This window comes from Brucella sp. NBRC 113783 (assembly GCF_040372265.1).
GTDB classification, from domain to species: domain Bacteria; phylum Pseudomonadota; class Alphaproteobacteria; order Rhizobiales; family Rhizobiaceae; genus Brucella; species Brucella teleogrylli.
Genome location: NZ_BAABRX010000002.1, coordinates 167,799 through 398,484, shown reverse-complemented (window position 1 = coordinate 398,484; position 230,686 = coordinate 167,799). Strand labels below are relative to the sequence as shown.

The following is a 230,686-nucleotide window of genomic DNA, read 5'->3' as shown; positions in this document are numbered from 1 at the left end:
TTTGCGCGAGATTGCCTCATCGATAGCCCGGCTCAAAAACGTATCGCTGTCGTTTTCCCGCAGCACCTTGCGCAGATCGGCATCGTCATTCTGGCCGAGGCACATATAAAGCATGCCTGTGCAGGTGAGGCGGACGCGGTTGCAGCTTTCGCAGAAATTATGCGTCAGAGGTGTGATGAAGCCGAGGCGACCGCCAGTTTCCTCGATCGTGACATAGCGGGCAGGGCCGCCCGTCCGGTACGGAATATCGGTCAGCGTGAACTGACGTGACAGATCATTACGCACCTGCGACAGCGGCAGATACTGATCGGTGCGGTCGAATTCGATTTCGCCCATCGGCATGGTTTCGATGAGCGTCAGGTCCATATCGCGACCATGAGCCCAGCGGATCAGCTCGGGGATTTCGAGCTCGTTGAAATCTTTGAGCGCCACGGCATTGATCTTCACACGAATACCGGCCTTCTGGGCGGCATCGATGCCTTCTAGCACACGTGCGAGATCACCCCAGCGGGTTATTTCGTGAAACTTGTCAGGGTTCAGCGTATCGAGCGAGACATTGATGCGCTTCATGCCGCAATCGGCCAGTTCATGGGCAAAGCGCGCAAGCTGCGAGCCGTTGGTGGTCAGCGTCAGTTCATCCAGCGCTCCGGATGCCAGATGGCGCGAAAGCCCGCGGATCAGATGCATGATGTTCTTGCGCACCAGCGGTTCGCCGCCGGTGAGCCGCAGCTTGCGCACGCCCTTGTCGATGAACACGGTGCAAAGCCGTTCCAGCTCTTCAAGCGTCAGCAGATCCTTCTTGGGAAGAAAGGTCATATGTTCCGCCATGCAATAGGTGCAGCGGAAGTCGCAACGATCCGTCACCGAAACACGCAGATAGCTGACCATCCGCCCGAAAGGATCGATCATCGGTCCGGTTGGAGAAACAAGGGGCTGTGCCTGCAAGGTTTTCATCTGTGAAGCCATTGTTTCCATGAGGTGCGACGCAGTATCGACCCGTTCTTATGAGATAAGGCTTCCGCCACGCATTGTCCAGTTTTGCGCGGCTGAAGCAGTTTCAATACCCTTGCGGTAATTTGACATGCGGCCTATCACAAGCAAGCTTCGACGATGACGGAGCAAGCTCAATATGGAGAAAAGTGATGAGCGACGTTTGGCCGACCGAACTGCGCGTTTCCAGCGACCGCAAATTGCTGACGGTGGCTTTCGACAACGGAGAGCGATTTGAACTAACAGCCGAGCTGTTGCGCGTGCTTTCTCCGTCGGCAGAAGTGCAGGGCCATTCTCCCGAACAACGCATTACGGTTGGCGGCAAGCGCAACGTCGAAATCATCAAGGTCGAGCCGGTCGGCAATTATGCGGTGCGCATAACCTTTGACGACATGCACGACACCGGCCTGTTTTCCTGGACCTATCTGCATAAGCTCGGCACCGATAAGGAGACGCTGTGGCAGACTTATCTCGACGAGCTGGCCGAAAAAGGGCTCAAGCGCGACCGCTAATCGAGCTTAATCCTTTTCCAGCATATCCGCGATACGCCGCATCATGTTGCCCATCGCATTGCATTGCGCTGCGGTCGATTGCGCCATGACGCGGTCGATCAGATCGGTATAGACTAAAAGCGCTTCACCGAGCAGCTTTTCGCCGTCCGGCGTGAGAGTAAGGCGAATGATGCGTTTGTCTACCGGATCGCCGGTGCGCATTAGCAATCCCCGATTCTCCAGTTTCGGCAGCAACATCGTGATGTTCGAGCGTCCGACCAAAATCCGGCGCGCGAGATCGTGCTGCGATTCGCCGGGGTGGCGATAAATATTCATCAGCACATCGAGGTCGGCGATCTTGAGATCGAAGGGTGCCAGTCCCTGCGCCAGCGCGCGTTCAACCGCTTTGCCGGCTCTCGCAACCGCAATCCAGTTTTTAAAGCGCGGATTATCCCACGGCAGCTTTTGATTCTTGTCTTGCATTTTGTTCATTCTTGTACAATTATTTGTTCAGGATTGAACATGATTGAGGCCCCGTTATGGCGACGTTATCCCTACAGGTTACGCGATTCGGTCTGGGTGTGCTTGGGCGCATCGCACCGGAACGTGCCGGCCGCGCGGCATTCAGGATTTTCTGTCGCACACCGAGCCGTAAGCCCCAAACAAAAGCCTATGCGGAAAGGCTGCGTCAGACGAGCCGCGAGTTGTTCAAGGCAAAGCGGCTTGACCTGATTATCGATCGGGGCGTTGTCGCAACCTATCTTTTCGAGCCAGCAGGGATGGCTCGACAGAATGCCCGTACCTCGCTGGTAGTGCATGGCTGGGGTTCACGCAGCGCGGATATGATGGCCATTATCAGCGCGCTGGTCGCACGCGGCGAACGGGTTGTCGCTCTCGATCTGCCGGGGCATGGCGCTTCAGCGGGACGCGAACTGGATTTCATCCGGGCCATCGCGGCGGTGGATGCCGCGTGGCGTCAGTATGGGCCGTTCTACGCCATGGTCGGGCATTCCTTCGGCGGTGCGGTTGTCGTCAATGCAGCTGCGGGGCCGCTTGGTTGTTATCGTGAGCGGCGTCCCGCCAAGCTGGTCACGATTGCGTCACCGCATTCGATGGAGGGTGTTTTCGACGGATTCGGAAAGGTGCTTCGCCTGAACGCCGATGTGCGTCAGGCGATGAAGGACACGGTCCAGCAAATCGCCGCGCGCCCGATCCATGATTTCGATACCGATGCGCATCTGCGCCGATTGTTGATCCCGACGCTGGTTATTCACGCACGCGACGACAAGGAAGTGCCAGCGCGCTGTGCGGAAATGGCAGCGAAAGCGGGGCCGCATGTCCGTCTGCACTGGGCTGACGGTCTTGGCCACCGGCGGATCATCGCCAGCACGGATGTGGCCGACAAAATCGCGGATTACGTGAGCGGTCCAGTGCCCCTGCGCGCCGTGGCATAAGCGGCCCGTAACCAATCAGGCCGCGGTGAGCCTGTCCCACGCCGCCATCGCGCCATGCGCCGTGGCGACAAGACTTTCCACGCTGCCACCATCGCGCGCCAGGATGGACATACCGTTCTGTACCGTCGCGTAAAAGGTGGCGATAGCGTCCGTGTCGATGGTCGCGGGCAAGGAGCCTTCCTCGACACTGCGTTGAAGGCGGGCGCGCAGCACGTTGATATTCCCGTTGCGACGCGCCTTTAGTTCATTGCAGACATTCTGGCTGGACTGGGTGCGGTACAGCGCATCCAGCGCGATCAGGCATCCGCGCGGCTTGTCGGTGACCGAGAAAGTCTCGGCACTCACCAGCAAAAAGCGCTCGAATGCCTGCTTTACGTCCGATGTTTCTTCCAGTTGCGTCCAGATATCTGTGCCGACTTCGCTCGAATAGAGCGACAAGGCATGCATATAAAGCCCCTCCTTGCTGCCGAAGGCGGCATAGAGGCTCGGCGCATTGATGCCCATGGCGGCTGTCAGGTCTGACAGTGATGCGCCGTCAAAGCCCTTTTCCCAGAAAACATACATTGCTGCGCGCAATGCTTTTTCTCGGTCAAAGTTGCGAGGTCTTCCGCGTTCCGACACGGCTATCTCCTTTTTGTATTGATCGTTAAATAATCCACTTGACGTCATTCGACAAGCCTGACACCTTTTATGTATCAATCGTTACAGAAAGGATATTTCATGTCGGGAAAACCTTTGAATGGGAAGGTGGCCTTCGTAACCGGCGGCAGCCGCGGCATTGGTGCCGCGATTGCGCGACGGCTGGCCAAGGACGGTGCCATCGTCGCCATCACCTATGTGAGTTCCAGGGAAAAAGCCGAAGCGGTCGTGTCCGAGATTGCCGCCGAAGGCGGCCGGGCAGTCGCGTTCAAGGCGGATAATCGTCATGCGGATGAAATTGCCGCCGCGATTGCAGCGGCGGTCAAAGAGCTGGGACGGCTGGATATTCTGGTCAACAGCGCTGGCATCTGGCGCGCTGCTCCGCTGGGTGAGACGACGATTGCGGATTTCGATGAGGTGATGGCGGTCAATTTCCGAGCTGTTTTCGCCGCTGTTATAGCGGCTGCGCCGCATCTGGGCGAGGGCGGGCGTATCGTCACCATTGGCTCCAATCTGGCGGACCTTGTCGCATGGCCGGGGATCAGCCTCTATGCCGCCAGCAAGTCGGCGCTCATTGGTCTGACGAAGGGGCTTGCCCGCGATCTTGGCCCCAAGGGCGTTACGGTGAATGTCGTGCAGCCGGGGTCTACCAATACGGATATGAATCCTGCTGACGGCGATCACTCCGGTCCGCAGCTGGAGCGCATTGCGACCGGCAGCTATGGCTCGCCGGATGATATTGCAAGCTTGGTGGCATGGCTTGCCGGTCCAGAGTCGCGCTTCGTTACGGGTGCTACGCTAACTGCCGATGGCGGTGCGAATGCCTGATACAAAAAGGGCGGCTCTGGAAGCCGCCCTTATTCGTTTCGGAGATCAATCGGGCCAGATCAACCCAGGTTGAGTTCCTTGAAGAAATCATTGCCCTTGTCGTCGATGACGATGAAAGCTGGGAAATCTTCCACTTCGATGCGCCAGATGGCTTCCATGCCGAGTTCTGGATACTCGACCACTTCCACTTTCTTGATGCAGTCCTGCGCCAGACGGGCGGCGGGACCACCAATGGAGCCGAGATAGAAACCGCCATGGCTTCCGCAGGCTTCGCGCACCTGACGCGAACGGTTACCCTTGGCGAGCATCACCATGGAGCCGCCAAACGACTGGAACTGGTCGACATAGGAATCCATGCGCCCAGCCGTCGTCGGGCCGAACGAACCCGATGCATAACCAGCGGGAGTCTTGGCCGGACCGGCATAATAAATCGGGTGGTTCTTGAAATAATCCGGCATGGATTCGCCGTTTTCCAGCCGTTCGCGAATTTTCGCATGTGCCAGATCGCGGGCGACGATAATCGGGCCAGTCAGCGAAAGCTGTGTCTTGACGGGATGCTTGGACAGCTCCTTCAAGATTTCGGCCATCGGCTGGTTGAGGTCGATCTTCACCACATGCGAGGAGAGCTTTTCTTCGTCGATATCCGGCATGTATTGCGCGGGATTGGTCTCCAGCTGTTCCAGAAAGATGCCTTCCTTGGTGATCTTGCCTTTGGCCTGACGGTCTGCCGAGCAGGACACGCCGATACCGATCGGCAGCGATGCGCCATGGCGCGGCAGACGGATGACGCGCACGTCATGGCAGAAATATTTGCCGCCGAACTGCGCGCCGACGCCCAGTGACTGGGTCAGCTTGTGGATTTCGGCTTCCATTTCCAGATCGCGGAACGCATGGCCAGTTTCCGAACCCGCCGTCGGGAGGCTGTCGAGATAACGCGTCGAGGCGAGCTTGACCGTCTTGAGGTTCATCTCGGCTGACGTGCCGCCGATGACGATAGCGAGATGGTAAGGCGGGCAGGCCGCCGTGCCGAGGCTCAGGATCTTGTCCTTGAGGAAGTCGATCATCCGGTCATGGGTCAACAGCGAAGGCGTGCCCTGATAAAGGAACGTCTTGTTGGCTGAGCCGCCACCCTTTGCCACGAAGAGGAACTTGTAGGCGTCTTCGCCTTCTTCATAAATGTCGATCTGCGCAGGCAGGTTGTTCTTGGTGTTCTTCTCTTCGAACATCGACAGCGGCGCCAGCTGCGAATAACGCAGGTTCTTCTTGTTATAGGCGTCGAGCACGCCGCTGCCGAGCGCATCGGCATCGCCGCCTTCTGTCCAGACGCGACGGCCCTTCTTGCCCATGATGATCGCGGTGCCGGTATCCTGACACATCGGCAGGACGCCGCCTGCGGCGATATTCGCGTTTTTCAGAAGATCATAGGCGACGAAGCGATCATTGTCGGTCGCTTCCGGGTCTTCCATGATTTTGGCAAGCTGCTGCAAATGGCCGGGACGCAGCAGATGGTTGATGTCGGCAAATGCCGCCTCGGACAGAAGACGCAGACCTTCCGGGTCGACGGTCAGAATTTCCTGACCCTTGAACGTATCGACCGAAACATGGTCGGAGGTTAGTTTGCGGTAAGGGGTGGTGTCTTCGCCAAGAGGAAAGAGATCGGCGGCGCTTGCTTCTGCCATCGTGGTACCTCGCTTGCTTGCCTGCCGCACCGGCCAGAAATCGCGAGATCGCCAGCCTGCACGTATGTTGCTCAAAACCCGGATTACCGGGCAGCGTCCGGGGTTAATTCTGAGGGGCTTTTAGCGCGATGAGAGGCGGAATCCACTGCGGCACATTGCGCAATGAGGGGAATGGCGAGCGGCATCCCTTGCGGGACAGCTGTTGCGCGGATGCGCCTCCCTCAAAGTTTTGTGATTATTTTCGAGCAAGAAATTGAAAGAAGTGGCATTAGCGTTAAAACTTTCTATACGAGATTCATAAAATCTACGCGAAATGATTGAGACGGATTCGCCTTTCGGCGGACATGCTAACTTTGGCGGTTGAAATGCAGTTTTCTCGGCGCGCGCAGATGGATGCAAAGAAAAATCGCACCAGCGGGTCTTATATCCGCAATGCGATGGTACTGGCTCTTGCCGCATCGGCCTTGTTCCCGGTCACGCAGGCACAGGCAGCAAATTCACTTTTCGAGCTGTTTCAACAGCGCCGCCAACAGGCCGAGCAGCCCGTAGCACCGCTTCCACCCGCAGCGGCCGCGCCGCGCATAAAAGCAGCACCAGCTGCCGCCGCACCGGCAGCGCGCACGCGTATCGCTCCGCCCGCGCAGCGTGTGACGGTCAAGGGGCCGGAGATTTATGATTACAAGCCGGAAACGCTGATCAAGATCGATTTCAGCGCGCTCGATCTGCAGGTGACTGCGGCAACCTCTGCGCCAACTGTTGATCCACTGACATCCGGCATGTCGCCGATCCGTGTGGAAAAGGCGCCTGATACGACCGAAACGGCTGGCAACCGCGCTTTCGACGCCGCCATGGACTATCTGAAGTCGGTTGATGTGAAGGCTGAAAAGCCAATCGCTGAAGCGATTGTTTCCTATTATTCGACCAACCGTTCTTTCATGTGGTCTGCCGACGGCAAGGTGCTTGACCGCGCCAAGGCCGTAGCCGCTTTCTTCGCACGCGCTGGCGAAGACGGTCTCAATCCGGATGAATATGCAGTCACGATCCCTTCGGACAATTTCGATCCGTCGCAGAATGCGGAACGTCAGCAGAAGCTGGCAGAGTTTGAAGTTCGCATGTCGGCCCGGGCATTGCGCTATGCGATGGATGCAGGCGAGGGACGCGTGATCGCCGACCGCCTGAGCGGTTTCCACGACCTGCCGCGTGATCGCGTCGATCCCAAAACTGTGCTGGAAAGACTGGCCGGTGAAGCGGATGCATCCGCCTATTTGCACGGGTTCCAGCCGGATAATGCGCAATATGCGGCTTTGAAGCAGGCTTTGTCCCAGACAGATGCACCGACGGGCGAACCCATTCGCGTGTCGCTCGACGGCGTCATTCGTCCGGGCGACACGAGCGACCAGTTGAGCAAGGTGGTTGCCCTGATTACCAAACACGCGCCTGCTGATTATCTGGAAAAGCACCGCGATGTGTTGCAGGCCCATGCCGATACGAGCCTTTACGATCCGGAACTTGTTTCCGCGATCAAGGACTATCAGAAGCTTTCAGGCGGCGCGCCCGATGGGGTTATCGGACGAAACACGATTTCGGCGTTGCAGGGTGAGCAATCATCCGTCAAGCGCGACCGTATTCTCTATTCGATGGAACGTCTGCGCTGGCTGCCGCATGATTTCGGCACGCGCTATGTAATGGTCAACCAGCCCGCATACCGCGCTGAATATTTCGAAGGCGGCCAGGAAAAGCTGGGTATGAATGTGGTGATTGGCTCGCCGACCCATCAGACCTATTTCTTCTACAACAAGGTGCAAACCGTCGTCTTCAATCCGTCCTGGGGTGTGCCGCGTTCAATTATTCTGAACGAAATGCTGCCGAAGGTCATGCGCGACACGAGCTATCTCGACCGCAACGGCTATGAAGTCTATGTCGGCGGCAAGAAGGTTTCGGCGAGCGCCGTTAATTGGAGCGCGGTTGCTTCGGGAAAGGCGCATGTCGGTATTCGTCAGAAGCCGAGCCTCGACAATGCCTTGGGCGAACTGAAAATCCTGTTCCCGAACGAACATGATATCTACATGCATGATACGCCGGCAAAGTCCTATTTCGGCCGCGACATGCGTGCGCTGAGCCATGGCTGCATTCGTCTGGAACGCCCACGTGATATGGCTGCGGCAGTGCTCGGCAAGCCAGTCGGTGATTTGGAGAAATATTTCGGCAAGAACGAGCGCGGCATCAAGGTGCCGGAGCCGGTGCCGGTCTATATTTCCTATTTCACGGCATGGCCGGATGCGAATGGCCAGATTCGTTATTACAGTGACGTTTATGATCGCGACTCGGGCATGCAGAAGGCATCCGACAAGACGGTGGCTTCGCGTCTGGCAGCAATTTAATCGGCGTTACGCCGCTGGTATCTGTCAGAAGTAGGGATGTTTAATCCTTGGATATGGCGGCTATCGTTCGATAGTCGCCATTTTCGTTGGGTCTACCCGGACGGTTTTCGGTAGGGAAAATCATTTGGGAAATAAGTGTTGTCATGCTTGACTTTGCCCTGAGCGGGAACGTATATCCGCGTCACCTTGATTGAGCACATATGTGCCTCTAAGGGCGCGTAGCTCAGCGGTAGAGCACTCCCTTCACACGGGAGGGGTCACAGGTTCAATCCCTGTCGCGCCCACCATTTATTGCCACAAATCAAGCCCTAATGCGTCCGCAGCGTCCATCATGTGGTACGGGGCGCTTATTTTCTGCGTTCAGCCATGCCGAAATACGACAAGTGCCGTATACCATTTAAATGAAATCTAGCGTTTCGTGACACCGGATTGTGTGTCAACGCCCGCACGATCTCATCGTATTTTCGGCGTCAGCTGGCGGGGCCAGCAAAGGAGGAACGATGAAGACCATAGCTTTGTTAGCCGTTGGTGCATTCATGACCGCAGGCACTGCATTTGCAGCTGCACCGATCAACGGAAACATAGATACCCAGACAGTGAAGTCCGATAAATCGACCGCGACCATTGTTGCGAGCGGCAATAAAAAACCTACGTTGAGCTTTGGTTCGGCGAATCGCGGAGGGAAAACATCATCTTTCGGCGGTTGAGGGATTTGCCCCGTTACGCGGGGCAAACTCTCATTACGTCTTCCTGGACGCGCCCACCATTTTCCAACCGCCCAAATGCATTGCGAAAATCGTTCAGTTGCCGTTCGGCATCGTCGCGCCTGCAACGCCGGTATTCGTCACGATATTCCTGTCGTCGTCATATTTGGCGATAAGCATGAGGGCGGTGAGGGCGACAATAATCGGCACGATAAGACACAGCACCCTGACCGCCATCAGAGCGGTATGCCGTGTTCTTATTAGCGCCCTTGTTCTCATGGCCGATACTATCGCACGGATACGCTTAATCCGCCATATTGAGCGACATTAACAATAAGCAATCTCTTACAAACGCAGGCGCTTCAGAATGCGTTCTAGCGTGCGCAACGCTGCCGGTTGAGGCGGACCTTGATCTTGTCGCCTTTGTCCGACGCGGTGGGCTTGGAAGAGACGATATGCGCGCGCACGGTGCAGGTGCCGGCGAGAACCTCGAAATTATTCGCCCGGATATACATAACCGTATTGATCGGGTTCTTCGGCAGTTCGCGAGAGACCGCGTCGATGACGGCCTTGACTTCGGCGGCGCGCTGCTTGGGAGAGGTCGAGGCCTCAACGGAATTGATTGCGGCGAAGCTGCTGGCCGACAATGCCGCGATGCAGATGAGAACAGCTTTCTTCATTGGCGTAGCCTCCGATTGAGCCCAATGGATAAAAGTGCGGGCCTTTGTGAGAAAGGTCCGCTGAATCGGTTATGGCCCCGAACCTATCACAGATCGGGGCCATAGCTGCCATTTGGTCAGCTTTTATTGAGCCGGGGCAGGCGTTGCGGGTGTCGCCGGGGTAGTCGTCTCACCGCTGGCCGGAGCCTCGCTTTCCTTGGCTGCGTTTGGATCGGCCACGCCATTGGTGAAGACCTTGGAGCGGTCGAAAGCAGGCGCTGCGGTCAACTGGTCCTTCGTTGCGCTGAGAACCAGCCAGGTGTTTCCGTCGCTACGGGTCGCGAGCTGCAAGACATCCGGGCTTACGGCCACGTCCTTCTCACCGACGCCAAGGAAGCCGCCGACGCCGATCACGGCTGCTACAACCGAACCATCAGCACTGACTATCAGGTCATTCAGCTTACCGATGGATTTTGCATCATTGGCATCGCTTTCATAAACGCTGCGGCCAATGAAGCTTGAGACGAGAACTTCGCCTTCCTTAGGCTCGACAAAGCCGATCTTGTTGTTGTCGGGCGAGGGTGCTGTGCCGAACATGTTCTTGGTGGAAACAGGCAGATCCTGTTGTGCTGGCGCATCTGTGCCGGGCGTTGTCGCGGTGGGAGCCGCCGTCTGCGCAAGGGCTGGAGCACCAATCAAGAGTGCACACGCTGCCGTCAGAAGTGTCGTTCTAAACATAACTGCTCTCCTTTCTGCATTGAGTGTTCATAGTCCTAACGGTTTGATTTCAGGATCGTTCCGACATTTTTTCCTGTTTCATGAGGAAACCTGCGCCGGTCGTCGCCCGCATGCGATTTAGACCGGCGGAAAAATAGCAGGCACGCTGCTGCGAAACTCCGAGCAAGCCCGGAATTCTCAACCGTGCAGCGGTGTCGTGCTGGCTATCTGTTATTGTACGACCGGAGAGGCCGGGGTGGGCTCGGATGGCGCAGGCGCCACAACAGGCGCAGAAGGGGCAGGCCCGCAACGGTTGGCCCGCGTGTGGCGCACGCCTTTCGACAGGAATACGATTTCCACTGCGTCACCAATCGGCGTGATGGTCACGTTTTCACTGGCCTGCTGTTGGTCGTTTTCGCAAACCAGATTGAGCGTGAACGTTCCTTTGTAATTGTCGAGCTTCATGACGGTACACTGCATGTCGCGGCTGTCGAAGCGCTCCTGCGAAATTGTGAAGCGCTTGTCATTATTGCTGCACCAGGTGCCGAGGATAGGTGTCGGATCGACTGGCGGCTTCGGCGGATTGACGCTGGCTGAAGGCGACGTGCAGGATGCCAGCGCAGGAAGCGCCAATGCACAAGCAGCAACATTCAGTTTATGCGACATTTAAAACCCCTGCGCAGCAGAACATCGAACAGTCTCAGCTCTTGGATACCGGGAAAGTCGGGCGGGCTCAAGACGGGCGCATGCAGAACAGTGTTGCGTCCGTGCGTGAAGCGTAGCCTAAGAAAAAACCCCGCCGTGGCGGGGTTTCATTCATGAAAGCCATTGCTGTCGATTATACCAGTCATCAATTTCGGATTTGGCGCGGTCTTTCGCGACTCCGTACCGCTCCTGAATCTTACCCTCAAGCTGTTCGCGGCGACCGCTGATCTGGTCGAGATCATCGTCTGTCAGCTTGCCCCATTGTTCCTGGATCTTACCTTTGACCTGTTTCCAGTTGCCTTCAACACGATTCCAGTCCATCGGGATTTCCTCCGTTTTACATTGGGAACAGGTGACTAACGCACGAGCGGCAGGATTGTTCATCGTTTTGATGCCAAGGCGCGTGATGACCTGATGTGCGGGGAGGGGAATCAGACAGGAGAAACCCCGACGTTTGTGTTTGGTGCATAATGACGCCGGGGTGCGCTTCAACGCTAATGCAACGAAGCGCCTGGCGACATGATTGCATAAAGACGGCAGAAAAATGAACCCGTAGAGGTTGCACCGAAGAGTGGAGCGGGAGACGCGCAACAAGGGCAGCGTGGCGTCTCCCGTGTCAATTGCGTGCTAATTGGGGGCAACACGCAAATTAACAGACTGGTATGTCTTCCAGCCGGCGGATGCTTGGACCGCCACGAAACAATTTACCGTGGTCTGATTTCATCTCAATCGAAGTTTTGTAACGTTTGGTTGCTGGAAATTTCACGGTTTTTCCGCTGCGATAACCAATTATTATCGGTGTAAAAAATTCTTGAAGAATAAATTGAACGGCTTTTAAGATCATCACAGATGTTTGAAAAGTTCAATCTGTTCATTTTGAGTTCATGCGCTAGGTTTCATGATGCTTCCCATCAAGAGGAGTACACAGAATGAAGCTCTTTAGTGGACTTATTGCAGGTATTGTTGGTGTTGGCTTGTTGGTGGGAGTTGGCGCGGCTTCCGCCGCACCAGTGGCAAATCTCGCTAAGCCCGGCGTAACCTCCAATGTGGAACAGGTTCGCGATCATCGCGGCTACCATTCGCGTAAGCACTGGAAGAAGCGGCATTACCACAGAAGAGACCATTGGCGGTCTGATCGTCGCCATTACCGCGATCATCGCTGGCGGTCGCACCGTCACTACAAGCGCGATTACTATCGCGGGCATTACCGGCATCACAGCAGCCGGTGGAATGGTCCGGCCAGTTCCAATCGATAGAATCAGGGGCGCAGCAGCGCCCCTTTTTAGTTGGTCTGTTGTCGGATGGTAATTGACTGCAATCGCGTTTCACAGAAACATACCGCAAGATTGAGATTTGGATATTGCCCTGCTCGGGCAGGTTTGCCCTGAAAGAAAACGGTATTTCATGTCGAAGTTTTTGAAGCGATTTCTCACGTTTCTCGTCGGTTTGGTTGTTCTACTGTTAGTCGGCGCGGCATCATGGCTCGGTTTCAACCCGCCGGAGCTTTTGCGGGTGGGCACGGGTTATGCGGCCAAGATCGTGTGTTCCAATGTCTTTATCGCCAAACGAGACGCCGATGCGGTACTCGCAGACGATGTTCAGGCACCGGGAAACCCGCTGCTGAAATTCCTCAATGTGGCCGTTGATGATGACACTGACACCGTAACTGTCCGGATTTTCGGCTTTTTTGCCCCCAGCAAGGCTGTGTTTCTCCCCGGTCAGGGTTGCGCCAACGTTCAATCGACAGATAGCCGCAGCGTCGGCAGCGATGAAGCTGCACAAGCGTCATCGCAACCGCTGAACGTGGCGATCTCAGATAAGGTGCAAAGCGTTATCGAGGATAAGGAACTGGCAGGCGCCGGCATGCGGGCCATCGCGGTCATTCACAACGGTCAACTCATCGCCGAAACCTATGGCGAGGGCTTCAATGCCGACACGCCGCTGCTTGGTTGGTCGATGACAAAATCGGTCATGGCGACGCTCATTGGGATGCGCATTGGGGAAAACCGCATGGATCTGGCCAAAAGCGATCTTCTACCGGAATGGCAGAACGATGAGCGCGCCAGAATCACCATCGCCAATCTGATGGCGATGGAAAGCGGGCTGCGCTTCAACGAGAATTATGGCGCAGTGGCAGATGTCACCCGCATGCTGTTTCTGGAAAAGGACATGGCGGGATTTGCCGCTTCGCTGCCACTGGAAGCAGCACCTGGAACGAAATTCAACTATTCGAGCGGGACCGCGAATATTCTGTCGAGGCTGTTCATGAATAGTTTCGACAGCCGGAATGCGGCTTTGGTCTATCCGCGCATCGCCTTGTTCGAACCACTCGGCATGAGCAGCGCCCTATTGGAAACCGACGCGTCGGGCGTCTTTGCCGGGTCGTCCTATATGTACGCGACCGCGCGCGATTGGGCCCGTCTCGGAGCGTTTCTGGCAGAGGGCGGGAAGCTCGATGGAAGGGAGGTACTGCCAGCTGATTTCGTGGCGTTCATGCGCAAACCGTCAGCGGCCTCGGATGGCCGTTACGGTTCTGCGCAGGTCTGGTTGCAGTCCGGCGGTGCCAAAGCGGGCGAGGATGGCATTCCCGATGATGCTTTCTGGATGTCCGGCCATGACGGTCAAACCGTCATGATCGTACCGTCCTTGCATCTTTCTGTGGTGCGTCTGGGACTTACGCCATCCCGCTCCGGCTATAGCGTTCAGAACCTTGATGCGCAGATCATCGAAGCTCTTCGTTAGAACCTGGTTCAGCCACCACCAGCTTGCGGAAATCCTTGCCGCTTGGGTTCTGGAAAGCGCTCAAGCCGAATTCCGGCAGCACCGCGTAAAGGTGGTCGAAAATATCGGACTGTATCTGCTCGAATGAGGCCCAGACGGTGGTGTTGGTGAAGCAGTAGATTTCGAGTGGCAAGCCTGCCGGGGTTGGGTCCATCTGGCGCACCAGCAGCGTCATGCCTTTATGGATGCCGGGATGGTTGCGCAGATAGTTTTCCACATAGGCGCGGAAAGTGCCGATATTGGTGAAACGGCGCGTATTGACCGGGTTTTTGGCGCGGTCACCCAGCTTGTTGTTCCATTCGGCGATTTCCTTCGCCTTTTTTGGCAGATAGTCGGCCAGCCAGTCCACTGACGCCATTTTCGCGCGTTCGTCGTCGGTCAGGAAGCGGATTGAATTCTGGTCGATAAAGAGCGCGCGCTTGATGCGGCGGCCGCCCGATTCCTGCATGCCGCGATAGTTCTTCATCGGTTCGGTGATGAGCTTGCGGATCGGAATGGTGGTGATTGTTCTGTCGAAATTCTGCACCTTGACCGTATAAAGCGCGATTTCGGTCACATCGCCATTGGCGTCGAGATTTTTCATCTCGATCCAGTCGCCCACACGAACCATGTTGGAAGAGGCGATCTGCATACTGGCGACCAGTGAGAGCAATGTGTCCTGAAAAACGAGTATCAGTACCGCAGCCATGGCACCCACACCGGACAGCAGAATAACCGGCGACTTGTCGAGCAGGGTTGCAATGATGAGGACGGCAGCGATGATATAGACGACCAGCTTGCCGACCTGAATATAGCCCTTCATGGGCCGATAACGGGCCTCTGGGCGGCGATGATAAAGCGTGTCGACCACACCCAATGCTGAATTGACCGCGAGGGCGAGCGTCAGAATGATGAAGGCGATCGCGACATTGCGAATGACGGTGATTGCCGTATCCGGCAACCCCGGTATCGCCAGAATGCCGGAAGAAATGATCAGGGCTGGAACGATATTGGCCAGACGGCTGATGACGCTGTGGCGTTTCAGTTCTTCATCCTGACCGAATGAAGTCTTCTGAACGAGCCGGTCGAGCAGCTTGAGCAGGATCGCCTTGATCAGAAAATTTGCGATGAATGCGGAGAGAAACAATCCGCCGAGTGCCGTGAGCGTCTCCGCCCACGGATATTTAACAAAGAATTCCGACAATAGATTTTCCCGAAACGAGTTTTCGTGCGTTTTGATGGACGCCGTTCAAAGACTGATACAGTTTTGATGATTGTATCATCGAGATCTATTGCGAAATAATGCGGTGTGGCTCGTAAATCAACCGCAGAGAGTGTATTTAGCGGATGCCGATCCGGTTGAATTGTTCACAGATCGGTCATCCGGATGTGAATAGCTACAGTCTTTGACCTTCAAAGGGATGCGGTGATGCCGCCATCGACATAAAGCACATGGCCATTGACGAAAGAGGACGCGCCAGACGCAAGGAAAATGCAGGCGCCAACGAGTTCGTCAACCTTTCCCCAGCGGCCCGCAGGCGTGCGCTTTTCAAGCCAGCTTGAGAAAGCCGGGTCTGAAACGAGCGCGGCGTTGAGCGGCGTGTCGAAATATCCCGGAGCAATGGCGTTGCATTGCAAGCCATATCTCGCCCAGTCGGTGGCCATACCCTTGGTCAGATTGCCAACGGCACCTTTGGTCGCGGTATAAGGCGCGATGCCGGGCCTTGCGAGCGCGGTCTGAACGCTGGCAATGTTGATGATCTTGCCCGTTCCGCGCTTTATCATATGTCTGGCGACCGCCTGTCCGACATTGAACACGGTAGACACGTTGGCTTTCAGCAAGCGCTCAAAGGCATCGGCTGGAAAGTCTTCAAGCGGGGTGCGATGTTGCATGCCCGCATTGTTGACGAGAATGTCGATGGCGCCGACATCTGCTTCGAACCCGTCTATTGCCGCGCGGACGGTGTCGTGATCCGTCGCGTCGAAGGCCAGCATGTGCTTTACGCTGAGGCTGTCGGCAGCGACTTTCAACTTTGCCTCATCGCGACCGTTGAGGACGACGTCGGCACCGGCGGCGGCGAGACCTTTTGCCAGCGCATAGCCGATCCCCTGAGACGAGCCGGTCACAAGCGCGCGTTTGCCTGTCAGATCGAAGAGTTGGACGCTCATATCTTCTCCTGAAATTCTTTAGAGCGGTTCCGGTTAGTACGGAATCGAGGGGCCGTTCTATCTATTTGTTTTTACACATTATCCCACGCAAATCCGCTACGCACTTTTGCTGGAAATGCTCTAGCTGAATGCGATCTGGGTTTTCATCGACTTCGTTTTATCCGACGCAATGTCGAAGGCGCGCAGCGCATCGGAAAGGGGCAGCGTCTGCGTGATGAGGGGGTTGACGTCGATCAGCCCATCCTGCATGAGTTTGACCGCGATGGCGAATTCCTCGTGGAAGCGGAAGGAGCCGCGCAGATCGAGTTCTTTGGCTGTGATCGTCATGATCGGCAGGTTCATTTCGCCGCCCATGCCAAGCTGCACGATAACGCCGCGCGGCCTGATGGCATGTATGCCCGCCACAAGGGCGGATGCTGCACCGGAGCATTCGTACAAAATGTCGAATGAACCCTTGTTCTGAGCGTATTCCGCCAGACCATCCGGGTTCTCCGATAGGTTGACGGTGCGGTCCGCGCCGACCTTGCGGGCAAAATCAAGCGCTGGCCCGGAAATATCCGCTGCGACGATTTCAGCAGCGCCTGCGCGGCGGGCAGAGAGGATCGAAAGCGTGCCGATCGGGCCGCAACCTGTCACCAGCACGCGCTTGCCCAATATCTCGCCTGCACGGCGGGTGGCGTGCAGGGTGACCGAGAGCGGTTCTGCCATTGCTGCTTCACCGGCGCTGAGGCCGTCGGCTTTCACGCATTGGCTGGCTTTTGCGACAAGCCGTTCGCGGAACGCGCCTTGAATATGCGGGAAGGGCATAGCCGATCCGTAAAAGCGCATGTTGAAGCAATGATTGGGCAGCCCCTTGTGGCAATATTCGCAGTGGCCGCAGGGGCGGGACGGCGATATGGCGACCAGATCGCCAATGGCGAGCCCGGAAACCCCTTCGCCAAGTGCTGCAATATGGCCGGAAACCTCGTGTCCGAGGATCATCGGTTCCTTGACGCGCACGGTGCCGAAACCGCCGTGATTGTAATAATGCAGGTCCGAGCCGCATATGCCGCCAGCCGCGAGACGGATTTCAACCTCTCCCGGACCGGCCATCTCGAGCTCGCGCTCATCAATACGCAAGTCCTTTGCAGCGTGGATGACAATCGCTTTCATCGCGTCCTCACAGAACCGGATTGGGGATCAGTCGGCCCTGGAAATGAGCCGACAAATTATCGAAGATCATTTGTTTTCGAAACGGAATGTACGGCTTGTTTTCGCTCATCACAAATAGAAAGAGCGCCCCGAAGGGCGCTCTTTTATCTCAATAAAAATGCTCGCGGTTTCCCCCGTCGCTCGATCAGCTGCAGCCGCTCGTCGCGCCGCAGGTGTCGCACTTCAGGCAGGTGCCGTTACGCACCATGGTGAAGTTCTGGCACTCCGTGCAGCTGTCGCCGGTGTAACCCTGCATCATCGACTTGATGCGGCGGTCCGCTTCGAGCTTCTTTGCCGAGTTGGCGCTTTCAGCACGGGCCGAAGCAGCGTCGGCAGCAGCCTTGTCTGAGAACAGTTCCGTTGCAGCTGAGGTTTCCTGCTGCTGTACCGGAGCGGTCTGCTCTTCAAACTCACGCTTGAAAGCCGTTGCACCTTCCGTCACCAGACCGATGGTCGCCGGGCGACCAGCCGGGGTAGCACTCGACTTCAAAGTCGTGACATTCGAAGCCTGCGGCGCCGATGCAGTCGAACCCTTGGCTTCGCTGCCGCCCGGTGCCGTATTGGTCACCAGTGTCGGCTTGTAGCCGCGCGTCCAGCCGGTCGAGACCAGATTGGTCTTGCCTTCCTTGATGCCCTTGCCAAGCGCTGTGTTCGAGAAATCGCTCGTGTCAACATGGGCGAGATCGTTGCGGCCCAGATAGGACACGGCCAGTTCGCGGAACACATAGTCGATGATCGACGTTGCGGTCTTGATCGCGTCATTGCCGATGACGATGCCAGCCGGTTCGAACTTGGTGAAGGTGAATGCCTCCACATATTCTTCCAGCGGCACGCCATATTGCAGGCCGAGCGACACGGCGATGGCGAAGTTGTTCATCATCGCACGGAAAGCAGCGCCTTCCTTGTGCATATCGATGAAGATTTCGCCGAGGCGCCCGTCACCGAACTCGCCGGTGCGCAGATAGACCTTGTGTCCGCCGACGACGGCCTTCTGGGTATAGCCCTGACGACGGTTCGGAAGCTTTTCGCGCTCATGCACGATCTTCTCGATCACCTTCTCGACGATGCGCTCCGTCACCTGAACGGCACGAGCGGCTGCCGGTGCTTCGATCAGCGCTTCGACTGCATCATCTTCGTCTTCATCATCCGAGATCAGCGCTGCGTTGAGCGGCTGCGAGAGCTTGGAACCGTCGCGATAAAGCGCATTGGCCTTCAGAGCCAGCTTCCAGGACAGCATGTAAGCGTTCTTGCAGTCCTCGACGGTCGCGTCATTCGGCATGTTGATCGTTTTGGAGATCGCGCCCGAAATGAACGGCTGCGCGGCAGCCATCATGCGGATGTGGCTATCGACCGACAGATAGCGCTTGCCGATCTTGCCGCATGGATTGGCGCAATCGAAAACCGCGTAATGCTCTTCCTTGAGGAACGGTGCGCCTTCGAGGGTCATCGCGCCGCAAACGTGAATGTTGGCGGCTTCGATGTCCTTCTTGGAGAAACCGAGCGCTGGCAGCATTTCGAACGAGAAGTCGTTCAGCTGTTCGTCGGTGAGTTTCAGCACGTCCTTGCAGAAGTCTTCGCCAAGCGTCCACTTGTTGAAAGCGAACTTGATGTCGAAGGCGCTCTTGAGCGCTGCATTCAGGGCTTCGATCTTCTCATCGGTGAAGCCTTTGCCGCGCAGCGACGAAGGATTGACGCCCGGTGCCTGATTGATGTTGCCGTGACCGACAGCATAGGCTTCGATTTCGGCGATCTGGCTTTCCGAATAACCGAGCGTGCGGAGTGCTTCCGGCACGGCGCGGTTGATGATCTTGAAGTAGCCGCCACCGGCCAGCTTCTTGAACTTCACCAGTGCAAAGTCAGGCTCGATGCCGGTCGTGTCGCAGTCCATGACGAGGCCGATCGTGCCTGTTGGCGCGATAACGGTGGACTGGGCGTTGCGGTAGCCATGCTTTTCGCCAAGTTCCAGCGCCTTGTCCCAGGCCGCGCGGGCATGGGTGATCAGATCCTGATCCGGGCAGTCTTCGGCAATTAGCGCCACCGGGTTGACGGCGAGGCCTTCATAACCTTCCGTCTTGCCATGAGCGGCCAGACGATGGTTGCGCATGACACGCAGCATATGTTCGGCGTTTGGTTCGTAGCTTGGGAAGGTGCCCAGTTCCTTCGCCATTTCAGCGGAGGTTGCATAGGCAATACCGGTCATGATCGCGGTCAGCGCACCGCAGATGGCGCGGCCTTCATCGGAGTCATAAGGAATACCGGAGGTCATCAGCAGGCCGCCAATATTGGCATAGCCGAGGCCGAGCGTGCGGTATTCGTAGGAGAGGCGGGCAATTTCCTTGGACGGGAACTGCGCCATCATCACCGAGATTTCGAGAACGATGGTCCACAGGCGGGCCGTGTGCTCGTAAGCTGCAATGTCGAACGAACCGTCCTTGTTGCGATAGGTGAGCAGGTTGATCGACGCCAGATTACAGGCCGTATCGTCAAGGAACATATATTCCGAGCACGGATTGGAGGCGCGGATCGGACCTGCGACCGGGCAGGTGTGCCAATCGTTCATGGTGGTGTTGTAGTGCAGACCCGGATCAGCGGACGCCCATGCGGCATAACCGATCTTTTCCCAAAGATCGCGCGCCTTGAGCGTCTTCATGACCTTGCCGTCCTTGCGTGCGGTCAGGTTCCAGTCGCTGTCGTTTTCGACGGCGCGCAGGAATTCATCCTTCAGCGAGACGGAGTTGTTCGAGTTCTGGCCTGAAACGGTGAGATAGGCTTCCGAGTCCCAGTCCGTGTCGTAGGTCTTGAACTGAATGTCCGTATAGCCCTGACGCGCGAACTGGATCACGCGCTTGACGTAGTTTTCCGGCACCTGGTTCTTCTTCGCGGCCTTGATTTCGCGCTTCAGGGCAGGGTTCTTCGACGGATCGAAGCAATCGTCATTATCTGCTTCGCAGTTGACGCAGGCTTTCATGATTGCAGCCAGATGCTGCTTGACGATCTTGGAACCGGTGACGAGCGAAGCAACCTTCTGCTCTTCCTTCACCTTCCAGTCGATATATTCCTCGATATCCGGATGGTCGATGTCGACAACGACCATCTTTGCAGCGCGGCGCGTGGTGCCGCCCGACTTGATGGCGCCCGCAGCGCGGTCACCGATCTTGAGGAAGCTCATCAGGCCCGACGACTTGCCGCCGCCGGAAAGCTTTTCGCCTTCGCCACGCAGATGGCTGAAGTTGGAGCCTGTGCCGGAGCCATATTTGAACAGGCGCGCTTCACGCACCCACAGATCCATGATGCCGCCTTCATTGACCAGATCGTCAGCGACGGACTGGATGAAGCAGGCATGCGGCTGCGGGTGTTCATAGGATGACTTGGATTTGGTCAGCTTGCCGGTCTGCCAGTCGACATAGAAATGGCCCTGGCCGGGGCCGTCAATGCCATAAGCCCAATGCAGGCCGGTGTTGAACCATTGCGGGCTGTTCGGCGCGACGCGTTGTGTGGCGAGCATATAGGCAAGCTCATCGCGGAAGGCGAGAGCGTCTTCTTCCGAACCGAAATAGCCGCCCTTCCAGCCCCAATAGGTCCAGGTGCCAGCGAGACGGTCGAAAACCTGACAGGCATCCATTTCGGAGCCATAACGCTCGTTCTGCGGCAGCGACGCCAGCGCATCCTCATCGGCGACCGAGCGCCACAGCCACGACGGAACGTCGTTTTCTTCGACTTTCTTCAATTGGGCAGGCACGCCAGCCTTGCGGAAATATTTCTGCGCAAGGATATCGGCCGCAACCTGACTGAACTGAGCCGGTACATTTATGTTTTCCAGGCGGAATACGATGGATCCATCGGGATTCTTGATCTCGCTGGTCGCAGTCCGAAACGCGATGTCCGCATAGGCCGACTGATTCTCTTTCGTGAAACGGCGTTCGATCTTCATCTTTTCCATCCAAACGTTCTATATATAGTAGCCCCAAGGGTGAGTTTCCACCATGGCCTGCCACGTGCTGTCTGTACCGCGTCTCTGTTTCGAAAGCCCAACTGCGGGGAAGGGCTTCTTGGTGAGGACACCGGCAGATATCCGGGGCCCCAAAATCCTGCTTCTGCCGTATCCGGCGCGCAACAAAACACCCCAAGGCAGTCGAAACCATCCTCGTCAGGGCATTGCAAACCAACAAATCAGCAGATCGAAAAATACTCTATCTTGTAAGAAGCATGAGCGCAAATACTAAATCTAGTGTTAACGCTCTTTCGTCATGTGGCTGCATCTGCTTCTCCAAAGGCGGTCCGACCCGGAATTCGGGCACGACGAAGTCCGGAGCGACAACTACGCTGAATAAGCGCAACGCCCGTTCCAGAACTTGACTAACCTGAAAGAAAGACCGGCTATTCAGACGCCCGGCCACGCCACTTACGCAACGATAAGTTCATAAAAAACGACTCGGCTGCGAGCGTCAAGCATTGGTTTGTTGTAAGGCGTCTAACGCTAGATATTGTGCGTCAGTCGCTGGGGGCGAATGTGGATAACGGGGAGAAGAGAAGCTTTTGTGAACGAAGCCGGCTAAAACGCTTTTACCTCTTTTTAACCAAATATGGAGGGCAATTATTTTGCAAAAACAGCAGGATCAAGCCGCTTGCTAATGCAAGCTTTGAGCAAAATGCCTCTTCCGGCCCCGCCATTCACGCTGCAATTGCCGAAAAATGCCGCCGTTGGACGCTCGCGATTTTCACCGTCAGCGTGATGCCCACGGGGATCATACGGCCCTATGGCTGGAATAGCCGCAGGAAACGCCGCATCAAAGCCGAATGACGATGGATAAAAAGCGTTGAGGGGGAAACGACGCTGCTATTCGGCGGCGACGACCATACCCGAATCACCGAAACGGAGAAGAATCTGCTTCAACTCTGTCTCTTCGACGCGCCGGGCGGCTTCGTGCGGGCAAACCCATTCGCAGATGCGCTGATCCCGTTCCGGCCAGCTTTTTTCCTGGCCGGTGAAACGGACGGCGTAAACGGCCACCGAAAACTGGTTGATCCGCTCGGGCGGCATATCCATCTTGCAGTAATTATAGCTGCCAATGGGTTCCGGGGAGACATCGCCGCGTATGCCTGCTTCTTCGAAGGCTTCGCGCAAGGCTGTTTCCGCAAGCGTGCGACCGACTTGCGGCCAACCTTTGGGGATGATCCAGCGGCCCGTGCCACGGCTTGTGATAACGAGAACCTGAAGGGCATCCATTTCGCGGCGGTAGACAAGGGCTGCAACCTGCTGCAAACGGCCAGAAGGCGTAAGAATACGCTTTTCCGTTGCGATAAGTTGTTTGGCTGCCGTCTTCACTGCTGGTTTCCCTCTTTTCCTTAAAATGGAACGATTCGCCAAAATAACAACTGATCAAATACGCAACAGTTCTTACAAAGGGGAAAAAAGCCCTTTATTTTAAAGCTACTATTAAAATACAGGAGAGGCGTATCGTTTTCGAACGCCGAACCTGAGCGCGATCAGCGTCATTTCATGTGCTTTCTATAGCACGTGAATACGGCAAAAATATCATTTTTTTGTTTTCGCTTTTTTTCGTTTTCGCACATCCTTGAAAACTTTCGTGGTTTTTTGAGAAATCCCTCCATTCTGAATGGTCTTGGGGCGATAACAGTGACGGACAATAAAAAATGCCAGCCGGTAAGGCTGGCATTTAGAATTTACTATCGGGCGTTAGAGCGCGTTTCAATCTGATTGGATCAGATCGGCACTCTAACAGTTTGTCATAACGCGCCTTATGTCCGAAATCCGTTTCACACTTTTCGGGGCGCGCGCTAAGCGAAAACTATCCGCGCTTGTCGCCTGCAATCGGTTCCAGATAGGTGTAGCCCATATCCCACGGGAAATAGATCCAAGTGTCCTGCGATACCTCGGTCACGAATGTATCGACCAGCGGACGGCCTTTCGGCTTGGCATAAACCGTTGCAAAATGCGCCTTCGGCATCATCTCGCGCACGATTGCGGCCGTCTTGCCGGTATCGGTGAGGTCGTCGACGACGATCACGCCTTCACCGCCATTTTCCAGAAGCTGGTCGCCGATACCCTTCAGAATTTGCATTTCGCCCTGCGACGTGTAGTCGTGATAGGAGGCAATGCAGACGGTTTCAATCAGGCGGATGCCGAGTTCACGGCAGATAATGGCCGCAGGCACCAGACCGCCGCGCGTAATGGCGACGATCGCACGCCAATCGTGCCCCATGCCGGAAATGCGCCAGGCAAGCGCGCGGGCATCGCGGTGGAACTGATCCCAGGATACGGGAAAGGCTTTATCGGGCAAGGACATCGAAACGCTCCATCGAACAGTCCGTGGGCTGTGGCCACAGACTGGCTAAACCAAAAATGCGCGATGACCACCGTCAAGCGCGCTGAACTGTGTAGACCTTCGCTTTCGCCATCTGCGCCCACCATAATAGGGGCTGCAATACTATGAAAAGGTTTCTTCAACCCGGCACAGTCAGCGCCGGGTAGTGCTGATAACCGCAAAAACACCGATCTTGCAAGTCTGTTATGGCTTGAAGGCGTTCATTGCCACCAATTGGGGATAATTGCCCGCTCTGAATGAGCGGACATGTCACCGAGAAAACAGTGTCAGGACGGGGAGGTCATTCAGCATGGATCGCGTCACTCCACCGAAAACAAGCTCGCGCAGGCGCGAATGGCTATAGGCGCCCATGACGAGCAGATCGGCACGTTCCGCAACGATGTGCTCCCGCAGCGCATCCTGCGCATAGCGCCCATGCGAGGCGAGCGGCGTCACGTTGACCTCAATGCCATGGCGGGCGATGGATTCGGCCAATTCGGTTCCGGCGAGCGCTTCGTCCTCGCCCTCGGCTTCCGGCGGATCGACCCAGACGATTTCCGTCCGTCCAGCCTGTTTCATCAAGGGCAGCGCATCGAAAGCGGCGCGCGCGGCCTCTCTTTTGCCGTTGAAGGCAACGACGATCCGGTCAAGGGACAATTGCGGCAAGACGGGTGCGTAGGGCACGAGCAGCACAGGGCAGCTCGCATTGAAGACAATCGTGTCGGCGGTTTCGTCATTGGTAGCCGGATCATCGGGGTCCGGCTGGCCCGCGACCAGCAATTCCGCGCCGAGACAGGAGGTCAACACGCCATCAGCGGCGGTGCCGGTTTCCGAGCGGGTGATACGAAATTCGAAATGCGCATCCTGACGGCGCATTTCTTCTTCAAAGACGTGTTTCAGCCGCTCGGAGAGTTCCTTGTGCTGCTTGTCGTGCAGCTCGAACATGCCTGGATCGATAAAGCCGTTGGGATCGGCATAGACGATGGGAGAGGGGATGGAATAGAGGCCGATGACATGAAGGTCGGGCACTTTTCGCATCAAAAGCGCGACGGCGGACAGAACCCGCTTCAGTTCAGCCTCGCTCCGGGAATAGGCAACCACCGTTTTGTAGGTCATGACCGATCTCCTTCCAGCTGTGTTTCCATTTTAGCATAGAAAGCAACGCGTTGCGTAGGCAAAAGGTTGCAAGGCATAAAGAGTTGTCAGCTTGCGCCAGAAGCCACCAGCCCGGCAATCATGGCTTCAATTTCGACAACTGCCGCATCAATCTTTTGCGGATCGCTGCCGCGCACCACGAGTTCGGTGCTGAAGCGCCCGCCTTCGAATTTCGGATAGGAACCGATGATCGTATCAGGGTTCTGCTTCTGGATTTCGGCCAGTGGCGCGCCGATGACGCCTTCGCCGAACGGGCAATGCACCGCGCGCGACAACAGCTTGCGCCCGGTCCGCAGCGTAGGGAGAACATTGTCGAGCATGGCCTGAAACACGGACGGCACGCCCGCCATCACATAAACATTGCCGATATGAAAGCCCGGTGCAGCAGAAACCGGATTGTCGATATGTTCCGAACCCTCTGGCATGCGGGCCATGCGCTTGCGGGAATCGGTGAATTCCAGACCCCGCCGCGCATAATTGTCGCCGAGAAGCTTCATGGCTTTTTCATCATAGATGCAGGGCACGCCAAAGGCTTTCGATACAGCGTCGGCGGTGATGTCGTCATGGGTGGGGCCGATGCCGCCAGACGTAAAGACATAATCATAGTTCGAACGCAGGGCATTGAGGGCGGCAACGATGGCGTCTTCCTCGTCCGGCACGATCCGCACTTCCTTGAGGTCAATGCCCGCAGCCGTCAGCAGATCGGCGAGATGCCCGATATTCTTATCCTTGGTGCGCCCGGAAAGAAGTTCGTCGCCAATGGCGAGCATTGCAGCCCTGACGGCCTGCTGCGAAGTGTCGGTCATACCCAGACTCCATTTCAATCTGGCGACAGTTAAGCCTCAGCCGCACCCAGCCGCAACCGGTTTTCGCAAAAGGCAAAATGTTCCTCCCTTGGTCCACCTTTCCAAAATGAAAATGCTCTCTAGTTGAGTGAATGCGGAAAAGGGGTTCCGTAAAATCGAAAACGGAGACGTCAGATGGTAAAGGTTCTGGTGCTGTACTATTCGTCCTATGGACATATGGAGCAGATGGCCAAGGCTGCGGCAGAAGGTGCGCGCGAAGGCGGCGCAGAGGTCACGATCAAGCGGGTGCCCGAACTGGTGCCGCTCGAAGTCGCCAAGGCCTCGCATTACAAGGTCGATCAGGACGCACCCATCGCATCGCCGAACGATCTGGTCGAATATGACGCCATTATATTGGGCACGGCGACCCGCTATGGCATGATGGCCTCGCAGATGAAGAATTTTCTCGATCAGACCGGTGGTCTGTGGGCAAAGGGCGCGCTGCTCAACAAGGTTGGCTCGGTGATGGTTTCAACGGCGACGCAACATGGCGGCGCGGAACTCGCGCTGATTTCGGCGCAGTGGCAGTTGCAGCATCATGGCATGATCATCGTGCCGCTTTCCTATGCCTATCAGGGGCAGATGGGCAATGATGTCGTGCGCGGCGGGGCGCCCTATGGCATGACGACGACGGCAGATGGCGACGGCTCGCGCCAACCATCCGAACAGGAACTGGAAGGCGCGCGTTTTCAGGGCAAGCGTGTTGCAGAAATCACCGCCAAGCTGCACGGCTGAGATATCTGATTAAAACAAAAGCCGCCGAGAAAACACGGCGGCTTTTGCGTATGAAAAATTGTGGTGCGGTCGGCGGGACTTGAACCCGCAAGCCTAAAAGGCGACGGATTTTAAGTCCGTTGCGTATACCAATTTCGCCACGACCGCAGCGACTGGATTTCTATGTCATGATTTGCGCGATGATTTCAAGACAGAAAGCTTGTCAGCAATAACAGCGAATTTCCGAATATCTGCATGTTCTAAAATAGAAAAGAGACGCCATCGCTTTAATTATTGCAGTTGCATCCAAGCTTATAGCTTCATCCTTGTTTGCATGGGCAAACCCGTATAGCGATAAGCCCTATCGAGTAGGAATGAAGAAAGTTTAAGTATGACCGCCTTCGTCAAATCCGTGGCTCAGGCCGAAAAGGCAATGCGTGCGCTTTTCCCCGAGACACAATTGCAGCTCAACGATTATCTCTCCCGCAAATATGGTGCGGAGATTTGGTTGAAGCGCGAAGATCTGACGCCGGTGCGCTCCTACAAGATTCGTGGCGCTTTCAATTTCATTTCCAAGGCAGTGAAAACGACTGATGAGAACGCGGTGTTCGTCTGCGCTTCGGCAGGCAATCACGCGCAGGGTTTCGCTTTCGTTTGCCGCCATTTCGGTCGCAAGGGTGTTGTTTTCATGCCGGTGACCACGCCGCAGCAGAAAATCGACAAGACCCGCGCTTTCGGTGCTGAATTCATTGAAATCAAGCTGGTCGGCGATATTTTCGACGTTTGTTATGCCGCTTCGCAGGAATTTGCGGCCAGCAACAACGGTGTCATGGTGCCGCCATTCGACCATCCGGGTATCGTGGAAGGACAGGCAACCGTCGCTTTGGAAATCGAAAGGCAGCTACCGGAGGGCAAAAAGCCCGATCTGGTTCTGCTGCCGGTGGGCGGCGGCGGGCTTTCCGGTGGCGTGACGCAGTATATTTCCGATCTCGGCTGGAAAACCGCGTTTCGCTTTGTCGAACCGAAGGGCGCCGCAAGCCTGAAAGGCAGCCTTGAGGCCGGCAAGCGCATCAAGCTTGCCCATGTCGATAATTTTGTTGACGGGGCGGCGGTTGCCGAGATCGGCAAAGAAAACTTCAAGCTTCTCAAAGGCTTCGACGCAAAGTCTGTCATAACGGTTCCGGAAAACCGTCTCTGCGCGACCATCATTGAAATGCTCAATATTGAGGGCGTGGTGCTGGAGCCAGCGGGCGCTTTGGGCATAGACGCGCTGAAGGATTTCAAGAAAAGCGAAATCAAGGGCAAGCGCATCGTGATTGTCGTTTCGGGCGGGAATTTTGATTTCGAACGCCTGCCGGATGTGCGCGAAAGGGCGCTTCGCTTTGAAGGTTTGAAGAAATACTTCATTTTCCGCTTCCCGCAGCGTCCGGGCGCATTGCGCTCGTTCCTCGATCTGCTGGGGCCGGAAGATGATATTGCCCGCTTCGAATATCTGAAGAAATCGGCGCGCAATTTCGGCTCGGTGCTGATCGGCATCGAAACGAAGGATGCCGCGAATTTCAAGCTCCTGGAAAAGAAATTCGGTGAAGCCGGTTGGGCTTATCAGGACATTACGGATAATCAGGTTCTAGCTGATTTCATCATTTGAACCGGAGCTAAGCGTCTGAATCAAAAAGGCGACAGGCCATGGCGAAAATGGTGATTTCGAGAACCGGAGCGCAGCGTACTTGAACGTACGTGAGCACCGGAAGCGCAGAAATTGCCATTTGCAGACCGGCATGATGGCTTTTGGATCAGACGCGAAAACGAAATCATTTGCTTTTTTGCTCAAACCACCCCATATGGGCGGCAGGCGCATGGGCCGACGTTAGTTGTCGGCTTTCCCGGCATTGGACTTGTTGCGTCACACCTTTGTCTTCCGGAATGGTCTGGAAACGGAGGGGACCTGAGATTTGCTCGGGCACGGCTGCGCAAGTCGCCAGGGGTTTTCCCGGCGTCCCGTCGTTATCATAAAAACAGATTTGGCTCGGGCAAGTTGCGCTTTCCCGGCATTGAAAGCGGATCGCAGATGTGCGGTGCCGCCGAAAGAGATTGAATTGACAAATGAAAATACGAGCGGCTTTGCCGCTCTTGGCGTCACCGGCGTTTTGCTTAAAGGTGTCGAAGCTGCTGGCATGACCGAACCGAAGCCGATCCAGACGCAGGCCATCCCGCCGCAGCTGGAAGGCAAGGACATTCTCGGCATTGCGCAGACCGGCTCGGGCAAGACCGCGGCTTTCAGCCTGCCGATCCTGCAAAAGATCATCGGTCTGGGCGATAAGCGCCGCCCGAAGACGGCGCGTGCGCTTGTCCTCGCACCGACCCGCGAGCTGGCCGTCCAGATTGAACAGACGATCCGCAATGTTTCCAAGAGTGCGCATATCTCGACTGCGCTCGTGCTCGGTGGCGTATCGAAGCTGACGCAGATCAAGCGTATCGCGCCCGGCATTGACGTGCTGATCGCAACGCCGGGCCGTCTGACGGATCTGATGCGCGAAGGTCTGGTTGACCTTTCGCAGACCCGCTGGCTGGTGCTCGATGAAGCCGATCGCATGCTCGATATGGGCTTCATCAACGATGTGAAGCGTATTGCCAAGGCAACTCATGCCGACCGCCAGACCGCGCTTTTTTCGGCAACCATGCCGAAGGAAATCGCGGCGCTTGCGGGTAGCCTGCTTCGTGATCCGGTTCGTGTGGAAGTTGCGCCGCAGGGCACGACGGCTGCCGAAATCACCCAGGTTGTGCATCCTGTGCCGACCAAGGAAAAGCGCCGTCTTCTGTCGGCTCTGCTGGCCGACAAGAACATGCGCTCGGTCATCGTCTTCACCCGCACCAAGCATGGTGCGGATGCGGTTGTGCGCCACCTTGAGCGCGACAAGTTCGACGTTGCGGCCATTCACGGCAACAAGTCGCAGAATGCCCGCCAGCGCGCGCTGAACGGTTTCCGCGATGGCACATTACGCATTCTGGTTGCGACCGACATCGCCGCGCGCGGTATTGATGTTCCCGGCATCAGCCATGTCGTCAACTACGACCTTCCTGACGAGCCGGAAACTTACGTGCATCGTATCGGTCGCACCGGGCGCAATGGCGCAAGCGGCGCTTCGATCACCCTGTACGATCAGGCGACCGAGGATTCGAAGCTGCGTGCAGTAGAACGTGTGACCCGCACCAAGCTTCCGATCAAGGAGGCTCCGGTCAAGCTTGCTCCGGCGCCAACGGCAGCGCCGCGCATTTCGATTGTGGGCGAAGACAAACCGCAGAAGACGCAGCACCGCAAGGGCCCGTCGCCGCAGCAGCATCGTCGCCCAGCGCAGAAGCCGGGCGAACATCGTGGGGGCAACCACGCTTCCGCAGGTGGTCATGCCAATGCGACTGGCGAAGCTGCACCGAAGGCAAAGCGCCCATTCCGCCGCAAGCGCCGCACAGGCAATGGCGGCGGTGGTCAGCGCGCTGCGTAACCGTCTTTCGGAACATCTTTTACAAAAGCCGCCCATTTCGGGCGGCTTTTTCTTTTGGGATGGCCTTTTGTGGATTGAGTTTGCCAGTTGGTGTGGAAAATTATTCCATCCTTCCTTGAAGGGCAGGGCAGTTCCTCATACTTTCCGGGCAAACAATTCGGCCCAAGATGAAGGATGGAAGCTATGCTCCAATCGGTTCTAGACGCAATCGGTAACACGCCATTGATTCGTCTCAAGAAGGCTTCCGAAATCACCGGTTGCGAGATTTACGGCAAGGCTGAATTCCTCAATCCGGGACAGTCGGTCAAGGACCGCGCGGCGCTTTACATTATCCGTGACGCCGAAAAGCGCGGCCTGCTTCGCCCCGGCGGTGTCATTGTTGAGGGCACGGCAGGCAATACCGGCATTGGCCTGACGCTCGTTGCCAAGGCGCTCGGCTATCGCACGGTCATCGTCATTCCGGAAACGCAGAGCCAGGAAAAGAAGGATGCGCTGCGTCTGCTCGGAGCGGAACTCATCGAAGTTCCGGCAGCGCCTTATCGCAATCCCAACAATTATGTACGACTGTCGGGGCGGCTGGCCGAACAGCTCGCCAAAACCGAACCGAATGGCGCGATCTGGGCCAACCAGTTCGATAATCCAATCAATCGTCAGGCGCATATCGAGACCACTGCGCCGGAGATCTGGCGCGATACCAATGGCAAGGTCGACGGTTTCGTGGCGGCGGTCGGATCGGGCGGTACGCTTGTCGGGACGGCCTTTGGTTTGAAGGAACACAATCGCGACATCAAGATCGCGCTCGCCGATCCTTATGGCGCGGCACTTTACTCCTATTACACGACCGGCGAATTGAAAGCCGAGGGCGATTCGATCACCGAAGGCATCGGGCAGGGGCGTATCACGGCCAATCTGGAAGGGTTCACACCTGATTTCTCCTATCGCGTTGCGGATGCCGACGCGCTCGACGTTGTGTTCGATCTCGTGGAGAATGAGGGGCTTTGCCTTGGCGGTTCTTCTGGCATCAACATCGCCGGTGCGATCCGGCTTGCAAAAGATCTCGGTCCGGGCCACACAATTGTGACGGTGCTTTGCGACTATGGTAATCGTTACCAGTCGAAAATGTTCAATCCATCCTTCCTGCGCGGCAAGAACCTGCCGGTGCCGGGCTGGCTGGAAACGAAAACCGAGATAGACATACCGTTCGAGGAATAAAACAATGGCCTATGAGACCGATGCGCTTTTCCGTGAAGATTCCTATCTTTCAACGGCGGAGGGCAAGGTTCTCGCCATTACCGACACCGGCGGCATTATTCTCGACCAGACGAATTTCTATGCGACCTCCGGCGGACAGCCGGGGGATATCGGCTTTTTCGAGCGCGCCGATGGATCGCGGATCGAGATTACCGCGACCGTTACCGGCGAAAACAAGAATGAAATCGTCCACGTGCCCGGCGAAGGTCAGGCCGTGCCGACAGTCGGTGAAACACTCGTCCTGCATATCGACTGGCCGCGCCGCTATAAGCTGATGCGCATGCACACTGCCTGCCATCTGTTGTCAGTCGCCTGTCCGTTTCCGATCACCGGTGCTGCGGTGGGCGAGGATGAAAGCCGTGTCGATTTCGATCTGCCCGATCCGACCTACACGAAGGAATTCGTGACCGAAAAGATCATGGAACTGGTCAAGGCCAACGATCCGGTTTCGATCAACTGGATCAGCGATGAAGAATTTCTCGCCAATCCTGATATTGTGAAATCGAAGAATGTCCGCCCGCCTGTCGGGCTCGGACGCATCCGGCTTGTCGCCATTGGTGAAAATGGCGCGGTGGATTCCCAGCCATGCGGCGGCACCCATGTGTCCGAAACGCAGGAAGTGGGCGAAATCCATATCGGCAAGATCGAGAAAAAGGGCAAGGAAAACCGCCGTTTTCGTATCCGCTTCGGTGCTTTGCCGGACGCGTGAGCATACAGGAGTTTTGACTATGGCTGAGAAAAGCGCATTTGTCGTTTCACGTGACTGGTTGAAGGAGCGGCTGGAAAAGCCGGGCATCGCCATTGTGGATGCATCCTGGTATCTGCCTGCGGCGGGACGCAATGGCCTTGAAGAGTATCATGGGGCGCATATTCCGGGCGCAGTGTTCTTCGATCAGGACGTGATCGCCGACAAGGATTCTGGCCTGCCGCACACTTTGCCATCGCCCGAACTCTTCGCGCAGCATGTCGGCGCCATGGGCATCATGGCAGATGAAACCGTGGTGGTCTATGATGGGCCCGGCATGTTTGCAGCACCGCGTGTCTGGTGGATGTTCCGCATCATGGGCGTTAAAAACGTCTTCGTTCTCGATGGCGGTTTCGATGGCTGGAAGGCAGCAGGATATCCCGTGACCGACGAACCGACGAAGATTGCGGCGACGCTGTTCACGCCTGCTTTCGATCCGGCTGGCGTCGTCGATTTTGCCGAAATGCGGGAACTCGTCGATGAACGCCGTACTCAGATTGCCGATGCGCGCGCTGCCGGACGTTTTACCGGTCGCGACGCCGAACCGCGCGCGGGCATGCGCTCCGGTCATATGCCGGGCGCACGTAATGTTCCAGTCGGTACGCTGTCGGAGAACGGCGAGCTGAAGGATCTGGATAGTCTGCGCGCAATTTTCGACAAGGCTGGCGTCGATCTCACCAAGCCTGTCGTCACAAGCTGCGGCTCTGGTGTCACGGCGGCGGTCATCATGCTGGCGCTGGCCTCGCTCGGCCATAAGGATAACCGGCTTTATGACGGTTCCTGGAGCGAATGGGGTAGCAGGCAGGATACCCCGGTAGTGACGGGCGAAGCCGACTGATCATGGTCGAAAAGCTGAAAGCCCGCATTACGCATCTGGAAATGCAGTCGCGACCGGCGATTTCCGTGCCGGTTCCCTCTGGTTTGCGGCTCGCCATCATGCGGGCGAGCGGCATGCCGGTGCATTTCTATCGCTATCTTTACGAGCAGGTGGGGCGGCAGCATCACTGGATGATGCGCCGCGTGCAGAGCGATGCGGAAGTGGCCGACATTATCCACGCCGATACGAGTGAAATTCACGTGCTTTATGCCGATGGCAATCCAGCCGGTTTTGTGGAACTCGATCTGACAGCCATGCCGGAAACGGCAGAAATCCTCTATTTTGGCCTGATGCCCGATTTTCAGGGGCGGGGGCTTGGCAAGTTCTTTCTCAGTGAAGCAATCTCGGCGGCCTGGGCGCACGGGCCGCAGAAAATTGCGATCCATACCAATACGCTCGACAGCCCGCGCGCTTTGCAGCTCTATCAGAAGATGGGTTTTGTTCCGGTCGGCTGGTCGGAGGAAGAAGTTATCCCTTGGGTTGAATAGCTCACCGAATATCAGCTGCGCGCTATTTCGCGACCACTGTTGATAGAGACAACTGAAGCGCTCGCCAGTCGAGCGCTTTCTTCATCCAGCACCACGCAATTGCGTCCGCGTTGCTTGGCCATATACAGGCAGCGGTCGGCGCGGCTCATCACTTGCGAATTGGTTTCGGTTTTTGGAGCGGAAGCCACGCCGATGCTGATCGTCAGCGGATAGACCTGATATTCGGTCGAGTGAAAGGGCGTACCTTCCACTTCCGTGCGGATGCGCTGCGCTACGCGCACGCCGGTTTCGCTGCTGGCGCCCGGCAGGAAGACGCAGAATTCCTCGCCGCCGATGCGCCCGACCAGATCGCCTTTACGCGTCACGTTTTGCAGGGCAAAAGCAATCAGCTTTAAAGCACGGTCGCCGGCGCTGTGGCCGAACGTATCGTTGATGGCTTTGAAGTGGTCGGCATCGATCACCATCAGTACACCTGTTTCAATACGCGACCGGCTGACTTTCATGGCGTCGAAAAGCGCTTCGCGATTGAGCAATCCCGTCATGTGATCGACGCGCGCGCGCGCCTGCAATTCAACATGCGCTCTCTCAAGCTGGGTATAGGCGTCTTTCAGCCTGTTATGCTGCCGGAAAATATAAGCGAGTGACGGAAAAGCCGTGGCAAAGGGAATTCCAGAGCTGAGCGCCAGCGCCACAATCCCAGGTCTTTCACCAGACAGGGCGGCAGCAGTCCAGGTCAGCGTGACAGAAAACAGCACGACAGAAAGGGTTATCACTCCTGCTTTCCATAAAGCTGCCTTCATTTCCTTACTCCCCGTCCCCGGATCAGGATTATCTGTTTGCCACTCGAAACCTTACGTTAAGGGAGCAATTGATTGAACGGCTTATAAGAGCAACTGCTCGTAAGGAAAAGATACCAAAAAGCCCGGATGCAACTTTTCCAAGAAGCGTACCCCGAAAGACACAATTTAAGGTTTTAGTTGTCCTCGTGCGGGCAAGCAAAAAGACAACAAGAGCGGGGGAGGTATCGGGATTTTCGAAGGATATATTCGCTTTGAAATGGCTAACATAAGCAAGGGACGGAAACAACCGCCCGGAGCAGTTTCAGCGAAAGTTGAATCACCGTAATCCCTATAATCTTTGGCTTTTGCGCACATCTTATCCGAAACAGCTTCGTGCTTTTCGAACCATGCTCAAGCGACGAAGACGAGCCTTCCGAGGCGTACAGATGGCAAGGACGCTTCGAAAGAACTCGTCTTATCCGGGCAGTGCATAACGTTTGGAGATTTCCGGTTGTGAACCGGTAAGGCGGTGGTCGTCAGAAGACAGCGAGGTATTTCAGCAGCGAGATGATGCCGATGATGATCACGATAACTTGAGCGATCTGTTTCACCTTCGCATCCAGTGGCAGCATGTTGATGAGATAAAGCACGAGGAAGATAACAAGAATTGTTATCAGAAGGCCGATGAGGATGGACATAGCTGTTCTGACCCTTACTGGAACGGCGCATTGTTCTTACCGTCTGACCGCCGCTCCTCCAGAACGTCAGACTGAACGTTAAGCGAAAAGGCTGGTGCAAGAGCCCAAGTCCTTTCGCAGCATTCTCGTTTCCCGTTGGAAAACGATATGCCGGATAACGTTTCGACGTGGAGAAAGTTCCGCTGGAACTGCGAGCGGGAAGGGCGAAGGGTGGCTGGATTTGAACTCCCGCCACCCGCAGAAGAATATTATCCCTGCTTCATGGTGCCGCTTTCGCGACGGCGTGTGTGCCAGCTGAAAGCTTCCTCCAGAAGGTGTGGCGTGTGGCCGCCACGCGCGCAGGCGCGCTCGAAATAATCATTGAGCTGGTCGCGATAATCCGGATGCGCGCAATTGTGGATGATCACACGGGCGCGCTCACGCGGGGCGAGGCCGCGCAAATCGGCAAGGCCCTGTTCGGTCACCAGAATATCGACGTCATGTTCCGTATGGTCCACATGGGTGACCATCGGAACGATGGATGAAATGGCGCCATTCTTGGCTTCGGACTTGCTGACGAAGATCGAGATATAAGCATTGCGCGCAAAATCGCCCGAGCCGCCAATACCGTTCATCATATGTGTGCCATCGACATGGGTGGAATTCACATTGCCATAAATATCGAACTCAAGCGCGGTGTTGATGCCGATAATGCCGAGGCGGCGAATGACTTCCGGGTGGTTGCTGATTTCCTGCGGGCGCAGGATCAGCTTGTCGCGATAGCGGTCGATATTGTTGAAGACGCGCTCGCCGACGGCGGGGCTGAGCGTGATCGATGCACCGGAGGCGTAGTCCAGCTTTCCAGCATCGAAAAGCTCGAAGGTGCTGTCCTGCAGCACTTCGCTATACATACGCAGATTGTGGAAAGGGCTATCGGCAAAACCGTTGAGCACAGCGTTTGCAATGGTGCCAATGCCGGCCTGAAGCGGGTTCAGTGTCAGATCGAGACGGCCATGCTCCACTTCCTGCTTAAGAAAATTGATCAGGTGGGTGGCAATGGCAACGGTTTCGCTGTCGGCAGGTTCGACCGTCGAGGCGCTGTCGTTTTCCTGCGTAATGACGATACCGGCAATTTTCTCGACCGGAATCGGAATATAGGGCAGGCCGACGCGGCTGTCGCAGGCCGTGACCGGGATGGGGTCGCGGGTAGGGCGCTTCGTCGGAATATAGATGTCGTGCAGGCCTTCAAGCGCCATAGGCTGATTGAGATTGACCTCGACGATCACCTTCTCAGCCAGGATGGCAAAGCTTGCCGAATTGCCGACCGACGTGGTCGGAATGATGCCACCGCTTTCGGTGATCGCCAGCGCCTCGACAACAGCATAATCGATCGGACCGATCTGGTTGGAACGCAACTGCTCGACCGTCTCAGACAGATGCTGGTCGATGAACATGACCTCACCGCGATTGATCGCGGAACGCAGGGTACGGTCGACCTGAAACGGCATACGACGCGCAAGCACATGGGCTTCGGTCAGGATCTTGTCGACGTCATGTCCAAGCGAAGCACCGGTAATCAGCGTGATCTGAAAAGGATCGGTTGCCGCACGCGCTGCCATGGCAACCGGAACTGCCTTGGCGTCACCGGCGCGGGTAAAGCCGCTCATGCCGACGATCATGCCATCCTTAATGAGGCTGGCCGCCTGCTCCGGCGTGATGATCTTTTCTCGCAGCGAAGCGTTTCGAATACGTGCTTCCAACATCTATAACTCTACCTTCTATCCCATCCAGCCAGCGGGCCGGGAATGCCCGTTCAATATGCGCCATGACCGCAAATGCCGGTCAGGAACGCGAGCGCTGGAACCCGCGTCGGGTCATACAACATGTACACGAATACATGCTGCTTTGGTCTTAGATCGTTCGAGGCTCCATACACTTTTCAGTCATTCTCATGCTGCAAGCAGTAAGGGAATGATTTTAATCAACCGCCGAATTTGTCAATCACAGATGAGATGAAACGCCCGGCCAGTCGCGTTTTAAGCGCCGGGCTGAACCGGTTTTTCGTGATCATAATCTTAATATAATTAGATATTACTTATATTGATTTGATAATAATACAAATAAATTTGCAATATAGATTGCGATCCATCATATTAAATTGATAATGGGGTGGCGGATATGAATTTATTATTACGTAATTTATATTATAGAATTATATATATTCTTTCTTTCATTGCGTCCCTGGTGACGATTTGCGGAACTGCTTATGCGCAGGGGCCGACACAAGCCCCAAAGCCTGTGCAAGTTGGCGTTTATGTCAGCGAACCTTTCGTCAACAATGAGGGCAATAGTTACTCCGGCATGGCGATCGACATCTGGCAGAACATCGCTGAACGCCTGAATATTGCATCGCATTATGTGGAATTTCAAAACTACGGCGCGTTGATGAGGGCCGTTTCCGAGGGCAAAGTCGATGCAGCCGTTACCAATCTGACCATCACCGAAAGCCGGGCTGAGATCGCCGATTTTACCTATCCATGGTTCGATGCTGGTCTGCGTATCATGGTGCACACCCAGGCCGGAACCGGCTGGGATGACCTTGTCGGACACCTCGGCCGCGCTGGCCATCTGACCACCTATGTCTGGATTTTGGGCATTCTCCTTGCGGCGACGGTGCTTCTGACGCTGTTCGACAGGCGTTTTGATGAAAGCTTTCCGAAACGGTGGCGGGAAGGGCTGGCGGAGAGCTTCCATCATGTGGTTTCGATTGCCACTTCCGGCAAAACCTCACGCAAAAATCTGTTCGGCTGGATTGGGCGTATCTGGCAAACCTTCTGGATGGTCTTCGGCATCGCCATTATCGCCTATGTCACATCATCGATCACTAGCGTGATGACCGTGGCGCATATCGACAACAGGATATCGAACCTGAGCGACCTGCAGAGAAAATCCGTTGGTGTGCGAACTGGCAGCGTTGCAGAACAGTTTCTGAAATCCCGGTCCATCGCCACGGTTACGTTCGATCATTTGCCGGAAGCCGTTACCGCGCTCGTCAATGACGAGATAGCGGCAATCGTCGCAGACGGTCCCGTGCTGGAATAATATATGCATCAGCATACCGATCAGCCGCTCGATCTTGTCGGCGGTGCATTCAGCCCGGACAAATACGGATTTGCATTTCCGCGTCACAGCGAACTCGTCCAACCAGCCAGCGTAGCCATCATCAGCCTGCATGAAAGCGAGGAGATCGCAAAGCTGAGGGCCAAATATCTCGGCGCGGCGAAGTGAGTGAGGGTACGAGCACTGATGGTTTCTCGCGTTTCGAAGGGAACGATATGCCGTTGGTGTCAGGCCCATATCGCAGGTCAGATCGGTATGGCCATCGTAGGTCAGTCGCACTTCAAGCTAGAACCCACCCCCTGTTATATATGTCGATCACATAACATAGATTATGGAACAATCATGTTCATGAAACGGCGATGTGAAAGCACGTCCAGCTCCACGACTATTCGATGAACCAGACAATTACGCCAACCGTCATCAAGCGATCTAGCGTGGTTCAGTTCAACCACGCTGGATCGAAATGTCAGCGACGTCGCGCGACGTAAAGATGTCCGGGAACCGGCGATCCTTGTTCGCTACGCACGGTGATGTTTTCACAGCGGATGCAGTCCATGCCGTGCGCATCCAGCATTGCTGTCACGTATGATTTTGCATGCGCGAAACGCTGATAATCGCCGACCATAAACGCCCGGCCCGCAAAGCGCGTATCGTCCTGCGTTTCACTGGAGAAGCCAAAATAGCCGTCCGGCTCCAGTTGCGTCGCCACGCCTGCAAAGAACCGATCCAGTTCGCCCATATAAGGCAGCACGTCGGTTGCCACGATCAGGTCCCAGTTGTCCTCGGCTGTGGTTTCCAGAAAGCGTACCGCTTCGCCCACGAACAGCGCGTCGTAATCACCTTTTTCAAAAGCGACTTCGATCATGTTTTCAGAAATGTCCACACCGGTCTTGTGCGTCGCCATGTCGTCGAGCGCATCGGCGGAAAGGCCCGTGCCGCAACCAAGATCAAGCATACGATCACGATGAAACTCGTCGTCGATCTCCAGCAATATTTCGCGCAATTGCAGCGGCACGTCGTAACCAAGCTGGTCCACGAGAATTGTGTCGAACATTTCCGCGTGCTGGTCGAATAATGTTGCCACATAAGCATCTGGCGCTTTCAGTGGAACAGCGCCGCGTCCCATGCTGGCCAGCCGCACGGTAGCGCCGCCATGGTCGTCGGGATCGATGGCCAGAACTTCTTCATAGGCCTTAGCAGCGCCGTCGAAATCGCCAGCCTTTTCAAGCGCAAGCGCACGATCATAGGCTTCCGCCAGAGCGTCCTCATCGAAGGATTTGTCGTCGGTCTGCGCCATTGTCGTATGCCTTTTCAAAGTCTGATGGTCGTGCAGCTTATTTATGATCGGCCAGTTTTCGCGCAATCACCGCGCAAGCCATAAGCTGTATCTGATGAAACAGCATCAATGGTAGCACAATACTGCCCACATTGGCGCTCGCGAAAATGGCACTAGCCATCGGCGCACCACTGGCAAGGCTTTTCTTGGAGCCGCAAAACAGGATGGTTATGCAATCAGCGCGATTGAAGCCCAGTCGCTTGCTGCCGTACCAGGTAATCAACAGGACGGCAATCAGCAGCACGATGTTGACGCCGACCATCATCACCAGATCGTCCCAGGAGACCGATTTCCAAAGGCCTTCCACGATGGCTTCGCTGAAAGCCAGATAGACGACCATCAGGATCGAACCGCGATCCACGAAGCTGAGCGGCTTGCTGTTGCGCCGCATGAAATTGCCGATCCAGGGCTGCAGGACTTGACCCAGAACGAAGGGCAGCAGCAATTGCAGCAGAATAGATTCAAACGCATCAAGAGAGATGCCGCCTCCTCCGCTTTGCACCGCAAAAAGCAAGCCCACCAGCAGTGGCGTCAGAAACATGCCGAAAATATTCGAAGCAGAAGCCGAGACAATCGCCGCGGACACATTGCCACCCGCCATCGATGTGAATGCGATGGATGACTGGACCGTCGAAGGCAGAACGCAGATGTAGAGAATGCCGGTATAGAAGGCCGATTGTGCGAGGCCCGGAATAACCCATCCCGCTGTGAGGCCCAGAATCGGAAACAGCACGAAAGTGGACAGGAAGACCACGAGATGCAGCTTCCAGTGGGTGATGCCTGAAATAACGGCTTCGCGCGACAACCGCGCTCCGTGCAGGAAGAAAAGAAGACCGACGGCCACTTTTGTCGCCATGCCGAACCATTCGGCAAACTCGCCCTGTACCGGGAGCACCGATGCCAGCAGAATTGTGGCGATCAACATTGTGGTGAATTTATCCGGCAGGAAGCGCATTCTTTCGTCCAATCTTGTTCGGCGCGCCTTTTAGGAAATTGGGCGCCGTTTCGTATCCATGAAACAGGGATATTCAGGGACATAAGCCCATTTTGCGGGGCCTGTTTATTAAACGCATCGGGCCTGTTTTCAACCATTGGTGGATCGAAAACAGACCCGTCTGCTTCACTTTTCCGGGATTTACTTGCGATGAGCGCGTGACGCCGATCTATTCGTATCCATTGGGATTTTTTGCCTGCCAGTTCCACATGTCCTGACACATCTCGCGCAAGTTCTTTTCAGCCGACCAGTCGAGGAAATCATTGGCAAAAGTCGGATCGGCGTAGCATTCGGCAACGTCGCCCGGACGACGCGGTGCGATTTCGTAATGAATCTGGCGGTTGGAGACGTGCTCGAACGCCTTGACGACATCGAGGACGCTGTAGCCCTGCCCTGTGCCGAGATTGACGGCGAAGCATTTCGGCTCGTCCAGCTTTTTCAGAGCCTTGAGGTGTCCAGCGGCCAGATCGACCACGTGGATGTAATCGCGGACGCCCGTGCCATCCGGTGTCGCATAGTCATTGCCCCAGATGTTGAGCTTTTCCCGGCGTCCAGTTGCAACCTGGGCGATGATCGGCATCAGATTGTTCGGAATGCCTTTCGGGTCTTCGCCAATCAGGCCGCTTTCATGCGCGCCGACGGGATTGAAGTAACGCAGAATGGCGATCCTCCAGCTGTTGTCGCTGTTATAGAGATCGCGCAGCATTTCTTCGATGATCAGCTTGGTACGACCATAGGGATTGGTCGCGGAAAGCTGCTGGTCCTCGGTGATCGGCAGCTTCTGCGGATCGCCATAGACGGTGGCGGAGGATGAGAAGACCAGCGTTTTGACGCCGGTGGCCTCCATCGCCTGCAACAGCCGCAGCGTGCCCAGCACATTGCAGTCATAATAATGCAGCGGCTTTTCACTTGATTCTCCGACAGCCTTCAGGCCCGCAAAATGGATCACCGCCGTGCATTTGTGACGGGTGATGATCTGCTCCAGAAGCGCGCGGTCGCGAATGTCGCCCGGCTCGCGAATGGGCGCGCGACCGGTGATTTTTTCGATCCGGTGAAGGGCTTCCGGGTTACTGTTGTCGAAATTGTCGACCACGACCACTTCATGGCCTGCCTCGATCAGCTGAACGCAGGTATGAGAGCCGATATAGCCGGCACCGCCAGTCACAAGAATTGTCATTGATCAAGTATCCACTTGTTGAACATGCCGCCCCGATGTGCGATCCCGAGCTGACTATGCAAAATCGGCAACGGACTTCAACCCGTTCCAGATGATTCTTTGGGAGCAACTGGCAACGGTATTAACGAAGTTCGATGGAGCGCAGATGACCCCTTCCCGCAATATCGACCGCCTGCTCGAAATTATGGCCGCCCTTCGAAATCCGGAAACCGGCTGCCCCTGGGATGTGGAGCAGAACTTCCGCTCGATCATGCCATATACGCTGGAAGAAGCCTACGAGGTTCTCGACGCCATCGAGCGCGACGATATGGACGATCTGCGCGAGGAACTGGGCGATCTTCTGCTGCAAGTGGTTTTCCATGCGCGGATGGCTGAAGAGCAAGGCAGCTTCGATTTCGGCAATGTGGTGGAGGCGATCACCCATAAGATGATCCGCCGCCACCCGCATGTCTTTGGCGATGCGGAAGCCCGAAGCGCCGGTATGGCCAAGGGTTCGTGGAACCGGATCAAGGCGGAAGAGAAGGCGGAGCGTGCGGAACGCCGCGCCAATCTCGGGCTTGATACGAGCGAGAGCAACGGTTTTCTTGACGATATACCGAACGCCTTCCCTGCCCTCGTCCGCGCTTTGAAATTGCAGCAGAAAGCAGCAAAAGTTGGCTTTGACTGGTCTGAGGCGGCACCGATTCTCGACAAGATTTCGGAAGAAACCGCCGAGCTCAAGGAAGCGATGGCCGCACAGGACAAAGCCAATATCGCGGAAGAATATGGCGACCTGCTCTTCGCCATGGTCAATCTGGGCCGTCACCTTGAGATTGACGCAGAAACGGCGCTGATTTCTGCCAATGAGAAGTTCAAGCGGCGCTTCCATTTCATCGAAAAGACGCTGGATGAGGCAGGAAACAGCCTCGATTCAGCAAGCCTTGAGGAAATGGAAGATATCTGGACCGAAGCCAAGAAAAAGGGGCTTTAACAAACCCCTCTTACTTGTCTTTCCATTTTGGCCGGAACATCTGATAGACGCTCTCCGTCGTGGCGTAATCCATATAACCAAGCCGGGTTACCGGTTTTACCTTGGCGATATCGACAAGGCCGTCGGTCAGAATGCTTTCATCGATATGGACGCCGACGACTTCCCCGATGACCATATAGTTATTGGTCGGCTGGCCTTCCTTGTCCTGCAATCGCCGGATGTCCACGGCGACACATTCCAGTGACGCGTAGGCTTCCTTGACACGCGGAGCGGCGATGATTTTCGACGATGCGCGGGTCAATCCGGCATAGTCGAACTCGCTGACACCACGCGGTGCGTCGACGGATGACGCATTCATATGCGTCTTGAGATGGTCGCTCACCAGATTGGCCGTGAACTCGCCCGTTTCCTCGATAAACGTCACGCTGTCCTTGATGCCACTGGACGAAAACATCACCATCGGCGGCGTGTCGCAGATCGCGTTAAAGAACGAGTATGGAGCGAGATTGACCGCGCCGTCTTTCGAACATGTGCCGATCCAGCCTATTGGACGCGGCGCGACAATTGCCTTGAAGGGATTATGGGGCAGCGGATGCCCCTCTTTCGGCTCATAAAACATCGATATTTCCTTGTGTTAGGAAATGATTTTAAGGTGATAACTTATCCCGCCCACGGGCCGGAATAGTCGGAAACGATCTTGTCCATATCAGCGCGGGGGCGCTCTGGCATCTTGTTTTCGGCTGTACCAATATGAACGAAACCAGCCACGCGTTCATTTGGCGCGAGACCGAGAAACGCGCGGGACGGCGCGTCATTTGAATACCAGTTGGTGATCCAGTTGGTGGCATAGCCGAGCGCATTGGCGGCAATGCAGAGGTTCATCGCAACGGCGCCAGCCGACAGGAACTGCTCCCATTCCGGAATGCGCTCATGTCCCACTGGGGACGATATAATGCCGATCACCAGCGGCGCGCGCGAGAATCGGGTCAATTCCTGCTCCTTGCGGCCTTCCGGCAGTGGGCCTTCGCGCTCTTCGGCGCGCTTGACCAGCAACTCCCCTACCCGCTTGCGAGCATCGCCGCGGTACAAAATGAAGCGCCAGGGCGTGAGGCGGCCATGATCGGGAACGCGGGCCGCGACCTTGAGCAGTTCGGCCAGTTCTTTACCTTCCGGTGCCGGAGCGCCGATTGCGGAAATCGGCGTGGAACTACGCTGAGCTAGAAAATCGAACACCGGATGCGCCACGGGAAACCTCACGACTGGAACTTGCTAAAACCTGAACTGCCACTCCGGTTTAGAGAGGGCCGCCTCTTCTCGCCCGTCACAGGGGCGGTGTAAAGTCAAAACTCTGGCAAACCGCAGCACAGCCATGGTTAAAAAAATGCCGGTGGCAGAAACGATTTGGCCTTGAATTCGACACCGGCATGGGATCAAAAAAGCTATGTCGGTTTTCAAACTTCTGCCTTGCGTTCAAATATCCCGATACTTTCGCGGCAAATGGGTTGCTGTCGCACTGCTATCCGCGATTCCGGGTGTACCCGCATGGGCGCAGGGTCTCGATCCTGCTGCCGAGGCAAGCAGTGGATTGAACCTGCCTGAACCGCCGCTTGATCTGCCAACGCTCAGCCCCTATGCGTCACCGACGAGCCCGGAAAACAATCCCTTGATGAAAACCAGTGAACTGGATCTCAAGGCACGCCTCGTGGATGATGGCAGCGACATACCAACGGGTTTGTTCTGGCGCGTTTTCTCTCCCAATGTCGGGCCAGACGGACAATTGCCGCTGATCGCCAGTGCACAGGGCGGAAGCGCTGTCTTCAATCTGCCGGAGGGAAGTTACCTCGTTCATGTGGCCTATGGGCGCGCTGGCGCAACCAAGCGCATTACGCTTGGTGGCAACGCCCGACAGGAACTCATGATGCTCGATGCGGGCGGGATGAAGCTGAGTGCGGTTCTGCCCGACAAAAGCAAGATTAACAATGATCTGCTGCGGTTCTCGATCTATGCGGACGAAGACAATAGTGATCGTTCCTTGATCGTTCCCGATGTGAAGCCCAATGCGATCATCAGGCTCAATAGCGGCACCTACCACGTCGTTTCCAATTATGGTTCGGCCAATGCGATCATCCGTGCCGATATTCGTGTCGAAGCAGGCAAACTCACCGAAGCCACGGTCGAGCATCGTGCTGCGGAAATGACCCTCAAGCTCGTGCGCGAACGGGGCGGTGAAGCGCTGGCCGACACGTCGTGGTCCGTTCTCAACGCCTCGGGCGATGTGGTGCGCGAAAGTGTGGGTGCCTATTCCTCGCTGGTGCTGATCGAGGGCGATTATGTCGCCGTCGCAAAGAACAAAGACCGCATCTATCAGCGGGATTTCAAGGTTACGTCTGGAAAAAACGAAGAAGTCGAAGTCATTGCCAACAAGGAATCTGAGGCATCTGACGACAGCCTCGACTGAGATTCTAAATTCCGCTGAGATAAAAAAGACCGCGCTAAGGCGCGGTCTTTTTGTTTGGAGCGAGGCGTTTGTTATTTGCCGCCATTCTTGAGACGGATCAAATCCGGCGGGGTGGCCTCTTCGGTCAGACGGGCAATAGCCTCATCAAGCGTCATCGATTCCTGATCGCGAGAGCCGAGGCGGCGCATATTGACCGTCTGTTCTTCCGCTTCGCGCTTACCGCAAACGAGAATGACTGGAACCTTCTGGAGCGAATGTTCGCGAACCTTGTAGTTGATCTTCTCGTTGCGCAGATCGGTGACGACCTGCAAACCGGCAGCCTTCAGCTTGGCGGCTGTTTCGACCGCATAATCATCGGCGTCCGAAGTGATCGTCGTCACCACAACCTGAACCGGCGCGAACCAGAGCGGCATGTGACCGGAGAAGTTCTCGATCAGAATGCCCAGGAAACGCTCCATCGAACCGCAGATGGCGCGATGGATCATGACCGGCTGGCGCTTGTCGGATTCCTTGTCGATGTAGAACGCTCCAAAACGTTCCGGCAGGTTGAAATCGACCTGCGTGGTGCCGCACTGCCATTCACGGCCAATGGCGTCTTTCAGCGTATACTCGAACTTCGGTCCGTAGAACGCACCCTCGCCCGGCAGAATGCCGGTCTTGATGTCGTCTGACTGCTGTTCGATTTCTTCCAGAACCTTCATCATCACGCTCTCAGCGCGATCCCACAGCTCGTCGGAACCGACGCGCTTTTCAGGGCGGGTCGAGAGCTTGATGGTGATCCCTTCGAAGCCGAAATCCTTATAAACCGACAAAATGAGATCGTTGATGCGCAGGCATTCCGCTGCCATCTGCTCTTCGGTGCAGAAGATGTGCGCGTCGTCCTGCGTGAAGCCGCGTACGCGCATCAGGCCGTGCAGAGCGCCGGACGGCTCGTAACGATGGACGTTGCCGAACTCGGCAAGCTTGATCGGCAGATCGCGATAGGATTTCAGGCCGTGCTTGAAAATCTGCACGTGACCTGGGCAGTTCATCGGCTTCAATGCAAAGACGCGGTCGTCGTCGGTATCGTCACCGGCAACCGTCACCTTGAACATGTTGTCGCGATACCAGCCCCAGTGACCGGAGGTTTCCCAGAGCGACTTGTCGAGGACCTGCGGCGCGTTGACTTCCTGATAGCCGTGGCTGTCGAGGCGACGGCGCATATAGCTCACCAGATTCTGGAACATTTTCCAGCCCTTGGCATGCCAGAACACGACGCCCGGACCTTCTTCCTGAAAATGGAACAGGTCCATTTCGCGGCCAAGACGACGGTGATCGCGCTTCTCAGCCTCTTCAAGCATATGCAGATAGGCCTGAAGGTCGTTGTCGTTGGCGAAGGCGGTGCCATAGATGCGGGTCAGCATCGGATTGTTGGAATCACCGCGCCAGTAAGCACCGGCAACCTTCATCAGCTTGAAGGAATTGCCGATCTGGCCGGTGGAAGCCATATGCGGACCACGGCAAAGATCGAACCAGTCACCCTGGTAATAGATCTTGAGGTCCTGACCTTCCGGAATCGCATCGACGAGTTCGACCTTATAGGCTTCGCCCTTGTCGGCAAAAACCTGCCTGGCCTTGTCACGCGACCAGATTTCCTTGGTGAACGGCTTGTTGCGCTGAATGATCTCGCGCATCTTCTTTTCGATCACCGGAAGGTCGTCCGGGGTAAACGGTTCATTACGCGCAAAGTCGTAATAGAAGCCGTTTTCGATGACGGGGCCGATGGTAACCTGGGTGCCCGGAAAAAGCTCCTGAACGGCTTCAGCCAGGACGTGCGCCGTGTCGTGGCGGATCAGTTCGAGCGCGCGCGGATCTTCGCGGGTCAGAATCTCGATCTTGCCGGAAGCGCCAAGCGGATCAGAAAGATCGCGCACGGTGCCGTCGACGGCATAGGCCACCGCCTTTTTTGCGAGAGATTTGGAGATTGATTCCGCGAGTGCAGTGCCGGTGGTCGACGCATCATAGTCCCGTACGGAACCATCGGGGAATTGCATGGAAACGGTATTCGACATTCTATTCGTCCTTATCCAGTCCCGCCAACGATTGCGGGTGGTTCATGATCATGCGTGCTTGTATCGTGAGGCTTCTAATATTTTTTGTCCGGCCAGTAAAGCACGGCATCCCGACAAGGCTATTTGTCGGGATTTATAAGCCAATTTGTAAATGGGATTTCAGCCCTTGATAGGCAAGCAGTCGATATTCTGCTTTTTCAACTTGGCGCAGGCCTTTTCGGCGGAAGCGGAATCCTTGAAGCCGCCAAACCAGACGCGATAGACCTTGCGGCGCTTGCCGTCCGGCGAAATCTCGCCCTTCAGCCCATGAGCGACCTGATCCACCGCGGGACGGAACTTTTCCTGAAGTTCGTTGGCTCCGGCACGCGTGGGTGTTGCTGCAAGCTGAATGCGCCACGCCGCGCCTGCCGATGCGACGAGATAGCCGCCGTCGCCCTGTTCAATCTGGGAATCGTCGATCAAGTCCGCAACCGAATCTCTTTTCGGAGCTGCTTTTTGCGCTGGCGCTAAAGCGACCGGCTTTGCCATAGCCACAGCCGTGCCCTCGCCGCTGGCATTGCCATAGCGGGTCAGAAGCTTGGCCATCTGGCCGTCCCGCTCGCCTGCCGACCCGGCGCCCAGAACAACGCCGACAAGATGCTTGCCATCAATGATCGCGGACGAAACAAGATTGTAGCCGGATACATTCGTATAGCCGGTCTTGATTCCATCGACGCCGCCATAACGGTACATCAGGTTGTTGTGGCCGTTATAAACCCGGCCGCGATAGGTGAAGGAGCGCTGGGAAAACAGCGCATATTGGTCCGGGAAATCACGGCGCAGCGCCATGCCAAGCACCGCCATGTCGCGTGCTGTGGTGAGCTGCGTCATATTGGCGGTCAGTCCTGACGGATTGACGAAGAAAGTGCTCTTCATGCCGATCTGGCGTGCGCGCTGTGTCATCAGACGCCCGAAGGCCGCTTCGGACCCGCCGATATATTCGCCCATCACAGTGGCAGCATCATTGGCCGAGATGATGATCATTGCATTGACGGTGTCGCGCACTGAAATGGTTTGCTCCGGCTTGAGCCATAGCTTCATGCGGACTTTCGCAGCGGCATTTTTGGAGACGGGCATCTCGTCATCCCAATGGAGACGACCCGTCTTCAGCGCTTCGAATGTGATGTAGAGCGTCATCATCTTGGCGAGCGAGGCCGGTGCGCGCTGGAGATTCGCGTCGTCCTGACCAAGTATCCGATTGCTATCAGCGTCGAACACGACCCACGACGGCTTTGCCAATGCTGTAGAGGCACACAGAACGGTGGCTCCAAACGCTACGGAAGCAACGAAACGTGCGAAACGGGACGGCGATGTTAGCATGATGGCTCGCGGATATGGAATTGCTAGCTGGATGTGCAGGCAAATTGCGGCCTGAAAAAGACCATAACGATGCCTCAATTCTTATTCCCTAAGAAACATTGATATCGTTAATGAATTCTAAGCATCGCGTAAAAACATGGGTATTTAGTCGTGAGGAGCCGAACAGCGCCAGTAGCGCCAGGGCAAATACCATTTGAGGTCGCCCGCCAGTTCGCGCGGCACCGGATCGAAACCATGGGTGCCGAACGGGCCACAGCGCATGACGCGAAAAAGCCCCATCCAGCCGCCGCTCCACAGGCCGTGGCGGGCGATTGCCTCATAGGCATATTCGGAACAGGTCGGCATATGGCGGCAGGAGTTGCCGATCAGCGACGACAGCGTCAGCTGATAGAGTCGAACGAATGCCGTGCCAAACACCCTCCCCGGCGTTTTGCGCCAGCCATCGGTGAAGTTGCGGCTGTATCGCTTTGCTTGAGGCGGCGTATCAGTCGTGTGGTCTTTACCACAGGAACACATGGCGTCAGGCGGCCTTGGCTTTGTCTTCGATCTGGCGAATGCAATCGACAATAGCATCGAAGGTCAGAAGCGTCGATGCATGGCGGGCCCTGTATTCGCGCACCGGCTCGAAATATTTGAGGTCTTCGAATCGCCCTTCCGGAGCCGGGGCGTTTTCCTTGAGCATGGCATACATTGCACCGCGGACGGCTTTCAGTTCGTCGGCGGTCGCGCCAATGATATTGCGCGCCATGACCGACGAGGACGCCTGCCCCAGTGCACACGCCTTCACCTCATGCGCAAAATCGGTGACGACACCATTGGCCATCTTGAGATAGACGGTGACCGTCGAACCGCACAGTTTGGAATGCATCGTTGCGACGGCATCCGGCTCGGCCAAACGACCGATACGCTCCATATTGCCCGCAAATTCCAGAATGCGCTTGTTGTAAATGTCGTCGATCATATGCGTGAGCCTTCCGCCCGGTATGCTGGCTATGCAGCCTCATGTTCTTACATGGTGCCAGCAGTCAGGAACTTCAAATCCGTAGATAGCGCCAGATTCAGCTGATTTCGAATCCTGCCCCTGCCGCTTTTCATTGCGCCGAAATGATACGAATTTCACAATGGTGACACCAGCCTGAGAAAAAACAAAAAAATGTTTTTCGACGGCAGTTTGAAGTTGCAATTTACTCCCTATATATTAGGCAAGTAATGCCTGCACTTTGGATGGTGTCAGGACGTTGGACTTAAAACTATTGTTGAACGTTCTGATAGTGTGTTTTAGAGCATGATAACGTATAAAAAAGCCTTTGTGCTTTCAGGTATCATGTTTTAGCACAACGCCGTGGTGGCGGCATGAAAACCTGTCCGGTGGGCCTAAACCGCCGGATCAATACATCGCCCGCTCGCAAAGCGTATCGTTGTATTGTCCGTTTAACTCGTCTCCTCCCCGAAGGAGACTACTGGAGAATACTGATGGACGCGCGCATCCTCAAAGAAGATGACGAATCCGGCCTGCCTTCGAAGAAGCAGGCAAATGTAACCCCGTTGCACGGCACGCCAACGCAGGCCGACGCGGAAGCGGCAGTCCGCACGCTTTTGCTGTGGGCTGGCGATAATCCGGACCGCGAAGGCCTTCTGGAAACGCCAAAGCGTGTTGCCAAAGCCTATAAGGAGCTTTTTTCCGGTTATGCGGAAAGCCCCGAAGAAGTGCTTGGCACCGTGTTCGAAGAAGTCGCCGGTTATAACGATATGGTGCTGGTGAAGGACATTTCCTTCTTCTCGCATTGCGAACACCATATGGTTCCGATCATCGGCAAGGCGCATGTCGCCTATCTGCCCGACCACAAGGTTGTCGGCCTGTCGAAGATCGCCCGCGTGGTCGATATTTTCGCGCATCGCCTGCAGACGCAGGAAAGCATCACCGCCCAGATCGCCGACAGCATTCAGACCATTCTGAAGCCACGCGGCGTTGCCGTGATGATCGAGGCCGAGCATATGTGCATGGCCATGCGCGGTATCCGCAAGCAGGGTTCGACCACCATCACCACCACCTTCACCGGTGAGATGAAGACCAAGGTGGATGAACAGGTGCGCTTCATGACCCTCTCGCGCAGCAAATAATGCACTGTCCCGAAAGGTTTCGGCTTTTCGGGCATGCATGACCGACGTTTTTCAAATATTTCGAGGCACGTGGTATAAAGCCCGTGCCTCTTATCCGTTTCAGGCGAGACAATGACGACCTTCCCTGCCCAGCCTTCCGATAAAAAGACGATAGAAGAAGGTGCGGTATTCATGCCGCGCTTCGACGCTTCCGGCCTCATCACGGCTGTCGTCACCGATGAACGGGACGGCGTGCTTTTGATGGTGGCTCATATGAATGCGGAGGCGCTGAGCCTGACGCTGGAAACGGGCATCGCGCATTACTGGTCACGCTCGCGCAACACACTTTGGAAGAAGGGTGAAACGTCCGGCAATCTGCAAAGCGTCATCGAATTGCGCACCGATTGCGATCAGGACGCCTTGTGGCTGAAGGTTCGCGTCGCTGGCGACGGTCCCACTTGCCACACCGGACGCCGGTCCTGCTTCTACCGGCAGGTGGTTACCGAGAACGGTGAAACGACGCTGGAAATGGAAGCAAACGGCGCTTGCGATCACGATCATTGATCGTTTTCAATTCGATGTGATGACGCGAATAGGTCTCGCGTCATCAATTTGCAGCATTTATTCTTTGGATACCAAGTTTCGCTAGTCTGAACGAAACGATGAGGTGTCCGTGGTGATGCTTAACTGGGGGGTAAGGCGCAGGACTGTCAGTGTAGACGTCGAAGCACCTGCTCAGGAAGTCATTGAGAAGCCTGAAATCAAGCGTGAGCCGCGCAAGATTGCGCTGGCGCTTGGCGGCGGTGCTGCACGCGGCTGGTCGCATATCGGTGTGCTGCGCGCGCTGGACGAGGCCAATATCAAAATCGAAATGATTGCCGGCACATCCATCGGCGCGCTTGTCGGGGGCTGTTATCTGGCGGGCAAGCTGGACGAGCTGGAAGAATTCGCCCGCAGCCTGACCCGACGCCGCATGTTCAATCTCCTCGACATTACCTTTCGCGGCAGCGGTCTTTTCGGCGGCATGAAGCTCGATGGACGCCTTCGTGAACATCTCGATGGCCTGCGGATAGAAGAGCTTACACGGCCCTTTGTGGCGGTCTGCACGGAGTTGCGTACCGGCCATGAGATATGGCTGTCGTCGGGGCCGCTTGTGGATGCCATGCGGGCTTCCTATGCCCTGCCCGGCGTGTTTGAACCCGTGCGCTGGGACGAGCGCGTGCTTGTCGACGGTGCGCTTGTCAATCCTGTGCCGGTTTCCGTTTGCCGCGCCTATGAGCAGCGGCTCGTTCTGGCGGTCAACCTTCATTACGATCAGTATGGCCGCGCAGCGGTCATCAAACACGCGCAGATGCGTCAGGAAAGTCTGCCCGGCGCTGTCCATGGCGAAAAGGAAGCGCGTCTGGGAATCACCGGCGTGATGATGGACGCCTTCAACATCATCCAGGACCGCATTTCCCGTGCACGTATGGCGGGCGATCCACCAGACCTTTCGCTGATGCCTGTGGTTGGCCAGATTGGCCTTGCAGATTTTCACCGCGCTTCCGAGGCAATCGATGCCGGATATGTCGAAACGATCAAACGTCTGGAGGATATCCGGCGTCTTCAGGGCATAGCGGGCTGATTTTTCAGTTTTTCACGAATCTTCTGGAGCGAGGATTCGCGATTCTTCGGACTTGCTGATCGTGTCAGCTGTTTTTGCGCTCCCAAGACGGGCTCTGTGAAGATTTTCTGAAAAAATATCATCCGAGGGAAGCCTTTGAAAAAGCCCGCAAAATAAGGGTTCCCAGTATTGGTGATGGTGAACGCGACGCGGTTTTTCACATTCTTTTCGAAAAAGATTGGCTGATGATGCAGATGGGGCTTGTGCACCCCAAGGTGATTTGCTAAATGCCCACTCGCCGGAGCAATTCGGCTTCTACCACGGGCGGTCGTGGCGGAATTGGTAGACGCGCAGCGTTGAGGTCGCTGTGGGGCAACCCGTGGAAGTTCGAGTCTTCTCGACCGCACCATTCTCTTTATAGAGAATTGAAATCGTTAGATTTTAAGCAAACGCCCTTTCGGGCGTTTTTGTTTTCCGGCTTAAGAAAGTGCTTCTCCAGCGCAAAGAAAACCCCGCCGGAGCGGGGTTGATCACTTCATTTGCGATCCAGTTCAGATCGGATCATTTCGCTATGTTCGCCCAGATTGGGTGAGCGATGGTCGGTTTTCAGTTCGGCATCCGAGAAGCGGATCGGCGTACGCAACCCCGGTACGCCCTGCGGATCGATCTTCATCCCACGTGCGATGAATTGCGGATCGGCAAAGACATCGGCAACCGAGTTGATTGGCCCGGCCGGAACGCCGATCTTTTCCAGACGCGCCAGAAGGTCGTCGCGCTTCCATCGCCGCGTGCGCTCTTCCAGCCGTTCTGTCAGTGCCGTCCGGTTCGCGACACGGGCAGCATTGGTGGCAAAACGTTCGTCGCTCGCAAGCTCAGCAAGCTCCAACAGGCCGACCAGCCGGCCAAACTGGCCGTCATTGCCGCAAGCGATGATGAAATAGCCGTCGGAAACCGGCAGCGTCTGATATGGCGCGATATTGGGATGTGCGTTGCCCATGCGCTTCGGGGATACGCCGGAAGCCAGATAGTTCATGGCCTGATTGGCGAGAACTGCTGACATGCAGTCGAACAGCGCCATATCGATGTGCTGCCCCTTGCCCGTGCGCTGGCGCATGATCAGCGCCGACTGGATGGCAATCACGCTATAAAGGCCGGTGAAAATGTCTGCAAAAGCCACGCCGATCTTCTGCGGTTCACGGTCCGGCTCGCCAGTCAGATCCATGATCCCGCCCATGCCCTGGATCATGAAGTCATAACCTGCCCTTTCGGCATAAGGGCCATCATGGCCGAAACCGGTGATGGAGCAGTAGATAAGGCGCGGATTGACGGCCTTGAGGCTCTCATAATCAAGTCCATATTTATCGAGGCCGCCGAGTTTGAAATTCTCAATGACAATATCTGCATCGGCCGCGAGGCGGCGCACCAGCTCCTGCCCTTCTTCCGAGCGGAAATCCGCTGTAATCGAGCGTTTGCCGCGATTGCAGGCATGGAAATAGGCAGCCGACTTCTCGCCTTCGACTTCAATGAAGGGAGGCCCCCATTTGCGCGTATCGTCGCCTTCCGGGCTTTCGACCTTGATAACGTCCGCTCCCAGATCGGAAAGCGTCTGACCGACCCACGGGCCTGCCAGAATACGGGCCAGTTCAACCACCTTCAAACCGTCAAGCGGTGTGTTCTGCATTTCGGATACCTCGAGAAAGTAGAAAAGCCCGCCCGCGAGAAGCGAGCGGGCCTTGGGAGGATAGTGCGGGCGGTTACGATCAGAAGAAAGCCTGAATGCCGGTCTGCGCGCGTCCAAGGATCAACGCGTGAACGTCATGCGTGCCTTCATAGGTATTCACGGTTTCGAGGTTCTGCGCGTGGCGCATGACGTGGTATTCGATCTGGATACCGTTGCCGCCATGCATGTCGCGGGCCTGACGGGCGATATCGAGCGCCTTGCCGCAATTGTTGCGCTTGACGATGGAGATCATTTCCGGGGCCATCTTGCCTTCGTCGAACAGACGACCGACGCGCAGCGATGCCTGAAGGCCGAGCGTGATTTCGGTCTGCATGTCGGCGAGCTTCTTCTGGTAAAGCTGCGTGCCAGCCAGCGGCTTGTCGAACTGCTTGCGGTCGAGGCCGTATTGACGCGCGCGGAACCAGCAATCTTCGGCGGCGCCCAGAACGCCCCACGAAATGCCGTAGCGCGCACGGTTGAGGCAGCCGAACGGACCCTTGAGGCCCGATACGTTTGGCAGCAGCGCGTCTTCCGAGACTTCCACGCCGTCCATGACGATTTCGCCGGTGATCGAAGCGCGGAGCGACAGCTTGCCACCGATCTTCGGGGCGGAAAGCCCCTTCATGCCCTTTTCAAGCACGAAGCCGCGAATGGCATTGTCATGGGCTGCGGACTTGGCCCACACCACGAACACGTCAGCGATTGGCGAATTCGAAATCCACATCTTTGAGCCGGTCAGGCGATAGCCGCCGTCGATCTTTTCGGCGCGGGTCTTCATGCCTGCAGGGTCGGAACCGGCATCCGGTTCGGTCAGACCGAAGCAGCCGATCAACTCGCCGGAGACGAGACCCGGCAGATATTTCTTGCGCTGTTCGTCAGAGCCATAGGCGTAGATCGGATACATGACGAGCGAGGACTGTACGCTCATCATCGAACGATAACCGGAATCAACGCGCTCGACTTCGCGCGCTACGAGGCCATAGGCAACATAACCGGCATTGGCCGCGCCATATTCTTCCGGCAGCGTCACGCCGAGAAGGCCAGACTGGCCCATGAGGCGGAACAGTTCCGGGTCGGTGGTTTCGTCGAGATAGGCCTTTTCCACACGCGGCAGCAGAACGTCGCTCGCGAATGCCTTCGCGGAGTCGCGGATCATGCGCTCGTCTTCGGTCAGCTGTTCGTCGAGCAGAAAGGGATCTTCCCAGTTAAAGGCCGTACGCGACATTAGAAATTCTCCTCATTTCAGAATTGACCGGACTATGAACCGCAGGGCGTCAGGCTGCAAACGATGTTTACTCATCGATCTATTCCATTTAGTAATAGATCATGACGACACTCTCGCGACGGCTCCTTCCCTCCACCAGTGCGCTTGCGGCGTTTGACGCTGTTGCGCGGCTTGCAAGCTTTTCTGCGGCTGCAGAAGAACTCGCGCTGACACAAGGCGCGGTCAGCCGTCAGATCGCGACGCTCGAAGAACAGCTTGGCACAGCACTTTTCGACCGCACCAGCCGCCACGTCGTGCTGTCGGATGCGGGACGCGCTTATTTTAATGCCGTTGCGCCTGCCCTTTCGGTTATTCGGGCCGCTTCGCTTCAGGTCATGTCGCAGATGCGTGGCAAAACATTGAACCTCGCTTTTCTGCCCACATTCGGCACGCGCTGGCTCATTCCGCGTATTCCGCGCTTTGTGGCACAATTTCCGGATATTATTCTGAATTTCGCGACCCGTATCGGCCAGTTCGACTTTGACCGTGAAGGTCTGGACGCGGCCATTCACATCGGCCAGCCGGATTGGCCGAATGGCGATTGCGTGTTTTTGATGGATGAAACGGTTGCGCCGGTTTGCAGCCCGGCTTTTTTGAAGGAGAACCCGGTGTCAGCGCCCACCGATCTTCTTCGGCTGCCCTTGTTCAACATGGCTTCGCGACCGGGAGCGTGGGATCACTGGTTCCGCAGCCTTGATATCACCGTGCCAGCGCCGGGTGGCATGCGGTTTGAACAGTTTTCCAATGTTTCGCAGGCTTGCATCGCGGGGCTGGGCGTTGCCCTCATGCCGCTTTTTCTGATCCGCTCGGAAATCGACAGCGGGCAGCTTGTGGTGGCCTACCCGCACACGGTCAAAAGCCCCAGCAGCTATTATTTCGTCACACCGAAGGCGCGCGCAAACACGCCTGCAGTCAATGCGTTTCGCGATTGGCTTCTGGGTGAAGTCAATCGCGAATTCGATCCTCACGCTATCGAGTTGCTGACAATCTCGTAGGAGCGCAGGCGCTTCTTGTGATCGTGGATCATGCCGGTGATCATCAACTCATCAGCGCCGGTGCTTTCGGCAAAGGCCTGAATGCCCTTTGCCACCGTTTCAGGCCCGCCGACCACGCGGCACGACAGCATCTGGCGGACAAGCGCCTGGGCTGCCGGATCAAGCTGCTCCATGTAGCCGGCTACAGGTGCGGGTAATTTTCCGGGACGACCGCTGCGCAGGTTTACGAATGCCTGCAATTGCGAGGTGAAGAGATAATGCGCCTCTTCGTCGGTATCTGCTGCGATCACGTTGAGGCCGAGCATGACGTAAGGCTTCTGCATATATTCCGATGGCTCGAAACGCTCGCGATAAAGCGCGATGGCGCGTTCCATCTCCGCTGGTGCAAAATGCGATGCAAAAGCGTATGGCAGGCCCAGCATGGCCGCAAGCTGCGCGCCGAACAGGCTTGAACCTAGAATCCAGACCGGAACCTCAAGCCCCTCGCCTGGAACGGCGCGGACGCGCTGGGCGGGTTCCGCCGGTTTGAAATAATTGAGCAGTTCAACCACGTCCTGCGGGAATGCGCTGGCATCGCCGTCGAGATTGCGCCGCAAGGCGTGCGCCGTGATCTGGTCGGTTCCGGGCGCGCGGCCAAGGCCGAGATCGATACGGCCAGGAAAAAGCGACGCCAGCGTGCCGAACTGCTCGGCAATCACCAGCGGCGAATGGTTCGGCAGCATGATGCCACCCGCGCCGACGCGAATCGTCGAAGTGCCATTCGCGACATAGCCGATCACGACCGATGTGGCGGCACTGGCAATGCCGGGCATATTGTGATGTTCGGCCAGCCAATAGCGATGAAAGCCAAGTTTCTCCGCGCGCTGTGCAAGCTCAAGCGTGTTGCGCAGAGACTGTCCGGCATCGCTGTTATCGGGAACGGGCGAAAGATCGAGTACGGATAAAGGTATCATGCTGGCTCATATGGGCTTGAATACTGCAGTTACAACTGCCGCAAAGAAATAGGGCACCCTAGAAATAGGGCGCCCTATACTTAATTCAAAGCAACTAAGAGTGATCGAACAATCCTAATGTGGTTGTGCCGGGGCTGAATCATGCCCCTCTTCCGGCGAAGCCACATACTCGCCTTCCACATCCTTCTTCGCGATGAAGGTGTAGAACATTGGCACCACGAACAGCGTAAACATCGTACCAATCACGATACCGGTGAAAATCACCAGACCCATCGAATAACGGGCGGCGGCACCGGCGCCGGTTGCAATGATCAGCGGAACGACGCCAAGCGCCATGGCTGCGGTGGTCATCAGGATCGGACGCAGACGGGTTTCAGCGGCGGCGACGATTGCATCGCGACGCGAAAGCCCGTGCAGGCGGCGCTGCTGATTGGCGAATTCCACCATCAGAATGCCGTGTTTGGTTATCAGCCCGACAAGGGTGATGAGACCAACCTGCGTGTAGATGTTCAGCGTGCCGAGACCGATATTGAGCGGCACGATAGCGCCGAAGATCGAAAGCGGCACCGACATCATGATGATGAACGGATCGCGGAAGCTTTCGAACTGCGCAGCCAGAACCAGATAGATCACGATAACGGCGAGGCCGAAGGCGATCAGGATGGTGTTGCCCTGCTCCACTTCCAGACGCGACTGACCGGAATAATCCAGGAAGAAGCCTTCCGGCATCTTCGCCTTGGTCAGATCCACAAGCGTTTGCAGGCCCTGGCCGGTGGTGACGCCCGGCAGAGGCAGCGCCGAAATCGTCGCCGAATTGAGCTGGTTGAACTGCTCGATTGCGGCAGGCGATGCGTTCTGCGTGATCGTGATGACTGATGATAGCGGGATCATCGAACCCGAAACGCTGCGGACATAGAATTCACCAAGCTTTTCGGGATTCGAACGATAGACATCAGGCACCTGCGTGATGATGTCATAGCTGTTCGAATCGCGGTCGAACTTGGCAATCGACGCACCACCAGTCAGTAGGCCGAGCGTTGCACCGATATCACTGACCTGCACGCCAAGCGTTGCCGCGCGGTCACGGTTGATGGTGATCGTCGTTTCCGGCGCGTTGAAGGACAGCGAGTTCTGCACGATGATGAACTGTCCCGAAGCTTGCGCTTCGTTCTTGATCTCTTCGGCCAGTTCGAAAACCGTGTCCGCCGGGCCCGTAGACTGCAAGGCAATCGAGATCGGCAAACCGCCACCTGTGCCCGGAAGCGATGGTGGAGCGAAGACGAAAGCCTGCACGCCGGCAACTTTGGTCAGACGGTTGGTGAGGTCTTCCTGAATCTGCTTCTGCGAACGAGTACGGTCGTTCCAGTCGCTTAGCACCCAGAGTGCGATTCCAGAGGTGGTGCCGCCATCCATGCCGACGATCTGGAAACGGGTCTTCTGCTCAGGCAAATCCTTCGTCAGCGCATCGATCTGTTCGGCGTAAAGGTTCGTATAGGCCGAAGTCGCATATTGCGGCGCCTGGAACATTGAGAACAGTGCGCCCGAATCTTCTTCAGGAGCCAGTTCGCTCGATGTGTTCATGAACAGAAAGCCTGTCAGGCCCATTAGCGCCACAACGATCATTAGCGTAATGCCGCGATAGTTCAGCGAGTTGGAGACCCGGCGATGATACCATTTCTCGACACGCGAGAAGGTGCGGTCGATGAACTTCTGAAACCGCGTTTCGCTGCCATGCTTGAGCATGCGCGAGCACATCATCGGAGAGATGGTCAAGGCCGCCACACCGGAGATGATAACGGCACCCGCCAGCGTGAAGGCGAATTCGCGGAACAGCGCGCCGGTCAGACCGCCGGTGAAACCGAGCGGAGCAAACACGGCCGCCAGCGTGATCGTCATGGCGATGATCGAGCCGGTGATTTCCTTCATACCTTTGAAGGCGGCATCCATAGGACGCAGGCCCTCTTCGATGTGGCGGTGAATATTCTCCAGAACGACGATGGCATCATCGACCACGAGGCCGATAGCCAGAACCATGGCCAGCAGCGAGAGAAGATTGATCGAGAAACCAAGCGCGAACAGGAAGAAGCACACACCGATCAGCGAGATCGGAATGGTCACAATCGGAATCAGAACCGAACGGAACGAACCAAGGAAGACGATGATGACCAGAATAACAATGGCCACAGCTTCGCCGATGGTCGTGAACACTTCCTTGATCGACGAACTGATCTGTTCGGTCGCGTCATAGACCAGAACCAGAGACATGCCTTCCGGGAGCGAGTTCTGGATTGATGGCAGTTCCTTGTTGACGGCAGCCGCCATGTCGATCGGGTTTGCCGCTGGTGTCGGATAAACGCCAAGGAACGTACCAGCCGAGCCGTTGAACGACACGATGGTGTCCGTGCTTTGGGCCGCCAGTTCCACCTTCGCCACATCGCGCAGGCGCACGACTTCATCACCCGAAGTCTTGATCGGCATTGCGCCGAAGGCTTCCGGTGTTTGCAGCGTGGATTTGAGCGTGATCGCCGACGCGACATATTCGTTTTTGGTCGTGCCGGGGGCCGACAGGAAGTTCGACGCATTGATTGCGGCCAGCACTTCCGGTGCTGTGATCTGACGCGCCGCCAGCTGGATCGGATCAAGCCAGACGCGCATCGAATAGACCTGACCACCGAGGATTTCAGCCTTGGCGACGCCCTGAATGGTGGACATGCGCGGCTGGATGACGCGTTCCAGATATTCGGTGATCTGCTCGCTGGTCATGTTCGGGTTCTGCGCAGCCAGATACATGGTTGCGAAGCTCTGGCCCGTCCCCTTGACGATGATCGGATCATCGGATTCATCCGGCAGATCGCCGCGAACCTGATTGACCTTGGCGATAACTTCCGTCAGCGCGGCATCCGGATTGGCGCCAAGCTTCATCTGCACCGTCACCGTGCTCGACGATGGGCGGCTGGACGAGGTCACATAGTCAATGTTTTCTGTCGTCGCGACCGATTCAGCGATAGGCGCGGTTATGAAACCCTGAATGAGTTCAGCGCTGGCACCGGCATAGTTGGTGGTGATGGTGATGACCGTTTCGTCAACCTTCGGATATTCGCGCACCGAAAGCTGCGCGATACCCTGAAGGCCGAGGAGAATGATCATGAGGGCGACCACCGTTGCAAGAACGGGTCGCCGAATGAAAATATCTGAAAAACTCATCGGTTCGCCTATTTCTTGTCAGCCGGATTGGCCGGGTTAACCGCGTTGTCGATGTTCACCGGAACGCCGGGCGAAAGCCTGTTCTGGCCAGCGGTGATGACGATGTCGCCTGCCTTGAGGCCGCTGGTAATTTCCACCACGCCATTGTAGCGACGGCCAAGCTTGACGAAGACCTGCTGCGCGACCAGCTTTTCGCCTTCTGCGGGCTTTGCATCGGCAGCAGGTGTCTTGGCCTCTTCGGCTGGCTTTGCTGCTTCCGCATTGGCCTTACCCTCTTCGGCCTTCTTTTCCGGGCGAACGGCATAGACATAATCGCCATAAAGGCTCGACACGATCGAAGTCTGCGCAATGGCGAACACATTGCTTTCTTCAGGCAGTTCAACGCGCACCTGCACGAACTGACCAGGCGTCAGCTTGTGATCCGGGTTCTTGACTTCGGCGCGCACAGAAACAAGGCGTGTGGTCGGGTCGATCTTCGGATCGATACCGACAATCGTGCCGGTGAAGTCGAGGTTTTCAGCCGTGGAGCCGACCTTGACGGTCTGGCCGAGCTTGATGGAGGCCAGCGACTGTTCCGGCACAGTGAAATCGATGCGCATCATGTTGGTGTCCTGCAAGGTGGCAATCACCGTGCCGGGCGTCAGATACTGACCGATATCGACCTTGGCGATACCGATAACGCCGGAAAACGGTGCCTTCACCGTCTTCTGCGCCAGCGTTGCGCGCATCTTTTCGACCGCTGCTTCAGCGGCATTGGCGACCGATGCCGTCGTATCGACGTTAGAAACGGCACCGACGCCGCGTGTCCGCAGCGTATCGGCGCGCTTCAGATTCTGCTGGGCAAGAACGGCCTGCGCCTCGGCGGCGACAAGATCAGCCTTCTGGATGCTGTCTTCCAGCTGCAGCAGCACATCGCCCTGCTTCACGTCCTGATTGGAGGTGAAGTTAATCTTCTGCACGATACCGTCGAGCTGAACCGTCAGGTCAACGCCGTTCAGCGCATGAGCCGTACCGATGGCTTCAACACCCGGCTGCCATGTACCCGGCTCAACCGTGATGGTCGAAACCGTCTGGGCTGGCTGCTGCATAGTGGCGAAAAAGTCCTTGATGGCCTTCGATCTGAACAGATTGAAGCCGACAAGCCCCCCGACGACGATCACCAGGAACACGATTGCCAGAATTAGGCGCTTTATCATTGCGGTTGTACTCCGGGGTGGCGCCCTGAACGCTGTTAAAAAGCGTCGAGGGGGGACGTTGAGCGCATCCCTTGGCCATCACACAAAGGTCGCGCGTATTTTACTTGAATTAGCGGAGCGAATAACTGTACCGTCTGGACGGTATTGTCAACTCATGAACTGTCAGGAGACCCGGCGAAGTTGTTAGCTAAAAAGAAGGTCTCTTCGCGTGATCGTATTTTACGCGCGGCAGTTGAGCTAGCCCGGGAAGTGGGGCCGGCTCATATTTCACTTGACGCCGTTGCCGCCCGAGCCGGGCTGTCGAAAGGCGGATTGCTTTATTCTTTTCCGACCAAGGCAAAGCTGCTTGAGGGCGTTGTCGAAGAATATATGAAAGAACATGAGCGCGCGATGGAGGTTCAGGAAACGCTCCAGTCCGGCGATAAAAACCGCGTTGCGCGGGCTTTTCTGGATGTTTACCGCGTTCAGGCCGACGATGAACCACCCGCTTGTGGCGTTCTTGCGGCACTTGCCGAAGATCCGGGTTTCATGGTGCCCGTTCGCCAGTACCATCGGACATTTCTCGACCGCATGATCAAGGATACGACCGATCCCGATACGGCGCTGATCGTCTATCTGGCCGTGGCCGGGCTTGAGTGTTCCAAATTGATGGAATGCGAGATTGTCACTGATGAAGAGCAGCGTGCCGTTCTCTGCCGTTTGGAAAACATGCTGACAGAAAACTGACAGTATTTAAGAAAAAAGGGCGCCGAGCGCCCTTTTATTTAACAGTCTGCGAATCACAGAGCCGGAATGTCTCCCCGCTCCCACCCCGCGGTGGTTTCAGCGGCAAAATCGTTGAATCGCCCTTCGGCAATCGCTGCGCGGATGCCCTTCATCAGATACTGGTAATAGGCCAGATTGTTCCAGGTCAGCAGCATGGCGCCGAGTGCTTCACCGGACTTCACCAGATGGTGCAGATAGGCGCGACTGTAGTCGCGCGACGCCGGGCAATCGGATTCCGGATCGAGCGGACGGTGATCGTCAGCATGGCGCGCATTGCGCAGATTGACCTTGCCAAAACGCGTGAAGGCCAGACCGTGACGCCCTGCGCGGGTTGGCATGACGCAGTCGAACATGTCGATGCCGCGCGCGACAGATTTTAAAATATCGTCCGGCGTGCCGACGCCCATCAGATAGCGCGGCTTTTCAGCGGGCAGGATCGGACAGACGACTTCCAGCATGTCCAGCATGACGTTCTGCGGCTCGCCGACAGCAAGGCCACCCACCGAATAGCCCTTGAGGTCCATGGCTTTCAGCGCTTCGGCTGAACGCTCGCGCAGACGGGCATTGTCGCCGCCCTGCACAATGCCGAACATGGCCTTGCCCGGCTGGTCGCCAAAGGCCACCTTGCAACGCTCGGCCCAGCGAAGCGACAGTTCCATCGCGCGCTCGGTGTTCTTTTCCGGCGATGGCAACGCCACGCATTCATCGAGCTGCATCTGGATATCACTATCCAGCAGGCCCTGAATTTCGATGGAACGCTCCGGCGTCATTTCATAGGCTTTGCCGTCGATATGCGAGCGGAAGGTCACGCCCTTCTCATCAAGCTTGCGCAATTGTGCCAGCGACATGACCTGAAAACCACCGGAATCGGTCAGGATCGGGCCTTTCCAGCCGCCGAATTCGTGCAATCCGCCAAGGCGGGCAACACGCTCTGCGCCGGGGCGCAGCATGAGATGATAGGTATTGCCGAGGATGATATCCGCGCCAAGGTCCTTCACCTGGTCCATATACATGGCCTTGACTGTTCCGGCTGTGCCGACCGGCATGAAGGCAGGCGTGCGCACCACGCCGCGCGGCATGGAAATTTCACCCTGACGGGCCGCGCCGTCGCGGGCGAGGACTGTGAATTCAAAATTTTCGCTGGTCATGGCCGTTGTCTATTATGTCAAGCGCGTTCAAGCAAGCTGCCGTCGCCGTAGGAATAAAAGCGATAGCCGGTTTCAATGGCGCGTTCATAGGCAGCGCGCATGGTGTCGAGGCCGCTGAAGGCGGAAACCAGCATGAACAGCGTCGAACGCGGTAAGTGGAAATTGGTCATCAGCATGTCGACTGCGCGGAATTTATAGCCGGGCGTGATGAAGATGTCGGTCGGGCCGGACCAAGGACGAATGAGACCATCCTCGCCCGCAGCACTTTCAATGAGCCGGAGCGACGTCGTGCCGACACAAACCACGCGGCCACCGCGCTCATGCACGGCGTTCAGCGCATCCGCAGTCTTCTGCGAGACATAGCCGATCTCGGAATGCATTTTGTGGTCGGTGGTGTCGTCGGCCTTGACGGGCAGGAAAGTCCCCGCCCCGACATGCAGCGTCACGAAATGCTCTTCAATGCCCTTGGCCTTGATCTTTTCCAGAAGGTCGGGCGTGAAATGAAGCCCGGCGGTGGGGGCTGCGACAGCGCCTTCCTCACGGGCATAAACGGTTTGATAATCGCTGCGGTCGCGGTCGTCTTCCGCGCGCTTCGAAGCGATATAAGGTGGAAGCGGGATATGTCCGACAGCAGCGATTGCTTCATCCAGCATCGCGCTGGACAGATCGAACACGAGAAGCGCCTCGCCCGCCTCGCCTTTCTCGGCAACGGTTGCGTCGAGGGTGCCAAGAAAGCAGCTTGAACCGGAATGACCGAAGCGGATGCGGTCGCCTTCCTTGACGCGCTTGGCCGGGCGCAGAAACGCCGCCCAGCGATCTGGTCCCATCCGCATATGCAAGGTTGCGCTGACTTGGCTGATATTGCCGTCGCGTTCGCGCATACCTTCAAGTTGTGCCGGTATCACCTTGGTATCATTAAAAACAAGCGCATCGCCCGGCTGCAGAAGATCGGGCAGATCATAGACGTGACGATCCTCGAAAGGCTGGCCCGGAACAACACGCAAAAGCCTCGCATGATCGCGCGGCTCCGCTGGGCGCAGGGCAATACGCTCTTCCGGCAGATCGAAATCGAAAAGATCAACACGCATGATAGGCCTCGTACATAGCTGCGGCCCCGGTATGAACCGGAGCCGCAATTTTCATTGGAAATAGTCGATCAGGCGTCGGCTGCGATGCGGGCAGACACGATCTTGTCCGGGTCGGTGACCGGCTCGCCGCGCTTGATCTTGTCGACATTGTCCATGCCTTCAATGACCTGACCCCATACGGTGTACTGGCGGTCCAGCCAGGGAGCATCGGTAAAGCAGATGAAGAACTGCGAGTTGGCAGAATTCGGGTTCTGGCTACGTGCCATCGAAGCCGTGCCGCGCTTGTGCTGGGTGTTGGAGAACTCAGCCTTCAGGTCCGGCTTGTCCGAACCGCCCATGCCAGCGCGCGAGCCGTTGAAATGTTCGCCGCCCGACTTGCCGAACTTCACATCGCCGGTCTGCGCCATGAAGCCGTCAATGACACGGTGGAACACGACGCCATCATAAGCGCCTTCACGCGCCAGTTCCTTGATGCGCTCGACATGGCCCGGAGCCAGGTCGGGATAGAGTTCGAGCACGACATTGCCCTTGGTGGTTTCCAGAACGAGCGTGTTTTCGGGGTCTTTGTAAGCCATTGGGCCTCTCCTGTTTCAATGCGTTCGATAAGACGCGTTGTATTGGATATTTATTTCTGAATGGTCGCCTTGACGATCTTGTCCGGGTTTTCGACGGACCCATTATCGGATTCGCTGCCCTTCTTTATCTTGTCCACGGCTTCCATGCCGCTGACAACTTTGCCGACAACCGTATATTGGCCATTCAGGAAAGCACCGTCGTCGAACATGATGAAGAACTGCGAATTGGCGGAATTCGGGCTCTGGCTGCGGGCCATGCCCACCGTGCCGCGCACGAAAGGTTCTTTCGAGAATTCAGCCTTGATATCAGGCAGTTTGGAGCCGCCGGTGCCCACGCGCGACGCGTCAAAGCCCTTGTTCATATTGCCGAATTCGACATCGCCGGTCTGGGCCATGAAGCCCGGAATGACACGATGGAAGGCAACGCCGTCATAGGCGCCTTCGCTTGCCAGCTTCTCGATCTGGGCCACATGCTTCGGCGCGAGGTCGGGACGCAGCTGGATTGCGACATCACCGTCCTTGAGCTTCAGAACGAGCGTGTCCGCCGCATTGGCGATGGAGGCCATCACGCCTTGAGACAGTGTAAAAATCGCGGCAGCGGCAAGCGCCGAACGGATAAATTTCATGATCGAAAAACTCCCAAACCTCAGGATTTGAATTTTGCTTCAAGGGCAGCGGCCACAACAGCCGGTACGAAAGGCCTGATATCGCCGCCCATGGACGCAATCTGGCGAACCAATGTGGCGGTAATGGTGCGCACGGCAGGATCGGCCGGCAGGAAAACGGTCTGCAATTCCGGCGCCATAGTGCCGTTCATGCCCGCCATCTGCATTTCGTAATCGAGATCGGTGCCGTCGCGCAGGCCGCGCACCATCAGCTGCGCCTTATGCTTGCGCGCCGAGTCGATCACCAATCCATCAAAGGAGATAACGGAAACGCGCGCTCCATCACCGCCAAGAACAGCTTTCGCGCTCTGGCCGATCAGTTCCACGCGTTCCTCAAAACTGAACAGCGGCTTCTTACCGGGATGCACGCCAATGGCGACAATAACCTCATCGGCAAGGCGCAAAGCACCTTTCAGGACATCCATATGGCCGTTTGTCACCGGGTCGAAGGAGCCCGCATAGATCGCGATTGTCATTTCTTCCAGCTAGCCTTTTCTGACAGGATTTTCAACAAGAACCAGAACGATAAGAAAATAGAAACCAAGAAACCAATTGAACGCGATGTGAACGATGATTTCACGGCAAGTTCACAACCGATTTACCAGAATAGGCGCAAGTTTGGTGCAACCTTTTCGTTTCTGAAGCGTATGTATGTCGAAAGGATATGACGATGATGATCTTTCTTCTGGCATTATCCATGATGGTCGCAATGGCCGCATCGGCAATCATATTGCTCCTCGAGGAGAACGAAGCCAAACGCCAACGCGTGCGTCAGGTGGCCTTCGACCTCAACAGCATGCGCAACATGCGCTCACGGTAATTCGTATCTTCCTGGCTTGAACACTCGCCTTTCGGCTTGAGATTGAGCATCCAGAAGAAGAACACATCACCGGCGGTATTCCCGAAACAAATCAACTATCTGTCGTAATGACGCAACCTGATTAGAAGATCGCCAATTCCTCCAGTCTTGGCATCTGAAAAAGGCCGATGGTTTTGCCATCGGCCTTTTTCATTGCGCTTACTCCAACCGGGGCATCAAGCCCGGCTAGTTTGCTTATTCTTCGCTGGCTGCGGGTGCTTCGCCTCCGGGCGCGGATTCGCCACCCTCAACGTCACCATTGCCGTTTTCCTCGTCGCTATCCGTTTCGGAAATACGCTCGACGGAAACAACCTTTTCACCATCAGCCGTGTTGAAGATCGTAACACCCTTGGTCGAACGGCCCGCGAGACGGATACCATCGACAGGCACGCGGATCAGCTGGCCACCATCGGAGACGAGCAGGATCTGGTCACTTGCTTCGACCGGGAATAGCGAAACGAGCTTGCCGATTTCGTCGGTCTTCGACGTGTCGGTGGCACGGATGCCCTTGCCGCCACGGCCCGAAACACGGAACTCGTAAGACGATGAACGTTTGCCGTAGCCATATTCGCTGACCGTCAGCACGGTTTGTTCGCGCGCCTTCAGTTCCTGATACCGCTCTTCGGAAAGTTCGGCGTCGGTACCGACTTCCTCACCAACAACGACGATATCGTCGGCATCGTCCGCGCCTTGCGCCCGGCGTTCGGCAATCGAACGCTTGAGATAGGCGGAACGCTGCGAGGCATCGGCTTCGACATGGTGCAGGATCGCCATGGAGATGACCTTGTCGCCATCCGCCAGATTAATGCCGCGCACGCCGATCGAGTTGCGGCCTGCGAAGACGCGCACATCGGTAACCGGGAAGCGGATACACTGGCCGCCGGCGCAGGTTAGAAGCACGTCGTCGAATTCCGTACAGGTATCGACGGAGAGGATTTCATCCCCGTCATCCTCGAGCTTCATCGCGATCTTGCCGTTGCGGTTGACCTGAACGAAGTCCGACAGCTTGTTACGGCGAACCGTACCGCGCGTGGTCGAGAACATGACGTCCAGATTTGCCCAGGAATCTTCATCCTCCGGCAACGGCATGATGGTCGTGATGCGCTCGCCCTGCTGCAACGGCAGCATGTTGATGAGAGCCTTGCCGCGCGATTGCGGTGTGCCGACCGGCAGGCGCCAGACCTTTTCCTTGTAGACAATGCCACGCGAGGAGAAGAACAGAACCGGCGTATGCGTATTGGCGACAAACAGGCGGGTGACGAAATCTTCATCCTTCGTCGCCATGCCGGAACGGCCTTTGCCACCGCGGCGCTGTGCGCGATAGGTCGTCAGCGGAACGCGCTTGATATAGCCCGCATGGCTGACGGTGACGACCATGTCTTCGCGAGCGATCAGGTCTTCATCGTCCATTTCCGCGCCGCCGAAACCGATTTCGGTGCGGCGTGGCGTGCCGAACTCGTCACGAACGGCAATCATCTCGTCCTTGACGATGGTCATGACGCGCAAACGCGACGACAGGATATCCAGATAATCGCGGATTTCCTCGCCGATCTTGTTCAGTTCGTCCGCCACTTCGTCACGTCCGAGCGCCGTCAGGCGCTGCAGACGCAATTCGAGAATGGCGCGGGCCTGTTCTTCGGAGAGGTTATAGGTGTTGTCTTCATTGATGCGGTGACGTGGATCGTCGATCAGGCGGATTAACGGTGCAACGTCAGCGGCGGGCCAGCGGCGCTCCATCAACTGTTCACGCGCGGTCGTTGGATCGGGCGCGCGACGGATCAGTGCGATCACTTCATCGATATTGGCAACCGCAATCGCCAGACCCACCAACACATGCGCACGGTCGCGCGCCTTGTTCAGCAGGAACTTGGTGCGGCGGGTGACGACTTCCTCGCGGAAGGCCACGAAGGCGCGCAGCATGTCGAGCAGCGTCAGCTGTTCCGGCTTGCCGCCATTCAGCGCCACCATGTTGCAGCCGAACGAGGTCTGCAGCGGCGTGTAGCGATAGAGCTGATTCAGCACGACATCGGCAACGGCGTCACGTTTCAATTCGACCACGACGCGATAGCCTTCACGGTCGGATTCGTCGCGCAGATCGGAAATGCCTTCGATGCGCTTGTCGCGCACCAGTTCGGCCATTTTCTCGATCATCGAGGCCTTATTCACCTGATACGGAATCTCGGTTATGATAATGGCTTCGCGGTCGCCGCGCATTGGCTCGATTGCCGCGCGTCCACGCATGATCACCGAACCGCGCCCGGTCGTATAGGCGGAATTGATGCCCGCACGTCCAAGAATGATGCCTCCGGTCGGGAAATCGGGACCCGGAATGATCTCCATGATTTCTTCCAGCGGGATGGCTGGATTTTCAATCAACGCGATGCAGCCATCGATGACTTCGGCAAGGTTGTGCGGCGGAATATTGGTCGCCATACCGACCGCAATACCGCCCGAACCATTGACGAGCAGGTTCGGGAAACGCGCTGGCATAACCACCGGTTCCCGTTCGCGACCGTCGTAATTGTCCTGGAAATTGACCGTGTCCTTGTCGATGTCCGACAGAAGGGCTTCGGTGAGTTTTTCCAGACGGCATTCGGTATAACGCATTGCCGCCGGGGGATCACCGTCGATGGAGCCGAAATTGCCCTGCCCGTCGACAAGCGGATCGCGCATGGAGAAATCCTGCGCCATACGCACGAGGGCATCGTAGATCGAGGCATCGCCATGCGGGTGATACTTACCCATGACCTCACCGACCACACCCGCCGATTTACGGTAGGGGCGGTTATAGGCGAGATTCATCTCGTTCATGGCGTGAAGGATACGACGATGCACTGGCTTCAGGCCGTCGCGCACGTCTGGCAGAGCACGGCTCACGATAACGCTCATGGCGTAGTCGAGATATGAGCGCTGCATTTCCTCGATAATGGAAATCGGCTCAATACCGCTCGGGCCGCCATTCATATCGTCGGAACCGGGTGGAGGGGTTTGATCTGACACTATTCAGATATCTTTCTCAACAGAATCGATAAAGTCTCTTTATAAAGGAAAGTAGCGCAAAACGCCAATTTCGAGACCATTTCCGGCGGCTAAATCGTTTTTGTAAATCAATGACTTATAAGATATTCACATAAACATGGCGCAAGCTTGTTGCTCGATCCGGCACTTTGCATCGACCAATGCGGCTTGATCGTCTAGAATTCAATCGTGACAGACCAATGAGAGGGCGACAGTAGCATGGGGTTCTACGATACCGTATTCAGCGCCTTCGTCACCCTTCTTGTCACGATCGATCCACCGGGCCTGGCGCCGCTGTTTCTAGCGTTGACGCCGGGCATGGATCGTCACCATCGCGGTCAGGTCGCGCTTCGCGCTTCCATCATCGGATTCATCGTCATGGCGCTCTTTGCCGTGGCAGGCGTGCAGATCCTCGGCATGTTCGGTATTTCCATCGGGGCTTTCCGCGTCGCCGGTGGTCTGCTGCTGTTCTGGATCGCGTTTGAAATGATTTTCGAGAAGCGAACCGAGCGCAAAGAAAAGAGTGCCGAAGTCGCGATCACCAAGGATCATATCCGCAATATTGCCGCCTTCCCGCTCGCAATACCGCTTATCGCCGGTCCCGGCGCGATCTCGGCCATCGTGCTGACGTCGAACTCATTCCATGGCTTCGGGCCGCGTATCGCCCTTCTGGGGGTGATCTTCGTTTGCCTGCTCATTACCTATGTCGTGCTTCTGCTCGCAGAACGCGTCGACCGGTTCCTTGGCGAAACCGGTCGATCCATTCTCACCCGCTTGCTGGGTGTCATTCTGGCGGCACTCGCCGTTCAGTTCGTCGCCGATGGTATCAAGACGCTCATAACCGGTTAAGAGCATTTCCAGCAAAAGTGCGAAGCGGTTTTGCGTCAGATAATGCGTATGAATGAATGTATAGAGCGGTTTCTAATAACCGCTCTATACCGATTTCTGTGCCTTCTTGCCGATCATGGCATGACGCAGCTTGGACGAGAACCAGTCGATAACCGCAACAGCAATCAGGATCATGATGATCAGGAACGAAACGTCCTGAAGGTTCAAAACCTTGATCTGTTCGGCCAGATGCGCGCCGATGCCGCCTGCCCCGACAATACCGATGATCGTTGCCGAGCGCGTGTTGGACTCGAAGAAGTACAGAACCTGACTACCGATCAGCGGCAGAACCTGCGGCAGTATGCCGAAGCGATAGCCGTGCAGGCGGTTGCCTCCCGACGACAGCACGCCTTCAACCGGCTTCTTGTCCGCGCCTTCAATGGCTTCCGAAAACAGCTTGCCGAAAGCGCCAAAGTCGGAACAGGCGATAGCCAGAATACCGGCGAAAGGTCCAAGCCCCACCACTGACACCCAGATCAGCGCCCAGATCAGTGTATCGACGCCACGGATGGTATCGAGAAAGCGACGTATGCCGAAATGCAGGAAGATGTTCGGGATGATGTTCTTCGCCGCCAGAAACCCGAACGGAAAGGCCAGTATGGCGGCCAAAAGCGTGCCCAGATAGGCAATGGCCAGCGTTTCCAGCATTGACCACAGATATAGGCTGAAACGGCCATTGGATGCCGGTGGCAGCATCATCAAGGCGAAATCGCCGAGACGACCGAAGCCGTTCAGGATACGCAGCAGCGAAAAATCCAGCCAGTAGAAGGCAAACCACAACGAGGCGATGATGAGCACGCCTGCAATCGTCAGATTGCGCCATGTGCGCGCATTGCCGAACAGTTCCGCATATTCCGCGTGCAATTCCTTTTCGTGGGCATGGGCTTCGCGGGAGAGGCTTTGCGCAATGTCTGTCATGAGAAGCTCCCCTTTAACCGATGCGGCCCAGAAGCGCGTGACGCACACGCTGGGTGATGAGATCGATCACGACTATCGTGATGATAATCAGCAACAGGATGGCGCTGACATCGCTGTAATAAAATTGCCGGATGGAAGTGAGCAGTTCCTGACCGATACCGCCTGCACCGACAAAGCCCATGACGGAAGCGCCGCGCACATTGATTTCAAAGCGCAGCAACCCGTAGGAGGCGAAATTGGCGGCGACCTGTGGCAGTACGGCAAAGCGGATGACCTGAAGGCCGGAGCCGCCGGAAGCACGGATACCTTCCACCGGCCGCATGTCGATGTTTTCGACTACTTCCGAAAAGAGTTTGCCGAGCGCGCCGGTCGTGTGAAGCATCAGAGCCAGCACACCGGCCATTGGTCCCAGACCGAAAGCGATAACAAATAGCAAGGCGAACACGATTTCAGGCACGGTCCGCAGCAGTTCTAGTCCACGACGAACGATGAAACGCACCGTCGAGTTCGGGGCCATATTGGAGGACGCTGCGAAGGAAGCCGCAAAAGCGATAACCGCCCCGATCAGCGTGGCGAGATAGGCGATCAGCAACGTCTCGAAGAGCATCTTGAGCCAGCCACCGATATTCCAGTACCAGGCGGCCATGTCGCCCCAGAAATTGGCGATGGTCAGGTCTGGCAGAATGCGCCCGAGATAACTTGTAAAGCGAAAGAGATTTTCAACCAGTGTGCCCGGCCGAACGTCGGCAACAACAGAGGCAGCTATGGCGATAACAACAAGGCCGACGAGGAAACCGATGCCATAAAGGCGTCGTTTCCCGACTTCCCTGCGATACTCGGCGAGCAGACCCTTGGAGCCGCTGCCGTCGAGAGTGGATATCGTCATGCGAGATTCCCTAACAAAAATGCCCGAAGCTTTTGCGGCTTCGGGCATTTCGATTGTTCTTCGGATCAGGACTTGCGTGCCTTGTCGTTGAACTTCAGCATCTCGATGATCGGCTCATAATCCTTGGTTTCGGTCGCCACGAATTCCTGGTCCTTGCCATCGGAAAGAGCGTCAAAACCGGCCTTGTCCTTCTTTGGCATGTCGAGGAAAGCCTGCTTGATGTCAGCCTTCAGCTGGTCAGGCAACGTGCTGAGCACGGCAAACGGACCTTCCGGCAGGAAGTCCGACTTGAAGATGATGCGGAAATCGTCCTTCGTCAGCGCCTTGCCGTCTGCGTCCTTGAGAACGCCGCGGCTGATCATGCGGGTCAGGTTGGAGTCGTTTTCCGAATTCCAGGAATTGGCGGCAGCGTCAGCGGTGCCCTGAGCGAGAGCCAGAACGGCGTTTTCGTGGCTGCCGGCAAAAAAGTTCTTACCGAAGAAGGTATCGACGCTATAGCCTTCGCGGTTGAGGAAGTAGCGCGGCGCATTGTTGCCCGAGGTGGAGTTTGGATCGACAAGCGCGATACTCTTGCCCTTCAGGTCGTCCATTTTCTGGTATGGGCTGTTGGCGCGAACATAAACGACCGAATAATAGCCGTTGACGCCGGTGTCGTGACGCTGGTTGACGAGCGGCGTGGTTTCAACACCGGTCATGACGGCGCGTGCATAGGAAGCCGGGCCATAGAAAGCGATCTGGATATTGCCAGCGCGCTGGCCTTCGATAACGGCGGCGTAGTCGTTTGCAACGCGCAGCGTGACCTTGGTGCCGAGTTCCTTGCCGAGATAGGCCGTCAGAGCGGCATAACGGTCACTGGTGGTCGAAGCGTTTTCGGACGGGATAACGCCCAGAACCAGTTCCGGATATTCCTTGCTCCAGTCAGCAGCCTGAGCATGGAAGGTCATGGTAGCGGTGAGCGCAACAGCCGCCAGAAAAGTTCTACGGTTAAGCATAAGTCTCTCCTGTTAATCCTGAGTTTGGAGCGAGTTTTTTCCGCAGCTTTATTCGCTCAGGCGGAAATCTGGCGCAGTGCGGCTTCAGCCGACTGCGGAACCGGTACAGGCATTGCGTCAACCGTGTCGTCACTATCGACAACGTCGGCTGCTTCCATGCCGTAAAGATCGCGCGATGCCATATCAGTCAGCATCGACGGCGTGCCGCGGAACACGACCTTGCCAGCGGACATGCCGACGAGGCGGTCGCAATAGCTGCGCGCGATATCAAGTGAATGCAGATTGCAGAGAACGGTGATGCCGTATTCGCGATTGATACGACGCAACGCATCCATGACGCTGCGCGTATTGCGCGGATCGAGCGAAGCAATCGGTTCATCGGCAAGAATGATGCGCGGCTGCTGAACGAGTGCACGCGCAATCGCCACGCGCTGCTGCTGGCCGCCGGAAAGCTCATCGGCGCGGTGCGCGGCCAGATGGGCGATATCGAACTGCTGCAAGGCAGACAATGCGATCAGGCGTTCTTCATCGCTCCAGATGCGCAGAAGCGACTTTGGCGTCGAGACATAATTAAGACGCCCCATAAGCACATTGGTCAGAACATCGAGACGGTCGACCAGATTGAAATGCTGAAAAATCATCGCGCATTGTGCGCGCCAGTCGCGAAGCCCGGAGCCTTTCAGGCCGGTAACATCGCGCCCCTCCCAATGAATGGTCCCTTCCGACGGTTCGACGAGGCGGTTGATCATACGCAACAGCGTCGATTTACCCGCGCCCGAACGTCCGATAATTCCCACAAACGTGCCGGGCTCGATCTCGAGGTCAACCCCCGAAACCGCCACCTTGTCATTATAGCGGCGCGTTACGTTTTTCAGTTGAAGCATGAATTCATCTCCATTCATGCTCACTCTGAATTGCTTCCATGACATTGCAATGAAAGCATCGTGACGTTTGTGTAAATTTAAACGCTACTATAGGTTTATTAGTTAAGACTTTGTTTTAGCGTACATTTCTGTCAGATGACGAATAAATGCCTCTGTGGATTCACCAACATCGCCGGAATTGTCTATTATGACAACATCGCCAGCCCCGTCATTGAAGTTCACTTCGCGCGAAAGCCGCAAGGCGATCTCGTCTTTGCTTTCGCGGCCACGGCTTGCCAGCCGCTCGGCGAGGATTTCCGCGCGTGCCGAAATGACCACCACCGAACGCGACGGATAAAGCCTGCGCATGTCGTCCAGAACGCGGCGCGAGACATTGGCAATCACCACAGTTCCGCCATCGATCAGCGTATCAAGCGACTTCGGAAGACCGTAGTTCAAACCATGGGCGCGCCAATGAAGCGCAAAGGCGCCCTCGCCCGCGGCTTTCGCAAAAGCCGCTTCATCCAGACTGTCGTGGTCTTCGGTTCCCGGCATTTGCGGGCGCGTGACGATGCGGCGTACAAAATGAAAGCGCGCATCGCCTGCGAGGGCCATGCGCGCGCCATCCATGATCGTGTCCTTGCCGGCCCCGCTGGGGCCGACGACAGCAACGAAACAGCCTTTCGGCCGGATATTTTCCATACGCATCAGAGCACCCGCTCGCCTTCCCGCCAGACGGTGCGCACCACCGGTATCGCACTTCTGGTGCGTGCTCGTACCAGATCGGCGCGCTTGCCGACAGCAATTTCGCCACGATCATCCATGCGCATTGCATCGGCGGGGTTCTTGCTGACAAGGCGGATGGCTTCAGGAAGCCCAATCGGGCGCTCGCCGGAAGCAAGGCCGAAAGCCGACTGGATGAGGCTGAACGGAATATAGTCCGACGACAGAATATCGAGACTGCCATTATCCACCAGATCGCGGGCGGCGATATTGCCCGAATGCGAGCCGCCACGCACGATATTCGGCGCGCCCATCAGGATCGACAGGCCCGCGCCCTTGGAGGCAGAAGCCGCTTCCAGTGTGGTCGGGAACTCCGCAATACGGACGCCGTGATCAAGCGATTCCCCCACGTGAGCGCTGGTGGCGTCGTCATGGCTTGCCAAAACAATACCGCGTGCGCCCGACATATCGGCAATCGCCCGGCGATGCTTGGCCGAATAGGCGTCGGAGTCTGCCATGCGCTGTTCGCAATGCAAACGAAACTCTTCGTCGTTGAGTTTCAGCTTGCGCATGTAATAGGTGCGATAGGTTTCGATCTCCGCGAACTGACGCTGCCCCGGCGCATGATCCATCAGCGAAGCCAGCCTCACCCGATCATCGTTTTCAAAAAGCGCAAAGCCTTCAAGGCAGTCGGCTGCGGAAACCTCGCAGCGCAGATGCAGGAAATGGTCCGCGCGCAGACGGTTTTCGCGCACGCCGCTTTCAATTGCATCGGCCAGCAGACGCATATCCTTGCCGACGAAGTCGCGATCATAATCGGAACCGACCCGCATCGCATCGAAGACAGTGGTGATGCCCGATGCGGCAACCTGCGCGTCGTGGGCCTGAACGGCGGCATCCACGTTCCAACGCACCTTGGGACGCGGCGCATAATGCGATTCCAGCTGGTCGGTATGGAGTTCAATCAGGCCGGGAATGACGTAATCACCATCCATATCCTCGCCGCCATTTACATTGCCCTGATCGATGGCGGCGATCTTGCCGTCGCGTATCAGGATGGAGCCGGAAACGACCTCGTCGGCGAGCACGATGCGCGCATTTTTGAGAACGATTTCATTCGCCATGAGAAAGCTCTTTCATGACCGCCTCGGTATTGGCGGCAGTTTCATATTTTGAGAGAAAAGTTTCGATATCGAGCGCGCGGAAATCATCAAGTGCATCGCGCAGGCGTTCATGGCTCCAGTCCCACCAGCCCAGCCGGTCGAGACGATTGCCGGTCGCGGCGTCAAAGCGCTCGCGTATGAGACGCGCCGGGACACCGCCCACAATCGTGTAAGGCGCAACATCTTTGCTGACGACCGCACCGGCACCGATCACTGCGCCATTGCCCACGGTGACGCCCGGCAGGATGGTCGATCCGTGACCGAGCCATGTGTCATGGCCGATCTTAACCGCATTGCCGCGACGCCAGTCGAAAAACTCGGTTTCATTCTCCGCATCCGGCCAGTAATCGCCAGCGCGATAGGTGAAGTGATGCAAAGTTGGACGCCAGGTCGGATGATTGGTGGCATTGATGCGCACATGGCTTGCAATGTTGGAGAATTTACCGATCTCCGCGCACCAGATTTCGCAATCGATGCCGAGATAGGAGTAGTCATCCAGCACAGTTTCCGACAGACGGCTGCGCGCGCCGACTTCCGTGTAACGGCCAAGCTTGCTGCCGGTGACATCTGCCGTTTCGTGAACCAGAGGTTCAACCGAGAGCTTGGTCATGCCGCCGCCCTCGGCGAAAAGGCGGTCACGTCGATGATGCGGTCGGCCACTTCCTCACGCACATCCTCGTCGTGGAAAATGCCGAGCATCGCAACGCCTTCTTCCTTTTTGGTCTTGATCAGATCCACCACGACCGCGCGGTTCTTCGCATCAAGCGAAGCTGTCGGTTCGTCCAGCAGCAACACCGGATGATCGGTGATGAAACCGCGAGCGATGTTGACGCGCTGCTGCTCGCCGCCGGAAAAGGTTGCAGGCGGCAGCGCCCAGAGGCGTTCCGGCAGGTTGAGCTTGGCCAGCAATTCCCGCGCGCGGTCCAGCGCCATGTCGTGGTCGGCACCACGAGCGATCAAAGGTTCGGCCACGACATCGATAGCCGCCACTCGGGGTAACGTGCGCAAAAACTGACTAACGTAGCCAATCGTGTCACGGCGAACGCCAAGCACTTCGCGGGGATCAGCCGTGGCCAGATCGACAGCGCGATCCACATGGCGGATCAGAATGGAGCCCCCATTCACCGCATAATTGCCGTAGACCATCTTCAGGATCGAGCTTTTGCCGGCACCCGATGGACCGCCCAGCACGGCGCATTCACCGGCATTGAGTTCAAAATTCACGCCCTGCACGACCGGCAGTTCAACGCCGCCCTGCAAATGCATGGTGAAGGTCTTGGTAACGCCGGATACCACCAGGGGCGGCGTGGATTGCGAAGCGGATGTTTGCAACAGAGACATTTCTCACCTCACGCATGAAGTTCCGTCAGTTTGGAAAAAACACGCGATAAATATCTATTTTAATTGATCTATACCTGTAAGATCGATGATACGAGCAACTGCGTATAAGGCGCTTGCGGGTCATCCAGCACGCGATCCGTCAAACCTTGCTCGACGATGTGACCGTCTTTCATGACCATGATCCGGTGCGACAGAAGCCGCGCTACGGCGAGATCATGCGTGACGATGATGACCGAAAGCCCCAGATCGTTGACGAGCCCGCGCAACAGATCGAGCAGGCGCGCCTGCACCGAAACGTCGAGACCGCCGGTTGGCTCGTCCATGAACACCAGTCGCGGCGCGGTGACGAGATTGCGGGCAATCTGCAAACGCTGGCGCATACCGCCGGAAAAAGCGCGCGGCTGATCATCGATACGGTCGGCAGCAATTTCCACACGGCCAAGCCACTCAGTCGCAGTGGAGCGGATATTGCCATAATGGCGCTCACCCACCGCCATCAGGCGCTCGCCGACATTGGCGCCAGCCGAAACCGTCATGCGCAGTCCGTCAGCCGGGTTTTGATGCACAAAACCCCAGTCAGTGCGCATCAGAAAACGGCGCTCGGCCTCGCCGATCTTGTAGAGATCGCGGAATGCGCCATCGCGCATCCGATATTCAACGGTGCCAGACGTCGGTTCCAGCCGGGTTGCAAGGCTGTTGAGCAGCGTCGTCTTGCCCGAGCCGGATTCCCCGACGATGGCCAGAACTTCGCCGGGCCAAAGATTGAAGGAGATATCCTCGCAGCCACGGCGGCTGCCGTAGAACTTCGACAGGTTGTTTACTCTCAGCAGAGGTTCGTCGTTCATTCTGCGGCCTCCTTATTGGCAGCCAGATGACCAAAATGGCCCTTTGCCTGACGGTCTTCGCAATAATCGGTATCCGAGCAAACGAACATTGAACCGCCGCGATCATCGAGCACAACTTCGTCCAGATAGACGCCCCTTGCGCCGCACAGCGCACAAGGTTCCTTGAACTTCTGCACTTCAAACGGATGATCCTCGAAATCGAGGCTCACGACCTGCGTGTATGGCGGCACTGCATAGATGCGCTTTTCGCGACCCGCGCCGAACAGCTGCAAGGCAGGCGACATATGCATTTTCGGATTGTCGAATTTCGGCGTCGGCGATGGTGCCATCACGTAGCGACCTTCGATCATCACGGGATAATCATAGGTCTTGGCGATCTGGCCGTGGCGCGCAATGTCCTCGTAGAGCTTCACATGCATGAGGCCATATTCGGCGAGCGCATGCATCTTGCGCGTTTCCGTCTCGCGGGGTTCCAGAAAGCGCAGCGGTTCCGGGATCGGCACCTGATAGACGATCACCTGCCCTTCGGTCAGCGGATATTCCGGAATGCGGTGGCGCGTCTGGATGATCGTCGCCTCGCCGGTGCTGGTGGTCACGGCCACATTGGCGGTCTTCTGGAAGAACGCGCGGATCGAAACGGCATTGGTCGTGTCGTCCGCACCCTGATCGATAACTTTCAGCACATCGTCCGGCCCAAGAATGGCAGCCGTCACCTGCACGCCACCCGTGCCCCAGCCATAGGGCATCGGCATTTCGCGGCTCGCAAAAGGTACCTGATAGCCGGGCACCGCTATGGCCTTCAATATGGCGCGGCGGATCATGCGCTTGGTCTGCTCGTCCAGATAGGCGAAATTGTAATTGGCCAGATCGCTCATTCTGCGGCCTCCTTCACTGGAGATTCTGCTTGATTTTGCGTCTTCTCATATTCAGCACGCATGCTGCGGATGAGTTCGAGCTCAGCCTGGAAATCGACGTAATGCGGCAGTTTCAGATGCTCGACGAAGCCGGTCGACTGCACATTGTCGGAGTGCGAAATGACGAATTCCTCATCCTGTGCGGGCGCGGTCACGTCGGTATCGAATTCACGAACCCGCAAGGCGCGGTCGCAGAGCGACATAGACATGGCCTTGCGTTCGCTCTGGCCGAACACCAGACCATAGCCACGCGTGAATTGCGGCGGCTGCTTTGAGGAGCCCTTGAACTGGTTCACCATTTGGCACTCGGTCAATTGCACCCGGCCAAGCGAGACGGCAAAGCCCAACTCCGGCACGTCGAACTCGACCTCCACTTCGCCGATGCGAATTTCGCCGACGAAGGGGTGGGTGTTGCCGTAGCCGCGCTGGGTCGAATAACCGAGCGCGAGAAGAAAACCTTCATCACCGCGCGCCAGCGCCTGCAAGCGCAGATCGCGTTCCATCGGGAATGTCCATGGCTCGCGTGTCAGATCGCCGGGCTCATGACCTTCCGGCAGGGAGCCATCGTCCTCGATCATGCCGTTCGCGCCGAGAATATCGGTGACGCGGGGCGTCTCTTCCTTCTCGGTTTCGCGTGCTTCCGGCTCTGGCACAGCAACGTCTCCCGCCAGATCCGGATCGAGAAGACGGTGGGTGTAGTCGAAGGTCGGGCCGAGCATCTGGCCGCCCGGAAGATCTTTATAGGTCGCGGAAATGCGGCGCTCGATCAGCATCTGCCCGGTTTCCATTGGGCGGGAATACCCAAAGCGCGGCAATGTGGTGCGATAAGCACGCACGAGGAAAATGGCCTCGATCAGATCGCCACGCGACTGACGCACGGCAAGCGCGGCCAGCTCGCGATCATAGAGCGAACCTTCCGCCATCACACGGTCAACGGCGAGTGCAAGCTGCTCGACAATCTGATCCAGACGCAGTGCGGGCACAGCACGATCACCCCGGCGGCGATCATCGAGAAGTCGGTGGGCGTTACGAATGGCTGTTTCGCCACCCTTTACGGCAACATACATGTTCAGCCCTCCAGTTTGATTATGCGCGTGGTGCGCGGAAATGCGATGACCGCGCCATCGCAGACCAGAACCAAATCGACGCCAAGCGGATATTGTGCGCCGTTGTCTCGCCATTGCGAAACGAAGTCCTGCGGAAGACCGTCGATGTGAATTTCCCGCTCACCGTTAATGCCCGGCCCCTTCAGAACAAGGCCCTGCCCGCTCTCAAACGACTTGACCGCAAGAACCACCGTTGTCGAACGATCCGGAAACTCCGGCTGCCCTTGCGAGAATTCAGCCAAGGGCGGCAACAGCGAAGCATCGGTAACCAATGCGAATTGCGCAGAAGCGGAAGATTCAACCTGCGGCGCGCCGGTTTGAAATGTCAGCCAGGCTGTAGCGTCTGCATCGGCTGCAATGGCGCGGTCGCACCAGACGGTGGCATCATGGTCGAGCAAGGTGGCGGCTATGACGCCCAGTTCCGGCGTCAATGGCTGGGGCGGCGTGGCAGCCCGGGTCAGAGCGTAGACGCGGCCCGGATTGGCCATCGCATGCATGACGGCATGAAATGCCGATTGGGCGTCGGTGACCGGATTTGCCAAACCACCTTCGAAGGCCGGAGACGAATGGGGTGAAGAATGCAGCATCAATTGTCTCCCCGAACCATGGTGAAGAAATCAACTTTGGTGGCAGCAGCTTCGCTGCGCAGTTTTGTGTCGGCCTGTTCCAGCCGGTTGCGCAAGACGTCGAGGACCTGACGCTCCACCGCTTCACGGCGCGCTTCGTCGGTCCAGAGCGCATCAAACAAAGCGGCCAGTCGTGCCTTTTCCTGATCGCGACCGAGAGCATAGGAATGCCCGACGGAACCATCGGTCAGACGCACAGTCGCGCGCGTCACCGTCGCCTCGCCGACATTGAAAGGCGCACCGCCGCCGCCGATACGGCCGCGCAGCATTACCAGTCCTGTTTCCGGACCACGGAGAATTTCGAAATCAGGCTTGTCCGACCAATTCTGCCAGAAAGCTTTCAGCTCTTCGCCGCTTGCCTGCGCAAGCGTTGCCATGCTGGCCTGTCGTGCAGCCTGCACCGCGTCAAGCGCCTTGCTGTTGCCGGACTTGTCGTTGCTGGCCGAGGCGTGCATCCCACCGGCGGCAGTGCCATTGCCTGCCTTGGGCTCTGTCGTTTGCATGAGCTTTTCCGCCCTGTTCAATTCCGTTGACTTGCCTTGCATATTTGTCTATTTATCTAGACAACCATACAATAACAAAATTATTACTCCCTGCCAATGACAGGACGATGACAGTTGATGACAAAGACCAGACGAATTGAAAGAAATAGCGGCGTGGCGATCTGGAGGCAGATTGCCGATGAGATACGCGGCGACATCATGGCCGGGAAACTTCAGTCCGGCGCGCGCATGCCTGCCGAAATGGAGCTTGCGGATCGCTTCGGCGTCAACCGCCATACGGTGCGCAGCGCCATTGCCGCGTTGACGCAGGAAGGCGTACTTCGTGCCGAACAGGGTCGCGGCACATTCGTCGCCAATGCAAAGCGTTTGACCTACCAGATCGGGCCACGCACCCGCATTTCACAGTCACTGGGCACGCAGGCGAGCGAAGTCAAAGGCATATTGCTCAGCAGCGGCACCGAAGTCGCGACCGCCGAAATAGCCGAAGCCCTGGGCATCGCCGCCGGAAGCGAAGTCACGCGGCTTGAGACGGCGCATAGTGCCGATGGACGCCCTGTATCGCGCGCAACGCATTGGGTGGATGCGGCGCGCTTTCCCGATTTTGCTGCTGACTATGCTGAAAACGGGTCTATTACCTGGGCGCTCAGGAAAGCTGGTATCGAGGATTATTTCCGCAAATCGACAACCATATCTGCCCAGCACGCTGATTCAGATGACCTGAAACATCTGAAGCTCTCGCCCGGTGCTATCGTGCTGATGGCACGCGCCATCAATGTCGATACGAACGGTCAGCCTCTTCAATATTCTCTGACGCGGTTTTCTGCGGATCGCATGGAGTTTTCGATCGATACATATTGAGCTGATAAGCTCGGAAATTTCTTTATTATTCAGTTAGATAATATTAATTTATAAGGTTCCGATTTAACAAACGTCTAACCATAATGAAACGGGCGCCTAAAGCGCCCGTTAGATTCATCAAAATGGAATTTCGTCGTCGAGATCGCGGGAGAACCCACCGCCACCGCCGCCACCCGAAGAAGACGGTCCGGACGAACCGAAATCGCCACCACCGCCGGAATAATCCGACATCTGGTTACGTCCACCACCGCTGCCGCGATCAAAAGAACGGCCCTGATCGCCGCCTTCACCACGGCTATCGAGCATCTGAAGCTCACCACGGAACTTCTGTAGCACAACTTCCGTCGAATAACGGTCGTTGCCGTTCTGATCCTGCCACTTGCGGGTCTGGAGCGCGCCTTCGATATAAACCTTGGCACCCTTCTTCAGATATTGCTCTGCGACCTTGGCAAGGTTTTCGTTGAAAATAACAACGCTATGCCATTCGGTGCGGTCCTTGCGCTCGCCGGACTGGCGATCACGCCAGCTTTCCGAGGTCGCAATACGCAGATTGGCAACCACATCGCCTGAATTCAGACGACGAATTTCCGGATCGGCACCGAGATTGCCGACCAGAATGACCTTGTTGACGCTACCAGCCATCGAAAACCTACTCCGGGTCTCATGCGCGCCTCGCCGGATCTGAAATCCTCACAAGAGCGCTTTCCTAAAGAAGGATCAGGCGCATGAATTGCGCCATCACCTGAAACTCAATTACCCACCTTACAGGACTGGCGCGCATGACGCTCAATTTCCCGGGCGGGGAATGGTCAATGTCCACAGAGTTTATGTTCTTGTTTTGTTCAAAATGCAAGTGCTTGTGGCATCAAATCGACAAAACATCCCTCATTTCTAACGAGGTCCAGTGACTAACGAGGAGAATGCCTGACCCGCCGCATAGCGACAGCCGAAGATACAACAAAGCGCGTCACAGTCAGACAATGAAAAGCCCCGCCGCTCACTGTTTCTTTGGCGCGCGGGGCTTGGGGTTTGAGCAAAGCTCATATGTCGGCATTAATTCGTCGACAAAATCTTTCGGAACTCGAAGGCACGCGGCCAATCGTTTTCCGCGCATATATAGATTTTCGGCAATCGAACTTCTCACCAACGATGCATTGTTCCTTGCGAAAGAACGCATCCGCGACAAAGATCGATTGTGCTTTCATCTGTGTGAAAGCTAGGCAGTGTAGTCAGGTGGACTCATGCTCCTTTACCTCCCTACCGGATTTCCCGCCTCCTGCGAACCTCTTGCCGATATCGCGTCATCCCTCCGCAATACCTCTTCGCATCAGCGAGTAAGAGAAGTGTGCTCCTGTCAGGAGTGACAGTCAACGCTCTTGCGTTCACATTTCGTATCGCCTATCAGAAGCTTGGTTGTTCGATATTTGTTCCGGTGCTACAAGAGCGCAAATTAGGATAACCAAGCCCCTTCTTCTTTGGAGGGCTTCGCCCCATATTATGGGATTGGCGCGGCGGTTCATCGCCGGGGCCAATCTATCCATGGCATCACGAAGCAGGCAGGACGCGGAATGAGCGATCAGAAATTCATTTCCATACGTGGCGCGCGCGAGCACAATCTTAAAAATGTCGATCTTGATTTGCCGCGCGACAAGCTGATCGTCATGACAGGCCTTTCCGGCTCGGGCAAGTCGTCGCTTGCCTTCGACACGATTTATGCGGAAGGCCAGCGTCGTTACGTGGAAAGCCTCTCGGCTTATGCGCGCCAGTTTCTGGAAATGATGCAGAAGCCGGATGTGGACCAGATCGATGGTCTGTCGCCCGCCATTTCCATCGAACAGAAGACGACGAGCCGTAATCCGCGCTCGACGGTCGGCACTGTCACCGAAATCTACGACTATATGCGCCTTCTTTTCGCGCGTGTGGGCGTGCCTTATTCGCCTGCAACTGGCCTTCCCATTGAAAGCCAGACCGTCAGCCAGATGGTTGATCGTGTGATCGCTCTGGAAGAAGGCACGCGTCTTTACATTCTGGCGCCGATCGTACGCGGGCGTAAGGGCGAATATAAGAAGGAACTGGCAGAGCTTCAGAAGAAGGGCTTCCAGCGCGTCAAGGTGGACGGCACTTTCTACGAGATTGCCGATGTTCCGGCGCTCGATAAGAAATACAAGCACGATATTGATGTGGTGGTAGACCGCGTCGTCGTGCGCCCTGACCTCACCTCGCGCCTTGCCGACAGTCTAGAAACTTGCCTCAAGCTCGCCGACGGTCTGGCCGTCGCTGAATTCGCCGACAAGCCGCTTCCGCCCGAAGAAACGGCGGAAGGCGGCGCAGCCAATAAGTCGGCCAACGAGACCCACGAGCGCATTCTGTTCTCAGAAAAATTCGCCTGTCCGGTTTCCGGTTTCACGATCCCGGAAATCGAGCCGCGCCTGTTCTCGTTCAACAATCCCTTTGGCGCCTGCCCGACCTGTGACGGTCTCGGCACACAGCAAGCTATCGATCCAAACCTGATTGTTCCCGATGAAAGCGCGGCGCTGAAAGATGGTGCAATTGCGCCCTGGGCGCGGTCATCGTCACCCTATTACAATCAGACGCTGGAAGCGCTGGGCAAGGCTTATGGCTTCAAGATCGGCACCCGTTGGTCTGATCTGCCCAAGGAAGCGCAACGCGCCATTCTTCATGGCACGGGCGGCAAGGAAATCACCTTCCAGTATGACGACGGCCTGCGGTCCTATCAGACCACAAAGCCCTTCGAAGGCGTGATTCCGAATCTGGAGCGCCGGTGGAAGGAAACCGATTCTGCCTGGTCGCGTGAAGAGATCGAACGCTTCATGTCTTCGACGCCCTGCCCGGCTTGCAATGGCTATCGCCTGAAGCCGGAAGCGTTGGCCGTGAAAATCGGCATGAAGCATATCGGCGAAATCACCGAAATGTCGATCCGCAAGGCAGATGCCTGGTTCCGCGACGTCGATGGCAGCTTTAATGAAAAGCAGCGGGAAATTGCAGCGCGCATTCTCAAGGAAATCCGTGAACGCCTGCAATTCCTCAATGATGTCGGCCTCGATTATCTGACACTGGCGCGTAATTCCGGCACGCTTTCCGGGGGTGAAAGCCAGCGTATTCGCCTCGCCTCCCAGATCGGCTCTGGCCTGACTGGCGTTCTCTACGTGCTGGACGAGCCGTCCATCGGCCTGCATCAGCGCGACAATGCCCGCCTGTTGGACACGCTTCGTCATCTGCGCGATCTCGGCAATACGGTCATCGTGGTGGAGCATGACGAAGATGCGATCCTGACCGCCGATTATGTGGTCGATATTGGTCCCGCGGCTGGCGTCCATGGCGGCAAGGTGATTGCACAGGGCACGCCGAAGGACGTCATGTCCAATACCAATTCGCTGACCGGCAAATATCTCTCGGGCGTTATGGAAGTCGCTGTTCCAGCGGAACGTCGCAAGATTTCCAAGACCAAGCGTATCCGCGTCGTCGGTGCGCGCGGCAACAATCTGAAAAATGTCTCGGCAGATATTCCGCTCGGTACTTTCACCGCTGTAACGGGCGTTTCAGGTGGCGGCAAGTCCACCTTCCTGATCGAAACACTGTTCAAGGCCGCTTCACGCCGCATCATGGGTTCCCGCGAGCATCCGGCGGAGCACGACCGTATCGAAGGGCTGGAGTTCCTCGACAAGGTGATCGATATCGACCAGTCGCCGATTGGACGCACGCCGCGTTCCAACCCGGCGACCTATACCGGCGCCTTCACGCCGATCCGCGACTGGTTCGCGGGGTTGCCGGAAGCCAAGGCACGCGGATATCAGCCGGGTCGTTTTTCCTTCAACGTGAAGGGCGGACGCTGCGAGGCCTGTCAGGGCGACGGTGTCATTAAGATCGAGATGCACTTCCTGCCGGATGTGTACGTGACTTGTGACGTCTGCCACGGCAAGCGTTACAATCGCGAAACGCTGGAAGTGCTGTTCAAGGGCAAGTCCATCGCCGATGTGCTGGATATGACTGTCGAGGAAGGCGCGGAGTTCTTCTCCGCTGTTCCTGCCGTGCGCGACAAGCTGGAAACGCTGGTCAAGGTTGGCCTCGGCTATATCAAGGTCGGGCAGCAGGCGACAACGCTCTCGGGCGGTGAAGCGCAGCGTGTGAAACTCGCCAAGGAACTATCGCGTCGCGCAACCGGACGCACGCTTTATATTCTCGATGAGCCAACCACCGGTCTGCATTTCCACGACGTAGCAAAGCTGCTGGAAGTGCTGCATGAACTGGTCGAACAGGGCAATACGGTCGTGGTGATCGAGCACAATCTCGAAGTCATCAAGACTGCCGACTGGGTGATCGACCTCGGTCCAGAAGGTGGTGATGGCGGCGGTGAGATCCTTGCTGTGGGCCGTCCAGAAGACATCGTTAAGGAAAAGCGCTCCTATACCGGCCATTTCCTCAAGGAACTGCTGGAGCGACGCCCTAAGCGAAACTCGGAAGCTGCGGAGTAAGCGCAGCTCGACGGTTGAAAATGCAAAAGCCGGGTCTAGCGCCCGGCTTTTTTCGCGATGAGCGGAAAATCAGCGGCGGCGTAGTATCTAAACGAAAAAAGCCCGGACAAGCCGGGCCTTCTCGACAGCCGCTCACGTTTAAACCGCAGCGACCGAAATCTTGCCTTCACACATAATGCTTCGAAAAGCCTGTCGGCTTTCCGAGATCATGCATTAGCCGTTGACGGCATCCTTCAGGCCCTTGCCGGCCGAGAACTTCGGCACGTTGCGAGCCGGAATAGCAACTTCCTTGCCGGTCGACGGATTGCGGCCGGTCGAAGCTGCACGGTGCGAAACGGAGAAAACGCCGAAGCCTGGCAGGCGGACTTCTTCACCAGCCTTCAGTGCGCCGGTGACAGCAGCGAGCACAGCGTCAACAGCCGTACCGGCATCAGCCTTCGTCAAACCGCCCTTTTCCGCGACTGCGGCAACCAATTCGTTCTTGTTCATTGGCATTTCCTTTCTTTACCTACCGGAACGGATAACGTGACCGGATTGGGCGGAGTTTATTCGAAACGCTCGCCAAACCAAGCCTGTCAATGGCAAAAAAGCCCGGTTTTCTGGGGTTAAACACAGAAATGCCGGGCTTTTGGCCCGGCATTTCGTTTGTTGGTCGTCTTACCGACTGTCAATGTGCTGTTGTGGCGCCTGCTTCATCGTCAACCGAAGGCACCTTTGCAGGTGTTTCAGGCTCGGTCCACTCAATCGGTTCGGGCTGACGCACGAGCGCGTGCTTCAGAACTTCACCGACGCGAGACACCGGAACGATCTCAAGATTGTTCTTCACATTGTCCGGAATATCCGCCAGATCCTTGGCGTTTTCTTCCGGGATCAGAACCTTCTTGATGCCGCCGCGCAGAGCCGCAAGGAGCTTTTCCTTCAGGCCACCGATCGGCAGAACCCGACCGCGCAGCGTCACTTCGCCGGTCATCGCGATGTCCTTGCGAACCGGTATGCCGGTCAGCACGGAAACGATGGTCGTGACCATGGCGATACCTGCGGACGGACCGTCTTTCGGCGTCGCACCTTCCGGCACGTGGACGTGAATGTCGCGCTTGTCGAACAATGGAGGCTCGATGCCGAAATCAACTGCTCGGCTGCGGACATAGGATGCAGCAGCGGAAATCGATTCCTTCATCACGTCACGCAGGTTACCCGTGACGGTCATGCGACCCTTGCCGGGCATCATGACGCCTTCGATGGTCAGCAACTCGCCGCCAACTTCCGTCCAGGCCAAGCCGGTAACGACACCGACCTGATCTTCGCCGTCGATCTGACCGAAGCGGAAACGCTCCACACCCAGATAGTCGGAGAGGTTCTTGTCGGTGATCTTCACCGACTTCTTCTTCGACTTCAGGATTTCGGTGACGGCCTTACGGGCGAGTGTCATCATCTCGCGCTCAAGGCTACGTACACCGGCTTCCCGTGTGTAAAGACGGATCACATTGCGCAATGCATCGTCCGTGAGCGAGAACTCCTTCGGCTGCAAAGCATGGTCCTTGATGGCCTTGGGCAGCAGGTGCCGCTTGGCGATTTCCAGCTTTTCATCCTCGGTGTAACCGGCGATACGGATGATCTCCATACGATCCAGCAACGGACCGGGGATGTTCAGCGTATTGGCGGTCGTCACGAACATGACGTTGGACAGGTCATACTCAACCTCAAGGTAATGGTCCATGAAGGTTGCGTTCTGTTCCGGGTCCAGCACCTCGAGCATTGCAGACGACGGATCACCACGGAAATCCTGGCCCATCTTGTCGATTTCATCGAGCAGGAAGAGCGGGTTGGACTTCTTCGCCTTTTTCATCGACTGGATGACCTTGCCAGGCATCGAGCCGATATAGGTGCGGCGGTGACCACGGATTTCAGCTTCGTCCCGCACGCCGCCAAGCGACATACGGACATATTCACGGCCCGTCGCCTTGGCGATCGAACGCGCAAGCGAGGTCTTGCCGACGCCGGGAGGTCCGACGAGGCAAATGATCGGGCCCTTGATCTTGGTCGAACGAGCCTGCACCGCCAGATACTCAACGATGCGTTCCTTAACCTTGTCGAGACCGAAGTGATCATTGTTGAGCACTTCTTCCGCAAAGTTCAGGTCCTGCTTGACCTTCGACTTCTTGCCCCATGGAATGGACAGCAGCCAGTCGAGATAGTTGCGCACAACCGTCGCTTCCGCAGACATCGGGCTCATGGTGCGCAGCTTCTTCAGCTCAGCCTGAGCCTTTTCACGCGCTTCCTTGGAAAGCTTGGTCTTGTTGATGCGTTCTTCCAGTTCAGCCGCTTCATCGCGACCGTCCTCGCCGTCACCAAGCTCCTTCTGGATCGCCTTCATCTGCTCGTTGAGATAATATTCGCGCTGCGTCTTCTCCATCTGGCGCTTGACGCGCGAGCGGATGCGCTTCTCAACCTGCAGAACCGAGATTTCGGCTTCCATGAAGGCAAGAGCCTTCTCCAGACGCTCACGCACCGAGAGAATGGACAGCATTTCCTGCTTTTCAGGTATCTTGATCGCGAGATGCGAAGCAACCGTATCGGCAAGCTTGGAATAGTCGTCGATCTGGCTGGCGGCGCCAACCACTTCCGGCGAAATCTTCTTGTTCAGCTTGACGTAGTTTTCGAAGTCGGAAACCACCGAACGGGCCAGCGCCTCGATTTCAACGGCATCTTCCTCCGGCTCCGGCAGAGCCGCAGCGTAAGCTTCGTGATAGTCTTCGCGATCCGTAAACTTGGAAATCTTGGCGCGCGCCGTGCCTTCGACCAGCACCTTCACAGTGCCGTCCGGCAGCTTCAAAAGCTGAAGCACATTGGCAATGGTGCCAATTTCATAAATTGCATCCGGCGCCGGATCGTCGTCGGCAGCATTTTTCTGGGTCGCAAGCAATATCTGCTTGTCGACACCCATCACTTCTTCCAGAGCGCGAATAGACTTTTCGCGTCCGACAAAAAGCGGAACGATCATGTGCGGGAAGACCACAATATCGCGCAACGGAAGAACGGCATAAAGCCCGTCTGCACCGCCCGCTTCTGCTCCACCCATCAGGGTCTTGTCTTCAATACCCGTCATAATTCAAGTCCTTTCTCAGGCCTTTCGACCCGACTGCCACGCCGACGCCCCCTTTCATCATGAGGCAGGTCGCACAGCGTGCTTCGGTTCATACTTGGAGAGCCAAGCCCGGCAATTCAATAGCCAGTTTCGGGCGGCTTTCATAGAATCGTTAACTATCCTGCGCCGTCCGGGCAATTTGCACAATATGCCGCTTTGGATATGCTCCGATACAAGCGCTTCGAACCCATAACACTAAAGCGAATTGCCAAACTGGCAACAAAAAAGGCCGCTTTCGCGGCCTTTTGAGGAGAAAATCTATCTCTTAGGCCGAAACATTGCCCTTCTCGTCCTGACGCTCCGCATAGATGTAGAGCGGACGGGCGCTGCCATCCACGACATCACCGGAGATCACGACTTCGCGAACACCTTCCAGTGTCGGCAGTTCGAACATCGTGTCGAGCAGGATCTTTTCCATGATCGAGCGCAGACCGCGCGCACCCGTCTTGCGTTCAACTGCCTTGTTGGCAATGGCGCGTAGAGCGTCGTCATGGAACACCAGCTCGACATTTTCCATATCGAACAGGCGCTGATACTGCTTCACTAGCGCATTTTTTGGCTCAGTCAGGATCTGGACCAGTGCATCGACGTCGAGGTCCTCGAGCGTTGCAATAACCGGCAGACGACCGACGAATTCCGGAATGAGACCGAATTTCAGCAGATCCTCCGGTTCCAGTTCGCGGAACACCGCACCGATACGACGCTCGTCAACCGAGCGGACAGTCGCCCCGAAGCCGATGGACGTCTTTTCGCCACGAGCGGAGATGATCTTGTCGAGACCGGCAAAAGCACCGCCGCAGATAAACAGGATGTTCGTCGTATCCACCTGCAGGAATTCCTGCTGCGGATGCTTGCGACCGCCCTGCGGAGGAACCGAAGCAACGGTACCTTCCATGATCTTCAGAAGTGCCTGCTGCACGCCCTCGCCCGATACATCGCGCGTGATGGACGGGTTGTCGGACTTGCGGCTGATCTTGTCCACTTCGTCGATATAGACGATGCCGCGCTGTGCGCGTTCGACGTTGTAATCAGCAGCCTGAAGCAGTTTCAGGATGATGTTTTCAACATCTTCACCGACATAACCGGCTTCGGTCAGCGTCGTCGCGTCAGCCATGGTGAATGGCACGTCGATGATGCGAGCGAGCGTCTGGGCAAGATAGGTCTTGCCGCAGCCGGTCGGACCGACGAGAAGAATATTCGACTTCGCCAGTTCTATATCGTTGCTCTTCGACTGATGTGCGAGACGCTTGTAGTGATTGTGCACCGCGACCGACAGAACGCGCTTGGCATCCTTCTGGCCGATGACATAGTCGTCAAGAACGGCCATGATTTCCTGCGGCGTCGGCACGCCCTCGCGGGACTTCACCATCGAGGATTTGTTTTCCTCGCGGATGATATCCATGCAAAGTTCGACGCATTCGTCGCAGATGAAAACGGTCGGGCCTGCAATCAGCTTGCGCACTTCATGCTGGCTTTTGCCGCAGAACGAGCAATAAAGCGTATTCTTGGAATCGCCGCCGCTGTTGCTGACTTTGCTCATTGCAGTTTCCTTTCAATAAACCGAAACGAACCTTGGGCTGTTCATTCCGATCGTTTCTTCCGGTTCGGACCCAGTACGGAAGGAAACACTCACCTTCTACCGGTCACATTGACAGTTGATACGCACTGCCCCTGTAGTCTCTAGGATTCCAATCACCGTAGACTCCCCGACCGAAGGAGTCATTTGGTGACTTTTGCAGAACCTGAACCGTCGAACAAACAAAAAATAAGTTCCCGGCAAAGATTCGGCCTGATCTGACCAACTTTAGCGCCTTGATGCCCAACAGATGCTTAACGCGGCGCGTTAACCTTCACGTTGGTCCAAGAATTGAGCCCCTTTTGTGGCAAAAGGGGCCAATAATTGGAAGGGAGCCAGATTCAGGCTAACTTCGATTCGTCGGCGCTCACGTCGCGGGCTTCCACGACCTTGTCGATGAGACCGAATTCGAGCGCTTCCTGAGCGGTCATGAAATGATCGCGATCAAGAGTGCGTTCGATGGTTTCGTAGTCGCGGCCCGTGTGCTTCACATAGACTTCATTGAGACGGCGCTTCATCTTGATGATGTCCTGCGCGTGGCGTTCGATGTCGGACGCCTGTCCCTGGAAGCCGCCCGAAGGCTGGTGGACCATGATGCGGGCATTCGGCAGCGCATAACGCTGGCCGGTTGCGCCTGCCGTCAGAAGCAGCGAACCCATCGACGCGGCCTGGCCCATGCAAAGCGTGGATACCGGCGGACGGATGAACTGCATCGTGTCATAGATCGCCATGCCGGACGTCACCACGCCACCGGGCGAGTTGATGTACATGTTGATCTCTTTCTTCGGATTCTCGGCTTCGAGGAAGAGAAGCTGCGCGCAGACCAGCATCGACATGCCGTCTTCAACCGGTCCGTTGACGAAGATGATGCGTTCTTTCAGAAGGCGCGAGAAAATATCATAGGCCCGCTCGCCGCGGTTGGTCTGCTCGACCACCATCGGCACGAGGTTCATGACGGTTTCAATCGGATCTCTCATTATGGGCCTCTGCATATATTGGATGCGTATTGAGTGGATTTGAATCGTCGGACTTCCATACATAGGGCGTTGCGCCCCTGTTCCGCAAGTGGTGCTCGGTTCCTCACGGAATCATGACTAACACTATAGTTGCATTCTTCGTGAGGTCGGTCTGCAACGAGCAATTTCCTGTGCTCCGGTGCTCACGTACCCAAAAGTACGCTCCGCTCCGGTGCTCGAAAATCAGTCGTTTCGCCACGACCTGACGAATTTGCAACTGTAGTGCTAATCCCAGTCGTTTTCCGGCTTCTCCGGCTTGATGCCGCGCTTTTCGTCCAGCGTCTTGCGCGCCACTTCGGTCAGACGCGCCTGCACCCGAACCGAACCGTCTTCGAGATCTTCGCGCTGCACATCACTGCCGTGCTGGTAAATCCAGTTCAATATGTGCAACTCGAAAGGCGACAGAACGACATCCACCGTGCCAAGCACGCCCGCTATCCGCGTTTCGATCAGGTTTAGCAAGCGATCAACGCCCTCGCCTGTGATGGCTGACAGGGGGATGGGGCGGCCTTCATCACCGCCGGCTGCGGCCAGACGCAGCGCCGCTTCACGCCCGCTTTCGTCCAGATTGTCAATCTTGTTCCAGATTTCGACGACGCGCTTGCGGTCCTGCGGCTCAATCCCGAGACCAGCCAGAATATTCTCGACATCTTCAGCCTGCGCGGCATTGTCCGGATCAGAAATATCGCGCACATGCAAAATGAGATCGGCTTCCACCACTTCTTCCAGCGTCGCGCGGAAGGCAGCCACGAGATGGTGCGGCAGGTTGGAAATAAATCCAACTGTATCAGACAGGATCACCGTCTCGCCATGCGGCAGGCGAATGCGCCGCAAAGTCGGATCGAGCGTGGCGAAGAGCATGTCTTCGGCCAGCACCTCGGCACCGGTCATACGGTTGAACAGCGTGGATTTTCCGGCATTGGTATAGCCCACAAGGGCGACAATCGGATGCGGAACCTTGCGCCGCTTCTGGCGGTGCAGTGTGCGGGTGCGCACCACCGTTTCCAGTTCGCGCTTGATCTTCAGAATCTTGTCCTGCAGCAAGCGACGGTCGGCTTCGATCTGCGTTTCACCCGGACCGCCGAGGAAGCCGCCACCGCCGCGCTGACGCTCCAGGTGGGTCCAGCTGCGAACCAGTCGGCCCTTCTGATAATTCAGATGCGCCAGTTCGACCTGCAGCGCGCCTTCCTTGGTGCGCGCACGTTCACCGAAAATCTCAAGAATCAGACCCGTGCGGTCGATGACCTTGACGTTCCATTCCTTCTCGAGATTGCGCTGCTGTACCGGTGTCAAAGCATGATCGACAATGACCAGCCCGATATCGTTTTCCTTGACCGTATCGGCAATGGCTTCGACCTTACCTGCACCAAGCAAGGTTGCGGGCCGTGGATTGGTGACAATCGCCACTTCTGCGTGAATGATTTCCAGATCGATGGCGCGCGCCAAACCGACCGCTTCCTCCAGACGTGCTTCGTTCGAGCGCTGGAACTGCGTGCGTGCGCCTTCTTCGCCCGAGCCGTTCGCACTATAGCGCTCCGGCAAAATGGGAACGACGACGGCAGCTCTGGTCGGTTCTTGTTCGGAAAGGCCGTAGCCTTTGTTCGCATCGTCTTTATGCGCGTCGAAGGATGACGCGTTTTTATCCTTGAATTTGGACAAATAAATTTTCTCCGGGGAGTGCAGAGACATTGCGCTCCATCATCAAGCACAAATAGGTCGCCGCTATGCGTGTTTCAAATGGAAGACGCCCCGGGCGTTAAAGCAAATATATCCGAGTCCCATGGCTGAGACCCGGAAATAATCGCCTAACAAAACATCCACGCGACGCGACATCGATGGACGAAGCCGCTACACCCGAATGGAATTCGGAAAGCGTCAGGCTTCCTCGCCTTCGAACATCTGAACCGGCTGGCTCGGCATGATCGTCGAAATTGCGTGCTTATAAACAAGTTGCGAATGACCATCGCGGCGCAGAAGCACACAGAAATTGTCGAACGACGTCACAATACCGGTCAGTTTTACGCCATTGATCAGAAAAATCGTCAGCGAGATCTTCTGTTTGCGTACGGAGTTCAGAAAAAGGTCTTGAAGATTTTGCGATCGTTCAGCCATTGTTTTTATTCCTTTAATCGATCAGCAGCCTGTTCGCGATACGTCAAAGCGGTGAACCCGCTCTATCTCTTTGTTTTCGTGCACTTCTCGACCAGCAAAACCGTTTGACACTTTTGCTGGAAATGCTCCAGACGAGCATGCGCATTTGCATAAATCAAGCACCGGAGCGCGAGGCGCCAGTACAGAACTGCAATTGCTGTGGAAAGACAACTGCTTCGCCCTCTAGCTTCGGTTAACAGGATGGGAATCTTTGCGCAACCGACATTTTTGTTGAACACGCGTCAAATATTGCTCACAAGCCTGTCGGCTGTCGGTCAGCCTGCCTTTGAAAGCTCAATGTTATCATTGTGTTCCAGCAGAGGCTTAACCTGATCCCTCATCCACATGTAAAAACTTCCGGGTTGCAATGAAACAACTTCCTTGTGTTTTTTATGAACATGGAAGCCGATGAAGTTGGGATGATTGAGCGGCTCCAGACCATAGGCAGGATCGTAGATACGGGTCGCATCCTTGCCCACCCAATAATAGAAATTCTCCTGCTGAGCGGCGTTTTTGAAAACTCCGTATTTGCGGGCAAGGCGTGAAATGCCGTCATTGCCGAAAACCGTGATACCGATAGATGCTGGCGTAACTTCCTTGCCGATTGCCCGGTAATAGAGCGGTCGCAGCGTTCCACGCCGTACTCCCAGCCATCGCGGTAGGGAATAAGTCGCGCCCATATAGGCTTCAAACTCGCCAATAATCGGATGGTCCGACGGGAAGTAAAGCGCCGATACACCGACGCGAAACCGGTTTTCGCGCGCAAGATACGGCTTCTGCGGATCTGGGTGGAATTGCTTTACGAGAAAAACATCCGTGTCGAGCCATACGCCCTGCTGGTGTTTCATCAGCATGATGCGGAAAATATCGCTGAACTGCACAATGGTTCGCGATGAACGAAAATTCGGATAGTCGCAATCCAGCCGTGTGAATGCACTTTCCGGCAGAACCGCATTGGCATCATGCAATTCCACGCCAGACGGCACATTTTCAATTGGCGCGTAAGCAAATAACTTCACACGCTGGCCCGTCATCACCATCGATGCGAGACAAATCCGATCGACCTCGCGCAAGCGAGGTCCGTACCAGAAGGTACAAATATCCATACAAGCCCCCAAGATTGCAGCTTGAAGACTTATACCACTCATATTTAATTAACTATATCAGAATTCTATGGTCAAAAAAATTCCAAGCTGACACGGAACATCTGTTCCACATGCTTTACAGCTTCCGCAGTAGCGAAAATAACCACCCGGTCCTTCGGCTTGATGCGGACGTCGCCATTGGGCCGGATCACCTGCCCATCCCGGTAGATCGCACCGATTCGCAAGCCGACCGGGAGATCGAGATCCCGCAATGGCGCGCCGACGAGCGATGATGTTTCCAGCGCTTCAGCTTCAATGATTTCCGCCATGTCGCGATAGACGCTATAGACGGCACGGATACGGCCGCGGCGCACATGCTGGAGGATTTTGGAGACCGTCACCGCCTTCGGATTGATATAGGCGTCGATCCCCACCATGTGGGTGAAATCCTGATAGGCGACCGTGTTGAGCAACGCCATGTTGCTTTTGCAGCCAAGGCGTTTCGCCATGATGCTGGAGAGAATATTCACCTGATCCTGATTGGTGAGCGCCACCATCAGGTCGGCATCCTGAATATCGGCCTCCTGCAGCAAAGCCTGATCCAGCGCACTGCCATGTAGCACCATGGTCCGCTTCAGCTGATCGGCAATCGTGAAGGCGCGCTCGTGGTCGCTTTCGATCATCTTCACGCGGGTTTGCCATTTGCGGTCTTCGATAGCCTTGGCGACATAAAGCCCGATATTCCCGCCGCCTGCTATGACGATGCGGCGCGCTTCCGGCTTTTCATGGCCGAACAGCGACAGCGTCCGGCGAACCTGCTCGCGCGTGGTGACCACATAAGCCAGATCGCCTGCATTCAGCTCATCGGACGAGCGCGGAATGAACAGATTTTCATTGCGCACCACGCCCACCACTGTTGCCGCGAGATCGGGAAACAGATCGGTCAGCTGCTTGAGCGGCGTGTTGATGACCGGGCATTCTTCCAGACATTCGATGGCCAGGCCGATGACGCGATCATCGGCAAAGCGCAGAACATCCGTCGCACCCTGCAAGGCGATGCGGCGCAGCACCACCTCGCCCACTTCCAGTTCGGGCGAAATAATCACATCGATCGGCAGGTTTTCGCGGAGAAACAAGTCCTGATATTCAGCCTGAAGGTAGGACTGGGCGCGAATGCGCGCAATCTTCGTCGGCACATTGAAAACCGAATGTGCAACCTGACAGGCGACCATATTCACTTCGTCGGACAACGTGACGGCGATGATCATATCCGCTTCGTCAGCGCCAGCCGCAGCCAGCACATCCGGCTGCGAACCATGGCCGACGAACCCACGCACATCCAAAGTATCACGCACGATTTCGATATGACGCGCCGACGTATCGATGACCGAAACGTCGTTCTCCTCGGCGGCCAGCCGCTCAGCTATGCCATAGCCGACCTGCCCCGCTCCGCATACGATCACCCGCATGACTGCTCCGCTTCTATAATCACCAGATGCTTATACGCCGAGTGATTTCAATTTACGATGCAGGGCCGAGCGTTCCATACCGACAAATTCCGCAGTACGCGAAATATTGCCGCCAAAACGGTTGATCTGCGCGATCAGATATTCCTTCTCGAAACGCTCACGCGCTTCACGCAATGGCAACGCCATGATGTGCTGGTCCGACTCCGTCGGCGCACGCGGCAACGTGTCACCAATTTCGGCTGGCAGAAGATCAGCTGTTACCGGCGCATCCGCGTCGTCGCCCCGCGCCAGAATCATCAGGCGTTCGACATTGTTGCGCAGCTGACGAATATTGCCTGGCCAGCTATGGGCCTGAAGTACGGCCATGGCATCCGCACCGATCTTGCGCGGCTTGATGCCCGCCTGCCCGGCAATCTGGGTCATGAAATATTCGACAAGCGACGGAATATCTTCGCGACGAGCTGCGAGCGGCGGAACCTGCACCGGCACAACCGACAGCCGATGGAACAGGTCTTCGCGGAATGTGCCTTCGGCAATCATCCCTTCAAGGTTTTGTGCCGTGGATGAGATGATACGCACATCGACCTTGACGCGCTTCGTGCCGCCCACGCGCTCAAATTGCTGATCGACCAGAACGCGCAGAATCTTGTTCTGCGTTTCGCGCGGCATATCGGCAACTTCATCGAGATAGAGAATACCACCATGCGCTTCTTCCAGAGCGCCGACCTTGCGTTCGCCCCCGTCCATTTCGGTGCCGAAAAGCTCGATCTCCATGCGCTCCGGCGTGATCGTCGCCGCATTAACGGTCACGAAGGGCCCATTGGCACGCGCCGATTGCGCATGGATGGCGCGGGCCGCGAGTTCCTTGCCGGCACCCGAAGGGCCGGTGATCATGATACGGCTGTTGGTCGGGGCAACGCGCTCGATGGTCTGCTTGAGCTGGCTCATGGCCAGCGATGCGCCGATCAGTTCCATGCTTTCGCCGGAGCGCTTGCGCAGATTGGACACTTCGCGCTTCAGCTTAGACGTTTCCAGTGCGCGTTCGGCGACGAGGATCAGGCGATCCGCCTTGAATGGCTTTTCGATGAAATCATAAGCGCCGCGACGAATGGCCGAAACCGCCGTCTCGATATTGCCGTGGCCGGAAATCATCACCACCGGCAGATCGGGATGCTGCTTCTTGATTTCGTCCAGCAAAGCCAAACCGTCAAGACGGCTGCCCTGAAGCCAGATATCGAGAAAAACCAGTCGCGGCACGCGATCACCGATGGCGGCCAGCGCGCTGTCCGCATCGAACGCGGTACGGGTTTCATGACCCTCATCGCTGAGAATACCAGCTACGAGCTCCCGGATATCCGCTTCGTCATCAACTACAAGAATATCGGCTGCCATATCAATTCACCTGTCCAGCTATCTTTGTCTCATCATTTCCGTTGGCAGCGCCGGGTGTACCGGCCTGCGTATCGGGAAAGACCATACGTATCATCGCGCCACGACCTCCGTGGAAATCCGCTGGCGCGTCATGCAATTCGAGATGCCCGCCGTGATCCTCGACAATCTTGCGGACGATGGCGAGGCCAAGCCCGGTGCCCTTCTCCCGCGTGGTCATATAGGGCTCAAGCAGCTTCTGGCGGTCGTCACCGGGCAGGCCCTTGCCATTGTCGATCACATCAACAAACAACTGCCCGTCCGCCTTGTAGGACCGAATGAGAATATGCCCCTCGCCGCGGTCTTCCTTAGCAACGGCGTCAATTGCTTCGCTCGCGTTCTTGATGACATTACCGAAGGCCTGACCGATCAAGCGGCTGTCAAAAGAGCCAGCCAGCTTTTCGGGGCCGAAATCATTTTCGAACTTGATATCGCTACGGCTGACTTCGATCAGGAAGGACGCTTCACGCAACGCTTCGCGCATATCCATCTGCCGCATTTCCGGTTTCGGCATGCGCGCAAAGGCGGAAAACTCATCCACCATGCGGCCAATATCGCCAACCTGACGGATAATGGTGTCGGTGCACTGGTCGAAGACCTCGCGATCCTCGGTAATGACTTTGCCATAGCGACGACGAATGCGTTCGGCAGAAAGCTGGATCGGGGTCAGAGGGTTCTTGATCTCATGCGCGATGCGCCGCGCGACATCGGCCCACGCGGACGTGCGCTGCGCCTGCACCAGATCGGTAATGTCGTCCACCGTCACGACATAGGAATGGTCTTCAGATTCAATATCTTCAACGGTAACCTGAACATTGAATGTGCGCGCCACACCACTGCGTGTCATGCTCACCTGCTCGCGATGTACGGGTTTGTCCGCAGTGCGGGCGACTTCAAACGCCTGACCGACTTCGGGTGCGATGCTGCTCAGACTTTTGCCCACGGCATCCTCCGAAACGACCCCGAACATATGTTCGGCCGAGCGGTTGAGAATGGAGATGGAACCGTCGGTTTCGATGCCGATGACGCCAGCCGTCACGCCAGAAAGCACAGCTTCCGAGAAGCGGCGGCGTTCGTCGATCTGGTCCTTGGCCGAAATCAGTTCGTTACGCTGGCTTTTAAGCTCCGCGACCATATTATTGAACGTACCCGACAGAGCGCCGACGTCGCCGTCGGACGAACGAACCGGCACGGAAACGTCAAGATCGCCAGCTGTTACGTCATCGGCAGCGCCGATCAGCAGACGGATCGGGCGAACCAGACGATCCGCAACGGCAATACCGGTCCAGATGGCCGACAGAAGAACAATCAGTGTCAGACCGAAATACAAAAGCGCAAAGGCAATCTGGGTTGGAATGCGGTTCGCATCCATCGCCTGATAGCGCTGCGTATTGGCTTCCATCAGGCGCATTGCGTCGAGGATCTGCGGATCGACGGCGCGCACCGTGTAGAGAAAAACGTCCGGAATTTCGCGCATCTTGATGATTGCGCCGACAAAATTACTGTTGCCCGGTGGAATGATGACAGGCTTGCCGTCAGTCGCCGTCTTTAGCGCATCTTCTGTCGGCGGCGGCAGGCGCGTTTCCAGCCCGGTGCCGCTTTTCACGACAATGGAACCGTTTTCGCGCACCAGAAATGCACCGAGCAGACCGCGTCCACGCGTCTGTAGCGTCATCAATTCGATGAACCCGCCCCGATCAAGGCTATAGAGCGTACGCTGCGCATCCAGATCCTGCAGCATCGAGTACGACGTGCTTTGCAGATTGAGCGCGGTCTCGCGAATATAGGCCGTGGTGAGGCTCTGTGAGGAATTCACAATGTCGCGCGTATTGGTGTCGAACCATCGGTCCAGACCGAGATTAAGCGTCACCGATGCGACAATGGCTACCACAATCGCCGGAACAGCGGCGATCAGGGAGAACAGCGCGACAATGCGGACATGCAGCCGCGACGCCGCCTTGCCCGACCGCCGGGCCGTTACGATGCGGTAGACCTCACGGCAAATCAGCAAAATCAGGAACAAAATCAACGCGACATTGATGATGACCAAGGCCAGCGTGACTGTGCGGTCAGGGGTGATCGGGGTAATGCCGATCAGGATCGCAAAGGAAATAGACGCCGTTATCAGCGCCGAAACGACGGTGATAATACCGGGCAACGCAAGAAGCCTGCGCCCCTCGCCTTTGCGCGACGTTTTCTCCGTCTTATCCATATCCGTGGTCAGATTCGCTGCGTTCATATTAACCATGATACCCAATAGCGTTGCATCTATGCAACGCATTGTGGCGAAAATGCAACGTTTGTTTTCGTAGATTGTTGATATTCAACAGCACACGCATGGCGGGTGTCGGCAACTGAAAGGCGCTGCCACGGAGCAGCTGAACATTTATTCCCCTCTTTCCAGCAAAGATTGGCAAATCAAAGCGCCTGACATGCCCTGAAGAGGTCGTCTTTTCTTTGACGTTTACAGGCTATGACCTCAAAATTACCAACATGGAAACAGCTCAGTACATATTCGTACTTATTGCGGCCTCACCCTTCGTGATCTGGGGCGCCATTCTTTATGGCCTCTCCGTTGCCGTGCCTTTGAAGAGCGCATCAAACGTGAACATGTTCGGTGAAGGAACGGCGAAAGCAACAGACAGACAATCATTTTATCTGTCCGAACTTCCTGATGTTGCGATCGAGCACTATTATATTCACCAGACTGAGCGAACCCCCTTTATTTCGAGCTGAAGTCGTTCATCTTAACAAGATATACAGACATAAATTCAGTTATCGAAGACTGACATGCAATATTGTCTGGAACCAATTGCAAAATAATGCATTCTGTTCGGCACAGTCATCCAGTCCTTTGGCTGATTGAAGTGTCCGACCACGTCTGTTGTGACAATCCCCCGGTCGGGCCACCTGTTTTACAACTGGAGTTCGACATGGGCATTTTCGACAAGATCAAGGGCGCCATCTGGGGTCAGGCACAAGCAGCGACACCTACCGCCGAAACGACCGCAACCGCCGAACCAAGCCAGACAACAGCAGCACCTTCCCCGACCGCAGCGCCAGCGCCGTCGGCACCTGCCGCCACAGGCTCTGTCGATGTCAGCGCTGTGCTTGATGCAGCGGTGGCGAAAAGCGGCCAGAAGCTCAACTGGAAAGCATCTATCGTCGATCTGATGAAGGCGCTCGGGCTCGACAGCAGCCTTGAACACCGCAAGGAACTTGCCAAGGAACTTGGTTATACCGGCGACACGAGCGATTCCGCGACGATGAATGTCTGGCTGCACAAGCAGGTCATTCAGAAGCTCAAGGACAATGGCGGCATTGTTCCAAGCGGGCTTTGATATTTTGCGGCCAATGGGAACATTTGGCCGCATAACACGTTTATAAACAGACGCTTGGAGCGGCAAGTTTATCTGAAGAGATAAGCAGATGTTCCGGGCGTCTGTCGATAGTTCGAACGATCGATCCGATTTTGTGAAGTGTTTCCGTGCTTTTGGGACGCTTTTGAAAACCTGTTGTCTTACGTGCCTGTTTTCCGAGTGTAGCCCGCCTTGTGGGCATGATTTCGAAAGGCATGTTTCAAGGTTCGGCAGATGGCTATGCCGTTTGTCGAGACCGGATTAGAGGAGTGGATCATATGAGCGGTGCAGGCGTGGGCTGGATTGCTGCCATCATCATCGGCGGCCTTGCTGGTTGGATTGCTTCCAATTTCATGAATAGCAACACCGGCATATTCATGAATATCATTTTGGGTATCATCGGCGCTGCAGTGGCGAGCTTTCTGTTCGGTCTGCTCGGCGTGTCCTTCGGTGGCTGGCTCGGTTATCTGATTTCAGGCTTCGTCGGGGCGTGTATACTCATATGGGTCGGAAGAATGATCAGTTCATAAAACAAGGCGCCGCTGGCGCCTTTTTTATGCCTGTTCGCCTGCTCTCGCCCAGATATTCCTTTCATGCCTCGTACATGGCAAGCGTTCGCAACAATGTTTCGAATGTCGAAGGCTGGGCCTGATCCTGATGCGCGTCTGCCACCGCATCGGTCCTTGACGATGGCTTCCGCACACTGCTGGGGCTATAGCCGAACTGCTGTGTGAATGCGCGCGTGAAATTAGCAGCGGAATCGAACCCGAAAGCGAGCGCGACATCCGCAACCTTTCGATTTTCGGATGCATCCGCCAGCATGGTATGAGCCGCAAACAAGCGCCGTTGGCGAATATAATTCAGCACGCCGCCTGACCCTTCAAAGAGCTGATAAAGATGCGTGCGCGAAATCGCCAGTTCACGGCTCAACGCTTCCGGCGTCAAATCCCGCGACATAAGATTTTTCTGGATGAACCGCCGCGCCTTTGTCATCAATCCCAACTGGGAAATCTGCTCGCTGACGTCGATTTTCTTTACTAGCGGCGCAATGGTGTCAAATATGATCTGTCGCAGACTATCCCGCAATGCCGGCAAATCTTCGTTGGTGACCCGGCTGAGACCGTCTTCGAGGCTCGAAACGAAGTCGATCAGCAATTTGGCGCGGTAGCCGCCCAAAGTGACGTTGTTACTCGATTCAGGCATGCCGCCGCGTCCGGCAAACTGATCGACGGGGATGATCAGGGAAACGGACTCTGAAGCGATGGCCCGCCCTCGAAAAGGATAGCCGAGCGAGCGCACGTCGATCATGCCCGGCTCATTTTCCGCCACACGCCCATCAACGCCGGTCCAGCTGTGGCCGCTGCGCAAAAAGCCGATCTGCCAGTGATCAATCGTGCTGAAACGCACCTTTTCCTTCGGGCGCTCATAGCTGAAAGCCGGTGCGGACTGCTGGATGAGGAGCATGCCACCCAGATTCCACACCGTTTGAGATGCTAGAAATCCGTCGCTGGCATGAACTCCATCCGGCAGGCGCATGTCCAGCAAGGGCAGCATGTGCTGTTGCCAGGCAGCAAATTGTTCGGAGGGTTCATAACATTCCGTGGTGAAGATCAAAGGTTCCAGAAGGTTGCTTCCGCCAGCAATTTCGCCCAAGGGAGAAACCGGCACGCGCACTGATTGTCGGCGCTCGACAAATTCCAACTCAAAATCTTGCGCGGTCTTGTCATTGTCGGACGTCACGGCAATTCCTTGATTTCACCGCTTGATCCAAGCGATGCACTTCGCCTTAGACTTTAGGCCTAGATGATAACATTTGGGAAAATTAAATAAATCGAATTCGCGGGCGAAATATTAAATTCGTTTTATGTATAAAGTCGGCGAAAACTTGGCGTTGATACTCCATTTTAAAAGTCATCTTGGTGTAGCGGCAAAATCCAAAATAACCAGTCGCCACGCAGTGTTCCCTCAAATGCTCCATACCCCTTCGTATATTAGTATTAGCTAACAGTGGACAGGCATACGCCTTTCATGGGATATATGCGGCTGCGTCCCATTTGATGAAAATTGTCTGGAATTTCCGGCAGGAATATTAAATCGCTCTTGCTAAAACACCTCCAAAATAACCAACAGGAGGCAGTCGCATGAACAATGTATTTTTCAATGCTGTACGCCGTGAAAGCGTAAAATGGGCAGCAACGGCCGCGATAGGTCTTGCAGCTTCTTTGTGTCTTTCTGCAAATGCGCAGGCCAAAGACAAATACAAACCGAAGAATGACACGCAGTCCGTTTACCTCGTGAAGTATCGCGTCAATAACGAAGTCCGTTACAACAAGAACCCGATGGGCAAGGTCGTCAAGGTTTCGGCTTCGCAGTATTATAGCGGTACTCCCTATGTCTGCACACCGAGCGGCTTTGGGCAAAAGTCACGCTGTTTTATGCGTGACTAATAATGTTCGTAACCCGGGGCCGACATTCGCATCCTTGGGACATGAATGTCGGCTTCTAACGACCACCAGCCCGCCAACTCCGCTCATGCACTCCTAACGCACGAAGTCGGCGAGCCGGTTCCCCGCCTGGGATTTATTTGGCTGACGCCTTAATTCGCATCAGTCCTTTGCTGACCAGATCGCCCCGCACGAGCTTTTGTGCTTCATCCGTCGGCTTCGAAGGGTTGTTCCGGAATATGTACCAGTCGCCGCCAATGGAGCGCTTCTGGTAGATCACGCCTGCCTTCTCGCGATGCAGGAAGCAGCTTATATCTCCGCCGCCACCACTGGATTTATTGCGCCAGTAAGCCTGCATGCAGAGCTTGCCGCCGTCGGTCGCGTACCAGCGTCCTTCACCATAGGACCAGGCTTTTCCCTTTTGGGACCAGGCCGCCAGTTTGTGTCGGTCGGCAGAGAAAAAGCCGCCGCCGTCCTTCCATTTCCATGTTTTGCCCGCATAGATCGCCTCAAGCGCCTGTGCGGACATTGGCGAAGCGGCAGCGGCCAGCTTGGCCGTTACGTCATCTGCTTTTGGCTTCGGTGCAGCTTCGGCGACACCTGCCACGAGGAGTACGGACAGCGCCGCACTCACAGCTGTGAAACGGATCGAAACCATTTTGCTTTCCTGTCCAATCTTTCGAGTTTCGGTTAATCCAACGGATGGTTCGCGACGCGCCAGTCAGGCCGCCCGACACCCCTTGGCCACGGATAGACTTCGCGGTCATTGAAATAGACAACGGCTGTCAGCTCCGGGAATTCGGGCTGAGGCTTGTTTGCCTCCGCAGCCCATGCCCGCACATAGTCGTCGCTGCCTTCATAACCGAGTTCCGCAATAACGATCGGCTTGTTGAAGGCCACCACGCGGTCGTAACCGGGCTTTGCGCGTTCGACGAAACTCGTGGGGCGCCCGACCTCCAGCTTGTCATAAGGCTCGTAGCCGAACACCGACAGGCCGATCACATCCACGAAGGCGTCGCCCGGATAATAGGCCTGAAGTCCCTCGTCTCCCTTCGGCGACCACATATATTTGGCGTTCGGCAGAGTTTTCCGGCAGACCTTCACGGCATGCTGGTAAGCAGCGATATACCCCTGCGGCGACCAATAGGACCATGTGAACTGGCCGGTCTTGTCGTCCATTTCCTGCGCCCAGCGAATAGTCACCGGACTTTTCAGTTTTGACGCCGCCGAACAGACGGCACCCATGTTGGAGTCGTAGCGACCATTGACGATTCCGCTCAGGAGCGCATCCGGCGCAACACGCCAGTCGCGCGCCCATGACCATGGCTCGATGGTGATCAGCAGATCACGACCGCGCTCCCGCGCATAGGCATCAGCTGCGCTGAGGCTTGTCAGATCCACATCTTCCCATGGCAAGAACAGATGTTCGATCTTCGAATTGGGATCATTGGTATAATCCCCGTGCGGGTCGTAAGCGCCGGGCGTGATCGACTTCGGTGTTATCACCGGGCGCTTGTCGTGGAACAGATTGCGCGTATCGACCGTCGCACCGGAAACCCCGCTTGCGGCATAGACAGCGCTGGTAACGAATGCTCCGCAGAGCAATATCGAAGCTATCTTGTAAGGGGTTTTCATGGCCCCCTCCCTTCTATTGTTTTGGCGATTGCTGGGCGGCTTCCGCCGCTGTCAGCTCGCCATTCTTTTTTTCCGATGCAAGACTGATGGATATGAGTTTGCGCGCCTCGTCTTCCACACGACCGTCAGCGTGACGGAAGACGTACCAGACGCCGTTGGGCTCGCGCTTTTGATAGACTGCTCCATCGCCGATACGGTGCGAAAAGCACGTCTTCGCCGGAAACTTGCCTTTTTCGGTGTGCCAGTCAGCCTTGAAGCACATGCGCCCGGTCTTGGTGATCATCCAGCGACCTTCCGCCCAGGCTTTGCCCTTTTCGCCATCGACACGCGCCGTAAAACGACGATCCGCACTCACCATCTGGCCGGAGCCATCGGCCCATTGCCAGTTTTTGTCACGGTAAAGCACGTAGATTTCAAACGGCGTCATCACGCGCGTCCCGGCGGGGATATTATCACCGGGCATGGTCGCAGCTTCGGCAGCACCTGCTGCGAGACCGGTCAGGCCAGCCATCAGGGCAAGAGTTGTAAGGGACAGCCTGCTCCGGCGGCTGAAATAGCGGCCGGTATCAAACATCGATAGCTTCATTTGATCCTCCCACGATTTTGAGATTGCGCGCGCCCGCCGGGGGTTCTTGTGGTGGGCGGACGCGCGCCTGCGGCAGCAAGTTTATTGGTTTTATTTCCTGCCGCAGATGAACGGGGCGACCGATGGTCGAAATACGAAAGCCAAGCCTTTCGGCCATCGCCCGGGAAAAGACATTTCTGAGATCTATGAGAACCGGCTGGCGCATTAGCCGCTTCATGCGAACGAGATCAAGCTTGCGAATGCTGTCCCATTCGGTCACGACAACGGCGGCATCAGCATCGGCCACACAGTCATAGGCGTTCTCGCAAAACTCCACATCGCTGAGGATGCGGCGTGCATTTTCGATGCCGACCGGATCATGGGCACGAATGCGTGCGCCGAAACGCTGCAAGGTTTCAATCAGCGGAATGGACGGCGCATCGCGCATATCATCCGTATCGGGTTTGAAGGTCAGGCCAAGCACGGCAATGGTGCGGCCCTCGATATCGCCGCCGAGCGCATCCATGACCTTCAGCGCCATGCGGCGCTTGCGCGCTTCATTGGCTGTCACGGTTTCCTCGACCAGACGCAGCGCTACGCCGTGGTCCTGCGCCGTGCGCAGAAGCGCAATGGTATCCTTTGGAAAACAGGAGCCGCCATAGCCCGGACCCGCATTTAGAAAGCTGGTGCCGATCCGCTTGTCCAGCCCCATGCCCAAAGCGAGATCGGAGACATCGCTTCCCACTTCCTCGCAGAGATCGGCGAGTTCGTTGATGAAAGTTATCTTGGTGGCAAGAAACGCATTGGCCGCATATTTGATCAGTTCGGACGTGCGGCGCTGCGTCACCACGATGGGCGTCTGGTTTGCTTCGAGTGCAGCGCTATAAAGCGCGACCAGAAGCTTGCGCGCACGCTCGTCCTCGACGCCGATAACCACGCGGTCGGGTTCCAGAAAGTCGCGGATGGCAACACCTTCGCGCAGAAACTCCGGATTGGATGCAACCGAAAATGTTCCAGGCTTGCGCACCGAGCCGATGATCTTCTGCACCACATCACCGGTCCCGACCGGAACGGTGGATTTCACCACCACAACCGTATTGTCATCGATGAGCGGCGCCAATTCGCGTGCCGCCATATAGACGAAAGACAGGTCTGCATCGCCATGGCCAGCCCGGGCGGGCGTACCGACGGCGATAAGCACAAGCTCTGCGCCTTTGACGGCTTCGGCCAGATTGCAGGTGAAGCTGAGACGACCAAAGGCGAAGTTGCGTTCGACCAGTTCGTCCAGCCCCGGCTCGTAAATGGGCACGATACCACGTTCCAGTCCGGAGATTTTCTGCGCGTCCTTGTCCACGCAGACAACCTCATGTCCCCAGGCAGCGAAGCAGGTGCCGCTGACCAAACCGACATATCCCGTTCCAATAACAGCGATCTTCATAACAAGTCCCGCCTCTCCGCTAGTTGTTTTCGCTGCGCGTGCCGCCCAATGGGTTCTCGCGCCAACGTGGGTTGAATATTGTCTTGTGCGTGTCGCGTCCGCCGACGCCTGCTCCGGCTACCGAGAATTGGTCGTCGAATACTGAAAAGCTCAATGTGCCCCAGGTGAGCGCTTCAATGCCGTCGCGGCCCCGTTCAGCGGTCGTGAAACCTGTGACCATGACAAGCGCCATGAAGCTGCTTGCGAGGACCGGCTGATAGAACCGGCTTTGCATCCGCACCTTGTTTTCATGTGCGTGCTGCACAATGATCATGCCGATCAAAAACAGGTAGAAGCACGCATTGATGATGGCGAAGACGTAGAAGCCGCGTGTTTGATCAGCGTCATCGACCAACAGAACCGGAACAAGCGACAGCATGGAGATGGAGGCATAGGGTGCAAGCACTCGGAACGGCACCGGATCGACTTCTGATGAGCCCTTCGGCGTAACGCGGAAGTCGACGAATGAACCCGTTGCCCAGTCCCGAAATGCTGCGAAGGTTCCAGCCAATACCCATGGCCAACGCGCCAACAGAAACAGCATCGCTTCCCAGCTGAAAATCTTGCCGTCGACCGGGCGGAACGTCTTGCTCGACCGCCACCAGAACGCGAGGAACAAAATCATCAGCGACTGCGGCATGAAGTGAAGCAGAAAATCCGGATATGTGACGCTGACAAAATTATCGCCATAGGCAAGGATAATGATCGGCAACAGAAAGGTCATAGCCAGGAAGAAGGCATAGAGCGGATACCAGACCTGTGAAAACAGAAACTGGAACTTCAGACGCAGCGGCAGTCGACCGATCAACTTCGGCGTGTACTGCAAAAGGATCATGACCAGACTACGCGACCACTGAAACTCCTGCGTTACCAGATCGCCGAAGGTTCGCGGACCATCGCCATGGGCAATGGCATCCAGTGCGTGAACGCCGCGCCAGCCATGCGCATTCATGAACAGGGTTGTCGAATGATCTTCTGCAAGTTCGGGGCCAAGGCCGCCGATTTCCTTCAAAGCCGCTGTACGAACTGCATAATGCGAACCGATGCACACAGGCGCAAAGCCGCCATTGTACCCCGCCTGCAACGAGCCATGCATGCTCGCCTCGACATAGAGACGTCCGCGTGCCGACCAGCTTTCATGGGCGTTGCGATCGCAAATGCTTGGCGCTGAAACATAGCCGATTGCCGGGTCTGCGAATGGACGCAGAATGTTGTAGAGATAATCCGGCTCTGGCACATGGTCCGCATCGAGCTGCGATACGAAGTCATAGCGTTCATAGCCGTAATGATCGTAGAAGAACGCCAGATTACCTTCCTTGCAGCGCGTGCGGCGCGGCCATGTCTGCCGGTGATAATCGGCGCGTCCCTTGCGCGTTGATACGAACACACCATGCTCACGGCACCATGCCAGCGTTGATGGTGACGGATCTTCATCGGCAAGCCAGGTGTCATGCGGGACATTCTGAGCCAGCATGGCCAGCAATGTTTCCGACACGACTTCAAACGGTTCGGACGGTGCCTTGGTGACCACCATGGCCACCCGGCTTCCTTTCGGCAGCCGTAACGGGCCGGTCGGGCGCGCCGCGTGGAAGAAAATCAGGATGAAATAGAGCGGCAGTATGGTTATCCAGGCCAAAAGCGCCGTAACCAGAACAGAACCGACCGGATGGATATGTTCGGCGCTGATCAGCCACCATTGCCAGAAATAAGCAATGGCCATAGCCCAGAGAACGATGCCGATAATATATTCCACCCGCTTGCGGCCTGTGAAAATGGGTGTCAGCAAGGGTTCATGATTGTCCGTGAGCGGAGGAATTCGAGGCGTTTTCATGATCGCGCCTCCAGACCGAAGAACGGAGCAGCGGTACGAATGATCGTATCGAGATCGGAATGAAGCGTCGTGAAGCCGAGCTTTGCGGCGGCTTCTGTCGGATCGGCGTAAAGCGCTGGCGGATCGCCTGCCCGGCGCGCGCCCATTTCTACCGGCACCTCACGTCCCGTTACCCGCCCGATGGCATCGACGATTTCCTTGATCGATGTGCCGCGTCCGGTGCCGAGATTGAGAACGAGATTGCCGCCGCCATTCGCCAGATGTTCGACGGCCAGCACGTGGGCCCGCGCCAGATCGACAACGTGGATATAGTCGCGAATACAGGTGCCGTCCGGCGTATCGTAATCATCGCCGAAAACTTCAAGCGCATCAGCGCTACCAGCCGCCGCCAGCATGGCGCGCGGGATAAGATGCGTTTCGGGATCGTGCTTTTCGCCCAGTTCTCCATCGATATCCGCGCCGCACGCATTGAAATAACGCAGCGCCGCATAACGCATCCCATAGGCTGTCGAATAATCGGCAAGCATATGTTCGGCGATCAACTTGGTCCGCCCATAAGGATTGATCGGACGTTGCACCTCGCCTTCCCGGATCGGCAAGCGATCTGGGATGCCATAGGTCGCACAGCTGGACGAGAAGATAACCGGACGTCCGCCCGTCAAACGGCACGCTTCCAGAAGCGATTGCGTGCCGCAGACATTGTTCCGGTAATATTTTGCCGGGTCAGTGACGGATTCACCGACATAGGCCGAAGCCGCAAAATGGATGACAGCAACGGGATCGAAAGTCTCGATCGCCGCGATGAGCTTTTCCTGCGAGAGAATATCGCCTTCGACGAATTCGCCCCAACGTACCGAAGCCTTGTGACCGGTCGACAGATTGTCGTAGACGACCGGAGAAAATCCGTGCCCGGCCAAAAGCTTGGCCGTATGGCTACCGATAAAGCCAGCACCGCCGGCAACGAGTACGTTTTGCCTGGTCATCATGCCACCTCAACAAGCTCTCCCGAAGGTCGGACCAGTTGGCGCTCGAAATAGGCTATCGTTGATTTCAACCCTTCAGTGAGGGCAATCGCCGGTTCCCAGCCAAGCTCGCGCTTGGCAACGGTGATATCTGGCCGACGCTGGCGCGGGTCGTCGGTTGGCAGCGGACGCTGCACAATCCGCGATGACGAACCGGTCAGAGCGATGATCTGTTCCGCCAGTTCCCGCACCGTGAATTCGCCGGGATTGCCGAGATTGACCGGCGTGTGGATGGCAGGCTGACTGCCCATCAGGCGGCAGAAGCCTTCGATGAGATCATCGACATAGCAGAAGGAACGCGTCTGCGAGCCATCGCCATAGATGGTGATGTCATCACCCTTCAGAGCCTGTACGATGAAATTGGAAACGACGCGGCCATCGTCCGGGCGCATGCGCGGACCATAGGTGTTGAAGATGCGCACGATGCGGATATCAACGCCATATTGCTTATGAAAATCATAGAACAGCGTTTCAGCCGAACGCTTGCCCTCGTCATAGCAGGACCGTGGACCGAACGAATTGACGTTGCCCCAATAGGTTTCCGGCTGTGGGTGCACCTGCGGATCGCCATAGACTTCCGATGTCGAAGCCTGGAAAATCCGGGCCTGATAATGAGCGGCCAGTTCCAGCAGATTGAGCGAGCCGATAACGCTCGTCTTCATCGTGTGAACCGGATCAGCCTGGTAATGCGGTGGCGAAGCCGGGCATGCCAGATTGTAGATTTCATCAACCGGCAGATCGAGCGGGTGCACAATGTCATGGCGAACGAAGCTGAACGTGTCATAGCGCAACAGATTGCGCAGATTTTCGATGCGCCCCGTGGAAAAATTATCGACGCAGATAACGAAATTGCCTTCGCGCAGAAGTCGCTCGCAAAGATGCGAACCTAGGAATCCTGCACCGCCGGCGACAAGAATGCGGCGCGTAGACATGCGCTCTGCGAATATACTCGACGATTTGAAGATGATGCTCACAAAAACCTCCCGCGATACTCATCCGGTTTATGTCAATTCTTCAAATGCAAAGGACCTCCCCCAGCGACCGCATAGCAGCAGCCACTTTGAACAGTGTTTTCGGATGCCCTTTATTAGATGCTTGACGATAACCGCACGGGTTGGCTCTGTCGTTAGCGTAGAATCCTGAAACTTATCCGCGCGTCCAAATCTTCACAAAAACAAGGCGACCGGCTTTCGGGACGAGAAAATTGAATTTCAGACGCCTTGAAGCTGGAGATTGCAGGTCTAACGCGGCCCAAATCGCGGATAAAACCGCGTGTTCCGCAGCGCATATGGTGCAATCATTGAGACAACACGCCATATTACGAATTGTTGTATTTGTTTACAGCATCAGAAATTCATTAGAACTAAATTCTATTTGTATATAAATTAATTGCTAGATTAGTCCGCTTTTCCCGGCTCTTCGAATAGGTTTTCGCCCCTGAAACCTCATCTGTGTCTCTTTTTATTTATATTTACAGCCTTTATCCATATACGAGTTTACATTAGCGTGCGCGCATTCTTGAGGTGATGAGGAGGAGACACACCGGAATGAGTGCTACACATATTGATAGCGCTGTTCGGAAGGCCACACGGCGACTGCTGCCATTTCTGGCGCTGATGCTGATCATGGCCTTTCTTGATCGCGCGAATATCGGCTTCGCCAAGAAGGAGTTTCAGCTCGATACGGGCCTAAGCGATGCAGCCTATGCTTTCGGAGCGGGCATATTCTTCATCGGTTACGCGCTGTTTGAAGTGCCGAGCAACATCATCCTGCACAAAGTGGGCGCGCGGCTCTGGCTTAGCCGCATCATGATCAGCTGGGGGCTTGTATCGGCGGCGATGATGTTCGCCCATACGGAAACGGTGTTCTACACGCTGCGTTTTTTGCTGGGCGTTTGCGAGGCTGGTTTCTATCCGGGCGTTCTGCTGTATCTGACCTATTGGTTCCCAGCGAAGGAACGCGCGAAGGCGACGGGCCTGTTCTATCTCGGCGTCCCTCTGGCGCTGGTGTTGGGCAGCCCCCTGTCCGGCTGGCTTCTCACGCATCACGGCATATTCGGGCTCACCAACTGGCAATGGATGTTCCTTGTCGAAGGTCTTGGCGCCTCACTCATGGGCATCATTGCGCTCTTTTACCTGACCGACCGGCCCGAAAAGGCGAGCTGGCTCACGCCGGAAGAACGAGATGCGCTGACGACCGTTGTGAAGGCGGAAGAAGCCGCCAAGGAGAATACGCACAAGCATTCGGCACTTTCTGTTCTGAAAGACGCCAGAGTCTGGGCCTTTATCGCGATCTACTTCTTCCTGCAGATTGGTACCGCACCGCTCACGTTCTATTTCCCCTCGCGATTCGCGGACGCGGCATCGGGTGGAGAAATGAACCTCTTGATCGGCACGCTGTTGAGCCTGCCGTGGCTGTGTTCGGTGATAGCAACCCGCTATTTCACCGTGCTTGCGGATAATACCGGCAAACACCGGCTCATCTGCGCTCTGATGGTCACCGCAGGCACCATCGCCTTGGCGATGATCGGTCTGACCGGAAATGCCTGGATCATGCTGATTGCGGCCTGCATCGCCGTGCCCGGACTGACCGCATCGCAACCGGTTTTCTGGAGCCTCCCGACGCGCTATCTCGGTGGTGTGGGTGCGGCAAGCGGTATCGCCTTTATCGTGTCCATCGGCAATTTGGGTGCATTCTTCGCGCCGCAGATCAAGAACTGGGCCGATGTCGCCGTCGGCAATCACGATGCCGGGTTCTACGTTCTGGCTCTTCTGTGTGCGCTTGCCATCGTCGTTCTGATCGGACTGCGGGCAAGGAATGGCGGAAGCGAACTCGCCAAACATCACGCATAAAGCTTTCAAAATTCAAGCTCCCGGCTGACCATTTGGCCGGGAGTTTTATGACCTGAGGCCTATTCATCCATAGACAACAGAACCAATTGGCGATTCATGCACCGCGCGTCAGATTTAACTTGGTTTATGAAAATAAGTCATTGATGCGATTGCCCGGTTCAGCTAGAAACGCGGCAGAACAGGCTTTCAGCCGTCCAGTTTGCACCCGTAGCTCAGCTGGATAGAGTGCTGCCCTCCGAAGGCAGAGGTCACAGGTTCGAATCCTGTCGGGTGCGCCATTTTCCAGATAGCTTTCAGTTCGCTCAGGATACCTGTAGCCAGCCGTCGATACCTTCGGCTGCGGCAACGCCCATTGTGAAACAGGCCGTTAAAAGATAGCCGCCGGTGGGTGCTTCCCAATCGACCATCTCACCGGCAACAAAGAGGCCGGGCATTTTCTGCAACATCTGATTCTGGTCGATCTCATCCCACACGATACCGCCAGCCGAAGAGATGACCTCATCTATCGGACGGGTACGCAGCAAAGGGACGCGAAGCGCCTTGATGGCATGCGCCAGCTTGTCAGGATTTTTATCGCGCAGATATTCAGCAACGAGCGCTGCCTTCACGCCGGTCAAGCCAGCGCCCTTCCGCAAAAGATTGCCAAAGCTGAGCTTGCTGTCCTGTCGTTCCAGATCGGCTTTGAGCCGCTCAACGCTACGCCCTGGCGCAAGATCGAGCACCAGATCGGCCCGCCCGTCTGCTTCCAGCGCGTCCCGCAAGGCGGCTGCGTGCGCGTAAACAAGGCCTCCTTCCACACCCGTTTTCGTGACGACGAACTCGCCCTGTGTGGTCCCCGCAACGCTTGTGATGGTGACGGATTTGACCGGTTCGCCTGCAAAACGGCTCACCAGATGCTCACTCCAGGCAACATCGAATCCGCAATTTGCGGAACGCAACGGCGCAATCGTAATGCCCTTCTCGGCAAAATGCGGCATCCAGGCGCCATTTGAACCGAGTTTAGGCCAGCTTCCGCCGCCAAAAGCAAATAGCGCAGCATCGCATTCGACGGTTTCGCGGCCTTTGGCTGTTTCCACAACAGGCCTATTGCCTTCAAAGCCCACCCAGCGATGACGCGTCAGCACCCGCACGCCTTGCGCTTCCAGACGGCGTCCCCATGCGCGCAGAAGCGGCGATGCTTTCATCGCCTTGGGAAACACCCGATCCGAGGACCCCACAAAGGTTTCAGCGCCAAGCCCGTCAGCCCAGTCGCGTAGTTGTTGAGGCCCAAACTTTTGCAGCATTGGCAGAAGCCGGGCATTGGCCGCGCCGAAACGGCTTGCGAAGACCGCGAAATCTTCCGCATGGGTGATGTTGAGACCGGATTTTCCAGCCAGCAGAAATTTCCGTCCAACCGTCGGCATCTGCTCGTAGACGGTCACGGCGTATCCGAGGGCAGATAGTTTTTCGGTTGCAATCAGTCCGGACGGACCGCCGCCGAAAACCGCGATGCGACCGCTACGCATGACTGTTTTGCTGAAACGTGGACGTAAAATCCATCAGTCCTGCTTCTCCAGCATTTCCTTAACGGTAGTCGCCAACTGCTTGAGCGAAAACGGTTTTGGCAGGAATCCGAACTTTGCATCCGCTGGCAAGTTACGCGCAAAAGCATCTTCCGCATAACCGGAAACAAACACGAATTTGATGTCCGGATAGGTCTTGCGCAGCTCACGCAACAGCGTCGGGCCGTCCATTTCAGGCATGACCACGTCGGATACGACGATATCCACCTCGCCGCCCAGCTCTTCCATGATTTCCAGCGCTTCCACGCCGGAAGCCGCTTCATGCACCGTATAACCGCGCGACTGGAGCGCGCGCACGCCGCCCATACGCACGGCATCCTCGTCTTCCACGAGCAGGACGGTCGCGGAACCGGACAGGTCCGTTGCCTTTTCGACCTTCTTTTCCTTGACCGCGACGGGCGCGTCTTCGGCGCTCTTTTCCACGATAAGGCGCGGCAGGAAGATCTTGAAGGTCGTTCCCTTGCCGACTTCGGAATCGCAATAGATGAAGCCGCCGGTTTGCTTGATGATGCCATAGACCATCGAAAGGCCAAGACCGGTGCCCTTACCGACTTCCTTGGTGGTGAAGAACGGCTCAAAAATCTTTTCAAGCACATCGGCTGGAATGCCCGTGCCGGTGTCTTCCACCTCGAAGACGACATAATCGGCTTCAGGAAGATCGCGATAGTTGAGCTTTGCCGCTTCATGGACGGGCACGTTGCGGGTCCGCAGCGTGATTGCACCGCCTTCAGGCATAGCATCGCGGGCATTGACGGCGAGATTGACCGCAACCTGCTCGAACTGGCCAAGATCGGCTTTGACTGGCCACAGGTCGCGGCCATGATCAATCTTCAGTTCGATATCCTTGCCGACGAGACGCGCCAGCAACATGCGCAGATCGGCCAGAACATCGGTCAGGTCCAGCACTTCCGGACGCAGCGTCTGGCGGCGCGAGAACGCAAGCAACTGGCGCACGAGCGAAGCGGCACGGTTTGCGTTCTGCTTGATGTTCATAATGTCCGGGAAAGACGGATCGGACGCGCGATGATTGGTCAGAAGCAGGTCCGACGACATGATGATTGCCGTCAAAACGTTGTTGAAATCATGCGCGATACCACCGGCAAGCTGGCCCACAGCCTGCATCTTTTGGCTCTGCGCCATCTGGTTTTCGAGCGCTTTCTGTTCCGTCGTTTCAACGGCGGAAATGATCGCGGCTTCTTCCGACGATTCCCCGCCCATATCGCTGACCGGGCTCATATAGAAACGGATATGCCGTTCTTCATTGCCCGGAAGCACAGTATCGACGGGCGAGATACTCGCCTGTCCGGCAAATGCCGCAGCAAGCGCCTTGGTGAAGACTTCGCGGTCACGCTCATGCACGACATTTTCAAGCTTCACGCGGCGATCGACGGAATCGCGATCCACAACGGACGAGAAAATATCGAGGAAGCGCGCATTGGTGCGTAGCGTGTGCCCTTGCGCATCGACGGCGGCAATGGCCATTGGCGCGGAATTGAAGAATCGCGTGAACCGAACTTCTGCCGAACGCAGTGCAGCCGAGGAATCATCCCCCTCCGCACGATCCAGAACGATGGTGCGACTGGTGCCGCGCGTCCCGTCGCGCGCCGCCTGTACACGGTGATAAAACCGCACGGCCAGGCTCTGGCCATTGCGCTTGATGAGATCGAGATCGATCACCGTGTTGCGGCTGGTGCCGGGCTCGGCCTTGACGGCCTTGATCAGCGCCATGCCGCTGCCCGCTACGATTTCGTTGAGCGTCAGCGAGCCCGGTGTGAAGGCTGTGAGATCGACGCCCAGCCATTCCGCCAAAGTGGCGTTGAGATAGATGATGCGGCCCGACGGATCGGCAGAGAAGAAGCCTGCCGGTGCATGATCGAGATGATTGATTGCTTCCTGCAATTCCTGAAAGAAGCGTTCCTGTTCGGCGCGTTCTTCTGAAATGTCGGCAATCTGCCAGGCGACGAGCGGACCTTTGTAATCCTGCCCCGCTTCGATGGGACGAGCTTTGATCCGATACCAGACCGGTGCAAGCGAACCATGGGCTTCACGGGACAGCCCGCCAGACAGTCGCACTTCCTCCTGCCCGGAGAGACCGTCACGTACGGCATTCGTCAGACGGTAAATCGCGTCGGATGCCGCCGGTTCCGCCGTCAGCACATTGTCAAGCGAGCGGATGCCGTCGGCATTGGCAACGCCGGTCATGTTGGCATAAGCCTGATTGGCATAAACGATCTGACCGCGAGAATCGGAGATGACAGTACCTTCCGGCTGCGAATCCATGAAGGAATGCGCCAGATCTTGCCCGCCTTTGCGCTGGCTGAACTGAATGAGGCCCGTGGCCGCGCCCAGAAGATAGAAGACGCCGACCATCGACAGAATGCCCATCAGGATAAGCGCGAAACCATCACCAATCCGGTCGCGAAAAAGGAAGTAGACAACCGCCAGCCCGGTCAGCAAAAGGCCGACGATCAGCAGACGCAGCGCGCCGCTGGAATTGCGCTTCGGTGTAACGAGCGGTTTCGGATATGCGTTGTCCGTCTGTCGAGACATCAAGCCCACCGACCTTCCATACTGCATGACTGTTCTGCGCAGGCCGTGAATGTGCCGTGCATTGTTTCGATCAGCCAAGACGTCTTTTCACTCATTTAGCAACCCGATCCTGTCGCCACCCATCTTCTTGCGCGTTCTCCATAAACGATCGCGCAGCGGGGCGAAACGCCATGCATCTGGGTATATCCGATTCGCAGAATGCGTTAATCGGCGAGCAGCACAAGCGTTGCTACACGGAAACGGTGTAAATGCGGTTGTTTTTCACCGTTTTGGTTGGGGATCATAGATTTCTCGCAATTCGATGGAACATTCCCAACGCTTGCAAATTCAACTACTGTCCTGGAAAGTGCAAGTTGCGCGATGATGCGGAATGTCGGGGGATGCACAATCTCCGCTCGTCGGGTTTTTCGAATATTGAATTTAAGAGGGTATCCGCATGAAGGAATGGCTCAGCGGCATCGTTGGAGAAAGCGCGGCTAATATTGTCGGCTTTGTGCTTATATTTGCGATCATTCTCGGCGGAATTTTCGTTGTTTTGAGTATCATCCGCCGTTTCAGCGGTGGTACTTTCGTCTCGAACGGTCGGACACGCCAGCCGCGCCTCTCCGTCATGGATGCCGCAGCCGTGGATAGCCGCCGCAAGCTGGTTCTCATCCGTCGCGACGATGTCGAGCATCTGCTGCTTATCGGCGGCCCGACGGATGTGGTTGTCGAACAGAACATCGTTATGGAATCACGCGCCCATGCCCGCGTGCAGAACTCGCGTATCGAGCCGGAACATATCGAGCGTTTTCGTCAGCATGAAGCGACGATCACAAGCGACGTGAACGAGCGGCCAGCTTTGTCGTCACAGACATCCGCGCCAGAACCGACGCCAGCCAAGGATGAAGCGATCCAGCTGAGTTCGGCCATCGAAACGCCGGTCTACCGCAAGCCGGAACCGCCGAAGGAAGAACCGGTCAGACACGAAGCCCCGCAAGTTGCTGCGCCGCGCGTACCACCGCGCCCGCCGGTGACACCAACGGTTACTCCCGCCGCCCCGCAGGCCCCTGTTCGCCCTCCGGTCGCGCCGCCCGTACAGGCCGCACCACAGAATCGTCCGCAACCGCGCCCTGCACCCAATTATCCGCCGCAGCCGCGCACGGTGCTTCCAGCCCAGCCACCACAGCCGTCGCAGCCGCCTGCCCGTGCTCATCCTGCCTATCCGTTGAGCCAAGTATCGCGCGGCGTGGTCAGCTCTACGTCAAACCTGGGAACCGCCGCCGTAACAGCTGGCGCCGCTGCTGCAACGGTCGCCTCGGCAAATCTCGGCAGCATCGTGCCGGAGCGTGAACCGGTAGCCGCCGTGACAAACACGCCCACGCCTTCGCTCGACGTGACGAGCCCGTCCGTTTCGTCCACCGTGACACCGGATTTCAGCAATGTATCCGAACCGAAGCGCGTCGAGCCGGAAGTAGCAGTCGCCGCACCGGTCCAGCCCACAGCGGCAACGGAAGATGACGATCTGGAAGGACTGGGGGGTGCGTTACACGACGCCATTATGGCCGATCTTGAAACGGAAGTGACGCCGGTGAAGGAAGAAACGCCTGAACCGGAAGCGGATTTGACGACTGATTTCTTCGAAAGCGAACTTTTGAGCTCGCTTGACATCTCGGCAACCGACGACACGACGTCGGATGATATCGAAGATGAGATGGAAAAGCTTCTCGGCGAACTGACGAAGAACGAAACCCGCCCGTAAGACGGCGGTTCTCGTTTCGACTTTAAAGCGCCAGCGGTTATGCCGCTGGCGCTTTTAGTTTGGCGGGCATGCAAAAACAAAAGGCTGCGGTCACCCGCAGCCTTTGAAATTTCTCAAACCAACGTTATGTTCTTAGTCGTCGCGATAAACTTTTTCACGACGCTCATGACGTTCCTGCGCCTCAATGGACAATGTCGCAATTGGGCGTGCATCCAGACGCTTCAGACTGATCGGCTCGCCGGTTTCTTCGCAGAAACCATAAGTGCCTTCGTCAATCCGGCTCAAAGCCGCATCAATCTTGGAAATCAGCTTCCGCTGTCTGTCGCGAGCCCTAAGCTCGATTGCCCGGTCCGTTTCGGAGGATGCCCTATCCGCCAGATCGGGATGGTTTGCATTTTCCTGCTGTAGCGCATCAAGCGTTTCACGCGCTTCGCGAAGAATATCATTCCTCCAGGCGATTAGTTTCGCTCGGAAGTAAGACTTCTGCCGTTCATTCATGAACGGTTCGTCTTCAGTGGGCCTATAGTCAAGGTCGATTAATTCACTCATTCTGAATCACCCCACATCTAGGAGACGCGTGCGGTTATATAAGTCCATCGTCCAGTCGACACAACATCAAAGAAACGTATCCCACTACTTTTTAGTGCATCAATTTTGTGTGTATTTGCAAAAAATTTGTGCAAATGGCGCGCGCAACAGATACTCCGGCCATTATGTCTGGAAGATGACACCGAGGATTAAAAATAGATTGCAACGGGAAACATGATCTCAGCAATTCCGTTACCGTTGCTCTATTATGCCCAATAAATCAGCACCAATCCGCTGTGAAAAACGTCAGGCAACGGTGGAAAATTACGCCACATGACGCAGCAACCGCGCATTTTAGCGAAAATCATGGCAAAACATCTGTGTAGCCACGTTCGGGACGGTACAGATGAGTCGCTTGCTTCTCCTACGACATGCCAAAGCCGTCTGGGCAAAGCCCGGAATGAAGGATTACGACAGGCCGCTGGATGTGGAAGGCCACAACGCGCTCGACAGGCTCGCCGAGGCGATGCGCGCGACAGGCCTTCTGCCTGACCGCGTGGTGCTTTCCGGCTCCTGCCGTACGCGGGAAACCGCCTTCGGCCTGCAGACAAGGCTGGGCGTCGAGGTCGAAACCATCATAGACGACGAAATCTATAACGGCGGCGCAGCGGAATATCTGCGCTCCGTTCGCGCGCATGGCGATGTCGAGACGCTGATGCTGGTCGGGCATAATCCGAGCATGGAAGATCTGGCGCTTGCCTTGTGCGCCAAAGGCGACCGGGAGAGCCTTGACCGTCTGCATGCCGGTTTCCCCACCGCCGCCCTCGCAACAATCATTTTTTCTGAAAAGCTGAGCGATCTCAGCCGCGAACACGGATTTCTTGAAAGTTTTCCGCAGCCGTGAGCTTGAACGGGATCCTGACGCGCCTTCGTCTTGCGAAAAGGGTTCGTCATCTTATTTATACGTGAACCGGGATTCACCCTGCGAGGACATCATTGGCAAAGCTTACCAGCATCGGCGACGAAGCCAAAATCGCACTGGACACACTGACGGAACGTGCGACCGGGCTTCTTTCTCCATCGCTGCGCCTTGGGGTGACGGGCCTGTCCCGCGCCGGTAAAACGGTTTTCATCACTGCACTGGTCCATAATCTCGTTCATGGCGGCAGGCTGCCGATGTTCGAAGCGTATAAGTCGGGGCGGATATCCCGCGCGCTTCTTGAGCCGCAGCCAGACGACGCTGTTCCGCGTTTTCAATATGAAGAACATCTGTCGGCGCTTATCGACGAACGCGTCTGGCCGGATTCCACTCGTGCCATTTCGCAGCTTCGTCTGACCATTGAGTATGAAACCGCATCAGCATGGGGGCGATGGCTGTCTCCCGGACGACTCTCGGTCGATATTGTCGATTATCCCGGCGAATGGCTGCTCGATCTGCCACTGCTCGGCAAGAACTATGCCGAATTCAGCGCAGATTCCTTCGCCTTGGCCAACGAACCGACCCATATCGATCTGGCGCAGCCGTGGCTGGCGGATGCCGCCTCGGTCGATCCAGCCGAAAAGGCGGATGAACTGACGGCGCAGCGGCTGGCAAAAAGTTTTACCGCCTATCTGCGGGCCGGAAAAGCGGACGAACGCGCATTGTCCACCCTGCCGCCCGGTCGCTTCCTGATGCCTGGCGATCTTGATGGCTCGCCTGCGCTGACCTTTGCGCCACTACCCAACCTTGCACCTGAAGACATCAAGGCCGGATCGCTCGCGGCCATGATGGAACGGCGCTATGAGGCCTATAAAACCTATGTCGTGAAACCGTTCTTTCGCGAGCATATTGCTCGGCTGGACCGCCAGATCGTGCTGATCGACGCGATGCAGGCCATGAATGCCGGAGGCGCCGTGGTGGCGGACCTCGAACGTGCACTGACCGATATCCTGTCCTGTTTCCGTCCCGGACGCTCCAATCTGCTGACCGGCCTTATCCAGCGCCGTATCGGGCGAATTCTGGTGGCCGCAACCAAGGCCGACCATCTGCATCATGAAAGCCATGATCGTTTGCAGGCCATTGTACGTCGTCTTGTAGAACGCGCCATCGAGCGCGCCAATTTTTCGGGCGCAGACATCGATGTTCTGGCCATGGCAGCCGTGCGCGCAACCCGCGAAGCGACTGTGACACAGGGAAAAGAGGTTCTTCCGGTCATCGTCGGGACGCCTCTCAAGGGCGAACGTATCGACGGCGATGTTTTCGATGGTGAAACAGAAACAGCTATATTTCCTGGAGACTTGCCAAAGAATCCTAATGCGATCTTTGAACAGGTTTCCACACCGGAAGACCCTGCCATTCGCTTCGTGCGGTTCCGCCCCCCGCGCCTTGAACGCACCGCCGAGGGTGTGACGCTATCGCTTCCTCATATAAGGCTCGACCGCGCCCTTCAGTTCCTGATCGGAGATCGTCTGGCATGAGCGATGACACACCGCGCAAACCGACCTCCTTCAAGGTTGCCCCCCAGCCACGCGTTCAACCGGTACCGGAAGCGCCTGACGAGACGCCGCGCCGACCCCGTGCCGTCAAAGATTTGGAGCAGATCGTCGTAGAGCCGGATATTTTCGAACTCAGCGACGAAGAAGCCGCCGAACTCGAAGTTCTTGATCCAGCCTTCGAAGCACCGAAGCGCAAGGGCTGGTTTGGCGGATGGTCGCTCGGCAAGATATTGACCGGCGCACTGGGTGTTCTGGTTTCTTTTGCCGTTGGCATCTGGACCGAAGATCTCATTCAGGCGCTTTTTGCCCGTGCAGGCTGGCTCGGCTGGACCGCTCTGGCGGTAGCACTCGTCGCCCTCGCCGCTTTCATCGCCATCATAACCCGTGAATTGCTGGCCCTGAGACGCCTCGCCTCCGTGCAGCATTTGCGCAGGGATGCGGCGGACGCCGCAGAGCGCGATGACATGGCGGCTGCGCGCAAAGCGGTCGATGAATTGCGCGCCATTGCGGCCAACCTGCCGGAAACGGCGCGTGGACGTCAGCTTCTGGACGGTTTGACCGACGACATCATCGATGGGCGCGATCTGATCCGACTCGCGGAAACGGAAATTCTGCGCCCGCTCGACCGTGAAGCGCGCGCGCTCATTCTCAACGCGTCGAAGCGCGTATCGATTGTGACGGCGATCAGCCCGCGGGCGCTTGTCGATATTGGCTATGTGATTTTCGAATCGGCGCGGCTCATTCGCAGACTGTCGCAGCTTTATGGCGGCAGGCCCGGCACGCTTGGCTTTATCAAGCTCGCGCGGCGCGTTCTCGCCCATCTGGCCGTCACTGGCACCATTGCCATGGGCGACAGCGTGATTCAGCAACTGGTCGGGCAGGGTCTGGCGTCGCGGCTGTCGGCCAAGCTCGGCGAAGGCGTGGTGAACGGCCTCATGACGGCGCGGATCGGCATAGCGGCGATGGAGGTCGTGCGCCCCTTCCCGTTTAACGCTGAAAAGCGCCCCGGTATCAGCGATTTCATCGGCGATCTGGCGCGCGTCAATGGCGACCGAAACGCCGCGCCCAGGTCTGGCAAGGCCGCAGCGACCAAGGCCAAACCATGAGTTTTTTCCCGGAAAACCCACTGACTTCCAGCCCGATGAAAACCAAGCGTTAACCATTCGCGACGATTATTAGCGGATAGAAATCCTGCGTCAGAATCGCGTGATCTGGTCGTTTGGCACAATCCTGTTTCGGTGTGCCCATCCAGTCCGATTGTTTCTGATAGTGCCGGTTATTCCGGCTTTTTGCAGCGTATGACACGACATTCGGTCGTGACATACTGACCAACAACGATTAGGAATGGCGTCCAGTAAAGGTCGCAAATTCCGGGACAGAGCCGAATATGAAGAATTGCATCGCTGCCTGCCTGACGCTGCTGCCCGTCTCGCTTTCCGCTGCGCCGGTTCTGGCCGCAGACAAGGACAAGCAGTTTTTCCAGACGATCGAAGGCCAGTGGTCCGGCCCGGGCGAAATCGTTGCCGGCAAGTACAAGGGCACCAAATTCGTCTGCAATCTTGCTGGCACCACACCGGATGATGCCGTTGGCATGACGCTGGATGGCAGCTGCCGCGTCGGCGTCTTTTCGCAGCCCATGAAGGCTACCGTCACCCGCGTCGGCTCCGGCTATTCCGGCAAGTTCAATGATGGGTCGGAAGGCAAAGGCCTCGACGTTACGTCCGGTTCCGTCAGCGGCAACAAGATGGTGTTCGGCCTCAATCGCAAACAGCTGAACGGCGCCATGCTGGCCCGTATTTCCGATCAGAACACGATGAATGTCACCGTGTCGGTGCGTGTCGAAAAGGAACTCGTTCCGGTTATCGGCATGAGCCTCAAGCGCATTGATAATGTCGCCGTCGGCAGCATCGCCAAGAACTGACTTTTACAGTTTTATTGGTTCCACCAGCCTGCATCCGTGCGGGCTTTTTCTATTTCGGATGATGGAACGTCCGCTTTCCATTCTGCAACCGTTCGCCCGGCGACTTTCAAGGATGGTGCGATATCGCTGAGTGGCACAAGCACAAATGCCCGCTCCTGCATGCGCGGATGCGGCAACTGGAGTTCCGGCAGCGCCATCGCAACAGGCTGCCCGGCAGCATCTTGCATGGCCAGAATGTCGATATCGATGATGCGCGGCCCCCAACGCTCCAGCCGAACGCGTTTCAGCGAGCGCTCCACGTCGAGACATGTCGCGATCAGTTCCAGCGGTTCGAGCGTGGTTCGCAGCTCGGCGCAGGCATTGTGAAACCAAGCCTGATCGGTCTTGCCCCATGGCGGAGTGCGATAAACGGGTGAAACGGCGACCACACTCGTATCCGCGCGCGCATCCAGCATACGCAGTGCGCTGCCCATCGAAAGAATGGGGTCGTCAATATTGCCGCCGAGGCCAAGCCAGGCGCGATAGGGTCCTGCGACTGCGCTCACTGCGGATGAACCACCGTGACCTCAACATGATCCAGAACACCCGGCACTGGCGCATTGGGCTTGCGAATGGTGATTTCGGCGCGCTTGATTTGCGGAAACCGCTTGCTCAGAGCCTTGGCGACGTCAAGCGCCAGCGTTTCGATCAGATAGCGCTGGCGACCGGTGATGATTTCCTCGATCACAGTGAAAGCCGTTCCATAATGGACGGTCCCTTCAATATCATCGCTTTCCAGCGCATTGCCGGGATCGACATCCAGAATGGCGTCGACATAAAAACGCTGACCGAGTTTGTGTTCTTCATCGAACACGCCGTGGTGCGCAAAGAATGCGCAATTCATAATCCGGATCGTGTACACGGCTTCACTTTCTCATATTCTCGCTGCGCTTCACTTGCAGGATAGCATCCGCAACCGCAAGTGCGTCTCTATTAAAAGCGACATTGTGAACGCGAAAGATGTCGGCTCCTGCCAGTCGCAACGCAACCGAGGTCGCAGACGTAGCTATATCACGCTTCAAAGGGTCGGTCTCGCCCGTGATCGTGCCCACAAAGCGTTTGCGCGATGTGCCGACCAGCCACGGATAGCCGAAACGATGTAGTTCCTCCATCCGTGCCATCAAAATCACGTCGTCTTCGACGGTCTTGCCGAAACCGAAACCCGGATCAAGCATGATGCGGGATCGATCAATGCCCGCCGCAGATGCAACCTGCAGCGACTTGTTTAGAAAAACGGCGCGATCCTCGATGACATCAGGATCGGTTTCCCGCTCGCGGGTCGTATGCATGATGACAAGCCCTGCGCCCGTCTCGCGGGCAACATCGGCAATAGCCGGTTCGCGCTGCAACCCCCAGACGTCGTTGACGATATGCGCGCCAGCCTCCACCGCCGCTCTGGCCGTTGAAGCCCGATACGTATCGACTGAAATGATGCAGCCGAAACGTTCCGTCAGCGCCCGGATGACCGGCACGACGCGGGCCACCTCTGTTGCGGCATCGACGCTCTCAGCGCCCGGCCTCGTCGATTCACCGCCAACATCAATGATGGTGGCGCCGTCCTCGAGCATCTTTCCGGCAGCGGCAAGCGCCGTTTCGAATTCATTGTGATGCCCACCATCAGAAAAGGAATCCGGCGTAATGTTGAGAATGCCCATGATTACGGACTTTTCCCCGAACTCAAGGCTGCGCCCGTGAGCCAGTTGCCAGATTTTCGCCATTTCCGGATATTCCTGTATAGATGCTAATTAAGGCCCGCGATGCAACCAAGCTGGCCGAATGTCATTTAACCAAAGCGTTATAGTTCTCTTGACGTTTGCATGCCATGCTGCGACGGCAAAATATGAGTTTATTCCGAGTTTAGGAAAAAGGTGCCAGAATATGATTTTCAAAAAGCGGATTCTGGCTTTTGGCGCAGCTCTTGCAATCCTTGCATCTCAGGCCGACGCCGCATCGATCTTCCGTGAATTCAAATATTACACCGTCAATGGCAAGACAGCTGCCGAACTCGACAAGGCGCTCTCCCGCAGCGGCCCCTTTCTGAAGAAAACAGGACAGCATCATCCTGGCGCCGCTGAAATCCGATTCGACGCCAAAGTCCGCTATGGTCGTGCGCCGGGCAAGGCCTGCAAGGTGCAGGACGTCTATGTCAATGTTCACGCGAAAGTCTCGCTGCCGCGCTGGGCGCAGCGCCGCAAGGCGACAGCGGAACTGGCGCTGATCTGGGACACGCTCTATCAGGACATTCGCCGTCACGAGGAAAGTCATATCGTCATCGCGCGCAGCCATGCCAGCGAGATGGAACGACAGATCCGCGCCCTCCCCACCCGCTCGGACTGCGCCGTTTTGCGCAAGGATATCGACAGGATCACCGCCCGACTGATGGAAGCCCATGACGAAGCGCAGCAACGCTTCGACCGCGTCGAGACCATCAATTTTGAAAAGCGCTTCGAGCGGCTGCTGACCTATCGTCTTGAAAAGATGAATCAACTGCCGCGCTGATTCCTACGATCCGGCTTTATGCAACCTCTTGCGCACAGCCTGCGTCATGAGGGCGGCTTCATGAAAACCGCACAGGATTAGCTTCAGCTTGCCCGGATAATGGCAGGCATCGCCAATCGCATAGATATCGGGCTGTGAGGTCGCGAAAGTTTCAGGTGCGACAGCAATGGCATTGCCAGCCCTTTCCAAAGCGATTTCGGCCAATGGATCGGGCCGCACGATCTGGCCATCCGGTCCGAAAGCACCGAGACCCGAAGCGATCACCACGGCATCCGCCGCAAATGAAGCATCGTTGGCCGTCGTCAGGACAAGGCGATCTCCAGCGCGTTCCAACGTCGTGACGGTCTGACCGTAATGGAATGTGGGTTCGTAGGGCGCGATCTGTTCCAGGAGCCGGGAAACCAGCTCGTCGCCCATGATCGTGGGGAAACCCGGAATATCGAAGATTGGCTTGTCGGGATAGAAGGCGGAACATTGTCCGCCCGGCCGATCCAGCGCGTCGATAAGCTGACATCTGAACCCGAACAGGCCGAGCTGGAATACGGCGAAAAGTGCAACAGGCCCTGCCCCGATGATCGCTATATCATTCTTTATAACGATCCCCGGAGCAGCCGCCATTTTCTTAGTTCTGGCGTTCCGGCACCTGAACGACGAGACCGTCGATCTCATCGGTCACGCGGATCTGGCAGGACAGACGCGAAGTTGGACGCACCTCATAGGCGAAATCCAGCATGTCTTCTTCCATCGGATCAGGCCCGCCAACCGTTTCCGTCCACTCTTCATCAACATAGACGTGGCAGGTAGCACAGGCGCATGCGCCACCGCATTCGGCGTCGATGCCCGGAATGCCATTGCGAATGGCCGCTTCCATCACGCTGGAACCGTTATCGGCCTCAACTTCGGTACGTGTCGCGCCGTCAGCAGATACGAATACGATCTTGGTCATTTTCATTCCTTGAAACGCGTGAAGCCACGCGATCTTTTATCCCTTGCGATGGATCACCTGAAATTGGGATCTGCACGCATAATCTCGCAATGGCAGATACGGCGTTCCGGCCTTAGTTTCAACTGCAAGAGCCCCGTTAAGCCCAACTGCGCCAATATGCCGTGTTTTATAATGTATAAGCGGTGCGCAAGCGCCGATATAATGGGTTTTCTGCAAAACTCCGCCTTGCCGTTGCGCAAGTTTGCGGCATATGATGACAAGATGGGAATGCAGACATGTCGGATGGACGAATCCTGCACCCGGCAAATACAGCTTATAATTGCGCTATCGGATATCGAATTCGAGATACGAGCAATTTTGTTAACGAATTTGCATCGCCTTTCGAACTGCAAAAAGCGACCCCTGCTGATTTCCACAACTTGCTGATAATTGCAAAAAGCCCGAAAACACCGCATTTTTATGAACCCAAGCGTTTTCTGTTAACCTTGTATTTAAAGTTTTAGGCATCAGCGGGTGTCGCCTATTTCCTTAACAGGACCGAGCCGATACGATGCAAAATGGCGGATAAAGTTTAGTAACGGCTCTTTGACGATCCGGCCGTCACGGTAATTGAGTACGAGGTAGGCGAACAATGGCTTCCAAATCCAAGGCACAAAAGCTCGACCTTGAGGTTGAAAAGGCACTAGAACAGGCACTCGACATCGACTTCGGCGATGATCTCGATATCGATATGGATTTAAGTGCGTTCGACGAGAGTTTTTCGGTCGACGATCTGGAAGAGCAGATTTCGCGCGCCGCTGAAGAGCTGGTCGCGGAACAGAAGACGAAAGCCGCTGAACCCGAAAAGGTCGCAGCCGTGGCAGCCGAAACCAAGGTCGCTCCGATCGTTTCTGCATCCGTTATCGCCACGCCTGCAGCACCACCCGTACCGCCGGTGGTCAAGGCCGTGTCTTCCACACAGCAGCCCCTGCAGCAGATCGTCGCCAATACGCCGCATAAGCCGACCCCGATCAAGCCCGACACGACGCAAGCCGCTCCTTCGCCTCAGGTAGCAGATGTGCCGGAAGCGCCGGAAGCAATCCTGCGCCCTGTTGCACCGGCAGCGACCGTCAGCGTTGCAGCGCCTGCCGCACGCACACCCGCCAACGATGATTCGCGCAACGATCGTGCTATCGCAACCGCGCCGCGCCGCGTGACCGAGCGCACATCCAAGCTTTACTGGACCACCACAGCCATCAGCGTTTTGTGGGCAGCCGGTGGCGTCGCACTCGGCAAGGCCATCGATCCGGCTGTTTTCTCCAGCCTTGAGGCCACCAAGAACTTCTTCACCTCGCCCGCAGGCATTGGTGTGGTTGCAGGCGTCGCCCTGCCCGTTGCCATGTTCTGGGGCTTTGCGCAGCTTGTGAAGCGCGCGCAGGAAATGCACAACGCCGCACGCAGCATGTCTGAAGCGGCGATGAAGCTGCTTCAGCCCGAAGCCGTATCGGCTGATCGTGTTTCGACGCTGAGCCAGGCTGTGCGTCGCGAAGTGGCTGCCATGAACGAAGGCATCGAGCGCACACTCGCCCGCGCCGTCGAGCTGGAAACCCTCGTTCAGTCCGAGGTCAATCAGCTTGAACGCGCCTATAGCGATAATGAAGTTCGCATCCGTTCGCTGGTCGGCGATCTGGGCAATGAGCGCGAAGCCGTCGTCAGCCACGCTGAACGCGTTCGCTCGTCGATTTCCGGCGCCCACGAACAGCTCAAGGAAGAACTGTCGAGCGCATCCAACATCATCCGCGATAATGTTCTGTCTGCTTCCCAGCAGCTCAGCTCGCTGTTGAGCGAATCCGGCGAACGTCTAATCGGCAGCATCAATGAGAGCGGCAGCTCCATTGCCGAAGCCATCGAAACCCGCACGGGTGACATCGGTTCGCGCATCACGACCTCGGGCGAGGCTTTTGCCAATCTGCTCGATACGCGTATCGCAACGCTGGACGAACAGTCCCGCACGATCTCCGAACGCTTCACGACGGCTCTCGATGAACGCGCCGCTGGCATTGCCAATCTGCTTGGCAGCTCGACGCAATCGATGGTCAGCGAATTCGACACGCGCCTTGCCAATCTGGAAGGCACCTTGTCCGAACGCGGTCATGCCCTGCTTTCCGAGTTTGAGGCACGCGCTCATGCACTTGACAGCAGCACAGAGAAGCTCAACGCCGCTCTGGAAACACGCTCGCGTCAGATCAACGAGAACCTCATCGCCCGCACCCGTGAAATTGCCGAGACCTTCTCCGGCGGTCGCGCTTCGCTGAGCTCGATGATCGACGAAACCAAGACGAAGATCAGCGACGATCTGACCTCTATCGGTGAAAGCGTCGGCAATCTTCTCGGTGAAAAGGCAGCCGCCTTTGCAGGTAAGCTGGCAGAAAGCCGCGATGTGCTGGCTGCTTCGCTCGAAGGCGAAACCGACCGCGTGTCGGCAGTCATTCGCGGACATGCCGATACGCTGGCAGCCCGCACCGATGACATCCGCAATGCGATTGACGGTAGCGCATCGGCGCTCAACTCCGTCGCGGATAACCATGCGGCCATTCTGGCTGAGCGCACCAATGCGCTGCAGCAGGCAATGGCGAGCCATTCGGCACAGCTGGATAGAAGCTTTGCCGATCACGCCCGTTCGCTGGAAGAACGCGCTTCCGCCCTGCATACGGTCATCACCGGCAATCAGGCCATGCTTGCTCAGCTGATGGATGAGCGCACGGCGGCAATGCGCGATAATTTCAACGAAAATCGCGAAATCATGGCGCGCGCATTCGATGACCGCGTCAATTCGCTTCAGGCCCTGATTGCCGACAACCAGGCTTCGCTGGCGCGCATTCTGGACGAACGCGCGGCAACGCTCGGCCAGTCCATTGCCGCCGGACGCGAGGCTTTCGAAGCAACGCTTGGTGATCATGTTCGTCAGGTGGAGGAACGCACGAGTGGCCTCCGCGCCGTCCTGAGCAACCATAACGACTCGCTGGTCGATATTCTGAACGGCCATGAGCAGACGATTGAAACACGTGCCGCAGCAATCCGCGCAACGCTGAGCGACAGCACTGCCTCGCTCAACCAGTCGCTGCAAGACCATAGCGATGTTCTGGATCAGCGTACCGCCAATCTGCGCGGCGCGATTGCCGACAGTGCTTCGGCAATCGGTCAGGCGTTCGAAGGCCAGACCGGCATTATCGAAGGACACACGGCCAATCTCCGCAGTGTCATCGCCGAAAGCGGTTCCGTCATTGGCCAGGCATTCGCCAGTCAGAACGGTGCGATTGAAGAGCACACCGCCAACCTGCGAAACGTCATTGCGGATAGCAGCGCTATCATCAACGACGCGTTTGCTGGCCAGACTGGTATTATCGAAGAACGCACGCAGACCATGGAAAAGGCGCTATCCATCGGCGTCGACAATGTTCGCCGCGCACTGGAACAAAGCGCCGGTGTTGTTGCAAGCTCGCTGCGTGAGAAGATCGGCGAAGCGGCAAGCACGCTTTCCGCAGAAGCAGCAAAGGCCGGTCAGGCTCTGGATGGCTTCGGCGAAGCATTCAGCGCGCGCCTGATCGACAATCTGTCGGGCACGGAAGCACGCTTGGGCGAGCGCGCCGATGCGATTGCCGGACGCCTCGGCGATATCGAAACCCGCCTCACCGGCGAGCTCGGTTCTATCGAAGCCCGCATCGCTGACACCGCAACCAAGACAAGCGAGACCCTTGCCGGTCACAGCGAGGCTTTCGCTGCGAACGTTATCGATAATCTGGCGGGCACCGAAATCCGCCTCAATGAGCGCGCTGGCGCGATTGCAAGCGGCCTTGAAGCCATCGAAAACCGCCTCACCGGTGAACTCAGTGCCATCGAGGCCCGCATCGCCGATACGGCATCGAAGACGAGCGAAACCCTTGCTGGTCACAGCGAGAGCTTCTCTGTCAGCGTTGCCGACAATCTGGCAGGCACCGAAGCCCGCCTTGCGGAACGCGCCGACGCGATTGCCACCCGTCTGGGCGACATTGGTTCGCGCATCACGATGGAACTCGGCTCCGTGGAAGCCCGCATCGCGCAGGTCACGGATACAACGGCTGTTACCCTTGAAGAGCGCACGCGTGAACTCAATGCGGTTCTCTCGGCCCGCTCGCAGGAAATCACCAAGATCCTCAACGATACGGCTGAGCCGCTGGTCCAGCGCCTTGCCGACAGCGGACGCGGTTTGGCACAGCAGCTTGAAGAAGCAACCCATGCCGCAACCGACCGCCTGCGTTCGGAAAACGCCGCTCTGGTCAACGCACTGGCAAACCGCACGGCAGAAACCATTGCAGCCGTTCAGCAGGCAAAGGCCGGTCTGTCCGACAATGTCAGCGAGCTGATCGATCGCCTCTCCACTTCGAACGGCGAGCTTGGCAAGCTAATCGACGCTGCAACGCGCAACCTGACGGATATTGATGGACGCCTCGTCGACACCACGTCGAGCTTCGTTGAAAACACCAATCGGGCTGCTCAGATGTTCCAGGCCTCGACCGGCCTGATCGACACGAATATCGGTACGCTGCGTGCACTCTCCGACAGCACCCTGTCGCAGATTGCCGACATTGCCGACCGTTTCGAAGACCATGGAAAGGTTCTTTCCTCGGCCTCCGACATGATCAATTCGGCGCAGAACGGTCTTGTCTCCACGCTGTCCGACCGCCAGCAGGCGCTCGACAAGCTGGCTTCCGGCCTTGTCGAGAAGTCGGAAGGTATCGAGAAGCTGATGCAGTCCTTCGAAACTCTGGTTGCTTCGGCATTCCAGCGCGCAGAAGGCCAGACCCGCGCCTCGGCGGAAAAGATGCGCGAAAGCGTTTCCGAAATCGTCGAGCAGGCAGCGCAGAAGTTCTCGGCGGCAACAGACGATATCCGCCGCACCGCTGGCGAAATCCGCACCGAGCTCAACACCACGCGTGGCGAGCTGAAGCGCGGCGTTCTCGACATGCCTGCTGAAGCCAAGGAAACGACGACTGCCATGCGCAAGGCCGTCAGCGAGCAGATCAGCGCGCTTAAGGAACTGGCTGAAATCGTCAACAAGTCTGGCCGCCTGGTCGATGTTGGTGAAAGCCGCGCAGACCGTCCGGTTTCGCGTCCGGCGCCAGCTGCACAGCGCCCGGCCCCTGTTCAGGCGCCAGTTGCACCAGCGCCACAGGCTGATGTTGCCGTGCGCCAGCGCCCAGTTGAAATGCCAAAAGCTCCGGCTGCATCGGCACCTGCCGCTACCGCTGACAAGCCTCGCGGCTGGGTTTCCGATCTCCTTGCCCGCGCATCGCGTGAAGAAGAAGAAGCCGTTCAGCCCAAGGCGCAGCCAACCGCCGCTCCGCGTTCGCCGAGCCATGTGGTTGAATCGCTGAACTCGCTTTCGGTCGATATCGCCCGTGCAATCGATCATGAAGCATCGGTTGAACTGTGGGACCGCTACCGCCGCGGCGAGCGCAACGTCTTCACCCGTCGCCTTTACACGCTCAAGGGCCAACAGACGTTTGACGACATCAAGCGTAAGTATCAGACGGATGGCGAATTCCGCCGCGCCGTGGACCGCTACATGGACGACTTCCAGCGTCTGCTCGAAGACGTCGCCCGTAACGACCGCGATAATATGGTGACGCAGACCTATCTGACGTCCGACACCGGCAAGGTTTACACCATGCTGGCCCATGCCAGCGGTCGCCTGCGCTAATCAGGTACCAGATCACACGCAATTCAGAACGCGGCTTTCGGGCCGCGTTTTTTGTTTACCGAAAGGAAGTGAGACTAACAAACGTGGCAACGCGGCGATGGGTTGATAAGACCGAAATCCGGCGTGCTTTGGCTGCTACAGCTGGACAAAAGAAAAGCGGGGTTTGCACCCCGCCTTTTCATTTCAAATCATCTATTCGGCATTTGCGCGGTTTACAGCGATGAAACCGTCCAAGTGACGATTTCATTCACCGTACGATCAAAGGCAGCATCAAGCGCCTTCACGTAAGCCGCATTGCCGGTGCCGCTGACCGGCGCGGAATTCCGAAACACGCGTGTGGAGCGCACTTCACCGGTCTTGTCGTTCATGAGCTTGATGGCGAGTTCCACAACAGCCGTTCTGGAACCGCCGCTAACCTGAACGCCAAACATGCGAAGATCAGTCAGGATCTGATAATTGATCGCCAGACCATCACCCGGACGCCCAACACCGCCAAACACTCCAGTATTCTCGTAGGCCTGGACAAGGCGAGACTGGACGATATTCGTCAGCCTGTCGCCCCATTGTGCGCCCTTCAGATACTCGATGGAACCCGGCGCTGAGCTGATAACGATGTTTTCGCTGTCCAGCGCCTTCAATGCTGTTGGTGTCGGAACCAGCAACTGTAGGCTCTTGCGGCTCGGCGACGAAACAGCAGGTTTCGGCGCGCTCAGATTGAATGTATCGAGAGGTGTCGTCCCACAGCCCGCGAGAAGCGCCGCCAGCAAGAGCGAAACCGAACCCACGGCACCAATCTTGCAGCGCGATTTCAAGCCATTCGTCCCACCTGTCGAATTTCCGCTTAAGAAAATCAATGACGCGCCCTTCCGTTATACTGGGGTACACTGCCTTGCCCGCCGAAAATCAGACGCTGCGGGTTGCGTTCTAGATCTGTGATGGCCTGCTCAATACGCTGTATGGAGCGGCGGCTATCCACGACCACCGACTGCACGTCGCGCAAACCCTGACCTGAAAAACGCTGCAAATTATCTGCAATCGGTCCGAGGCGCTTGTCGAGATTGTCCGAGGTCTGGCGAATGGATTCGAGCGTCGCCTTGGCCTGCGCCACCACACCGTCCTTATCGTCCGTAGACAGAAGCTTGTCGGTCTTGGCCAGAATGCCGTCAACGCGCACCGAAGCCGCATTGAGCCGCGCCATTGTTTCCTTGGCATCCTCGATGATCTGCTTGATGTTTCCGGTGTTGGAACCCAGTTCGTCAAGCACATCGGCGTTTTTGGCCAGTGCGTCGGTGAATGTCTTGGTGTTGTTGATCGTGTCGGTCAGAGGACCACGCGCTTCTTTGACAAAGCCTTCCAGCTCGCCCAGCACAGTGTTGGCACGTCCGAAAATATCCTGCGCGGTGGCAAGGAGATTGTTGACCGCAGATGGATCGGCGTCGATACGCGCGACCGTATCCTCCTTCGCCGCTTCGGTCAGCAGGTTAGGCTCGTCCAGGCTGCCGCCCTTCAGTTCGATATAGGCCTGTCCGGTCAAGCCCTGAAAGCCGAGCGTTGCAGCCGTCGAGCGCGTGATCGGCGTGCTGCCATTCACGCGCGTCTGCACGATAACCATTTCCGGGTTGCTCTCATCAAGGCGCAGACGACGAACATCGCCAACCTTGATACCATTGAAGAGAACCTGACTGCCGACAGTCAGGCCCGTCACGGAGCCGGGAATGCGCACATCCATGGGAATGGAATCGCGGGCCTCACCGAAGCGCGCAATCCAGTACACGAATCCGAAAGCCAGCAGGCTGACAAGCAGCGTGAAAACCCCGACCAGAACGTAATTGGCTTTTGTTTCCATATCTTATCCCGTCTGCAAGCGGCTGCCGGGCCGCCGTCTTGATGGCGCCGAAGTATCGATCTGGCGCGCACGCTTGCCCCGAAAATAGGATTTAACCCATGGATCGTCTACATGCAGCATGTCTTCTATCGTGCCGCTGACGAGCACTTTTTTGTTCCCCAGAACTGCTATGCGGTCGCAGATCGCAAACAGGCTGTCGAGGTCATGCGTGACCATATAGACCGTCAAGCCCATCGTATCGCGCAAATTCGCGATCAATTCATCGAATTCCGCGGCGCCGATCGGATCGAGCCCCGAGGTCGGCTCGTCAAGAAAGACGATGTCCGGATCGAGCGCCAGCGCACGTGCCAGAGCGGCGCGCTTGATCATGCCGCCGGAAAGTTCCGACGGAAATTTCTCTGCCGTATCCGGCTTCAGTCCCACAAGATCGATCTTCAGTCGCGCCAGCTCATCCATCAGCTTTGGCGACAGATCGAGATATTCGCGCATCGGCACCTGAATATTTTCGAGCACGTTGAGCGCCGAAAACAGTGCGCCATGCTGGAAAAGAACGCCCATCCGCATGTCGATGGCCATTTTTTCCAGCTCATTGAGGTGATCGATATTGCGCCCAAGAATCTCGATTTCGCCGGACTGCTTCTTGTTCAAGCCCAATATGGTGCGCATCAGCACCGACTTGCCCGATCCGGACGGACCGATGAAGCCCAGAACCTCGCCCTTGTAGATATCGAGGGACAGCTTATCGAGCACCGGCGCACGGCCAAACGACACCGTCACGTCGCGCACCGAAATCATCGGTATCGCCGTGTGCTGGCCATCGTCCTGCTGTGGTTGCGACTCTGCGTCGATACCGTTCTCCATATCTATTCTTTAACCGAGCCGCGCTTCCGACTGAACAGCGGAAGGCCAATGCAGGATCAGATTTTTGTGTAACTGTGTCTCAAAGAACCCAAACAAAACAACGGCCATACAAAATTCTAGAAATTGATCGCTGCGTAGAACATCGCAAACATGCCATCGACAACGATAACCACAAAAATAGCCTTCACCACCGATGCTGTGACCCGGCGTCCAAGTGATTCTGCACTTCCGCCGACCTTCATACCTTCGACCGAAGCAAGAATACCGATAATCATCGCCATGAATGGCGCTTTGATCAAACCGGCGAAATAAGTGTTGAGCGCCACGGCATCATGCAGACGGCTGATAAAGGCCTCCGGCGAGATATTGGAATAGAACCATGCGACACCACCTGCCCCTACCAGTGCCGCCAGATTGGAAATAATGGTCAGCAGCGGCAGCACGATGACGAGCGCAACAAGGCGCGGAAACACCAGAACTCCAACGGGATTGAGCCCGATGACGGTCAGCGCGTCGGTTTCCTCGCGCATTTTCATGGAGCCTATTTCGGCCGTGATGGCGCTACCGGAACGACCGGCAATCATGATCGCGGTCAAAAGCACGCCCAGTTCACGCAAAACCAGAATGCCAACCAGATCGACCACGAAGATTTCAGCGCCAAAATAGCGAAGCTGAAACGCGCCCTGCTGTGCGATAATGGCGCCCACAATCGTCGACATCAGCACGATAATGGGAATGGCACCCACGCCCATGCGGTCCATCTGCGTCACGATGGCGGCAATCGGAATTCCGCTCCCACGACCATATTTCAGCTGCGCGCCGCGAATGGTGGCGCCCAGAATATGCATCGACATCTTGAAGTCATTGTAAATCGAGACGACACCGCCACCAAGGGCTGCCAGAAACGCGATAACGAAGAACGGCTTTTTGGCGCGCGGAACGTCGAGCGCGCGTTCGACGGCACCGCCGACTTCGTCCATCAGCGGTGCCCAGGCTTCGCGGATACCTTCAAGCTGAACATCCGCCTTCTGGGTGATGAGACGCTGCCTCAGCCGCTCGACAAGCCACGCGCCTGCCGTATCGAGGCCGGAAATGCCGGAAGCATCGATATGCGTGGATTGGCCGCCCGCAACTTTTTCGAGACTGCGCATTTTGTCGTCGACAAGATGAACGCTCTGCGAAACCCAGCGTCCGCTCAGGCGAACCAGACGCACGCCATCCTGATCGGCCACATCGATCTTTGGCGCGACATTCGCAGCGGCTCTTGCTTTGTCAGCAGTGTCGGTCAACATGGCAAACCTCATATACGAGTCGTAACACGACCGAAATACAGCGTATTGGAGCATCCGCCCGTTGAATCAGACGAATACCCCAATTTCGCGCTCTCACGCACTATCTCATCCCAAAAGCCCATCAACTTTTCGGGATTGAGATTCGGAAGGCTCTCCATGCAGAATACCTTGAACATCCTCGTTGAACGCTACCCTATCGCCGGAAAATTCACAATTTCGCGCGGGTCGAAGACCGAAGCAGCAGTCGTTGTGTGTGCAATCGGCAACGGTGAACATCAGGGGCGCGGCGAATGCGTTCCCTATGCACGCTATGGCGAAAGCATCGAAAGCGTCACGGCAGCAATCGAAGCCGTCCGGGCACAGATCGAAGATGGTGCAACGCGTCAGGATATCCAGACGCTGATGCCAGCCGGTGCCGCCCGCAACGCGGTCGATTGCGCCCTGTGGGATCTGGAAGCCAAGACCACCGGCAAACGTGTTGCCGATATGCTGGGCGGTGCGTTCAAGCCGCTGGAGACCGCGATTACCGTTTCGCTGGGCACGCCGGAAGAAATGGCGGAATCGACCGCTAAAGTCGCGCATTATCCGCTGATCAAGGTGAAGATGGGCGGCGACAACGACATTGAACGCATTCGCGCCGTTGCCGCGGCAGCGCCGAACAGTCGCATCATCATCGATGCAAACGAAGGCTGGACCGATGCGAATATTGCCGAAAATATGCGCGCCGCTGCCGATGCGGGCGTGATCCTCATCGAGCAACCCCTGCCCGCTGGCAAGGATGCGATCCTGAGCCAGATCGAACGTCCGGTCATGATTTGCGCCGACGAAAGCGTTCACACGTCAGAGGGTCTGGAAGAATTAGCCAAGCGCTATGATGCCGTGAATATCAAGCTCGACAAGGCAGGCGGGCTGACCGAAGGGCTAGTGATGCGCGAAAAGGCCATTGGGCTCGGCCTGAAGATCATGGTCGGCTGCATGGTGGGCACATCGCTCGGCATGGCGCCCGCAGTTCTGCTCGCCCAGAAGGCAACGGTTGTCGATCTCGACGGACCACTGCTCCTTGCACAGGACCGCGAACCCGGCCTTCGTTATGATGGCGCGCTTGTTTATCCGCCGGAAGCGACTGTCTGGGGCTGAACTGCCTGATAGTCCCGAACGGGGGGCTGTCCGCCCGCTATGGAGGTCAAAGCCTCTTCAAAGATGTCTGCGCAGGCATCCCAGGTGAAGGGTTTTAGAACCTGTTCCGGATCGAAAGGCTCAAGCTCCAGCGCGGCCAGACAGGCCGCGCGCAGATCTTCCGAAAGAACACCCGCGCCCGTCGCGCCGATGACGTCTTTCGATCCCGGTACGGGAAAAGCCGCAACAGGCAGACCGGATGAAATTGCTTCCAGCAGCACGAGGCCAAACGTGTCTGTCCGGCTCGGGAAAACAAACACGTCAGCCGACGCATAGGTTTCGGCCAGCGCCTCGCCTTCCCGCTTGCCCACAAATACCGCATCGGGAAAGCGTGATTTCAGATCATCGAGTGCCGGGCCGTCACCGACAATCAGCTTGGTGCCGGGTAGATCGAGACTGAGAAAGGCGGGTAGGTTCTTTTCCGTCGCCACGCGTCCAACACAGATGAAAACAGGTTCCGGCAGATCGCGGCTCACATTGGCGCGGGCATGGAATACACCGCGATCCACGCCGCGTGTCCACAGATTGAGGCCGGTAAAACCGCGCTCTTTCAGATCATCCAGAATGGATTGGGTGGGAACCAGCGTATGCGATGCGGCATTGTGAAACCGCCGCAGAAAGCCATAGCTCCAGCTCAAGGGAACCGGGACGCGCTCCGCAACATATTCAGGAAAGCGCGTGTGAAAACTGGTGGTGAAACTCCAGCCCTTTTTCAGACATGCCTGTCGCGCCATGTAGCCGAGCGGACCTTCGGTGGCGATGTGGATATAATCAGGCTGCATTTGCACCAACCGCCGCCGAAATGCGCCGGGTGTGGTCAGTGCCAGTCTGATTTCCGGATAGGTCGGGCACGGAACCGACTTATAGTCGAGTGGCGAAACCACAATCACTTCATAGCCCCGCGCGCGCATCATGTCCTGACATTTTGTCAGTGTCCGAACGACGCCGTTGACTTGCGGATGCCAGGCGTCGGTGACGATGACGAGCTTGTTCATCCGGCAATTTTCGCCGCGCTACGGGCAGGACGTGGCAGACGGACTATCCTGTTGTCGTCGGCCCGATTATCGTGAGCGAGAGCCCTGCCGTCGGACGATTTTTCGTCGCGCATTTCCGTCCAGCTGACCAGTTCCATACGTCCGTCGAAATGCTCCAGCACCGCTGTGCAGCTTTCCACCCAGTCGCCGGTGTTTATATATTCAACATCGTTCATCTTTTCGATGGTGGCGTGGTGAATATGACCGCAAATGACGCCATCGACACCGATGCGCTGCGCCTCTTCGGACACCACCGTTTCGAACTCGCCGATGAAATTGACCGCCTTTTTCACGCGGAATTTCGCCCAGGCCGAAAACGACCAGTAGCGCAACCCGAAGAGCGAGCGCAAACGGTTCATCGCCGTGTTGATCCAGATCGCCGTGTCATAGGCCCAGTCGCCGAGATAAGCGATGAAACGGGCATTGCGCACCACCACGTCGAACTGATCGCCATGGATCACCAGAAACTTGCGGCCATCCGCCGTCTCGTGAATGGCGCGGTTTATCACTTCGATGCCGCCGAAATGCGTTCCCTGAAAATTACGCAGGAACTCGTCGTGATTGCCTGCAATGTAGATGATGTTGGTGCCCTTGCGGCTTTTACGGAGAAGCTTCTGGACAACGTCGTTATGTTCCTGCGGCCAGTGCCAGTTGCGCCGTAATCGCCAGCCATCGACGATATCGCCGACCAGAAAAATCGTTTCCGCATCATGGTAGCGCAGGAAATCGAGAAGCAGATCGGCCTGCGCGGCCTTTGATCCCAAATGCACATCCGAGATAAAAATCGTCCGGAGTTTCTTGGCCTGCGCTGCATCGGTGCTCATTTGGTTGTCCCTCTCAATGGCAACCTGAAACTACGTGCAGAGAACCTGATTCATGTCACAGAGTTATGACGGGACTGTAATGCGCAGATGACAGTGGCCGACGAACAGACAGCCCCATGCAAAACACGATCACCGAATAGTGTGCGTGAAAAACACCGAAAAATGGTCAAATGAGCGTCGAGAAAAGTGGACACATCAGCGCGTCAACCAGAATCCGGTTGATTGCACTTGGCGCTTGGTGGCATGTCTCCATGACCTTTAAAAAGCAAAGAGGATCGAGCCGTGGATTTGGGCTTGAAAGGTCGCAAGGCAATCGTATGCGCTTCCAGCAAAGGTCTGGGTCGCGCCTGCGCCGAAGCACTGGCCGAGGCAGGATGCGATATCGTGCTGAACGGACGCAGTGAAGAAACTCTTCTTGAGACAACTGACGCCATTCGCTCGGCTTATGGTGTCAATGTGGTCGCTGTCGCCGCCGATGTTTCGACGCCAGAAGGTCAGAAGGCGCTGCTCGCCGCCTGCCCCAACCCGGATATTCTGGTCAACAATAATGGCGGACCACCCTTCCGCGACTTCCGCCTGCTCGACCGCGAAGCCCTTCTTGAAGGCGTGACGCAGAACATGGTCACCCCGATCGAACTGATCAAGGCGGTCATCGACGGAATGGTTGAGCGCGGCTTTGGCCGCATCGTCAACATCACCTCGACCTCAGTCTATGCGCCTATTCCGGGACTTGATCTTTCATCCGGCGCCCGCGCGGGACTGACGGCCTTTCTGGCCGGCGTTGCCCGTACCGTTGCCGGGGCCAATGTCACCATCAACAATATCCTGCCCGGTGCATTCGACACGGACCGCCTGCGCAAAGGCTTTGCCTTCTCCGCGCAGAAGACCGGCACCACCGCAGAAGCAGAAGCTGCCAAGCGCGCAGCCCGCATCCCTGCGGGACGCATTGGCCAGCCAGAAGAGTTTGGAAAGGCTTGCGCCTTCCTCTGCTCGCAGCATGCAGGCTATATAACGGGCCAGAATCTCGTTATTGACGGCGGCGCTTATCAGAGCGCCTTCTGACACGGCCATTACATTACAGATAAACTCATTCTCCAAAACGGGCCTAATGGGACGTCAGAGTTTGAGCTAAAACCCAAAGTGCCCGACCCACGTGTTTAAAGGCTCGGTGTGCATGTGATTGCACCCTCCACGCGCCGCTGATCATCCCGGCGGTGCGGAAAAATGGAAAGCGATGCGACTATGACCAAGAAAACTCCTTCCACGCCGACGCGTTCGGATTTCGATGAAGCAGCCCTGTTTTTCCATCGATATCCGAAGCCCGGAAAGCTGGAAATCCAGGCAACCAAGCCGCTCGGAAACCAGCGTGACCTTGCGCTCGCTTATTCGCCAGGTGTGGCAGCGCCCTGCCTCGCCATTCAGGAAGACCCTGCCACCGCTGCCGAATATACGGCGCGAGGCAATTTGGTGGCGGTGGTTTCGAACGGCACGGCTGTTCTCGGTCTTGGCAATATCGGCGCGCTCGCATCGAAGCCGGTCATGGAAGGCAAGGCCGTCCTGTTCAAGAAGTTCGCCGATATCGACGTTTTCGACATCGAAATCGACGCGCTGGAAATCAACCGCGTTGTCGACGTGGTTTCCGCTCTGGAGCCGACATTTGGCGGCATCAATCTGGAAGACATCAAGGCACCGGAATGTTTCGAAGTTGAAGAACAGCTTCGTGCCAAGATGAATATTCCGGTTTTCCATGACGACCAGCATGGGACGGCGATCATCGTGGCCGCCGCCGTGTTGAACGGTCTGGAACTTGCAGGCAAGCAGATTGCAGACGCCAAGATCGTCACCTCGGGTGCCGGTGCCGCGGCTCTCGCCTGCCTCAATCTTCTCGTCAATCTCGGCGCCAAGCGTGAAAACATCTGGGTCTGCGATCTGGAAGGTGTGGTCTATGAAGGCCGCAACACGCTGATGGACCGCTGGAAAGAAATCTATGCCCAGAAGACCGATGCGCGCACGCTGGCCGATGTCATCGGCGGGGCGGATGTGTTCCTCGGCCTTTCGGCTGCGGGCGTCTTGAAGCCGGAACTGCTCAATCAGATGGCTGAAAAGCCGCTGATCATGGCTCTCGCCAATCCAAAGCCGGAAATCATGCCGGAAGAAGCGCGTGCTGCGCGTGCCGACGCCATGATCTGCACCGGACGGTCCGACTATCCGAATCAGGTCAACAACGTTCTTTGCTTCCCCTATATCTTCCGTGGCGCTCTCGATGTCGGCGCAACCGCGATCAATGAAGAGATGAAGCTCGCCGCCGTGCGCGCCATCGCCTCGCTCGCCCGCGAAGAACCTTCCGATGTCGCCGCCAAGGCTTATTCCGGCGATACGCCGACCTTTGGCCCGGATTACATCATTCCCTCGCCTTTCGATCAGCGCCTGATCCTGCGCATCGCCCCGGCTGTGGCCAAGGCTGCGATGGAAACCGGTGTCGCAACGCGCCCCATCGAGGACATGGAAGCCTATCTCGACAGGCTGAACCGCTTCGTGTTCCGCTCCGGCCTCATCATGAAGCCGGTTTTCGCCGCCGCCCGTTCGCAGGACAAACCCAAGCGCGTCATCTATGCCGATGGTGAAGATGAGCGCGTGCTGCGTGCCGCGCAGGTGGTGATCGAAGAACGCATCGCCGCGCCGATCCTTGTCGGTCGTCCGCAGGTTGTCGAAACGCGCCTGCGCCGTTATGGCCTGAAAATCCGTCAGGGCGTCGATTTCGAACTGATCAATCCTGAAGACGATCCGCGTTACCGCGACTATGTCGATCTGTACCTGTCCTATACGGGGCGTCAGGGCGTAACGCCGGAAGCGGCCCGCACCATCGTGCGCACCAATTCGACCGCCATTGCGGCGCTCGCCGTGATGCGCGACGAAGCGGATGCAATGATCTGCGGTCTCGAAGGTCGTTTCGAGCGCCATCTGCGCGTTGTGCGCCAGATCATCGGCATTGTGCCGGGTATCCGCGATTACTCCGCGCTCAGCCTGCTTATTTCGCAGCGCGGCGCGCTGTTCCTGACCGACACCTATGTCAATGTCGATCCGAACGCGAATGAAATTGCTGAAATGGCAATTCTCGCGGCCAAGGAAATAGACCGCTTTGGCATTGTCCCGAAGGCTGCTCTGGTTTCGCATTCGAATTTCGGATCGAAGGAAAGCGCCAGCGCGGAAAAGATGCGTCAGGCAGCGGCCATCCTCGCAGAAAAGGCCCCCGACCTCGAATCCGACGGCGAAATGCATGGCGACTCGGCGCTGTCTCAGGCGCTGCGTGACCGCGTGTTCCCGAATTCGCGCCTCAAGGGAGAAGCCAATCTTCTGGTTTTCCCGAATCTTGATGCCGCCAATATCACGCTCAACGTGGTCAAGACGGTCACCGATGCGCTGCACGTCGGCCCGATCCTGCTCGGTGCCGCCCGCCCGGCACATATTCTGACCCCTTCGGTCACGTCGCGCGGCGTCGTCAACATGACCGCTCTGTCGGTCGTGGAAGCACTGCAGCGCGCTGGCGAAGCACCGGTCCGCAAGGCAAAGATTCGCAAGTAAGCCTATCCGCAAAAAGAATCAGCCGGCACAGTATCAACTGTGTCGGCTGTTTTTGTTTGTAATCAGTAAAACTGTCAGGGCTTTCGGCTCTGAACCTTGTCCGGCCCCATCAGCACAAGAAGGTCGGCCAGTTCGGGTCCGTGAGATTGCCCCGTCAGCGCCAGACGCAACGGCATGAAGAGACCCTTGCCCTTACGTCCCGTTTCCGACTTGACCGCGTCAGTCCAGGCTTTCCATGTCTGGTGGTTCCAAGGAGCTGCTGGCAACGAATTGAACGCGATACGAATAAAGTCGCGATCCTCATCGGACAGTTCCGGCGCTTCCGGCAAATCGCCAGTCACGATCTGCCACCAATGCTGCACATCGCCGAAGCGATCCAGATTGCCACGCACAGCGAGCCAGAATGGTTCAGCCTTGCCGCCTTCGACACCAAGCGCTGTGAGACGAGGCTTGGCGTCGGCAAAAGACATTTCATGCAGCAATGCGCGATTGAGCGTGTCCAGTTCCGCCGGATCAAACTTGGCCGACGATTTTGAGATGGAGGCCAGATCAAAACGTTCCGCCAGCGCATCCATGGTCGGTGCAGCGGCGACATTTTCCGACGTGCCGATCAGGATAGCCAGCGAAGCAACCGCCATCGGCTCATAGCCGTTTTCGCGCAGCGACCCAACCGAAAGCGCGCCCGTGCGCTTGGACAGCCCTTCGCCCGTCGTGGTGGTCAGCAGATTATGGTGTCCGAAGACCGGCGGTTCTGCGCCGAGCGCCCGGAAGATTGCGATCTGCACGCCGGTATTCGTCACATGGTCGTCGCCACGGATAATATGGCTGACGCCGAGATCGATGTCGTCCACGACCGAAGGCAGCGTATAGAGATAGGTGCCGTCTTCACGCACCAGCACCGGGTCCGACATGGACGCCAGATCGACCACCTGGGGGCCACGCACCAGATCATCCCAGTGAACTTCGGTGCGCTGCGTTGTGAACGGATCGCTTTCGAAATTCGGCAGCAGAAAGCGCCAATGCGGCTTGCGGCCTTCGGCCTCGAAAGCGGCCTTTTCCGCATCGGTGATTTTCAGCGCCTCGCGGCCATAAACCGGTGGCAGGCGGCGTGCGAGACGCAGCTTGCGGCGGCGTTCCAGCTCGTCAGCCGTTTCATAGCAGGCATAAAGCAGCCCTGCTTCCTTCAGCTTTTCCACGGCGCGAGCATAAACATCGAAGCGTTTCGACTGATATTCGACGCGGTCCGGCGTTACGCCAAGCCAGTCCAGATCAACGGCGATGGCCTCAGCATATTCTTCACGCGAGCGTTCAACATCCGTGTCGTCATAGCGCAGGATGAACTTGCCGCCATTCTTTTGGGCATAAAGCCAGTTCGAGAGCGCAGTGCGCGTGTTGCCGATGTGAATATAGCCCGTCGGCGATGGGGCAAAACGAACAGTAACAGTCATTCTATTATCTTTCAGCGGTCGCGGAAGCGGTTCGTTATGGGATAACGGCGATCGCGTCCAAAATTCTTCCTGGTAATCTTAACACCGGGTGCCGATTGTCTGCGTTTGTATTCAGCGAGATAAAGCAAATGTTCGATACGCTGCACGGTCTCAACCGGATGGCCGCGCGCTACAATATCGGCATTGCTCATTTCGTTTTCGACCAGACATTCCAGAATATCGTCGAGCACCGGGTAGGGCGGCAAGCTGTCCTGATCGGTCTGGTTTTCACGCAGTTCGGCGGACGGCGCCTTGGAGATGATGTTGTTCGGGATCACCTCGCCTGCCGGTCCGAGCGAGCCTTGCGGAACATGGCTGTTGCGCCATTCCGACATCGCATAGACCTGCATCTTGTACACGTCTTTGATCGGATTGAAGCCGCCATTCATGTCGCCGTAGAGCGTGGCGTAACCGACAGACATTTCCGACTTGTTGCCAGTCGTGACGACCATGGAGCCGAACTTGTTCGAAACGGCCATCAGGATGGTGCCGCGCGCGCGGCTTTGCAGGTTTTCTTCAGTGACACCGCTGTCCGTACCGGCAAATAGTGGCTGAAGCGCGCTCATGAAGCCCTCAACCGGCTCGGCAATGGGCACGATATCGTAACGTACGCCAAGCGCCTTGGCGCAGTCGGCTGCATCTTGCAGGGATTCACCTGACGTGTAGCGATACGGCAGCATGATGCAGCGCACACGCTCCGGCCCCAGTGCATCCACGCCCATCGCAGCGCAGATTGCCGAGTCGATACCGCCGGAGAGACCCAGAACGACATCCTTGAAACCGTTCTTGTTCACATAGTCGCGCAGGCCCAGCACGCAGGCGGAATAATCCGCCTCCAGTTCTTCCGGAAGTAGAGCTTTCTCGCCCTCCTCGCAACGCCAGGTGTCTCCGTCGCGATGCCAGATCGTCATGGCGATCTGCTCCGAAAATTGCGGCATTTGCAGGCACGGGAACTTGTTGCCGGGATTGAAAGCAAACGATGCGCCGTCGAAAATCAGTTCATCCTGACCGCCAACCTGATTGGCGTAAAGCATCGGCAGTTCGGACAGCATCACCTGCTTTAGAACGACCTGATACCGGCGGTCCATCTTGGCGCGGTGATAGGGTGAACCATTCGGCACGAGAAGGAATTCTGCACCGCTTTCGGCAAGCGTTTCGGAAACGCCGAGATCGCCCCAGATATCCTCGCAGATCGGAATACCGATTCGCACACCACGGAAATTGACTGGTCCCGGCAGCGGACCCGGCTCGAATACGCGCTTTTCATCGAATTCGCCGTAATTCGGCAGATCGACCTTGAACCGCTCAGCAATCACTTCGCCGCCATCCAGCACCATGACCGAATTATGCAAGCCGCTCCCGCGGCGCAGAGGGGTTCCGATGATAACGCCCGGCCCACCATCCGCCGTATCGGCTGCAAGGTCTCGGACGGCCTTCTCGCAGGCTTCGACAAAAGATGGCTTCAGCACCAGATCCTCAGGAGGATAACCGGCAATGAACAGCTCTGTGAACAGGATCAGATCGGCCTTCATGTCGGCAGCCTGCACGCGAGCCGCGCGGGCCTTGGCCAGATTTCCGGCAATATCGCCCATGACGGGATTGAGCTGCGCGACTGCAATACGAAGCATAATGAGATTCTCACCAACACTATTTCAGCGCAAGATTTAGCGTGGGAGTGGAGGGGATGCAATGACCGGCACGCCTCCCCGCGCCGTTCGTCTCAATTATCGATGAGAGAACCCTGAATTGTTCAACCGATCTGAACAAGTCAACGGCAAACTGCCTTGCCAAGACCCGAATTAGTTTACGTCCTATTTCGGGGATATGAGGATACAACGGGTATAATCCGCCAGGTTTTCATAACTATCGCAATGATGTGCGTTCGGCTGCGACGGTGCAGTATCCGCAGCATTGGCATCAATAAAATAAAGCCCAGCCGATATTAGAAACACCAAAAACAAAAAAAGATAAATTATTCTCGTCATTTATATCTCCTGGAATCAACCCGAAAGAAGATATCAATTATAGAAATTTCTAAAACCGCAATTATGAAAGAACTTTTGCTATTTTATCTATTTCAAATTCAAATATATTTATTTTAATAATAGAAAGACGATATGATTATATAGCCCCATGTGGCCACAACAAATATAATCGCGATCAGCACGGCCAATGAACCACAGTCCTTGGCAATCTGGATTTCCTTATGAAAATCGCGGGACACCGCATCGCATGTCGCCTCTATGCCGGTATTCAGAATTTCGACCATCATCAGAAACAGGATCGAGCCGGTCATCAGCAGGAAGGCCAGCCATGTGGGCGCAAGGAAGAAAGCGACAGGCAAGGAGACCAGAAACAATACCAGTTCCTGTTGCACGGCTTTTTCATTGCCCGCGAGATATTTCAGCGCGCGCATCGAGTTCAGAAAAGCCAGAAAAATGCGCTGCATAAATACCCCCAGAAGCCATGGACACGATTTCGCGCTTTGCCGGAGAATGCTTTAGACAACTCTGCTTCAAAAGCAACAGGGCGGAGATCGAAACCTCCGCCCTGCCCAAATGATTGCAATCCAAGAGCCTTTCAGGCGCTTGCGACCTGCTTTTCAGTGCCCGCATCGCGCTCCTTCTTGAGGAGTTCGGCCAGCAGGAACGCCAGTTCCAATGCCTGATCGGCGTTAAGGCGCGGATCGCAATGCGTGTGGTAGCGATCCTGAAGATCGTCTGCGGAGATGGCGCGGGCGCCGCCCGTGCATTCCGTGACGTTCTTGCCGGTCATTTCGACATGGATACCGCCCGGATGCGTGCCTTCGGCGCGATGGATCGCGAAGAAGGATTCCACTTCCTTGAGAATGCGGTCGAACGGACGCGTCTTGTAGCCGCCAGCGGTGATCGTATTGCCATGCATCGGATCGCAGGACCAGACGACCTTGCGGCCTTCCTTTTCGACAGCGCGGATGAGCTGCGGCAGGTGATCGCCCACCTTGTCGTAGCCGAAGCGCGCAATAAGCGTCAGACGGCCAGCTTCGTTTTCCGGGTTGAGCAGGTCGATCAGACGAATGAGGTCATCCGGCTGCAAGGACGGGCCACACTTGAGACCGAGCGGGTTCTTGATACCGCGGCAATATTCAATATGCGCATGGTCGGCCTGACGCGTGCGATCACCGATCCAGATCATGTGACCAGACGTGCCATACCAGTCGCCCGACGTGGAATCGACGCGGGTGAGCGCTTCTTCATAGCCGAGTAGCAGCGCTTCATGGCTCGTGTAGAAGTCAGTCTCGCGCAGCGAATGGTTGCTGTCAGACGTGATGCCGATAGCGCGCATGAAGTGCATCGTTTCCGAAATGCGCTGCGCCAGAGCCGTGTAACGTTCCGCCTGTGGGCTCTTGCCGACGAAGCCGAGCATCCACTGGTGCACGTTTTCCAGATTGGCATAGCCGCCCTGCGCAAAAGCGCGCAGCAGGTTCAGCGTTGCTGCGGACTGGCGGTAAGCCATGTCCTGGCGCTGCGGATCGGGCGTGCGCGAGGCTGCGTCGAAATCGATGCCGTTGATGATGTCGCCACGGTAGGATGGCAGCTCGACGCCATCCTTCGTTTCCATGTCCGTCGAACGCGGCTTGGCGAACTGACCGGCAATACGACCAACCTTCACCACCGGCTTGGAAGCACCGAAGGTGAGAACGACGGCCATTTGCAGGAACACGCGGAAGAAGTCGCGAATATTGTCCGCGCCATGTTCAGCGAAGCTTTCGGCGCAATCGCCGCCCTGAAGCAGAAATGCCTTGCCTTCCGCCACAGCGGCCAGCTGCTGCTTGAGCTTGCGCGCCTCGCCTGCAAAAACCAAAGGCGGATAGGTGCGAAGACGGGCCTCAACGTCGGTCAGAGCCTGTGCGTCCGGATAAAACGGCACTTGCTTGATCGGTTTGTTTCTCCAGGAATGCGGGGTCCAGTTCTTCGTCATTAGAGCACCTGTTTTGCGTTATCCGCTCGATAATCCTCGGATTATATCCTCCTTACACGAAAGCCGGAATTCCAATCATGCAGTCTGCACCTGAAGAAGATGCCAGCCACATGTCTAATCCCGGCGTGCGTGGGTCGCGCTGATATAATGCACGCGCGGGTTTTATACCAGCAATAATCGTTAATGATATTCGCCTGCGGCGAAAGGGTCAGCCTTCGACCTTTTCGCCATTTACGACGCGATAACTTGGCTTGTACATCGTGACCAGTTCTTCGGCGGCGGTCGGATGCACGGCCATGGTGCGGTCGAAATCATCCTTGGTCGCGCCAGCCTTCAGCGAAATCCCCAGAAGCTGCGCCATTTCACCGGCATCCGGTCCCATAATATGGGTGCCCAGGACGCGGCGGCTTTTGGCATCGACGACGATCTTCATCAGCATCTTTTCGTTGCGGCCCGAAAGCGTGTTCTTCATCGGACGGAACAAGGCGCGATAGACTTCGACTTCCGGATATTTCTTCGCTGCCTCTTCCTCGGTCAAACCGACAGTGCCAATTTCGGGCTGGGAAAAGACAGCCGTTGCGATCAATTCATGATCGGGCTTGGTCGGATTGTCCTTGAAAACTGTTTCAAGGAAGCACATTGCCTCGTGAATGGCCACCGGCGTCAGCTGCACGCGGTTGGTGACATCGCCGACCGCCCAGATATTGGCGGTGCTGGTGCGCGAATAGTCATCCACTTCCACGGCGCCGAGCTTGTCCAACTTCACGCCAGCGGTTTCAAGGCCGAGTCCTTCCGTGTTGGGCATGCGGCCAAGCGCCAGCATCGCCTGTCCGGCTTCGAGCGTCTCGCCATTCGACAGGGCAATCGACAACAGGCCGTTTGCCTGCTTCGTAACCTTCTCGAAAACCGCCTCACAAATGATGCGAATACCCTTGGCTTCCATGGTTTCATGCAGCAAATGGCGAACATCGCCGTCGAAACCGTTCAGGACTTCCTTGCCGCGATAGACAAGTGTGGTTTCCACGCCGAGACCATGGAAGATATTGGCGAATTCGACCGCGATATAGCCACCGCCAGCGATGACAATTGCCTTTGGCAATTCATCCAGATGAAAAGCCTCGTTCGAGCTGATGCAAAGCTCATGGCCGGGCAGAGCCGCGTGCGGGTTCGGACGTCCGCCGGTGGCGATCAGAATATGTTCAGCAGTAACGCGTCGTCCATCAGCCTTAAGCTCGACCGTATGTTCATCGACGAGCACCGCGCGGCTTGCAAAAATCTCGACCTTCGAATTTTCAAGCCCCTTGCGGTAGAGCCCTTCCAGACGGTCGATTTCCTTGTCCTTGGCAGCGATCAGCTTCTTCCAGTCGAAGCTGCTTTCGCCCACCGTCCAGCCGTAACCGACAGCGTCCTCGAAATGTTCGGGAAACTGTGAGGCATAGACAAACAGCTTTTTCGGTACACAGCCGCGAATGACGCAGGTTCCGCCCATGCGATATTCCTCGGCCAAACCGACCTTCTTCCCCATGGCGCCCGCCAGTCGGCCTGCGCGCACACCACCGGAACCGCCACCGATAACAAAGAGGTCGTAGTCATATCCGGTCATGGGGAATCTCCTTCAGCATTACTGACGATGATATGTAGGCAAAAGAAAAAGCCCGGCCAAGTCGCCGGGCTTTCAAATTATTTGATCTGAGCCGTGATTTACTGCTGTGCAGGCTGCTGCGTCTGCTGGCCAGCTGCCGCACCGGCCTGAGCGGCCAGAACTTCTGCAACATCGCGAGCGAGGTCACGGGCAACACCATTTTGCCAGACATTGGCGGCCTTCACGACTTCACGGGTCACAATCGGGCCTTCCGACAGAAGCTTCTTGCCAGCTGGCGAGGTGTAGAAGGTCGAGATCGCCTTCAGTTCCTCTTCCGAAAACGCCTTTGCGTAAGCGCGTGCGGATTCGGTTTCGAGGTCCGAACGGCGGGCAGCGAGAGCCAGAGCCTTTTCATCGACGGTCTTGGTGATCAGACCTTCGAGATTGGGATCCTTCTGGATCAGCTCGCCCTTGAGCGCGCGGGCTGCGTTCGGCAGAATCTCGTCGAACTGCTCGGTCGCGTGGATCGCGGAGATCGCTTCGCGGGCAGCCTGCAGATGGGCATCAGTGATTTCCTGCGCCGAAGCCGCATGAACGCCGGCCATCAGGGCGAATACGGAAAGCGGTGCAATCAGACGACGAAAGCCAGTTGCCGGGATCATATGCTCAATACTCCGTTCAATCAGTTCAACACCAGTAATAGCACTGGCAGTTCAAGACCGGTTCAGGGTTCGGATGCCGTCGGTGCCTGCAATTACTGCCGCACGCGCCAGCCCGATGAAAAGTCCATGCTCGACGACGCCGGGAATGGCGAAGAGAGCGTCAGATAGTGTCTTTGGCTCGGGAATGCGGCCAAAAGATGCATCGACGATGTAGTGTCCACCATCCGTTACAAAAGGCGAACCATCTTTTAAGCGCAGGTTCAGCGGGCCTGCAAGGCCGCATTTCGCGGCTGCCGCCTGGATTGCGCGCATCGTGGCGCCAAGACCGAAGCGGTTGACCTCGATGGGCAGCGGAAAACGACCCAGGGTTTCCACAACTTTCGATTGGTCGGCAATGACGATCATGGCGTCCGAGGCTGCGGCCACGATCTTTTCGCGCAACAGCGCGCCGCCGCCGCCCTTGATGAGCGACAGTTCGGAATCGACTTCGTCCGCGCCGTCAATGGTCAGATCGAGATGCGGAGTTTCTTCCAGCGTCGTCAGCGGAACGCCCAGTTCCTGACACAGGCTGGCGGTGCGTTCAGAGGTCGGCACGCCGACGATCTTGAAGCCGCCCTGCACTTTTTCGGCCAGCAGACGCACGAATTCTTCTGCCGTGGAGCCCGTGCCGATGCCAAGACGCATACCATCCTTGACATGCGTCAGCGCCTCGGCTGCGGCGGCGATCTTCAGCTTGCGTGCTTCGTCCATGAAAGAAATCCTAGCATATCCTCCGGGTTGAACCGGCGGATTCTCGTCCCAATTCGGTTCGCGTCTAGCATGCGCAGGCATGACAACAAAGCATCTATTTAAATATGACGCAGAATTTCACATCTGCGCGACCGGACTACCTGCCCTTGAGCCGTTGCACGCTATCGGTTACGTATGCCTGACCTCATCTATCCGAAAGAGACATTATGTCCGTTGCCAGTGCCAAGCCCATCATCGTTTTCGATCTCGACGGCACACTCGTCGATACCGCGCCGGACCTTCTCGACAGCCTCAATCACTGCCTGTCCATTTCCGGTCTCAAGGCCGCCGATCGGGCAGCGTTGCGCCGGTTTGTCGGTCAGGGCGGACGCACCATGATCGAACGCGCTTTCGCGGCGCAGCAGACGCAGATCGATGACACGCGCCTCGACCAGTTGGTGGAAGAGTTTCGCGAGCATTATGCGGACAACATGCCCGGACATTCCGTGTTATTCCCCGGGGTACTGGAAGCGCTCGACCGCTTTCAGGCGCATGGCTTCGAACTGGCTGTCTGCACGAACAAGTTCGAATCTCTTTCGGTCAAGCTGTTGACGTCAATGGGCGAAGCCGCGCGCTTTGCCGCCATCTGCGGCGCGGACACTTTCGCCTGGCGCAAGCCGGACCCGCGCCATCTGACCGACACCATTGCGCGCGCTGGCGGCAATCGTGATCGCGCTCTGATGGTCGGCGACAGCCGCACGGATATCGACACGGCCAAGGCTGCGGGCATTCCTGTGGTAGCCGTCGATTTCGGTTATACTGACCTTCCGGTCCAGCATTACGAACCGAGCCGGGTGATTTCGCATTATGACGAATTCACCCTCGAAATGGCTGAACAGCTGATCGACGCGGTTGCAGACCCCGTCTGAAAGGATCGAGAACGGTGAAAAATACAGTTTCTCAGTTTGTTACGCTGGCTTTTTCAACCGCTATGGCATCAGGCGCTTTCGCTCAGGAAAAATCCGCGCCCGGCCTTCCGGGCGTTGAACCGCAAAAGCCGCTCGTCTCGGCTCCGCCGCCCGCCCCGGAGCCGGATGGAACGCCAGCAGGCAGTTGGAAGAATTTTCGGGTCGGCAATACCGATGTCTCTGTCTCGGGCGATATCATCATCGATGTCGGCACCGGCAGAGGCGGTTCCCGTCACCGATGATCCTTAGCTCCTTGCTGCAACCGCCAAGGCCGACCAGACGGCGGGCAGCAGCTCGGGCAAGTCTTCAGCGATCAATCCGTGACCGAAGCGCCGTCCCGCATCGGCATGAACCCAGACTGCCGCACAGGCTGCCTCGAAGGGCGACATTCTCTGCGCCAACAGACCGGCCACAATGCCTGCCAGAACATCGCCGGAACCGGCGGTCGCCAAAAACGGCGTTCCATTTGCATTGATCGCGGCGCGACCATCCGGGGCGGCGATGACCGTATCCGGCCCCTTATAGATCACCACCGCATTGGCAAGGGTAGCCGCCTTACGGGCCTTATCGAGCTTTGACGCATCATCCTTGGCCACATCCGGGAAGAGCCGACGGAATTCTCCCTCATGCGGCGTCAAAACAAGCGCTGTCGCCGCGCCTTTTCGCGCCTCAAACAATTCTCGCGGATTCTTTTCGAATGCCGTTATGCCATCCGCATCAAGCACCAGCCCATTGAGCGCCGGAAATGCCGAGGCCGAGCGCCCGCCCAGCATCAGGGCATGCTGGCGTGCGAATGCTGCGTTTCCGTAACCGGGGCCGAGCACAGCCGCCGCGACTTTTCGATCTGCGATGAACTCCCGTACATCGCTGGCACTGCGGGTTTCGCGCACCATGATGCTGGTGACATGCGCCGCATTGATTGGCACGGCATCCGGTGGCGACAACAGCGTTACGGCTCCCGCGCCGCTTCTGGCCGCAGCCAGTGCCGACAGCCGCGCTGCGCCCGTCGCGTGCATGCCACCAGAAAAGACGGCGACATGTCCGCGGCTATATTTATGCGCATTGACGTTCAAGGCAGGCAAGCTATCCACCCATAAAGCGGGAGCATTTTCGTGCGCCTGCGGGCGGATCGTGTCCAGCACACGGTCTGGAATGCCGATATCCGCCACATGCAGAACGCCGCATAACGCCCTGCCCGGCTGCAGCAAATGGCCGGGTTTCTTGCGGAAAAATGTGACGGTTGCCCGCGCTTTGGCCGCCGCGCCCAGGAGTTGCCCGCTGGCGCCCGACACGCCGCTTGGCAGATCGACGGCGATAACCGGAATGTCTGATGCGTTGATCGCGTCGATGGCCACGGCTTCGGCCCCATGAACCTCACGCGTCAGTCCTGCACCGTAAATGGCATCGATGACACCGGAAAAACTGGCGGGCGAAAATTCGTTGATGCTGCGCACCTCGCCCTTGTGAAACAGCGAGGCACGAAGCGCGTCGCTGCCTTTTCGCGGCGGCGCGACGCTGAAGCACACGACCTCGAAACCCGCTTCCAGAAGATATTGCGCTGCGACATAACCGTCACCGCCATTATTGCCCGGTCCGCATAAAACCGCGACCGGCCCTTTGTCGGCGAACATGCGTTGTGCGACTTCCGCCACCGCCCGCCCCGCCGCCAGCATCAGCGAAAAGCCGTCACGCACCCCGTTATCCATGGTCCAGCGGTCCGCGGCTGCCATTTCATCGGGGTTTAGCAATTCCAACATCGCGCACCTGTTTCGTAAGACGGATTTCGCGGTGATTAAACACGCGGCAGAGCGCTTTGTGCAAGAGAGCCTATATTTGTCGCAAATTGATTACTTTTTAATCATACATTCAATATCAGGATAGCTCTTCCACACCCCAACGATAGGCACCTCCTTGCAAAGGTGCCGCCTTTAGTGCCACTCTGCTAAGGAAATGGAAGAGAAGAGAAAATTTTGCCTAGTTTTTTCAAACTGGCACGCTTCATGCTTCTCCAACAGTGAAACGGGCACAACGCTCATTTCTGAAGAAAAGCGGAGACCATTCTCTGATGAAAAAGATCGAAGCCATCATTAAGCCCTTCAAACTCGATGAAGTGAAGGAAGCCCTTCAGGAAGTCGGCTTGCAAGGCATCACTGTCATCGAAGCCAAGGGCTTTGGACGACAGAAAGGTCATACCGAGCTTTACCGCGGTGCCGAATACGTCGTCGACTTTCTTCCCAAGGTGAAAGTCGAAGTCATTGTAGCGGATGAAACCGTGGACAACGCGATTGAAGCCATCCGCAAGGCAGCCCAGACGGGTCGCATCGGCGACGGCAAGATTTTCGTCTCCAACATTGAAGAAGTCATTCGTATCCGCACCGGTGAATCCGGCGTCGATGCCATCTGATTAACACCTGCATACCTCTCCTTCGTCGTGCAAACAGGGAATTAAAATGACGACCGCCAACGATATTCTGAAACAGATCAAAGACAACGACATCAAGTTTGTGGACCTTCGCTTCACCGACCCGAAGGGCAAGCTCCAGCACGTTACGATGGATATCGGCCTCGTTGACGAAGAAATGTTCGTTGACGGCGTCATGTTTGACGGCTCCTCGATCGCCGGCTGGAAGGCCATCAACGAATCCGACATGGTTCTGATGCCTGATCCGGCGACGGCCCATATCGACCCGTTCTTCGCCCAGTCCACGCTGGTCATTCTTTGCGACATTCTCGAGCCGATCTCGGGCGAGGCTTACAGCCGCGATCCGCGCACGACCGCAAAGAAGGCAGAAGCCTACATGAAGTCGCTCGGTATCGGCGACACGGTCTATGTCGGCCCGGAAGCTGAATTCTTCGTCTTCGACGACGTCAAGTACAAGGCAGATCCGTACAATACCGGATTCAAGCTCGATTCCACCGAACTGCCGTCCAACGACGACACCGACTATGAAACCGGCAATCTCGGCCACCGTCCGCGCGTCAAGGGCGGCTATTTCCCGGTTCCGCCGATCGACAGCTGCCAGGACATGCGTTCCGAAATGCTCACCGTTCTGACGGAAATGGGCGTAACAGTTGAAAAGCATCACCACGAAGTGGCATCGGCCCAGCACGAACTCGGCGTCAAGTTTGACTCGCTCGTTCGCAACGCCGACAAGATGCAGATCTACAAGTATGTCGTGCATCAGGTTGCCAATGCCTATGGCAAGACCGCAACCTTCATGCCGAAGCCGATTTTCGGCGACAACGGCTCGGGCATGCACGTTCACTTCTCGATCTGGAAAGACGGCAAGCCGACCTTTGCTGGCAATGAATATGCCGGTCTGTCGGAAAACTGCCTGTTCTTCATCGGCGGCGTCATCAAGCATGCCAAGGCTGTGAACGCATTCACCAACCCGTCGACCAACTCGTACAAGCGTCTGGTTCCGGGCTATGAAGCTCCGGTTCTGCTGGCCTATTCGGCACGCAACCGTTCGGCTTCCTGCCGTATTCCTTTCGGCTCCTCGCCGAAGTCGAAGCGTCTTGAAGTCCGCTTCCCGGACCCGGCTGCCAATCCGTATCTCTGCTTCGCAGCGCTGCTGATGGCTGGCCTCGACGGCATCAAGAACAAGATCCATCCCGGCCAGGCCATGGACAAGGATCTGTATGACCTGCCGGCAAAGGAACTGAAGAAGATCCCGACCGTTTGCGGCTCGCTTCGTGAAGCGCTCCAGTCGCTCGACAAGGATCGCGAATTCCTCAAGGCCGGTGGGGTGTTCACCGACGACCAGATCGACTCGTTCATCGAACTAAAGATGGCCGAAGTGATGCGTTACGAAATGACCCCGCATCCGGTCGAATTCGACATGTACTACTCGGTCTAATAACGGAGATGCGGGAGCGCTTGCGCTCCCGCCATTCCATGAGTTACCGAGGGGAACGACGCGTTTTTAAAAACGCGCAAAAGAAAACCCGGCCTTATGGCCGGGTTTTCTTTTTGTAATCAATGCTTTGGATAAACTATTTGAGAAATAGTTTCAGTTGGCTCAAAGCGCCTTGAGTACCCGCGCTGCGATCATCATTTCGACCGCGCGCGCCTTGCGCCGTGCAGCCGCTTCCGCGTCTTCGCCCCACTGTTCGGTCGTCCAGTCTTCGTCGATATGCGCCAGTGCCCAGCCGTCTTCGGCGGATACTTCGCCCTTGGCGATGGCCAGTGCAATGATGGCCGAGCCGGTTAGCGTCGTCATCGTATGGAGCGACGCAAGCGCAATCGGATCGGTGAATGCGGACAGATGAATGCCAAATGCCGTAATCGCCTCACGCGACTGCTCCACATGCATCACGCCTTCGGCAAGCGTAAAGCGCGCGCCTAGCGTTTCCGCCCAGTCGATCAGCGGGTCCCACCGCGCCGTCTGGCGCGACACCAGTTCCTGTGGCGCATCGGCGCGATAGCAGAGCAAATCCGTGCCTGCGAAGCGCAATATGTCTTCAAGCACCGCCTGGGGGTCCTGCGCGATGCCGTCAATGGCCGTGTTCACAAGGCGCGTTGCGGGCATTTTACCCGGATCGATAACCTTTTCCTGCGCACGGAATTCTTCAGCAACTATCTCTGCCGCCGCAGCCGTCGGAAGCATGAGGAGACTGCGCGCTGGTGTCTTTACCGGGCGACCGTCGAGATGAACGGCAAAACCACCTTCCACTTCAGCGACTGCCACCTGCTCATAGAACCGCTTCGGCAGTTGCGCCTGCATCAGCTTCTGCGCTCGTATGATGGGATTCTCGTCGGAAAGCTGCTTTCCGGCTTCAAGATCGCTTAAAGTATCACGCATGGGGTCTTTCCAACTTTTTAAAGTGCATCCATTGCTTTCAGCAGCGGATGAAGGTCGTGCGGCGTAGCCAATATGTGGTGCGCACCGGCTTCGACGAGCGCATGCCGGTCATGATAACCCCATGACACGCCCGCCGCCATGGCTCCTGCCGAGCGCGCCATCTGCATATCGTAAATCGCATCGCCGATAACAATGGTTCGGTCGGGTTCTATCCCCATTTCCGCGCAGGATTCAAGCACCATCGCCGGATGGGGTTTGGACGGGCAGTCGTCCGCCGTGCGAATGACCAGAAAATGCTTGCCGATGCCATGGCGTTCGAACACCGCATGGACGCCGCGACGCGATTTGCCCGTGACGATCCCCAACAAAAGATCGTCCCGCTCGCCGAGTTCGGTCAGAAGCGGCAGAATGCCGTCATAGAGCGGCTCCGAGAAATCCGGCGCCTGCCGCAGTCGCACGAAATTATCCTTGTAGCGCTGCGTCAACCAATTGACCTGTTCATCCGGCTCGCGGCCCAGCAATCGCGCAATGGCCAACGGAAGCGACAGACCGATGATGGAATGCGTCTGGGCTTGTTCCGGTGGCGTCAGCCCCGCATCGGCAAAACTTTCCGCCATGCAGCGATGGATGAAATCACCGCTATCGACCAAAGTGCCGTCGCAATCGAAAAGAACAAGTTTCATCGTGCTGCTGCCGCCTTTGCCGGTCGATTGATGATTGTCAAGCCAAGACCGATCAGGATCAAGGCTGCGAATATCTTCCAGCTCAAGGCCTCGCCGAGCACAATACCGCTCAGCAACACGCCGAAGGCTGGCGTGAGAAAGGCAAAGTTGGAAAGCTTCGACGCCGGATAGCGATTCACCATCCAGAACCAGAGCGGATAGGTGAATGCGACCACAAAAAAGGACTGAAACAGCAGCGAGATCACCGAAAGAACATTCGGATCGCGCACGAGTGGGCCGGCAAGGCCGATAAACGGTAGCGGCACCAACGTGGCAACGACCAGCTGATACAGCAGGATTTTCTCAGGAACGGCATAAGCGAGTTTGCTGCGCTTGATGACCAGCGTGGTCAGCCCCCAGAGAATGCCCGAAACAAGCGCCAGCAAATCGCCATAGAACGCATAGGGCCCCGGTCGGCTGACATGATCAGAAAACACCACAAACACACCCAGAAACGCCACGCACATGCCGATGAACGCCCGGACCGACATGCGCTCGCCGAGCAGGAAATGGCTGCCGATCGCCACCCAGAACGGCATGACATTCATCATCAGTGTCACGCGGCTGACGCTGGTGAGGTCCATCGCGAGAAAAATCAGCACAAACTCGGTGCCAAACAGCAGTCCGGCAAGAATGCCCGGCAGCAGGGTTCCGTCATTTCTGAACAGCGGAATGCGTCGCCAGAAACACCAGAAAAACACGCATATGCCGCCGAGAGCGGAACGCCCGGCGGCCATCAGCATCGGATTGAAACCCTGATTGCCTATCTTCACGGCAACCTGATTAAGCCCCCAGCTGAACATGATGAAGATGACCAACGCCACGGCCAGCCCATCGAAAGAAGCCCGGCCCGGCGCCAGCGCTTCAACTTTCCCCTGCCCCATTTTCGCACCGAAATCGTCAGTTTGACTTTATTGGTTAGTCTTCCGCACTGTCCTCATCGAAACCAAGCAGGTTCCACGACTGAACCATGTGCGGCGGCAGCGGCGCGGTCACATCAATGATCCCGCCCGATGGGTTGGGGATGCGGATGCGGCGCGCATGCAGATGCAGACGCTTCTGAATGCCGCCGGGAAACTCCCAGTTCTGGTCGGCTTCGAAATATTTCGGATCGCCGATGATTGGATGACCGATATAGGCGGCGTGAACGCGCAGCTGGTGCGTGCGGCCCGTATAGGGCTCCATTTCCAGCCATGTCAGATTGTTGCCCACCTTTTCGATGATGCGGTAATAGGAAACCGCGTGATCGGAATCCGGTTCGCCGTGCTGGCAAACGCGCATCTTGTCGCCATCGGGCGTCTGTTCCTTGACCAGCCAGGTCGAAATCTTGTCTTCACGCTTGCGCGGAACACCCTTTACCAAAGCCCAGTAGGTCTTTTTGGTATCACGCTCGCGGAAAGCGGCAGTCAGAGCCTGCGCCGCGCCGCGCGTGCGCGCCACCACAAGAACACCCGATGTATCGCGGTCGATGCGATGAACAAGACGCGGCTTTTCGCCCTTCTTGTTGCGCCACGCTTCCAGCATACCGTCAACGTGACGGGTCAGTCCCGAACCGCCCTGCACGGCGAGACCCGCTGGCTTGTTGAAGACAAACACCTTCGGGTCTTCATAAATCAGCATCTGCGAGAGAACGTCGCCGTCCTGCTGGCTGCGGATGGTGCGCGCTGTGACCGGGCCAGTTGCCTTTTCATCGACACCGAGCGGCGGCACGCGGACCATCTGATTGGCCTGAAGGCGCGTATCAGCCTTGGCGCGACCACCATCGACGCGAACCTGACCTGAACGCAGCAATTTTTGCAGATGGCCGAAGCCCAGCCCAGGAAAGTGAACCTTGAACCAGCGATCAAGGCGCATGCCCGCTTCGCTTGTATCCACAATCTTCTGTTCAACGCCTGCCATGAGAAACCCGATCAATATCTTTCTGCCACGCGCAATCGGCGTGTCTGAGTGTTATTCCTGTCAATAGACGTGAGTTTCCACGATTGCTAGTGGAATTCCGGAAAACTCCGACTTGAAGCCTTTTACGCCAATTGCAGCCGATATTAGCCGGAAAACGCCTGAATCTTCACACTCAGTTACATACGTTTTTAATTTATGGTTGGTTCTGACACCCCATAGCCACTTCTTGCAGTCATAGAATATTGATACAAAGGCGGGGCTATACCATGTAGCCCCGTAAATAGAACGAGCGGGAGTGCGAAAGTGTCATTGCTCAAAATATACTGGCGAGCCATGGAATATCTTGCGGTCGAGAAAACCGCAACGATATCGATGTGTGTCGCGAGTGTCCTTGTTGCCCTTGTAACACTGGCCGAGCCTATCCTTTTCGGTAAGGTCATTCAGGCCATTTCCGACAAGGGAGATATCTTCTCCCCGCTGTCGATGTGGGCAGCGCTTGGCGTTTTCAACATCATCGCAGCCGTTTTCGTGGCGCGTGGTGCGGATAGGCTTGCGCATCGCCGCCGTCTCGGCGTGATGATCGACTCCTATGAGCGCCTGATCACCATGCCGCTTGCCTGGCATCAGAAGCGCGGCACGTCGAATGCCCTGCACACGCTGATCCGCGCGACGGACTCGCTCTTCACGCTGTGGCTCGAATTCATGCGTCAGCACCTGACCACGGTTGTGGCTCTGGCGACGCTTATTCCGGTTGCCATGAACATGGATATGCGCATGTCGCTGGTCCTGATCGTGCTCGGCGTCATCTATGTCATGATCGGCCAGCTGGTCATGCGCAAGACCAAGGACGGCCAGATGGCCGTTGAGAAGCACCACCACAAGCTTTTCGAACATGTCAGCGATACGATCAGCAATGTTTCGGTCGTGCAGAGCTATAACCGCATTGCCTCGGAAACGCAGGCGCTGCGCGACTATGCCCGCAATCTGGAAAAGGCACAGTTTCCGGTTCTCAACTGGTGGGCGCTTGCCAGCGGCCTCAACCGCATGGCTTCGACCTTCTCCATGGTGGTCGTGCTGGTGCTTGGCGCCTATTTCGTGACCAAGGGTCAGATGCGCGTCGGCGATGTGATTGCCTTCATCGGTTTCGCGCAGCTCATGATCGGTCGTCTCGACCAGATCAGCGCCTTCATCAACCAGACTGTGACGGCACGCGCCAAGCTCGAAGAATTCTTCGAAATGGAAGATGCGACCGCAGACCGTCAGGAGCCGCAGGACGTGGCCGATCTGGAAAACGTTAAGGGCGACATCGTCTTCGACAATGTCACCTTCGAATTCCCGAATTCGGGTCAGGGCGTCTATGACGTTTCCTTCGAGGTGAAGCCCGGCCAGACGGTGGCCATCGTCGGCCCGACCGGTGCAGGCAAGACCACGCTGATCAATATCCTTCAGCGCGTGTTCGATCCGGCTGCTGGTCGTGTGCTGATCGACGGCGTCGATACGCGCACCGTCAGCCGCCGTTCGCTGCGCCATGCGATTGCCACTGTGTTTCAGGATGCCGGTCTCTTCAATCGTTCCGTGGAGGAGAATATCCGCGTCGGTCGTGAAGACGCCACGCATGAAGACGTCCATGCCGCCGCCAAGGCTGCCGCCGCGCATGACTTCGTTCTTGCCAAGGCAAACGGTTACGACACGGTTGTCGGCGAGCGCGGCTCGCAGCTTTCGGGCGGCGAACGCCAGCGTCTGGCGATTGCACGCGCCATCCTGAAGGATTCGCCGATCCTCGTGCTCGACGAAGCGACAAGCGCGCTCGACGTCGAGACCGAAGAAAAAGTGAAGCAGGCTGTGGACGATCTGAGCCAGAACCGCACCACCTTCATCATCGCGCACCGTCTTTCGACGGTACGCTCAGCGGATCAGGTTCTGTTCATGGACAAGGGCCATCTGGTCGAACGCGGCAGCTTCGATGAGCTTGCAGCCCGCGGCGGTCGTTTCTCCGACCTGCTCCGCGCCGGTGGTCTTGCTCTCGAAGACAAGCAGGCCAAGCCCGCAGAAGGCAGTAATGTGATGCCTTTCCCGGCCCGTGCCTGATCGCTGATGATAGCGAACACGAAAAAGCCCGGCAGAGATGCCGGGCTTTTTCGTTTTAGAGCGGGATTTCAAACCGGAGTCCATCATATCCGGGCTCAACATTCTCAGGCGTTTCACGCAACACCGTCTCATAGTCCAGCGGCACATGCATGTGTGTGAGGATTGCCCGCCTGGGCGCGAATAGTTCGATCCATTCCAGCGCCTGTTCAAGCGAGAAATGGCTCGGATGCGGGCGATATTGCAAGGCACCAAGGATCAGCACATCGGCGTGGCGGATATGGCGCAGGCTTTCATCCGGGAACGCGCTGACATCCGTGCAATAGACAACATTGCCAATACGGAAGCCGAGCGACTCGATATCGCCGTGGATCTGCCGGAACGGCTCGAACCGGATCTCACCACCCGCGCCGTCGATGGTGAAGGGTGTTTCGGCTGCAATATCATGCATGCTCAGGATCGGCGGATAGCTTGAGCCCGCCGGCGTCTCGAAACAATAGCCAAAGGCGTCGTACAGCCGGTTACGCGTGAAGCGGTTGGCATAGACATCCATTAGCCGCCGATTATCCACCACATAGGTGCGCAGATCGTCGATCCCGTGAATGTGGTCGGCATGCGGATGGGTATAGACCGCCGCATCGAGCGCGTGCACGCTGGCATTGATCATCTGCGTGCGAAAATCCGGCCCCGTATCGATCACCACGGTGGTGTGGTTGCCGCTCTCATTGAAACGCTCAACCAGCAGCGAGGTACGCGTGCGACGGTTTTTCGGGTTTTGCGGATCGCACTTACCCCAATCGCCATTGACACGCGGAACGCCGGGCGACGAACCGCAGCCCAGAATCGTGAAGCGCAGGCAATTTCGGGGAGAAGTCACGCTCAAACTTCCTCTGAAGGCCGGGGCATCTTGGAGAAGAGCCTGAACACGTTGTCGCTCGTGATGCGGGCGACTTCTTCATTGCTCACGCCAATCGTCTCGGCCAGCATGGCAGCGGTGTGCTGCACGAAAGACGGTTCGTTGCGCTTGCCACGATGCGGCAGCGGCGCAAGGAACGGCGCATCCGTCTCCACCAGCAGACGGTCGCGCGGAACAATGGTCGCAATCTCGCGGATTTCCGGCGAGTTCTTGAAAGTCAGAATGCCGGAAAACGAAACATAGCCGCCCAATTCAACACCTTTTTCCGCCAGTGCGCGACCGGACGAGAAACAATGGAGAATGAAGGGAAAAGCGCCCTTGGCGGTTTCTTGCTCCAAAATTTCGGCCATGTCGTCATCGGCGCTGCGCGCATGGATGACCAGCGGCAGTTGCGTGCGGCGCGCGGCTTCGATGTGGACGAGAAACCCCTGGCGCTGCGCTTCCGGCGGAGCGTAGTCGTAATGATAATCAAGACCCGCCTCGCCTATGGCGACAACTTTCGGGTGCTCCGCAAGGCGCACCAGATCGTCAGCCGTAATGTCCAGTTCTTCATGCGCATTGTTCGGATGGGTGCCGACCGAGCAGTAGACGGACTCGTAAGATTCAGCGATGGCGCGGATCGTATCGAATTTACGCACCCGTGTGGAGATCGTCACCATGCGCTTGATACCGGCGTCGAGCGCGCGCTGCACAACAGCATCGCGCTCCGGCTCGAAATCGGCAAAATCGAGGTGACAATGGCTATCGACAAGCATCATCGCACTCAGTTCTGTTCTTCAGTTTCCACATAGCGCGGGAATACCGGCTGCGGGGCTGGCAGATCGGCGCCACCGATGAGCTGGCTTGCTGCCACGTCAGTGAACTGGCGCTTGTCGGCAGGGATGGCCAGAATGTCGAGCAGCTTTTCCGCCGACTGCGGGATGAAAGGCTGCACCATGATGCCGACGCGACGAATGACTTCTGCCGTCACGTAAAGCACGGTGCCCATGCGCGCCGGATCGGTCTTGCGCAGCGCCCAAGGCTCCTGCCCCGCGAAATAACGATTGGCTTCCGCGACGACGGCGAAGATCGCGCCGAGCGCCAGATGCAGCGCCTGATCGTCCATGGCCTTACGCGCTGTTTCCAGCGCCGCATCGGCCTGATCGAGAATGGCCTTGTCGGCGTCCGAGAATTCACCCGGCTGCGGCACCTTGCCTTCGCAATTCTTGGCGATCATCGACAGCGAACGCTGCGCCAGATTGCCAAGATCGTTGGCAAGATCAGCATTGGTCCGGTTAACGATGGCGTCATGGCTGTAGCTGCCGTCCTGTCCGAACGGCACTTCGCGCATCAGGAAGTAACGCAGCTGATCCAGCCCGTAACGTTCCACCAGACCGAACGGGTCGATGACATTGCCGAGCGACTTCGACATCTTCTCGCCGCGGTTGAACAGGAAGCCATGGGCAAACACGCGCTTCGGCAGCGGAATGCCTGCCGACATCAGGAATGCGGGCCAGTAGACGGCGTGGAAACGCGAAATATCCTTGCCGATGATATGCGCATCGGCAGGCCAATAGGCCCACTTGTCGCTGGTCGTATCGGGATAGCCGAGTGCGGTGATGTAGTTGGTCAGCGCATCGACCCAGACATACATGACGTGCTTTTCGTCGCCCGGCACCGGAATGCCCCAATCGAAAGTGGTGCGCGAAATCGACAGGTCCTTCAGACCGGACTTCACGAAGCTCACAATTTCATTGCGGCGTTCGGCAGGCATGATGAAGCCCGGATTCTTTTCATAAAGATCGAGCAGCTTGTCCTGATATTGCGAGAGACGGAAGAAATAGCTTTCCTCTTCAACCCACTCGACAGGCGTGCCTTGTGGACCGTAGCGAACATTATCCGCGCGGACTTCGGTTTCTTCCTCGCCGTAATAAGCTTCGTCGCGAACCGAGTACCAGCCCGCATAGCCGCCCTTATAGATGTCGCCATTGGCGGCCATTGCCTGCCAGATGGCCTGGCTGGCCTTGTAGTGACGCTCTTCGGAGGTGCGGATATAATCGTCGTTCGAGCTGTTCAGAACCTCGGCCATGCGACGGAAAGCTTCGGTATTGCGGTCTGCAAGCTCGCGAGGCGTGATGCCTTCCTTGCGCGCGCTTTGCAGCATCTTGATACCATGCTCGTCCGTACCGGTCAGGAAATGCACATCCTTGCCGTTCAGGCGCTGAAAACGCGCCATCGCGTCGGTTGCGATCAGTTCATAGGCATGGCCGATATGCGGCTTGCCGTTGGGGTAAGCAATCGCGGTGGTGATATAGTATTTTTCGCGGCTCATTATGGACCCGGTCTTTCGATGTTTGAAAGCGCGCCTGACCGTTTGCGGGAACGATCACCAGACACACACAAGAGAAAATCGTCGGCTGTGACATAACCCATGTGAGCAGTCATGTCACGCCGCAGTGCAGCAAGTTGGGCCAATCTGGAGCTATGATCCAGCGCCAGTGTGAAAAGCGCGATGCGTCTTCTCCAGCAGGATCACAACCGCTTGCTTGCGATCAAGATTATAGGTTTCAGCATCGATGATCTCGCGACCGAGATCGCTCCAGAATCGCGACCACTGATCGGCCTCCCGCAATTGCCCTGCTTCGGCGCGCTGGCGCGCTTCCGTGGCGATGCGCTCCATCAGATGATCGCGGAAAAGTTGATACTGAATTTCCGCCTCACGCCCCGTCAGGACGCTGGCCAACGCCTGCGCCTTGGGCAGATCGAAGGCCGGCCTCTCCAGTATCCCATCGACGGTGTCGGAAATCTCAATGCCGCCATGCGCCAGAAGCAGAAGCGCCTTGCGCACGCTGCCTTCGGCGCGTTCCAGAAGCGTCGGCGTGACACCGGATGCATCCAGCCCGATATGCGCGCCGACATGAGTCAGCGCATCCTTCATGGCCCTCTCGTCCAGCGGACGCAGCTGAATGCTCTGGCAGCGGGAACGGATGGTCGGCAAAAGGCGACCGGATGAATGCGACACCAGCACGAACAGCGCGCGCGCTGGCGGTTCTTCCAGTGTCTTCAATAGCGCATTGGCCGCATTGCGGTTCATGTCGTCAGCGGGATCGACGATGACGATGCGCCAAGCATGGTCCGAGGCGGTGCGGGTCAGAAAATGCGTGACGCGACGGATTTCCTCGACCGTGATACCGGTGCGGAATTTGCCGGTCTTCTGGTCGAACGGGCGATTGATATGCAACACTGCTGGGTGCATTCCACCCGCGATCTGCCGCCAAAGAGGCCTCGAAAAATCCGGCGTACCGATATCTTCCGGCGCATTGGTCTGATCGCCGTGGGTCAGCATATGCCCCGCCAGATGGAAAGCGAGCGTCGCCTTGCCGATGCCCTGCTCGCCCTCGAGCAACAAAGCATGGTGCATCCGGCCTTCGCGATAGGCCTGCGCCAGAAAGCGTGTCACCTCCCCGTGACCGGTCAGATAATCACTCGCGGATGGTCCCGGAATACCTTCAATGGAATCATGCGCCTTGGGGACGTCGAGTTCGTCGATCACAACAGCCCCTTCTTTTTCAACAATTCGCTGGCCAGTGCGCCGATATCTTCAGCTATTTCTTCCTGCGGTCGGTCAGCTGCAACAACCTTGCAGCGCTCTGGCTCCGCAGCAGCAATGGCCAGAAATGCCTGACGGCGCGCCTCATGCACGGCAATGTCTTCCTTCTCAAATCGATCCGCAGTCTCGTTACCGCGCCGTTTTCCGGCACGGGAAAGCCCTTTTTCAGCCGGAATATCGAGAATGATTGTCATGTCGGGAACAGCACCGTCGATTGCAATACGTTCAATGGCTGCCATATAGGTCGCATCGAGATTGCCCGTCACGCCCTGATAGGCACGGCTGGAATCGATAAACCGATCACACAGCACCACGCGCCCTTCGGCAAGCGCCGGGCGTATCAGCTGGTCAACATGATCGGCGCGGGCGGCTGCAAACAACATTGCCTCCATGGCCGGACCATAGCTTTCGGCATTACCGCTCAGGATGACGTGCCGCACAGCCTCTGCGCCCGGCGAACCGCCGGGTTCGCGCGTAATGACGGGATCAAATCCGTTTGCGCGCAAATATTTGGCAAGCAAGGCGATCTGCGTCGACTTGCCTGCACCCTCGCCGCCTTCGAATGTGATGAATAATCCTGACACTCTGGCTTCCGCATTACGTTCTGAAAAGATTCAATAGCCACAAGAGCTTGATTCAAGTTCATACCGGCCTTTGGCGGTGAGGTCGAGAATTTTGAGCATGTCCCGAAAACTGTCTAAAGATATTTGCGCAACCAGCCGGTCGAAAGCTCCACCGCGCTGCTCCATGCTCTTTGCGCAAGACTGCCTTTCTCGACGGATTGCGCAGCAAACAGCGGCACTTGCTGAACCATATTGCCGTTGAGATCAAACTCCAGCATACCGACCTTGCTTTCAACTGCGACCGGCGCATGCAGCGGCCCCTCATAAATGAACCGTGCCTTCAGCTTTTCCCGCCCCTCTTTGGGCAGCAGTAATTCGACATCGTCCTTCACTTTCAGCGAAACACTGGCCTGTGTCCCGCCGAAAACCTGCGCTTCCCCCACAATATCGTTTGCCGAATAAAGACGCATATCGTCAAACGACGTCATGCCCCACTGGATCAGCTTTCTGGCTTCCTCTTCGCGCTCCTTGACGCTGGCGAGACCGCTCAACGCAAGAAACAGACGCCGCCCGTTCTGCTCAGCCGATGCGACTAGAGCGTAACCAGATGCTTCCGTGTAACCGGTGCCCATGCCATCCGCGCCAACATCCAGCCGCAAAAGCGGATTGCGGTTGCGCTGGGTGATATTGTTCCAGGTAAAGGCCTCCTGCGCGTAATATTTGTAAAAATCCGGGTGGGCGGAATGAATATGACGTGCAAGCTTGGCCAGATCATCCAGGGTTACCGACTGTCCGCTTGCAGGCAGACCGGTCGAATTCACAAACACGGAATTGGTAAGACCCAGTTCCCTGGCGCGCTGGTTCATTCGTTCCGCGAAGCTTTGTTCGCTCCCAGCCATTCCTTCAGCCAGAATGATTGCACCATCGTTAGCCGACTGAACAATGAGCCCCTGAAGAAGATCCGCGACGGTCGGTGCGGACTTGATGCGGGCGAACATGGTCGAAGTGCCTGACGGTGCACCGCCGGTGCGCCAGGCATTTTCACTGACGATGTAAGGCGTTTCGAGTGTGGTCTGGCCCTTTTCCAGTGCTTCAAACACCACCTCCGCTGTCATCAGCTTGGCAAGCGATGCGGGCGGGATCGGCGTATCGGCGCCCTTTGACAGAAGGACCGTGCCACTGCGGTCATCGATCAGCAGGGCTTGCGGAGCCTTGGTCACAAGCGCGGTCTCGGCTGGCGCGGCAACGGCCGCCAAAGGCAACAGAACGGCAGCGATCCCCACCGTTCCTGCTGTTAAAACGCCAGCGATTCTTGAATGAAGCCCCATGGAAATCCCGTTACGACAGCAAGAGTACAAGCTTACGCAACGAATTCGACCAAAATCAATCCTTCAAACCGCATCACTCAAATATGATGCGACTGAGGGATTAATCCATACGGACAACGAATGCGTTCTTGGCCCCAGCCTTCCATGCCGCGCGCAGCAGGGCATCGTTGCCGCCCTTTTCTGCAACAGCCGTGAGTTCGTAGAACTCGCCCGTTTCAGTCGGCACTTTGGTGCGTTTGACTTTCGCCGTTTTCGGCAAGGCGCGCTGCATCTTTTCAGCCGCTGCAAGCGTGTCGAACAGACCGAGTTCAACATACTCGCCGTGCTCTTCGGCATTGCGGCGCTTCCATGCATCCGAAACAGCGCTTGCCGTCAGGATGCTGCCATAAGTGCGTTCTTCCGTATAGGCGCTTGCGGCGATCCGATCAGACGCATAGCCCGTCAGTCCGCTGATGTGACCCGCATTGGCCACACCAAAGCTTCCATTCGGCTTGCGCGACGGCAGAGGTACGTTCGGTGGCAAAACCGGTGCCGGACCCGACGCATCGCCATAGGCCGGATTGACCGAGAATGGCGATTCCTGCGGCACAGGTGCGGAAACCGGCATAGGTGCGCTTTGCGGCGCCATGGCAGGTATCGGAACAGCGGATTTCGGCGAGGTCGGCGTCGGGCCGTTCATGGCCATCATCACGCCCGTTGCAGGCTGGCCGATCATGTCGCCGCCAGCCGGACGATAGGATGCCATCAGATAGGCATCATCCTTGCCGTCGAGCGGTGCGCGCCCGACATATTCCACCTTCACATTGGCCGTGCCGTGATGTTGGTAATCGAGCATTTCCGCCGCTTTCTGCGACAGATCGATCACGCGATCATATTCATAGGGACCGCGATCGTTGACGCGCACGATGACTGAGCTACCGGTATCCATATTGGTCACGCGGGCATAGCTCGGCAACGGCATGGTCGGATGCGCTGCGGTCAGATGCGTCATGTCATAGACTTCGCCATTGGCAGTGAGACGGCCATGGAAGGCCTCGCCATACCAGGACGCACGACCGACGGCGGTATAATTTTTGTCTTCTTTGGGATAATACCAGCGGCCCTTAACCTTGTAAGGCTGGCCCGTCTGATCTCGTCCGCCCCCACGGGGCATAGGCTTGCCGGTGCCATAGGCAACACGCGGGCTTGCCTTCACGCCATATTTGGATTCGGCAAAATATTCCTTGGAGCGCTTCGGCTTCGGCTTGGCAGTCGGCGGCGTCGCGCAACCGGCCAGAGCAACGGCCATGGCCATGAAAGTCATCATGGCGACCGAGCCGCGCTTATCACGCAACATCGCCGCCTTCTCGCTGACCGAAATTTTCAGCCCACGCTTCGAACTCATACGCCACACGCCCGCTACTCGACACGCAGCCCAAAACGCTGGCTGCACTTTACATAAATCCAGTGATGTCACCGATTTATTGACGGATCATTAAAACTTTCAGAAAAGCCGTCATTTGAGTCGCCACACGCACAAGATGATTAACGGAGCCGACGATCACCGCCTTGAATTGTGGAACCAATCTGCCTCCCACAGAGTTGGAAATACACAACAAGGAGAACACCATGTTTCGAGCACTCATTCTTTGGCTTCTGGGCGTACCATTCATCCTCGTGCTGATTATCTGGTATTTTTTCTTCTAAACACGGAACATTCGCAGGACTACTCCGTTTTAGAAGTGGCTCTCTTGACCTCTGAGCCAGTCACCTAACGTCATGATTAGGCCCGCGCTTCATAGCTGCGGGCCCTTTTTTTGGCTCGAGTTTACCGGTCGCGCGCCGGTTAAGTGGGAATAAGCGCGTTGATGGCCTGCCGGTGGAGCTTGAAATGCGCCGGTGTCCAGGTGGAAAGCTCGCCATCGGTATTCACCGCGCGCGGCTTCTTGGTGCGGATAATCACTTCTGTCGTCGGAAAGGCGCGCACATCATTCCATTTCGACTGCGTGCCGCGTCGCAGGCTCGGCAGTAAACGAAGCAGATGCCACCAGTGATCAACTTCGAGACTGTAGAAATCCAGCTTGCCGTCATCGATGGCCGCGTCCTTTTCAACGGCCATGCCACCACCGTAAAACTTGCCGTTGCCGACGGAAACCTGCAATGTTTTGATCTTTTCGGTGATGCCATCATGTTCGAGATAGGCGGTAAACAGCTCTGACCGCATCAAAATGCGCGCCGCGACGATACCATAGCCGAGCTTGCCCCATTTCTTTTTCGCGTCCGCGCTCAGTTGCTGCGCAAGTTCCGCGCTGAAACCGATACTGGCGACGTTGAAATAGAGGTGACCGTTCACCTCGCCGAGATCGATGGGATGCACCTTATAGGTCGCAATCTGACGGGCCGCCTCCACCGGATCAGCTGGAATGCCCACGGTGCGGGCAAAATCATTGGCTGTTCCGAGCGGCAAAATGGCGAGCGGCATGCGGGTTTCCATGAGCCCCTTTGCAGCCGCATTGAGGGAACCGTCACCACCGCCGATGACGACCAGATCATGGTCCCGCTCGCGCGAAATGACATCGGAGATCGTTTCGCCCTCGCGCGGCTGGTGCTCGAACAGTTCCAGCCCACCGCGCTCAAGTTCCGTCCTCATCGCGCCGCCGAACCCTTTCCCATTACGGGCATTGGGGTTCACAATCAGCAATGCGCGACGCTTTGTTGTCTTTGCCATAGAGTATCCGTCGGGTCCGTTTCGTTTCACCCACCGCGAGTTGCAGCAAGTCGTAAAAGGCTTGTTCAGCAGATGGCGACGGATCGGCGGATATCAATATGCGCAAATGCTAATTCTGCTACCTTTGACAGCAAAGTGAAGACTGTAACAGCATGTGATCGCGTCAGCTGAGCAACTTTTCGCAGGCCCCACCCTGCCGCCGCAATCTTACAGATTGACGGGTGGATAAAGAGAACATAGCTTGTGCCCAAGAGTGCCAAACTCTCCAATCTGATCGAGCCCGATGTGGCTACAAGATACTGAAATATCTTGCAGATTGCGGGTATGATGTAATGGTAGCCTGTCAGCTTCCCAAGCTGAACGCGCGGGTTCGATTCCCGCTACCCGCTCCAGTTTTTCCCAATACTTACAATCAATGACTGTTGCGACTGCGCCTCCTCGCACGACATCGCGCATCTCGATTAATACTTAAAAAGCCAAATCATTACACCATTATAAGTATATTATAATTTAGTAATTTATAATATTTATTATTTGCTCCCTAATACTTGCCGTATTAACTATTTTCATTTCAATATAGAATTCCGAATTATTTAAGAACGAGATAGTTCATGCAGCGATATTCTATTCTGATTTCAGTGGTAACGAGAAATCGCCCGGCGATGCTCGCCGCACTTCTCAAGTCATTGGAAAGCGTCGTGGTGCCGGAACAGGTGTCGCTGCATTTTCTGGTCGTCGAGAACGATTCTCGCAAATCGCTGGATGAACAGGTGACGGCTTTTGCTGCGCGCATGCCGGACCATATCGTGCAGTATCGGCTTGAACCGAGGATCGGCATTTCGCACTCCCGCAATTGCGCGCTGAACCATGCCGTCGATAACGGCCACGATTTTCTGGTCTTCATCGATGACGACGAAATTCCAGAACCAAACTGGTTGATCGAACTCTTTGCTGAGCAACAGAGGGAGAGCCTGGATATCGTCGGCTCGCCGGTGCGCCCGATGCCTGTCGAGGGCAAATTGAACATCTGGCAGAAATTCGTCTGGTCCGGGCTGGACCGCCTTGCCAGTCGCTCGGAGCGGAAATCACGCGCGAAATGGGAAAATGGCCTGGCTGGCGGCATCAAGGTCGCTACGGGAAGCTGGATGGGCAGGCTCGATTTCTTTCGCGAGACGGGACTGCGATTCGATTCCTATTTCGGCCTGACGGGCGGCGAAGACTGGCATTTGTGGGCCAAGGCCAAAACGCTCAATGCGAAAACGGGATGGGCGCCGGACGCCATCGTCTACGAGACTGTGCCGCTCAGCCGCCTGACCCTCGCCTATCACTTCCGCCGTAATCGCGATCACAACACGACGGAGTTCATTTCGTCCTACAAGAAGAACCCATCGCGGGCGCTCGGTAAACTGCCTTCGTTGCTGGCCAGCCGCAGCTGGAAATTACTGGTTTCGGTTCTCTCCATTCCGCTGAAAGGCGCGCCGGCAGTGCTGGCCTCCGCGACAGCGCTTGGAGGTCTTGTCGGGTTGCTCCGCGGCTGCCGAGGCAAGCAATCCATGCATTATGCGAAAACGACCGGGCACTGAGCATTTTTTCGAAAGTGTGAGCGGTTCTCGTAATAGATGGAACAAACAAAAACAGCCCCGTAAGACGGGGCTGTTTGCATTTCAAAATCTGGGCAGGCAATCAATACCAGCCGACAGCGACCTGCGCTTCTTCGGACATACGGTCTGCGGTCCATGGCGGATCGAAGGTCATCGAAACTTCGACCATGGAAACCCCCTCCACCGCTCCAACGGCGTTTTCCACCCAGCCCGGCATTTCGCCAGCCACCGGGCAGCCGGGGGCCGTCAGGGTCATTTCGATCTTTACGGTACGGTCGTCTTCGATATCGATCTTGTAGACAAGGCCAAGCTCGTAGATATCCGCCGGGATTTCCGGGTCATAGACGGTTTTCAAAGCCGCAATGATGTCATCCGTCATGCGCAGGAGTTCTTCCTGCGGAAGAGCGGAGGCAGAGAAAACAGCGCTGCCTTCGGCTTTCGCCGTTTCATCGGCAGGCTTGGTTGCAGCCTGATCCTGAACTTTTTGTTCCATCTCGGTCATCCGAAAAACTTCCTCGCCTTTTCCAAGGCTTCCGCCAATGCATCCACTTCAGCGCGGGTATTGTACATGGCAAAGGATGCACGGCATGTAGAGGTGACGCCAAAGCGTTTCAAGAGGGGCTGTGCGCAATGCGTGCCCGCGCGCACCGCCACCCCGGCCCTGTCGATCACCATCGACACGTCATGCGCATGGATGCCTTCCAGCGCAAACGAGATGATCGCGCCCTTGTCCGGCGCATGACCGAAAATGCGGAGCGAATTGATTTTGCCCAGTTGTTCGTGGGCGTAATCGCGCAAATCTTCCTCATGGGCGAGAATGGCGTGACGACCAATCTTTTCCATATATTCGAGCGCCGCACCAAGACCGATTGCCTGAACGATGGGTGGCGTGCCAGCTTCGAAACGGTGTGGCGGATGATTATAGGTCACGTATTCTTCCGTGACTTCCTCGATCATTTCGCCGCCGCCCTGGAAGGGGCGCATCTTTTCCAGCATTTCGGCGCGACCATAAAGGACACCGATACCGGACGGACCATAAACTTTGTGGCCAGTGAAGACATACCAGTCGCAGCCCAGATCCTGCACATCGACCGGCAGGTGCACCGCGCCCTGACTGCCATCGACCAGAACCGGAATGCCCCGCGCATGGGCAAGCTCAACGATCTTCTTGATCGGCGTCACCGTGCCAAGCGCATTGGACATATGCGTGATGGCGACGAGCTTTGTGCGATCGGTCAGGCGCTTCTCGAATTCCTCGATATGGAAGATGCCTTCATCATCCACCGGCGCGAAAACCAGCTTGGCGCCCTGTCGCTCACGGATGAAATGCCACGGCACGATATTGGAGTGGTGCTCCATGATCGAGACCAGAATCTCGTCGCCTTCGCCAATATGCGGCATGCCGTAGCCATAGGCGACCGTATTGATTGCCTCGGTGGCGTTCTTGGTGAAGACGATCTCATCGACCGAGCCCGCATTCAGAAAACGCCGCACGGTTTCGCGCGACTTTTCATAAGCATCGGTTGCAGCATTCGACAAAAAATGCAGGCCGCGATGCACATTCGCATATTCGTTGGAATAAGCGTGCGTCACCGCATCGATGACGCTTTGCGGCTTTTGCGCCGAAGCGCCATTGTCGAGATAGACAAGCGGCTTGCCGTGGACTTCGCGCGACAGAATTGGAAAATCCCGGCGGATGGCTTCCACGTCATAGGCCGCAACAAGCGGATTCTTCTGGTCCATGATCGTTCCTTTTGCCGTTCGGCAGGAAGGACGGCGCGCACATCTGAGCGCACCGTCCTATTCAATCAGGCATGAACGGCGAGCCAGTTGGACAGCACGGCTTCCAGCGCTTCCACCAGCGTTTCGTCTTCCAGCTCTTCAATGATCTCGGCGATGAACGCCTTGATCAGCAGGCCACGCGCCTCGTTTTCCGGAACACCGCGGGCCATCAGATAGAACAGATAGTCCTTGGAAAGCTCGGCAACCGTTGCACCGTGACCGCAGGCCACGTCATCGGCAAAGATTTCGAGTTCCGGTTTGGCGTCGAACTCGCCTTCGTCCGAAAGCAGAAGCGTGTTGCAGGCCATGCGGGCATCGGTCTTCTGGGCGATCTGCGCAACGCGGATCATGCCCTGGAAAACGCCGCGCGCGCGGTCCTTCACCACATTGCGGATGATCTGGGTCGAACGGGTGTTCTCCACCAGATGGCCAACCGTCATGGTGATGTCGGTGTGGGTGTCGTCGGCCAGAAGATTGAGGCCGCGAAGCTCGAAGTCGGAATCTTCGCCCGTTACATTGACGTGCACTTCCTGACGAACCAGCTTGCCGCCCGCATTGACGATGTATAGCGTGAGCTTGGAGCCTTTGCCAATCGTCGCATTGAACTGCGAAAGCTGCGTCGCCTGGCCGAAATCACGCAGGATGACCCAGAGGACTTCTGCGCCGTCACCAACCGAAACGTGGCTCACCGACGTCGAGAACGCATCGCCCTCGCCGCCATTCTGGCGCTCGATGATCGTTGCCTTGACATCCGAACCGATGCGAACCGGGAAACGCGTGTGGCTCTGCCCGGTCTTCTGGATGTTCTGGATTTCGAGAGGCGCTTCCAGCTCGGTGCCATCGGCAATCGAAACCATCCAGCCATCGCTGACATAGGCAGCGTTGATCTGGCCAATCGTATCGTCGGTGCCACGTGCTTTAAGCTGAAGAGCCAGCGAACCATCGGCCAACGCTTCGCGAACCGGGGTCAGCGAAACGCCTTCCGGCGCCTTGGCGTCGAGCGCAGCGCCATTGCTGGCGGCAAGAATGGTGGAACCGGTGAGCAAAGCCGCAAGCGGCTTCGTACCGGCAGCGCTATCAAAAGGCGCGACGCCCTTCAAAAGTGTGCGGAAATCCGTGTAATGCCAGCTTTCGACGCGGCGCGACGGAAGCCCGATGCTCTTGAGCAGCTCAAGCGCGGTATCGCGTGCGACGACGACATCGCCATTGCCCGACAAATCGCCGATATAATCGCCAAAATTGTCGATCAGCGCGCTTTCAGCGGGCGTCCTCGGCTTTGCGGTCTGAGCGGTCTGGATATTCATAATCCAATCCTCCTCAGGCTGCTTCGCCGATTACTTCGGCATAACCGTTTTCTTCCAGATGCAGTGCGAGGCTCTTGTCGCCAGACTTGATGACCTGGCCCTTGTAAAGCACGTGCACGCTATCGGGAACGATGTATTCGAGCAGACGCTGATAGTGGGTGATGACGATCACGGCGCGGTCAGGCGAACGCAGCGCATTGACGCCTTCCGAAACGATCTTCAGCGCATCGATGTCGAGGCCAGAGTCGGTTTCGTCGAGCACGCAGAGGCTTGGCTCCAGAAGCTGCATTTGAAGAATTTCAGCGCGCTTCTTTTCGCCGCCCGAGAAGCCGACATTGAGCGGGCGCTTCAGCATGCTCATGTCGATGTTGAGGCCGCCGGCGACATCCTTCACCCGCTTGATGAATTCCGGAATCTTCAGTTCCGGCTCGCCGCGCGCCTTGCGCTGGCTGTTCATCGCGACTTTCAGGAATTCCATCGTGGCAACGCCCGGTATTTCCATCGGATACTGGAAAGCGAGAAAAATGCCCTTGGCAGCGCGTTCTGCCGGGTCGAGTTCGAGGATCGACTCGCCATTGTAGAGAATGTCCCCTTCGGTCACTTCGTAGTCGTCGCGACCAGCGAGGATGTAAGACAGCGTGGACTTGCCCGAACCGTTCGGCCCCATGATCGCAGCCACTTCACCCTTGTTCACGGTGAGGTTCAGGCCACGGATGATTTCGGTGTCCGTATCGGCGATCTTTGCGTGGAGGTTCTTGATCTCAAGCATGAATGTAAACCTTGTTCTAATGCCAGGAAAAGGCTGGCCAGAAAAATCAATGGGGAAGAGGCGTGTCGATTGGTTAGCCGACACTGCCTTCAAGCGAGATGCCGATCAGCTTCTGGGCTTCGACGGCGAACTCCATCGGCAGTTCCTGAATGACTTCCTTCACGAAGCCATTGACGATGAGAGCGATTGCCTCCTCTTCCGGAATGCCGCGCTGCATTACATAGAACAGCTGGTCTTCGGAAATCTTGGAGGTGGTTGCCTCGTGCTCGAACTGCGCCGTAGCGTTCTTCGCTTCGATGTACGGTACCGTATGCGCGCCGCAATCGTTGCCGATCAAAAGCGAGTCGCACTGGGTGAAGTTGCGGGCATTCTCCGCCTTGCGATGCGCCGAAACCTGTCCGCGATAGGTGTTGTTCGACTTGCCAGCCGAAATTCCCTTGGAAATGATGCGGCTCGACGTGTTCTTGCCGAGATGGATCATCTTGGTGCCCGAGTCGATCTGCTGATAACCGTTCGACACGGCAATCGAGTAGAACTCACCGCGTGAGTTGTCGCCGCGCAGAATGCAGGACGGATATTTCCAGGTAATGGCAGAGCCGGTTTCAACCTGTGTCCAGGAGATCTTGGAATTGTCGCCACGGCAATCGCCACGCTTGGTGACGAAGTTGTAGATGCCGCCCTTGCCGCTGCTGTCGCCCGGATACCAGTTCTGGACCGTCGAATACTTGATTTCGGCGTTTTCCATCGCAACCAGTTCAACCACGGCGGCATGAAGCTGGTTTTCATCGCGCTGCGGTGCGGTGCAACCTTCCAGATAGGAAACATAGGCGCCTTCATCGGCGATGATGAGGGTGCGCTCGAACTGGCCGGTGTTCTTCTCGTTGATGCGGAAATAGGTCGAAAGCTCCATCGGGCAGCGAACGCCCTTCGGAACATAGACGAACGAACCGTCGGTGAAGACAGCCGAATTCAGCGTCGCATAATAGTTGTCCGACACCGGAACAACCGACGCTAGATATTTCTGCACCAGTTCAGGATGTTCACGGATAGCTTCCGAAATCGAGCAGAAGATCACGCCCGCCTTGGAGAGTTCTTCCTTGAAGGTGGTCACGACCGACACGCTGTCGAACACCGCATCGACGGCAACACGGCCGGACGCATAGACATTGTCTGACGGATTGCCGTCGATTTCGCTCGGATCGCCCTGCTTGCGCACGCCCGCAAGAATTTCCTGCTCGCGCAGCGGAATGCCAAGCTTTTCGTAGGTCTTGAGAAGTTCCGGATCGACTTCATCCAGCGACTTCGGGCCGCTCTGGTTCTTCGGCGCCGCGTAATAATAGGCGTCCTGGAAATCGATCTTCGGATAATCGACACGCGCCCAGCTTGGCTCTTCCATGGTGAGCCAGCGTTCATAGGCCTTCAGACGCCATTCCAGCATCCATTCCGGTTCATTCTTCTTGGCGGAGATGAAGCGAATGATATCTTCGTTCAGGCCCTTGGGAGCCTTCTCTGCTTCGATCGTCGTCTCGAAGCCGTACTTGTACTGATCCACGTCAAGGCCGCGGACCTGATCAATGGTCTCCTGCACTGCAGGCATTGGCGTTCTCCATCCTCGTCGGGGTCAAGGCCCGACAGTTGCAAACGTCAAGGTGATATGTCTTGAACAATACCGCCTCAATATAGTGTGCGTGACGCTTCTTTAAAACCTCTCTAAACTAGATTTCAAGCGCCGCACGTAAATTTGTCCGAAAAATTCAAGAATATTTTGGGAATGGCGTAAACCCGGCAGCCATTCCAGCGTTTAAACACACTTCCGCCGCCTATTTCCTGCTTTCGTGACGCTCAACAATTTTGCGCAGGACGGCGAGAAACGCTTCGACCGAATCCATGCTCACATCCGGTTCCAGCGACACACGGATCGCGCCGGGGCCGTCCTCATGGCCCATGGCCGCCAGCACGTGGCTTGGACCGACCTTGCCTGACGAACAGGCAGAACCCGCCGAAAGCGCTATTCCGCCAAGGTCAAAGGCGATCTGGACTGTCTCGGCCTTCTGGCCATCGAGCGAAAAGAACGTTGTGTTCGGAAGACGATCCACGGACTTGCCGTGAATCACTGCCCCGGGTGCGATTTCCAAAATCCCCGCTTCCAGTCTGTCCCGCATATCGGGAGACCAGCCGCCACTTTCAAGCCGCTCTTTCGCAACGGTTGCAGCAGCGCCGAAGCCCGCAATCAGCGGCAAGGCTTCTGTACCGGCACGGTGTCCCTTCTCCTGACCGCCGCCGCGCACCAGCGCACGCGGCATCATCAGATCTGAAATGGCAATAACCGCACCGACGCCTTTCGGACCGCCGATCTTGTGGGACGAAACGATGAGATAATCGCCACAATTATCTGAAATATCGAGCGGAATACGCCCTGCCGCCTGAACGGCATCGACGACATAAATGCCGCCCGCAGCCTTCACGATAGCGGCAATCTCTGCCACGGGCTGAACGACACCGGTTTCGTTATTCGCGGCCTGCACGGCGACCAGCGGCAAGCCCTTGCTTTTGTCATAGGCAGCAAGCGCTTGCTCCAGCACATCGAGCCGCAAAATGCCGTTTGCATCGACAGGCAATGCCGTGATGCTGTCAGCGGCAAACTGACCGCCAGCGGTCATGCAGGGGTGCTCGGTCGCGCTGACATAAAGATGCGAAAGGCGCACCGGCGAACGCCCCATCATATAATTCGGCGTCAAAAGCGTCGATGCAGCTTCGGTCGCGCCGGAGGTAAAGAAGACATGTTCGGGCTTGGCGTTGACCAGCGACGCGACGTTGCGGCGCGCCGCTTCAACCAGCGCGCGGGCAGCGCGGCCCTCACGATGCACGGAGGACGGATTGCCCGTAATGCTCAACGCCTCGATGACCGCATTGCGCGCTTCATCGAGCAAAGGCGCACTGGCATTATAGTCCAGATAGAGCCTCTTGCCGCTCCCGTTCACCGTCCCTATCTCCTAAATAACGTCAAGAATGGGCTTCGAGCGCAATTTCCTTGAATTTTCAATCGGGAAAAGCCTATTAAGCCATTACTGCGTGCTGAACTTCAGGTTCAGCCTGTCCAAATTTCAAATCGGTTCTAGAAGCGGCGTCCCCCAACGTCAAGTTCGCAGCTTCGGTCCGATCATCCCGTTACAAGCGGAGTACACATGCCAGAAGTCATTTTTAACGGACCAGCCGGACGCCTCGAAGGCCGCTATCAGCCTTCCAAGGAAAAGAACGCGCCCATCGCGCTCATCCTGCATCCGCATCCGCAATTCGGCGGCACGATGAACAACAAGATCGTCTACGATCTGTTCTACATGTTCCAGCAGCGCGGTTTTACGACACTGCGCTTCAACTTCCGTGGCATCGGTCGCAGCCAGGGCGAATTCGACCACGGCGCGGGCGAATTGTCGGATGCCGCGAGCGCGCTCGACTGGGTGCAGGCCCTGCATCCGGATTCCAAGAATTGCTGGGTTGCCGGTTATTCCTTCGGTTCCTGGATTGGCATGCAGCTTCTGATGCGCCGTCCGGAAATCGAAGGCTTCATCTCGGTCGCACCGCAGCCGAACACCTACGACTTCTCGTTCCTCGCGCCGTGCCCTTCGTCCGGTCTCATCATCCATGGTGATCAGGACAAGGTCGCACCGCCCAAGGATGTGCAGGCGCTGGTGGATAAGCTTAAGACCCAGAAGGGCATCACCATCACGCAGAACACGATTGAAGGCGCCAACCACTTCTTTGCCGGCCATGGCGATCAGCTGATCGAGGAATGCTCGGAATATCTCGACCGCCGGCTGATGGGCGAACTGGTCGAAGCGCGCCCGAAGCGTCTGCGCTAAACAACAAAATCGGTCGCAAACCAGATTGACCTGGTCTTATCCGGCGGATCGCTCCGCCGGATTTTTTGTGCATATTGATTTCGTCAGATCGATTCGTTTCTCAGCAGGTGCGCCATGCCGGTCTATGCCCTTCTCGCCATTGCCATCTGCTCCGAAGTCATCGGCACATTGAGCCTCAAGGCGTCGGAAGGGTTCACCCGGCCCATTCCATCTATTATTGTGGTCGTCACCTATGGGCTTGCCTTCTATTTTCTATCCCTGACATTGAAGACTATTCCCGTCGGCATTGCCTATGCAGTCTGGTCGGGGATCGGCGTCACACTGGTCGCGCTGATCGGCTGGCTCGTCTTCGGTCAGAAGCTGGATTTTGCCGCCGTGGCGGGCATGGCATTGATTATCGCAGGCGTAGTGGTTCTCAATCTGTTTTCAGGCACAGCACAGCACTGAACAATCGAAGCTGTTGACGAAACCTGCGCAAATTGCGTGTTTCGCCAGACGTTCGGGAGTTTCCTTGTTATTGGCGGTTGATTGGTGCTAAAGGCCAACTTATCACTTTGTTGTAAGCATCCGCTTACTCCAGTTTCAACTTCGCCTTACCAGTCAGGAAAAAGGAATGTCCGGTTTCAAATCCGATTTTCTTCGCACGCTTTCCGAGCGTGGCTTCATTCATCAGATTTCCGATGAAAGCGGCCTCGACGAATTGTTGGCCAAGGAAACCGTGACGGCTTATATCGGCTTCGACCCGACGGCACCAAGTCTGCACGCGGGCGGTCTTATCCAGATCATGATGCTGCACTGGTTCCAGCAGACCGGCCACAAGCCTGTGGCCTTGATGGGCGGCGGCACGGGCATGGTCGGCGATCCGTCCTTCAAGGACGAAGCGCGCAAGCTGATGACCGAAGATACGATTGCCGAGAACATTGCCGGCATCAAGCGCGTCTTCGCGAACTACCTCACCTTTGGCGACGGCGCCACCGACGCGCTGATGGTCAACAATGCCGACTGGTTGCGCAACATCAATTACCTCGAATTCCTGCGCGATGTGGGCCGTCATTTCTCGGTCAATCGCATGCTGTCCTTCGATTCGGTGAAGATGCGCCTTGACCGCGAGCAGTCGCTGTCCTTCCTCGAATTCAACTACATGATCCTGCAGGCTTACGACTTCGTGGAACTGAGCAAGCGCCAAAATATCCGCCTGCAAATGGGCGGCTCGGACCAGTGGGGCAATATCATCAACGGTATCGACCTCGGCCACCGTATGGGGACGCCGCAGCTCTATGCCCTGACCTCGCCACTGCTGACCACCGCTTCCGGCCAGAAGATGGGCAAGTCGCTGGGCGGCGCCATCTGGCTCAATGCGGACATGCTGAGCGCCTACGACTTCTGGCAATACTGGCGCAACACCGAGGACGCAGACGTGGAACGCTTCCTGAAGCTCTACACGACGCTGCCGATGGATGAGATCGCCAAGCTTGCCGCGCTCGAAGGTTCTGAGATCAACGAAGCGAAAAAGATCCTCGCGACGGAGATAACGGCTATATTGCATGGCCGTGATGCCGCCGAGGAATCCGCCGAGACGGCCCGCAAGACCTTTGAAGACGGCGAACTGTCTGAAAATCTTCCGACGGTCGGCGTCCACAAGGCAACGCTCAACAGCGGCATCGGCATTCTGGCGCTGATGGTTCTGGCAGAACTCTGCACCACCAACGGTGAAGCCCGCCGTCATGTTGAAGGCGGTGCCGTGCGCATCAATGACGAGCCGGTCACCGATCCGCGCATGACGATCGACGCCGGTGCGTTGAACGATCAGGGCGTCATCAAGCTGTCGCTCGGCAAGAAGCGCCACGTGCTTATCCGCCCGGCCTGATCTGGCCAGCCCAATAATTGAAACGAAAAAGCCGGGCTCCTGCCCGGCTTTTTCACATCCGTATTATCGGCGCTAACCCGCTTTAAAACTCGAAGATCGAGCGGAAGATGCCTGGCGCAATGATCGAAATAGGATTGACGATCACCTGCGGCTGTTTTGCGCTTCCCGAAAGCTTGTAGGTGATGCCGATCAGGCCACGGTCGCGACCATTGCCCAGCAGCATACCCACGATAGGCACTTCCCCGAACAGGCGGTTCACGCCATAAGCAGGCATGAAGGTGCCGGTGATCGCCATATTGCCTTGCTTGTCGTAAAGCGTTCCCTGGAACGTTGTGCCGACCGATGGTCCGCGCACCACACCCTTCGACAGGTTGAGATAGCCATCGCCCTTTTCAATCAGCGAGAAGCCCCGCTCGACATCGACGCGCGACACGTCAATGTCACGCTTCACCGCCTGATTGAGGCTTGCACCACCGGTTGCAGGCGGGCTCGACACGAGCTTGGCCAGACGCGGCTCGTTGATGATCGCGAAGTTGCGGGCATCGATCTGTCCACGCAGCGGGCCATCGCCCTGCGCCGCAAGCCCAACGGTTATCTTGCCGCCGCGCATCTTGTCGTAGAAATCGAAAAAGCGCAGCACCGCGCCCGCATCATTGGACTGGAGCGAAATTGAGCGGGCATCGCCCTGATCATTATTCGTCGCGACGAATGATTGACCGGACGAAGTCTGGGCGTTGACGGAAACACCCGCAATGCGATTGCCGGAGCTTTCATAGGAAATAGCGACATTGCGCAAGGATTCGCCGTTGAAGCCGCTGACTTCATCGACCTGCGCGCTCACGACCACACGCGGCCCCTTGCTTTTGCCGCCGCTGCCCTTGCCGCCCAGATCGGACGCCTGCTTGATCAAGGCCCGCGCATCGAATTGCGATCCGCGCACATTGACCCGATAGCCATTGGCACCCTTGGTAGCCTTGACCGACAGACGGTCATTCCGGTTGAGACGCAATTCGCTGAAATCAGCCGACTGGAAATCGCCCTTGGCAATCGACAGATCGCCCTTTACGCCGAATGCATCCCCCGTGAAGACCAGATTGTTGATATCGATCTTGCTCTTATCATCCGGATTCTGGATGAAATCGAAGGTGGCCTTGGCCGGTATGCCAGCGCCCTTACGCCAGCCAAGCCATGACAGGTCCACCTGTGTTCTGCCAAGATCGGCCGTGACGTGGCGCTTACCGCCTTCCGCCATGCCGAGATCAACCGACATTGGCCCGGAAAAGACGGAGTTCAGCCCCGGAAACACCGCGTTGCGTGTCTTGTCGTCGATTTCCAGCTTGATCTTCTGATCGCGCTTGGCCGGTCCGGACAGATTAACCGGCTCGGTCATCGTCACCTTGCCGGGTACGCCATCGAGTTTAGCATCAGCGGTGATGACAGCGGCGGTCTGGTCAACCTTGATCGTGCCTGTCGCATTGCTGACATTCGATTCGCCCACCGGCTTTGCGATATCCAGATTGTTGAAGCCGATATCGGCGCTCCATTTCAAAGTGCCGGGCGGCGGGTCCTTCGACACGGCAAAGCTTACCTTCACCTGCGCTTTCACATCGCCCGATACGTCTTCCGGCAGGAAGGGCACGTTTTTCAGAACATCAATGGGCTTTTTACCGGCAATCTCGGCGATAGCGGATGCATCGCCCGAAACCGTAATATCGAGATCGGAAATAACCGGACGCTGCGGTCCCCATGGAATGATCAGCGTGCCGTTGGAAACGTCGGCCTTTCTGTTTTGCGCCGTATAGACGACCCCCTTGGGGAGCTTGATCGTCGTATGCGCACCGCGAACGGTGATCACGCCATCGGCATCGCGCACCGGCGGCAATTCACCGACCACGTCAAGACGTGTGTCGAAAACCTTGAAATCACCTTTGATTTCATCGCCCGTCAGCGGTGGCGGCAGACCCGGACCGTTAAAGCGTCCGGCAGCCAGCGAGATGTCGATCTGGCTATCTTTCAGCGTGCCGCCGTAAAGGTTTTTCAGAACCCATTCACGCGCGCCATCGGCCACGTCGATGGGCCAGAGATGCTTGGCGTCAGCCACAGGCATTTTAGGAATGCGCAGCATGAAGATCATTTCGGGCGAGCCATTGCCGAACGCCATGCCGCCCTGCCCGTAAAGCTGACCGTTTTCGGTCTGCACATCGAGATTGGCAAACTGCACACGCAGCTGATCAGCCAGAAAACGACCAGATATGCGGGTTGCGAAGGACAGCGGCTGCTCTGTCGACTCCGCTGGCATGCTCGTCGCCGAACTGGTCAGAACCTCGAAACGATAGGCCGGACCGTCCTGATTGCCCGCATCCTCCGGTTCTGGCCCGAATGCGCCGTTGAACTGCGCCTGAAGTCCCCCCAATTGCAGCCGCGATTGCTTGATCTCGATCTTGCGACTACCCACCTGATGCTCAAGGCTCAAAAGCGCACTGCCGCGCACGTCCTCGACCCGCCCCATCTGCATGTCGATGCCATCGACGCCCAGATCAACGCCAAGGCGTTCGGGCCGGTCGCCCGTCGCGGCTGTGCCGGAAAGCGTAATTTTTGCCTGCCCGTCCAGCTCGAAATGCGCCGGATTGATCCTGTTGTTCGCCATGACAGGCGTTACTTCAGGCGGCGATCCGAGCTTAACGGGAATATCATTGATGTTAAGCGCGAAGCCCTGAAGGCTGTTATCAGCAACATCGCGATCAATCTTGCCGTCAATCGCGATCCTCTTACCCTGCCAGAGCAGATCACCCGTGATGGCGATCTTTCCTTGATCTTCCACCAGTCGCGCAGTCTTGATTTCCACGGATTGTTGAGCGTCGCCCGCCTTGAAGCGGATGGTGCTGTTGAAAATGCCAATGGCGCGGGTGTCCTGCTGGCGCAAAAGCTCGACGCTCTTGCGCATCGCCGCGAAAATCTGCGCCGAAACGGCATCGAAATCGACGATGCCGCGCTCATCGTAAGGCAGGGACTTCCAGAAACCGTCGCCCTTCGCCTCCGGCATATCGAAGGTCACGCCCTCGACTTCGAGCTGCGCCACGCGCACCGATCCGGTCAAAAGCGGCAGAGGGGCCAAACCAAGGCGCACAGACCGGATGCCTTTGATTTCAACGCCTTGCCCGGGGTCGATCACGGAAACGTCCCGCGCTTCCATGGCGACATGGCTATCCTGATCGAGCGAAAGCGCGGCGCTGCCAATCGAAGCGGACGCGCCATCGCCCAGCACGCCGACCAGAGCCTTCTGCGCTTCATTACGCAAAAGCTCGCTGTTCACGCCGCCACGAAGAATGAGAAAACCCGCACCACCGACCAGAACAAGCAGAATGCAAATCGAAACGAAAGCATGGGAACAACGCGAAATAAATGACCGCCCCGAGCGCAACGGGCCGTCTGCGAGACCATCTGCGCCATCAGCGGCCAGACGCTCGATTCTATCCATCTCCCGCTTCGTGAAGCGGATTCGTTTCGGTTTCTCTGTCAACAACCCAGCCGGATATCAAGTGCTGCAATCGACGACGCTTCATAAGATGAATCATGAAACTATCGTATTGAATTGATTTTACTCACCCTTTCCATCTGAGACAGTGCTTGCGGTTTGCGCTTGCGTCCATTTTCCGACATTTCGCCAATCTGCGAAACGATGCGGTTTCCATGGTTGCACAAGCGTCACTCGAATGCGATAGCTCGGACTGTAACAGGTGATTTCCATGCTAATCCATAAAAGAAAGGCACAGATATGGCTCATCCCCAAGTTGGCGAAACGGCACCGGATTTCAGCTTGCCGTCAGATGGACTTTCGGGAAGCGGTCAACTCACCCTTTCGTCGTTGAAAGGCAAGCCTGTCGTCCTCTATTTCTATCCCAAGGATGACACGTCGGGCTGCACCAAGGAAGCGATTGCCTTTTCACAATTGAAGCCGGAATTCGACAAAATCGGTGCGCGGGTAATCGGCCTGTCGCCAGACAGCGCCACGAAACATGCCAAGTTTCGCAAAAAGCACGATTTGACCGTCGATCTCGTCGCAGACGAAGAACGCACAGCTCTGGAAGCCTATGGCGTGTGGGTCGAGAAAAGCATGTATGGCCGCAAATATATGGGCGTCGAGCGTACAACCTTTCTGATCGATGCCGCTGGCCGTATCGCACGGGTCTGGAACAAGGTGAAAGTTGCCGGTCACGCCGAAGACGTGCTGGAAGCGGCTCGCGCCCTATAGCCCGACGGAGTGTATCCTGTGATGCGCGAGACCAAGGCTCCCGAACAAACGCTGCGTGGCAATGCCATCCGTGCCATTGCTGCAGCCGATCTGGACGACAAAGTCCGCCTCACGCGCGAGACGGCGGCGCGCTGGTTCGGGCGCACGCTCTCGGTGCGAAGCCCGCTCGACCCGCCTTTGCCAGATCGTCCGGGCCGTCCGGACAAGCCGGAGCTTGTCCCGCCGCGCATGATGAAGAAGCGCTCGCTCCACACGGAGCATGGCCGTATCGCGCTGATGCACGCTCTTGCGCATATCGAGTTGAATGCCATCGATCTGGCGCTCGATATTGTGGCCCGCTTTGCAGCCAAGCCCATTCCGCGCAGCTTTTTCGATGGCTGGATGAAAGTCGCTGATGACGAAGCGCGGCATTTCACTTTGCTGCGCAATCGCCTGAAAGATCTTGGTGCCGATTATGGTGACATGCCTGCTCATGACGGGCTGTGGCAGTCGGCGCATCAAACGCGCAATGATCTGGAGGCGCGGCTGGCCGTGGTGCCGCTCATACTCGAAGCGCGTGGGCTGGATTTGACGCCGTCGCTTCTCGAAAAGATGATCGAAACCGGCGATCACGAGACGGCAGCGATACTGGACACCATCTATAACGACGAGAAAACCCATGTCGCGGTCGGCGCGAAATGGTTTCGCTTTTTCTGCGCGCGTAATCGCATCGATCCGGTCGCCCGCTTTCAGGAACTGGTGCGCACCAATTTTCGCGGCGATCTCAAGCCGCCGTTCAACGATTTGGCACGGGCCGAAGCCGGACTGACGCCGTCCTTTTATCGCAACCTGTCTCCGGTCTCGATCTGAGACACTTTCCGGCCCGCATGGCTGGCGCAAGCCACGAATGCAAAGCTTTATTAACCCTAATAAGTTGTAATCAAACTTAGGGAATCGGTGCGTTTTCCAGAACGTTCCGCCAGAATTTTGCAGTTCGCATCCGTGTTCAGGTTCCGAGCTGCTCTATCGGGGGGCATGTGGGTGCCATGACGAATAAACGGGCGAAAACAACGGGAAAGACGGTCTTCGGTGAACGCAAGGAACCGCCTGTCGTCATTATCGCTCGCGGCGAGAAAATCAGCCATTTCACGTTTCGCCCTTGGATGGCCATTGCAGGCGGAGCGGCGTTTCTGGCGCTTTCAACTGCCTATCTCGGCTCCACCGCCTATCTCGTGCTGCGCGATGATCTGATCAGTTCCAGCATTGCGCGACAGGCACGCAACCAGCAGCTTTATGAAGACCGGATTTCGCTGCTGCGCACGGAAGTGGACCGCATTACGAGCCGCCAGATGCTTGACCAGCAGGTCATGGAAAACAAGCTCGCTGAACTCATGCAGCGACAGCAGACGCTGAGCGCGCGCGATGGCAAGCTTGCGCCTTTGCTGGAACGGGCATCGAAGTTGCAGCCAATGCCGGATATGCCGACACAGCCCGTCCCCTTCGCCGAAGAGCATAGCCAGCTTATCCCGGATGAGGCGATTGGCGAGCGGGACTTTCCCGGCATCGATCCGATCATAACCGGGCCTGTGCCCGCGAATGTCAAACCGGAGCGTCGTGCCGATGCGGGACCGCTGGGTCTGCGTCTTGCGGGCGGCATGTCGGGTGAATCCACAATCGAGACCTCCGACAAGTTGCTTGCCACCATCAACCAGACCCTCCATCGCATCGAAAGCGAACAGAATGGCAAGGTGCGCAATCTGGCGGATGCCGCTTATGAAAAAGCCGACACCATCGTCGACACGCTAAATTCCGCCGGGCTTCGCATCGAAACCTCGGACCAGGCGCATTCTGCCATGGGCGGCCCGCTGATTCCGATTTCAGCGCCCGGCACAATCGTCAATGATTTCGACATGCAGATCCGCAATCTCGACAGTGCACTGGAACGGCTCGATAGCGTTCGCAAACAAATCACGGCGATGCCGCTCGCGAACCCTGCCCCCGGTATGCCGGTGACGAGCCTTTTCGGATATCGCAGCGACCCGTTTTTCGGCAGCTCCGCCTTTCATTCAGGTATCGATTTTCGCGCCGCCTACGGCCAGACAATCCGGGCCACGGCTGCCGGAATGGTCATGAAGGCAGGACGCTTTGGCGGCTATGGTAACATGGTCGAGATTGACCACGGCAATGGTTTTGCCACACGCTTTGCGCATCTCTCGCAGGTTCTGGTCCGTGACGGGCAGAAGATCACCCGCGGCACGGTCATCGGTCAGGCGGGCAGCACCGGGCGTTCGACCGGGAGTCACCTTCATTATGAAGTGCGCGAGAACGGTCGTCCCGTCAATCCGGTCAATTTTCTCAAAGCGGGCAAACAGATAGAGCCGCTGCTTTAACAACAGCCATAAAAAACCCGGCGCTGAGGCCGGGTTTTTGTTATTCGCGGATTTCGAACAGGTATCAGTCGATATCGTCGATCATCTCGCCACCACCCTGAATGCGGTGTGCGAGCGCTGCTTCCATGAAAGGCGTTACCGCGCCATCCAGCACTTCCTGTGGATTGGTGCTTTCCACGCCGGTGCGCAAATCCTTCACCAACTGGTATGGCTGCAGAACGTAGGAACGAATCTGATGCCCCCAGCCGATATCCGTCTTGGTGGCATTGGCTGCGTCCGTCGCTTCTTCGCGCTTTTTCAGCTCTTCCTCGTACAAACGCGCGCGCAGCATCGACCATGCTTTTTCACGGTTCTTGTGCTGCGAACGTTCCGCCTGACACTGCACCACGATACCGCTCGCGATATGCGTGATACGCACTGCGGAGTCCGTCGTGTTGACGTGCTGACCACCGGCACCCGATGCACGATAGGTATCAATGCGAACGTCTGCTTCCGTCACCTGCACATCGATATTGTCATCGATCACCGGATAAACCCAGATACTGGCGAAGGACGTATGGCGGCGGGCATTGGAATCGTAGGGCGAGATGCGGACCAGACGATGAACGCCTGATTCGGTCTTCATCATGCCGTATGAATTGTGCCCCTTGACGAGAATGGTCGCGGATTTGATGCCCGCTTCATCGCCATCGTGCACTTCCATCACCTCGACCTTGCGGCCGTTGCGTTCTGCCCAGCGCGTATACATGCGCAGCAGCATCGACGCCCAGTCCTGGCTTTCCGTGCCACCGGCGCCGGCATGCACTTCGACATAGGTGTCGTTGGCATCGGCTTCGCCCGACAGCAGCATGTCGATCTGGCGGCGATCGATCTCGACCTTGAGTTCGCGGACGGTGTTTTCCGCATCGTCGATGATCGACTTGTCGCCTTCCTCCTCGCCCATGGCGATGAGTTCGATGCTGTCGTTCAATGTCTGGGTAAGCTGATTGATACCGTTAATGCTGTCTTCCAGCTGCTGGCGCTCACGCATCAGCTTCTGGGCTTCCTGGGCATCATTCCAGAGTGTGGGATCTTCGGCCTTCTGATTGAGATAGCCGAGACGTTTTATCGCCTGATCCCAGTCAAAGATGCCTCCTCAGCAGGCTTATGGCCTGCTTGATTTCGTCAACCAGCGTCTCGATTTCCGCGCGCATGGGCAAATCGTTCCTTCAGTAATTCCTATTTCAATGGGAAACCAAACCGGACGCAAAGCCCGGCTCGTCATTTCCAGCGTCGGACAGCCTGTCCAAGCGCCGCGGACCATAGTGACGCGGCCACGCTGTGTAAAGGCCAAAGCCCTGTAACCGGATCAGTAAAGTCCGCCCGAGCCGGAGTTGATTGCACGGGTTGCTTGCGGCGATTGCGGTGCGACAGGCGCGCCTTCACGGAACGAATCCATACCGATGACCGAATAGCTGTCGGATGGTCCCGTGCCCGGCTTGAAGGCTTCCATAATCAGATTCGGGTCACCCTCATTGGTGCGCATACCGGTCTTGCGGTTGATCGCAATCAGCGTCATGCCTTCCGGTACGCGGAAGTCCACCTTGGGCGTTCCAGCCAGCGCCTGCTCCATGAAGGATTTGAACACCGGTGCAGCCAGACCGCCGCCCGTGCCGCCCCGTCCGAGCGATTCCGGAGTATCGTAGCCCATAAATACACCGACCACGAGGTCGGGCGTGAAGCCGACGAACCATGCGTCTTTTTCGTCATTGGACGTGCCGGTCTTGCCAGCCAGCGGACGGTCGAGGCTCTTCAGAATCTGCGCCGTGCCGCGCTGAACAACGCCTTCCATCATCGATGTGATCTGATAGGCCGTCATCGGGTCCAGCACCTGATCGCGATTGTCGATCAGGGTCGGCTCTTCCTGATTGGCCCAATCCTGCGCATTGCAGCCTTCGCACTGGCGCGCATCGTGCTTGAACACGGTCTTGCCGTAACGGTCCTGAATACGGTCGATCATCGACGGCGTGATGCTCTGGCCACCATTGGCGATGACGGAATAGGCCGTTACCATGCGCAGTACGGTGGTTTCACCCGCGCCGAGCGACATGGAGAGAACCGGCAGCATCTTGTCGTAAACGCCGAAACGTTCGGCATATTCAGCGACAAGCTTCATGCCCATGTCCTGTGCCAGACGCACGGTCATGACGTTACGCGACTGCTCGATACCGTAGCGTAGCGTGGACGGACCGGCGAATTTGCCCGAATAGTTCTTCGGCGCCCAGACACCGAGCGTACCGCCCTGATTGACTTCCAGCGGACCGTCCAGAACCACGGAAGCAGGCGTATAACCATTGTCGAGCGCCGCAGCGTAGACGAACGGCTTGAACGACGAACCCGGCTGGCGATAGGCCTGTGTGGCGCGGTTGAATTCCGATTCCGCATAGGAGAAGCCGCCGACCATTGCCAGCACACGGCCCGTATGCGGGTCCATGGCGACGAGCGCGCCTTCAAGCTTCGGCGGCTGCTGAAGCCGATAGCCGTTGCCTTCCTTCGAGACATAGATGATGTCGCCGGTGTTGAGTACACCTTCCGGCGACTTCGCACTGCTGCGCTTGCCATCGATATTGGTGACGCGCATCGCCCACTTCATGTCGTCGGCGGTGATAAAGGCGCGCTTGCGCTCCTTGCTGCGCGATCCGGACGCTTCGACTTCCGGCTGGAGGCCGATATCGGCACCGGCAGCGGAAACATTCAGCACAATGGCGAGCTGCCATTCCGGAACATCCGAATAGGACTGCATGTCGCCGAAGGCGGTGCCCCAATCATTGCCGAGATCGACATTCTTCAACGGCCCGCGCCAGCCGCGTGCTTCGTCATAGCGCAGAAGCGCAGACTGCAGCGATTTGCGTGCTTCGACCTGCAAGGTCGGATTCAGCGTGGTGCGGACCGACAGGCCGCCTTCATACAGGGCGTCGACACCATATTTCTGGATGATCTGGCGGCGCACTTCCTCGGTGAAATATTCCGATGCGAAGACATAATGCATATCGCTGCGCGATGTGACGCCGAGCGGCTGCTTCTTCGCGTCTTCCGCCTCAGCTGTCGTGATATAGCCGTTTTCGGCCATACGATCGATCACCCAGTTGCGACGTTCCATGGCGCGGGCTGGCTGGCGGAAGGGATGATAATTGTTCGGGCCCTTCGGAAGTGCTGCGAGATACGCGCTCTCCGCGATGTTCAGTTCGCCGACCGACTTGTCAAAATAGGTCAGTGCCGCGCTGGCGATACCGTAAGAGCCAAGGCCGAAGAAGATTTCATTCAGATAGAGTTCGAGAATGCGATCCTTGGAATAGGCCTGCTCGATACGCATGGCCAGAATCGCTTCACGAATCTTGCGGTCATAGGTCTGGGTCGAGGACAGGAGGAAGTTCTTCGCGACCTGCTGCGTGATGGTCGACGCGCCCATCGGGCGGCGACCCGAGCCCATATTCTTGACGTTAGTGATAACGGCGCGTGCCAGACCACCGAAATCGAGACCATGATGTTCGTAGAAGGTCTTGTCTTCGGCGGAGATGAACGCAGCCTTGACCCGGTTCGGCACAGCCTGGATTGGCAAGTACATGCGACGCTCGCGCGCGAACTCCGCCATCAGGCTGCCGTCCGATGCATGAACGCGGGTCATGACCGGCGGCTCGTACTTCGCCAGCACCTCATAATCGGGCAAATCTTTGCTAAGGCTTCCGACGTAAAGGGCAACGCCGCCTGCTGCCAGAAGCATCAGCACCGCACCAATCCCGAAGAAATAACCGATAAGCCTTACCATATTTGCGGAATCCTGCCGTCAGATTATGCCCATGATAAGCGTCAATGCGCCAACCGCCAACCCACGAGCCCCGTAAGGTTCATGGTATCAGGCTTAGTGACCATCAAATGCGTCAAACGCAAGATCGTTTATGCGTTTTAACAGAATTAACATCTTTAGGCTCGGTCCCGGAATAAAAATACGACAAACTGTTGCATGCATGCATCGTCGTGCTGGTGCTCAACCTTTTGTTACGATTGCCGGGCGTCGTAACGTTTCGAACGACTTGATTGCCAAAGCAAGTCGGTCAGCAAGTTTTTTCCGCCATTCCGGGTTGCTTATGAGTTTTTCGTCTTCTGCATTCGACAGATAGCCGATTTCGATCAATACAGAAGGCACGTCCGGGGCGCGCAGCACCTGAAATCCGGCAAAACGGTGCGGATTGTTGATGAGATTAACCTGCCCCTGCAATTGTGCGATCACCTTTTCCGCAAAGCTCAGCGAGAAGCTATGGGTCTCGCGGCGCGTCAGATCGAGCAGAATATCGGCAACTTCCGGCACTTCTTCCGGCGCGGTGCCTCCCAGATTGTCGGATTTGTTTTCACGTTCCGCCATGGCGCGCGCTACCGCATCCGACGCCTTGTCGGAAATCGTATAGACCGTGGCACCGCGAATATCCTGCTGATTGATCGTATCAGCATGGATGGAGATGAACAGATCGGCCTCATGCTGGCGCGCGATGCGGACGCGCTCGGACAAGCGAAGATAAGTATCGTCGTCCCGTGTCATCAGAACCTGAATGTTCTTTTCCTGCGCAAGACGGTCGCGCAATTCGACACCGAAGGCGAGCGTCAGGTCTTTTTCCTTGATACCGCTCAGGCTTTCGGCACCGCTGTCGATGCCGCCATGGCCCGGATCGATCATCACCGTAAACGGACGGGTCTCGATCTTGGCTGATTGAGCAGAAAGCGCAGCCTTGCGCTCGGTCGAACTCGTGATTTCTGAACGTCCTTGCAGTTGTGCGGTGAATTCCCGGTCGGACGTTGCGACCATATCCGCCACAAGACGATAACCGGACGCGCTTTCATTTTTCAAAACGCGCAGATTTTCCACCTTGAAGGGGCCACGCAGGGTCAGGATAAGGCGCGAACGCCCCTTCCCCGCCAGTCCGTAACGAACATTGGAAACCAGACCTCTGGCTTCAAGGCTCTTTTCGTCGAACCCGAAACGGGTTTCGGGCAACTCGATCACCAGACGATGGGGATTGTCGAAAAGGCGCGTCGTCAGTTCCGGCTCGCGGTCGAACATCACGACGATGCGGGTGCGCAGATCATCGCCTGCCATGCGAAAAGTGAGCGCCGTCAGCGACTGTCCGGCCTGATCGGCGGCCAGAGCGGCGCCCACCTGAAAAAGACCCACAAGGAGAAAGACCGCAAGCGCCAGCCATTGCCGCGCAGTTGCAGAGATTGTCGTTGCTTTTTCACCGTTTCGAAAATGCATTCGCCATCACGATCGAATAATATTGAATTGGTGGCACCGAATAGCGATGCCAGCGCTTTTATGTGCGCCTCAATGCGCAACTGTCCACCCGACCCGCTGCACGCAACTCATGAAACTGTCGTACAGAACTACGGTTAACGAAGGCTTTCCAGCCGCAATTGAGCCGCGAATATGACCTACATTCGGGTTACGACGAAATTGCGATGCGAATGTCAACTGATATTCGTACTTGTCATCATGCATCCGACGCCATAAAAGCTAATGCAGGTTACGGGTTAGCTGTCAGAATCGTTTGCCGGTTTTCGAATATGACCGGAGAGAACGAGAGCGAGAACAGTGGTTTATACGCTCACAGTCCCGGTGGCCGGAACAGAATTCAGTGGAGATGTGGCTCCCCCGCCCTCCACTTTTGATTGGTCGATTGCGCATTGTTACGCGCTGTCGCCACCGCATCGAACTTAAAGCCGGGTCCGGCTTCAGGATAGAACGGTGCGTGGATTTGAGAATTTAAGGTGTCCTTGTGCGTCCAGTTAGACGCACGGCGCTTTAACGCTCGAGAAGAGCAATGAAATCGGCCCGGTCTCCGGGTCATATATTGAGGTCGTTTCGTTCGGAACAGCTATGGGTCTAGTAAGACTGACCATCGCAAGCCTAAAGACCGTGATCGCCACGTGGCCGTCGCGCGTAAAGGCAGCAGCTTATGTTCCGGCGAACCCAGAACCATCCGGCAGATGCAATACGGTTAGGTCGGCAGCCTTCAGGGCTTCCTCCGGCGCACGTGTTTTGCGTCTTCGCGCCGGTAGGAAAGACACTAATGTCCAACAAAATGCTCATCGATGCCTCCCACCCGGAGGAAACCCGCGTCATTGTTACGCGCGGTAACAAGATTGAAGAATTCGACTTCGAGTCGGAACACAAGAAGCAGCTGAAAGGCAATATCTACCTCGCGCGGGTCACGCGCGTCGAACCTTCGCTTCAGGCTGCATTTGTGGAATATGGCGGCAACCGTCACGGTTTCCTCGCCTTCTCGGAAATCCATCCCGATTATTACCAGATTCCGGTCGCGGATCGTCTGGCGCTGCTTGAAGCGGAAGCCAAGGCGCAGCGCGCCGAAGACGACGATGATGACGAGCCACGCGCCAAGAGCGAACGCTCTGGCGAGCGTTCGGGTGAACGGTCGAATGACCGCTCGCGTCGCAATCGCCGCCGCGGTGGCCGCGACAACCAGAACAAGGCACAGGCCAGCGCATCGGATAACGGCCTGCCCGCAGCCGAGCCCGTCGGTCCCGGTTTTGCGAATTATGTGCCTGGCACACCTGCAAGCGCCCTGTCGCATAAGGGCGACGTAATTTCGGAAGCCATCGACAATGGCGACGAAGACGATGTCGAGCATGAAGAAGACATGGTCGAATCGGTCGGTTCGGAAGATGCGCTGGAAGAACTGCCGACGCATACCCGCACCCATCGCCGCCAGTACAACATTCAGGAAGTCATCAAGCGCCGCCAGATTCTGCTGGTGCAGGTGGTCAAGGAAGAGCGCGGCAACAAGGGCGCTGCTCTCACGACCTATCTGTCGCTGGCTGGTCGTTATTCGGTGCTGATGCCGAACACTGCGCGTGGCGGCGGCATTTCCCGCAAGATCACCCAACCGCAGGATCGCAAGCGACTGAAGGAAATCGTCAAGGAACTCGAAGTGCCGCAGGGCATGGGCGTGATCCTGCGTACGGCTGGCGCCAATCGCACCAAGGCGGAAGTCAAGCGCGACTACGAATATCTGATGCGCCTTTGGGAAAATGTCCGTACGCTGACCTTGCAGTCGACGGCGCCGTCCCTCGTCTACGAAGAAGGCAGCCTGATCAAACGCTCGATCCGCGACCTTTATAACAAGGACATCACGGAAATCCTCGTTTCCGGCGAGAACGGCTATCGCGAGGCCAAGGACTTTATGCGCATGCTCATGCCGAGCCATGCCAAGGTGGTCCAGCCCTATCGCGAACAGGTGCCGATCTTCACACGCAATGGCGTCGAAGCCCAGCTCGACCGCATGCTGCTGCCGCAGGTGACGCTGAAATCGGGTGGTTACCTGATCATCAACCAGACTGAAGCGCTGGTTGCCATCGACGTCAACTCCGGTCGCTCGACGCGCGAACATTCCATCGAAGACACCGCGCTCCAGACCAATCTGGAAGCAGCCGAAGAAGTGGCGCGCCAGCTGCGCCTGCGCGACCTTGCCGGCCTGATCGTCGTCGACTTCATCGACATGGAAGAAAAGCGCAACAATCGCGCTGTCGAAAAGAAGATGAAGGACTGCCTGAAGGACGACCGCGCCCGCATTCAGGTTGGTCGCATCTCGCATTTCGGCCTTCTGGAAATGTCGCGCCAGCGCATTCGCGCATCGGTGCTGGAAAGCACGATGCAGGTTTGCCAGCATTGCGGCGGCACCGGCCATGTCCGCTCGGACTCGTCGATGGCGCTGCATATCATTCGCGGCATTGAAGATTATCTGCTGCGTCATTCGGGCTTTGACATCAATGTTCGCACGCCAGCGGCTTCGGCGCTTTATGTGCTGAACCACAAGCGCCAGTTGCTGGCCGATCTGGAAGGCCGCTTTGGCGTCGCCATCAGCATCGACGCCGATGAAAGCGTCGGTCACCAGCATTTTGCGATCGACAAGGGCGCGCCGTCCACCCGTCCGGTGACACAGCCTCCTGTCCAGCCGATGGCCTATATCGAAGACGACATCGAAGATCCTGAAATTCCGGTCGAGGAAGACGAGGAAGAAGAAGACGTCAAGGCCGAAGCGCCGGCTCGGGAAGAGCGCAGCGAGGAAGGCGACCGCAAGCGTCGTCGCCGTCGTCGCCGTCGTGGCGGCAAGGATCGCGACAACCGCGAACAGACCGCTCAGGACAATGCTGCCACCGAAGATGCCGAAGACGATGCGGATGAAGGCGATGAAGCTTCTGAACCGCGGTCGGATGCCGCTTTGAGCGACGATGATCGCCGTAAGAAGCGCCGTCGTGGCCGTCGCGGTGGACGCAAGAATCGTCGTGAAGACGAGGTGCGCGGTCGCAAGGTTCCTGATCCGGAGTTTGTCGGCTACACGCCTGTTCTGCCGGTAAAGGCCGAGGCCGCTATTGAAGCTGCTGCAGCCGAAGTCGTCGCTGCCAAGGCCGAAATTGTTGAGGTTGTGGAAGCGGTTGCTGTTGCAACGGAAGCTGCCGAAGCGCCGGCTGAAGCCGAAAAGCCAGCCAAGGCTGCCCGCAAGCCGCGTGCCCGCAAGTCTGCAAAGACTGAGGAAGCCGCAGATGAGGTGGTTGCTGCAGAAGTCGAAGAAGCCCCTGTCAAGCCAGCCCGGAAGACCCGGTCTCGCAAGAAGGCCGACGACGCCGCACCGGAAGCCGTAGAAGCGCCTGAAGCCGTGGAAGCTGATAAGCCGAAGCGCCGCACCCGCAAAGCAGCTGCCAAGCCGGTAGAGGTTGAAGAAGGCGCTGCCGAAGCTGTTGAAGTCGAAACCGAAGTGGCTGTGATCGAAGAACCGGCCAAGAATGTTGAGCCTGTCGTCACATCGAGCGAGAGTGACGAACAGAAGCCGAAGCGTGGCGGCTGGTGGCAGAAGAAGGGTTTCTTTTAAGCTCTGCCCGAACATCAGAAATAAAAAAAACCGGCGGAAACGCCGGTTTTTTTGCATCTTTGGTTTCAGGCTGACTGTTGCGGAAGCCAATCTTCCAGACGGCGAACCGCTTCCTGCATTTCCTCGACTTTTCCCGCATAGGAAAAGCGCATGGTGCGGTGGCCATCCAGTGGGTCGAAATCGCGGCCCGGCGTTGCGGCGATGTTGATCTCGGCAATCATCTTGCGCGCAAATTCCATGCTGTCATTAGTGAAGCGTGAAACGTCGCAATAAGCGTAGAATGCACCGTCCATCGGTGCCGCGAGTTTCAGCCCCATTTGCGGCAGGTGTTCCAGCAGGATGGCGCGGTTCTGGCGATAGCGATCCTTGATGCGCTCCAGTTCGGCAGTGGCGTGGAAAGCCTCGATGGCCGCGCGCTGCGAAAGTTCTGGCGCGGAAATATAAAGGCTTTGGCTCAGCCGTTCGATGGCGCGAACATCGCCCTCCGGCAGAACCATCCAGCCGATACGCCAACCCGTCATGCAGTAATATTTCGAGAACGAATTGATGATCGTGACATCGTCGGCGATTTCAAGCGCCGTCACATCGTCGGTTTCATAGGAAAGCCGGTGATAAATTTCGTCCGAAATCACGCGAATGCCGAGCGAACGGGCCGTATCGATGATCGCCCTCAGTTCAGGCTTGGCAATCACTGCGCCTGTTGGATTGGCCGGGCTTGCAAATAATACGCCCTTCAACGGCTTTTCGGCGTGCGCAGCCGCCAATGCCTCAGCAGTCAGAGCCGCCGAGGTGCCATTGCCGGTTGGGATTTCCACCACTTCCAGCCCAAGCGCTGTCAGAATATTGCGGTAAGCCGGATAGCCCGGGCGCGTGATCGCCACCCGGTCGCCTGGATCGAAATAGACGACAAAAGCCAGATTGAAGGCCGCCGAAGAGCCGGTCGTAACCGCTATTCGATCTGCCGAAACGGAAACGCCGTAATGATCGGCATAATGCGTGGCAATCGCTTCACGCAGTTCAACCAGCCCCAGCGCGTCGGTATAGCCGATGCGCCCGTCTTTCAACGCCTGTTCGGCGGCCTGCCGCACGATTTGCGGTGCCGGATCTGCGGGCTGGCCAACCGCCATCGAAATGATCGGATGACCTGCCGCGCGGCGGCGGTTGGCTTCGGCCAGAACATCCATGGCGTGGAATGGCTCAACCGCGCTGCGGCTAGAAAGACTGATCAACTTTACCTCCAGAACATTGCAGGCGCTCCGCTGGAGCCGCCGCACGGACAGAACACAACATCACCGCCGTATAAACGCCGGATTGCTAAAGCAACAGCGCTTTTAGGAAATTGGGTACATTGTCTTGGATGAATGCTTGTAAACGACACCGGTAGCGCAGTCATAACGCGCTTTGGGGTCTACAGATTGATGGCAACAATATCGGAATTGACCGGATATCAAAGTCGGCAGAGATTGCACGCCCGATATCCGACTTTTAAGATCATGCTGCCTTGTCGAGATATCGTTTAAAATGCGCTGAGACGGCTATAAGGTCCTGAACCGGAACTTGTTTCCCGATACGATGAATGAACCGATGCGAGATTCGCATGAAATGACGAGGAGGACGACGAGCATTATGGCAGCATTGATCGCGCCGTTCCCGACTGGAACCTTATCCTTTGGACGATTTGTCCGCAGTTCTGTGGCCGCACTTTCAGCACTTGCCGTGGCGGTGACGGGCGTTATGCCTGCATCCGCCCAGTCGCGTGGTGTACCGATCGTGCGCGACGCGGAAATCGAAGCACTGGTTTCAGATTATGCCGCGCCGATCCTGAAGGCTGCAGGTCTTTCCAGCCGTGGCGTGCGCGTCATCCTCGTCAATTCGCCGAGCTTCAACGCCTTTGTCGATGGGCGGCGCATTTTCATCAATACCGGCGCGATCATGCAGGCCGATACGCCCAATGAAATCATCGGCGTGATCGCGCATGAGGCGGGTCATCTGGCGGGCGGGCATCAGGATCGCCTGCGGGAACAGTTGAGCCGGGCGCGGACCATGGCGGTGATCGGCATGTTGCTCGGCGTGGGCGCAGGCGTTGCAGGCGCAGCAGCAGGCAGCGGGTCTGCAGCCGGTGCAGGCGGCGGCATCGCGCTTGGCAGCGCCGAGGCGGCGATGCGCAGCCTGCTCAGCTATCAGCGTACCGAGGAAATGACCGCCGACCGTATGGCAGTCAATTATCTCAATGCGACCGGGCAGTCGTCCAAGGGAATGCTGGACACGTTCCAGCGTTTTGCCTCCGCCCTCTCCCTGTCAGGCACGCAGATCGACCAGTATCGCATCAGCCACCCGCTTCCGCGTGAACGTATCGCCAATCTGGAAGAACTGGCCAAGAAGAGCCCCAACTTCAACAAAACGGATTCACCCGCGCTTCAATTGCGTCACGACATGGCACGCGCCAAGATTGCCGCCTATTCGGGCAATATGGGCGCGCTGCAACGCATGTTTCGCAGCAATCCCGGCGGGCTTCCGGCGCGCTATGGCAGCGCCATCACCACCTATCTGAACGGTGCTGCGCGTTCCGCCCAGCCCAAATTCGACGCGCTGATCAAGGAACAGCCGAAGAACCCTTATTTCTATGAAATGCGCGGCGAAGTTCTCATCAAGGCGAATGATGCCGCCGGCGCAGCAAAGGCTTTCCAGACCGCCGTATCGCTCGACCCACGCAAGTCTCCGCTGCTGCGCATGAGCTACGGACGGGCACTCATGCTGACGGGCACAAAGGCGAACATGCCAACCGCAATCAAGGAGATCAAAGCGGGCATTGCTTCCGATCCCGAGTTTCCGGGCGGCTATGGATATCTCGCGCAGGCCTATGGCCAGCAGGGCAATATGGGCCTTGCAGACCTCGCAACCGCCGACATGAACTTCTATGCGGGCAAACTTCAGGATGCCCAAATATTCGCAATCCGCGCACAGAAGCAGCTGAAATCCGGCTCGCCGGACTGGTTGCGTGCGCAGGACATTATCAATACGAAGAAAAGCAAATAACGCCCGACATAGTCCTCCTGGCAGGGCGTATTTTTAAACGGATTGGAATTTGAAGATGAAGAACGCAGTTTCCATCACGCTGGCAAGCGGCATTGTCGGTCTGGCAGCGCTGGCTCTCGGCTATGGTGCGGGTCTGTCGCGCCATTCGGCTGCGCCCGTCGCCCCAGCAGCAGCGGCAGCAACGGCTGAGGCACCGCTTAACCAGCAAGCCATTGAAAATGTGGTGCGCAACTATCTTCTCAAGAACCCAGAACTGATGCTGGAAGTGCAGAGCGCGCTGGAAACCAAGCAGGCGCATGACGCGCAAGAGCAGGTCAAGAAGGTGCTGGCTGCCAACCAGAGCGCACTTTACCACCCCGAGCATGACGCAGTTTTCGGCAATCCGAACGGCGACGTCACCGTCTATGAGTTCTTCGATTACAATTGCGGCTATTGCAAACGCGCACTGCCCGACATGCAGGCCATCCTGAAAAACGATCCGAATGTTCGTTTCGTCATGAAGGAATTTCCAATCCTCGGCCCAGATTCGGTGAAGGCGCATATTGTTGCGCAGGCCTTCAAGGCGCTGATGCCGGAAAAATATGCTGAATTCCACGGCGTTTTGCTGGGCGCACAGGAGCGCGCGACCGAGGCATCCGCGATTGCCGATGCCGTCAAACTTGGCGCCGATGAAACCGCACTGCGCGAAAAGATGAAAGACCCGGCGATCACCGGCGCTTTCCAGGATACCTATCAATTGGCAACGCAGCTCAACATCACCGGCACGCCGTCCTATATCATCGGCAGCGAGCTGGTGCCGGGCGCTATCGGTGTCGATGGTCTGGTGGAGAGAATCGCCGCAGCACGTACCGCCGCCAAGAAGTAAAACTGACAGCTGTGCCCGATACGCTTTCCCTGACAGGCGTTTCGGGTACACACTTATCAAAACTCGGTGATAACCGGCGATTAAAGCAAATATGCCGCAATGCCGGTGCATCTCGCAAAGAATAGCGGGAAAAACCGGTCAGGCAGGACATCTGCACTGAATTATAGGGTTTCGGCTTGCATCCAAGCTCTCTATATGGAAAGCGAAGTGTTACTAAATTTTCGTGGTAACACGATATCGGTTGCAAAGGATTTGGCGCGGACACAATGGCAAAGACGGTTTTTGTTCTAAACGGTCCCAATCTCAATCTTCTGGGAAAGCGTGAACCGGGGATTTATGGCGTTGCGACGCTGGCCGACATTGAAGAGGCTTGCAAGCGCGAAGCCGGTTCTCTCGATCTCGACGTTGATTTCCGCCAATCCAATTATGAAGGCGATCTGGTCACTTGGATTCAGGAAGCGGGCGAGAAAGACGCCTATGTCCTGATCAATCCGGCGGCCTACAGCCACACTTCAATTGCCATTCACGACGCGATCCGCTCTGCAAAGGTCACGGTTGTGGAAGTGCATCTTTCGAACATTCATACGCGTGAGGCCTTCCGGCACCACTCTTATGTATCCGCAGTCGCCAAAGGCGTCATTTGCGGCTTTGGCGCGGAAGGGTATCTGCTCGGCCTACGCGCGCTCGCGGCAATTGCCAAAGAACAAGAACACAACGGGCAAAGCGTAAAAGGGGCCTGATATGTCCAGCAAAAACACTGTCATCGACAAAGAAACCATCCGCGATCTGGCGGATATCCTCAACGATACCGACCTCACGGATATCGAAATCGAACATGGCGATCTGCGCATCCGCGTTTCGCGCAATGTAACGGTTCAGGCCGCAGCGACCGTTTATCCGGCCGCAGCACCGGCTGCTGTTGCAGTGCCTGCCGCCGCTCCGGCAGCCGCCGAGCCGACCAAGGCTGAACTGGCAAAGAATGCCGTTCCTTCGCCGATGGTTGGCACCGCCTACCTAGCTCCGGCACCGGGCGCCCGCAACTTTATCGAAGTCGGCACACAGGTGAAGGAAGGCCAGACCCTCCTCATCATCGAAGCCATGAAGACCATGAACCAGATCCCCGCCCCGCGCGCCGGTACGGTCAAGGCCATTTTGATTGATGACGCCCAGCCGGTTGAATTCGGCGAACCGCTCGTCGTGATCGAATAAGCGTCGCTCAACCATTGTTTGACGTGTCTTCACTTCACGAAACGGGAACTGGCAGCAAGCGCATGTTTCAAAAGATCCTCATAGCCAATCGTGGCGAAATCGCTCTTCGCGTGCTCAGAGCCTGTAAGGAACTGGGCATCAAGACGGTCGCCGTTCACTCCACGGCAGATGCCGACGCGATGCATGTCCGTCTGGCGGATGAAAGTGTTTGTATCGGACCGCCGCCCTCTCGCGACAGCTATCTGAACATTCACCAGATCGTTGCTGCTTGCGAGATCACCGGCGCCGACGCGATCCATCCGGGCTACGGCTTCCTGTCCGAAAACGCAAAGTTTGCGGAAATTCTCGAAGCACACAACATCACCTTCATCGGCCCCACCGCCTCGCATATCCGCATCATGGGCGACAAGATCGAAGCCAAGCGCACAGCCAAGCGCCTTGGCATTCCGGTCGTTCCTGGTTCCGATGGCGGCATCACCGACGATGTTGAAGCTGCGCGCGTGGCGAAAGAAATCGGCTTCCCGGTCATCATCAAGGCTTCGGCCGGTGGTGGCGGTCGCGGCATGAAAGTGGCGCGCACCGAGGAAGACCTGTCGGTTGCGCTCGCAACCGCGCGCTCAGAAGCTGCTGCCGCTTTCGGTGACGATGCCGTCTATATCGAGAAATATCTCGAAAAGCCGCGTCACATCGAAGTTCAGGTCATGGGCGATGGTGCGGGCAACGCGATCCATCTGGGCGAACGCGACTGCTCCTTGCAGCGCCGTCACCAGAAGGTCTGGGAAGAAGCCAACTCCCCGGCTCTTAATTCGGAAGCGCGCGACAAGATCGGCATGATCTGCGCCAACGCCATTGCCGAGCTTGGCTATCGTGGTGCGGGCACGATCGAGTTCCTCTATGAAAACGGCGAGTTCTATTTCATCGAAATGAACACCCGTCTGCAGGTGGAGCATCCGGTCACGGAAGCCATCACCGGCATCGATCTTGTGCATGAGCAGATTCGTGTCGCTGCGGGTCTCGGCCTTTCGGTGAAGCAGAAGGACGTGCGTTTCTCTGGCCATGCCATTGAATGCCGCATCAATGCCGAAGACCCGCGCACCTTCACGCCATCGCCGGGTCTCATCACCCACTACCATACGCCGGGTGGCCTCGGCATCCGCGTGGATTCCGGCGTTTATTCCGGCTATCGCATTCCGCCTTATTACGACAGCCTCATCGGCAAGCTCATCGTGCACGGACGCAACCGCGTCGAATGCATGATGCGTCTGCGTCGTGCGCTGGACGAATTCGTGGTGGATGGCGTCAAGACGACCCTGCCCCTGTTCCAGGAGCTGATTGGAAATCAGGACATCGCCAATGGTGCCTATGATATCCACTGGCTGGAAAAATATCTGGCCAGCCAGTCCGAGAACGAAGGCGCTTAAATAAGTGACTGCAGGAGCAAAACCGGACGACTATGCAATCGAACCGGAATTGCTCCTGCGCGCTTACGCCACCGGGGTTTTCCCGATGGCCGAAGAGGCGGATGATCCAGAGGTCTTCTGGGTACGCCCTGAAAAACGCGGTGTTATTCCGCTGGATGGTTTCCACATCCCCCGCAGCCTGCAAAAGACCATTCGGCAGGGCATTTTCGATATCAGGCTGGATAGCGATTTCGAGGGCGTCATAGATGGATGCGCCAGCGGGGTCGGCGAACGCGCGCGCACATGGATCAACGGTCCAATCCGCGAAGCCTATGGCAAATTATTCGAAATCGGACATTGCCACACAGTCGAGGCATGGCACGAGGGCAAGCTGGTCGGCGGCCTTTATGGCGTGACGCTCGGGAGGGCATTTTTCGGTGAGAGCATGTTCACACGCAAGCGTGACGCTTCAAAGGTCTGCCTTGCTTATCTGGTGCAACATCTGGTCAAGCAGGGTTTTCTGTTGCTCGATACCCAATTCACCACGCCGCATCTAGAGCGGTTCGGTGCAATCGAAGTTCCCCGCAAGAAATACGAGAAAATTCTCGAGCAAGCCCTCGAAGGTATTGCCCTTTTCTAACTGTCGGAAGGTGGTTTGATCAGTTCTGCTTTGCCGCCGGTGCCGGAACGTCAGACTTCTGCTTGCAGTCTTTCAGCCAAACGTCATAGATCGGATGCTCAACGGCGTTGAGACCGGGACTGTCTGCGAACATCCAGCCGGTGAAGATACGGCGAATTTTGCGATCCAGCGTAATTTCCTCAACCTCGACAAAACTGTCGGTCCGCGGCGCTTCATTCTCGGTGCGCGAATAGCAAACCTTCGGCGTCACCTGAAGCGCGCCGAATTGAACCGTCTCATTGATATAGACGTCAAAAGTCGTAATGCGGCCTGTGATCTTATCCAGCCCCGAAAACTCCGCGACCGGATTGGAAATGCGTTCTGCCTGAGCAGCGTGCAAGCTGCCAACAGCGGTAAAAAGCGAAATCAGGGCCACATATGCAGCCTTCTTGATTCTGTTCTTTCCGTTGCCAGCCGTGCCGGGGGAATGCTTCGTCAAAACGGAAACCCGCATCAAAGTTTGTCGAATAAACTGGAATAATTCCTAGGCATGAAATGTGACGATTCGTTGCTCCGCTGCAAGTTGCAATGCCACGATCACACCCTCGTCGCCTGTCTATCCCGGCTTTTTAAGTGAAAAAACAAGCAAGGCGACGGCAAATAAGAAAATCCGGCGTGAAAATCACGCCGGATCGTAAACTTTGTCAGTCTTAATTACCCGGCGTCCAGGCGTCATATTCGCCCGTCACACGCGGACGCTCGGCCGGTTCCGTACCCGGACGCGCAATCGAGCCCTTCGGACGATAGGCGAGCGGGGAGCCGGTCAGGTTCTGCAAATGCGGCTTCTGCCAGTCGCGCGGCTTGTAGTCTTCCTTGCTGGGCGGCGTATCGACACGATGATGCATCCAGCCGTGCCAGCCCGCAGGAATTGCACTCGCTTCCGCATAGCCATTGAAAATGACCCAGCGGCGCGTGCGACCTTCGGAGTCCTTGCCACCCTGATAATAGATATTGCCGAACTCGTCCTCACCGACGCGCTCGCCCTTGCGCCACGTATGAAGGCGGGTGCCGAGCGTCTGGCCATTCCACCAGGTGAAGACTTGCGTAAGAAATTTCATCATGGCCTTTTCCAGATCCATCATCTCGCAGACAGCCGAAACTGCCGCTTTATTCTTGCTTATGGCCCTATCGCCCGGTCAAGGCAAGGGTCAAGTTGCCGCTGTCACAAGAGTATGAAGAGCGTCACACGCTCCAGCCTTCGAGCGACTTTTCCATCACGAGAACGGGTTCCTTGCAATTCGGATCGCCCCAATCTTCGTTGCGCCCGACCGTGACATAGCCCTTGCGTTCGTAGAACTTCACCGCCTTGGCATTCTTCTCGATGACTTCGAGCTTGATTGTGCGCACATCCGGGAAAGCCATTTCGATTTCCGCAAGCAGCATCGTGCCGACGCCCTGAACCTGCACGTCGGGGCGCACATAAAGCTGGTGCAGCGATGCCTTGCCTTCCTCGGACTGGCTGGCGAAGGCCATACCATCAATGCCACCCTCGCCGTTATCGGCGACGATGAATTCCGAATAAGGCTTGCGCAGATTGGCTTTCAGCGCCGCAACGCTATGCCACTGGCCGGTGACGGCGTTGACCATTTCCCGGCCCAAAATGTGGTCGAAAGTCGCGTGCCAGGTCGATACCAGCAGTTCGTGCACTGCCTTCAGATCGGCCTCGGTGGCGCTTCGAACCCACATTACTCTTCGATCCCGAGCTTGGCCTTAACCAGATCATTAACAGCCTGCGGGTTGGCCTTGCCGCCCGTCGCCCTCATGACCTGTCCCACAAACCAGCCGGCAAGCGTCGGCTTGGCCTTGGCCTGTTCGACCTTGTCCGGGTTGGCCGCAATGATATCGTCAACAGCCTTTTCAATCGCCCCGGTGTCGGTGACCTGCTTCATGCCGCGTTCTTCAACGAGCTTCTTCGGGTCTCCGCCTTCGTTCCAGACGATTTCGAACAGATCCTTGGCGATCTTACCGGAAATCGTGCCGTCCTTGATGAGATCGATCACCGCGCCGAGCTGTTCCGGGCTGACCGGCGATTCCTCGATGCTCTTGCCCGCCTTGTTGAGCGCGCCGAGCAGATCGTTGATGACCCAGTTGGCCGCAGCCTTGCCGTCGCGACCGGCAGCGACAGATTCGTAATAGTCGGCAATCGCCTTTTCCGTGACCAGGATGGAGGCGTCGTAGATCGAAATGCCCTGCTTTTCGACCAGACGCTGCTTCTTTTCATCCGGCAGTTCCGGCAAATCGGCGGCGAGCGCATCGACAAAAGCCTGATCGAATTCGAGCGGCAGCAGATCAGGGTCTGGGAAATAGCGATAGTCGTGCGCTTCTTCCTTGGAGCGCATCGAACGGGTCTCGCCCTTCACGGGATCAAACAGGCGCGTTTCCTGATCGATGGAGCCGCCATCTTCCAGAATGGCGATCTGACGGCGGGCCTCATATTCGATGGCCTGACCAACGAAGCGGATCGAGTTGACGTTCTTGATTTCGCAACGTGTGCCGAATTCGCCACCCGGACGACGCACGGAAACATTGACGTCGGCGCGCATGGAGCCTTCGTCCATATTGCCGTCGCAGGTGCCGAGATAGCGGACGATCGTGCGCAGCTTGGTGAGGTAGGCGCGTGCTTCATCCGACGAGCGCAGGTCCGGCTTGGAGACGATTTCCATCAGCGCCACGCCAGAGCGGTTCAGATCGACATAGGACATGGTCGGATGCTGATCGTGCATCGACTTGCCCGCGTCCTGCTCCAGATGCAAACGCTCGATGCCGATCTCCACATCTTCGAACTGACCTTTATTGTCGGGGCCGACCGAAATCATGATCTTGCCCTCGCCGACAATCGGCTGCTTGAACTGCGAAATCTGATAGCCCTGCGGCAGATCGGGATAGAAGTAGTTCTTACGGTCAAACACCGACTTCAGATTGATCTGGGCATTGAGACCGATGCCCGTGCGGACGGCCTGCTTGACGCATTCCAGATTGATGACCGGCAGCATGCCCGGCATGGCGGCATCCACCAGAGACACATTGGCGTTCGGATCGGCACCAAACGACGTGGAAGCGCCGGAGAACAGCTTCGACTCGGACGTGACCTGCGCATGGACTTCCATGCCGATGACGACTTCCCAGTCGCCGGTGGCGCCGGAGATGAAGCGTTTCGGTTCCGGTATGCGCGTATCAATAAGGGACATGCTGGCTCGCAAATATTCTGATTGAGCTAAAAACGGATTGATTACTGGCTAGAGCAAAGCCCCCATGGATGCAAGCTTTTCAGCCGTTTATCCGTGGGTTGAAACGGAAAAGGCCGCGCAATGCGCGGCCTTTTCCAAATTCGCTAGATAGAAAAGATTAAGCCTCTTCGGACTTGTCTTCGTCGGCCTTCTTCTTAGGAGCGGCCTTCTTCTTCGGTGCAGCCTTCTTTGCAGGCTTTGCTTCCGAACCGTCTTCGTCTTCAGCCGTCAGCTCTTCCTTCGAGACCTTCTTGTCGGTCACGTTGATGTTGGCGAGCAGATGATCGACGACCTTTTCTTCGAAGATCGGGGCGCGGAGGTTAGCCACGGCATCCGGCGTCTTGCGCAGGAAGTCGTAGATTTCCTTTTCCTGGCCCGGATAGCGACGAACCTGGTCATAAACGGCGCGCTGCAGTTCTTCTTCCGACACTTCTACGCCAGCCTTCTCACCGATTTCGGAGAGAACGAGGCCGAGACGAACGCGGCGTTCAGCGAGCTTGCGGTATTCTTCGCGAGCAGCTTCTTCCGTGGTTTCTTCGTCTTCGAAGGTACGGCCAGCCTGCTGCAGGTCGAAGTTGATCTGCTGCCAGATGTTGTTGAATTCAGCGTCAACCAGCTTCTGCGGGGTTTCGAACTGATAATCGCCGTCCAGAGCGTCGAGAATCTGGCGCTTTACCTTCTGGCGGGTGATCTGGCCGTACTGGCTTTCGATCTGTTCGCGAACAACCTGACGCAGACGCTCCAGCGACTCGATGCCGAGCTTCGTCGCGGTTTCGTCGTTGAGTTCGAGTTCGTTCGGCTTGGCAACTTCCTTGACCTTGATGTCGAAGGTGGCTTCCTTGCCTGCGAGATGCGCTGCACCGTATTCAGCCGGGAAGGTCACATTGATGACCTTTTCGTCGCCAGCCTTGACGCCAACGAGCTGTTCTTCGAAGCCCGGAATGAACTGACCCGAACCGAGAACCAGCTGTGCGTCGTTGTCGGCGCCGCCGTCAAACGGCTCGCCATCAAGCTTGCCGAGATAGTCGATCGTGACGCGATCTTCGTTTTCGGCCTTGCCCTTCTTGGTCTCGAAAGTGCGGGTCGACGAAGCGATACGCTTGACCTGCTCATCGACTTCCTCATCGGTGATGTCGACGACTTCACGGGTCACGGCGATCTTGGAGAAATCCTTGACTTCGATTGCCGGCAGAACTTCGTAGTTCAGCGAGAAAACGAAATCGGCCTTGCCGTCGAGAACCTTTTCGGCTTCTTTTTCGTCTTCCGACATGATGACTTCAGGCTGGGTAGCCGACTTTTCGTTACGGTCTGCGAGAACCGAACGCGACGAATCGCTGAGGATTTCGTTGACGATTTCAGCCATGAACGAACGGCCATACATCTTGCGCAGATGGCCAGCAGGCACCTTGCCCGGACGGAAACCATTGATCTTGGCTCGGCCGCGCGCAGTATCGAGCCGCTCAACGAGCTTGGCTTCGAGATCCCCGGCCGGAACCACGACTTTAATCTCGCGCTTCAGCCCTTCATTGAGCGTTTCGGTAACCTGCATGTTCAAACCTTCACTTCTTGTCATTGTCCCGCCGTTTCCGGCATTTTGCCTCAAGACGCGGGAGAGAAATTCTTTGGCCTTATGGCAGTTGGTGCGGATAGAGGGACTCGAACCCCCACGGTCTCCCGCCAGAACCTAAATCTGGTGCGTCTACCAATTTCGCCATATCCGCTTCTGAACCGAAGCGCATTCTTTAAGAACGCACCAAATTCGTCTCAGATCTTGAACTGCCCTCGAAAGCGCGCGTCTCTATATCATCCAATTTTCCCGGTTCAAAGGAAAAAAGCCGCCTTCCCGGTATAGATTTTCCGGGTTTGGCAAGACGAAACACTTCCGGCACTCTGCCCCTCTATATAGCGATCATTCCGCGCATGCCAAGCCTGAGATAAACTTCAGCTTGACGCGGTAATATAAGAGTGGCGAAACCGCTGGAAAACCGATCAATAGAGCGGTTCTTCATAGAGTTGCCGCCCTTCGTCCCACAAAGCCTTGATGACCGCAGTACCGCTGTCATCGACAGCAACGACAACGGAAATCCGGCTTTCACGTTGCCCGATCTCGATATCGCGACCCTGCCCTTCAGGAACATAATAGCGTTCGATGCCGAAATTGAGGCGGATTGTCTGATCCGGATAGCCCAAAACCGGATAAGTCGACTGGCCGCGAATCTGCACTTCATCCGGCGCCAGATCGGTGAACGGGCTGAGCGCCGCCCGCGAGAAATGCCATAGCTTTTCTGCATCCGGCTTTAGCGCCACATAGACCGTTCGTGGTTCGCCCGTGGGTTTACCCTGCACATCCTTGCCCATGACACTGGAAATTGCGTAGCCGAGGATGACGTAATCGCCGCGCATCAGATCGCGCGGATCGACCGGCTCGGTCTGCAACACGATTTCATGGCCTGAACGCAATATGGATGCGCGCTGTTCGATGCCCGCATAAAGAATGCCGCTCTGCAGCAAGGCGGAGACGGCAGCGCCTATATAAAGCCACTTCTTGCTCATGACTGGCTCCCCGCTTCGCGTTTTTTACCGAACCGCCGTTCCATCCGGCGGACAAAGGCCGCCAGCAGCAGCACGAGGACGCCTGCGGTCAAGAAGAAGCCCGACGTACCGATCATCGTGCCCACGGTCGTGAATGCCAGATAAAGCACCTGAAACGAAAACGTCGCATAGGCGATGGAGCGCAGTCCGCCATTGTCGCGACCACACAGGGCGATAGCGCCAATCGATAGGCCGAGGATCAGCATACTATAAAGAACATCCTGATCGAGCGAGGCAGAGCCGCCTGACGAAGAGAACATATGATTGAGCTGCAGAATGCCAAGCGACAGCAGGGCCAGCATCAGCCCGTAGGAAGCCAGCGGCTGCGCGAAGCGGGTGAGCCGCTCCATCGTGTCATGTGCGAATGCATCCGCCAGCATCAACGCGATGCCGACCGCAATCATGAGGCACAGGATCACGTCGTTTTCATTCTGAATGTAAAGCAGCAAGGCCCAGCCGATTGCGAACAGGGCCCAGAGATGGGCGGCATGGCGCGAACGCGTGAGGAGTGCTGCACCGACGCCGACCAGCAACAGAAGCGGACCGATCCAGCGATAGGCCAGCTCACCATTGTCAGCCGATGTGCCGTCAAACACGAATGTCGAAAGATAAAAACACGCAACGCCTGCACCGAATGCAGCCAGAACCGGTGCACGCACCAGGAAGGCTGACGCAAGCACGCCCAGGGTCCAGTAGACGGCGGCGGAATGAACATCGCCGGACACGTGATACATCTGCCCGACAAGCGCGATACCTGCGCCGAAGGATGCGGCACCGACGACATAAAGAGCGGACGAGAACACCTTGTCGCCCCTCGCCTGTCGCCATGCGCCGCCGAGATAGCCGATCCAGATAAGTGCAAGCACCATCCCGATCCGCATCAGGCGCGGCATATCCTGCCAGTTGGCGGCAACCAGCATGATGACGGCTGCGCCCAGAAGCAGACCGCCAAGCGTGGCGAGCACCGCACCCAAGCTGAAACCCGTTGCTCGTTTTTCAAGATCCGCATTCAGGCGCGACGCGGTAACCGCATCGATCAGCCCTTCCTGCTGCCAGCGCTCAACCAGGCGCTCCACTGAGATTGAAAAAGACAAAATGACTCCCGGGTCAACGAACTGAGATGGCGGTCGCAACCGCAACCGGTTGAGAACATATAAGAAACTTCGCAACCAGCAAACCACCCGATCAAATCGCATTGCGGCAATTTTGTGCCGGAACAGTCCAATCGATTTAAAGCGTCGTGCAGGAACCGCAAGGCAGCTATGCAAAGTCGGCTCTGCAACTTGCAAAAACAATAGCTTATATCATGGGCAACAAAAGAGATGAATTGAACCCAAGCGATAGCATCGCACATTGAAGGATTAAGATCATGAACCTGTTTCGCTCTTACAACAACTGGCGCCGTTACCGTGAAACCGTCAGCGAACTGAACCAGCTTTCGACTCGCGAACTGAACGATCTCGGCATCTCCCGCGCCGACATCCCTTACGTCGCTCGTCAGAGCAAGGCTCGCTAAGCATCAAGCTGAAGGCCGAAAAGCTGTTCGCGACGATTGCACTACGCTGAACGCCTTTCGATGAAAATTTCAGATTGAAGTTTCGCGCTGTGAATACCACCAGGACTGGATCCTCCTCCCACCAGCCCTGGTTTGTCGCCAAGCCATCCTCCTCCTAGGCTTAGCGACAACGAGACCGGTTCTCCTCCTCCCAATCCGGTCTTTCCATATGGCATCCGTCGCACCTCCTCCCGCGACGGATGCCATTTGTTTTTCTGGACCTTGCTCGCCCATTGATGGCCGCCAGCAAAGGCGATATGGGAAGGACCATGACAAACACATCCGATCTCACCCCCATTCACGTCGTTGGCGGCGGTCTCGCTGGCTCCGAAGCCGCCTGGCAGATTGCGCAGGCAGGCGTTCCTGTCGTGCTGCATGAAATGCGTCCCGTGCGCGGCACTGATGCGCACAAGACCGAACAGCTGGCCGAACTCGTCTGCTCCAATTCATTCCGCTCCGACGATGCCGAAACCAATGCTGTCGGCGTGCTGCATGCGGAAATGCGCCTTGCAGGCTCGCTCATCATGGCCTGCGCCGATGCACATCAGGTTCCGGCGGGCGGCGCGCTTGCTGTGGACCGCGAGGGATTTGCGCAAGCCGTGACCGAAAAGCTTGAAGCTCATCCGCTGATTAGCATCAAGCGCGAGGAAGTCACCGGCCTGCCGCCTGAAGAATGGGGCACGACCATCGTTGCCACCGGCCCGCTGACCGCGCCGTCGCTTGCCGAAGCCATCGCTGCGGAAACGGATGCCGATGCACTCGCCTTTTTCGATGCGATTGCGCCCATCGTGCATTTCGATTCGATCAATATGGATGTCTGCTGGTTCCAGTCGCGCTACGACAAGGTCGGCCCCGGCGGCACCGGCAAGGATTATATCAACTGCCCCATGGATAAGGAGCAGTATGAGGCGTTCGTGGCTGCGCTTGTCGAAGGCGACAAGACGGAATTCAAGGAATGGGAAGGCACGCCCTATTTCGATGGCTGTCTGCCGATTGAAGTCATGGCGGAACGCGGACCCGAAACGCTGCGCCACGGCCCGATGAAGCCTATGGGCCTGACCAATGCGCATAACCCGACCGTCAAGGCCTATGCGGTTGTGCAACTGCGTCAGGACAATGCGCTTGGCACGCTCTACAACATGGTCGGTTTCCAGACGAAGCTGAAATACGGCTCACAGACCGGCATCTTCAAGATGATTCCCGGACTGGAAAATGCCGAATTCGCGCGCCTCGGCGGTTTGCATCGCAACACCTACCTGAACTCGCCCGTGCTGCTCGACAGCGTGCTGCGCCTGAAGTCGCGTCCGACACTGCGCTTTGCCGGTCAGGTGACGGGTTGCGAGGGCTATGTCGAATCATCGGCCATCGGCCTTCTTGCCGGTCGGTTCACCGCTGCGGAGCGACTGGGCAATGCTGCCGTCCCGCCACCGCCGACAACCGCCTTTGGCGCACTGCTTGGGCACATCACCGGCGGCCATATCGTCGCTGACGATGCCGAGCCTGGCAAGCGGTCGTTCCAGCCGATGAATGTCAATTTCGGTCTGTTTCCGCCGGTCGAAGTGCCGAAGGAAGAAGGCAAGCGTCTGCGTGGCAAGGAAAAGACCATCGCCAAGAAGCGTGCGCTTTCCGCCCGCGCGCTTGCAGATTTCCGCACATGGCTGGAACAGCTGGCCTGACGGTCAGAAATTGGCGCGAAGCATCAGCCACTGCTTACGGATAGCCGAAATATCGGCTGTCCGTTCTGCCGCCCTGCCGCCAAGGCGTTCAATCGCTTTCAGATAAGCTGGCACGATGGCCATCGGCAAAAATGCCGGTGCAAGGCTTTTTGGCAATGTCGCCCTTGCCTTATCGAAAATCGCCAGATGTTCCCGCGCCAGTGCCAGCATGACGCTGACCACGCGCTCACAGGCCGACGGATCGTCGTTGGCAAAAAATGCTTCGCGCGTTACGCCGACCGATGCCAGCATGTCGGCTGGAACATAGAGCTGGCCGCGACGGCGATGGATCGGCAAAAGGCGCAGCAGGCCTGTGGTCGCCTGCGCGACGCCCGCGTGACCGGCGGTTTCACTCTGCGCCTGCGCGGCGTCACGATCCAGAATAAAGCCGGCTAACTGAATGATTGCCGAAGCGGTCTCACCGCAATAGCCTTCCAGATCGTTACGGCTTGGCATCGGATCGTCATAGAGATCGAAGATACGCGCCTCGCAATAATTGTCGAAAGCGGAGCGCGGAAGCTCGTATTTGTCGATTGTTTCGACCAGAGCAGCGGCAACCGGGTGCGCATCAGCGCTGCCCCTCGCCTCGCCATTGATCAGATCGCGCCACCATTGCAGACGTACTTCGCCCGGCAACGGCTCATGAACAAGATCGCGAATGCGCGCCACTTCCGCATTGAAGGCATAGAGTGCCGCCAGCCCGCCGCGTTTATCCTCCGGCGCATAGAGCACCGACAGATAACGGTCCCGGTCAGCCTCACGAAGAAGCGCCAGGCAATGTGCCTCATTCTGGTTCATGATCGTTATTCTACTGCAATAAGCGCCGCCGCAACCGCGCGATCTTCCGCCAGCAGCACATTATAGGTCCGCACGGCAGCACCTGTGCTCATCGGATCGGATGAAATGCGATGCTCGCGCAAAACAGCGCGCACGTCTTCTGGAATACGCCGCAGATCCATTCCGGTTCCAACCAGCAGAATTTCAATATCCGAAGCCTGCTCCAGAATCAGCTCCAGATCGGCCCGCGAAAGCACCGGCGGCATTGCAGGCTTCCAGCCGTGAATACCGGAGGGCAGACACAGGATCGAACCGCGATGCGACATTTCGGCGAAACGAAAACCACCATCGCCATAAGCATCAATGGGCGCGCGCCCCGGAAAATGCGCTTCGCGTATTTCTATTCCCTTGGCCATTCTCAGCTTTCCAGATTGAGCGACTGTGCAAGTTCGTCGCCCATTTCCTCATCCTGCTCAGGCCCGCGCGGCTTCAGTCCAAACTGAACCAGCAACGGTGCGGCGATGAAGATCGACGAATAGCTCGCCACAATAATGCCGACACTGAGCGCCAGCGCAAACATGCGGATATCCGCGCCGCCAAAGGCGTAAAGCGGAATATGCGCGAGGAACGTCACGAAAGACGTCAGCAAGGTACGCGACAGGGTCTGGTTGATCGAGGCATCGATGATCGCAGGCAGCGGCGCGCTGCTGTAGCGGCGCAGGTTTTCGCGAACGCGGTCATAAATCACGACCGTGTCGTTCAGCGAATAGCCGATGATCGTCAGGATTGCCGCGACGCTCCACAGATTGAATTCCATGCGGAAGACAATGAACATGCCCGCGAGAATAACCACGTCATGCAGGGTCGATAGCACTGCGCCAAGCGCCAGCTGCCAGCGGAACCGCACCCAGACATAGATGAAAATGCCGATTAGCGACAGGACAACGGCCAGAATACCGGCGCGCGACAGCTGTTCGGAAACCGTCGGGCCGACGACTTCCACACGCTGGAACGAATAATCCTGTTCGAACTCACCGCGCAGTTTTACAGCGACCGTCTGTTCGGCGTCATCACCGACTTCCTGGCTGCCGATGATCACAAGCGCCGAGCGCGCTGATTTGGCGGGCAGAACGCGGGCGCTGTCGATATTCAGTTCGGAGAGACGGTCCTGAATATCTTCCAGATTGGCGTCACCGCTGCGCGCCTGAAGCTCGACCATTGAGCCGCCACGGAAATCGATGCCGTAGTTGAAGCCGATATTCACAAACAGCGCCACCACGATGGCGCAGGCCAGCACGGAGATGCCGAGCGTAATGAATTGAAGGCGCATGAACGGAATATGCGTCACCGTCGGCACCAGCTTGAGGCGGCGCTTCGGCACTTCCTTCGGCTTTGCCGTGCGCACCCATTGGGCGATCAGCAGTCGGGTAAAAGTCAGCGTGGTGAACAGCGTCGTGCCAATACCAACCGCGACGGTCAGAGCAAAGCCATGCACCGTGCCGGAACCGAGCAGGAACAGAACCAATGCGGCAATGAGTGTTGTCAGATTGGCGTCGATGATGGTCGACAGAGCGCGGTAGAAACCGGATTCCATCGCCTGAACAACGGAATAGCCCTTGCGGCGATCTTCGCGCACGCGTTCATAGATCAGAATATTCGCATCAACCGCCATGCCGATGATCAGCACGAGACCTGCAACGCTGGCGAGGCTGATGGAAGCGCCGATCAGCGACATCACCGCAGTCAGGATGATGATATTGACTACAAGCGCCACCATCGCGATGACGCCAAGAACGCCATAGGACAGCACCATGAACAGGCCGACCAGAAGAGCGGCGAGAAGTGCAGCCGTCACGGCGGCGCTGGCATAATCCTCGCCAAGTGCCGAGGCGATGGTGCGCTCTTCAAGCACGGTCACAGCCTGTGGCAACGTGCCGGAACGCAGAACCACGGCCATATTGTTGGCAGCCTGCAAATCGAAGGCGCCAGAAATCTGCAATTCGTTTGTATCGAGTGGCTCGCTGATGACCGGCGCAGACACGACCTGATTATCGACCACGATGGCAAAGCTCTTGCCCGTCGCATTGGCGGTCAGCTCTGCCAGACCTTTGCGGCCCGCGTCATCAAGGGTCAGGGTAATAACCGGTTCATTATCATCGGAAGAAAGCGTGGCCTTCGCGTCGGTGATATTCGCGCCGGTGAGAACGGGCTGTTTCTTGACGAGATAACCCACCGGCGGATCGTCATAGGAATAGACGACTTCGCTGCCCACCGGGGGCGCGCCGCGAATGGCATCGTCCGGCGAAACGGAATCATCCACAGCGTGGAATGATAGATCGCCGCGAATACTCAGAATGTCTTTCAGAAGCTGCGCATCGTAAAGGCCCGGAACTTCGACGCGAATCTGGTTGCGCGCTTCGGTTTCCACAACGGGACGACCGTAACCCAGTTCCTCCAGCCGCTGCCGCATGATCTCGGCACTGTGTTCCAGATCGTTGCGGCCTGCATTTTGAACCTGCAGAACAAGGCGGGAGCCGCCGGAAAGATCAAGGCCGAGGGCGACCTGCTTCTTCGGCAGGAAACCGGGCAGATTCGCCAGCGTTTCACGCGAGAAAAAATTAGGGGAAGCGATGACAAAGCTGACGAGAACCGCCAACCAGATCAGGGCCGATTTCCAGCGTGAAAAATAGAGCATAGAGCAGCAATTCCGTTTCAGCTTGGCCCGTTTTGGCCTGGATAGGGCATGCCGGGGTACGAATGCGCACCGCTCTCCGGCCTTGGGTCATGCGCGCATACAAAGGTCGCGCCGACCGAATATTGCACGGGCTCCGGTTAGTGAATGCTTACCGGAGCCCGTATCATCTCAAAAAGAGATCACTTGTTCTTATTATCGGCGACTGGTTCGCCCTTGACGCGCACATCCATCAGGGTGCTGCGCAGAACCTTGATGCGAACGCCTTCGGCGATTTCGACTTCGACTTCATTGTCGTCGACGACCTTCTGCACCTTGCCGACGATGCCGCCGCCGGTGACAACCGTATCGCCACGGCGCACTGCGTTCAGCATTTCCTGACGCTTCTTCATCTGGGTCCGCTGCGGGCGGATGATGAGGAAATACATGATGACGAAGATCAGGATGAACGGCAGGATGCTCATGAGCATGTCTGGGCCAAAAGCGCCGCCGCCAGGTGCTTGAGCGAAAGCCGGTGTTACGAACATTAGGAACTCCTCTGAAGTCTCAAAGACAATTTGTTAAGGGCATTACAATGGTTGGCGCGCCAAATGCAACCGACGATCATCCCGCCTGCGCCAAGGTCGCACACTTTTCGCCTCCGCTGTGACATGTTAAGCCGTTCAGACACCACTAGGGGCATGGAAATGACGACCGAAGACATACTCAGCCAGAAACTGGACCGTTTGATCGCCGCGCTCGAACGTATCGCACCACCAGAAGCCAAAACGCCGGACCTCGACGCCGCAGACTGTTTTGTCTGGGCGCCGGAACGATTGACGCTTGATCCGGTGAAGCGGGTTAACCGCGTGGATATCTCCCTGATCCGTGGCGTAGATTTGGTGCGCGACCAGCTTGTAGACAATACCCGCCGCTTCGCAAATGGCTATCCGGCAAACAACGTTTTGCTATGGGGCGCACGCGGCATGGGCAAATCCTCGCTGGTGAAGGCCGCGCAGGCCAGCGTTAACGCCGAACTCAAGTCCCAGAAGCCGCTTAAGCTGATCGAAATCCATCGCGAGGATATCGACAGCCTGCCGACGCTGATGAACATGATCAAGGATACGGAATATCGCTTCATCCTGTTCTGCGACGACCTTTCCTTCGACCATGACGACACGTCTTATAAGTCGCTCAAAGCCGCGCTCGAAGGCGGCGTCGAGGGCCGTCCGGGCAATGTGATCTTCTATGCAACATCGAACCGCCGCCACCTCATGCCGCGAGACATGATCGACAACGAGCGTTCCACGGCGATCAACCCGTCGGAAGCGATTGAAGAAAAAGTCTCGCTGTCGGATCGTTTCGGCCTTTGGCTCGGCTTCCATAAGTGCAGCCAAGACGATTATCTCGCCATGGTTGACGGCTATGCAGACCATTTCAAACTGAACTACGACCAAGCCAAGCTTCACGCGGAAGCACTGGAATGGTCGACCACGCGCGGTAACCGCTCGGGGCGCGTGGCCTGGCAATATGTTCAGGACCTTGCTGGCCGCCTCGGCGTTGCAATGTAAGAATAGAAAAAGGCGGGCTTTTCAGCCCGCCTTTTCGTTTGCATCTCTCAGCGCAATCAGCTTTCCAGATATTTGGAAGGATTGACCGGCGAGGAATTCTTGCGCACTTCAAAGTGCAGCTTCGGCGACTTCGCATTGCCGCTCATGCCGGACTTTGCGATATCTTCGCCACGACGAACCTTCTGGCCGCGCTGCACCAGTATCTGGCTGTTATGGCCATAGACCGTGACAAGACCGTTGTCGTGACGGATCAGAACCGTCTGACCGAATTCCTTCAAACCGTCGCCAGCATAGATGACGACGCCGTTTTCAGCGGCCTTAACCGAGGTTCCTTCCGGAACCATGATATCGATGCCATCGCTGACAGCGGTGCCTTCACGCTGGCCAAAGCTCGCCAGAATACGACCGCGAACCGGCCAGCGCATCTGGGAAATACCGGTGGAAGAAGGCGCTGCGGCCTGATCCTTCTCGGCATCCTCGATCACCTTGTTGCTCGCCTGCGGCGGCGTGTAAGGCTTGACGCTTCCAGCTGTTTCCGGCGCTGCGGCAACAGCCTTGGCAGGGCTTGCGGGCTGTGGTGTTACAGCGGCAACTTGCGTTACAGCAGCAGCACCGGCTGCCGGGATCACCAGCGTCTGGCCGACGCGGATTGCGCCGTTAGACAGGCCGTTGGCCTTCTTCAGGTCGTCAACCGGAACGTTGTGCTTCTGTGCGATAGAGAACAGCGAATCGCCGCTCTGGACCGTATAGCCGCCCTTTGGTGCAGGCGGCGTTGCCGTGTTCGCGCCAGCCGATGCCAGATCGGTTGCGGCAGCAGATTTCTTGCCGTTAACCGAAGGGACTGCGGGGACAACAGCTATGTTGTTGTCCGTCGGGCGCGGGGCACCCTGCCCCGGCGTTGCCGGAAGCTGGCCCAGAACCTTTTCCTTCGTGCCGTTCACGGCATTATGGGTCGTCGTGGCAGCGCTTGCCACGCGGGTCTCTGCGCCATTGACCTGATTGGCCGCCATATCGCGGGCCTGACCAACCTGGTTCTGCATCTGCGTTGATGCCGCAGCGACTGGTGCCTGAACCGACTGGCGCGCTGCGGCGACCGGTGCCGCCATCGGAGCGGAAGACACCGCAGAAGGCGCCGGAAGGGAATTGCGCTGTACCGTTCCGCTGGAAAGCCGCGGGGCTGGCGCTATTGGGGCGGACGCATAAACATCGCCTGCGGGCTGTTGCGCAACGCGCTGATTGGACGTCGAACCGGTAAAGATGCCGTCTGTGAAACGCATCGTATCGGAACTGCACCCGGCTCCAAAGCCGGCAATCAGAACAATTGCGACATTCCGCAGGAGACGTTCGGACGTATGATGCAAAATTGGGAAACGCATGTTCAACTCGTCCATACTCGAAACTCAGTAAGACGATTAAAGCGCGTTAATGTTACTCGCTGGTTAAGAACGGCCCAACTTTGGAAAAAGATTCACCAATTAAACACCATAAGCCCGCATTGGCGCGCGGCCATCATCGGTGGGCACTGAAACACATGACGGGTAGATTGGAAAATATTAATCTTCAGAGAACCGACGAAACGCCTTCAATGAAGGGCTGATAACGAACAGCCATCAGGTTTTCCTGCTCGAAACGGCTGCCAACCTTCGAGATTCGCGTCACGATCTGTTCGCCGTCACCGGGACCAATCGGCGTGATGAGAACCCCATGCGTTGCGAGCAGCTCCACGAAATGACGCGGCACTTCCTCGCAAGCCAGCCAGAGAATGATTCGGTCGAACGGCCCGCCCGGCATGCCATGCCGTCCATCGGCATGCTTGACCATGATGTTCTCACGCTTGAGCGAGACGAACTGCTGCAAGGCATGGTCGCAGAGTTTGCGGTAGCGCTCTACGGTCGTCACACGACCGGACAGCAATGACATGACAGCGGCGGTAAAGCCCGATCCCGTGCCGATTTCCAGCACGCGATGGCCGGGTTCCAGCTTGAGCGCGGCTAGCACACGCGCCTGATCGTCAATGCCTTCGATATATTCGCCGCAATCGAGTGGCGCCGTGCGGGTGCTATAAGCCAGATGCGACCACGCCGAAGCAAGAAAGCTCTGGCGTGGGGTTGCTTCAATGGCTGCAAAGAGGCGCGGATCATCAATGCCGCGCGCGCGCATGCGCAAGACGAAGGATGCAAATCCTTCCCGGTCCGAAAGCCTTGGCCGCTCAGACGTTGCCTGCCTCATGCTTCCCCCCGCTTCAAGCTTCAAGACCAAGCGCAGAGCTCAGTTCTGCACGAATCTTATGCGCCGTCAGGTCGAGGTGCAACGGCGTGACCGAGATGCAGTCGGAGCGGATGGCGGCCAGATCGCTGTCGTCGGCGACCGGAGCTTTGCCGCGACCGAACCGCAGCCAGAAATACGGAAAACCGCGACCGTCGCGGCGCTCGTCGAGACGCGCATCATGGCTGAGCTTGCCCTGCGCCGTCACGCGTGTGCCCTGCACTTCATCCGCACCGCAATTCGGGAAATTGAGGTTCAGCAGAACGCCTTCCGGCCAACCGGCTGCGACCAGCTTGCGGATGAGGTCTGGCGCGTGCGCTTCAGCCGTTTCCCAAGGAACGATCCGGCGGTCGCCTTCATAATCATATTCCTGCGACAGGGCGATGGAGCGAATGCCGAGCAGCGTTCCTTCCATCGCACCGGCCACGGTGCCCGAATAGGTCACGTCGTCTGCGATATTCGCACCGGAATTGACGCCGGAGAGGATGAGGTCCGGCGCACCCGGCAGCACATGACGGACGCCCATGATGACGCAATCGGTCGGCGTGCCGCGCAGTGCGAAATGGGTATCGTCAATCTGGCGCAGGCGCAGCGGCTCCGACAAGGTCAGCGAATGCGCCAGACCGCTCTGGTCGGTTTCCGGCGCAACCACCCAGACATCATCCGAGAGCTGTCGTGCGATTCGCTCCAGAACTGCGAGGCCTTCAGCGTGGATACCATCATCGTTCGTCAGCAAAATTCGCACGTCTTCACTCCTGCTTTAGTTATTGAGATCCTGAATCACGCAGCCTTTTCAATGCGCGTGAGGCCGCCCATGTATGGCTGCAATGCTTCAGGAATATGAATGCTGCCATCTTCCTGCTGGTAATTTTCCATGACGGCTATGAGCGCGCGACCGACAGCAACGCCAGACCCGTTGAGGGTGTGGACGAAGCGCGTGGACTTCTCGCCCTCCGGGCGATAGCGGGAATTCATACGTCGACCCTGGAAATCACCGCAGACCGAGCAGCTGGAGATTTCGCGATAGGTGTTCTGACCTGGAAGCCAGACCTCGATATCGTAGGTCTTCTGCGCGCCAAAGCCCATATCGCCGGTGCAAAGCACGACGGTGCGGAAAGGCAGTCCAAGACGCTTCAGCACTTCTTCGGCGCAAGCCGTCATGCGCTCATGTTCGGCAATCGAGCTTTCTGCATCGGTGATCGACACCATTTCCACTTTCAGGAACTGGTGCTGGCGCAACATGCCGCGCGTATCGCGCCCGGCGGAACCGGCTTCCGAACGGAAGCAAGGCGTCAGCGCGGTGTAGCGCTGCGGCAGGGTCTTCACATCGACGATTTCGTCGGCGACCAGATTGGTCAGCGGCACTTCCGCCGTCGGAATCAGCCAGCGCCCATCCGTGGTGCGGAACAGGTCTTCCGAGAATTTCGGCAGCTGGCCGGTGCCATAAACGGCCTCATCGCGCACCATCAAAGGCGGCATGGTTTCGATGTAGCCATGCTGCGTCGTGTGGAGGTCGAGCATGAACTGACCAAGCGCACGCTCAAGACGCGCCAGACCGCCCTTCAGAATCGTGAAGCGCGCACCGGCGATTTTCGCGGCGCGTTCGAAATCCATCATGCCGAGCGCTTCGCCCAGCTCATAATGCTCCTTTGGCTGGAAGGAGAAATTGCGCTGATTGCCGACGCGGCGAACCTCGACATTGTCGGCTTCGTCCCTGCCAAGCGGCACATCGCCAAGCGGAACATTCGGTATTGTCGACAGCGCGTCGTTCAATTCCTTGACCAGCCGACGCTCTTCTTCCTCAGCGTGAGCGAGGAAATTCTTGAGCTCGTTTACTTCCGCTTTCAGCTTATCGGCGGTGGCGGTGTCTTTTTCAGCCATCGCCTTGCCGATTTCCTTCGAAGCGGCATTGCGACGTTCCTGTGCGGCCTGAACCTTGCCGACATTTTCGCGGCGCTTTTCGTCGAGCGCGATCAGTTCGGACGAGAGCGGCCCTGCCCCGCGCTTTGCAAGCGCCTTATCGAGGTCTTCAGGGTTTTCGCGAATCCATTTGATGTCGAGCATGGGAAAAGCCGTTTCGTGAAATTTGAGTACAAGCGGGCCGCAAAAGCTGCGGCCAGCGGAAATCGTAGTCTACGATCAGGAGGAAGAAGCGTCGTTTTCAGCTTCTTTTGCGTTCTCTGCTTCGTCGCGTTTCTTCTCGATCATACGAGCCACGATAATGGAAATCTCGTAGAGAAGGATCGTCGGCAAGGCAAGACCGATCTGGCTCGCCGGATCGGGCGGCGTCAGAACGGCGGCCACGACGAAGGCGATCACAATCGCATATTTACGCTTGTCTTTGAGGCCCGCCGAAGTCACCAGACCAACACGCGCCATGAGGCTGGTGATGACCGGCAACTGGAAAACCAGACCGAAAGCGAAAATGAGCGTCATGATGAGGCTCAGATATTCCGAGACCTTCGGCAGAAGCGAAATCTGCACTTCCCCCGCGCCGCCCGTCTGCTGCATGGCCAGGAAAAACCACATCACCATCGGGGTGAAGAAGAAATAAACGAGCGCGCCGCCCAGCAGGAACAGAAGCGGCGATGCAATGAGGAATGGCAGGAACGCCATACGCTCGTGCTTATAAAGCCCCGGCGCTACAAACTTGTAGATCTGCGCTGCGATGATCGGGAATGCGAGCACAATACCGCCGAACATCGCCACCTTCACCTGCGTGAAGAAGAACTCCTGCGGTGCGGTATAGATCAGCTCGGCCTTGGAGCGGTCCATGCCTGCCCAGTCGATGGCCCATTGATAAGGCACCACAAGCAGATTGAAGAGATGCTTTGCGAAGGCAAAGCAGAACACGAATGCCACGAAAAATGCCAGGATTGCCCAAATGAGGCGGCGGCGCAGTTCGATCAGGTGTTCAAGCAAAGGTGCAGCACTCTGCTCGATTTCATCCTCGTCACGGGTCACGCTTTGGTTCCTGTCTTCTTGGTGGTCTTTTTGGCAGGAGCAACCGCCTTATCGGCGGCTGGCTTTGCTGTATCCGCCGCTTTCTTTGCCGCGGATTTCACCGCAGCCGGTTTTGCAGCAGGCTTTTTGACAGCAGCAGGTTTCGCGACCGCAGGCTTTGCCGTCTCGGCCTTGGCCTTTGTCACCTTCGGTGCCGCTGGCGCAGCTTTTGCCGCCGTTTTGCGGGGCGCCCGCGCAGCCTTGGCAGGCTTTTCCGGGGCATTGTCTGCCTGAACCGGCGCAGATACAGGAACAGGCGCGCCGCTCAAATCGACCGGTGTGGTCACTTCCGCAACCTTGTCAGGCGCCGCAGGCGACATGGAGGTCGAGGATTTGATGCTCGATTTCAGGTCTTCGCCTGCACTTCGAATCGGATCGAAAACCTGCGTCAGCTTGGAGCGCGGATCGAGCTTGCGTGTTTCGTCGATGATATTCTTGACGTCTTCCAGTTCCGCCTCTTTCAAGGCTTCGTTGAACTGGTTGCGAAACTCGTTGGCTGTCGCGCGCATGCGCGCCGTCGCCTTACCGAAGGCTCTAAGCATCTTCGGCAAATCCTTGGGGCCGACGACAACGATCATCACGATCGCAATGACCAGCAATTCAGACCAACCGACATCGAGCATTTTATACCCCGCGCAATGCGCGCGTGTCCCGTCTTTCGGCGGAAAACCGCACTTTTACAGATGACAAACATGCTGCGTATCCATCGCGATACGCAGCATTCTTGATCCGATAGATCAGGACTTGGTGGTTTTCTTGACGGTGTTGACGGTTTCTTCCGCCTTGGCGTCGATCGTGCGACCGTCATCCCCAGCGTCCTTGGCAGCGTCTTCGTCGTTCATGCCCTGCTTGAAGTTCTTGATGCCCTTGGCAACATCGCCCATCAGCTCGGGAATCTTGCCGCGGCCAAAAAGAAGCAGCACAACCGCCAGAACGATCAGCCAGTGCCAGATGGAAAAGCTACCCATTTCATTCCTCTCATCGCTGCTTAAACGCAGCCTGTTCCTGCAATCTCGATAGTGATTTAAGCGCTTTCAAGCAATCTTTCAAACGGAAGTATAGCTGTGAAGGCAGATGTGACGATTTTATTCGTCGCATGTGTCCTCTTTATGTGCAGCGAATTGTGGATCATGACGAGATTGGGCCTATTTCACCCTTTAGGAGCCAGCAGGCCGAGGCCTTCAAGATCGATATCCTCGAGCGGCTCTTCTTCGTCGGTCAGCTCATCCGGATCGATATTCGGCACCGGAACAGCAAAACTTGAAGGCATGCGGGATGAAAGAAGCCCTGCCCCGCGCAATTCTTCCAGACCCGGAAGATCGCGGATTTCCGGCAACCCGAAGTGGTCGAGAAACGATTCCGTCGTGCCATAGGTGACCGGACGGCCCGGCGTGCGGCGACGCCCGCGCAGCTTGATCCAGCCGGTTTCCATCAACACGTCCAGCGTGCCTTTCGAGGTTTCGACACCTCGAATATCTTCGAGTTCAGCGCGCGTGACCGGCTGGTGATACGCAATGATCGCCAGCACTTCCATTGCAGCTCGCGACAGTTTGCGCTGCTGCACCGCCTCACGGCTCATCAGGAAAGCGAGATCGGGCGCGGTACGGAACGCCCAGGCCGCACCGACCTGCACCAGATGCACCCCACGCGACTCATAGACTTTCTGGAGATGCTGCAAGATCGGAGCAAGCTCGGCTCTTGGTGGCAGGCGTTCCTGCAGCGCGCGCTCCGACACCGGTTCGGCGGAAGCAAAAATGATCGCCTCGACGATGCGCGCCAGATCGGCCAGTCCATTTGCCGGAAGCTGTGCTTCCTCAAATTCATCATCCATCTCGAATTCCGTCAGCGGGCGTTCGGCCTCAGACATCCTCGTCCTCGTCAAATTCGCTTAAACCGGGCTTGGCCCGCATATAAATCGGCTCGAACGGCGCATTCTGGCGAACTTCAAGCTTGCCTTCACGCACCAGTTCCAGACTGGCGGCAAAGGAGCTTGCGAGCGCCGACGCCCTTTCCTGCGGCGACAGCGCATAGTCGATGAGAAAACGGTCGAGCGAAATCCAGTCGCCGATATCGCCACCCATCAGGCGCACCAATGCGAAACGGGCTTCTTTCAACGACCAGACGGCACGCTTGGTAATCTGCACATTCGTCACGGCTTGCCGCTGCCTTTGGGAAGCGTAAGCCGTCAGAAGATCGTATAGCGAGGCAGAAAACTGGCTGGCGCGATCGACCATCACCACTTCCGGCATGCCGCGCGCGAAGACATCGCGCCCCAGCCGGCTGCGATTGACCAAGGCGGCTGCTGCATCGCGCATCGCTTCCAGCCGTTTCAGGCGAAATTGCAGGGATGCTGCAAGTTCTTCGCCGGTCTCGCCATCATCCCCTTGCTGCTTTGGAATCAGCAGCTTGGATTTCAGATAAGCGAGCCACGCCGCCATCACGAGATAATCGGCGGCCAGCTCCAGCCGGAACGCCCGGGCCTGCTCCACGAATTCGAGATATTGCTCGGCCAGCGCCAGAACGGAAATACGCGCCAGATCAACACGCTGGTTGCGCGCCAGATGCAGCAGAAGATCGAGCGGACCTTCAAAGCCCTGCACGTCGATCAGCAAGGACGGCTCGCTTTGAGCCCGTTCGGCATCGCTTTGCCACAGCGAATCCATCGGCACGAGCGTGCCGTCTTTTCCGTCCGTGTTCGTTCCTGATGCCGCCAAACCGCTTGCCTCTCGATGCGCAGTCGTCAATCACGCTGCCCGGACAAGCCGGGCAACGCATCTTTGCAGTTTACCAAGTTTTAACGATTACGCTATCGCTTCGAACATACCATTGAATTCTGCGCGCAGTTCATCTTCATCCGAAAGGTCCGGATCACCGGCGTAGACTTCGGCCAGATCAGCGCGACGCTTCGACTTGCCTTCAAGGACCGGCACGCGGGCGGCGACCTGAACCAGTTCCTCCATCACGCCTGCGCAATAAAGCACGATATCGCAGCCTGCTCCGGTGATGCCCCCAGCGATATCGCCAAGTTCACCGGAGAGCGCTTTCATCGAAATATCGTCGCTCATGATGAGGCCATCGAACTCAATCACCTGACGGATGATCGTGTTGATCACGGTCGGCGACAGGGTCGATGGACGCTGCGGATCGAGTGCGTCGAATACGACATGCGCCGTCATCGCCATCGGTAGATCATTCAACGCCTTGAACGGCACGAAATCATGCGCCAGCAATTCGCTCAATGGCGCGTTCACCCGGGCCAGTTCCTTATGCGTATCCGCAAAGGCGCGGCCATGGCCCGGCATATGCTTCATGACCGGCAATACGCCGCCCGCCAGCAAGCCCTCGGCAGCGGCACGGCCCAATTCAGCCACCGCATGCGGATTCTTGGAATAAGCGCGGGCGCCGATCACATCATTTGCGCCCTCGACGGGGACATCGAGCACCGGCAGGCAGTCGGAGGTGACGCCAACCTTCAAAAGATCGAAGGCGTGCAGACGCGCATGCAGCCATGCGGCGCGCAGGCCCGCTTCGCGGTCACGCGTATAGATCGCTCCAATCTCTCCAGCAGAGGGATAGTTCTGCACAAGCGGCGGACGCAGGCGCTGCACGCGCCCGCCTTCCTGATCTATGAAAACCGGCGTCTGATCGCGCCCCGTCACCTCGCGCATATGCGCGGTCAGTTCGGCAACCTGTTCAAGACTTTCGACATTGCGCGCGAACAAGATAAAGCCCCAAGGCCTCTCATCGCGGAAAAAGGCAACTTCATCCGGTGTAAGTTTTGTCCCCGAAACACCGGCAATCCAGGCCTTGCACTGTTTCATGCGAATATCCCTCGTCTTTTCCGCAAATTAGAAATTTGTTCTAACGAAAATTCCATGCACTTGATAGTGCATATGAAAAGGGCGGCCTCAAGCCGCCCTGTTCCTGTCTATTCCCGTGGCTTACCGCGTTACAAGGCAGCTGCCCCCAGCCGACTTCAACCGTCCGCAGAGCGCGTTGGCATCGTCACGCGAACCCGCCTGAACGCGGACACGGTAGTAGGTGCCCTTGCCCGGAATGTCGGCGCGCTTGATATCCACGCCGCGTCCGCCGATCACATTGGCGTATTTCTGCGCCATGTTGGAATAGGACTTCTGCGCCAGTTCGGCTGAAGGCTGTGATGCGATCTGGATGAAATATCCACCGGCACCGGCTGCCGATGCAACCTGCTGATTGGCCGCCGGAGCAGCAGCGGCAGGCGCTTGTGTCTGCGTGCGCTGCGGAACATTGCCCACGATATTGACCGGCTGTTCAGCCGGGCGCGACGGGACAACCGGAGCACGAGCTGGAAGGCGCGGCGTTTCTGCAACCGGCGCCTGACCAACAGGGGCTGGCGCGGCGGGCTGCGGGGCCTGCGGCGCAGGTGCCGAAGATTCCGGCACGGAGTTGCCCGAAGCAATTGCCGCGATTTCGTCACCACCCACCGGAGCGGAAGGCTGTTCCGAAGGCTGGGGGGTGTTGTTGGCCGTCTGCGGTGCGGGCGATTCCGGCTGCATGATCGTGCCATCGGGGCGAACGATCATCGTTTCAACTTCACGCGGCTGGATCAAAGGCGCATTTTCCTGCGCGTTCTGATTACCGGTATTGGCCTGACTGTTTTCAGCCGACGAATCCGGCGTATCCGTCATGGCTTCATTGTCGTCCGTTCCGGAAATATCAACCGGCTCCTCGCCTGAGGTGATCAGTGATTTCTGTTCCGGATTGTTCGGCAAGGTGCCTGCCACACGGTCATAGACCGCCTTGTCCTGGTTCGGCACCGTTGCGCCGCCTGGGTTTTCCGGCTGCATCTTGATCGGCTGCGTGTCGGCACGAATAACGACCGGCTCTTCTGAGCCGCCGCCCATGAAGTGATATCCGATACCGCCGAGCAACACGACTGCACCGGCAACACTTGCCAGAATCAAGCCGCGACGACCGCGTACCGGACGATTGCGATAGGCTTCGGAAGCCTTGCCAAGATCGTCTTCCGGCTGCATGGCGGCACGCGCGCCATAGTCACCACCTTCAACGGTCTGTGCGCCCTGAGCAGCCCAGTGATTGTAGAAATCATCCTCGCTGCCAGCCTGCTCGCCTGCATTATACTGGCCGGTCTGGCGTGGCTGCGGGTGACCATAGGAGCTTGCGGCAGATGCAGCAACAGCAGCACCAAGTCCCGCCGCCGCAGCACCTGCGGCAACACCGGCGTTCGGCAGATAGCTGGATGCGCTTTCGCGGAAAATATCCTCAAAGGCTTTGTCGGCTTCGCTCTGC

At 56.9% G+C, this 230,686-nt stretch carries 204 protein-coding genes, 6 tRNA genes and 3 pseudogenes (2 of these 213 only partly in view); 71 read left to right on the top strand and 142 right to left on the bottom strand.

Features of this window, described 5'->3' with window-relative positions; all coding sequences use genetic code 11:
• Positions 1 to 954, bottom strand: the 5' portion of a protein-coding gene (moaA, locus tag ABWW11_RS07220; RefSeq protein WP_109370240.1) for a GTP 3',8-cyclase MoaA. 81 nt of this gene lie to the left of the window's left edge; the window shows 954 of its 1,035 coding nt (coding positions 1-954); the start codon lies at positions 952 to 954; the stop codon falls past the left edge of the window.
• A 188-nt stretch (positions 955 to 1,142) separates the two neighbouring features.
• Here moaA and ABWW11_RS07215 point away from each other — a divergent pair, with 188 nt between their 5' ends.
• Entirely contained in the window at positions 1,143 to 1,502 is a 360-nt protein-coding gene (locus ABWW11_RS07215; RefSeq protein ID WP_109369115.1) for a gamma-butyrobetaine hydroxylase family protein, read from the top strand.
• Positions 1,503 to 1,508: 6 nt separating this feature from the next.
• Here ABWW11_RS07215 and ABWW11_RS07210 read toward each other — a convergent pair whose 3' ends face one another.
• Positions 1,509 to 1,973, bottom strand: a complete 465-nt coding sequence (locus tag ABWW11_RS07210; RefSeq protein ID WP_121536226.1) for a MarR family winged helix-turn-helix transcriptional regulator — start codon at positions 1,971 to 1,973, stop codon at positions 1,509 to 1,511.
• 47 nt (positions 1,974 to 2,020) lie between these two features.
• Between ABWW11_RS07210 and ABWW11_RS07205 the strand changes: the two genes are divergently transcribed.
• Complete coding sequence (locus tag ABWW11_RS07205) at positions 2,021 to 2,935, top strand: alpha/beta fold hydrolase (protein ID WP_109369113.1); 915 nt, start codon at positions 2,021 to 2,023, stop codon at positions 2,933 to 2,935.
• 15 nt (positions 2,936 to 2,950) lie between these two features.
• Here the strand turns inward: ABWW11_RS07205 and ABWW11_RS07200 are convergent, their stop codons facing one another.
• The gene (locus ABWW11_RS07200; RefSeq protein WP_109369112.1) at positions 2,951 to 3,556 is read right to left on the bottom strand and encodes a TetR/AcrR family transcriptional regulator; all 606 of its coding nucleotides are present in this window, start codon (positions 3,554 to 3,556) and stop codon (positions 2,951 to 2,953) included.
• 99 nt (positions 3,557 to 3,655) lie between these two features.
• Here ABWW11_RS07200 and ABWW11_RS07195 point away from each other — a divergent pair, with 99 nt between their 5' ends.
• Positions 3,656 to 4,402 carry an SDR family oxidoreductase gene (locus ABWW11_RS07195; RefSeq protein WP_109369111.1) on the top strand — a complete coding sequence of 249 codons (747 nt, stop codon included), beginning with the start codon at positions 3,656 to 3,658 and terminating at the stop codon, positions 4,400 to 4,402.
• Positions 4,403 to 4,461: 59 nt separating this feature from the next.
• Here ABWW11_RS07195 and ABWW11_RS07190 read toward each other — a convergent pair whose 3' ends face one another.
• Positions 4,462 to 6,081: a fumarate hydratase gene (locus ABWW11_RS07190; protein ID WP_109369110.1), complete on the bottom strand. Its 1,620-nt coding sequence runs from the start codon at positions 6,079 to 6,081 to the stop codon at positions 4,462 to 4,464.
• Between the two features lie 389 nt (positions 6,082 to 6,470).
• Between ABWW11_RS07190 and ABWW11_RS07185 the strand changes: the two genes are divergently transcribed.
• The 3 genes from ABWW11_RS07185 to ABWW11_RS07175 all read left to right on the top strand — a co-directional run bounded on the left by ABWW11_RS07185 (position 6,471) and on the right by ABWW11_RS07175 (position 9,169).
• Positions 6,471 to 8,462, top strand: coding sequence for a L,D-transpeptidase family protein (locus ABWW11_RS07185; RefSeq protein ID WP_371830784.1), 1,992 nt, complete (start codon positions 6,471 to 6,473; stop codon positions 8,460 to 8,462).
• A 212-nt stretch (positions 8,463 to 8,674) separates the two neighbouring features.
• Positions 8,675 to 8,749 (top strand) — tRNA-Val (locus ABWW11_RS07180).
• A gap of 213 nt (positions 8,750 to 8,962) precedes the next feature.
• Positions 8,963 to 9,169: a hypothetical protein gene (locus tag ABWW11_RS07175; protein ID WP_109369109.1), complete on the top strand. Its 207-nt coding sequence runs from the start codon at positions 8,963 to 8,965 to the stop codon at positions 9,167 to 9,169.
• Between the two features lie 93 nt (positions 9,170 to 9,262).
• Here the strand turns inward: ABWW11_RS07175 and ABWW11_RS07170 are convergent, their stop codons facing one another.
• The 5 genes from ABWW11_RS07170 to ABWW11_RS07150 form a co-directional block, all read right to left on the bottom strand.
• Entirely contained in the window at positions 9,263 to 9,403 is a 141-nt protein-coding gene (locus tag ABWW11_RS07170) for a hypothetical protein (protein ID WP_167836033.1), read from the bottom strand.
• A 137-nt stretch (positions 9,404 to 9,540) separates the two neighbouring features.
• A complete protein-coding gene (locus ABWW11_RS07165; protein WP_109369108.1) occupies positions 9,541 to 9,846 on the bottom strand; it encodes a hypothetical protein in 306 nt (101 codons plus the stop codon).
• A 123-nt stretch (positions 9,847 to 9,969) separates the two neighbouring features.
• Entirely contained in the window at positions 9,970 to 10,563 is a 594-nt protein-coding gene (locus ABWW11_RS07160) for a PRC-barrel domain-containing protein (RefSeq protein ID WP_109369107.1), read from the bottom strand.
• A gap of 210 nt (positions 10,564 to 10,773) precedes the next feature.
• Positions 10,774 to 11,208, bottom strand: a complete 435-nt coding sequence (locus ABWW11_RS07155) for a hypothetical protein (RefSeq protein ID WP_181376094.1) — start codon at positions 11,206 to 11,208, stop codon at positions 10,774 to 10,776.
• 150 nt (positions 11,209 to 11,358) lie between these two features.
• Positions 11,359 to 11,568, bottom strand: coding sequence for a CsbD family protein (locus ABWW11_RS07150; RefSeq protein ID WP_109369106.1), 210 nt, complete (start codon positions 11,566 to 11,568; stop codon positions 11,359 to 11,361).
• Between the two features lie 608 nt (positions 11,569 to 12,176).
• Here ABWW11_RS07150 and ABWW11_RS07145 point away from each other — a divergent pair.
• Positions 12,177 to 12,503, top strand: a complete 327-nt coding sequence (locus ABWW11_RS07145; protein WP_109369105.1) for a hypothetical protein — start codon at positions 12,177 to 12,179, stop codon at positions 12,501 to 12,503.
• Between the two features lie 148 nt (positions 12,504 to 12,651).
• Complete coding sequence (locus tag ABWW11_RS07140) at positions 12,652 to 13,989, top strand: serine hydrolase domain-containing protein (protein ID WP_181376093.1); 1,338 nt, start codon at positions 12,652 to 12,654, stop codon at positions 13,987 to 13,989.
• Here ABWW11_RS07140 and ABWW11_RS07135 read toward each other — a convergent pair.
• From ABWW11_RS07135 to ABWW11_RS07120, 4 genes are all read right to left on the bottom strand, one after another.
• The gene (locus tag ABWW11_RS07135; protein WP_109369104.1) at positions 13,970 to 15,211 is read right to left on the bottom strand and encodes a mechanosensitive ion channel family protein; all 1,242 of its coding nucleotides are present in this window, start codon (positions 15,209 to 15,211) and stop codon (positions 13,970 to 13,972) included. The two genes, ABWW11_RS07140 and ABWW11_RS07135, sit on opposite strands and share 20 nt — an antisense overlap.
• A 209-nt stretch (positions 15,212 to 15,420) precedes the next feature.
• Positions 15,421 to 16,176: an SDR family oxidoreductase gene (locus ABWW11_RS07130; RefSeq protein ID WP_109369103.1), complete on the bottom strand. Its 756-nt coding sequence runs from the start codon at positions 16,174 to 16,176 to the stop codon at positions 15,421 to 15,423.
• Positions 16,177 to 16,296: 120 nt separating this feature from the next.
• On the bottom strand, positions 16,297 to 17,328 hold the full coding sequence (locus ABWW11_RS07125; RefSeq protein WP_109369102.1) for an L-idonate 5-dehydrogenase: 1,032 nt from the start codon (positions 17,326 to 17,328) through the stop codon (positions 16,297 to 16,299).
• Between the two features lie 184 nt (positions 17,329 to 17,512).
• Entirely contained in the window at positions 17,513 to 21,298 is a 3,786-nt protein-coding gene (locus tag ABWW11_RS07120; RefSeq protein WP_121536316.1) for a vitamin B12-dependent ribonucleotide reductase, read from the bottom strand.
• Positions 21,299 to 21,853: 555 nt separating this feature from the next.
• Between ABWW11_RS07120 and ABWW11_RS07115 the strand changes: the two genes are divergently transcribed.
• A complete protein-coding gene (locus tag ABWW11_RS07115) occupies positions 21,854 to 22,168 on the top strand; it encodes a hypothetical protein (RefSeq protein ID WP_124916090.1) in 315 nt (104 codons plus the stop codon).
• Between the two features lie 36 nt (positions 22,169 to 22,204).
• Here the strand turns inward: ABWW11_RS07115 and ABWW11_RS07110 are convergent, their stop codons facing one another.
• From ABWW11_RS07110 to ABWW11_RS07095, 4 genes are all read right to left on the bottom strand, one after another.
• A complete protein-coding gene (locus tag ABWW11_RS07110; RefSeq protein ID WP_109369101.1) occupies positions 22,205 to 22,693 on the bottom strand; it encodes an NUDIX hydrolase in 489 nt (162 codons plus the stop codon).
• Positions 22,694 to 23,177: 484 nt separating this feature from the next.
• Positions 23,178 to 23,675 carry a xanthine phosphoribosyltransferase gene (gene gpt / locus ABWW11_RS07105; RefSeq protein ID WP_109369100.1) on the bottom strand — a complete coding sequence of 166 codons (498 nt, stop codon included), beginning with the start codon at positions 23,673 to 23,675 and terminating at the stop codon, positions 23,178 to 23,180.
• A gap of 288 nt (positions 23,676 to 23,963) precedes the next feature.
• Complete coding sequence (locus tag ABWW11_RS07100; RefSeq protein WP_109369099.1) at positions 23,964 to 24,809, bottom strand: universal stress protein; 846 nt, start codon at positions 24,807 to 24,809, stop codon at positions 23,964 to 23,966.
• Between the two features lie 86 nt (positions 24,810 to 24,895).
• On the bottom strand, positions 24,896 to 25,654 hold the full coding sequence (locus ABWW11_RS07095) for a competence/damage-inducible protein A (RefSeq protein WP_109369098.1): 759 nt from the start codon (positions 25,652 to 25,654) through the stop codon (positions 24,896 to 24,898).
• A gap of 174 nt (positions 25,655 to 25,828) precedes the next feature.
• On the opposite strand from ABWW11_RS07095, the gene wrbA reads away from it, so the two are divergent.
• Complete coding sequence (wrbA, locus tag ABWW11_RS07090) at positions 25,829 to 26,428, top strand: NAD(P)H:quinone oxidoreductase type IV (RefSeq protein WP_109369097.1); 600 nt, start codon at positions 25,829 to 25,831, stop codon at positions 26,426 to 26,428.
• A gap of 61 nt (positions 26,429 to 26,489) precedes the next feature.
• On the opposite strand, the gene ABWW11_RS07085 is transcribed toward wrbA, so the two are convergent.
• Positions 26,490 to 26,575, bottom strand: a tRNA-Leu gene (locus ABWW11_RS07085).
• Between the two features lie 223 nt (positions 26,576 to 26,798).
• Here ABWW11_RS07085 and ilvA point away from each other — a divergent pair.
• The 6 genes from ilvA to ABWW11_RS07055 all read left to right on the top strand — a co-directional run bounded on the left by ilvA (position 26,799) and on the right by ABWW11_RS07055 (position 33,268).
• Positions 26,799 to 28,055 (top strand): threonine ammonia-lyase IlvA, encoded by a 1,257-nt coding sequence (ilvA, locus tag ABWW11_RS07080; RefSeq protein WP_109369096.1) that lies wholly within the window; start codon positions 26,799 to 26,801, stop codon positions 28,053 to 28,055.
• Between the two features lie 448 nt (positions 28,056 to 28,503).
• Positions 28,504 to 29,907 (top strand): DEAD/DEAH box helicase, encoded by a 1,404-nt coding sequence (locus tag ABWW11_RS07075; protein WP_371830783.1) that lies wholly within the window; start codon positions 28,504 to 28,506, stop codon positions 29,905 to 29,907.
• A gap of 183 nt (positions 29,908 to 30,090) precedes the next feature.
• Complete coding sequence (locus tag ABWW11_RS07070) at positions 30,091 to 31,119, top strand: cysteine synthase A (RefSeq protein WP_109370236.1); 1,029 nt, start codon at positions 30,091 to 30,093, stop codon at positions 31,117 to 31,119.
• 4 nt (positions 31,120 to 31,123) lie between these two features.
• Positions 31,124 to 31,867, top strand: a complete 744-nt coding sequence (locus tag ABWW11_RS07065; RefSeq protein ID WP_109369094.1) for an alanyl-tRNA editing protein — start codon at positions 31,124 to 31,126, stop codon at positions 31,865 to 31,867.
• A gap of 19 nt (positions 31,868 to 31,886) precedes the next feature.
• Entirely contained in the window at positions 31,887 to 32,741 is an 855-nt protein-coding gene (sseA, locus tag ABWW11_RS07060) for a 3-mercaptopyruvate sulfurtransferase (protein ID WP_109369093.1), read from the top strand.
• Positions 32,742 to 32,743: 2 nt separating this feature from the next.
• A complete protein-coding gene (locus tag ABWW11_RS07055; protein WP_109369092.1) occupies positions 32,744 to 33,268 on the top strand; it encodes a GNAT family N-acetyltransferase in 525 nt (174 codons plus the stop codon).
• An 11-nt stretch (positions 33,269 to 33,279) separates the two neighbouring features.
• Here the strand turns inward: ABWW11_RS07055 and ABWW11_RS07050 are convergent, their stop codons facing one another.
• The 3 genes from ABWW11_RS07050 to scpC form a co-directional block, all read right to left on the bottom strand.
• Complete coding sequence (locus ABWW11_RS07050; protein ID WP_109369091.1) at positions 33,280 to 34,068, bottom strand: GGDEF domain-containing protein; 789 nt, start codon at positions 34,066 to 34,068, stop codon at positions 33,280 to 33,282.
• A gap of 515 nt (positions 34,069 to 34,583) precedes the next feature.
• Complete coding sequence (locus ABWW11_RS07045) at positions 34,584 to 34,745, bottom strand: Thivi_2564 family membrane protein (protein WP_167836030.1); 162 nt, start codon at positions 34,743 to 34,745, stop codon at positions 34,584 to 34,586.
• A 248-nt stretch (positions 34,746 to 34,993) separates the two neighbouring features.
• Entirely contained in the window at positions 34,994 to 36,487 is a 1,494-nt protein-coding gene (gene scpC, locus ABWW11_RS07040) for a succinyl-CoA:acetate CoA-transferase ScpC (RefSeq protein ID WP_109369090.1), read from the bottom strand.
• A 481-nt stretch (positions 36,488 to 36,968) separates the two neighbouring features.
• Between scpC and ABWW11_RS07035 the strand changes: the two genes are divergently transcribed.
• Positions 36,969 to 37,826, top strand: coding sequence for a transporter substrate-binding domain-containing protein (locus ABWW11_RS07035; RefSeq protein ID WP_342210490.1), 858 nt, complete (start codon positions 36,969 to 36,971; stop codon positions 37,824 to 37,826).
• Between the two features lie 3 nt (positions 37,827 to 37,829).
• Complete coding sequence (locus tag ABWW11_RS07030; protein ID WP_342210489.1) at positions 37,830 to 38,012, top strand: type 2 periplasmic-binding domain-containing protein; 183 nt, start codon at positions 37,830 to 37,832, stop codon at positions 38,010 to 38,012.
• Positions 38,013 to 38,310: 298 nt separating this feature from the next.
• On the opposite strand, the gene ABWW11_RS07025 is transcribed toward ABWW11_RS07030, so the two are convergent.
• The 3 genes from ABWW11_RS07025 to galE (ABWW11_RS07015) form a co-directional block, all read right to left on the bottom strand.
• Positions 38,311 to 39,141 (bottom strand): class I SAM-dependent methyltransferase, encoded by an 831-nt coding sequence (locus ABWW11_RS07025; protein WP_109369088.1) that lies wholly within the window; start codon positions 39,139 to 39,141, stop codon positions 38,311 to 38,313.
• Between the two features lie 37 nt (positions 39,142 to 39,178).
• Positions 39,179 to 40,135 (bottom strand): bile acid:sodium symporter family protein, encoded by a 957-nt coding sequence (locus tag ABWW11_RS07020; RefSeq protein ID WP_109369087.1) that lies wholly within the window; start codon positions 40,133 to 40,135, stop codon positions 39,179 to 39,181.
• Between the two features lie 208 nt (positions 40,136 to 40,343).
• On the bottom strand, positions 40,344 to 41,351 hold the full coding sequence (gene galE / locus ABWW11_RS07015; RefSeq protein ID WP_109369086.1) for a UDP-glucose 4-epimerase GalE: 1,008 nt from the start codon (positions 41,349 to 41,351) through the stop codon (positions 40,344 to 40,346).
• A gap of 145 nt (positions 41,352 to 41,496) precedes the next feature.
• Between galE (ABWW11_RS07015) and mazG the strand changes: the two genes are divergently transcribed.
• Positions 41,497 to 42,321, top strand: a complete 825-nt coding sequence (gene mazG, locus ABWW11_RS07010; protein ID WP_109370235.1) for a nucleoside triphosphate pyrophosphohydrolase — start codon at positions 41,497 to 41,499, stop codon at positions 42,319 to 42,321.
• A 10-nt stretch (positions 42,322 to 42,331) separates the two neighbouring features.
• Here mazG and ABWW11_RS07005 read toward each other — a convergent pair whose 3' ends face one another.
• Both ABWW11_RS07005 and ABWW11_RS07000 read right to left on the bottom strand, forming a co-directional pair.
• Positions 42,332 to 42,940 carry a flavin reductase family protein gene (locus ABWW11_RS07005; protein ID WP_109369085.1) on the bottom strand — a complete coding sequence of 203 codons (609 nt, stop codon included), beginning with the start codon at positions 42,938 to 42,940 and terminating at the stop codon, positions 42,332 to 42,334.
• Positions 42,941 to 42,981: 41 nt separating this feature from the next.
• Positions 42,982 to 43,566, bottom strand: coding sequence for a nitroreductase family protein (locus ABWW11_RS07000; RefSeq protein ID WP_109369084.1), 585 nt, complete (start codon positions 43,564 to 43,566; stop codon positions 42,982 to 42,984).
• A 196-nt stretch (positions 43,567 to 43,762) separates the two neighbouring features.
• Here ABWW11_RS07000 and ABWW11_RS06995 point away from each other — a divergent pair, with 196 nt between their 5' ends.
• On the top strand, positions 43,763 to 44,779 hold the full coding sequence (locus ABWW11_RS06995) for an RgsD C-terminal domain-containing protein (RefSeq protein ID WP_319080483.1): 1,017 nt from the start codon (positions 43,763 to 43,765) through the stop codon (positions 44,777 to 44,779).
• A 71-nt stretch (positions 44,780 to 44,850) separates the two neighbouring features.
• On the opposite strand, the gene thrS is transcribed toward ABWW11_RS06995, so the two are convergent.
• The 4 genes from thrS to ABWW11_RS06975 form a co-directional block, all read right to left on the bottom strand.
• Positions 44,851 to 46,830, bottom strand: coding sequence for a threonine--tRNA ligase (gene thrS, locus ABWW11_RS06990; RefSeq protein ID WP_109369083.1), 1,980 nt, complete (start codon positions 46,828 to 46,830; stop codon positions 44,851 to 44,853).
• Positions 46,831 to 46,989: 159 nt separating this feature from the next.
• Entirely contained in the window at positions 46,990 to 48,189 is a 1,200-nt protein-coding gene (locus ABWW11_RS06985) for a D-alanyl-D-alanine carboxypeptidase (protein ID WP_109370233.1), read from the bottom strand.
• 144 nt (positions 48,190 to 48,333) lie between these two features.
• Complete coding sequence (gene yidD, locus ABWW11_RS06980) at positions 48,334 to 48,705, bottom strand: membrane protein insertion efficiency factor YidD (protein ID WP_109369082.1); 372 nt, start codon at positions 48,703 to 48,705, stop codon at positions 48,334 to 48,336.
• Between the two features lie 4 nt (positions 48,706 to 48,709).
• Positions 48,710 to 49,150 (bottom strand): iron-sulfur cluster assembly scaffold protein, encoded by a 441-nt coding sequence (locus tag ABWW11_RS06975; protein WP_109369081.1) that lies wholly within the window; start codon positions 49,148 to 49,150, stop codon positions 48,710 to 48,712.
• Positions 49,151 to 49,662: 512 nt separating this feature from the next.
• On the opposite strand from ABWW11_RS06975, the gene folE reads away from it, so the two are divergent.
• From folE to ABWW11_RS06955, 4 genes are all read left to right on the top strand, one after another.
• The gene (gene folE, locus ABWW11_RS06970; RefSeq protein ID WP_109369080.1) at positions 49,663 to 50,310 is read left to right on the top strand and encodes a GTP cyclohydrolase I FolE; all 648 of its coding nucleotides are present in this window, start codon (positions 49,663 to 49,665) and stop codon (positions 50,308 to 50,310) included.
• A 111-nt stretch (positions 50,311 to 50,421) separates the two neighbouring features.
• Positions 50,422 to 50,853 (top strand): phosphoribosyl-AMP cyclohydrolase, encoded by a 432-nt coding sequence (gene hisI, locus ABWW11_RS06965; RefSeq protein ID WP_109369079.1) that lies wholly within the window; start codon positions 50,422 to 50,424, stop codon positions 50,851 to 50,853.
• Positions 50,854 to 50,965: 112 nt separating this feature from the next.
• Positions 50,966 to 51,913, top strand: a complete 948-nt coding sequence (locus tag ABWW11_RS06960; protein WP_371831119.1) for a patatin family protein — start codon at positions 50,966 to 50,968, stop codon at positions 51,911 to 51,913.
• Positions 51,914 to 52,216: 303 nt separating this feature from the next.
• Positions 52,217 to 52,301, top strand: a tRNA-Leu gene (locus ABWW11_RS06955).
• A gap of 126 nt (positions 52,302 to 52,427) precedes the next feature.
• Here the strand turns inward: ABWW11_RS06955 and ABWW11_RS06950 are convergent.
• Positions 52,428 to 53,573: a CaiB/BaiF CoA transferase family protein gene (locus ABWW11_RS06950; protein WP_109370229.1), complete on the bottom strand. Its 1,146-nt coding sequence runs from the start codon at positions 53,571 to 53,573 to the stop codon at positions 52,428 to 52,430.
• A 79-nt stretch (positions 53,574 to 53,652) separates the two neighbouring features.
• On the bottom strand, positions 53,653 to 54,837 hold the full coding sequence (locus ABWW11_RS06945) for an acyl-CoA dehydrogenase (protein WP_078338624.1): 1,185 nt from the start codon (positions 54,835 to 54,837) through the stop codon (positions 53,653 to 53,655).
• Between the two features lie 101 nt (positions 54,838 to 54,938).
• Here ABWW11_RS06945 and ABWW11_RS06940 point away from each other — a divergent pair, with 101 nt between their 5' ends.
• A complete protein-coding gene (locus ABWW11_RS06940; RefSeq protein WP_109368983.1) occupies positions 54,939 to 55,871 on the top strand; it encodes a LysR family transcriptional regulator in 933 nt (310 codons plus the stop codon).
• On the opposite strand, the gene ABWW11_RS06935 is transcribed toward ABWW11_RS06940, so the two are convergent.
• The 3 genes from ABWW11_RS06935 to ABWW11_RS06925 form a co-directional block, all read right to left on the bottom strand.
• On the bottom strand, positions 55,841 to 56,824 hold the full coding sequence (locus tag ABWW11_RS06935; RefSeq protein WP_109368982.1) for an LLM class flavin-dependent oxidoreductase: 984 nt from the start codon (positions 56,822 to 56,824) through the stop codon (positions 55,841 to 55,843). The two genes, ABWW11_RS06940 and ABWW11_RS06935, sit on opposite strands and share 31 nt — an antisense overlap.
• A gap of 114 nt (positions 56,825 to 56,938) precedes the next feature.
• The gene (locus ABWW11_RS06930; RefSeq protein ID WP_319080484.1) at positions 56,939 to 60,028 is read right to left on the bottom strand and encodes an efflux RND transporter permease subunit; all 3,090 of its coding nucleotides are present in this window, start codon (positions 60,026 to 60,028) and stop codon (positions 56,939 to 56,941) included.
• An 8-nt stretch (positions 60,029 to 60,036) separates the two neighbouring features.
• Entirely contained in the window at positions 60,037 to 61,224 is a 1,188-nt protein-coding gene (locus tag ABWW11_RS06925; protein ID WP_109368980.1) for an efflux RND transporter periplasmic adaptor subunit, read from the bottom strand.
• Positions 61,225 to 61,404: 180 nt separating this feature from the next.
• On the opposite strand from ABWW11_RS06925, the gene ABWW11_RS06920 reads away from it, so the two are divergent.
• On the top strand, positions 61,405 to 61,950 hold the full coding sequence (locus ABWW11_RS06920; protein WP_109368979.1) for a TetR/AcrR family transcriptional regulator: 546 nt from the start codon (positions 61,405 to 61,407) through the stop codon (positions 61,948 to 61,950).
• A gap of 53 nt (positions 61,951 to 62,003) precedes the next feature.
• Here the strand turns inward: ABWW11_RS06920 and tgt are convergent, their stop codons facing one another.
• The 5 genes from tgt to coaD all read right to left on the bottom strand — a co-directional run bounded on the left by tgt (position 62,004) and on the right by coaD (position 65,941).
• Complete coding sequence (gene tgt / locus ABWW11_RS06915; protein ID WP_109368978.1) at positions 62,004 to 63,137, bottom strand: tRNA guanosine(34) transglycosylase Tgt; 1,134 nt, start codon at positions 63,135 to 63,137, stop codon at positions 62,004 to 62,006.
• Between the two features lie 17 nt (positions 63,138 to 63,154).
• Positions 63,155 to 64,225, bottom strand: coding sequence for a tRNA preQ1(34) S-adenosylmethionine ribosyltransferase-isomerase QueA (gene queA / locus ABWW11_RS06910; RefSeq protein WP_109368977.1), 1,071 nt, complete (start codon positions 64,223 to 64,225; stop codon positions 63,155 to 63,157).
• Between the two features lie 68 nt (positions 64,226 to 64,293).
• Positions 64,294 to 64,800 (bottom strand): peptidylprolyl isomerase, encoded by a 507-nt coding sequence (locus ABWW11_RS06905; protein WP_109368976.1) that lies wholly within the window; start codon positions 64,798 to 64,800, stop codon positions 64,294 to 64,296.
• A gap of 50 nt (positions 64,801 to 64,850) precedes the next feature.
• Positions 64,851 to 65,426 (bottom strand): peptidylprolyl isomerase, encoded by a 576-nt coding sequence (locus ABWW11_RS06900; protein WP_109368975.1) that lies wholly within the window; start codon positions 65,424 to 65,426, stop codon positions 64,851 to 64,853.
• A gap of 20 nt (positions 65,427 to 65,446) precedes the next feature.
• On the bottom strand, positions 65,447 to 65,941 hold the full coding sequence (gene coaD / locus ABWW11_RS06895) for a pantetheine-phosphate adenylyltransferase (protein WP_109368974.1): 495 nt from the start codon (positions 65,939 to 65,941) through the stop codon (positions 65,447 to 65,449).
• A 194-nt stretch (positions 65,942 to 66,135) separates the two neighbouring features.
• Between coaD and ABWW11_RS06890 the strand changes: the two genes are divergently transcribed.
• On the top strand, positions 66,136 to 66,285 hold the full coding sequence (locus ABWW11_RS06890; RefSeq protein ID WP_167836029.1) for a hypothetical protein: 150 nt from the start codon (positions 66,136 to 66,138) through the stop codon (positions 66,283 to 66,285).
• 234 nt (positions 66,286 to 66,519) lie between these two features.
• Here ABWW11_RS06890 and gyrA read toward each other — a convergent pair whose 3' ends face one another.
• On the bottom strand, positions 66,520 to 69,288 hold the full coding sequence (gene gyrA, locus ABWW11_RS06885; RefSeq protein ID WP_124915993.1) for a DNA gyrase subunit A: 2,769 nt from the start codon (positions 69,286 to 69,288) through the stop codon (positions 66,520 to 66,522).
• A 273-nt stretch (positions 69,289 to 69,561) separates the two neighbouring features.
• On the opposite strand from gyrA, the gene ABWW11_RS06880 reads away from it, so the two are divergent.
• Positions 69,562 to 70,191, top strand: a complete 630-nt coding sequence (locus ABWW11_RS06880; protein ID WP_109368972.1) for a MarC family protein — start codon at positions 69,562 to 69,564, stop codon at positions 70,189 to 70,191.
• An 84-nt stretch (positions 70,192 to 70,275) separates the two neighbouring features.
• Here ABWW11_RS06880 and phnE (ABWW11_RS06875) read toward each other — a convergent pair whose 3' ends face one another.
• The 13 genes from phnE (ABWW11_RS06875) to phnG form a co-directional block, all read right to left on the bottom strand.
• Entirely contained in the window at positions 70,276 to 71,148 is an 873-nt protein-coding gene (gene phnE, locus ABWW11_RS06875; RefSeq protein WP_319080485.1) for a phosphonate ABC transporter, permease protein PhnE, read from the bottom strand.
• A gap of 13 nt (positions 71,149 to 71,161) precedes the next feature.
• On the bottom strand, positions 71,162 to 72,034 hold the full coding sequence (gene phnE / locus ABWW11_RS06870; RefSeq protein ID WP_109370228.1) for a phosphonate ABC transporter, permease protein PhnE: 873 nt from the start codon (positions 72,032 to 72,034) through the stop codon (positions 71,162 to 71,164).
• Between the two features lie 65 nt (positions 72,035 to 72,099).
• Positions 72,100 to 73,026, bottom strand: a complete 927-nt coding sequence (phnD, locus tag ABWW11_RS06865) for a phosphonate ABC transporter substrate-binding protein (protein ID WP_109368970.1) — start codon at positions 73,024 to 73,026, stop codon at positions 72,100 to 72,102.
• A 56-nt stretch (positions 73,027 to 73,082) separates the two neighbouring features.
• Positions 73,083 to 73,910: a phosphonate ABC transporter ATP-binding protein gene (gene phnC, locus ABWW11_RS06860; RefSeq protein WP_109370227.1), complete on the bottom strand. Its 828-nt coding sequence runs from the start codon at positions 73,908 to 73,910 to the stop codon at positions 73,083 to 73,085.
• A 102-nt stretch (positions 73,911 to 74,012) separates the two neighbouring features.
• Positions 74,013 to 74,591: a phosphonate metabolism protein/1,5-bisphosphokinase (PRPP-forming) PhnN gene (gene phnN / locus ABWW11_RS06855; protein ID WP_124915994.1), complete on the bottom strand. Its 579-nt coding sequence runs from the start codon at positions 74,589 to 74,591 to the stop codon at positions 74,013 to 74,015.
• 5 nt (positions 74,592 to 74,596) lie between these two features.
• Positions 74,597 to 75,736: an alpha-D-ribose 1-methylphosphonate 5-triphosphate diphosphatase gene (locus ABWW11_RS06850; protein ID WP_109368969.1), complete on the bottom strand. Its 1,140-nt coding sequence runs from the start codon at positions 75,734 to 75,736 to the stop codon at positions 74,597 to 74,599.
• Entirely contained in the window at positions 75,726 to 76,385 is a 660-nt protein-coding gene (locus ABWW11_RS06845; protein ID WP_109368968.1) for a DapH/DapD/GlmU-related protein, read from the bottom strand. The genes ABWW11_RS06850 and ABWW11_RS06845 overlap by 11 nt, the downstream gene beginning before the upstream one ends.
• A complete protein-coding gene (gene phnL, locus ABWW11_RS06840; RefSeq protein WP_109368967.1) occupies positions 76,382 to 77,116 on the bottom strand; it encodes a phosphonate C-P lyase system protein PhnL in 735 nt (244 codons plus the stop codon). The genes ABWW11_RS06845 and phnL overlap by 4 nt, the downstream gene beginning before the upstream one ends.
• A gap of 68 nt (positions 77,117 to 77,184) precedes the next feature.
• Entirely contained in the window at positions 77,185 to 77,961 is a 777-nt protein-coding gene (gene phnK, locus ABWW11_RS06835; protein WP_109368966.1) for a phosphonate C-P lyase system protein PhnK, read from the bottom strand.
• A complete protein-coding gene (locus ABWW11_RS06830; protein WP_109368965.1) occupies positions 77,958 to 78,836 on the bottom strand; it encodes an alpha-D-ribose 1-methylphosphonate 5-phosphate C-P-lyase PhnJ in 879 nt (292 codons plus the stop codon). Before ABWW11_RS06830 ends, phnK begins: the two co-directional genes overlap by 4 nt.
• Positions 78,833 to 79,942 (bottom strand): carbon-phosphorus lyase complex subunit, encoded by a 1,110-nt coding sequence (locus ABWW11_RS06825; RefSeq protein WP_109368964.1) that lies wholly within the window; start codon positions 79,940 to 79,942, stop codon positions 78,833 to 78,835. The genes ABWW11_RS06830 and ABWW11_RS06825 overlap by 4 nt, the downstream gene beginning before the upstream one ends.
• A 2-nt stretch (positions 79,943 to 79,944) precedes the next feature.
• Positions 79,945 to 80,568, bottom strand: a complete 624-nt coding sequence (gene phnH, locus ABWW11_RS06820) for a phosphonate C-P lyase system protein PhnH (protein WP_109368963.1) — start codon at positions 80,566 to 80,568, stop codon at positions 79,945 to 79,947.
• Positions 80,568 to 81,062, bottom strand: coding sequence for a phosphonate C-P lyase system protein PhnG (gene phnG, locus ABWW11_RS06815; RefSeq protein ID WP_109370225.1), 495 nt, complete (start codon positions 81,060 to 81,062; stop codon positions 80,568 to 80,570). The genes phnH and phnG overlap by 1 nt, the downstream gene beginning before the upstream one ends.
• A gap of 162 nt (positions 81,063 to 81,224) precedes the next feature.
• Here phnG and phnF point away from each other — a divergent pair, with 162 nt between their 5' ends.
• Positions 81,225 to 81,968, top strand: coding sequence for a phosphonate metabolism transcriptional regulator PhnF (gene phnF / locus ABWW11_RS06810; RefSeq protein WP_181376087.1), 744 nt, complete (start codon positions 81,225 to 81,227; stop codon positions 81,966 to 81,968).
• A gap of 117 nt (positions 81,969 to 82,085) precedes the next feature.
• Here the strand turns inward: phnF and ssb are convergent, their stop codons facing one another.
• A complete protein-coding gene (gene ssb / locus ABWW11_RS06805) occupies positions 82,086 to 82,610 on the bottom strand; it encodes a single-stranded DNA-binding protein (protein ID WP_109368961.1) in 525 nt (174 codons plus the stop codon).
• A 591-nt stretch (positions 82,611 to 83,201) separates the two neighbouring features.
• Between ssb and ABWW11_RS06800 the strand changes: the two are divergent.
• Together ABWW11_RS06800 and uvrA are read left to right on the top strand one after the other, a co-directional pair.
• Positions 83,202 to 83,427: pseudogene (locus tag ABWW11_RS06800) on the top strand (hypothetical protein).
• A gap of 109 nt (positions 83,428 to 83,536) precedes the next feature.
• Positions 83,537 to 86,461 carry an excinuclease ABC subunit UvrA gene (gene uvrA, locus ABWW11_RS06795; RefSeq protein WP_109368960.1) on the top strand — a complete coding sequence of 975 codons (2,925 nt, stop codon included), beginning with the start codon at positions 83,537 to 83,539 and terminating at the stop codon, positions 86,459 to 86,461.
• 213 nt (positions 86,462 to 86,674) lie between these two features.
• Here the strand turns inward: uvrA and ABWW11_RS06790 are convergent, their stop codons facing one another.
• The 10 genes from ABWW11_RS06790 to ABWW11_RS06745 all read right to left on the bottom strand — a co-directional run bounded on the left by ABWW11_RS06790 (position 86,675) and on the right by ABWW11_RS06745 (position 100,612).
• Positions 86,675 to 86,950: an HU family DNA-binding protein gene (locus ABWW11_RS06790; protein WP_006470422.1), complete on the bottom strand. Its 276-nt coding sequence runs from the start codon at positions 86,948 to 86,950 to the stop codon at positions 86,675 to 86,677.
• A gap of 178 nt (positions 86,951 to 87,128) precedes the next feature.
• On the bottom strand, positions 87,129 to 89,567 hold the full coding sequence (gene lon, locus ABWW11_RS06785) for an endopeptidase La (RefSeq protein ID WP_109368959.1): 2,439 nt from the start codon (positions 89,565 to 89,567) through the stop codon (positions 87,129 to 87,131).
• A 304-nt stretch (positions 89,568 to 89,871) separates the two neighbouring features.
• Positions 89,872 to 91,146: an ATP-dependent Clp protease ATP-binding subunit ClpX gene (gene clpX, locus ABWW11_RS06780; RefSeq protein WP_078338598.1), complete on the bottom strand. Its 1,275-nt coding sequence runs from the start codon at positions 91,144 to 91,146 to the stop codon at positions 89,872 to 89,874.
• 377 nt (positions 91,147 to 91,523) lie between these two features.
• A complete protein-coding gene (clpP, locus tag ABWW11_RS06775; RefSeq protein ID WP_109368958.1) occupies positions 91,524 to 92,159 on the bottom strand; it encodes an ATP-dependent Clp endopeptidase proteolytic subunit ClpP in 636 nt (211 codons plus the stop codon).
• 264 nt (positions 92,160 to 92,423) lie between these two features.
• Complete coding sequence (gene hflX, locus ABWW11_RS06770) at positions 92,424 to 93,857, bottom strand: GTPase HflX (protein ID WP_109368957.1); 1,434 nt, start codon at positions 93,855 to 93,857, stop codon at positions 92,424 to 92,426.
• Positions 93,858 to 94,073: 216 nt separating this feature from the next.
• Positions 94,074 to 94,310, bottom strand: a complete 237-nt coding sequence (gene hfq, locus ABWW11_RS06765; protein ID WP_002964239.1) for an RNA chaperone Hfq — start codon at positions 94,308 to 94,310, stop codon at positions 94,074 to 94,076.
• Between the two features lie 314 nt (positions 94,311 to 94,624).
• Positions 94,625 to 95,455, bottom strand: a complete 831-nt coding sequence (locus ABWW11_RS06760) for a glycosyltransferase family 32 protein (protein WP_109368956.1) — start codon at positions 95,453 to 95,455, stop codon at positions 94,625 to 94,627.
• A 71-nt stretch (positions 95,456 to 95,526) separates the two neighbouring features.
• The gene (gene trkA, locus ABWW11_RS06755) at positions 95,527 to 96,903 is read right to left on the bottom strand and encodes a Trk system potassium transporter TrkA (RefSeq protein WP_109368955.1); all 1,377 of its coding nucleotides are present in this window, start codon (positions 96,901 to 96,903) and stop codon (positions 95,527 to 95,529) included.
• Between the two features lie 30 nt (positions 96,904 to 96,933).
• Complete coding sequence (gene ntrX, locus ABWW11_RS06750) at positions 96,934 to 98,295, bottom strand: nitrogen assimilation response regulator NtrX (RefSeq protein ID WP_124915978.1); 1,362 nt, start codon at positions 98,293 to 98,295, stop codon at positions 96,934 to 96,936.
• A 1-nt stretch (position 98,296) separates the two neighbouring features.
• Entirely contained in the window at positions 98,297 to 100,612 is a 2,316-nt protein-coding gene (locus tag ABWW11_RS06745; protein ID WP_109368953.1) for a sensor histidine kinase NtrY-like, read from the bottom strand.
• A 212-nt stretch (positions 100,613 to 100,824) separates the two neighbouring features.
• On the opposite strand from ABWW11_RS06745, the gene ABWW11_RS06740 reads away from it, so the two are divergent.
• The 3 genes from ABWW11_RS06740 (at position 100,825) to ABWW11_RS06730 (ending at position 102,220) form a co-directional block, all read left to right on the top strand.
• Positions 100,825 to 101,067 (top strand): hypothetical protein, encoded by a 243-nt coding sequence (locus ABWW11_RS06740; protein WP_109368952.1) that lies wholly within the window; start codon positions 100,825 to 100,827, stop codon positions 101,065 to 101,067.
• Between the two features lie 197 nt (positions 101,068 to 101,264).
• Complete coding sequence (locus tag ABWW11_RS06735) at positions 101,265 to 101,672, top strand: DUF3597 domain-containing protein (protein WP_109368951.1); 408 nt, start codon at positions 101,265 to 101,267, stop codon at positions 101,670 to 101,672.
• A 296-nt stretch (positions 101,673 to 101,968) separates the two neighbouring features.
• Entirely contained in the window at positions 101,969 to 102,220 is a 252-nt protein-coding gene (locus tag ABWW11_RS06730) for a GlsB/YeaQ/YmgE family stress response membrane protein (RefSeq protein WP_109368950.1), read from the top strand.
• A 61-nt stretch (positions 102,221 to 102,281) separates the two neighbouring features.
• On the opposite strand, the gene ABWW11_RS06725 is transcribed toward ABWW11_RS06730, so the two are convergent.
• On the bottom strand, positions 102,282 to 103,430 hold the full coding sequence (locus tag ABWW11_RS06725) for a helix-turn-helix domain-containing protein (protein WP_109368949.1): 1,149 nt from the start codon (positions 103,428 to 103,430) through the stop codon (positions 102,282 to 102,284).
• 401 nt (positions 103,431 to 103,831) lie between these two features.
• On the opposite strand from ABWW11_RS06725, the gene ABWW11_RS06720 reads away from it, so the two are divergent.
• Positions 103,832 to 104,137, top strand: a complete 306-nt coding sequence (locus ABWW11_RS06720; protein WP_109368948.1) for a hypothetical protein — start codon at positions 103,832 to 103,834, stop codon at positions 104,135 to 104,137.
• A 133-nt stretch (positions 104,138 to 104,270) separates the two neighbouring features.
• Here the strand turns inward: ABWW11_RS06720 and ABWW11_RS06715 are convergent, their stop codons facing one another.
• Genes ABWW11_RS06715 through ABWW11_RS06685 form a run of 7 tightly spaced genes read right to left on the bottom strand, consistent with a single transcriptional unit; the run spans position 104,271 to position 111,638 of the window.
• Positions 104,271 to 104,792, bottom strand: coding sequence for a DUF995 domain-containing protein (locus tag ABWW11_RS06715; RefSeq protein WP_109368947.1), 522 nt, complete (start codon positions 104,790 to 104,792; stop codon positions 104,271 to 104,273).
• Positions 104,793 to 104,824: 32 nt separating this feature from the next.
• Positions 104,825 to 105,769: a glycoside hydrolase family 26 protein gene (locus ABWW11_RS06710; protein WP_109368946.1), complete on the bottom strand. Its 945-nt coding sequence runs from the start codon at positions 105,767 to 105,769 to the stop codon at positions 104,825 to 104,827.
• Positions 105,770 to 105,782: 13 nt separating this feature from the next.
• A complete protein-coding gene (locus tag ABWW11_RS06705) occupies positions 105,783 to 106,355 on the bottom strand; it encodes a DUF995 domain-containing protein (protein ID WP_235858870.1) in 573 nt (190 codons plus the stop codon).
• Entirely contained in the window at positions 106,336 to 107,772 is a 1,437-nt protein-coding gene (locus tag ABWW11_RS06700) for a UDP-glucose dehydrogenase family protein (protein WP_109368945.1), read from the bottom strand. The genes ABWW11_RS06705 and ABWW11_RS06700 overlap by 20 nt, the downstream gene beginning before the upstream one ends.
• Positions 107,773 to 107,791: 19 nt before the next feature.
• Positions 107,792 to 109,642 carry a glycosyltransferase family 2 protein gene (locus ABWW11_RS06695; RefSeq protein ID WP_109368944.1) on the bottom strand — a complete coding sequence of 617 codons (1,851 nt, stop codon included), beginning with the start codon at positions 109,640 to 109,642 and terminating at the stop codon, positions 107,792 to 107,794.
• On the bottom strand, positions 109,639 to 110,625 hold the full coding sequence (gene galE / locus ABWW11_RS06690; protein ID WP_109370223.1) for a UDP-glucose 4-epimerase GalE: 987 nt from the start codon (positions 110,623 to 110,625) through the stop codon (positions 109,639 to 109,641). The genes ABWW11_RS06695 and galE (ABWW11_RS06690) overlap by 4 nt, the downstream gene beginning before the upstream one ends.
• On the bottom strand, positions 110,625 to 111,638 hold the full coding sequence (locus ABWW11_RS06685; RefSeq protein WP_371830781.1) for a UDP-glucuronic acid decarboxylase family protein: 1,014 nt from the start codon (positions 111,636 to 111,638) through the stop codon (positions 110,625 to 110,627). The genes galE (ABWW11_RS06690) and ABWW11_RS06685 overlap by 1 nt, the downstream gene beginning before the upstream one ends.
• A 573-nt stretch (positions 111,639 to 112,211) precedes the next feature.
• On the opposite strand from ABWW11_RS06685, the gene ABWW11_RS06680 reads away from it, so the two are divergent.
• Both ABWW11_RS06680 and ABWW11_RS06675 read left to right on the top strand, forming a co-directional pair.
• Positions 112,212 to 113,516, top strand: a complete 1,305-nt coding sequence (locus ABWW11_RS06680) for an MFS transporter (RefSeq protein ID WP_109368943.1) — start codon at positions 112,212 to 112,214, stop codon at positions 113,514 to 113,516.
• Positions 113,517 to 113,717: 201 nt separating this feature from the next.
• Positions 113,718 to 113,794: transfer RNA gene (locus tag ABWW11_RS06675), tRNA-Arg, on the top strand.
• A 24-nt stretch (positions 113,795 to 113,818) separates the two neighbouring features.
• On the opposite strand, the gene ABWW11_RS06670 is transcribed toward ABWW11_RS06675, so the two are convergent.
• On the bottom strand, positions 113,819 to 115,021 hold the full coding sequence (locus tag ABWW11_RS06670; protein WP_109368942.1) for a TIGR03862 family flavoprotein: 1,203 nt from the start codon (positions 115,019 to 115,021) through the stop codon (positions 113,819 to 113,821).
• 33 nt (positions 115,022 to 115,054) lie between these two features.
• Positions 115,055 to 117,628: a cell cycle histidine kinase CckA gene (gene cckA / locus ABWW11_RS06665; RefSeq protein ID WP_109368941.1), complete on the bottom strand. Its 2,574-nt coding sequence runs from the start codon at positions 117,626 to 117,628 to the stop codon at positions 115,055 to 115,057.
• Positions 117,629 to 118,064: 436 nt separating this feature from the next.
• Between cckA and ABWW11_RS06660 the strand changes: the two genes are divergently transcribed.
• Positions 118,065 to 119,369, top strand: a complete 1,305-nt coding sequence (locus ABWW11_RS06660; protein WP_124915979.1) for a flagellar biosynthetic protein FliO — start codon at positions 118,065 to 118,067, stop codon at positions 119,367 to 119,369.
• A gap of 132 nt (positions 119,370 to 119,501) precedes the next feature.
• Here the strand turns inward: ABWW11_RS06660 and dksA are convergent, their stop codons facing one another.
• Positions 119,502 to 119,918 (bottom strand): RNA polymerase-binding protein DksA, encoded by a 417-nt coding sequence (dksA, locus tag ABWW11_RS06655; protein ID WP_109368939.1) that lies wholly within the window; start codon positions 119,916 to 119,918, stop codon positions 119,502 to 119,504.
• Positions 119,919 to 120,303: 385 nt separating this feature from the next.
• Between dksA and ABWW11_RS06650 the strand changes: the two genes are divergently transcribed.
• The 4 genes from ABWW11_RS06650 (at position 120,304) to ABWW11_RS06635 (ending at position 124,293) form a co-directional block, all read left to right on the top strand.
• Positions 120,304 to 120,801 carry a SixA phosphatase family protein gene (locus ABWW11_RS06650; protein ID WP_109368938.1) on the top strand — a complete coding sequence of 166 codons (498 nt, stop codon included), beginning with the start codon at positions 120,304 to 120,306 and terminating at the stop codon, positions 120,799 to 120,801.
• Positions 120,802 to 120,893: 92 nt separating this feature from the next.
• Positions 120,894 to 122,354: a YcjX family GTP-binding protein gene (locus tag ABWW11_RS06645; protein WP_109368937.1), complete on the top strand. Its 1,461-nt coding sequence runs from the start codon at positions 120,894 to 120,896 to the stop codon at positions 122,352 to 122,354.
• A complete protein-coding gene (locus ABWW11_RS06640) occupies positions 122,351 to 123,478 on the top strand; it encodes a YcjF family protein (RefSeq protein WP_109368936.1) in 1,128 nt (375 codons plus the stop codon). The genes ABWW11_RS06645 and ABWW11_RS06640 overlap by 4 nt, the downstream gene beginning before the upstream one ends.
• Positions 123,479 to 123,759: 281 nt before the next feature.
• Entirely contained in the window at positions 123,760 to 124,293 is a 534-nt protein-coding gene (locus ABWW11_RS06635; protein ID WP_109368935.1) for a hypothetical protein, read from the top strand.
• Positions 124,294 to 124,304: 11 nt separating this feature from the next.
• Here ABWW11_RS06635 and folK read toward each other — a convergent pair whose 3' ends face one another.
• The 3 genes from folK to folP all read right to left on the bottom strand — a co-directional run bounded on the left by folK (position 124,305) and on the right by folP (position 126,050).
• On the bottom strand, positions 124,305 to 124,766 hold the full coding sequence (gene folK, locus ABWW11_RS06630) for a 2-amino-4-hydroxy-6-hydroxymethyldihydropteridine diphosphokinase (RefSeq protein ID WP_235858880.1): 462 nt from the start codon (positions 124,764 to 124,766) through the stop codon (positions 124,305 to 124,307).
• A gap of 68 nt (positions 124,767 to 124,834) precedes the next feature.
• A complete protein-coding gene (gene folB / locus ABWW11_RS06625; protein WP_109368933.1) occupies positions 124,835 to 125,194 on the bottom strand; it encodes a dihydroneopterin aldolase in 360 nt (119 codons plus the stop codon).
• A 4-nt stretch (positions 125,195 to 125,198) separates the two neighbouring features.
• Positions 125,199 to 126,050 (bottom strand): dihydropteroate synthase, encoded by an 852-nt coding sequence (gene folP / locus ABWW11_RS06620; RefSeq protein WP_109368932.1) that lies wholly within the window; start codon positions 126,048 to 126,050, stop codon positions 125,199 to 125,201.
• A 160-nt stretch (positions 126,051 to 126,210) separates the two neighbouring features.
• On the opposite strand from folP, the gene ABWW11_RS06615 reads away from it, so the two are divergent.
• On the top strand, positions 126,211 to 126,831 hold the full coding sequence (locus ABWW11_RS06615; RefSeq protein WP_109368931.1) for a DUF922 domain-containing Zn-dependent protease: 621 nt from the start codon (positions 126,211 to 126,213) through the stop codon (positions 126,829 to 126,831).
• Between the two features lie 3 nt (positions 126,832 to 126,834).
• On the opposite strand, the gene ABWW11_RS06610 is transcribed toward ABWW11_RS06615, so the two are convergent.
• Together ABWW11_RS06610 and ABWW11_RS06605 are read right to left on the bottom strand one after the other, a co-directional pair.
• Positions 126,835 to 127,449 (bottom strand): NAD(P)/FAD-dependent oxidoreductase, encoded by a 615-nt coding sequence (locus ABWW11_RS06610; protein WP_109368930.1) that lies wholly within the window; start codon positions 127,447 to 127,449, stop codon positions 126,835 to 126,837.
• 4 nt (positions 127,450 to 127,453) lie between these two features.
• Positions 127,454 to 127,777 (bottom strand): 2Fe-2S iron-sulfur cluster-binding protein, encoded by a 324-nt coding sequence (locus ABWW11_RS06605; protein ID WP_109370221.1) that lies wholly within the window; start codon positions 127,775 to 127,777, stop codon positions 127,454 to 127,456.
• A gap of 608 nt (positions 127,778 to 128,385) precedes the next feature.
• Between ABWW11_RS06605 and ABWW11_RS25270 the strand changes: the two are divergent.
• A pseudogene (locus ABWW11_RS25270) lies at positions 128,386 to 130,979 on the top strand (apolipoprotein A-IV repeat region-like domain-containing protein); the annotation flags it as partial.
• Positions 130,953 to 133,496, top strand: coding sequence for a hypothetical protein (locus tag ABWW11_RS25265; RefSeq protein ID WP_413464687.1), 2,544 nt, complete (start codon positions 130,953 to 130,955; stop codon positions 133,494 to 133,496). The pseudogene ABWW11_RS25270 and the gene ABWW11_RS25265, both read left to right, overlap by 27 nt.
• Positions 133,497 to 133,708: 212 nt before the next feature.
• Here the strand turns inward: ABWW11_RS25265 and ABWW11_RS06595 are convergent, their stop codons facing one another.
• The 4 genes from ABWW11_RS06595 to ABWW11_RS06580 all read right to left on the bottom strand — a co-directional run bounded on the left by ABWW11_RS06595 (position 133,709) and on the right by ABWW11_RS06580 (position 137,495).
• On the bottom strand, positions 133,709 to 134,308 hold the full coding sequence (locus tag ABWW11_RS06595; RefSeq protein ID WP_109370220.1) for an ABC-type transport auxiliary lipoprotein family protein: 600 nt from the start codon (positions 134,306 to 134,308) through the stop codon (positions 133,709 to 133,711).
• Positions 134,309 to 134,346: 38 nt separating this feature from the next.
• Complete coding sequence (locus ABWW11_RS06590; protein WP_109368927.1) at positions 134,347 to 135,342, bottom strand: MlaD family protein; 996 nt, start codon at positions 135,340 to 135,342, stop codon at positions 134,347 to 134,349.
• A 3-nt stretch (positions 135,343 to 135,345) separates the two neighbouring features.
• Positions 135,346 to 136,203, bottom strand: a complete 858-nt coding sequence (locus tag ABWW11_RS06585) for an ABC transporter ATP-binding protein (protein WP_109368926.1) — start codon at positions 136,201 to 136,203, stop codon at positions 135,346 to 135,348.
• Between the two features lie 116 nt (positions 136,204 to 136,319).
• Positions 136,320 to 137,495 (bottom strand): MlaE family ABC transporter permease, encoded by a 1,176-nt coding sequence (locus ABWW11_RS06580; RefSeq protein ID WP_109368925.1) that lies wholly within the window; start codon positions 137,493 to 137,495, stop codon positions 136,320 to 136,322.
• Between the two features lie 156 nt (positions 137,496 to 137,651).
• Here ABWW11_RS06580 and dgcA point away from each other — a divergent pair, with 156 nt between their 5' ends.
• Positions 137,652 to 138,632 carry an N-acetyl-D-Glu racemase DgcA gene (dgcA, locus tag ABWW11_RS06575; protein WP_109368924.1) on the top strand — a complete coding sequence of 327 codons (981 nt, stop codon included), beginning with the start codon at positions 137,652 to 137,654 and terminating at the stop codon, positions 138,630 to 138,632.
• Here dgcA and ABWW11_RS06570 read toward each other — a convergent pair.
• Positions 138,602 to 139,666 (bottom strand): glycosyltransferase family 4 protein, encoded by a 1,065-nt coding sequence (locus tag ABWW11_RS06570; protein WP_109368923.1) that lies wholly within the window; start codon positions 139,664 to 139,666, stop codon positions 138,602 to 138,604. The genes dgcA and ABWW11_RS06570 overlap by 31 nt on opposite strands.
• Entirely contained in the window at positions 139,663 to 140,529 is an 867-nt protein-coding gene (locus ABWW11_RS06565) for a UDP-2,3-diacylglucosamine diphosphatase (protein ID WP_181376086.1), read from the bottom strand. The genes ABWW11_RS06570 and ABWW11_RS06565 overlap by 4 nt, the downstream gene beginning before the upstream one ends.
• A 282-nt stretch (positions 140,530 to 140,811) precedes the next feature.
• Between ABWW11_RS06565 and ABWW11_RS06560 the strand changes: the two genes are divergently transcribed.
• Both ABWW11_RS06560 and ABWW11_RS06555 read left to right on the top strand, forming a co-directional pair.
• Entirely contained in the window at positions 140,812 to 141,591 is a 780-nt protein-coding gene (locus tag ABWW11_RS06560) for an SDR family oxidoreductase (protein ID WP_109368922.1), read from the top strand.
• A gap of 180 nt (positions 141,592 to 141,771) precedes the next feature.
• On the top strand, positions 141,772 to 144,111 hold the full coding sequence (locus ABWW11_RS06555; protein ID WP_109370218.1) for an NADP-dependent malic enzyme: 2,340 nt from the start codon (positions 141,772 to 141,774) through the stop codon (positions 144,109 to 144,111).
• Positions 144,112 to 144,185: 74 nt separating this feature from the next.
• Here ABWW11_RS06555 and gltX read toward each other — a convergent pair whose 3' ends face one another.
• The 7 genes from gltX to rpiA all read right to left on the bottom strand — a co-directional run bounded on the left by gltX (position 144,186) and on the right by rpiA (position 152,552).
• Entirely contained in the window at positions 144,186 to 145,559 is a 1,374-nt protein-coding gene (gene gltX, locus ABWW11_RS06550) for a glutamate--tRNA ligase (protein WP_319080439.1), read from the bottom strand.
• 11 nt (positions 145,560 to 145,570) lie between these two features.
• Complete coding sequence (locus ABWW11_RS06545) at positions 145,571 to 147,226, bottom strand: NAD+ synthase (RefSeq protein WP_319080438.1); 1,656 nt, start codon at positions 147,224 to 147,226, stop codon at positions 145,571 to 145,573.
• Positions 147,227 to 147,696: 470 nt separating this feature from the next.
• Positions 147,697 to 148,047 (bottom strand): diacylglycerol kinase, encoded by a 351-nt coding sequence (locus ABWW11_RS06540; RefSeq protein ID WP_109368919.1) that lies wholly within the window; start codon positions 148,045 to 148,047, stop codon positions 147,697 to 147,699.
• Between the two features lie 131 nt (positions 148,048 to 148,178).
• The gene (locus tag ABWW11_RS06535; RefSeq protein ID WP_109368918.1) at positions 148,179 to 149,558 is read right to left on the bottom strand and encodes a class II 3-deoxy-7-phosphoheptulonate synthase; all 1,380 of its coding nucleotides are present in this window, start codon (positions 149,556 to 149,558) and stop codon (positions 148,179 to 148,181) included.
• Between the two features lie 208 nt (positions 149,559 to 149,766).
• Positions 149,767 to 151,161, bottom strand: a complete 1,395-nt coding sequence (gene gor, locus ABWW11_RS06530) for a glutathione-disulfide reductase (protein ID WP_109368917.1) — start codon at positions 151,159 to 151,161, stop codon at positions 149,767 to 149,769.
• Positions 151,162 to 151,259: 98 nt separating this feature from the next.
• A complete protein-coding gene (locus ABWW11_RS06525) occupies positions 151,260 to 151,802 on the bottom strand; it encodes a DUF2059 domain-containing protein (RefSeq protein WP_109368916.1) in 543 nt (180 codons plus the stop codon).
• A gap of 51 nt (positions 151,803 to 151,853) precedes the next feature.
• Positions 151,854 to 152,552, bottom strand: coding sequence for a ribose-5-phosphate isomerase RpiA (gene rpiA, locus ABWW11_RS06520; protein ID WP_319080437.1), 699 nt, complete (start codon positions 152,550 to 152,552; stop codon positions 151,854 to 151,856).
• A gap of 206 nt (positions 152,553 to 152,758) precedes the next feature.
• On the opposite strand from rpiA, the gene ABWW11_RS06515 reads away from it, so the two are divergent.
• Positions 152,759 to 153,460, top strand: a complete 702-nt coding sequence (locus tag ABWW11_RS06515; RefSeq protein ID WP_319080436.1) for an HAD family hydrolase — start codon at positions 152,759 to 152,761, stop codon at positions 153,458 to 153,460.
• A 62-nt stretch (positions 153,461 to 153,522) separates the two neighbouring features.
• On the top strand, positions 153,523 to 153,741 hold the full coding sequence (locus tag ABWW11_RS06510; RefSeq protein WP_109370217.1) for a hypothetical protein: 219 nt from the start codon (positions 153,523 to 153,525) through the stop codon (positions 153,739 to 153,741).
• A 3-nt stretch (positions 153,742 to 153,744) separates the two neighbouring features.
• Here ABWW11_RS06510 and ABWW11_RS06505 read toward each other — a convergent pair whose 3' ends face one another.
• Positions 153,745 to 155,256: an NAD(P)H-hydrate dehydratase gene (locus tag ABWW11_RS06505; RefSeq protein WP_124915983.1), complete on the bottom strand. Its 1,512-nt coding sequence runs from the start codon at positions 155,254 to 155,256 to the stop codon at positions 153,745 to 153,747.
• Positions 155,257 to 155,564: 308 nt separating this feature from the next.
• Here ABWW11_RS06505 and ABWW11_RS06500 point away from each other — a divergent pair, with 308 nt between their 5' ends.
• Together ABWW11_RS06500 and glnA are read left to right on the top strand one after the other, a co-directional pair.
• Complete coding sequence (locus ABWW11_RS06500) at positions 155,565 to 155,903, top strand: P-II family nitrogen regulator (RefSeq protein WP_078338549.1); 339 nt, start codon at positions 155,565 to 155,567, stop codon at positions 155,901 to 155,903.
• A 46-nt stretch (positions 155,904 to 155,949) separates the two neighbouring features.
• Positions 155,950 to 157,359, top strand: a complete 1,410-nt coding sequence (gene glnA, locus ABWW11_RS06495; protein WP_109368912.1) for a type I glutamate--ammonia ligase — start codon at positions 155,950 to 155,952, stop codon at positions 157,357 to 157,359.
• A gap of 162 nt (positions 157,360 to 157,521) precedes the next feature.
• Here glnA and ABWW11_RS06490 read toward each other — a convergent pair whose 3' ends face one another.
• The 4 genes from ABWW11_RS06490 to ABWW11_RS06475 are packed head-to-tail and all read right to left on the bottom strand — an operon-like array spanning position 157,522 to position 160,925.
• The gene (locus ABWW11_RS06490; protein ID WP_109368911.1) at positions 157,522 to 158,304 is read right to left on the bottom strand and encodes an ATP12 family chaperone protein; all 783 of its coding nucleotides are present in this window, start codon (positions 158,302 to 158,304) and stop codon (positions 157,522 to 157,524) included.
• A 17-nt stretch (positions 158,305 to 158,321) separates the two neighbouring features.
• A complete protein-coding gene (locus tag ABWW11_RS06485; protein WP_124915984.1) occupies positions 158,322 to 158,987 on the bottom strand; it encodes an HAD-IA family hydrolase in 666 nt (221 codons plus the stop codon).
• On the bottom strand, positions 158,984 to 159,910 hold the full coding sequence (locus ABWW11_RS06480) for a DMT family transporter (protein ID WP_124915985.1): 927 nt from the start codon (positions 159,908 to 159,910) through the stop codon (positions 158,984 to 158,986). Before ABWW11_RS06480 ends, ABWW11_RS06485 begins: the two co-directional genes overlap by 4 nt.
• Before the next feature lie 34 nt (positions 159,911 to 159,944).
• The gene (locus tag ABWW11_RS06475) at positions 159,945 to 160,925 is read right to left on the bottom strand and encodes an RluA family pseudouridine synthase (protein ID WP_109370216.1); all 981 of its coding nucleotides are present in this window, start codon (positions 160,923 to 160,925) and stop codon (positions 159,945 to 159,947) included.
• Between the two features lie 303 nt (positions 160,926 to 161,228).
• Here ABWW11_RS06475 and ABWW11_RS06470 point away from each other — a divergent pair, with 303 nt between their 5' ends.
• Positions 161,229 to 163,013 (top strand): glucan ABC transporter ATP-binding protein/ permease, encoded by a 1,785-nt coding sequence (locus ABWW11_RS06470; RefSeq protein WP_109368908.1) that lies wholly within the window; start codon positions 161,229 to 161,231, stop codon positions 163,011 to 163,013.
• Between the two features lie 55 nt (positions 163,014 to 163,068).
• On the opposite strand, the gene ABWW11_RS06465 is transcribed toward ABWW11_RS06470, so the two are convergent.
• The 8 genes from ABWW11_RS06465 to ABWW11_RS06430 form a co-directional block, all read right to left on the bottom strand.
• Positions 163,069 to 163,887, bottom strand: coding sequence for an MBL fold metallo-hydrolase (locus tag ABWW11_RS06465; RefSeq protein WP_109368907.1), 819 nt, complete (start codon positions 163,885 to 163,887; stop codon positions 163,069 to 163,071).
• A 2-nt stretch (positions 163,888 to 163,889) separates the two neighbouring features.
• On the bottom strand, positions 163,890 to 164,681 hold the full coding sequence (locus tag ABWW11_RS06460) for a TatD family hydrolase (RefSeq protein WP_109370215.1): 792 nt from the start codon (positions 164,679 to 164,681) through the stop codon (positions 163,890 to 163,892).
• Positions 164,682 to 164,689: 8 nt separating this feature from the next.
• On the bottom strand, positions 164,690 to 166,237 hold the full coding sequence (gene metG, locus ABWW11_RS06455) for a methionine--tRNA ligase (RefSeq protein WP_109368906.1): 1,548 nt from the start codon (positions 166,235 to 166,237) through the stop codon (positions 164,690 to 164,692).
• A gap of 150 nt (positions 166,238 to 166,387) precedes the next feature.
• A complete protein-coding gene (locus ABWW11_RS06450) occupies positions 166,388 to 167,458 on the bottom strand; it encodes a DNA polymerase III subunit delta' (RefSeq protein WP_109368905.1) in 1,071 nt (356 codons plus the stop codon).
• The gene (gene tmk / locus ABWW11_RS06445) at positions 167,455 to 168,099 is read right to left on the bottom strand and encodes a dTMP kinase (protein WP_109368904.1); all 645 of its coding nucleotides are present in this window, start codon (positions 168,097 to 168,099) and stop codon (positions 167,455 to 167,457) included. Before tmk ends, ABWW11_RS06450 begins: the two co-directional genes overlap by 4 nt.
• Positions 168,100 to 168,212: 113 nt before the next feature.
• Positions 168,213 to 169,406, bottom strand: coding sequence for a D-alanyl-D-alanine carboxypeptidase family protein (locus ABWW11_RS06440; RefSeq protein WP_109368903.1), 1,194 nt, complete (start codon positions 169,404 to 169,406; stop codon positions 168,213 to 168,215).
• 100 nt (positions 169,407 to 169,506) lie between these two features.
• Positions 169,507 to 170,790 carry a septal ring lytic transglycosylase RlpA family protein gene (locus ABWW11_RS06435; protein WP_109368902.1) on the bottom strand — a complete coding sequence of 428 codons (1,284 nt, stop codon included), beginning with the start codon at positions 170,788 to 170,790 and terminating at the stop codon, positions 169,507 to 169,509.
• 441 nt (positions 170,791 to 171,231) lie between these two features.
• Positions 171,232 to 172,113 (bottom strand): lipid kinase, encoded by an 882-nt coding sequence (locus ABWW11_RS06430; RefSeq protein ID WP_109368901.1) that lies wholly within the window; start codon positions 172,111 to 172,113, stop codon positions 171,232 to 171,234.
• Positions 172,114 to 172,431: 318 nt separating this feature from the next.
• Here ABWW11_RS06430 and ABWW11_RS06425 point away from each other — a divergent pair.
• Positions 172,432 to 172,505, top strand: a tRNA-Gly gene (locus tag ABWW11_RS06425).
• Between the two features lie 219 nt (positions 172,506 to 172,724).
• Entirely contained in the window at positions 172,725 to 173,696 is a 972-nt protein-coding gene (locus ABWW11_RS06420; protein WP_109368900.1) for a glycosyltransferase family 2 protein, read from the top strand.
• A gap of 100 nt (positions 173,697 to 173,796) precedes the next feature.
• On the opposite strand, the gene ABWW11_RS06415 is transcribed toward ABWW11_RS06420, so the two are convergent.
• The 6 genes from ABWW11_RS06415 to ABWW11_RS06390 form a co-directional block, all read right to left on the bottom strand.
• Positions 173,797 to 174,216, bottom strand: coding sequence for an SUF system Fe-S cluster assembly protein (locus ABWW11_RS06415; RefSeq protein ID WP_109368899.1), 420 nt, complete (start codon positions 174,214 to 174,216; stop codon positions 173,797 to 173,799).
• Positions 174,213 to 175,457: a cysteine desulfurase gene (locus ABWW11_RS06410; RefSeq protein ID WP_109368898.1), complete on the bottom strand. Its 1,245-nt coding sequence runs from the start codon at positions 175,455 to 175,457 to the stop codon at positions 174,213 to 174,215. Before ABWW11_RS06410 ends, ABWW11_RS06415 begins: the two co-directional genes overlap by 4 nt.
• Positions 175,458 to 175,522: 65 nt before the next feature.
• Positions 175,523 to 176,800 carry a Fe-S cluster assembly protein SufD gene (gene sufD, locus ABWW11_RS06405; RefSeq protein ID WP_109368897.1) on the bottom strand — a complete coding sequence of 426 codons (1,278 nt, stop codon included), beginning with the start codon at positions 176,798 to 176,800 and terminating at the stop codon, positions 175,523 to 175,525.
• Positions 176,801 to 176,813: 13 nt separating this feature from the next.
• Positions 176,814 to 177,569 carry a Fe-S cluster assembly ATPase SufC gene (gene sufC / locus ABWW11_RS06400; RefSeq protein WP_109368896.1) on the bottom strand — a complete coding sequence of 252 codons (756 nt, stop codon included), beginning with the start codon at positions 177,567 to 177,569 and terminating at the stop codon, positions 176,814 to 176,816.
• A gap of 73 nt (positions 177,570 to 177,642) precedes the next feature.
• Positions 177,643 to 179,166, bottom strand: a complete 1,524-nt coding sequence (gene sufB, locus ABWW11_RS06395; RefSeq protein WP_078338531.1) for a Fe-S cluster assembly protein SufB — start codon at positions 179,164 to 179,166, stop codon at positions 177,643 to 177,645.
• Between the two features lie 223 nt (positions 179,167 to 179,389).
• A complete protein-coding gene (locus ABWW11_RS06390; RefSeq protein WP_109368895.1) occupies positions 179,390 to 180,550 on the bottom strand; it encodes a cysteine desulfurase family protein in 1,161 nt (386 codons plus the stop codon).
• 204 nt (positions 180,551 to 180,754) lie between these two features.
• Between ABWW11_RS06390 and ABWW11_RS06385 the strand changes: the two genes are divergently transcribed.
• The 3 genes from ABWW11_RS06385 to tyrS all read left to right on the top strand — a co-directional run bounded on the left by ABWW11_RS06385 (position 180,755) and on the right by tyrS (position 183,296).
• The gene (locus tag ABWW11_RS06385; protein WP_078338528.1) at positions 180,755 to 181,429 is read left to right on the top strand and encodes an alpha/beta hydrolase; all 675 of its coding nucleotides are present in this window, start codon (positions 180,755 to 180,757) and stop codon (positions 181,427 to 181,429) included.
• Positions 181,430 to 181,543: 114 nt separating this feature from the next.
• Positions 181,544 to 181,876 (top strand): DMT family transporter, encoded by a 333-nt coding sequence (locus tag ABWW11_RS06380; RefSeq protein ID WP_109368894.1) that lies wholly within the window; start codon positions 181,544 to 181,546, stop codon positions 181,874 to 181,876.
• 166 nt (positions 181,877 to 182,042) lie between these two features.
• Positions 182,043 to 183,296 carry a tyrosine--tRNA ligase gene (gene tyrS / locus ABWW11_RS06375; protein WP_319080435.1) on the top strand — a complete coding sequence of 418 codons (1,254 nt, stop codon included), beginning with the start codon at positions 182,043 to 182,045 and terminating at the stop codon, positions 183,294 to 183,296.
• Between the two features lie 82 nt (positions 183,297 to 183,378).
• Here the strand turns inward: tyrS and ABWW11_RS06370 are convergent, their stop codons facing one another.
• Positions 183,379 to 186,774, bottom strand: a complete 3,396-nt coding sequence (locus ABWW11_RS06370) for a DUF3971 domain-containing protein (RefSeq protein WP_353409469.1) — start codon at positions 186,772 to 186,774, stop codon at positions 183,379 to 183,381.
• 297 nt (positions 186,775 to 187,071) lie between these two features.
• Here ABWW11_RS06370 and ABWW11_RS06365 point away from each other — a divergent pair, with 297 nt between their 5' ends.
• From ABWW11_RS06365 to ABWW11_RS06355, 3 genes are all read left to right on the top strand, one after another.
• Positions 187,072 to 187,548 carry a peroxiredoxin gene (locus ABWW11_RS06365; protein ID WP_109368891.1) on the top strand — a complete coding sequence of 159 codons (477 nt, stop codon included), beginning with the start codon at positions 187,072 to 187,074 and terminating at the stop codon, positions 187,546 to 187,548.
• A gap of 21 nt (positions 187,549 to 187,569) precedes the next feature.
• Positions 187,570 to 188,397, top strand: a complete 828-nt coding sequence (locus ABWW11_RS06360; RefSeq protein WP_109368890.1) for a ferritin-like domain-containing protein — start codon at positions 187,570 to 187,572, stop codon at positions 188,395 to 188,397.
• Between the two features lie 176 nt (positions 188,398 to 188,573).
• Positions 188,574 to 189,917, top strand: a complete 1,344-nt coding sequence (locus ABWW11_RS06355) for a M23 family metallopeptidase (RefSeq protein ID WP_109368889.1) — start codon at positions 188,574 to 188,576, stop codon at positions 189,915 to 189,917.
• A 64-nt stretch (positions 189,918 to 189,981) separates the two neighbouring features.
• Here the strand turns inward: ABWW11_RS06355 and prfB are convergent.
• The 4 genes and pseudogenes from prfB to ABWW11_RS06335 all read right to left on the bottom strand — a co-directional run.
• Positions 189,982 to 191,110, bottom strand: a protein-coding gene (gene prfB / locus ABWW11_RS06350) for a peptide chain release factor 2 (RefSeq protein ID WP_109368888.1) whose coding sequence is annotated in 2 segments (ribosomal slippage) — positions 189,982 to 191,040 and positions 191,042 to 191,110 — 1,128 coding nt in all. Because the reading frame shifts where the segments join, the coding sequence is not laid out codon by codon here.
• 155 nt (positions 191,111 to 191,265) lie between these two features.
• Positions 191,266 to 193,722, bottom strand: a complete 2,457-nt coding sequence (locus ABWW11_RS06345) for a penicillin-binding protein 1A (protein ID WP_124915990.1) — start codon at positions 193,720 to 193,722, stop codon at positions 191,266 to 191,268.
• A 219-nt stretch (positions 193,723 to 193,941) separates the two neighbouring features.
• Positions 193,942 to 195,201 (bottom strand): N-acetylmuramoyl-L-alanine amidase, encoded by a 1,260-nt coding sequence (locus tag ABWW11_RS06340; RefSeq protein WP_124915991.1) that lies wholly within the window; start codon positions 195,199 to 195,201, stop codon positions 193,942 to 193,944.
• A gap of 632 nt (positions 195,202 to 195,833) precedes the next feature.
• Positions 195,834 to 196,013, bottom strand: a pseudogene (locus ABWW11_RS06335) (hypothetical protein); the annotation flags it as partial.
• 2 nt (positions 196,014 to 196,015) lie between these two features.
• Between ABWW11_RS06335 and ABWW11_RS06330 the strand changes: the two are divergent.
• On the top strand, positions 196,016 to 198,832 hold the full coding sequence (locus ABWW11_RS06330; protein WP_124915992.1) for an Rne/Rng family ribonuclease: 2,817 nt from the start codon (positions 196,016 to 196,018) through the stop codon (positions 198,830 to 198,832).
• Between the two features lie 65 nt (positions 198,833 to 198,897).
• On the opposite strand, the gene ABWW11_RS06325 is transcribed toward ABWW11_RS06330, so the two are convergent.
• Positions 198,898 to 200,061: a pyridoxal phosphate-dependent aminotransferase gene (locus ABWW11_RS06325; protein ID WP_171317820.1), complete on the bottom strand. Its 1,164-nt coding sequence runs from the start codon at positions 200,059 to 200,061 to the stop codon at positions 198,898 to 198,900.
• A gap of 397 nt (positions 200,062 to 200,458) precedes the next feature.
• Here ABWW11_RS06325 and ABWW11_RS06320 point away from each other — a divergent pair, with 397 nt between their 5' ends.
• The 6 genes from ABWW11_RS06320 (at position 200,459) to aat (ending at position 205,982) form a co-directional block, all read left to right on the top strand.
• A complete protein-coding gene (locus ABWW11_RS06320) occupies positions 200,459 to 201,868 on the top strand; it encodes a M48 family metalloprotease (RefSeq protein WP_109368883.1) in 1,410 nt (469 codons plus the stop codon).
• Between the two features lie 55 nt (positions 201,869 to 201,923).
• Positions 201,924 to 202,733 (top strand): DsbA family protein, encoded by an 810-nt coding sequence (locus ABWW11_RS06315; protein ID WP_109368882.1) that lies wholly within the window; start codon positions 201,924 to 201,926, stop codon positions 202,731 to 202,733.
• Positions 202,734 to 202,999: 266 nt separating this feature from the next.
• Complete coding sequence (gene aroQ, locus ABWW11_RS06310) at positions 203,000 to 203,473, top strand: type II 3-dehydroquinate dehydratase (RefSeq protein ID WP_109368881.1); 474 nt, start codon at positions 203,000 to 203,002, stop codon at positions 203,471 to 203,473.
• 1 nt (position 203,474) lies between these two features.
• The gene (accB, locus tag ABWW11_RS06305) at positions 203,475 to 203,942 is read left to right on the top strand and encodes an acetyl-CoA carboxylase biotin carboxyl carrier protein (protein ID WP_109368880.1); all 468 of its coding nucleotides are present in this window, start codon (positions 203,475 to 203,477) and stop codon (positions 203,940 to 203,942) included.
• 62 nt (positions 203,943 to 204,004) lie between these two features.
• A complete protein-coding gene (accC, locus tag ABWW11_RS06300; protein ID WP_109368879.1) occupies positions 204,005 to 205,363 on the top strand; it encodes an acetyl-CoA carboxylase biotin carboxylase subunit in 1,359 nt (452 codons plus the stop codon).
• A 49-nt stretch (positions 205,364 to 205,412) separates the two neighbouring features.
• The gene (aat, locus tag ABWW11_RS06295; protein ID WP_109370214.1) at positions 205,413 to 205,982 is read left to right on the top strand and encodes a leucyl/phenylalanyl-tRNA--protein transferase; all 570 of its coding nucleotides are present in this window, start codon (positions 205,413 to 205,415) and stop codon (positions 205,980 to 205,982) included.
• Between the two features lie 19 nt (positions 205,983 to 206,001).
• On the opposite strand, the gene ABWW11_RS06290 is transcribed toward aat, so the two are convergent.
• The 8 genes from ABWW11_RS06290 to ABWW11_RS06255 form a co-directional block, all read right to left on the bottom strand.
• A complete protein-coding gene (locus tag ABWW11_RS06290) occupies positions 206,002 to 206,475 on the bottom strand; it encodes a DUF2155 domain-containing protein (RefSeq protein ID WP_109368878.1) in 474 nt (157 codons plus the stop codon).
• Between the two features lie 196 nt (positions 206,476 to 206,671).
• Positions 206,672 to 207,082: an NADH:ubiquinone oxidoreductase subunit NDUFA12 gene (locus ABWW11_RS06285; protein ID WP_167836027.1), complete on the bottom strand. Its 411-nt coding sequence runs from the start codon at positions 207,080 to 207,082 to the stop codon at positions 206,672 to 206,674.
• Positions 207,083 to 207,203: 121 nt separating this feature from the next.
• Entirely contained in the window at positions 207,204 to 207,707 is a 504-nt protein-coding gene (locus tag ABWW11_RS06280; RefSeq protein WP_109368877.1) for a GNAT family N-acetyltransferase, read from the bottom strand.
• Complete coding sequence (gene gatB, locus ABWW11_RS06275; RefSeq protein WP_109368876.1) at positions 207,707 to 209,209, bottom strand: Asp-tRNA(Asn)/Glu-tRNA(Gln) amidotransferase subunit GatB; 1,503 nt, start codon at positions 209,207 to 209,209, stop codon at positions 207,707 to 207,709. The genes ABWW11_RS06280 and gatB overlap by 1 nt, the downstream gene beginning before the upstream one ends.
• 157 nt (positions 209,210 to 209,366) lie before the next feature.
• Positions 209,367 to 210,797, bottom strand: coding sequence for a trigger factor (gene tig, locus ABWW11_RS06270; RefSeq protein ID WP_268967053.1), 1,431 nt, complete (start codon positions 210,795 to 210,797; stop codon positions 209,367 to 209,369).
• Between the two features lie 89 nt (positions 210,798 to 210,886).
• Positions 210,887 to 210,969: transfer RNA gene (locus ABWW11_RS06265), tRNA-Leu, on the bottom strand.
• A gap of 268 nt (positions 210,970 to 211,237) precedes the next feature.
• The gene (locus ABWW11_RS06260; RefSeq protein ID WP_109368874.1) at positions 211,238 to 211,801 is read right to left on the bottom strand and encodes a GDYXXLXY domain-containing protein; all 564 of its coding nucleotides are present in this window, start codon (positions 211,799 to 211,801) and stop codon (positions 211,238 to 211,240) included.
• On the bottom strand, positions 211,798 to 212,934 hold the full coding sequence (locus ABWW11_RS06255; RefSeq protein ID WP_109368873.1) for a DUF2157 domain-containing protein: 1,137 nt from the start codon (positions 212,932 to 212,934) through the stop codon (positions 211,798 to 211,800). Before ABWW11_RS06255 ends, ABWW11_RS06260 begins: the two co-directional genes overlap by 4 nt.
• Positions 212,935 to 213,209: 275 nt before the next feature.
• Between ABWW11_RS06255 and ABWW11_RS06250 the strand changes: the two genes are divergently transcribed.
• Both ABWW11_RS06250 and trmFO read left to right on the top strand, forming a co-directional pair.
• Positions 213,210 to 213,356, top strand: coding sequence for a DUF1127 domain-containing protein (locus ABWW11_RS06250; RefSeq protein WP_078338506.1), 147 nt, complete (start codon positions 213,210 to 213,212; stop codon positions 213,354 to 213,356).
• A gap of 308 nt (positions 213,357 to 213,664) precedes the next feature.
• Complete coding sequence (gene trmFO / locus ABWW11_RS06245) at positions 213,665 to 215,071, top strand: methylenetetrahydrofolate--tRNA-(uracil(54)-C(5))-methyltransferase (FADH(2)-oxidizing) TrmFO (protein WP_319080306.1); 1,407 nt, start codon at positions 213,665 to 213,667, stop codon at positions 215,069 to 215,071.
• Positions 215,072 to 215,074: 3 nt separating this feature from the next.
• Here trmFO and ABWW11_RS06240 read toward each other — a convergent pair whose 3' ends face one another.
• The 4 genes from ABWW11_RS06240 to yajC all read right to left on the bottom strand — a co-directional run bounded on the left by ABWW11_RS06240 (position 215,075) and on the right by yajC (position 219,106).
• On the bottom strand, positions 215,075 to 215,908 hold the full coding sequence (locus tag ABWW11_RS06240) for a phytoene/squalene synthase family protein (RefSeq protein ID WP_319080307.1): 834 nt from the start codon (positions 215,906 to 215,908) through the stop codon (positions 215,075 to 215,077).
• 5 nt (positions 215,909 to 215,913) lie between these two features.
• Complete coding sequence (locus ABWW11_RS06235) at positions 215,914 to 216,303, bottom strand: Mth938-like domain-containing protein (protein ID WP_109368870.1); 390 nt, start codon at positions 216,301 to 216,303, stop codon at positions 215,914 to 215,916.
• A gap of 2 nt (positions 216,304 to 216,305) precedes the next feature.
• A complete protein-coding gene (gene secDF / locus ABWW11_RS06230; RefSeq protein WP_109368869.1) occupies positions 216,306 to 218,582 on the bottom strand; it encodes a protein translocase subunit SecDF in 2,277 nt (758 codons plus the stop codon).
• Between the two features lie 179 nt (positions 218,583 to 218,761).
• Positions 218,762 to 219,106: a preprotein translocase subunit YajC gene (gene yajC / locus ABWW11_RS06225; RefSeq protein WP_109368868.1), complete on the bottom strand. Its 345-nt coding sequence runs from the start codon at positions 219,104 to 219,106 to the stop codon at positions 218,762 to 218,764.
• A gap of 159 nt (positions 219,107 to 219,265) precedes the next feature.
• Here yajC and ABWW11_RS06220 point away from each other — a divergent pair, with 159 nt between their 5' ends.
• A complete protein-coding gene (locus ABWW11_RS06220; protein ID WP_181376085.1) occupies positions 219,266 to 220,129 on the top strand; it encodes an ATP-binding protein in 864 nt (287 codons plus the stop codon).
• Between the two features lie 56 nt (positions 220,130 to 220,185).
• Here the strand turns inward: ABWW11_RS06220 and dipM are convergent, their stop codons facing one another.
• The 11 genes from dipM to ABWW11_RS06165 all read right to left on the bottom strand — a co-directional run.
• Entirely contained in the window at positions 220,186 to 221,520 is a 1,335-nt protein-coding gene (gene dipM, locus ABWW11_RS06215) for a cell division endopeptidase DipM (protein WP_109368866.1), read from the bottom strand.
• Between the two features lie 169 nt (positions 221,521 to 221,689).
• Complete coding sequence (locus tag ABWW11_RS06210; RefSeq protein ID WP_109368865.1) at positions 221,690 to 222,358, bottom strand: protein-L-isoaspartate(D-aspartate) O-methyltransferase; 669 nt, start codon at positions 222,356 to 222,358, stop codon at positions 221,690 to 221,692.
• Between the two features lie 13 nt (positions 222,359 to 222,371).
• Complete coding sequence (gene surE / locus ABWW11_RS06205; RefSeq protein ID WP_109368864.1) at positions 222,372 to 223,139, bottom strand: 5'/3'-nucleotidase SurE; 768 nt, start codon at positions 223,137 to 223,139, stop codon at positions 222,372 to 222,374.
• A gap of 35 nt (positions 223,140 to 223,174) precedes the next feature.
• Positions 223,175 to 224,458: a serine--tRNA ligase gene (gene serS / locus ABWW11_RS06200; RefSeq protein WP_109368863.1), complete on the bottom strand. Its 1,284-nt coding sequence runs from the start codon at positions 224,456 to 224,458 to the stop codon at positions 223,175 to 223,177.
• 75 nt (positions 224,459 to 224,533) lie between these two features.
• Positions 224,534 to 225,358 carry a twin-arginine translocase subunit TatC gene (tatC, locus tag ABWW11_RS06195; protein WP_109368862.1) on the bottom strand — a complete coding sequence of 275 codons (825 nt, stop codon included), beginning with the start codon at positions 225,356 to 225,358 and terminating at the stop codon, positions 224,534 to 224,536.
• Entirely contained in the window at positions 225,355 to 226,020 is a 666-nt protein-coding gene (tatB, locus tag ABWW11_RS06190; protein ID WP_319080308.1) for a Sec-independent protein translocase protein TatB, read from the bottom strand. Before tatB ends, tatC begins: the two co-directional genes overlap by 4 nt.
• 114 nt (positions 226,021 to 226,134) lie before the next feature.
• On the bottom strand, positions 226,135 to 226,365 hold the full coding sequence (locus tag ABWW11_RS06185; protein WP_109368860.1) for a twin-arginine translocase TatA/TatE family subunit: 231 nt from the start codon (positions 226,363 to 226,365) through the stop codon (positions 226,135 to 226,137).
• 182 nt (positions 226,366 to 226,547) lie between these two features.
• Positions 226,548 to 227,264 (bottom strand): SMC-Scp complex subunit ScpB, encoded by a 717-nt coding sequence (scpB, locus tag ABWW11_RS06180; RefSeq protein WP_109368859.1) that lies wholly within the window; start codon positions 227,262 to 227,264, stop codon positions 226,548 to 226,550.
• Positions 227,257 to 228,111 (bottom strand): segregation and condensation protein A, encoded by an 855-nt coding sequence (locus ABWW11_RS06175; protein WP_109368858.1) that lies wholly within the window; start codon positions 228,109 to 228,111, stop codon positions 227,257 to 227,259. Before ABWW11_RS06175 ends, scpB begins: the two co-directional genes overlap by 8 nt.
• A gap of 87 nt (positions 228,112 to 228,198) precedes the next feature.
• Entirely contained in the window at positions 228,199 to 229,218 is a 1,020-nt protein-coding gene (gene nagZ / locus ABWW11_RS06170; RefSeq protein ID WP_109368857.1) for a beta-N-acetylhexosaminidase, read from the bottom strand.
• Between the two features lie 120 nt (positions 229,219 to 229,338).
• Positions 229,339 to 230,686, bottom strand: the final stretch of a protein-coding gene (locus ABWW11_RS06165) for an SPOR domain-containing protein (protein ID WP_109368856.1). The gene runs 1,727 nt beyond the window's last position; 1,348 of the gene's 3,075 nt are visible here — the last part of the coding sequence; the start codon falls outside the window, past its right edge — the gene reads right to left on this strand; it ends in the stop codon at positions 229,339 to 229,341.

Bases quoted from the DNA above. Each gene is read 5' to 3' on its own strand.
- ABWW11_RS07215 (WP_109369115.1), top strand. From the start codon at position 1,143: ATGAGCGACGTTTGGCCGACCGAACTGCGCGTTTCCAGCGACCGCAAA.
- ABWW11_RS07210 (WP_121536226.1), bottom strand. From the start codon at position 1,973: ATGAACAAAATGCAAGACAAGAATCAAAAGCTGCCGTGGGATAATCCG.
- ABWW11_RS07205 (WP_109369113.1), top strand. From the start codon at position 2,021: ATGGCGACGTTATCCCTACAGGTTACGCGATTCGGTCTGGGTGTGCTT.
- ABWW11_RS07195 (WP_109369111.1), top strand. From the start codon at position 3,656: ATGTCGGGAAAACCTTTGAATGGGAAGGTGGCCTTCGTAACCGGCGGC.
- ABWW11_RS07190 (WP_109369110.1), bottom strand. From the start codon at position 6,081: ATGGCAGAAGCAAGCGCCGCCGATCTCTTTCCTCTTGGCGAAGACACC.
- ABWW11_RS07185 (WP_371830784.1), top strand. From the start codon at position 6,471: ATGGATGCAAAGAAAAATCGCACCAGCGGGTCTTATATCCGCAATGCG.
- ABWW11_RS07175 (WP_109369109.1), top strand. From the start codon at position 8,963: ATGAAGACCATAGCTTTGTTAGCCGTTGGTGCATTCATGACCGCAGGC.
- ABWW11_RS07170 (WP_167836033.1), bottom strand. From the start codon at position 9,403: ATGGCGGTCAGGGTGCTGTGTCTTATCGTGCCGATTATTGTCGCCCTC.
- ABWW11_RS07165 (WP_109369108.1), bottom strand. From the start codon at position 9,846: ATGAAGAAAGCTGTTCTCATCTGCATCGCGGCATTGTCGGCCAGCAGC.
- ABWW11_RS07160 (WP_109369107.1), bottom strand. From the start codon at position 10,563: ATGTTTAGAACGACACTTCTGACGGCAGCGTGTGCACTCTTGATTGGT.
- ABWW11_RS07155 (WP_181376094.1), bottom strand. From the start codon at position 11,208: ATGTCGCATAAACTGAATGTTGCTGCTTGTGCATTGGCGCTTCCTGCG.
- ABWW11_RS07150 (WP_109369106.1), bottom strand. From the start codon at position 11,568: ATGGACTGGAATCGTGTTGAAGGCAACTGGAAACAGGTCAAAGGTAAG.
- ABWW11_RS07145 (WP_109369105.1), top strand. From the start codon at position 12,177: ATGAAGCTCTTTAGTGGACTTATTGCAGGTATTGTTGGTGTTGGCTTG.
- ABWW11_RS07140 (WP_181376093.1), top strand. From the start codon at position 12,652: ATGTCGAAGTTTTTGAAGCGATTTCTCACGTTTCTCGTCGGTTTGGTT.
- ABWW11_RS07130 (WP_109369103.1), bottom strand. From the start codon at position 16,176: ATGAGCGTCCAACTCTTCGATCTGACAGGCAAACGCGCGCTTGTGACC.
- ABWW11_RS07125 (WP_109369102.1), bottom strand. From the start codon at position 17,328: ATGAAAGCGATTGTCATCCACGCTGCAAAGGACTTGCGTATTGATGAG.
- ABWW11_RS07120 (WP_121536316.1), bottom strand. From the start codon at position 21,298: ATGAAGATCGAACGCCGTTTCACGAAAGAGAATCAGTCGGCCTATGCG.
- gpt (WP_109369100.1), bottom strand. From the start codon at position 23,675: ATGTCCTTGCCCGATAAAGCCTTTCCCGTATCCTGGGATCAGTTCCAC.
- ABWW11_RS07100 (WP_109369099.1), bottom strand. From the start codon at position 24,809: ATGACCTACAAAACGGTGGTTGCCTATTCCCGGAGCGAGGCTGAACTG.
- ABWW11_RS07095 (WP_109369098.1), bottom strand. From the start codon at position 25,654: ATGACCGACACTTCGCAGCAGGCCGTCAGGGCTGCAATGCTCGCCATT.
- wrbA (WP_109369097.1), top strand. From the start codon at position 25,829: ATGGTAAAGGTTCTGGTGCTGTACTATTCGTCCTATGGACATATGGAG.
- ilvA (WP_109369096.1), top strand. From the start codon at position 26,799: ATGACCGCCTTCGTCAAATCCGTGGCTCAGGCCGAAAAGGCAATGCGT.
- ABWW11_RS07070 (WP_109370236.1), top strand. From the start codon at position 30,091: ATGCTCCAATCGGTTCTAGACGCAATCGGTAACACGCCATTGATTCGT.
- ABWW11_RS07065 (WP_109369094.1), top strand. From the start codon at position 31,124: ATGGCCTATGAGACCGATGCGCTTTTCCGTGAAGATTCCTATCTTTCA.
- sseA (WP_109369093.1), top strand. From the start codon at position 31,887: ATGGCTGAGAAAAGCGCATTTGTCGTTTCACGTGACTGGTTGAAGGAG.
- ABWW11_RS07055 (WP_109369092.1), top strand. From the start codon at position 32,744: ATGGTCGAAAAGCTGAAAGCCCGCATTACGCATCTGGAAATGCAGTCG.
- ABWW11_RS07050 (WP_109369091.1), bottom strand. From the start codon at position 34,068: ATGAAGGCAGCTTTATGGAAAGCAGGAGTGATAACCCTTTCTGTCGTG.
- ABWW11_RS07045 (WP_167836030.1), bottom strand. From the start codon at position 34,745: ATGTCCATCCTCATCGGCCTTCTGATAACAATTCTTGTTATCTTCCTC.
- scpC (WP_109369090.1), bottom strand. From the start codon at position 36,487: ATGTTGGAAGCACGTATTCGAAACGCTTCGCTGCGAGAAAAGATCATC.
- ABWW11_RS07030 (WP_342210489.1), top strand. From the start codon at position 37,830: ATGCATCAGCATACCGATCAGCCGCTCGATCTTGTCGGCGGTGCATTC.
- ABWW11_RS07025 (WP_109369088.1), bottom strand. From the start codon at position 39,141: ATGGCGCAGACCGACGACAAATCCTTCGATGAGGACGCTCTGGCGGAA.
- ABWW11_RS07020 (WP_109369087.1), bottom strand. From the start codon at position 40,135: ATGCGCTTCCTGCCGGATAAATTCACCACAATGTTGATCGCCACAATT.
- galE (WP_109369086.1), bottom strand. From the start codon at position 41,351: ATGACAATTCTTGTGACTGGCGGTGCCGGCTATATCGGCTCTCATACC.
- mazG (WP_109370235.1), top strand. From the start codon at position 41,497: ATGACCCCTTCCCGCAATATCGACCGCCTGCTCGAAATTATGGCCGCC.
- ABWW11_RS07005 (WP_109369085.1), bottom strand. From the start codon at position 42,940: ATGTTTTATGAGCCGAAAGAGGGGCATCCGCTGCCCCATAATCCCTTC.
- ABWW11_RS06995 (WP_319080483.1), top strand. From the start codon at position 43,763: ATGTCGGTTTTCAAACTTCTGCCTTGCGTTCAAATATCCCGATACTTT.
- thrS (WP_109369083.1), bottom strand. From the start codon at position 46,830: ATGTCGAATACCGTTTCCATGCAATTCCCCGATGGTTCCGTACGGGAC.
- ABWW11_RS06985 (WP_109370233.1), bottom strand. From the start codon at position 48,189: ATGCTAACATCGCCGTCCCGTTTCGCACGTTTCGTTGCTTCCGTAGCG.
- yidD (WP_109369082.1), bottom strand. From the start codon at position 48,705: ATGTGTTCCTGTGGTAAAGACCACACGACTGATACGCCGCCTCAAGCA.
- ABWW11_RS06975 (WP_109369081.1), bottom strand. From the start codon at position 49,150: ATGATCGACGACATTTACAACAAGCGCATTCTGGAATTTGCGGGCAAT.
- folE (WP_109369080.1), top strand. From the start codon at position 49,663: ATGGACGCGCGCATCCTCAAAGAAGATGACGAATCCGGCCTGCCTTCG.
- hisI (WP_109369079.1), top strand. From the start codon at position 50,422: ATGACGACCTTCCCTGCCCAGCCTTCCGATAAAAAGACGATAGAAGAA.
- ABWW11_RS06950 (WP_109370229.1), bottom strand. From the start codon at position 53,573: ATGCAGAACACACCGCTTGACGGTTTGAAGGTGGTTGAACTGGCCCGT.
- ABWW11_RS06945 (WP_078338624.1), bottom strand. From the start codon at position 54,837: ATGTCGCGTACGGCCTTTAACTGGGAAGATCCCTTTCTGCTCGACGAA.
- ABWW11_RS06940 (WP_109368983.1), top strand. From the start codon at position 54,939: ATGACGACACTCTCGCGACGGCTCCTTCCCTCCACCAGTGCGCTTGCG.
- ABWW11_RS06935 (WP_109368982.1), bottom strand. From the start codon at position 56,824: ATGATACCTTTATCCGTACTCGATCTTTCGCCCGTTCCCGATAACAGC.
- ABWW11_RS06930 (WP_319080484.1), bottom strand. From the start codon at position 60,028: ATGAGTTTTTCAGATATTTTCATTCGGCGACCCGTTCTTGCAACGGTG.
- ABWW11_RS06925 (WP_109368980.1), bottom strand. From the start codon at position 61,224: ATGATAAAGCGCCTAATTCTGGCAATCGTGTTCCTGGTGATCGTCGTC.
- tgt (WP_109368978.1), bottom strand. From the start codon at position 63,137: ATGACCAGCGAAAATTTTGAATTCACAGTCCTCGCCCGCGACGGCGCG.
- queA (WP_109368977.1), bottom strand. From the start codon at position 64,225: ATGCGTGTTGATCTTTTCGATTTCGATCTGCCGGAAGAGCGTATTGCC.
- ABWW11_RS06905 (WP_109368976.1), bottom strand. From the start codon at position 64,800: ATGGCTTACAAAGACCCCGAAAACACGCTCGTTCTGGAAACCACCAAG.
- ABWW11_RS06900 (WP_109368975.1), bottom strand. From the start codon at position 65,426: ATGAAATTTATCCGTTCGGCGCTTGCCGCTGCCGCGATTTTTACACTG.
- coaD (WP_109368974.1), bottom strand. From the start codon at position 65,941: ATGACAATCGCGATCTATGCGGGCTCCTTCGACCCGGTGACAAACGGC.
- ABWW11_RS06890 (WP_167836029.1), top strand. From the start codon at position 66,136: ATGATGATCTTTCTTCTGGCATTATCCATGATGGTCGCAATGGCCGCA.
- gyrA (WP_124915993.1), bottom strand. From the start codon at position 69,288: ATGAATGGCGGCCCGAGCGGTATTGAGCCGATTTCCATTATCGAGGAA.
- ABWW11_RS06880 (WP_109368972.1), top strand. From the start codon at position 69,562: ATGGGGTTCTACGATACCGTATTCAGCGCCTTCGTCACCCTTCTTGTC.
- phnE (WP_319080485.1), bottom strand. From the start codon at position 71,148: ATGACAGACATTGCGCAAAGCCTCTCCCGCGAAGCCCATGCCCACGAA.
- phnE (WP_109370228.1), bottom strand. From the start codon at position 72,034: ATGACGATATCCACTCTCGACGGCAGCGGCTCCAAGGGTCTGCTCGCC.
- phnD (WP_109368970.1), bottom strand. From the start codon at position 73,026: ATGCTTAACCGTAGAACTTTTCTGGCGGCTGTTGCGCTCACCGCTACC.
- phnC (WP_109370227.1), bottom strand. From the start codon at position 73,910: ATGCTTCAACTGAAAAACGTAACGCGCCGCTATAATGACAAGGTGGCG.
- phnN (WP_124915994.1), bottom strand. From the start codon at position 74,591: ATGGAAAATATCCGGCCGAAAGGCTGTTTCGTTGCTGTCGTCGGCCCC.
- ABWW11_RS06850 (WP_109368969.1), bottom strand. From the start codon at position 75,736: ATGGCGAATGAAATCGTTCTCAAAAATGCGCGCATCGTGCTCGCCGAC.
- ABWW11_RS06845 (WP_109368968.1), bottom strand. From the start codon at position 76,385: ATGACCAAGCTCTCGGTTGAACCTCTGGTTCACGAAACGGCAGATGTC.
- phnL (WP_109368967.1), bottom strand. From the start codon at position 77,116: ATGTCTCTGTTGCAAACATCCGCTTCGCAATCCACGCCGCCCCTGGTG.
- phnK (WP_109368966.1), bottom strand. From the start codon at position 77,961: ATGAACGACGAACCTCTGCTGAGAGTAAACAACCTGTCGAAGTTCTAC.
- ABWW11_RS06830 (WP_109368965.1), bottom strand. From the start codon at position 78,836: ATGAGCGATCTGGCCAATTACAATTTCGCCTATCTGGACGAGCAGACC.
- ABWW11_RS06825 (WP_109368964.1), bottom strand. From the start codon at position 79,942: ATGTATGTTGCCGTAAAGGGTGGCGAAACAGCCATTCGTAACGCCCAC.
- phnH (WP_109368963.1), bottom strand. From the start codon at position 80,568: ATGCTGCATTCTTCACCCCATTCGTCTCCGGCCTTCGAAGGTGGTTTG.
- phnG (WP_109370225.1), bottom strand. From the start codon at position 81,062: ATGCACGCCTCGGCCAGCAACGACAAGTCCGGCAACAGCAAGGCGCTT.
- ssb (WP_109368961.1), bottom strand. From the start codon at position 82,610: ATGGCTGGTAGCGTCAACAAGGTCATTCTGGTCGGCAATCTCGGTGCC.
- uvrA (WP_109368960.1), top strand. From the start codon at position 83,537: ATGAGCGATCAGAAATTCATTTCCATACGTGGCGCGCGCGAGCACAAT.
- ABWW11_RS06790 (WP_006470422.1), bottom strand. From the start codon at position 86,950: ATGAACAAGAACGAATTGGTTGCCGCAGTCGCGGAAAAGGGCGGTTTG.
- lon (WP_109368959.1), bottom strand. From the start codon at position 89,567: ATGACGGGTATTGAAGACAAGACCCTGATGGGTGGAGCAGAAGCGGGC.
- clpX (WP_078338598.1), bottom strand. From the start codon at position 91,146: ATGAGCAAAGTCAGCAACAGCGGCGGCGATTCCAAGAATACGCTTTAT.
- clpP (WP_109368958.1), bottom strand. From the start codon at position 92,159: ATGAGAGATCCGATTGAAACCGTCATGAACCTCGTGCCGATGGTGGTC.
- hfq (WP_002964239.1), bottom strand. From the start codon at position 94,310: ATGGCTGAACGATCGCAAAATCTTCAAGACCTTTTTCTGAACTCCGTA.
- ABWW11_RS06760 (WP_109368956.1), bottom strand. From the start codon at position 95,455: ATGGATATTTGTACCTTCTGGTACGGACCTCGCTTGCGCGAGGTCGAT.
- trkA (WP_109368955.1), bottom strand. From the start codon at position 96,903: ATGCGGGTGATCGTATGCGGAGCGGGGCAGGTCGGCTATGGCATAGCT.
- ntrX (WP_124915978.1), bottom strand. From the start codon at position 98,295: ATGGCAGCCGATATTCTTGTAGTTGATGACGAAGCGGATATCCGGGAG.
- ABWW11_RS06745 (WP_109368953.1), bottom strand. From the start codon at position 100,612: ATGCGTTGCATAGATGCAACGCTATTGGGTATCATGGTTAATATGAAC.
- ABWW11_RS06740 (WP_109368952.1), top strand. From the start codon at position 100,825: ATGGAAACAGCTCAGTACATATTCGTACTTATTGCGGCCTCACCCTTC.
- ABWW11_RS06735 (WP_109368951.1), top strand. From the start codon at position 101,265: ATGGGCATTTTCGACAAGATCAAGGGCGCCATCTGGGGTCAGGCACAA.
- ABWW11_RS06730 (WP_109368950.1), top strand. From the start codon at position 101,969: ATGAGCGGTGCAGGCGTGGGCTGGATTGCTGCCATCATCATCGGCGGC.
- ABWW11_RS06720 (WP_109368948.1), top strand. From the start codon at position 103,832: ATGAACAATGTATTTTTCAATGCTGTACGCCGTGAAAGCGTAAAATGG.
- ABWW11_RS06715 (WP_109368947.1), bottom strand. From the start codon at position 104,792: ATGGTTTCGATCCGTTTCACAGCTGTGAGTGCGGCGCTGTCCGTACTC.
- ABWW11_RS06710 (WP_109368946.1), bottom strand. From the start codon at position 105,769: ATGAAAACCCCTTACAAGATAGCTTCGATATTGCTCTGCGGAGCATTC.
- ABWW11_RS06705 (WP_235858870.1), bottom strand. From the start codon at position 106,355: ATGAAGCTATCGATGTTTGATACCGGCCGCTATTTCAGCCGCCGGAGC.
- ABWW11_RS06700 (WP_109368945.1), bottom strand. From the start codon at position 107,772: ATGAAGATCGCTGTTATTGGAACGGGATATGTCGGTTTGGTCAGCGGC.
- ABWW11_RS06695 (WP_109368944.1), bottom strand. From the start codon at position 109,642: ATGAAAACGCCTCGAATTCCTCCGCTCACGGACAATCATGAACCCTTG.
- galE (WP_109370223.1), bottom strand. From the start codon at position 110,625: ATGACCAGGCAAAACGTACTCGTTGCCGGCGGTGCTGGCTTTATCGGT.
- ABWW11_RS06680 (WP_109368943.1), top strand. From the start codon at position 112,212: ATGAGTGCTACACATATTGATAGCGCTGTTCGGAAGGCCACACGGCGA.
- ABWW11_RS06670 (WP_109368942.1), bottom strand. From the start codon at position 115,021: ATGCGTAGCGGTCGCATCGCGGTTTTCGGCGGCGGTCCGTCCGGACTG.
- cckA (WP_109368941.1), bottom strand. From the start codon at position 117,628: ATGTCTCGACAGACGGACAACGCATATCCGAAACCGCTCGTTACACCG.
- ABWW11_RS06660 (WP_124915979.1), top strand. From the start codon at position 118,065: ATGAAGGAATGGCTCAGCGGCATCGTTGGAGAAAGCGCGGCTAATATT.
- dksA (WP_109368939.1), bottom strand. From the start codon at position 119,918: ATGAGTGAATTAATCGACCTTGACTATAGGCCCACTGAAGACGAACCG.
- ABWW11_RS06650 (WP_109368938.1), top strand. From the start codon at position 120,304: ATGAGTCGCTTGCTTCTCCTACGACATGCCAAAGCCGTCTGGGCAAAG.
- ABWW11_RS06640 (WP_109368936.1), top strand. From the start codon at position 122,351: ATGAGCGATGACACACCGCGCAAACCGACCTCCTTCAAGGTTGCCCCC.
- ABWW11_RS06635 (WP_109368935.1), top strand. From the start codon at position 123,760: ATGAAGAATTGCATCGCTGCCTGCCTGACGCTGCTGCCCGTCTCGCTT.
- folK (WP_235858880.1), bottom strand. From the start codon at position 124,766: ATGGGCAGCGCACTGCGTATGCTGGATGCGCGCGCGGATACGAGTGTG.
- folP (WP_109368932.1), bottom strand. From the start codon at position 126,050: ATGGCGAAAATCTGGCAACTGGCTCACGGGCGCAGCCTTGAGTTCGGG.
- ABWW11_RS06615 (WP_109368931.1), top strand. From the start codon at position 126,211: ATGATTTTCAAAAAGCGGATTCTGGCTTTTGGCGCAGCTCTTGCAATC.
- ABWW11_RS06610 (WP_109368930.1), bottom strand. From the start codon at position 127,449: ATGGCGGCTGCTCCGGGGATCGTTATAAAGAATGATATAGCGATCATC.
- ABWW11_RS06605 (WP_109370221.1), bottom strand. From the start codon at position 127,777: ATGACCAAGATCGTATTCGTATCTGCTGACGGCGCGACACGTACCGAA.
- ABWW11_RS06590 (WP_109368927.1), bottom strand. From the start codon at position 135,342: ATGGAAACAAAAGCCAATTACGTTCTGGTCGGGGTTTTCACGCTGCTT.
- ABWW11_RS06585 (WP_109368926.1), bottom strand. From the start codon at position 136,203: ATGGAGAACGGTATCGACGCAGAGTCGCAACCACAGCAGGACGATGGC.
- ABWW11_RS06580 (WP_109368925.1), bottom strand. From the start codon at position 137,495: ATGTTGACCGACACTGCTGACAAAGCAAGAGCCGCTGCGAATGTCGCG.
- dgcA (WP_109368924.1), top strand. From the start codon at position 137,652: ATGCAGAATACCTTGAACATCCTCGTTGAACGCTACCCTATCGCCGGA.
- ABWW11_RS06570 (WP_109368923.1), bottom strand. From the start codon at position 139,666: ATGAACAAGCTCGTCATCGTCACCGACGCCTGGCATCCGCAAGTCAAC.
- ABWW11_RS06565 (WP_181376086.1), bottom strand. From the start codon at position 140,529: ATGAGCACCGATGCAGCGCAGGCCAAGAAACTCCGGACGATTTTTATC.
- ABWW11_RS06555 (WP_109370218.1), top strand. From the start codon at position 141,772: ATGACCAAGAAAACTCCTTCCACGCCGACGCGTTCGGATTTCGATGAA.
- gltX (WP_319080439.1), bottom strand. From the start codon at position 145,559: ATGACTGTTACTGTTCGTTTTGCCCCATCGCCGACGGGCTATATTCAC.
- ABWW11_RS06545 (WP_319080438.1), bottom strand. From the start codon at position 147,226: ATGCTTCGTATTGCAGTCGCGCAGCTCAATCCCGTCATGGGCGATATT.
- ABWW11_RS06540 (WP_109368919.1), bottom strand. From the start codon at position 148,047: ATGCAGCGCATTTTTCTGGCTTTTCTGAACTCGATGCGCGCGCTGAAA.
- ABWW11_RS06535 (WP_109368918.1), bottom strand. From the start codon at position 149,558: ATGACGAAGAACTGGACCCCGCATTCCTGGAGAAACAAACCGATCAAG.
- gor (WP_109368917.1), bottom strand. From the start codon at position 151,161: ATGACCGGATATGACTACGACCTCTTTGTTATCGGTGGCGGTTCCGGT.
- ABWW11_RS06525 (WP_109368916.1), bottom strand. From the start codon at position 151,802: ATGATCCCGGCAACTGGCTTTCGTCGTCTGATTGCACCGCTTTCCGTA.
- rpiA (WP_319080437.1), bottom strand. From the start codon at position 152,552: ATGGACGAAGCACGCAAGCTGAAGATCGCCGCCGCAGCCGAGGCGCTG.
- ABWW11_RS06515 (WP_319080436.1), top strand. From the start codon at position 152,759: ATGTCCGTTGCCAGTGCCAAGCCCATCATCGTTTTCGATCTCGACGGC.
- ABWW11_RS06510 (WP_109370217.1), top strand. From the start codon at position 153,523: ATGGCATCAGGCGCTTTCGCTCAGGAAAAATCCGCGCCCGGCCTTCCG.
- ABWW11_RS06505 (WP_124915983.1), bottom strand. From the start codon at position 155,256: ATGTTGGAATTGCTAAACCCCGATGAAATGGCAGCCGCGGACCGCTGG.
- ABWW11_RS06500 (WP_078338549.1), top strand. From the start codon at position 155,565: ATGAAAAAGATCGAAGCCATCATTAAGCCCTTCAAACTCGATGAAGTG.
- glnA (WP_109368912.1), top strand. From the start codon at position 155,950: ATGACGACCGCCAACGATATTCTGAAACAGATCAAAGACAACGACATC.
- ABWW11_RS06490 (WP_109368911.1), bottom strand. From the start codon at position 158,304: ATGCGTGATACTTTAAGCGATCTTGAAGCCGGAAAGCAGCTTTCCGAC.
- ABWW11_RS06485 (WP_124915984.1), bottom strand. From the start codon at position 158,987: ATGAAACTTGTTCTTTTCGATTGCGACGGCACTTTGGTCGATAGCGGT.
- ABWW11_RS06480 (WP_124915985.1), bottom strand. From the start codon at position 159,910: ATGGGGCAGGGGAAAGTTGAAGCGCTGGCGCCGGGCCGGGCTTCTTTC.
- ABWW11_RS06475 (WP_109370216.1), bottom strand. From the start codon at position 160,925: ATGGCAGGCGTTGAACAGAAGATTGTGGATACAAGCGAAGCGGGCATG.
- ABWW11_RS06460 (WP_109370215.1), bottom strand. From the start codon at position 164,681: ATGCTTGTCGATAGCCATTGTCACCTCGATTTTGCCGATTTCGAGCCG.
- metG (WP_109368906.1), bottom strand. From the start codon at position 166,237: ATGAGCCGCGAAAAATACTATATCACCACCGCGATTGCTTACCCCAAC.
- ABWW11_RS06440 (WP_109368903.1), bottom strand. From the start codon at position 169,406: ATGGGGCTTCATTCAAGAATCGCTGGCGTTTTAACAGCAGGAACGGTG.
- ABWW11_RS06435 (WP_109368902.1), bottom strand. From the start codon at position 170,790: ATGAGTTCGAAGCGTGGGCTGAAAATTTCGGTCAGCGAGAAGGCGGCG.
- ABWW11_RS06430 (WP_109368901.1), bottom strand. From the start codon at position 172,113: ATGGCAAAGACAACAAAGCGTCGCGCATTGCTGATTGTGAACCCCAAT.
- ABWW11_RS06420 (WP_109368900.1), top strand. From the start codon at position 172,725: ATGCAGCGATATTCTATTCTGATTTCAGTGGTAACGAGAAATCGCCCG.
- ABWW11_RS06415 (WP_109368899.1), bottom strand. From the start codon at position 174,216: ATGACCGAGATGGAACAAAAAGTTCAGGATCAGGCTGCAACCAAGCCT.
- ABWW11_RS06410 (WP_109368898.1), bottom strand. From the start codon at position 175,457: ATGGACCAGAAGAATCCGCTTGTTGCGGCCTATGACGTGGAAGCCATC.
- sufD (WP_109368897.1), bottom strand. From the start codon at position 176,800: ATGAATATCCAGACCGCTCAGACCGCAAAGCCGAGGACGCCCGCTGAA.
- sufC (WP_109368896.1), bottom strand. From the start codon at position 177,569: ATGCTTGAGATCAAGAACCTCCACGCAAAGATCGCCGATACGGACACC.
- sufB (WP_078338531.1), bottom strand. From the start codon at position 179,166: ATGCCTGCAGTGCAGGAGACCATTGATCAGGTCCGCGGCCTTGACGTG.
- ABWW11_RS06385 (WP_078338528.1), top strand. From the start codon at position 180,755: ATGCCAGAAGTCATTTTTAACGGACCAGCCGGACGCCTCGAAGGCCGC.
- ABWW11_RS06380 (WP_109368894.1), top strand. From the start codon at position 181,544: ATGCCGGTCTATGCCCTTCTCGCCATTGCCATCTGCTCCGAAGTCATC.
- tyrS (WP_319080435.1), top strand. From the start codon at position 182,043: ATGTCCGGTTTCAAATCCGATTTTCTTCGCACGCTTTCCGAGCGTGGC.
- ABWW11_RS06370 (WP_353409469.1), bottom strand. From the start codon at position 186,774: ATGGATAGAATCGAGCGTCTGGCCGCTGATGGCGCAGATGGTCTCGCA.
- ABWW11_RS06365 (WP_109368891.1), top strand. From the start codon at position 187,072: ATGGCTCATCCCCAAGTTGGCGAAACGGCACCGGATTTCAGCTTGCCG.
- ABWW11_RS06360 (WP_109368890.1), top strand. From the start codon at position 187,570: ATGCGCGAGACCAAGGCTCCCGAACAAACGCTGCGTGGCAATGCCATC.
- ABWW11_RS06355 (WP_109368889.1), top strand. From the start codon at position 188,574: ATGACGAATAAACGGGCGAAAACAACGGGAAAGACGGTCTTCGGTGAA.
- ABWW11_RS06345 (WP_124915990.1), bottom strand. From the start codon at position 193,722: ATGGTAAGGCTTATCGGTTATTTCTTCGGGATTGGTGCGGTGCTGATG.
- ABWW11_RS06340 (WP_124915991.1), bottom strand. From the start codon at position 195,201: ATGCATTTTCGAAACGGTGAAAAAGCAACGACAATCTCTGCAACTGCG.
- ABWW11_RS06330 (WP_124915992.1), top strand. From the start codon at position 196,016: ATGTCCAACAAAATGCTCATCGATGCCTCCCACCCGGAGGAAACCCGC.
- ABWW11_RS06320 (WP_109368883.1), top strand. From the start codon at position 200,459: ATGGCAGCATTGATCGCGCCGTTCCCGACTGGAACCTTATCCTTTGGA.
- ABWW11_RS06315 (WP_109368882.1), top strand. From the start codon at position 201,924: ATGAAGAACGCAGTTTCCATCACGCTGGCAAGCGGCATTGTCGGTCTG.
- aroQ (WP_109368881.1), top strand. From the start codon at position 203,000: ATGGCAAAGACGGTTTTTGTTCTAAACGGTCCCAATCTCAATCTTCTG.
- accB (WP_109368880.1), top strand. From the start codon at position 203,475: ATGTCCAGCAAAAACACTGTCATCGACAAAGAAACCATCCGCGATCTG.
- accC (WP_109368879.1), top strand. From the start codon at position 204,005: ATGTTTCAAAAGATCCTCATAGCCAATCGTGGCGAAATCGCTCTTCGC.
- ABWW11_RS06290 (WP_109368878.1), bottom strand. From the start codon at position 206,475: ATGCGGGTTTCCGTTTTGACGAAGCATTCCCCCGGCACGGCTGGCAAC.
- ABWW11_RS06285 (WP_167836027.1), bottom strand. From the start codon at position 207,082: ATGATGAAATTTCTTACGCAAGTCTTCACCTGGTGGAATGGCCAGACG.
- ABWW11_RS06280 (WP_109368877.1), bottom strand. From the start codon at position 207,707: ATGTGGGTTCGAAGCGCCACCGAGGCCGATCTGAAGGCAGTGCACGAA.
- gatB (WP_109368876.1), bottom strand. From the start codon at position 209,209: ATGTCCCTTATTGATACGCGCATACCGGAACCGAAACGCTTCATCTCC.
- tig (WP_268967053.1), bottom strand. From the start codon at position 210,797: ATGCAGGTTACCGAAACGCTCAATGAAGGGCTGAAGCGCGAGATTAAA.
- ABWW11_RS06260 (WP_109368874.1), bottom strand. From the start codon at position 211,801: ATGAGCAAGAAGTGGCTTTATATAGGCGCTGCCGTCTCCGCCTTGCTG.
- ABWW11_RS06250 (WP_078338506.1), top strand. From the start codon at position 213,210: ATGAACCTGTTTCGCTCTTACAACAACTGGCGCCGTTACCGTGAAACC.
- trmFO (WP_319080306.1), top strand. From the start codon at position 213,665: ATGACAAACACATCCGATCTCACCCCCATTCACGTCGTTGGCGGCGGT.
- ABWW11_RS06240 (WP_319080307.1), bottom strand. From the start codon at position 215,908: ATGAACCAGAATGAGGCACATTGCCTGGCGCTTCTTCGTGAGGCTGAC.
- ABWW11_RS06235 (WP_109368870.1), bottom strand. From the start codon at position 216,303: ATGGCCAAGGGAATAGAAATACGCGAAGCGCATTTTCCGGGGCGCGCG.
- secDF (WP_109368869.1), bottom strand. From the start codon at position 218,582: ATGCTCTATTTTTCACGCTGGAAATCGGCCCTGATCTGGTTGGCGGTT.
- yajC (WP_109368868.1), bottom strand. From the start codon at position 219,106: ATGTTCGTAACACCGGCTTTCGCTCAAGCACCTGGCGGCGGCGCTTTT.
- ABWW11_RS06220 (WP_181376085.1), top strand. From the start codon at position 219,266: ATGACGACCGAAGACATACTCAGCCAGAAACTGGACCGTTTGATCGCC.
- dipM (WP_109368866.1), bottom strand. From the start codon at position 221,520: ATGGACGAGTTGAACATGCGTTTCCCAATTTTGCATCATACGTCCGAA.
- ABWW11_RS06210 (WP_109368865.1), bottom strand. From the start codon at position 222,358: ATGAGGCAGGCAACGTCTGAGCGGCCAAGGCTTTCGGACCGGGAAGGA.
- serS (WP_109368863.1), bottom strand. From the start codon at position 224,458: ATGCTCGACATCAAATGGATTCGCGAAAACCCTGAAGACCTCGATAAG.
- tatB (WP_319080308.1), bottom strand. From the start codon at position 226,020: ATGCTCGATGTCGGTTGGTCTGAATTGCTGGTCATTGCGATCGTGATG.
- ABWW11_RS06185 (WP_109368860.1), bottom strand. From the start codon at position 226,365: ATGGGTAGCTTTTCCATCTGGCACTGGCTGATCGTTCTGGCGGTTGTG.
- scpB (WP_109368859.1), bottom strand. From the start codon at position 227,264: ATGTCTGAGGCCGAACGCCCGCTGACGGAATTCGAGATGGATGATGAA.
- nagZ (WP_109368857.1), bottom strand. From the start codon at position 229,218: ATGAAACAGTGCAAGGCCTGGATTGCCGGTGTTTCGGGGACAAAACTT.